This is a genomic window from Mucilaginibacter sp. Mucisp73 (assembly GCF_059491465.1).
This window is the reverse complement of sequence record NZ_CP168507.1, coordinates 3,287,273-3,517,958: the sequence shown is the minus strand read 5'-3', so window position 1 is coordinate 3,517,958 and position 230,686 is coordinate 3,287,273. Positions and strand designations below refer to the sequence as shown.

Below are 230,686 nucleotides of genomic sequence, written 5' to 3'. Positions count from 1 at the left end.
ACTGAAAGAAGGTAACGCAAGTGTGGCATTTCCTGATTTTACCAAAGGTAAATGGAAAGAGCGGAAGAATACCTTCGCGCTTGATGACAGCGGCTTTTGATTATCGTTTATATTTTTTTGCATGTTTTATGTTTAGCCTGGCCAAAAGCCGGGCTTTACTTTTTTAAAGTAGTATAGCTACCCCTGCTACAGGTAAGCAGTGGCTTTTAGTGTAACCCTATGCTTTGTTTATGTTATTGATTTTTAGGTTTTTAAGTTTAAATAATTAGAAATCTGTTAACCCTGTTAACCCCCTTTGCCGTCTAAGTTAACGGCTATAGCTGGAGCTGGGTGGCGGCTGATACCACAGTGGGGTTGCGTTTGTAGATCTTATTCCAATCCACTCATAATCAAATTCTTCAAGCTTAGTCCTCAAATACGCAGAATCCATAAAATTGGCGCCTGAATCATCCCGGTTGCGATCTGCTCAATACCACAAAACCCTTCAGGAACCAAGTTTTATCTCCGCAAAATACTTTAAGTCAAACGTTTGCGTAGGTCCGATTTTGCCCAAAACAAACGTTTGCGCTGTGTTTGGAGGGGCGAATTTTTGCTTTCGAAACCCTGTATCTCTAATTTCCAATATTCAAAAACAGAGCTAAATCACAACAGAAAACTAACAATTAATTAATACTAACACCACCACGTATGATTAAAATTTACTCAAACCCCGACAAGGGCTTCAGCAAACACATTTATTTAAGGAGGCAGATCAACGGCCTTTTTAAATTGATGTGCTGTTGCCTGCTACTATTATTGCCAGTACTTGCCAACGCGCAAACAACAATCAGCGGTAGCGTAAAAGATAAAGACGGCCCGGTAATTGGCGCTACCGTTACCCAAAAAGGTGTCAAAAATACCACCACAACCGATGTTAACGGTAAGTTTAAAATTACATTGAAGGGCAATTCAACAGTGTTGGTTGTTTCTTATGTAGGGTATAAACCACAGGAAGTATCAATTAACGGATCCTCAGACGTTACTATCACTTTACAGGAGGACCTTAATAAACTGAACGAAGTAGTGGTAGTAGGTTACGGTACCGTTAAAAAAGGCGACCTTACCGGTTCCATCAGTTCAATCAAAAGTGATAACCTGACGCTTGGTGGTACTACGGCCAACATTGGGCAGGCTATCCAGGGTAAAGCAGCCGGTGTACAGGTACAACAAGCCAGCTTTGCACCAGGCGCTGGTATTAATATCACCGTGAGGGGTGGTAACTCTATCAATACTTCTACAGCACCATTGTATGTGGTTGACGGTTTCATCAGTGAGGCAGGTAGCCAGGTAAACCCGAACGACATTGAAGACATTCAAGTACTGAAAGATGCATCTGCAACTGCCATCTACGGTTCAAGAGGTGGTAATGGTGTTGTTTTGATCACTACCAAAAAAGGAAAAAACGGTAAAGTTTCTTTAGATGCCGATATATCAGGCGGTACCCAATATTTAACTTATAAGCCTAACCTGTTAACCGGTCAGCAGTATACCGATATCCAAAATGCTACTGCCCTTGAAGATGGTAAGCCACAGCCTTATCCATCAAGTTTCAAGGTGGCCAACACAAACTGGTTAAAACTGGCGACCCGCAACGCTACTGTTCAAAATCAAAGCCTTAGTTTAAGTGCCGGCGATCAGAATTCAAAATTATATATCGCAGGTAATCACATTAAACAAGTAGGTGTGCTGCAACATACCGGTTATGAAAGATATACTGCGAGGATTGGCGCCGAAAAAACTGTTAACGAGAATATTAAGATCAGCGGTAACTTTTACGGTGCAAATTCAACCTCAACTTTACAGTCATACAGTGGCGATATCACTGCACCATTGTTCAGCTTATTGACTGCACCGCCCAACGTAGCACCTTACAATGCTGATGGTACTTATAATTATTATGTTACCCAAGGTACAAAAACCAATGCTCTGGCTGGTCTATTAGAGCCAACTAATAACAGCGGTAATAAGCTGATCAATGCCAATGTTGGTTTGGATTATAAGATCATTAACGGTTTAACTTATCACCTTACCGCCGGTACAGAATATAATCAAACCACCACCGGGCAGTACCTGCCAACAACTACAATTGCAGGTGCAAAACAAGGTGGTGTAGCTGCCGAACAGATCTATTCAAACTTCAGGTGGATTGCTGAGAACTATTTGACTTATAAGTTCAATATCAAAAAAGACCATGATTTTACCGTATTGTTAGGTACATCAAACCAAAAAGATGTTGCTGAATCATTATTATCCGGTGCAAAAGGCTTTTCAACCGATGCGTTCCTGTACTATAACTTAGGTGCAGGATCATTAAGTAACGGCTATGGAAGTAGCAAGGCAGAAGCTTTTCTTACATCGTACTTTACAAGGTTAAATTATGCTTACAAGGACAAAATTTTGGCGTCGTTCTCTTATCGTGATGACCGTTCGTCGCAATTTGGTTCAAACAAACGTTCTGGCTTTTTCCCGGCGGGTGCTGTAGCTTATAAATTAACTGACGAGGATTTTGTAAAAGATCTGAATACTTTCTCAAATTTAAAGGCACGGGTTAGCTATGGTGTTACCGGTAATGACCGTATTCCCGCAAGCTTATACCTTGCTACATTTGGGCCGTACAGCACAGTGCTTAACGGAAGCGGCCAGCTACAAACAGGTATCGAACCTAAAAACCTTGCAAACCCTAATCTTCAGTGGGAGGCAACAAGGCAATTGGATATTGGTTTAGATATGGGCTTTGCTAATGGCCGTATCAACGCAAGTATTGATTATTATAGTAAAAAAACTACCGACCTGTTGATCCAGGTTCCGATTGGAGCACAATGGGGGGCTACAAATGGAACCCAATATATCAATGGAGGAGCTGTTCAAAACAGGGGTATCGAACTTTCGCTAAATACAAGCAACCTGCGCAGTAAAGACCTTTCATGGAATACTACAGTTACGTTTGCTTATAATAAACAAAAGACACTGAATTTAGGTCCGGGGGTTTCGATAATAAGCACAAACACTGCCAACCCAAGCGGTACCGTTTCGGGGCAGGAATTTACAAGGGTTGTACCAGGTATTGAATTAGGCGAACTGTATGGCTATGTTTACGAAGGTGTTATAAAAACCGGCGAAAAATACGGCCCGCAGCTAAACTCAAAAGCAGGTGACCCTAAATATAAAGACGTTAATGGCGACGGTGTAATTACCCCGGCCGACCGTACTTATCTGGGCAACTCTAACCCGCATTATATGGCAGGTTTCGGTAATGATTTTCATTACAAAGGCATCGATCTTGGTATATTTTTCCAGGGAGCGTTTGATTATTACCTGTACAACATGAACGCCATGGTACTGGAATCAACAACCGGTGCGGCTGCATTAAACAGGTTTGTTGCAGGTAAAAACGAAAATACATCTGTTCCGCGTGAGGGTTATTACCTCAGCACCTATGGCAGCTACGTAAACTCGCGTTTTGTTGAAAATGCTTCTTACGTGCGTTTAAAATCCCTTACGCTGGCATATAACTTCCCTGCCTCATTATTTCAGAATATGAAAATTTTACAAGGTATCAGGATCTATGCCGAAGCTCAAAACTTGTGGACTATCACCGGTTATAAAGGTACCGACCCGGAGGCAAACGTACATGCAGATGACACCAATGGACATCCTGGCCAGGTAGCCTTAAGGTCTGCTACTGCCGGTGGTTTGGACTTCAACTCGTTCCCGGCATTCAGAACCATAACATTCGGTATTAAGGCATCAATCCATTAATGAATTATCCATTTAAGGGATCAACAAAATTTAAATCAAAATGAAAAAATATAATATTCTACTCCTTGCAACTGCGGTTATTACACAATTTTCGTGTAACAAGTCCAGCCTTGAACCAAAGATATATAGCAGCTTAACAAGTCAAAATGCATTTTTAACCAAATCAGATGCTATTGCTGCCGTGAATGCAGTTTATGCCCGCCTTAAAGGTCCGGCGGTTGGTGATAACTTTGATTATTGGACAGTAAGGCACTTCGCCCTCACCGACTTAACTACTGATGTAGGTCACTGTAGCTACGCCGGTGACCCGGGCCAACTGTCACTGGTGCAATGGAACTCGGCCAACGGTTTGATAGCTGAAGATTACAGGCAGATCTATAAATTGGTGGCCAACGCAAACAACGCTATCTATAATATTTCGGCAATGAAAAGTATTACAGATGCCCAGAAAAATCAGTTTTTAGCCGAAATGAAATTTTTACGTGCCATTGCTTATTCCGATCTTACTGATGCCTGGGGACCGGTGATCTTAACTACGGAAAAAGATATAGCCAATCCTGATTATAAGGCGCAAACTGCGCCAAGCCCTGTTGCGGATGTTGACGCGCTGATGATCAGCGACCTGCAAAATGCAATCAATGTTTTGCCTAAAGATTACACAAAAAGTGATATCTACACAACTAACGATGTTGGCCGGGCCACTAAAGGTGCGGCGATGTTCCTGCTGGCTAAGGTTTATCTGCGTGAGCACCAATGGCAAAAAGCGGCTGATCTTACAAAACAGGTAATGGATTTGGGTATTTACCAGTTATATCCAACTTATGAGGGTTTGTTTAAAGAATCAAACACCTGGTGTTCTGAAAATATCTTCTCGGTATTAAGCGATGCTAACGTTAACGGAACAGAGTTATTGAACCACTTCGGTCCGCTAAGCCATCCGGTGTTAACCGACAGGTGGCAGTACTACGCTGTAACCTGGGATTTTTACAACAGCTATGGCGATGAGGATGACCGTAAAAAGATGTTCTTCACCCAATACCAGGGCGTCGACGGCTTAACCCACAAACAAGCCCCTTCGCAGGGCGCTACCGCTCCGGATGGAGTATTGTATATGCCGGATGTTGCAACCATGAAGTATGCCGATCCCAATGGGGCCAACACTTACTATGATGGCCATAGTGTGGATGTTTTACGCTATGCAGATGTGTTATTAAGTCGCGCCGAAGCTTTAAACGAATTGAATGGTCCAACCGCAGAGGCTGTTTCATTAGTAAACCAGGTTAAAGGCCGCTCACATGCCAAATTATTGGTGCAGGCTAATTTGACCCAGGCAACTTTCCGCGATGCATTGTTACAGGAACGCGGCTGGGAGCTATATTATGAAGGCAAAAGAAGGGCCGACCTGAAACGCTTTGGCAAATATGATGTGATCGTGAACGCTTACTTAAAACGTGTTGGCCAAACCAATACCGTACAGTTGCCGCGCGACGAGTATTTCCCATATCCGCTTAACCAGGTTAATATCAACCCTAAGCTGAATAATGCGGGCAGGCAGCAATAAGCATAAATTCAAATATTAGTAAAGAGTATACAGCCTTCAATGGGTTGTATATTCTTTACTGTTTAACCGGTATTACAAAATTAGTGATGAAAGATTGGTTTAAAGTTTTAGCGAAGGGGCTGTTGATTTCAGTAATTTGCGGATGTTCAGGCGGCAATCTTATAAAAGAAATTCACATCGGTTTATACAATAACAATGAGCTAAAAATTAAGCTTGATGTTATGACCAGCAAGCCTGTTGATCTGTATGCCGAATACTGGATAGAAGGTAAGCCGCCGGTTAAATACCGGTCGACTACTACCAGTAACGGCACATCATATAAGCTTGTACTTTGCAATATTTTGCCTGATACCACCTACTCATATCATATCGTAACTATAGATGGTGGCGATACGGTGGTAAGCAAACCCCATACTTTTAAATCGCACGAGTTGCCATTGTTTTTACAGGAACAGTTCAACGCAAAAATTGCTGCGAAAGCCACCGTGCCCGCACAGTTTAACGACGGTTTGATGCTTATTAATAAACGTTACGCACCCGGTGTGGCATTTTTGGTTGATGCAAAAGGACAGATCAGGTGGTATCATATGATTGACAGGCTCGGTTTTAAGGTGATCAACTTTACAAAGGATAAAACCCTACTCTCTATTTTAGGCCGTAACGACGAACCCACCAGCTATGGCAGCGAGATACTGGAGATCAATATGTTAGGCGATACTTTACTGCACCTTACCAAAGGGCAGGGCGATTTCAAGCAAACCATTCATCACGAAATATTGAAGAACGATAAGGGCCAGTTGGTAACCATTTTTGTGGATAAGAAAATTATGGATCTAACATCTGTAGGGGGAAGTAAACAGGATACTGTTAACGGAGATGGCATTATGGTGATGGATAAAGCCGGCAAGCAGCTTTATAAATGGAGTGTGTTTGATGTAATGGATCCGCTGAAAGATGCTAAGATTCTGAAAACTAAAAAAGACTGGATGCATGCCAACAGTCTCAGCTATGATACAGACGGCAATTACCTGATGTCGTTCTACAACAACGGGCAGATCTGGAAAATCAACTCGCGCGATGGTAAGATTATCTACAAGTTTGGTAAAGGCGGTACCATAGCCATGCCTGCCGATTGTAACTTTACCCAGGCCCATGCAGCTCATGTCAATAAACAGGGCAACTTGATGTTTTTTGATAACGGGGTAGAGAAACACCAGTCAGGCGTGTATGCAATGAAAATTGATGAAAAAAATCAAACGTCGACCGTTGCCATGCACATTAAACTACCTAAAGAAATTTTTAACGGACGTATGGGCAGTGCCTATATGATCAATGATACAACCACATTGGTATGTTGCTCCAAAAGGCATATTGTGGTGCTGGCAAATGATAAAGGCGTTTTGCAATGGACGATGGAAACATCGGTGCCAACTTACCGTGCAGGTTTTATAAAATACGAACAGCTTGATCCATATTTAAAACCGTAAATCATTAAAAATGAAAAAGAAATATCAATATATAGCTTTGCTGTTGTTGTTAGTCGCTTTGGCGAGCGTTGCCCAGTTAGTGTCATGTAGCGGGAGCAAAGCCGAAGAGACAAATAAAGCTGATTCAGCGGCTGTGAATAACCTGATTGCTGTGGATACCTCCAAAATGCCCGGCGGTAAATATGGCGATGCGGTGCGTTATGGCCGCGAACTGATGTTGCATACCGCATACTATATTGGTCCCGAAGGGGTTAACGGACATTACACCGGCAATAAAATGAATTGTACCAATTGCCACCGTGATGCAGGTACAAGACCATACGCTTTTAATTTGGTTAGGTCATTTCGTGATTATCCGCAGTACAGGGCAAGAGAGGGCAGGATCTTATCTTTGGCCGAGCGCATCAACAATTGCGTAATGCGCCCTAATCTGGGCAAACCATTGCCGTTGGATGGAAAGGAAATGATCTCGATCATGGCTTACCTGAAATTTCTGAGTGATTCGTCAAACATATCTAAAACTACCAAAGGGTTAAAGAATATGGAAGTCGAACTGCCGGATGTTGCGGCATCATCAGACAGGGGCGAAGTGCTATACGCGCAAAACTGCGAGCGCTGCCATGCCAAAAACGGCGAAGGCAAAATGCGTTTTGATAATGTAACTTACGAATATCCACCGGTATGGGGATTATTGGCCTATCGCCCGGGTTCAAGTATGCACAGGGTTGTTAAATTAGCGCAATGGCTAAAAGGCAACATGCCTTATGATAAAACAGCCGAAGGCAAACCCTTCCTGACCGATGCCCAGGCGCTTGATATAGCTGCTTTTGTTAATGACGATAAAAAGCATAAACGTCCTTTGCCTAAGACTACTAAGGAGGTTGATTATCCGCATTACGAAGAAAAAGCGATTGATTATGACAAAGGGCCGTTTAAAGATCCTTTTTCCGAACTGCAGCATAAATACGGACCATACAAACCTATTATTGACTATTGGGAAGGCCAGGGGATTACACCGGCTATTTAGAAGATAAATAACAGATGCCGTCGCTCGGCTCCAGCCGAGTGACCGCTATTACCAGGTCTCCGGCCTGTACAAGGCGGCCGGAGGCCGCAAAATAGTTGCCACTCGGCTGGAGCCGAGCGGCGGCGAGGTTTCACCTTAAGTTAAGGGCTATGGGCAGCAGCCGAGCGGCGGCGGTTTCGGGAATTATAATTCCTGAACAACATTATAAAAAGACTGACTAAATTTATTTCATGAAAAAACAATTTTTAGCTTTCACTTTCCTTTTAGCGGGCCTTGCTGCTTCGGCACAAAAAGTGCCTTATACTAATTGCGATAAATGCTGGCTGGCCGATTCATTGGGTAACCATCGTGTGGTGTTGACCTTTAATGGCACAGGTAAAGTGGCTAAAGCAGTGATCAATTGGAGACGCAGGGATAACGAGCCCGAAAATAAGCGGATCATTATTCAGGATGCTAAAACCAAACAAAAGATTACCAACGTAAAAATCGGAGCAGTAAACCGTGAAAGTGGCGAGATGTATTTTGAGCCGACATCGGGTAAGGGCACTTACTTTGTGTATTACATGCCTTATAAAAATGAGGGGCGCTCAAACTATCCTAAAGGCGTTTATCTTAAACCCGAAAATACAGCTTCGACTGAGTGGCTTAACGCAGTAAGCGGCAAGGCGCCTGTAGCTTCGGTAAAAGAGTATCAGTCTATCGATGCTTTTAATAGCTTTTACCCGATGGAGGTGATAGCCACCCGGGCAGAAACCGAGGAGTTGGTGAACAAGCATAAAACTGAACCATTTTTAATTTTTCCTGAAGACAGGATGAACTCCATCCGCATGACCAAAGATTTACCGCAACGCTGGATAGAGATTGGTCCGCAGAGTAAATACAGCGGTGAGGCCGCCCGCGGCGAAAACTTTGCATTTCAATTGGGGATTTACGCGTTACAAAATATTGAAAATGTACAGGTAACATTCAATGACCTTAAATCGGCTACTGGTAAGGTAATCCCGGCTTCGGCACTATTTTGTATCAATACCGGGGGCACTACTTATGATGCCAAACCGCTTACTAAGGTTGTAAACGTAGCCAAAGGGGAGATCCAGGCATTATGGTGTGGGGTAGATGTATCTATGGCTGTATTACCTTCGGTTTATACCGGCAAAGCTACCATCAGCATCAACGGTAAACCCGAAAAAACAATTGTTTTGTCGGTTAAAGTAAATAGCAAAATATCGAAAGATGGCGGTGTAAGCGAGCCTTATAAAATGACCCGCCTGGGCTGGTTAAACTCAACCATGGCACAACAAAATACGATCATTGCGCCATATACACCGCTTGAAATAAGCGGCAATACTATTAGCCTGCTTGGTCGTAAAGTAGAGGTGAATAAAGATGGTTTTCCAAAACAGATCCAGACTTACTTTACCCCGGAGATGACGGAGTACGCGGCAACACCCAATAACCTGCTTACTGAGGGTATTCACTTTCATTTTATCGACGCCGCCGGAAAAAAGATAAACCTGAAAAGCCAGGGCGTACAGTTCATCAAAAAAGAAGCCGGCACAGTGCAATGGACTGCTATAAGCGCCAATGATAGTTTACAAATGGATGTAACTGCCTCATTGGAGTTTGATGGTTTTATGGCTTATACCGTAAAAGTGAAAGCCTTACAGGATGTTAGTCTGAAGGATATCACCATGCATATCCCTTTTAAAAAGGATTTTGCCAAATACATGATAGGTCTTGGTCAAAAAGGAAGTTATCGTCTCGAAAACTTTGAGTGGAAATGGGATGTTGCGCACAAAAATCAGGATGGTGCCTGGATAGGTAATGTGAACGGCGGCTTACAATATTCATTAAGGGATGAGAAATATGTCCGTCCATTGAATACTAATTTCTATTTGCAAAAGCCTTTGTTGTTACCAACTTCATGGGGTAACGATAACAAAGGTGGTATTAAAGTGGCATTTGACGGTAAAGCGGTATTGGCCAATAATTACAGCGGCGAGCGCGACCTGAAAAAAGGCGATGAGCTTTATTATAACTTTACTTTATTGATAACGCCTTTCCATACCATCAATACCGATTTTCAGTGGGCTACAAGATTTTATCACGCGTACAAACCTATTGATACTATAAAAAAAGCTGGAGCAACGCTTATCAATATTCACCACGCAACGGCAATAAACCCAACTATTAACTACCCGTTTATTGCATGGCAAAAAATGAAGGCCTATGATGACTCGGCCCATGCCGCCGGGTTAAAGGTGAAAATCTACAATACCATCCGCGAGCTATCAAACCATGCCTATGAAACTTTTGCGTTGCGCAGTTTAGGCCATGAGATCTATTCGCCGGGTAAGGGTGGAGGTTTTAGCTGGTTACAGGAGCATGTGGGCGATGACTATATTGCCGCCTGGTTTGTACCTGAAATCAAGGATGCCGCTATTATTAACAGCGGCATGAACCGCTGGCATAATTACTACGTGGAAGGTATGAACTGGTTAACCCAAAACGTAGGTATCGACGGTATTTACCTTGATGACGTGGCTTTTGACCGCGTTACCATGAAACGTATCAAACGTGTGTTAACCAAAGATGGTCATCCCGGCATTATTGACTTACACTCGGCTAACCAGTACAACAAAAGCGACGGTTTTAACAACAGCGCCAACCTGTACATGGAGCATTTTCCTTATCTGAACCGTTTATGGTTTGGTGAATACTTCGACTATGAAAAAAATGATCCTGATTTCTTCCTGACTGAAGTGAGTGGTATTCCGTTTGGTTTAATGGGCGAGATGCTGCAGGGCGGAGGCAATAAATGGCGTGGCATGGTTTACGGCATGACTAACCGTATGCCATGGAGCGACGGTGCCGATCCGCGCCCGATCTGGAAAGCCTGGGATAATTTCGGTATGAAAGGCACAAAAATGATTGGTTACTGGGTTGACGATAATCCGGTGAAAACAGATAAAGCCAAAATTATGGCAACCGTTTACAAAAAGAATGGTGCCGCCATGGTGGCCGTTGCCAGTTGGGAAGATGCCGATACTGATTTTCAGTTAAATATCGACTGGAAAAAATTAGGCATTGACCCGGCAAAAGCAACTATTACTGCTCCGGAAATTAAAAGCTATCAGCCGGGCAAAACATTTGGCCTGAACGACAGGATCCCGGTTGAAAAAGGTAAAGGCTGGTTGTTGATCATTAAATAACGGTTAATGGATAAAAAATGGTTTATAACCATATACTTTTACATTGGCAGATCACTGAGTTAAACCCGTAGCCTGCCTTTGTGGTTTATTGATTGCTGGTTTATTATGTTAGTTTGCAGTAGTGGTTTGTACCAAAAGCATGCATAGCGCCTGCGTTTTTATAAAAGCCGTAAACCCTTGAAACTGAACGGTAACAAGCTCTTGATGCATTTGGGTAATAAAGTGAATTGAAATAAAATGAAAATATTTTAATCGAATCGGTAAATTGTTGGTACTTTCATAAAAAAATAACCAAAATATTGAATTACTACCAATGAATACACAGCATCCATGGCATGAAGTTTCAACCGGGCCTAAAATTCCCTATGTTGTAAACGCCGTTATTGAAATTCCCAAGGGCTCAAAAGCTAAATATGAGATTGATAAAGAATCCGGACTTTTAAAATTAGACCGTGTGCTTTTTTCTTCTGTAATGTATCCGGCCAATTATGGATTTATCCCTCAAACCTATTGCGATGACGAGGATCCGCTTGACATTTTAGTTATATGCTCTGTTGATGTTTTTCCGATGTCTATTATTGAAGCGAAAGTGATTGGGGTAATGCATATGATTGATAATGGCCAGCAGGATGATAAAATTATCGCTGTTGCCAATAATGATATGTCGGTTAATTATATAAATGATTTAAGCGAGTTACCGCCGCATACTATTAAAGAGATTGAGTGCTTTTTTAAAGATTACAAGGTTTTGGAAGGTAAAAATGTAACTGTTGAACGCTGGATGGGGGTAAGTTACGGCCATCAGGTGATAGAAGATAGTATGGTATTATACGATGTTAATTTTAAACCCGGCCAAACCAAAGTTGCCGGTTAAAATATTAAGATCTGGCAAAAAATGTTTAACCCTGCTTCTTTTTAATTGAGTTGCGGCGTTTAAACATTTTTTATTTTTGCTTCGTACCGGCGGGGAGCGCAGCGCAGATAATCTTTATGAGTTAGTACCGTTGGTTTCCTTCGGGATTTGCCTGGTCCGTTTATACCTCGATAATTTTAGGTTTAAAATTGCAGCAGGCTAAATAATCCCTCAGCGGGATGCATATTTGCATTCTCATATTGCTAATGATGTTTTATGAAAATACTGCACATTATACCTGCTTATAAACCCGCTTACGGCTACGGAGGTCCAACTGAATCTGTATCGCGGCTATGCGAGGGATTAGCAGCTAATGGGCATGTTGTTGACGTTTATACCACTACAGCCAACGGTAAAACCGAACTGGATGTAATACCCGGCACTATAACAAATGTGGAAGGGGTTAATGTAATTTATTTTAAACGGATCACCGGTGATCATACACACGTTAGTCCGGCATTATGGCGCAGGCTTGTTAAAACTGCCAACCACTATGATGTGATCCATATTCATTCGTGGTGGAGTATTTTAAACGTAATTGCTGCACGGCTCGCCTTGTTCAGTAAAGCCAAGGTTATTTTGGCGCCCCGCGGCATGCTAAGCGGGTACGTATTTGAAAGCGGGAACAGCAGCTACAAAAAATTGATCCATAAATTAGGCGGCCGTAAAATATTAAAGAAATGTGTGCTGCACACTACCGCACAATCCGAATATATGGAATGCAGAAAGTTGATTCCGGGCTGGCAGGGCTTTGTATTACCCAATATTTTATCATTACCTGATATCGAAATAAAGGAACCCCGCAATGAGTGTTTCACGGTTGTTTTTATGTCGCGCATTCATCATAAAAAAGGACTTGAAAAACTGTTTACTGCTATAAGCAAACTCTCTTTTAATCTGAAACTTGTTATTGCCGGCGATGGCGAAGAAGCATACGTACAGCAATTGAAACAACTTGCGGATGAGTTAAATATAGCTTCAAAAATTGACTGGATAGGCTGGGTGAACCGGGATGAGAAATTTGAACGGCTTAACCAGTCTGATCTGTGTGTCCTCACCTCCTTTAATGAAAACTTCGCGAATGTGGTGGTTGAATCATTGCATATGGGTACAGCTGTTTTAGTTTCCGAAAATGTAGGTCTTTCTGATTTTGTTGGCGAAAATAACCTGGGTTGGGTCTGTACATTAGATACCGACAGCATTATCGAAAAACTGAACGAAGCCCACTTTGGAAAGCAAAAATTAGATCACATCCGTAAGCATGGCCGCGAAATTATCCGAACGACATTTCATGAGCAGGTGCTGATAAACAAGTATTACGAAGAGTATTTAAAATAATCCTCTTTTCTTTCGGTCAATTTACTATCCCCGATGGCTGCCTTCCTTTAAAGCTAAGGCCGAAATGTGCGTTGGAAGCGAGGCTGGTATGGTTAAGGGGCCAGACTATTGCCGGCCCTGCTGATACTTATAATGTAAATTCTTTAGCGTTTCGATAGTAGCCTCATCTGTCGAGATCCCATAGCCCGTTACCAATGTGCCTTTAACACCGTCTGCTGAAGCAAGGGCGTAAACAATAGCCTCATCGGCAGGGTCGGAGGGGCCTTCGTAGCGGTATAGATCGACTATTTCAAATTCTTTTACCGGGAAGTTTTCCGCGCCTGCCTTAAGATGGTCACCTTCCAGGCTAAATTCATGGGTATAGCCCTGTTCTTTTAATTTGGTTATAGCTTCGGTTACCGTTGCGTAATGAAATTTTTGTTCTTCCATGAGATAGGTGTTTGTTATCAATAGCTAATATACAATTAAAGTACGCTGCCTGTTTCAGTAATTTCTGCCGAAAATGTTTCGGGTTGTACCAACACAAAGCGCACCAAACTAAACTCCTGCTTAATACAATCCCGGATCCGGCCTATAGCTTCGTTGATTTGTTCGGTATTCAGATCATCTTTAAAAGCTACTATCAGCATCAAAATAATTTCATCGGGCGATTGATAAGTTGACAGCATGTGCATCACCTTTAAAACAGCATTGTCCTGTTCAACGAGGGTGCTTATCTTAGTCCTCGATTCAGACGAAATACCCTCGCCCATAAGCAAACTCCTGCTCTCCCGGGCTAATATGGCCGAAACACCAACCAATATCAATCCAACCAATAATGATGCTATACCGTCAAGCACGGGAATGTGGTAACGATGGTTCAGGAACATGCAAATGCCAACAATAAAAAGCCCTGCAACGGCTGCACTATCCTCAAACATCACTAAAAAGGTTGAAGGGTCTTTGCTTTTAACTACGGCGTCCCACCAGGTTTGATCGCCCCTTATGGCGTTAAATTCTCTCAGGGCGATGATGAGCGATGAGCCTTCAAATATGACGGATAATCCCAAAACGATATAACTCATCGTAGGATCGCCAAGGGGTTTGGGTTCGCGGATATGTAGTATGCCTTGGTAAATGGATAACCCTCCGCCCAGTCCAAATATCATGATAGATACAATGAACGACCAGAAGTACAGCTCCTTACCGTAGCCAAAAGGGTGGGTTTTATCGGGCTCTTTGCGTGCCCGGTGCAGACCAAGCAATAGTAGCAATTCGTTAGCAGTATCCACTACCGAGTGAATCCCCTCGGAGATCATAGACCCGCTTCGGCCTATAACGCCCGCTATAAATTTGGTTACTGCTATGAGCAGGTTGGCAATAAGTGCGCTATATATCGATTTTTTTGATGAGGGCATATTCCTTAATGCGCTATTACCTCGGCATCGCCAAGTTTTTTAACATACAATTCATCAACCAAAATCACAATGATGGCCACAATAGGAACTGCCAATATGATACCCAGTACCCCCGAAAGCGTTCCCATAACCACCTGGCTGATGATGGTAAGTGCAGGAGGCAGGTTGATCATACGGTTTTGTACTATAGGCACTACGATATTGCTTACTACGGTTTGCGATATTACATAAATGAGCGCAACTATAATAGCTGTATTTGTGCCCACGGTAAGGGCAAGTAATACACCCGGTATCATGGCTATAACCGAGCCCAGGTTAGGGATGATCTTTAACATGCCTGCAAATAAGGCTAATATCAATGCCGCCGGAATTCCCATAATGCTTAAGCCTGTGGTAAGCAGCAAGCCCAATAATACCATAGAGAGCAGCATCCCTTTAAGCCAGCCTTTTAATGAAAGACTGATCCTGTCCATAATATCCTGTCCCAAAGGTTTTTTTTGATCTGATAGGAGCATTAAAATGCCGTTTTTATAAACATCGGGATTGGTAGTAAAAAAAATACTCAGGAACAGGATGATATAAATATCACCCAGCACGCCAAAGCTGGTGCTGAAAAAGTGCTGTACCGTAACCACAACTTTATCGGGATCATTATCGCCCGAAAAATAATCAAGTATTTGCTGCCCTGTTGGGTTTGAAGCCAGCTTAGCCTTAAAATTATTAACCGTATGCGGAAGCGTATCTTTAAGTAAAGTTATCTGGTGCTGTATGGTTGTGCCCATTAAATAAAACAAGCCGGCTACAATTAAAAATGAACCAACTACAGATATGATCATGGCATACCGTCTGGGCATTTTAGTGTTGCGCTCTATCAGGTCGCCAAGGCCATGAAAATAAGTCGCGATCAGTGCGCCTGAAAGTACCATGAGCAGTACGTTAAAAGCCACCCGGGCTATCAGTATCACTACAACCAATAAGGCAACAATAGCAACAGTGTGCCATACTTTTTCGATATAAGTAAGCTCTTTTTCTTTTTTTGGGGTCATATAGCAGGTATTTGTTCCATTAACACATTCATGTACTCTAAATGTTTTGATTGAATTAAGTTAACAAGATATTCCGAAAGAGATTTAGATCGATTGCTTTTAAACTTTTTAAAATGTTTTAGAAAGGAAGTGTAACAATTTAAATAAGTTTTTATGAAATTATTCCATCAAAAGATTTTTAACGATATTTAGGTTATACCGAACCAAAAACCATAACCCTCCAGTTAATGAAGAAAAACTACTATATCGTAACGCTGATCATGCTTACGTTTTTTGTTATTTCGTTTTTAACCAATATCATCGGGCCGTTATCTCCCGAGTTTATTAAGGATTTCAAGTTGAGCGATGTAATGGCAGGAGTATTGCCCTTTGCATTTTTTATTGCCTATGGTGTTATGTCAATTCCATCGAGCATGCTGGTTCAAAAGTATAATGAAAAAACCATTATGGTTGCTGCTTTTGTGGTAGCGTTCTTTGGCTCTTTACTATTGGCTGTTTATCCTAATTATCTTACTGCCATTATATCCTTGTTTTTAATTGGCTGCGGTATGGCTATGCTGCAGGTGGTGATTAATCCGTTGCTCCGCACATCAGGCGGGGAGGAAAATTACGCTTTTACTTCAGTATTGGCACAGCTCATATTTGGCGGGGCATCCTTTGTTAGTCCGCTGGTTTATTCATACATGGTTAAAAACATGGGGAGCAGCAAGGGGGGTATTTTCCCTTTGCTTGAGGCGCACGTACCCACAGCCATGCCCTGGATCTCGTTGTACTGGCTGTTTGCGGTTATTTGTTTAGGTATGTTGGTGATCATGCTGATATCTAAATTTCCGAAGGTTGAACTGGCCAGCGATGAAAAAGCCGGGCCATGGAAAACCCACGTCGACCTTTTTAAAAAGCCCGTTGTTATAGCTTACTTTATAGCTTTGTTTTGTTATGTGGGCAGCGAGCAGGGCGTATCCTACTGGATGTCGCAATTTTTACTTATTTACCACAAGTTTGATCCGCAAACCACGGGTGCCAGCGCGGTAGCCTATTTCTGGGGATTGATGACCGCCGGCGGCATTTTAGGCTTGTTTTTACTTAAACTGATGGATAGCCGCAAGCTGCTGGTGATCTTTACCATTTTGGCACTCATTTTCCTCACGCTTAGCTTGTTCGGCAGCGCTCAAACATCATTGTATTCATTTTCAATAGTTGGCTTCTTCATGTCGGTAATGTATCCCATTATATTCTCGCTGGCATTGAGTTCGATAGCTGAAGACCACGGTTCATTTGCCGGGATCCTGGTTACCGGTATTATTGGCGGCGCGGTGGTTCAGCTCCTGATAGGAGGCTTGGGCAGCCTGTTTGGCTTAAGACAGGGGATGTTTTTCCTGTACATTACATTTGGCTACATGCTTAGCATCGGTTTTTGGGCTAAGCCACTGGTTACCAACAAAACTATTTTTGATAATAAAGCATAATATATAAATGAGCAATATAAAAGTTATAGGTATTGATCTGGGTGCTACCAATATCCGCGGAGCGGTTGTTAATAATAACACCATCGGTAATATCATATCTCAACGGATAAAAAGCGACGGCAGTGTAGAAGATGTGCTGAACGATATTTATACTGTTGTTGATGCCCTGCTGCAAAACGATAAGGCCAGCGCCATAGGTATAGGCGTGCCCAGCGTGGTTGATGTAGCCGAAGGTATTGTTTATGATGTGCAATATATTCCCTCATGGAAGGAAGTGCACCTGAAAAAACTGATGCAGGAGCGATACAACATCCCGGTATATGTAAATAATGACGCCAATTGTTTTGCCGTAGGCGAGTTATATTTTGGAAAGGGAAAAGATACTGACAGCATGGTTGGCGTGACCCTGGGCACCGGGCTTGGCACCGGCATTATCACCAATGGCAAACTATACGCAGGTCACAATTGCGGTGCCGGTGAGATAGGTCTTTTTCCTTATATCGATAACATCCTGGAGTATTATTGCAGCGGTTCATTTTTTAGTAATGTATACGGATTGGATGGCGTACAGGTATTTGAAGATGCACAGGCCGGCAAAGAGAGGGCATTGGAGCTGTATGCCGAATTAGGAAACCATGTGGGGAATGCAATAAAAATGATCATGTATGCCTATGACCCCGAACTGATTATTTTAGGCGGATCGGTAAGCCAGGCCTTTGAATATTTTAAAGATACCATGTGGCCGCAGGTGAAAACTTTTGCCTACTCAAAAACGCTTGAACGTATAAAAATCGAGATCTCGGAACTGCAAAACAGCGGTATCATTGGTGCGGCCGCTTTGTATTACGATAATCAGAAGTAAAGTTAATCTATCATGAAAAAAATATTAGTAATGTCGGTAATAGCCCTGCTCAGTACAAGGGCATTTGCGCAGGAGCGGCAGGAGAATTTTAACTTACTGTTGAAGGATGACTGGCAGATGCAATCGACAGTTACAGTGCCCGCCGCCGCTACGGAGATTTCGAAAGAAAAATTTGATACCCAAGGCTGGTATAAAGTAAGCGTGCCATCAACCATTTTAGCTGGCTTACTGGTCAATCACGTATATAATTTCGATCCGTTTATGGGCAGGAACCTTGAAAAACTGGCAGATCCGAAGTTGGATAAACCATGGTGGTTCAGGAAGGAGTTTACCCTGCCTGTTGCCGAAAATGGCAAAAACGTGATCCTTCGTTTACATGGCATCAACTATAAAGCCAACGTTTGGTTCAACGGACTTAAAATAGCCGATTCAACAAAAGTTAAGGGCCCATATCGCATCATTGATCTTGACCTCACCAAAAATATCAACTATAGCGGCACCAACACTTTAGCTATTGAAGTGCTTAGGCCTTTTACCCCAAACAAACGTGATGGTGACCTTGCCATTGATTATGCCGACTGGATTCCCTATCCGCAGGATTATAATGGTGGAATCATCAATAACGTTGAAGTGAGAACTTACAATAAAGTAGGTGTGAAGTTTCCATTGGTTACAACAGATTTTGATCTGCCTTCGCTTGCGGTAGCCCATTTAACAGTAGATGCCCAGGTGACCAACTATACCAATAAACCACAGGATGCGGTGATCAAAGGCAGGATCAATGAAAATATATCCTTCGAAAAAAAAGTACACCTGCTGGCTAACGAGTCGAAGAATGTAAACTTTTCACCTTCGGAGTTTAAGCAGCTTAATATCAAAGATCCGTCCATCTGGTGGCCCTGGCAATATGGTAAGCCAAATCTCAACCGCATTGAAGTATCGGCTGTGGTTAATAGAAAGCTGAGCAACTCGGTGAGCGAGAACTTTGGGATCAGGCAGTTTACATCCAGGATTATTGACAATAACCAGTCGCGGGAGTTTATTGTGAATGGCAAGCCTATTATGTTAAGGGGCGCGGCCTGGTCGCCTGATATTTTCCAGCGCCGGTCGCCCGAAAGGCAGGAGCAGGAGATCCGCCTGGTGCGCGATATGAACATGAACATTGTACGCTCCGAAGGTAAAATGGAAGACGATAATTTTTACGATCTGTGCGATAAATACGGCCTGATGGTGATGAACGGCTGGATGTGCTGCGGCACCTGGCAACATCCCGAAAAATGGGATGCGGCAGAACGAAAAGTTGCCATGGCATCAGACAGTAGTGTGATGTACTGGCTGCGCAACAAGGCCAGCTTGTTTGTATGGCTCAATGGCAGCGATATGCCACCGACAGATACCTCGGTTGAGCGCGATTACCTGAAGATTGAAAAGCAGTTAAAATGGCCTAACCCTTTATTAGCAACCGCTAATGAAAGTAAATCAAAGGTATCGGGCTATAGCGGTGTGAAAATGGCCGGCCCCTATGAGTGGGTGCCGCCTATTTATTGGGAAACCGATGCCGCCAAAAAGTATGGCGGTACTTACAGTTTTGCTACCGAGATTTCGCCCGGCCCGTCAATCCCGCCGTATGAAAGCCTGGTGAAATTTATCCCTAAAGATTCGCTGAACGTGACCTCGGCCGCCTGGAACTATCATTGCGGTACAGGCTCATTTGGCACCACAAAGGTATTCGCCAAAGCGCTTTACGGCCGTTACGGCGAAACTGCATCCATTAAAAATTATGTAGCCAAAGCTCAGGCACAAAACTACGAGGCCCACCGTGCCATGATGGAAGCCTACGGGTTAAATAAATATCAAACGGCCACGGGTGTAGTTCAATGGATGCTGAGCAATCCGTGGCCAGGCATTATCTGGCATACATATGATTATTACCTGTATCCGGCCGGTACTTACTTTGGCATGAAAAAGGCGATGGAGCCGCTGCATGTGCTGTATTCTTACAAAACTAATGAGGTAGCAATTATCAACTCCTATTTAAAAACCGTTACTGGTTTAAGAGTTAAGGCTGATGTTTATAACCTCGATGGGGCAAATAAATTTAGTAAAACCACTACTGCCGATATAGGTGCCGATGCATCAAAAAGATTATTCGCCCTGCCCGCCATTACCGGTTTAACGGATACTTACCTGTTGCGCCTTGAGCTAAGCGATAAAAACGGCGAAACTAAAAGCATCAACTGGTATTGGCTCTCCAAAAAAAGCGATGAGCTCAACTGGAAAAAGTCAAACTGGTTTACCACACCACAATCGGCTTATGCGGATTATTCGGCCCTGCAATCTTTATCCAAAACCAAATTAATTGTTACCCAAGCCGGCAAATTCGAAGGGGACAGTACTTCGCATATGGTAACTATCAAAAATACAGGCAGTGCAGTTGCGTTTTTTGTACATCTGCGCGCTTTGAAAGGGCAAGGTGGCGACGATATTTTACCTGTGATCTTCAGCGACAACTATATCTCACTGGCACCGGGCGAAAGCAGGGTGATCAAGTGTACCTATAGCACTAAGAATGCCGATGGTACAGCGCCTTATTTCCTAACTTCGGCCTGGAACCTGGATATAGCTGCAAGCAGTGGCGATTGTGGGTTTGAAGATGGGCTGCCGAAGGAGTAGTTTATTCGGAAAATAAGCTGATCGTGGCCTGTTTTTTTAAGTTAAAACATCTGGTAAAATTTATCCCCAGTGGATAAATACAGGCGTTTTTCGGGCTAATTTCCGGTGATTGGTGAAATAAATAAATCGCTGTTTATTATATTCGGCAAAACCCAAGCAGATAATGAAATCACTATCTAATTTAACCCTGTCATTTTGCCTGTTTTTTTGTGCCGGCGTTTGGGCCCAGCAACCTGTTAATATGCAATATTCGGTGTCGATGGAAAAGGCGGCCGACCATTTGTATCATGTTGAGTTGACCAATAAAACCCACCTCAAAACGCTTGATTTTAAGATGTGCGTTTGGACACCGGGATATTACCAGCTAATTAATTTTGCCGGGGCTGTACAAAATTTTACTGTTGCCGATGCAAAAGGCAATTCGCTTAAATTTGATAAGCCTACTAAGGATATCTGGAAGGTTATTAACCCCTCGGCTGGAGATGTAAAGATCTCATACGATGTTAAAGCTGTTGTGCCGTTTGTGGGCAACGTTTACCTTGACGAAACAAGAGGCTACATTACCCCCGGAGGCTTGTTCATGTACCTCGACCAGGAATTACGCCATCCGGTCACCATCCAAATGAAGCCTTACAGCAAATGGAGCGATCTGGTAGCAACCGGGCTGGATACCCTGAAGGGACAATACCATGTTTACAAAGCTGCCGATTTTGACGTGCTTTATGACAGCCCGTTTTTAATGGGCGAACTGGAAGTTTTGCCGCCTTTCAGCGTACAGAATAAACCACACAACTTTATCGGTTATAAGTTGCCTGCTTTTGATAGGCAGGCGTTTATGGACGACCTGAAAAAGATAGTAGTGACCGGCAGCAACATCATAGGCGAAATTCCCTATACACACTATACATTTCTATCAATAGGCGCTGGCGGCGGCGGTATCGAACACTTAAACTCAACATCGTTAAGCTTTAGCGGTGGCGAAGGATTTAACACGCCAGAGGCTCGTAAAAAGCTGTACAACTTTATAGCGCACGAGTATTTTCACCATTACAATGTTAAACGCATCCGACCGGTGGAGCTTGGGCCGTTTGATTATTCGAAAGAGAACCATACCACTATGCTTTGGGTATCAGAGGGCTTTACTGTTTATTATGAGTACATGATCACCAGGCATGCCGGTTTAATGAATAACGAGGATATGTTTGGTGATTTTCAGAATAATATGCGTAACTACGAAAATGAGCCGGGACATTTGTATCAATCGGCAACACAGGCCAGTTACAACACCTGGGACGACGGGCCTAACGGCAGACAAGGCGACGATTTTAATAAAACCATTTCATACTACGATAAAGGGCCGATCCTTGGTTTGATGCTTGATTTCAGCATCCGCCATGCAACGCAAAATAAAAAAACGCTTGATGATGTAATGCACCTGCTTTATTATAAGTATTACAAAAAGCTGAACCGCGGTTTTACAGAACAGGAATTCAGGAATGAATGTGAGAAAATGGCTGGCGTGCCTTTAACCGAGGTGTTTGAATATGCATCCACCGTTAAACCGCCTGATTATCCAAAGTACTTCGCCTTAGGCGGTTTAGCTGTAGATACCGCTACGGCCACAGTTTCAAATGCCTGGGCCGGGCTAAACATGCGTCAGGTGCGGGATTCCATGCGCGTTACCACGGTAGCTTATCAATCACCCGCCTGGAATGCAGGCATTCGTGGGCGCAGTGTTATTTTGAAGGTTAATGGCGAGACCACTAATCCGGAAGCTTTGGGTAAAGCACTGGATAGCCGCAAAGAAGGTGATGTGGTGAAGTTTACCATTCTGAAAGATGGTGTTACCAAAGATATTGATGTAGTACTTGGCAAAAAACGCGAAAAATCATTTAGGATAACGCCGCTGCCGAATCCGGATCCGCTGCAGGCTGCTATTTTTAAAAGCTGGACGGATGGGAAGTAGCTGTTTGGTGAATGGTTGATTGAGTTGGTTCGGTGAGCAGTTGGTTAAATAAATAGTGTTTACTATAGTTTGAGGCTCTTCGTAAAATTACCTGCAATTTAACGCTTATGAAAATCATTGAAAAAGCTGAGAGATTGGCGGCATTAGGGCTTGATCTTGTTGTGTTAGACCGCTATCGTGAACCACATCGGTTTTACCATACCCTCGAACATTTGGACGATATATGGCAGCAATTGGAAAAACAGGGTTACGGCGATAACGATGTATTGTTGCTGGCTACGGTTTTTCACGATGTTATTTACGATCCGAGATCCGGCACAAACGAAGAGGATTCGGCGAGATATTTTAATGAAACGTTTACGAGGGATGGAGCGCTCAAAGCTCTCGTAACAGATATTATCCTCGATACCAAACATCACAAGCCGGGCTCGGCATTGTCAGAGATTTTCAGCGCAGCCGATCTTAATATCTTAAAACAGCCATTTGAAAAACTGCTGATTTATGAGCAACAGATTTTTAAAGAGTTTCAGTTTGTCGATCATAAGATTTACGGTGAGAAGCGGGTGGATGTTTTAAAAAGCTTGCGACAAAGTGTTGATAACCCGGCCCTGGATTATTTAATAGCCTATGTAGAAAACTTTAAACCCCGTATAGCAGTATATCCGGGGAGCTTTAATCCATTCCACAAAGGGCATTATAATATACTCCAAAAGGCCGAGCGGATTTTTGATAAGGTGATTATAGCCCGTGGTGTTAATCCGGGTAAAGATAAAGCCACATACGAATTGCCGGAAATATTAAGATACAGGCAAACTGAAACCTATGAAGGCCTGCTTACCGAATTTGTGGATACCCTGAATTACGAGGTTACCATCATCCGCGGATTAAGAAATGGCTCCGATTTGCAATATGAACTGAACCAATACCGCTATCTTCAAGAGTTAGGCGGCAAAAACATCGGTGTAACAGCCATTTTTTGCGATATGGAATTTGAACACATCTCAAGTACAGGTATCAGGCAATTGGAGAAGTACGGTAAAGCAGGAGAATATTTGTTATTTTGATGCTTGATTGGTGAGTAGTTGATTGGGTTGGATTAAGTCTTTAATAAATCGCGTTAGCGATTGGAGCGGATATCGGCCCGAGTTTAAGGCCTGCAGGCGTATGAGCGTATAGCGCGGGCCGAAGGTAACGCCATAATTGATTTCGGAGTCGGGATTTTTGATTTCGAATTTATTATAGCTTAACCGAAATTGAACGAATTAAGGAATTTATGAATTTGCCTGGAATTCTGCCAATTATTTAATTCCAAAAATTTGAGTTCAGACTATAATAGGCACTTATCGAACTCATCCCAACCACCTTCACTTCAAAAACTAACTACTCATCAATAAATCTCATCATAAACCAACCACTCACCCAATCAACCAGCCAGCCGTTCACTCCTGAAAAGATAACCACTCACTTAATCCAACCCAATCAGCCATTCACCATTAAAACAAACGCCAAAAACAAATCCATCCGCCCCCTTGCTTTTGCATAATTAATCACTATCTTTGCACCCACAATTAATAAAATAGTTAACGCTTTAATATTATTCAAGTAATGTATTTAGGTAAAGAAGCAAAGGCAGAGATCTTTGCAAAACACGGTAAATCAGCAGCTGACACAGGTTCGGCCGAAGGTCAGGTAGCTTTATTTACTACTCGTATTGCTCACTTAACAGGGCATTTGAAAAAAAACAAAAAGGATTTTTCAACTCAATTATCGCTACAAAAATTAGTAGGTAAACGTCGTGCGTTACTTGCTTACCTGTATAATAAAGACATTGAAAGGTACCGTGCTATCATCAAAGCTTTACAGCTAAGGGATATCATTAAGTAATTCTCTCCTTTTTTATTTAAAAGCCATCCCCATTTTAGGATGGCTTTTTTACTTTTGCAACATATATTTACACACATAAAATCCGATGCGCTCCCGAAGATGAAAAGTGCATCACAAACAAAAAAAGATGAGTTTAAACGTAATTAAAAAAGTTATTGATCTGGGCGACGGACGCACCATTGAGATCGAAACAGGTAAACTGGCCAAACAAGCGGATGGCTCGGTAGTAGTAAAAATGGGTGATACCATGTTACTGGCTACTGTTGTATCATCGCCTGAAGCTAAAGAAGGAGTTGACTTCTTGCCTTTATCTGTTGACTACCAGGAAAAATACGCTGCAACAGGCCGTATCCCGGGTGGTTTTTTACGCCGTGAGGCCCGTTTATCAGACTATGAGGTTTTGATCTCCCGTTTGGTTGACCGTGCTTTACGTCCTTTGTTCCCTGAAGATTATCACGCTGATACACAAGTGATGATCTCCTTGATATCTGCCGATAAAGACATCATGCCTGATGCTTTAGCCGGTTTGGCAGCTTCTGCAGCTTTAGCTGTTTCTGATATCCCTTTTAACGGCCCAATCTCTGAAGTACGTGTTGCTAAAATTGATGGACAGTTAGTAATCAACCCTACTTTAAGTCAGCTTGAAAATGCGACTTTAGAATTTATTGTTGCAGGCAGCGAGCACGATATCAACATGGTTGAAGGCGAATCAAAAGAAATTCAGGAAGCTGAATTGGTTGAAGCCATCAAGTTTGCCCACACTGCTATTAAACTGCAATGTTTAGCTCAAAAAGAACTGACCATTGAAGTTGGTAAAACCGAAAAACGTGTTTACAGCCATGAGCATAGCAATGAGGACTTGAAAAAAGCTATCTACGCTGCTACTTATGATCAGGTTTACGCCATTGCTTCTGCTGCATCTGCAAAAGAAGAGCGGAGTGCTAAATTTAAAGAAGTGCGTGACGCCTATATCGAAACCTTAGGTGAGATAGATGATATTACTAAAGGCCTTGCTAAAAAATATTACCACGATGTAGAATACGATGCTATCCGTAACCTTGTATTAGACGAAGGCAAGCGTTTAGACGGCCGTACTACTACACAGATCCGCCCGATATGGAGCGAAGTTGGTTATTTACCATCTGCTCACGGTTCGGCGATATTTACCCGCGGTGAAACACAATCATTAACTACCGTTACCTTAGGTGCTAAGGATGACGAGCAAATGATTGACGGTGCGTTCATTAACGGTTACCAAAAATTCTTGTTACACTACAATTTCCCTGGTTTTTCAACCGGCGAAGTTAGGCCTAACAGGGGTGCCGGCCGCCGTGAAATTGGCCACGGTAACCTGGCTATGCGTTCATTGAAACAAGTATTGCCATCTGAAGATGAAAATCCATACACTATCCGTGTAGTTTCTGATATTTTGGAATCAAACGGTTCTTCTTCAATGGCTACAGTTTGCGCCGGCACACTGGCATTGATGGATGCAGGTGTTAAAATTAAAGAGCCTGTATCAGGTATCGCGATGGGGTTAATCACCAACGAAATGGGTACCAAATATGCTATCCTTTCTGATATCCTTGGTGATGAAGACCACTTAGGTGATATGGACTTTAAAGTAACCGGTACTAAAAATGGTATCGTTGCTGTACAGATGGACCTGAAGATCAACGGCCTTTCATACGAAGTATTAACCAACGCGTTAAACCAGGCTAAAGACGGCCGTTTACATATCCTTGGCGAAATGGCTAAAACCATTACCGAGGCACGTGCCGACTACAAACCACACGCTCCGCGTATCGTTACCATTAAAATCGACAAAGAATTTATTGGTGCAGTTATCGGGCCTGGTGGTAAAATCATCCAGGAAATGCAACGCGAAACTGGTGCTACCATCTCTATCGAGGAAAAAGACAACCAGGGTATCGTTCAGGTATTTGCTGATAACAAAGCATCTATCGACGCCGCTTTAGGCCGCATCCGCGCTATCGCTTCAAAACCAGAAGTGGGTGAAATTTACGAAGGTAAAGTAAAATCAATTATGCCTTTCGGTGCGTTTGTTGAAATTATGCCTGGCAAGGATGGTTTGCTGCACATATCTGAAATTGATCACCGCCGTATTGAAACTATGGATGGCATCTTCCAGATAGGCGACGAAGTAAGGGTGAAACTACTTGACGTAGATAAGCAAGGTAAACTGAAGCTATCGCGCAAGGTTCTATTGCCTAAGCCTGAGCCAAAGCAAAATAATTAAGTGTTTTATACAGTAGCAAAACCCTCTTTATGAGGGTTTTGCTATTTTGTTTTAATTTTTTTTATTTTTTTAAAACAAAAAGCGGATGTTTAAACTTATTAACTGTTAATACGTAGTTGATAAAACCATAATTCCGATCCTGTTTGATAAAAAAATGACCCCTGCTGCTAACGATCCTTTAGATTTCCTGAATAGCAATTCGGCTGGTATGCAGACGGGTACTCAGACGGATTTGGTTCAGCAGTTACTGTACGAAATAATAAGGGTGAAGGAAATCATTGTCTATTACGACTCCATCCCAAATGGAGGCGGACAACTGGGATCATCTATACTCAATGAGCTGGTTTCAGAAGCTTATCTGTCGTTGGTTAACTACGATACCGTACTGATGCGGAAATATTACGATTTATTGTTGAATTGTGATTAGTCTGAACCTGGATTTTTTTGATTTTCAGGATTACATGGATTGTCTGACGGGTTATACGCATTTATAGAATTTATCTTTCGTCTTTCCTTTTTATTCTGCCAATTTAGGTTCAGACAACCCTGATGAAATCACACCGATAGTAACTAACCTCTAATCTCCAATCACTAACCTCTAACTCACAACAACAATATATCAATCTGATGCGCATGCACCATGCCTACAACCGGCGACCATGCAAATACCGTGAACCGGCCATCCTGGGAAGCTACCAAAGCCAAAGCGTCCTTTTGATCAAAAACAAACTGTGCTGCCGCTAAATGCCTTGTACCGCCGTTTTGCGCCGGGTGGATCACCCTGGTTGAGCAACCGACGATAGGCTCGGTCACTACGATCTCTTCAACAGGTGAGCTTTTTGCTGCGCGGCCTATTTTGGCACCGAACGCCAGCAGTTCGTGTTTATCATTTATTAGCGTTGCACCGTCTATCGAGGTTAATCCGCCTATGGTATCAACCGCACGGCGCATTTTTTCCTGCCATGAGGTGTGGTAACGGTCGATCCCTTCGTGAATCATCAAATCGGTAAGACCCGAAAACGGAGGGTCGACGGGGTAGGAGATCGGGGTAATGATAGATTCGCGCCATTCTTCGTTTCCGGAGGGCACAACTAATAATATGCCGCCACGTTTGTGGGCTTGCATGGAGGTAGCCAGCTGAACTAATACGTTTACCGGATCGTTCCATAGGGATGGTAAAGTAAAATCAAGCATGGCCGAAAGTACATTAGGGCAATCAGAGATGCTGGAGCCATGCTCGTCAACTACTTTAATATCGTCGCCTTTTAATATGGCTATGTTTACAAATTTGCCAAAGCCCTCTATACGGCGATGTTTGATCACTAATAATCCGGGTTCAATTACTTCCAGCACAAAACAATAAGCCGGGATAGCCAGGGTGGTCCCCCAGATGTAGAGTTCATCATCTTCTATCCAAATGCCCAAATGGATGCCCGGCTGTTGTACCGCCGAAGCAAATTTGGTGAGGATATTAGGCGCGAGTTTAATTTTACCGCCAAACAACAACGGCTGACCGGCAGCTTCGGGCGGCAAAAAAGCAAGCGTGAATTTTGGCGAAAATCCCTCTTCCCGGCGCAAGCTTGCCCAAAACGAGATATCGATAAGTGATTCAATAGTGGTGCAGCTGGGGGTAGGAGCAAGGTCTATCTCATCGTTATCGGCGAGGGCTTTGGCGTGAAAATGCCTGAAATGCCTTTCGATAATGGTTGCTACTTTACCGGCTGCTTTATATGTAGGTCCTGAACTCAAAGTTTTGGTGGTGTCTTTCATTTAAATACTTATCTCAAAAGTAAAGCTAAAAAAACATGCTAACAAACTAACGCATCAATATTGCAATTGGATGAGCCTCGCTCCAAACCCCTCTCCAAATGAGAGGAGTTTTTCAAGTCCTCTCCTCCGGAGAGGATTTAGGTAAGGTTGTTTGTCAACCGTTTATCATACTCATTATCAATTATCTTCCCAAAGTCAGTTGTTGACCCGGGTCAATTTTTTTTTGAAACCATTGTAGCAATTTTGCATCCGGAAACGATAATGTAATCATGAAACTCATATCACACCTCATATCACTCACCCTGCCCGATACCACACCACTGCAGGTATCAGCTCTTTTAAATCTCGGGTTAACTTATGTACAACAAAGTTTCAATAAAGTTTTTCATAAAGCGGCTCAAAATAATCAGCCCTGCGGAGAGCTTCAGCCATGTATGTAAGCTGCATTTAATTGCAGATAACGGCAGCCGCACTTATAAATTATAGCTAAATTTGCGCTTAATTATTAAGTATGGATCAGCTAACGGCTGCGGGCAAATCAAAAATGCGGATTGCCAACAGTATCTTCTTCTTTGTTTCGGGCTTCGGGTATTCTTCATGGGCCTCGCGTATTCCATCCATAAAACATCAGCTTAATTTAAATGAAGCCCAGTTGGGGGTTGTGCTGTTTGCCATGCCTGTTGGCCTGATGCTTACCATGCCTTTAACGGCTAAAATGATCAAGCATTTCAGCAGCCGTATAATGATGCTGATAGGTGCGCTGGCCTTTAGCCTGGTGCTTTGCCTCCCCGGTTTTGCAGCTTATATGTGGCAACTGATAGTAGTTTTATTTTTTGTTGGCTCAACCCGTAATATATTAGGTTTATCTATGAACTCGCAGGCCGTGGGGATCCAGGCTTTGTATGATAAATCGATCATGGTAACATTCCACGGCATCTGGAGCCTGGCCGGTTTTGGCGGCGCTGCTGTTGGCTATTTAATGGTATTATTTAACGTAGCGCCGTCATATCATTTATTAGCAGTAGGAATTGCAATGCTGATCCTATCGGTAATATTTTATCCCTCAACATATGATTATCAGCCCGCCGAAACACCCAATAAATCGGTATTTTCCATGCCCGATAAACATCTGCTTAAATTTTCTTTAATATGTTTCGCCTCTATGGCTTGTGAAAACACGCTGTACGACTGGAGCGGTGTTTATTTTGAAAAGGTAGTCCATGCCACCAAATCATTCGCGGAGGCCGGCTTTGTAGTTTACATGGTTACCATGACCATTGGCCGCTTTGCGGGTGATAGGGTAGTATCGGCCATTGGTATAAAAAAGGTGTTAACTTATAGCAGCTCGCTGGTTTTGGCCGGTTTGCTGGTATCTGTGTTTTTACCATATACTTTAACCGTTTATTTGGGCTACGCCATGATAGGCATGGGGGTGTCATGTATAGTGCCGCTTATATTTAGCATGGCCGGTAAATCAAAAACAATGAACAGCAGCCAGGCCCTGGCCGCCATATCAACAGTTGGTTACCTGGGCTTTGTTATAGTACCGCCGATAGTTGGTTTTATTGCGCAGGCAGCAAACCTGCAAATAGCCTTTTTTGTTGTTGCCGCCTTTGCTGCCATGATGATATGGTTGGTGCGTAAAATTGAAGATGAGCCCGTGGTATCATAGTTTTGTCATATAAACTGCTTAGTATTTACGCCAACCCCGTTTTAGCTTATAATTGTGTCATCAAATCCACTGGTTTGATATAACATCTGCAACAAATGAGCACAAACATTACCGAAACCAGCATACAGCCGTCAACAGAATTATTTATCAAAATGGTAGTCTCCAACTGGGAACTGCAAAACAGTCGCCTAAACGGTTTACTCGATAAGTTAACTGACGAAGCTCTTGCTGCCGAAACTGCTCCCGGCCGAAACAGCGGTATTTACCTGCTGGGTCACCTTACCGCTGTTAGCGACGGAATGTTTACCTATTTAGGTTTGGGCGAAAGGCTCTATCCCCAGCTGGATCAAATTTTTGTTAAAAGTCCTGAAAATTCTGGGTTGGAGAAACCGTCACTGGCTGAGCTTAAACAATATTGGGCTAAAGTAAATGAGGCTTTAACCGAAAGGATGAATGCTATGCAGCCCGAAGACTGGTTTAAGCCGCATAGCGCCATTGCAGCAGATGATTTTGCAAAAGAGCCGCACCGTAACAGATTAAATATCCTGATTAATCGTACTATACACCAGGGCTATCATATTGGGCAATTGGTTTACCTGGTAAAGAAATAAGCGTTTACCGACCGGATTTGACTCAAAAGGTTTAATCCATGACAATTGGATGAAACGTTTTTTACAAAGGGATGGTAAATAATCCTCAAAACCGTTATACTTTTGCTTAACACTGTTAAATGATTTAATAGTGTAATCAAAATGGCAAGTAAAGAACGAATTCAGCGCTTAAAAGAGGAAACCCGGGTTAATATCCTGGATGCCGCGCTCCACATAGTTAAGCACGAAGGCTGGCAGGCTTTAAGCATGCGTAAGATTGCTGATGTAATTGAGTACACCGCGCCCATTATATATGAATACTTTGCAAATAAGGATGCTATACTCATGGAACTTACCCGCAAAGGCTATTTGATATTAGCAAAGGACATGGAGGAAGCCAAAGAAAAGCACCGCCTGCCCGAAAAGCAATTGGAGGCCATGTGGCTTGCTTACTGGAACTTTGCTTTTGAAAATAAGGAGCTTTACCAGGTTATGTTTGGCGTACAGATGAACTGTTGCTGCGAAATGGTAAAATCAATGCCCGAAGCCCAGCTCCCTACTACGATGGTTAGCGAGGCTATTATGCAACTGATGGATATAAAGGATATCAATGACGAAATGATCTGCACCAAGTACTATACGTTTTGGTCGGTCGTACACGGTTTGGTGTCCATCAACTTACTGAGCAGGGGATTCTCTGACGAAGTTAACCGCCAGGTTTTAAAAGATACCATAGGCGGTATCATCAGGTCGATGAAAGATTAATTCTTTCTGTGACTTGAAAACTACACTGTTAAATTACCTTACAGTGTTAGGTAATTGTTAAGCACTTTTTAAAACAAACTCTTAATACAATGAAAAAGCTCACTCACAACCCACGCAATCCATTTAACAGTGTTAAACGATTTAACGGTGTTGTAACATCTAATTTATGCAATTGCTGTAATTAGCGTACATCGTTTCGGTATATCGTCATGAAAAATCGTGAAAATAACGATATAAGGCATTGGAAATTAAATATTATAAATATAAGTAATTGATAATCAGTTTAATTATATAACTGGCATCTCAATTGAAAATGATCGGCAACAGTAAAACAATGAAAACAATCAAATCATCATATATCACAAGCCCAACGGCTTTTTCTAATCCTATTCATTCACCACTCTTAAAATCATCACTCATGAAAACACTCCTTTTAGCAGCAGTTGCAGCTTTAACATTATACGGATGTTCATCTGCACCGCAGGCTCCAACAGCACCTCCACCGCCGGCCTTACCGGTGGCTTCTATAGTATCAGGTACCGAAACTACTTACCAGGAATATCCTGCTTCAATTGAAGGTGCCGTTAACGTAGAGATCAGGCCACAGGTAAGCGGTACTTTAGATAAAGTATTTGTTGACGAAGGCGCCTTCGTATCTGCCGGTCAGCCAATATTTAAAATTAACGAACAACCATACCGTGCGGCTTTAAATAACGCGTTAGCAAGCTTACATGCAGCCGAAGCTGCGCACGTAAATGCGCAACTGGAAGTTGAAAAATTAACTCCGCTTGTAGCTAATAAAGTAGTTTCTGACTACCAGCTAAAAACAGCTAAGGCAGCAGCTGATGTAGCGAAAGCCAATATCGAATCGGCTAAAGCTAACGTAGCTACCGCGCAGATCAATTTAGGTTATACCTTAATAAAAGCTCCTGTAAGCGGTTATATCGGTCTGCTTGCTAAGAAACAAGGTAGCCTTGTTGCTCCTGCGGACGTTGCTCCACTAACTCAATTATCAGATGTTCATGATGTACACGTTTACTTTTCATTGGGCGAAAAAGATTTTGTTGCCTTTAAAGAACAATATCCAGGCGCTAACCTGAAAGATAAACTGAAAAATGTACCATCAGTATCATTATTGTTAGCTGATAATACAGAATATGCTAAACAAGGTAAAATTGATATTGTAGACGGTCAGTTTGATAAAAACACCGGCGCTATCACTTTAAGGGCAAATTTCTCAAATCCTGACGGTCTTTTACGCTCTGGTAATACCGGCAAGATCCGTTTAAGCCTGAGCCATAAAGATGCTTTGATCGTTCCGGAAGCTTCAACTATCGAAATGCAGGATAAAGTATTTGTATTTGTAGTTGGCGATAGCAGCAAAGTGAAAAAACAACCTATCGACATAATTGGTAAATCAGGTGATCACTACCTGGTTAAGGATAAAGAAGCTATTAAAGCCGGCGACCAGATTGTGTTAGAGGGCATTGATAAATTACAGGAAGGTATGGTTATCCAGCCTCAAAAGGCTGCAGATAAAGTAGCCGCTGTAGTTAAGAAATAATACATACACTTAAACTTTAAAGTCATGTTTCAAAAATTTATAGAAAGACCGGTACTCTCAACTGTTATCTCCATATTGTTGGTGATAGTGGGTGTGCTTGGTTTAACAAAACTGCCCTTAGAGCGGTTTCCTAATATTGCCCCTCCGTCAGTATTGGTATCGGCTGTGTACCCGGGCGCCAATGCCGAAACTATTTTACGTTCCGTTACGCCTTCGTTAGAAGAAGCGATTAACGGTGTGGAAAATATGACCTATATGACCTCTACCGCCAGTAATGACGGTACATTGGGTATCACTGTTTACTTTAAACAGGGCACTAACCCCGATCAGGCAGCGGTAAACGTTCAAAACCGTGTTTCACAGGCTTCAAGCCAGTTGCCCGCTGAGGTTTTGCAATATGGTATTACAACTACCAAACAGCAAAACAGCTTTATCGGTGCTATGGCCATCTACTCCGAAGATCCTAAAAAATACGATCAAACCTTTGTGGCCAACTACGCACAGATCAATATCGTTCCGGAAATTAAACGTATCCCGGGTGTAGGTTCTGCCAGTATTTTTGGTGGTATTAAGGATTATTCAATGCGCGTTTGGTTAAATCCTACCCAAATGGCAGCTTACAATGTTACACCGGCCGAAGTAACCGCCGCTATACAGGACAAAAACCTTGAAGCAGCACCAGGTAAATTTGGCGAGCGCAGTAACGAAGCATTTGAGTATGTAATTAAATATAAAGGTAAACTTACCAAACCAGAAGAATATCAGAACATCGCCATCCGTGCTAATGCAGATGGTTCTGTATTGCGTTTAAAAGACGTAGCACGTGTTGAACTGGGTGCATACTCATATAATAGCGTTAGTAACCTGAACGGCCACGATGGTATTATCATCGGTATTATCCAATTGTCAGGTTCAAACGCCAACGAAATCCAGATCGCTATCGACAACCTGATGGTGAAATTGTCTAAAGATTTCCCTGTCGGGATTAAATACAACCAGTTCTATCGTACTAAAACCGATCTTGACGAGTCTATCAACCAGGTTGAGCATACATTAGTTGAGGCCTTCATCCTTGTATTTATCGTAGTATTTATATTCCTGCAGGATTTCAGATCAACATTGATTCCGGCTATAGCGGTTCCGGTTGCTATTATCGGTACGTTCTTCTTCATGAACCTGTTTGGGTTCTCGGTTAACTTGTTGACACTGTTTGCGTTGGTATTGGCTATTGGTATTGTGGTGGATGATGCCATTGTGGTAGTGGAGGCGGTGCATGCCAAAATGGAGCATGACCCAAGCCTAACCCCTAAGGCTGCAACTACGGAGGCCATGCACGAAATTACAGGTGCCATTATATCTATTACGTTGGTTATGGCGGCGGTATTTTTACCGGTGAGCTTCATGACGGGCTCAACAGGTATCTTCTATCGCCAGTTTGCCTTAACCATGGCTATATCTATCATTATATCGGCTGTTAACGCTTTAACTTTAAGTCCGGCTTTGGCTGCGCTATTCTTAAAGAATAAACATAGCGAAAACGGTCATGACGCACCTAAGAAAAGCTTTGTAGAGAAATTTTACGCGGGCTTCAATGGTGGCTTCAATTATATGACCAACAGGTATGTTGGCGGCTTGAAAGTTCTGATCCGTAATAAATGGATCAGCATGGCCGGCCTTGCCTTGGTAGTTGTTGCTACAGTTTACATGGTAAACAAAACCAAAACAGGCTTTATTCCTACCGAGGACCAGGGCTTTGTGGCCATAGCTGTTAATACACCATCAGGTACTTCATTAGCAGGAACTAACAAAACCTTTAAACTGGCTGAGGATCAGTTGAAAACACTGCCGTCAGCACGATTTGTTACCGCGCTTTCTGGTTTTAACTTCTTAACACAATCCAGCAGCCCGTCGGCAGGTGTTATCTTCCTGTTGTTGAAGCCTACTGAAGAAAGGGGAGAAGTTAAAAATATTGATGCTATCCAGAATATTGTTAGGGGCAAATTAGCAGGCATACCAGGTGGTACGTTCTTCGTGTTCAGTTTCCCAACCGTTCCTGGTTTCAGCAACGTGGAAGCGCTTGACGTAATGCTGCAGGATAAAACCAACGGCAGGTTGGATAAATTTAGCGGTGTTGCCAATAACTTTATCATGAAACTGATGCAGAAACCAGCGGTTGCTTTCGCCTTTACTTCATACAAAGCTGATTACCCTCAGTTACAATTAGAAGTTGATGACGAAAAAGCCAACCAGTTGGGTGTAAGTGTTAAAGACATCCTGTCAACCATGCAGGCTTACTTTGGTACCGCACAGGCATCAGACTTTAACCGCTTTGGTAAATACTACCGTGTGGTTGTTCAGGCAGATATTGCAGACAGGACAGATCCATCGGCAATTGACCGTGTGTTTGTTAAAAACAAATCGGGCGAAAATGTGCCGATCAACACCCTGGTTAAATTAACCCGTGTGTATGGTTCAGAAACTGCTTCACGTTACAACTTGTTCAACTCTATCGAAATAAATGCTATCCCTAAACCAGGCTACAGCTCTGGTGATGCCATCAAAGCGATTGAGGAAACAGCTAAGGAGCAATTGCCGCAAGGTTTTGCATATGAGTTTACCGGCCAAACCCGCGAGGAGATTGCTTCAAGTGGTCAGTCGACTGTGATCTTCCTGTTATGTTTGGTGTTTGTATACTTCCTGCTGTCTGCACAGTATGAAAGTTATATCCTGCCATTGGCGGTAATACTTTCAATACCTACAGGTTTATTCGGGGTATTCATTGTGTTAGGCTTAACCGGTATCGAAAACAACATCTATGTGCAGGTTGCGCTGATCATGCTCATCGGCTTGCTGGCCAAGAACGCCATCCTGATTGTAGAGTTCGCGGTGCAACGGCGAAGGGCAGGGCATGGGTTGGTTCAATCGGCTATTGAAGCTGCTCAGCTCCGTATCCGTCCAATCATCATGACCTCCATGGCCTTCGTATTCGGTTTATTCCCGATGAGTATCGCTACCGGCCCATCTGCACAGGGTAACCACTCTATCAGTATTGGTGCAGCAGGCGGGATGGTTTCAGGCGTACTGTTAGGTTTGTTTATCATACCTGTACTATACGTGATATTCCAGGGCTTGCAGGAACGCATTAGTGGCAAACCTAAGCCGCTTGCTGCTGCCGGCGACCATGGGAAGGATGCTGTAGTTCTTGAAAACGAATATTCAGCTTAATCAATCAAAACATCAACTAAAACTATCACGGCCTTTAAAATCCGTGATAGTTTAAAAAAGATATAACAATGAAAAATATAATAGGCAGTTTGGCTCTTGCACTGGTGGTGCTTGCCGGCTGTAAAGTTTCAAAAGATGTTGCTACGCCAAAGGACGCGCAACCTGAAGCCTTCAGGAACGCGGTTACCACCGGCGATACCAGCAGCATTGCTGACTTGCAATGGAAAAACTTTTTTACCGATGCTGCTCTTCAAAAGCTGATTGACAGTGCCATAGTTAAAAATTACGATATGCAGGTGGCCGTAAAAAATATCGAGGCTGCACAATTGCAGTTTAAACAAGTTAAATGGAATTATGTTCCTACCCTTGGCTTAAACGTTACTGCAAGCACCAACCGCCCGTCTGATAACAGTGTTACCGGTTTAAGTATCAAACAATACAATATTGGTACTAAACATGTTGAAGATTATAATGCTAACCTGGCGCTTTCATGGGAGGCTGATATCTGGGGTAAAATCCGCAGCCAAAACCGTGAAGCTTTGGCCCAGTACCTGCAAACTAATGAAGCTAAAAGGGCTATTCAAACCAACATCGTATCAAGTGTATCACAAGGTTATTATAACTTGCTGATGCTTGACGAGCAACTGGAAATAGCTAAGAAAAACGTAAAACTGAATGACAGTACATTGCGCATCATCAAATTGCAATACGATGCCGGCCAGGTGACACTTTTAGGTGTTCAGCAGGCACAGGCCCAGTTAGAAGCCGCCGCGCAATTGGTTCCGCAGTTTGAACGCGATATCAATGTTCAGGAGAATGGCTTGAGCATATTGGCAGGCAGATTACCTGACGCCATTGAACGTAGCGCTAAACTTAATGATATTACTTTCCCCGAAACACTGTCGGCAGGTGTACCATCAGCAATGGTGAGCCGCAGGCCCGATGTACGCAGTTCGGAGTTGGCTTTAAATATAGCTAACGCGAGGGTTGGCATTGCTAAAGCCCAGCTTTACCCTTCATTAACTATAACCGGTCAGGGTGGTTTAAATTCATTTAAATCAAGCAACTGGTTTAATATTCCGGCTTCATTATTTGGTACTGTTGCCGGTGGTATTGCTCAGCCTTTGTTGCAACACAAACAATTGCGTACTCAATACGAAGTTGCCAAAGTTGATCGCGAAAAAACAGTGATCCAATTCCGTCAATCGGTATTAAATGCGGTTGGCGAAGTATCTGACGCTTTGGTAAGGCTCCAAAAGCTTAAAGAGCAACAAACTATCGCAGCTAACCGCGTTAAAACATTGCAACAAGCTACAAGCAATGCGAGCATGTTGTTTAAAAACGGTCTTGCTACCTATCTTGAGGTGATTACTGCGCAAGGTAATGTATTGCAAGGTGAGCTTGAATTAGCATCTATTAAAATGGCTCAACTTAGTGCCAACGCTGAGCTTTATCGCTCATTGGGCGGCGGCTGGAAATAAGCTTTATCTACCCCTGTGAAAACGGAAAACGGCTGATCAGAAACCCTGATCGGCCGTTTTCCGTGTCAGGGGTATGCCTTTCCCTGCGTTTTATTGTACCGGCTTTTTTTAGTTGATGTTATATATTCATTTATAATCAGCAATAAAACGGGCAGCAGCAAACCAGTCAGTAATGCAAAAAAATATACTAATAATGATTTGGAGATCATTGATTCCCGCGTGTGCCACGTTTCATTTATAATGAGCCTTGGCGCGGGGTCTTGCCCGCCTGAGCCATGTAACAGCCTGTTATACTGTTGTTGCTTACTTTCAATTATAGTGTTTATTTGGGCGATAGAATCATTCAATTGCAGCGATAAAAATGATGCTATTGATTTTGAATCTTTTGGTTGCACACTATCTTGAGGTTGCTCAACATCTTTTGGTTGATCGATATACTTAAGTTGACGGACATCTTTAATTTGATGAGCATTTCTGATTTTTTGTTCCTTTGCCGTTATGCTGTTAACAAGTGCTTCTTTTATTGAATTGAGTTCGAGCTTGAAAGCGTAAACACTTGCATAAGCATTGTCCGAATCCTGCATTACCCGCTGTTTATTGAGTTGCGCTTTATTAAAGTCCTGTATGAGTGTTTCTATATGGTAATCGCTAACTTGATAATTATCCGGTATTATAACAAAAGCGTCATCAGGTTTCAAGGCGTATGCTTTAACGGCAGTAAGTGTATTTAAGCCGGCCCTTTCTTTTTCAGTCAATGCAGTCGTCACCGTCACCAGTACCGGAACAGCTCTCGGCTTTGGCATTTGCCTGGGTTTTTTGATGTTGTTCAGTATAGTTTGCTGCTCGTGATATTTATCAGCCATTGCTTTATAGTATGCTATACTATCGTTTAATTTAAGAAGTAATGTAGTATCAATAATCGCCGGTTTAGCGGGTGAACTTGGTTTTGCATATTGGGCATTAATAATTTCTACAAGCTCATTCAAAAAATCCTGCCCTTTTTGAGCATTATCCTCCTTAAAACTTAATTCAAAACTATCTCCGCTCAGAATTTTTGTTTCCAAACTTTTACTAAAATGTTCAACTACGTCGGCATAAGGAATGAGTTTTACCGTAAGAGGTAGTTGTATTGCTTTAAAGGCAGGCCCTTTTATTATGGTATAGCGTAAAGATCCATATTTAACCGGGTGGTATAAAGGCACATCTGTGAGTACATTATTCTGATCAATCCTGCAAACGCTGCCATTAATTAAATTGATGGTGATTTCAATGGGAGAAGTATAGAAGTTGCTCTTTCCAGGTATAAGCTTAATGGGTAATGAATCCCCGTAAATCTCATTTGTTGTAAAAGTTCCCTTATGATAATAACTTACCTGGAGCCCCAATGCATTGACCGCTTTTTTTATCGTGGTTCCAGAACGCAACTCGTTAATTGCTGTCGTTAATAGTTCCCAATCGCCGGAAGCAGCCAACTCTATGCTCACTTTGTATTTAGGGGATGAAAAAAGTAAATAAACTGAAGCTGCTAAAACAACAATTACTACCGAAGCGATCACGAAATATCTGTTGCGGAATAACAGGCCAGAAATATTCCTTCCCGCTCCTTTGATGCGAGCCTGGTTCATAGGATGCAATACTTGTGCTGATGTAAATTGCTGTAATTTAGTAATTTGCAATTTATCCAGAACGCTCGTTTTGCGATTGTTCTTCGCGCTGTGGTAATTTTAGTAACGCTTTACATGTTGTTATAGCTAACTCCACAATCGTATCTCAAAAATTGTGAAGCAATTTATACAACTCCCTGAACGCATTGACAGGTGATTTCATGACCTCACGGATAAAAACCTGCCCGGTTGCAGCAGTTAAACACTTTGTTACAAACAAATTGCCGGGTTTTTCAAAGAAAATTCATATCATAGCAGCCCCAAACTATTTGAGTTGTTTTTAAATGAAATTTAAGATCGTACTTGTATTTATTTTGTTTTCCGGATACGTACGGGCGCAAAATGTCAATATAATCCCGCAGCCCAAGTCTGTTGTTAATGGTACAGGGCAGTTTACATTTAGTAATCACAGTACCGTTGGTGTGAATGATGCTTCTTTGTTGCCAATAGCCCGTTACTTCCAAAAACAGGTAAGCCAGTCGGCCGGTTTTACGCTTGCCGTTGATAATAAAGATGCAGGCAGTGTTATTCATTTGTTGTTAACCAATGGCGATCCCGCCGCGGGGGCATATTCCTTAAAAATTGTTGCCAATGAAATTACCATTTCTTCGTCAAACCGTGACGGGGTGTTTTATGGGATGATTTCCTTGCTGCAAATGATCAAAGACCAGCCCCGGGGCGAAACCATCAGCTTAGCGTCTTTAACCATTACCGATACGCCGCGCTATCAATGGCGGGGGCTAATGCTCGACGAATCCCGCCACTTCTTCGGGATGGAAAAAGTTAAGCAGATCCTTGACTGGATGGCTTACTATAAGCTGAATAAATTTCACTGGCATTTAACCGATGCCCAGGGCTGGCGTTTGGAGATAAAGAAATATCCTAAGCTAACACTGATTGGCGGAATCGGTAATTACAGTGATTCAATTGCTGATCCTCAATATTATACCCAAACCCAGATCAAAGAGATCATCGCTTATGCCGCGGAAAGGTTTATAACCGTGATCCCCGAAATTGATATGCCGGGCCATGCTACAGCGGCCAACAAAGCCTATCCGCAGTTTAGCGGCGGCAGTGTTGAAGGCTATCCTAATTTTACTTTTAATCCTGCAATCGATAGCACCTACCAGTTTCTTGGTAACATCATTAAGGAAACCAGCACGCTTTTTCCTTCTAAAATGATCCATTTGGGAGGCGATGAAGTAGCCTTGGGTGTTAAGGCCTGGTCGCTTAACCCTTCAATAGCCGGGTTTATGCAGAAAAATAATTTTGCCGATGTAGGCGAGCTGGAGCGTTATTTCTTTAATCGCGTAGCCGACACCGCCATAAATGCAGGTAATAAAGTACTGGCCTGGGATGAAGCAACCGGAACAAACCTGCCGGCTGATAAAACTATTATCTTTTGGTGGAGACAAAATTTACCGGGCCAACTGCATTTAGCCGTTCAAAAAGGGTACCAGGTAGTGCTTTGTCCGCGCCTGCCTATGTATTTTGATTTTGTGCAGGATGCTGACCATATCTCGGGCCGCAGGTGGAAAGGTGTGTATAATACCGTGGGTAGCGTTTATGGTTTCCCTGAAAGGCAGATGCAGAATAACGAAGACCTGCAGTCAAAACAGATCATTGGTGTACAAGCCAATGTCTGGACTGAAATGATCGGCTCTGAAAAGCGCCTTGATTTTATGCTGTTTCCGCGTATAGCCGGTTTGGCCGAAGCTGGATGGACAGCCCCTGAGCTTAAGGACGAAGAAGCTTTCAATAACCGTTTAAAAGCAAGTATCAAAATCTACGATGCAGCTAACATCTATTATTTTAATCCTTTTGATAAGTTTTTTCATGATGAGGCTATTGATTTTGGTCCGAAGATCAGGAAAATGGAGAGACCGGCAGATCAGAATATAGAAGATGAAGGATACCGCCCGAGGAGAAGACATGGAAAGTCTTCAAAAAGAACCTCTCATTCATCAAAACATTCTTCTTCATCAAAGCATTCTTCCTCTAAGAAGTCATCATCTTCAAAAAAGTCTTCTTCTTCAGGTAAAAGCAAAAAATCATCTCATAAAAAAAGGAAATAGCCCCCTGACAGGTTATTTCCTTTTTGAAGTTACTTCCGGATATTATTATCTGTACGAAGATAAGTGCGTAGTTTTAATACTGAGGACAAACGATTTGCCAACGCTTATCTTTACATTTTTATCTTTTAAAATCGCTTTAACAGCTTCATCGGCTTTAAGGAGTTCGTACAAATCGCGCGCCACTGCCGATCCGCTGATGTTGTTGGTGACCTTGCCGTTTTCGATATTGATATTAAAGGTATAACCGGATTTCCCCTTGCTGCCGGCCGCTTCAAAATCAGTTATATTTAACTTAAACTGCTGCTCGTCTTGCAGACTTCTTTTCAAGTGCAGGCGTATTACAGGCATGTACTTTTGCCACGTGCTTAAATAATTTCTTTCGTCCATAATAGTGTTTGTAAAAGCGAAAGCCCTCGTAAAGTATTTATACAAGGGCTTCGGTTATCGGGTTAAAGAGATTGTTACACCTCCCGGCATTAATAGTTCTCAATAAATCAGCTTAATGTAACGGCCAATTTTTATAAGTTTCAAAGTTACCTAAATAAAACGGGTAAACAGGCAGCATGTTATAGTTTGTTTTAATATCCCCATTAAATTATAAAGAGTTGTTTGGATAAATTGTAGTGGTAAATTAGGGGTATGGTTGCCGCTTTTTAGGCTAGGGTTACTAACTGTTGGTTTATAAATACTGTAAATTGCATTGATCGTTAAACTGCATTTACATGAATTCATTTGTTCGCCAAATTATCCTGTTAGCTTTTTTTTCGCTGTTTTGCTGTCTGTGCAAAGCGAATCCTGTTTTTTACATGAACCAGGTAGGGTATGATGCCCGGGGAGCAAAAACTGTTGTTGTGCGTTGCGATACTAAACTTGTGCCGGGTATACTTTTTGCATTACAAAACTCAAATGGTAACGCTGTATATATTGCTCCGTTAAATGGTCCGTTAAAGGTTGAGGAATGGGACAAGGACGGATATTTTTACCAGGCTGACTTTTCGGAATTCAAAGCGGAGGGGAAATACAGGGTTTACATTGGTACTAAAGATTTTCATTCCCAATCCGATTGGTTTCAGATTAGGGAAAACGCACTGGCAGTAACTACCATCCCATCGGTATTGAGCTACTATAACAAGCAGCGGGCTAACACACCAATGGAGCTGCAGGCCGACGCAGCTGTTCAGCTTTATGGCAGCGATAAAACAGTTGATCTGCATGGCGGCTGGTGCGATGCGTCGGGCGATGTAAGCAAATACTTTTCGCATTTGGCTTATGCTAATTTTATGTCGCCCCAGCAAATACCGTTGGTAACCTGGTCAATGATCAATACGGTGCAAATCGCGCCAGGTTTGTTAAATAAACTGGGGATTTGCGATGGCATGGTGAATGAAGCACTTTGGGGAGCCGACTACATGATGCGCGCCCTGTCAAAAGACGATTATTTTTACATGATCGTATTCAGCTATTTTAATAAAGACCCTAGAGCCAGGCGTGTTGTAGGGTTAAAAGCAAACAGCGTTACTACAGATGAGTACCAGGCTGCTTTTCGAGAAGGAGGGGGAATGGCCATTGCATCGCTTGCACGGATCTCGCAACTGAAAAAAGACGGTGACTTTAAATCAGCAGAATATCTTGCCGCTGCCAAACGGGCTTTCGCGCACTTGCTGGCAAATAATACCAGATATGATGACGACGGCAAGGAAAATATCATTGACGATTATTGTGCCCTGATGGCTGCTACCGAATTGTGGATTGCAACCGATAGTTCCCTTTATCGTGATGAAGCCCGAAAACGTGCGCTAAATTTGAACAAGCGAATGAGCCCCGCAGGGTATTTTATTGCTGATGACGGCGACAGGCCTTTCTGGCACGCAGCTGATGCCGGCTTACCCGTTATTGCTTTATGCAGGTACCTGGATAAGGAGCAAGAAGCCGATAAACGTTCCGATGCATTATCAACCATAAAAAAAGCACTGGACTATAACCTGAAGGTAACCGCTAATGTAGATAATCCGTTTGGCTATGCCCGCCAATCTTTTAAGTTTAAAGGTGCTGTAAAAGAGGGCTTTTTTATCCCGCATGAAAATGAAACCGGCTGGTGGTGGCAGGGAGAAAATGCCCGCCTGGGTTCGCTGGCTGCTGCGGCATTGGTAGGAGGGCGGTTAGTATATCCCGAAAAAGGTGGCTGGGGCATAAAAAGAGAACTGGCAGAGTATGCATCGCACCAGATAGCCTGGATACTGGGTTGTAACCCTTACCAAATGTGCTTTATGTATCAGTATGGTAAAAACAATGTGCCTTATATGAGTTCAAATTTCGGCCATGGATCGGGCAAGGGTGGGATTTCTAACGGAATTACCGGTAAAAAGGAAAATCCCGACGGCAGCGGTATCGATTTTAAAATAAAAGACAACGGCAACGAATGGCGATGGACAGAACAATGGTTACCTCATGCCGCCTGGTATTTGCAGGCCGTTACTGCTATGGCTGTGCAGCAATAATTCGGAGCTGTCATTTTTTATACCTCAAATTGTCATATTTACTACCCCGTGCCTTATCTTCATACTGATAAGTTTGTATTGAAATTAAAACCTATGGATATGTCACAAATAAATGTTTCCGGTAACTATGCCGTTGTTAACGGCCTGAAAATGTATTATGAAATTCACGGCGAGGGGTTCCCGTTGGTATTGATCCATGGCGGCGGTTCAGATATCAGCGTTACTTTTGGTCGTGTACTGCACACCTTTGCGCAAAATCACCAGGTAATAGGGGTTGATTTGCAGGCACACGGGCGTACGCCGGACAGGGGCGTACCTACCTCTTTTGAGCAGGATGCTGATGACGTAGCGGCTTTGCTCAAGCATTTGGATATAAAACAGGCCGATATTATGGGCTTTAGCAACGGAGGTAATACCGCTATGCAAATAGCCATCAGGCATCCGCAACTGGTTCATAAAATAGTGATCGCTTCTTCGTTTTATAAACGCAGTGGTTTTGATGACTGGTTTTGGGATTTTATGAAGAACGCGACCCTTGACAGTATGCCCAAACCTTTGCAGGACGCTTTCCTCGCCATAAACAATGACCAGGCCGCTTTAGAAATAATGCATAAGCGGGACCTTCATAGGATGCAGGGTTTTCAGGATTGGAGTGATGATGCTATCCGTTCTATCACCATGCCCGCGTTGGTTATAGCCGGCGATAAGGACGTGATCAGGCCTGAGCATACGCTTGAGCTATACCGCATGCTTCCCGATGCGCAGCTTTGTATTTTGCCTGCAGGGCACGGCGATTATATAGGTGAGATTGAAGATCTCCGCGAAGATGGAGATTACCCCGCTGTCGCTATTATTGAAGAATTTTTAACCAGGACAAAAGCTTAAGCTTTTGCCTTGGTTTCTTTGCGTACAACAGGGGCAACCCTGGTACCGTAAAGTTCAATTGCTTTTAAAATATCCTTGTGTTTGGTAAAACCGGTTACCAACTGGGCCACGAAACGGGTATTGCCAAAAAGCTCATATTGCTGCATGATTTTGTCAATAGCCTGTTGCGGATCGCCTACCACTAAAGGCCCAAAATCGCGCAGGTACTCAAATTGTTCCCTTGTCATGGGCGACCAGCCCCTGTCTTTGCCGACGCGGGTCATGAGGGCTTCGTAGCTTGGATAAAACTCGTCGGCTGCCTGTTGTGAGGTTCCGGCAATATAAAATTGCGAACTGATAGCTAATTGCAGCTTGCTTACATCGTGCCCGGCTTTGGCTGCTGACTCGCGATAAAGCTCAACAAAGGGTACAAAATGTTTTGGCGCGCTGCCCAAAATAGCGATGATCATAGGGAGGTTAAGTGCTCCTGCCCGTTTTGCTGAGGCAGGGGTTCCGCCAACGCCAATCCAAACCGGAATTTCCTGTTGCAGCGGACGAGGATATACACCCTGGTTCCTGATGGGTGCCCGGAAATTGCCCTGCCACGAAACAATTTCCTGCTTATTGATCTGCAAAAACATTTCGAGTTTCTCGGTAAATAATGCATCGTAATCATTCAGGTCGAAACCAAAAAGCGGGAAAGATTCAATAAAGGAGCCCCGACCGGCTATCATCTCCACGCGGCCGCCAGATACCAGATCGGCAGTGGCGAAATTTTGAAATGTACGCACAGGGTCGACCGAACTTAATACGGTAACCGAGCTTGACAGCCGGATGTTTTTGGTAATAGCTGCTGCTGCTGATATCAATATTTCAGGTGCCGAGATCACAAAATCGGGCCGATGGTGTTCGCCGAAGGCATAAACATCTAAACCCACCTCATCGGCCAGCTTTACTTCTTCCAATAACTCCTGAACCCGCTTATGGGCGTTTACGGCGTTGCCGCTTGTTCCGTCGGGGTGGATCTCACCAAAGGTGCTAATACCTAATTCCATGTATCAATAATAAAGATCGGCTGCGTTAAGCTCCTTCTTTTCAAAACTTCCGGGTGCGGTAACATATACTTTAAGTGGTGCTACACGTGGCCTGTACCTGCCGGTTGGCGGCGGCGGCGCGTTGTATATATACTTTACCTTTATTTGATGAAAACCTTTCGCCAGTGGCAGCGCATATTCGGCTTCTGTTAGTTGTACACCATCAATAAATAACTGGCTGGCGGCATAACTTGCAAGGGTAAAGTTATAAGTACCATCGGCCAATATATTCACGTAACCGTCATAAACTACACCAAAATTCGGGTTGCCTTTTTTCAAAAGCTCGGCATCCAGTTTATTGGTTGCTGATGAATCCTGTGCGGTAACGTAATTAAGCTGATCGGGCGAAGTGAACGTGTTTTTTGCCCATTTATATTTAAGCCCTGGCATATTGACTGTGTAATTTACAGCAGGCATCAGCGTTTTATTATACATTAAAGTGCGTGTGGCTATGCTGCGGCGACCCGAAGGCGTAATCACCCTTGTTCTCAATTCACGTTTTTCGTTTTGCGGAATGGAGAACGTGATAGGCCCCTCATACTGCAGATCGGTATCCAACGGGTCACGGCCGTTTAATGTATAATAAATCTTAGCGCCGGGTACCACCGATTTTAGTGTGTAAACAAAATGAGGGCCTATAACCATGGTATCAATAGTAGTTAACGCGGTTGGCACACGGTAATTGTAGTTCATGGCGTCTAATCTTGCAAAGTGTTTGGCCAGCCTTACTTCGGAAAAATTGGTATAGTCCTTGTTCTCCGGCTTGCTCCAGGCTACTTCTGAAAGGGCGAATACCCTCGGCATGATCTGGTATTGAAGTTTAGCTACGGTAGGCACATACTCTGTCCACAGGTTGCCCTGGGTGCCTATTACATATTTCTGTTCGTCGGGGGTAAGCTGCTTTGAAACAGGATCATAATTGTACGTTTCTTCTAAAGTAGCGTAACGGCCAAATGATACCGGCTCCTGCGGCGAACTGCTTTGATAATGATCAAAGTAATTACCGGTGGTTTGCGGTGTCATGATCACATTATGTTTTTGATGGGCAGCGTTAATGCCGCCTTCCTCGCCTTGCCAGCTCATTACAGTGGCGTTAGGGGCGAGGCCGCCTTCTAATATCTCATCCCAGCCTATAATGCTGCGGCCTTTAGAATTGATAAATTTTTCTATCCTTTGGATAAAATAGCTTTGCAATTCTTTTTCATCTTTCAGGCCTTTTTCCTTCATCAAAGCCTGGCAAAATGCCGATTGTTTCCATGGTTCTTTACCTGCCTCATCACCCCCTATGTGAATGTATTTACTTGGGAATAAAGCCATCACTTCGGTAAGTACATCCTGTAAAAAGGTAAAAGTTTGCTCGGTAGGGCAGTATAGATTGTTAATATCGCGCGGGGCTTTCTGGGCAGCAACAGTATCGCATTTAAACTCGGGATAGGCACGTAAGGCAGCTTCTGAATGTGCAGGCATTTCAATTTCCGGGATGACATTGATGTACCTGTCGGCTGCAAATTTTACCACATCCCTGATCTGTTCCTGCGTATAGAAGCCGCCGTAGCTAAGGGAATCGGGCCAGTCGCGGTTGCTGCCAAACATGGTTTGCTGACGGAATGCACCCACCTGCGTAAGTTTAGGATATTTTTTGATTTCGATACGCCATCCCTGGCCATCAACCAAATGCCAGTGAAAGGTATTGAGTTTGTAAGAAGCGATAAGTTCGATCACCTTTTTTACCTGCGGAATGGTGAAGAAATGACGCGATACATCCAACATCATTCCCCGGTATCCAAAGCGAGGCGAATCTTCAATTACAGCGCAAGGCAGTTTGTAAGTGGCAGCGTTTTCAACCGGGAAAAGTTGCAACAAGGTTTGGATGCCGTAAAACAGGCCAGCATCCTTACCAGCTATGATAATATTACGTGGTGTGATAGTTAGTTTATAACCTTCCACGGGCAATTTATTGGCTCCCTTTGCAGTTAAGATCAGCCCCCTGCTGTTTGCGGCTTTAAGCTTTGAATTGTATTTAGCTACTTTAATATTCAGGTGCCGGGTATCCTGCAGATAGCTTTTTAGCCATAAAACAGCTTTATCTTTCGGATTATCAGCCTTGATTGCTGTAAGCTGGCTAAATGTAAAGGTGCCGCTATTTTTGGTAATGGAACCAGGGGCAGGGATAATGCCCAAATGCGGATCATCGGTAGTGACCTGGGCCGATACTTTGTTTGTTTGCCCTAAAAAGATAAAAAAGCTTGCGAGCGTGATGAGTTTTGTTAAATAGTGTGCTTTAAAATTCATACAGGCGTGGATAATGTTGAAAGGATAAATTTAACCATTATCCTATGCTGTAATGATGCTAAAGCTTATGTAACAAACAATTGACGTTTAATCGTAGCCTGCATAATCCCATGCGCTTTGATAGCCGTTTAGCTGTTCCGCATAACTGATCATATCTCCATAAAAAGGAGCATATGCAAGTGTTGAGCTATCACCGATCATTACCAATTTTTTGCGGGCGCGGGTCATGGCTACGTTCATGCGGCGGATATCGCTCAGGAAGCCTATCTCTCCGTTGGTATTGCTGCGTGTGAGGCTGATGTAAACCACGTCACGTTCTTGTCCCTGGAAACTATCAATAGTATTCACGGCAATTTTATCAGCATAAATTAGTAACTCCGGTGAATCCAGTAACAATTGGTTTAAAATCCTGATCTGTTCTTTGTATGGGGAAATAACTGCTATAGTTGGGAAGTTTTCTGTTGAATAAGATCCAGTGAGTTCGCTTACCAGCTTATGCAAGTGTTTGAACAGGAATGAGGCCTCTTCGGGATTCGCCGTACTGGTGCCTTCCTGTTTTTCATCATAACCACAGCCCGCGGTATCAACAAAGCTTATAGGCAAATCGCCGGGAAATAACAACTGATGGGCAACGGTGGGGTGCGCTTTTAACCTGTTGTCATAAAACTCTTTGGATGAAAATCCCATAATGGCTTCATTCATACGGTATTGTTCTTCGAGCAATATTACCGCTCCGGGGTGGAGGGCAGCGCATTTTTCGAGCAAGGTAGTACTAAGGCCATCTTTGGCTGCCTGTTGCGATTTAATGGTAGGCGGGAGCTGCAAATGATCGCCGGCAAGGATCACTTTTTGCGCCTTCGATATCGGGATCCAGCAGGCGGGCTCAAGCGCCTGACCGGCTTCGTCGATAACTACCGTATGGAACTTTAAATTGCGGATGGTATAATGGTTAGCGCCTACAAGGGTTGCCGTAATTATCTGCGCTTTACCAATCAGGTCCTCCGTAATAAATTGTTCAGTTTTATCCACTTCTTTAATGAGTTGGTGGGCTGCATCAAAAAGCGCTTTGCGCTGATCGCGTTCGGCTTTGCCAAAATTGCGCTTGTATTTGTGCGCCATGTTCTTGTACTCTGAAGCCTGCTTTTTAAGCTTTTTAATCTCCTTCATATCGCTATGGGCACTTATCCTGCTATCTAAAGTTGAAGCCATTAACTTTTCAGATACCCTTGCCGGATTGCCAATGCGGAGTACATTTAAACCTTCATTACTTAACTTTTCGCTTAGCAAATCAACCGCTGTATTACTTGGCGCTACAACAAGGATCTGTTGTTTGTTTTGTCTGATAAGTGCCTTGATAGCCTGTACAAGCGTGGTTGTTTTACCGGTGCCCGGAGGGCCGTGAACTATTGCAAGCTCCCGTGCCTCAATTATTTTTTGAACAGCCTGCTGTTGTGAAGCGTTTAAACCATTAAGCGGGTAATGAATTGTTTCGGGGATAAAAGCCGGCGTACTTTGCCCGGTTAACACCCGGGTGAGATGGCCTTCTTTATGATCATCAACAAGCCTGGCAGATAGTTTGAGCGCCTTCTGCATCTCGTCATAACTGTTATCATCAAACAGCAGGTCGATGCCGAGTTTGCCGCTCCTGGTCCAGTCGGGCAGCTCGTCGGTGTTCAAAGTTAATTTTAGGCGGTTACCGCCCTGGTATGATACCGTGCCGTTTACACGATCGGTTTTAGGATCATGGTTGGAGAACAATGCAGCTGAAGCGCCGAACCTGAACTGGTGACTAAGGTCCTGGTGAGAAGGCCGTTCCACCTCAACCGTAAGGTAATCGCCGCGGCCTATTTCCGTGCCTTTTATGGCTATGGGGTACCATGTAAGCCCTGCTGCCCGGCGTTCGGCAGCTGAAGATGTTTCAGTTAGTTTGAGGTAAGCCTGGCGGTCTTCGTCCTGCTCAGTTTGCAATAAGCTGAGCAGTTTTTTAAAATAGTCCATTTTGCAAAGGTAAAGCTTAAGCCCGGCTTTTGTATAATCACATAAAACACAAAAGAGGACTTGAATGTCCCCCTTTTCATATCCTGATTAACAATTTATTGCTGCCAGTTAGGTGCCGGTTTTGCTTCAAGAGCAATTGTATTCCTTGAAAGCTCTTCGTTTATCTTACCCAAAAAATGCCTTGTTAATGGTTTTGAAATAAAGCTTTTAACAAAGGGGTACGCCTTGGCCCGTTTCTGATCGGCGGGGTCAACAGAGTTTGAAATAATATAAACCGAAACAGGTTTTACTAATGAGCTGTAAATGTTATTGAATAACTTTAAAAATTCCCACCCATCCATTACCGGCATATCGAGGTCAAGAAAAATAATGTTGGGTATTTCTGCATGTTTATCCCGGTTGTTATATAATGCTTTGTAAACAGGTTCCGGATCCATATAAAAACTTGCATTTAACCAATTATCTTTCAATATGATTTTAACCGTTTCATGAAAAATAATGTCATCGTCAATGATAGCGACCGAACGGTGCTGATCGTCTTTAATAAGATTGAGGATATCTTTTTTGATTTCGATAAGTAACGGAGACAAAAGTTCAGTACCGCATTCAATACAATTCAAGGTACGTGATAACGCAACCTCAAGTGGTACTTGTATCGATAAGCAGGTGGCATCGTTATATATGGAGTTTGCGCAATCTTTATTAAAGCAATAACAGGTGATTTTTTCGGTGCTGGCCATAGTGTAAAGGTTTTGTTTAGTAGTTCATTTTAAATTGCCTCAACATTGATGCCCCTTGTTGGTTTGTAGTTAAATATTTACAAAGCGGCTTCTATTTTGTCAGGATTGTTAAGGCTTATAAAATTCAATTCCCTAATGCTGAGCCGATTATATTCATGGGCTAAAATAGTTGCATTTTAACATTTTTATAACCGCAGCTGTTAAGCGAATTAATTTAAATATAAAAAAGATTAACTATAAATACAAGTGTGTTTTTTATAAGCCATGTGTATGTTTAAACTGACAATCCGTTTCTTTTTGCGGCCGCCATCGGTGGGGAAATATTAACTTTAAGTGCCTGTGAACAAGCTGTTTTAAACGATGATTAGATGCTGAATTTAGGTGGATTAAGGATAAAAAACCACAGCGACTTTTTTTTGTTATATTGAAACACTAAACTATTAACATGAGCCGATTAACCAGCTTTTTATTATTCCTGTTTGCTTTAGTGATGGCACAATCATGCCAAAGTAACCGGCATGCCAATAATTATAACAAGGCCCTGGTTGATGATAACGGTTTATTGTTTATTAAAAGCGGGGAAGAATCAACTCTCGCCTCTGTAAAAGCATCTGGTTTGGCAATCGCCAATTCAAAAAATCAGCGCGTTATTCAGTTTGCCAAGCTCATGATTGATGACCATACCATGCTGGCAGATGATTTCAAAAAATTAAGGACCGATAATTTTATTGCCGATTCGGTTGTTATTAGCCCTATGCATCAACAAATTATTAATGATTTGGATACAAAACGTGCCGGCGCGTTTGACAAGGCCTATATCCAATTGGTTATAAACGATCATACTGAACAAATAGCTTTATACAAAACAGCAGGAAAAGACCGGAGAAATACAAGCCTTGCCGATTTTGCAAATAAAATGTTACCTGGTTTACAGGCTCATTTAGATACCGCAAAACTGATTGGCAGTACATTAAAATAACTTTAATTGCTGCTCGACAGGTGGTTTGGCTTTGCCAAAAACAGTACGGCCCCCATATTTCCACGAGTCGTTAAGTTCCTTTTCAATAACTTTATCAAAGTTGGCATTGGGCTTGAAATCTTTTTCAGCCCTTTCGGCTATTTGGGAAAGACGCTTGATAGCTTCATTTTTATCGCTGTTGCCCATTTTTGCCTTTTGAATAGCCGTTTGCAGGGTACTTAAGGTTTCGTCATAAACTTTGGTAGGCACCGGGAATGGGGCGCCATCTTTGCCGCCATGGGCAAAGGAAAACCTCGCCGGGTCTTTAAACCTGGATGGTGTGCCATGGATCACTTCACTTACCAGGGCCAGCGACTGTAACGTGCGGGGACCTAAGCCTTGCAGCAATAGCAGATCTTCAAAATCTTTGGGTTGTTTTTCATGAGCCAGCCAAAGTACGGCACCAAGGCGTTTCAGGTCGACATCTTTGGCATGTACTTCATGACGGCCGGGCATCACCAGTTTACTAATCTCGTTGATCATGATGCCCGGGTTTTCGGCGGCAATCTGCATAACACCATTGCGCGAACCATCCGCTTCCTTATCTGTCATGTTAAGGATATAGCCGCTGTTTTTACCATAGATAAAAGTATGCGGGTCGTTAACAAATGAGCTTAACTGTTCGGAATGCCAGTGGTATCTGCGGGCCGTACGGCTTACATCGCTCATGCCTTGCTGAACCACGGCCCATTTGCCGGTAGCGCTTAAAATAAAATTATGGGTATAAAGCTGGAAGCCATCCTGTATGGCGGTATTATCAACTTTGGCGCTCAGTTTGCTGCATTTTACCAGGTAATTAGCATCCAGTCCGGTGGTTTGGCCAACCTTGACCAGTTCGGCAGGTGTTTGAGTAGAATGTTTTCCTTTACCGCCGCAGATATAAATGCCCAATTCGCGGCTATGCGGGTTGATTGACCTTTTTAAAGCTCCCATTACAGAAGTGGTTATGCCCGAGGAATGCCAGTCCATCCCCATAACAGCTCCCAAACTCTGAAACCAGAAAGGATCGCTTAGCCGGCGAAGCACTTCATCTTTGCCATAGTCCATCACAATGGTTTCCACCACAGCAAGGCCAAGTTTAGCCATGCGCTCGGCAAGCCATTGCGGTACATAGCCATAATGTAAAGGTAAGTCAGCACTGCCTGATCGCTTCATGCTAACAAATTTAGTAAATCTTGACCGTTGATTTTAGTGATTTTGCTGATTGCGTTGATTTTTTCTCTTTAATAAGATAAAAGCTGAAAATCAATTTGGCAAGATCAAGGCAATCAGCGAAATCAACGAAATCAAATAAGCATCAGCGGTCAGTCTTCCTCCGTTTCCCCAACATACAGTTCATCAATATCGGCGGCGTATTTCTTTTCGATGACCTTACGTTTGGCCTTCATGGTAGGGGTGATTTCACCCTCATCCATGCTGAAAGGATTGCGTTTTATTTTGAATGATTTGATGCGTTCGAACTTGGCCAGCTCATTGCTGTATTTCCTGATGTCGGCGCCTATCCAGTCAACTATTTCTTTATCATCAATGAACACTTCAGGACGTTCAAAGAAATCATTTTGAAGGTTAAAAGTTTCCTGCAGGGTCTCGCGTGCCGGCACAATAATGGCGGCAATGTATTCGCGTTTATCGCCCACTAAAAACACCTGTTCAATTTTAGGGCTTTTGAGGTAGGTGTTCTCTACCGGAGTAGGGTAGATATTTTTACCATAGGCGTTCACCAGCATATTTTTGAGACGATCAGTAATCTGAAGGTTGCCGCGGAAAAACCTGCCGATATCGCCGGTATGGAACCAGCCGTGCGAATCAATAACGGTGGCGGTTTCTTCGGGCTTGTTCCAGTAACCTTTCATTACGCAATGCCCGCGAACAATGATCTCGCCTTCTTCGGTAAGGGTATCTTCTTTAAAGTTATCGTGTGTTTGTATGCTGTAGATATGTTTGGTATCCACATTCTGGATAGCCACTTCAATACCTGGAATAATACGACCAACGGTGCCATAAATTACCCTGTGGCGCTCTGTAACCGCCATTACGGGTGAAGTTTCGGTTAAGCCAAAGCCCTCCAAAATTACAATGCCAAGATCGCCAAAAAATTCACCGATGTTCTTAGGCAATGCGCCACCTCCCGATACCATGAATTTCAGCCGTCCGCCGGTTTTTTCCTTGATCTTACTGAATACCAGTTTCTCGGCAATGCCGTGTTGTGCCTTCAGGATTACGCCAGGTGACTTACCGGCCTCCTGTACCAGGCGCACTTTTTTACCGATTTCAAATGCCCAAAGAAAGATCCTGGTTTTAATACCGCCTGCCGATGTGCCGCTTTTGATGGCTTTGTCGTGGATACGTTCCAGTAACCGGGGTACGCAGCAAAGTATAGTAGGTTTAACCTCGCCCATGTTTTTGGCCAGCAACTCCAAACTTTGGGCGAAAGCTATTTGTGATCCCCGGTAAATGGCTATATGATAAATGGTGCGCTCAAATACATGCGATAGCGGCAGGAATGATAAAAATCTATCAGTTTTTTCAACAAACGGAATCTGAATTAAACTATTGATAGCGTTTTGCGTGAGGTTATGGTGGGTTAGTACCACGCCTTTAGGTACCCCCGTAGTCCCCGAAGTATAAATGAGGCATGAAGTATCAGTTGTTAAGATAGCTTCACGTGCTGCATTAATAGCATGGCGATATTGCTCCAGCAATTTGCTGCCCTCGGTAATTACCTGGTCAAAGCCAATTACGCCGGCATTTAAGCTTACCTTATCGCTGAATTTTTCAAAATCATCAAATGCCGGGATCAGGCGGATCAGCTCCGGGCAGTTGTTGGCCACTTTTAAAACTTTCCTGAACAGGAAAGGGTTGCCACAAATGATGGTACGCGCCCCTGAGTCATTCAGGATATATTCTATCTCGTTTTCGGTAAGGGTGGGGTATATAGAGGTGTTAACGGCACCAATCTGTTGCAGGGCCTGATCATAATAAACGTAATTGGGCCCGTTTTCAATGATGAGCGAGAGCCTATCGCCCTTCCTGATACCGATGTGCAGGAACCAGGCCGAAATCGCGTCTATTTTTTCTAAGGCTTCACCGTAGCTGATTTCTACCCAGGTATCTTTAACTTTATAGAGCAGGAAAGTATGATCTAAAGGATGAATTTTGGCAACGGTATTGCGAATGAAACTTGGAACAGTTGAAAGCTCGGTATTTTTACTCATTTATATAATCGGATATTGGAACAAATCTAAATCTATTTTTATAAAAACAAGCATTGATACGGGTATTTGACAACTGAACGTGTTTTACTTTGTGATGATGCTGATTTACGTTAAGCTTACTAACTTGGATAAAAACATATACTATGAAGATAATTATTATCGGTGCTTCGGGCACTATTGGCAAAAAAGTTACCGAAGCATTGCAAGGCAAAAACGAGATTATTACTGCAGGCTCAAAAAGTGGTGATTTTCAATTGGATATTACTTCACCCGAATCAATTGAAAGATTTTATGAAAAGGTTGGCCCGTTTGATGCGTTGGTGAGTACTACAGGATCGGGGCATTTTGGCCCACTGGCGAGTACAACCCCTGCCGATTTCAAAAAAGGAATTGAAAGCAAGCTACTTGGGCAGATAAATCTTGTACTGATAGGCCAGCATCATATTAATCATAAGGGCTCATTTACGCTTACTTCAGGTATCCTATCGGAAGATCCGGTTGTAAACGGCGTGAATTTGGGTACCATTAACGGTGGGCTAAATTCCTTTGTAATAAGTGCGGCCATTGAATTACAAAATGGTGTGCGGATCAACGCGGTAAGTCCGGGTGTTGTTGAGGATTCACCTGGTTACTTTGAATACTTCCCCGGCCATGAACCCGTTGCTATGGATAAGGTAGCCAACGCTTACGTTAAAAGCGTACTTGGGGCCATTACAGGACAGGTGATTAAGGTGTTTTGATAAAGTAAAAGCAGACATAAGAAGTTTCCAAAAACTTCTTATGTCTGCCAATCCATCCTTTTATAATCTTCAAACTTTCCCTATCTTCACCGCATAATTACTATCTCTACATATAAAACAAGGGGCGCCTAAGGCCCGGCCTGTTGATACAGGTTTGGTAACACGCTGCTATTTGCGGCAGTGTTTTGTATTGTTTCAAAATTTCCAATCAATTTTATTTAACCGGTAATGAAAATTACTCAAGTATTCACTTTGGGCATATGCTGCATTTTAATATGCGCTGCCTGTGATGCAAAGTCTCATACCTGTATGGATACCATAACCAATAAACAAAAAGTATTGTCCTTTTATAAACAAATAGTAGGGCAACGTAAAACAGAGCTGATCCCCGAATTTATAGTTGAAAACTATAAGCAGCACAACCCAACCGTTAAACAGGGGAGGGCAGGCATAACAGAAATGGTCAATTACCTGAAAACTTTACCACCACCGCCCGAAGATGCAAAGTCGCCAATTATAAGAGCGATACAGGATGGCGACTTAGTAGTGACTCATCTTGATATTTCATTTTTGGGGAGGCGGATGGCTGTGATCGATCTGTTTAAATTAAAGGATGGGATGTTAACTGAACATTGGGATGCTATCCAGCCTTTGCCCGATGAAAGCGGGAAAACAGTCACTGCCACTAATGGCACAACTGAAATTGATCATAATGCTTCCACAGAAAGTAGCAGATCTGTTGTTGAGCAGTTTTATAAATCGGTTGTAAATAACCGATCTGATAATCTGTTTATTGATGCTGCTTACGTTGAGCATGCTGCTTCTGTAATTGCATCAGGTTTGGGACTGGCTGATTATCTTGCTGAGCCTGATCGATCTGTTAAAATTCATAGGCTCATTGCTGAAGGGGATTTCGTGGTAGCCCAGTCGCAGTTTAACAGGAGCGGCAAAACGTTTGTGTTTTATGAAATATTCAGGGTGGCTAAGGGTAAAATTGCAGAACACTGGAGTGTGGAACAGGTTGTACCCGATGATGTTAAAGTAGAGGATATGTTTTAGTGAATTCAGCTGAAAGCTGGCTCATGTTAAACCACGGGCTGGAAGCCCGCGGCAGCTTTGCAGCTTTAGTAAAACAAAAAGAGGCGCTCATCGCGCCTCTTTTTATATTTTAAGGTTAATTTTTATACCGAAAAACTTTCGCCGCAACCGCAGGTACGGCTGGCGTTAGGGTTGTGAAAATTGAAGCCTTTACCGTTAAGACCGTCAGAAAAATCAAGTTCGGTACCGGCGAGGTACAGGAACGATTTCATATCAAGTGCCATGCGGACTCCTTGGTCTTCAAAAAACTGATCGCCTTTTTTCTCCTCGTTATCAAAATCAAGATTGTATGATAAGCCCGAGCAACCACCGCCCTGAACAGATACACGCAGAAAATAAGAGGCATCAAGCCCTGCATCCTGCATCAGGTGTTCTATTTTGCTTTTTGCTTTATCAGTTACAGTTACCATTTTTTTAGATTTGAGATATGAGATTTGAGACATGAGACCAAGTCACACCGCAAATCATCAAAATCAATTATACGTATACAAATCAGATATGAGTCTCAAATCTCACATCTAATATCTCACATCTTCTTAGTGATGTACTTTTTCGCTTTCAATTGGCGCTAGGCCGTTTTTAACGCGGAAATCATTGATCGCTGCTTTGATAGCATCCTCTGCCAAAACTGAACAGTGGATTTTTACCGGTGGAAGGGCAAGTTCTTCAACGATGTCCATGTTGTCGATTTTCATAGCATCGTCGATGCTTTTGCCTTTAAGCCACTCAGTAGCTAATGATGAAGAAGCGATTGCCGAACCGCAACCGAAAGTTTTAAATTTTGCATCGGTGATAACATTGTTATCATCAACCTGGATCTGCAGGCGCATTACGTCGCCGCACTCAGGTGCACCAACTAAGCCGGTACCTACTTTGTGGCTGCTTTTATCCAAAGTGCCCACATTGCGGGGATTAGTGTAGTGATCGATTACTTTATCTGAATATGCCATTGTCTTTTTAATTTGAAAATTTTATGATTTGAAAATTTGAAAATGATCCATAGTCAATCTCAAAAATTTTATCTAAATATATTTTAATCCTTATTTCTTGAAGTTACAGGCAATTTTCAAATCTTCAAATTGCCACATCTTAAAATCAAATTAATGTTCTGCCCACTCAATTGAGTTAAGGTCAATACCCTCTTTAAACATTTCCCAAAGTGGTGAAAGGTCGCGCAGGTGGGTAACCGCTTTTTTGGTTACTTCAATTGCGTAATCAACTTCTTCTTCGGTAGTGAAACGACCTAAGCCAAAACGGATAGAAGAGTGTGCCAGGTCATCAGACAGGCCTAAGCTTTTCAATACGTATGATGGCTCCAATGAAGCAGAGGTACAAGCCGAACCTGATGATACAGCCAGATCTTTCATGGCCATCATCAAACCTTCACCTTCAACATATTTAAACGAAATGTTAGCAACATGTGGTAAGCGGTGTTCAACGTTACCGTTTACATAGCTTTCTTCCAACACGGTTAGCGCTGATTGCAATTTATCGCGTAAAGCTGACAGGCGTTTTGCTTCGCTTTCCATTTCCTGGCCGCAAAGTTCGCAGGCTTTACCTAAGCCAACAATACCCGGTACGTTAAGGGTACCTGAACGCATACCGCGCTCGTGACCGCCACCGTCCATTTGGGCTGTAACTTTAACCCTTGGTCCTTTACGGCGTACATATAATGCACCAACACCTTTAGGGCCGTATATTTTGTGTGCTGATAAAGCCAAAAGATCAATACCATCAGCATTAACGTCAACAGGGATCTTACCAACAGCCTGTACGGCATCGGTCATAAATAATGCACCGTGTTTGTGGGCAATAGCCGAAATTTCTTTAATTGGCTGAATAACACCAATTTCATTGTTGCCATACATAATCGATACCAGGATGGTTTCAGGCGTCATTGCTGCTTCAAGCTCAGCTAGATCAACAAGACCGTCTTCTTTAACCGGTAAATAAGTTACCTTACCGCCCAGTTTTTCTACGTGTTTGCAGGCATCAAGCACAGCTTTATGTTCTGTAACTGCAGTTATGATATGGTTACCTTTGTCTTTGTACATTTCAAACACCCCTTTAATAGCAAGGTTATCTGATTCTGTAGCACCAGAGGTAAAGATGATCTCTTTTTCAGATGCGCCTATCAATTTGGCAACCTGTTCGCGTGCGTAATCAACCGCCTCCTCTGCAACCCATCCAAACGCATGGTTACGGCTTGCTGCATTACCAAATTTTTCGTTAAAATATGGTAACATAGCCTCCAGTACCCTTGGGTCCATTGGTGTAGTTGCATTGTTATCTAAATAAATTGGGATATTCATAGTCCTTTTGAAATATATTAACAAAACAAAGATACGCAAGTTTTTATTGAAATTCAGCTAAATTCCTTCGCAAATAACCAAAGCTGACCAATAATTTACAATATTTGGACATGAACAAAGTAGAGCACATTGGTATAGCGGTTAACAGTGTTAAATTAGCAGGCAAGATTTACGCTAAACTGCTGAACACACCGGTATATAAAACCGAAACTGTTGAGAGCGAACATGTGATTACCGCTTTTTTGCAGAGCGGACCAAATAAGATTGAATTGCTCCAGGCGTTGAATGACGATAGCGCTATAGCTAAGTTTATAGCTAAAAAAGGGGAAGGGATTCATCATGTAGCTTTTGAGGTAGATGATATTGAAGCTGAAATGAAGCGCCTTAAAAACGAAGGATTTGTTTTACTTAATGACAAACCTAAACAAGGGGCTGACAATAAACTGGTATGCTTTGTGCATCCTAAAAGTGTTAATGGAGTTTTGATAGAGTTATGCCAGGCGATTAGTGTCTGAACTCGAATTTATTGAATTTTGAGAATTTTTCGAATTTGCCTGAGATTCTGCCCATTCCCTGAATTCAATAAATTCGGGTTCAGACAAAAGGATAGCGATTGTTTAATTGTCTAATATTCAGTTTTATAAATGTAGTTCTTTAACCAACTACGAACCATGAACTATCATCTATGAACAATAATAAACTATTTTTAATTTGCTTTTCCAGTTTTCACTTTTATTATTACATTTGCACCTCTTTTAAGTAAAGTACAGAAGGTAAGTTTATATAATATAATGAAAAAAGATCTGCATCCATCAAACTATAGGTTAGTTGTATTTAAAGATATGTCAAACGACTACTCTTTTATCACTAAATCTTGCATCGATACCCGCGAAACCGTTAAATGGGAAGATGGTAACGAATATCCATTGGTTAAATTAGAGATTTCTCACACTTCGCACCCGTTCTACACCGGTAAAATGAAACTGGTTGATACTGCAGGTCGTATTGACAAATTCCGCTCACGTTACAACAAAAAGTAATTTTTGTTTAATTAATATTTACAAGTCCCGGCTTTGCAGTCGGGACTTTTTTTATTTTTGCGCCATGGCAATTATCCTTTTTGACGATAACGCACACCATACGCTGTTACCGCTTACCTATACCCGGCCGGTTGCCGATCTTCGTATCGGGATGCTCACCATTGCCGAAAAATGGGCCAGGCATTTAAAAAGTGCTTATTCTTTTCAAACGCTTGATTACCTAAAGATTAAGTTCCCCGTAAATATTGAAGCTGATAACGTTTTTATCAATGGCGCTGTATGTCCGGATGAAAACCTGGTTGAAGCAATTGATAAACTGCAAACCGGGCAGGCGCTTAAATACAACGACCAGTTGATAGCTGTTAAACTTAATGCCGCGGATGCGGAAAGCTTTGATGTTAATGCTGATTTTGGCGATGTGATAAACTATTCTAACCTTTTTGTATCGATCAAATACCCTGAAGATATTTTCAGGAAGAACGACATCGAGCTTCGTAAAGATTTTCAACTGCTTACTAAAGGACGAACAAGCGCGGCTATCAGTTCAACCAACGTTATTATAGGTGATGATTTTTTTGCTGAAGAAGGTGCTGTTGCCGAATGTTCGACATTTAACACGACTAACGGACCGATTTACCTTTCGGCTAATACCGAAATTTGGGAAGGTACCCATATCCGCGGGCCATTTGCCATTTGCGAACATTCGCAGGTGAAAATGGGGACTAAGATTTATGGTGCTACCACCGTTGGGCCGTATTGCCGGGTTGGGGGCGAAATAAATAATTCGGTAATTTGGGGATATTCCTCAAAAGGCCACGAAGGCTACCTGGGCAACTCGGTTTTAGGCGAATGGTGTAATATCGGCGCTGATACAAACAATTCAAACCTGAAGAATAACTACGCCGAAGTAAAACTTTGGGATTACAGTACACAACGTTTCCGTAAAACGGGCCTCCAATTCTGCGGCCTCATTATGGCCGATCATGCAAAAAGCGGGATCAATACCATGTTTAATACCGGTACAGTAGTAGGGGTGGGGGCCAACGTTTTTGGAGCAGGTTTTCCGCGTAACTTTGTGCCCGACTTTTCATGGGGAGGCGCGCAGGGCTTCGAAGTTTATTTGATCAATAAAATGTTTGAAACCGCTCAGAAAGTGTTCGACCGCCGCGATCACCGTGATTTTGATGAAATCGAACAGAATTTATTAACAGCCATATTTGAACAGACGGAGAAGTATAGGCAGTTTTGATTTTGGTGAGTGGTTGATTAGGTGAGTGGGTTAATATCACCATTTAATTGAACTTTATGAACTACTCACCTAATCAACCCAATCAACCATTCACTAATAAATAAAATAATAAAATCATGAGAAAGAAAATCGTTGCCGGAAACTGGAAAATGAACCTTGATTACAATGAAGGTTTAGCTTTATTTTCAGAGATCATCAACATGGTAAAAGATGAGGCTACCGGCACGCAGGAAGCAGTGATCTGCAGTCCGTTCATCCACATTCATAGCCTGGTGCAATTATCAAAGGGTTATAGCAAAGTTGCTGTTGGTGCACAAAATGCCCACCAGGAAGAAAAAGGTGCTTATACAGGCGAGATCTCTGCTAAGATGATTAAATCTACCGGTGCCGCTTATGTGATCCTTGGCCACTCAGAACGCCGCCAATATTTTGGCGAGACCAATGCTTTGCTTGCCAAAAAAACGGATACTGCTTTAAAAAATGATCTTCGCCCTATCTTCTGCATTGGCGAAACCTTGCAGGAGCGTGAAGCCAATACACATTTTGATGTGATTAAAACTCAGTTGGTTGAAGGCATCTTTCACCTTGATGCTGAAGCTTTTGCTAAATTGGTTATTGCTTATGAGCCGGTTTGGGCTATAGGTACAGGTGTAACTGCTACATCAGCACAAGCTCAGGAAATTCACGAATTTATCCGTAAAGAAATTGCCGCTAAGTATAGCCAGGAAGTTGCTGATGCTACTACCATTTTATACGGCGGTAGCTGCAATCCAACCAATGCTGCTGAACTGTTTGCCCAGCCTGATATTGATGGCGGCCTTATCGGCGGTGCTTCTTTGAAATCGCGTGATTTTACAGATATCGTTAAAACGTTTAATTAATATTAGATATGAGATTTTAGATATGAGATATGAGAAAATGCTCAAACCTAATTTCAAACAGAAAAAGGGTTGCGCTGTTTATGAAAAAATGAACTCTCAAATCTCATATCTCACGTCTCAAATCTAACAGAAGCATGAAGCTTTTAAAAGTTCTTTTACCGGTCTTGATCGACTTTGGCGTGTTTTGGGCGGTGGTGTACTTCAATATGCCCGATCACCCTATGCGCATTGGCGAAATTGGTAATGGTAACCTGTATAGCCTCATGGCCTACTTCAGCCTTTTTTGGACCTTATTGCTTGCAGACGGAGTCCTCACCCAGTACCTGATCATCATACCACTTTGGAATTGGGTTAAACATAAAGGAGCTTCGGCGCGCTTTATTGCCGGAGGCTGCATTGCCCTGGTTTGTATATTATTTGCCGGTGCCCTAAGCTATATAATATGGTTGCCCGAGGATGGATATAGCCCCCTGTTTAGTTTTTGGTGGTATATGACCGAAATACAAGCTGTTTACTGGATTGTTAACTTTGTTGTACTGTATTTGCTCGACAGGAAGAGGATAAGCGCAGATAGTGAGCCGGCTGAACCTGAAGCTGCCGCTTAAATTCTCTGCCGGCTGACCGGATTCCTGGTGAAGGTTAATGACGAAAAAAATCAAAATGAATTACTACGAACTGTTTTTTACTACCATCACTACCGAAGATTACCAGCAGGACCTGCTGATCAATGCTTTGGGTGAGATAGGTTTTGATACTTTTGAAGAGCTTGAGCTTGGCTTTAAAGCTTATATTCCAGAAGGTGTTTTTGACCAGCAGGCGCTTGATGAGCAATTATTACCCTATAAAGACCTGTTTACTTTTAGTTACGAGATAACACTCATTCCGCAGAAAAATTGGAACGAGGTGTGGGAAAATAATTTTGAACCTATAGAGATAGGGGATAAGATTTATGTACGGGCAACCTTTCATGAACCTAAACCAGAGTTTCAATACGAGATAGTGATAGACCCTAAAATGGCGTTTGGTACCGGCCACCATCAAACCACAGCTATGATGCTGGGGCTGATGCTTGAAAATGAATTTGCCGGTAAAAAAGTGCTTGACATGGGATGCGGTACGGGGATTCTTGCTATTATGGCAGCCAAATTAAGTGCCGACGATATCACCGCCATTGATTACGACCCGGTTTGTTATGAAAGCACTATCGAAAATTCGGCTTTGAATAATGTGGGTAATATTAAGCCGCTGTGTGGCTCAAAAGAAGTTATCCCGGATGAGCAATACGATACTATCCTGGCCAACATCAACCGCAATATCCTTATCGAACAGATGCAGCGTTATGCTGAAGTATTAAAGACCGATGGCGAGATTTACTTCAGTGGTTTCTATGAATCGCCAGACCTGGATATCATTACCGACGAAGCCCGCAAGTACGGCCTGAAATACATTACCCATAAAAAAGATACAGACTGGGTAGCTGCTAAGTTTATAAAGTAAAAGCCCCACCCAAACCCTCCCCTAAAGGTGGCCGTTGCGCAACAGGGCTTAAAATGGCTGAATAATTAATTTGCAGAGCAAATGGTTATTCGGCCATTTGCTTTTATCGCCATCCCTAAAGCGTTTAATGAGTGCTCTGTTATTGAGATACAGGCCGAAAAAGTATTAATAAAAGCATCAGAATGGTTCCCGGGTATTTTTCTTATTCTTCTTCTGACCTTTGTTGAAACGCCATTGACAAGTTTTTTAAGGTTATAGGCAACGGCGGCCATGATCATACATTTATTGGCCAATTCGAGCCCTTTTGTGTTTACCTGTTTCATGCCTGTAAAATTGATCAGGGTGCCCAGTACCGGTTCTACCGTACTTTGTCTTACTTTCCTGGCCTTGCTCCCTTGTCGGGTTTGCATGCGTTCATGCATTTCTATATAAAGGTCTTTAGCTACGGAATCCTTAAACACTTTAAAGCCTTGCAGATTAGCGCAGGTGCTTTTAAGCGGACAGTCCCTGCAATCTTTAACACTGGTACGATATATCTTATGGGTATTATCGTTCTCTGCTTTTTTGAAGTTGTGAAAAGTAAGGTATTTGCCTTCAGGACAAACATACCGGTCTTGCTCCCCGTCATAACTGAAGCCCTGCCGGCTTTCCCTGCTTTGACATCCTGACCTGTTAGGTATGAAGCCTTTAATATGATTATCAGCTAAAAACAGAAGCGCCGCTTCACCGCTATAACCTGTATCGGCAAGCACATCTTCTATTTCCATGCCATTATCTTTAAGGTTTCCGGCGACATGGGTAAGGATATCAGGCAGACATGGTGCATCTCCTCTATCTGCATGAAAGGCCTGGATGTGTGTAATAACGTGGTTTTGTGTATCTACGCTTACATGAGCCGAATAGTTCAGCCGCGTTGTTTTTCCGGGTTTCACCGATAACCGGGCATCAGGGTCTGATGGGCTGTAACGCTTGCTGTTCGCTTTCTTATCAACTTTAGCGTTCTTTCTCGGCTTAGGCTTGGTGTTTTCATCCGGTATGTCCCCAGCCGGGGCTTCATCATTATGATCGTCCAATTGCTTGCCATAAGTTGATGCATCATTCATGATCTCGCGTTCGACCAAACTTGACATAGCTGCATTGGCTTTGACAAATGCGCTATCGATAGCCTGTCTTTTACCTGCTACCAAACCTGCATCAATACACTTTTTCAGAACCTGTTTAAACACAGCTGTAAACTCATCTTCTCCATAAAGCTGGCGTGTGCGGCTTAATGTCGAATGCCAGGGAAGTTCTTCATCCAGATCATATCCTATAAAATAGAGGATATCCATGCGCATACGTGAGGTAGCAATAATGCGCCTATCGCTATTCAGGTTCTCTAAATAACCAACAAGCATTAGTTTGAAAAACACAACCGGGTCAATGCTCTTTTGACCCTCTGTACCATAATATTTGGCCGTTGTATCATAAACAAAGTGGAGATCAAGTATGTCTTTCAAACGCCTGTAGAAGTTATCAGCCGGAACATAGTCTGAAAGCTGAAACCTGATGAAGAGCTTTTCCTGATAATCTTTTTTGCCTTGCATGTCCTTAATATACAAAATAAATCTCTGACTACCAAATAGTTAATCAAAGAAAAAGACCCGATCAAAACTTTATTCGATCGAGTCTTTTCTCAGTTGCGCAACGGCCACTAAAGGGAGAGGGCTTTAAATGATGCTTTTAAAAGTCTCCCCCTTTAGGGGGAGATTTAGAGGGGGCTTAATACCCCACAGTAAATCTTCTCTTCACAAACTGGTTGTTTTCCAGTTCATCAAGAATAGCAACTGCTAAGTCTTCTACTGAAATTTCATGCTCGTGCTTGTCGTTAAACACAGGCTCATCTGTACCGGTACGGTATACGCCTGTGCGGGTGCCCGGATGCAGGTGAATGGCCGGGCTCAGGAAGGTCCAGTCTAAATCTTCTTCTTTTTTGATAATGTTCAGGTAATCGCGGGCCGCTGTGGCGCCTGTTTTCCATTCGGCAGGGAATTGAGGGCTGTCAACTAATTGTACGCCAGGAGCAATAAAAAGACTGCCGGCGCCGCCTACAACCAACAGGCGGCTTACACCAGCTTGTTTAGTGGCCTGTTGTATAGCCTCTGACCCTTTAATAAAATCATTGTACAGGTTAGGATTAGCCCAGCCGGCGTTAAATGAGTTTACAACAGCATCATGCCCTTTCAACGTTTCGGTTAACTCATCAACGTTATATACATCGGCAGTTTTGAGTGTTAATTTAGGGTTTTCAATATCTGTTTTCGGGTTACGGGCTATAGCAGTTACCTCGTATCCACGTTGTAACGCTTCGTTTAAAACGGCTTTGCCTACAAAACCTGTGGCTCCAATTAATGCGATTTTCATTGTTTTTGCTTTTATATTGTAATTAAATTTGTTACAGTTTATTTTAAATTTTTTTAATCAAATTGATTTACAAAATCAAAAATGGTTATGGTGCTTAGTTTTTTGATAATGGCTGCTTCAACCTCATCGGCCAAATGATCAAGGTGAGCTCCAATTTGCTTACCGACAGGGCAGGCAGGGTTGGGCTTATTTTTAGCCTGGCCTAAAGCCGGCGGCAGTTTTACAGCTTTATAAACATCGGCAAGGGATATTTTTTGCGGGGGGAGAGCCAGGCTATAACCGCCGGTTTTACCTTCCTTGCTTTCAATAAGCCCACAGGCGCGTAATTTGCGCATTTCTTTACGTACCAGAACAGGGTTTACATTCATGCTGCCGGCAACATAATCAGACGATAATAGCTCGCCCGGCTGTTTGCAAAGCAGGGTTAATACATGGGTTGCTATTTGAAATTGTCCGTTCATTTATCTGTAATAAAAAATATTACAGTACAAAAATGAAATTTTAATTTTAAAAAGAAGAATTTTTTGCGCTTTTTTGCGCACTAAATTACAATGGGATGAAAATCCAGACCTAAATTACTCGAAAAAATACCGTGTAGCAGGTATGTTTTAGAATGATTTATTTGCTTTAATTTAAGGGATTTGCCAATCGCAACAATTAACTACACTTTAAAATAAAAAATTACGCAAATTAGTTGATAATTAGCGTGATAATAAATATTATTGTAAAGTAATTAACTTTTGCGAAACCTACACTATTAATTTAACCAAATGAAAACTCTCGGAAAAAAAATCAGATTATTACGTCATCAAAAGGGGTGGAGCCAGGAGGATGTTGCAAAGAGATTGGATATTTCAATTCCTGCTTTCTCAAAGATTGAAACAGGGATCACAGATATTAATTTATCAAGGCTTGAGCAGATAGCAAACCTGTTTGAAATGTCGGTAGTTCAGTTGCTTACATTTAATGATACCGAACAGGATCAGAAATTTGTTAACGAGCTTGAAACCGTTAACAAACGCTTAATGGACCGTGAAACTGAAGTAATCGATTTGCAGAAAAAAGTAATTGAGCTATTTGAAGAACTTCGACATTCAAAAGTAACCGCATAATTTGGTGGCCCGGTTTGGCCGGGCTAATCAAAAATGTAACGCATTGTTAAATGCTTTTTGCCAAATGTAGCACCAACTGCTTCGTGGATGGCTATCATTTTGTCGTTAAAATCGCCTACCCAAGATAATTCAAGCTCATCATAACGCTTGAGAGGCAATACATATTCCTTTAATTTTATAAACATCGCCGATTCGAGGCCGTGCTTCTGGTACTTTTGTTTCGTGCCCATCACAATAGCCCGCATGCGGGATACCCCTTTCCAGCGGTAGTATAAAAATTTAAGTTTACCTATCAGGTTCAGTTTGCCGTTAAGCGGTTTAAGCATCTGGTTGGCATCGGGTAAAATGATCATAAAAGATGCTGGTTCATCATCTACATAGGCAAACCAGATCAATTTTTCGTCCATCAGGGGCTTCATTTTTTCGAAGCTTTCCATGATCGTATCGTATGTGATAGGAACAAAGTTTTCAAAATCTTTCCATCCATCGTTATAAACCTCAATGAAATCAGCTGCGAATTTTTCTATTTTTTTTATTTCAAAGTGCCTGAAATCGTATCCGGGCTTTTTTGCTACCCAATTAGCTATTTTGGTAAACCGCTCGGGGAAAGGTTTATGAGCGTCAACATGGTTAGTGATCTGCGCGTACTGGGTTTTAAAGCCGTACTCATCAAAAAAAGCCTTATAATACGGATGATTATAGTTCATACCATAAGAGGGCGGGGTGAAGCCTTCAACCAGCAAGCCCCAAAAGTTGTCGTTTTCGCCAAAGTTGATGGGGCCGTCCATGGCTTTCATGCCGTTTTCCCTAAGCCAGTTTCTCGCGGTATCAAATAAAAGAAAGGCAGCTTCTTTGTTATCGGTACACTCAAAAAAACCCATGCCGCCGGTTGGCTGCTCGTAATTGTATGCTTTTTTTTCATTAATAAAAGCAGCAACCCGGCCAATTAGATGGCCATTGTCATCTGTCAGGATCCAGCGGGTACATTTACCATGTTGATGAAAATTGTTTTTTGCCGGGTTAAATACAGCTTCAATATCATTATCAAGCGGGCAAACCCAGTTATCGTCATCTTTATAAATGATGCGGGCCACATCTAAAAAAGCCTTTTTTGTTGCTTTGTCCTGTACTTCTGTTACTTTCATTTATTGTACGCTACCGGTAGATAATAAAAAAAGCATCCAGAGGCATAGTCTGAATGCTTTGTAAAATGTTATGTATTAAAAAGAATTAATAGTCGTCTTCGTCGTCGTCATCGAATGACTCGTAACCCCTGCCCAGATCATCATCTAATGGTCCGTCAAAATCATCATCATCGTCATCAACTACCTTCTTTTTCACTTTTGGGTCAAACTCATCATCATCATCAGGATCATTATCTGAGTTTTCGATCTTTTTAGTGTTCGGTTTCTTTGGCGCTCCCATTGTAATGGATTTTATAAATTAAACTTTGTCAATAATAATAATTAAAATCAGATAAAGAAAAGCGTTTCTAAAATCTTTTACCCTATTGATTCAATAGTAAAAATAATGAAAAATGGTTTTTTTTAAAACAGAAATTAAAATTATTCTGATTGCTCGCCAATGGTGGCCGTGTTGTTTGTAAAGTCCTTAAGTTGAGGTAATTCCTCAATACTGTTAATGCCAAAATAGTCCATAAACAAAGCGCTTGTACCATAAAGGATAGGTTTTCCGAGCCCTTCTGATTTGCCAATTATAGCTATTAGCTCTTTTTCGAGTAACTTTTGGATCGAATAATCGCAGTTTACACCCCTGATCTGTTCTATATCGGGCTTAGTTACGGGTTGTTTGTAGGCTATAATAGCCAGGGTTTCCAAAGCAGCCTGGCTCAGTTTTTTCTTTGACCGCTGCAGTTGTAAAAGATTAATAACGGCGTGATATTCCTTTTTAGTGAGGAATTGATAGCCGTTACCAATTTTTACCAGTTCAATAGCTAAGCTATGATGCTGATATTTTTCATGGATCCTGCCTATGGCATCGGTTACTTCTTCAATATTAAAATCGCGCTCAAAAGCAGCCTGGAGGCAATACATGATCTCCTCCAACCGGATTGCCTGCTCTGATGCAAAAATTAGGGCCTCTATGTATTGTTCCATTTTTAGTCGGTGGCAGTTGCAGTTTTTAGTTGCAGTTATTTTTTCACTGCCACTGCTACTAAGGGCTTAATAATTTATAACCTGTTCTTCAATTTCAACGGGGATTTCGCGCCATTCGTATCGCTGGGTACGAAGCTGGGGCTCAAAGCCGGCTTCTTTTATGGATTCCTGGATGCCTTTAGCAGTAAACCTGTGAGGTGCGCCGGCTGCGGATACAACGTTTTCTTCAATCATGATCGATCCAAAATCGTTAGCACCGGCGTGCAAGCAAATTTGGGCAACCTGTTTACCCACGGTAAGCCATGAAGCCTGGATATTTTTAACGTTCGGCAACATGATCCGGCTCAAGGCAATCATGCGGATATATTCGTCGCCGGTAACATTATTGGTGATACCGCGTACTTTACGTAAGAGGGTACCATCATCCTGGAAAGGCCAGGGGATAAATGCTATAAAACCATAGTTGCCTTCAGGTTTTTCGGCCTGTACCTCGCGGATCCAAACCAAATGCTCAAAGCGCTCTTCAATAGTTTCAATGTGGCCAAACATCATTGTAGCAGATGTTGGCAGGTTAAGCTGGTGAGCGGCACGCATTACATCAAGCCATTCCTTACCGCCGCATTTGCCTTTTGATATCAGGCGGCGTACGCGATCGTTCAGGATCTCGGCACCTGCACCTGGTAATGAATCCAGGCCTGCTTCCTTCATCGCTCTTAGTACCTCAATATGCGGCATGCCCTCTAATTTGGCAACGTGCGCAATTTCCGGCGGACCTAATGAATGCAGTTTTAATTTCGGATAAAGCTGTTTCAGTTCGCGAAACAGGTCGGTATAAAATTTCAGTCCAAGATCGGGGTGATGCCCGCCCTGTAGCAGCAGTTGATCGCCGCCGTACCGAAATGTTTCCTCAATCTTCTTTTTATAAGTTTCAATATCAGTAATATAGCTTTCCTCATGACCAGGACGGCGAAAGAAATTACAAAACTTGCAATTGGCTATACAAACGTTGGTAGTGTTAACATTACGGTCAATTTGCCAGGTAACCTTGCCATGCGGAACCTGTATTTTACGAAGTTCGTTGGCAGTGTACATCAACTCGGCAGTAGAGGCGTTGTTATACAGGTAAACGCCTTCTTCAAGCGTTAAAAAATCAAACCGCAACGCGCGCTGCAACAGATCGGCTGTATTCATATCACGCAAATATACGCAAGTTGGTAATTTGATTTTAACGGCTGTTAAATAATTGACAAAAAAATGTAACGGTGCAAAACAATCGTTCATCTAAAGCATTCTCCTTTAGCCTTTAGCCTTTAGCCTTTAGCCTTTAGCCTCAAGAAACTACCTTTCCCTTATCCAACCTCAAAACTTTGTCAACACTGTTGGGTATTTCGTGCTGATAGTGGGTGACGTAAATAAGTGTAACATTACCCAGGCTGCAAATGGTATCAACCAGGTTTTTAAAGTGGAGTTGCTGATGATCATCCATGCCCTGGCAGGGTTCATCAAAAATAAGCAGTGCCGGGTTTTTAATGAGCGCCCGGGCCAGCAGACAGAGGCGTTGTGCACTTGCCGGGATGTTTTTGAGCAGCACGCGTGCATACTTTTCAATTTCCAAAGCCTTCATCCATCGTAAAGCAACCTCTGCACGGTCTGTATTGCTTGGCCTGAATAAGCCGAGGGTGTCGTAATAGCCCGACTCGATTACCTGCAAACAGCTATTATCAGTAGGGAAGTACTGATGCAACTCGGGCGATACAAAGCCGATCTTTTTTTTGATATCCCAGATGCTTTCGCCCGTCCCGCGTTTTTTATCAAATAAAATAATGTTGTTGGCATAGGCCTGTGGGTTATCTCCGTTGATTAAGCTTAGCAACGTTGATTTGCCTGCCCCGTTAGGGCCCAGCAAAGCCCAATGTTCTCCTGGGTTAATTTGCCAGTTTACATCATCCAGCACCACCTTATCGCCATACTTAATGTGTACCTGATCCATTTTTACAATGTGCTTGTAAGCGGCAGGGTTTTTATCGATGTTGAGTAAGGCATTCAATTCATTGGTATCAATTGTATCGCTTTTGTCCTGCTCAAAAAGTTCTGCTTTAAAATCCTGTTTTAGGCTTTCGTGGATAATAGCCCCTTTGCTTAACACGGCGACATGGGTAATAGCTGTTGGGATTTCATGGATGGAGGTAGCTATTATGATGTTAATACCTGATGCCATGATTTGCTCAATAATGCCATTAAATTCTTCGCGGGTTTTTACATCCAGGCCGGTTAGGGGGCTGTCGAGCATTAATAGTACCGGATTTTTAAGCAGGGCGGCTGCCAGCATCAGGCGTTTGGTTTCGCCGTTTGATAGTTTGATGATCTGTTTATTGAGCAGTGGTTCGAGCCTTAATAATGAAACTACTCTTTCAAATGTCCAGGATGTATTGGTGCCGGGAAAGTGTGGTATCGTATCAAGATAATCTGCAACCGTAAGCGCATCTTCCGAATCGGATGAATTATAGCGTTGCTGGTAGTAGAAATCAGTAGTGTTTGAAAGGTTGCGGAAATGATGTTTAGGCTCAACCAGGGCTATAAGCTTATGTGGCGTTGCAATATCACCGGCCTTGAAAAATTTGGAGTACTCATTCCAGAAATGATAATCTATTTCACCGCCTGTGATATTAAAACGCCCGGCTATGGTTTGTAGCAGGGCACTTTTCCCAGATCCGCTTTCGCCGATAAGGGCCCAGCTTTCGCCTTTTTTTATACTAAAGCTTAAGCCGGTAAATAATGTTGTGTTTAAAAAACGTACAGTTGCTTTATTTATTGATAGAAGTGCATTTGTCATAGCTTAACCGGTAGAGTAGCGTGTAAATGTACTCATCTGAGTTAAGGCCATAAAAATTTTTTGCGGATTTATGGCTTTACTATCCTTCTGCTGTAATTAAGCGGTACGTTTCAAGGTTTCAGTTGTAGCCGGTATTTCATTGGCCTTTTTGTTGAGCCGGTTCCAGGTGGCAACGTCGATAGTGAGCGCTTTTACAAAGTTTTTGCAGCTCTTGTTAGGGCATGTAAGTACCCAATATTTTTTATGCTGTTCAACATGAGGCCTGTTACCGCATTTAATGCAGTTTTCACATTGAATGTTTGGTTGTATCGGTATTGTCATAGTTGGTTGGAGATAAATTGTTAGTAAATTATTTTATGCTAAACGCAACACACCTGCTGTAGGCAGCCGGTATAAACATGTGACCTTCTATAATCTTTAAATATTGATATGTTTAATTGGTTTATAACTAATTATGTTATGAACGATTAATGGCAGTGTTTGGTTTTAAAATTTGAAGATTATTTAGAAATTATTTCGACTATTAAATTCCGGTTAAAAGCGACCGCTTATTTATCAACCGGAGGCATCATTGTATACATACCTATACAATTAATTAACTACAATATACCGCTATTTAAACTGGTTCCCTCCAGTTAGCCTGATGTTAAAAAGGCCTGATTATTGCATTCCTCCCATCGATAGTAACCGGGGCTTGAACCAGCCATCATACTTTTATCTATTTAAACATTAACCATGAAAAACGCACACCTTTTATTATTTATTTTTGCCTTATTAACTATGAGCGGGTGCTCGGTTATAGGTGATATTTTTAAGGCCGGGGCAGTAACCGGTATCATAGCTGTAATAGTTGTTATCGCTATTATTATTTGGGTGATCTCTTTATTTAGAGGGAAAAGCTAATTTTCATTTTGGATTATTTTTTATATAATTAATTAAACAATTTAATTTTAAAGGGGTTGATATTATATAAAAACATCTAATCATGGAAAATACACAAGCAACCGTAGAGATTTTAAATGATCTGATACAGATCAACAATGACAGGATTGAGGGCTATCAACGCGCCTCAAAAGATTTGAAGGATGGCGATACCGAACTGAAATCGCTTTTTACAAGGTTTATTGGCCAAAGCCAGGGTTACAGGCTTGCTTTGGGTACAGAGGTTAGTGCTTTTGGAAAAGACATTGAAACCGGCACAACCACCAGCGGCAAAATACACAGGGCCTGGCTTGATGTTAAAGCCGCGTTTACCGGGCATGATACCCATAACGTACTGGAGGAATGCGAATTTGGTGAAGATGCTATTTTAAAAGCATACCGTACCGCGCTTGAAGACGAAAATTTACCAGCCTACCTGCGCGAAACGATCAGCCAGCAGGAAAGTGAACTGCTTGATGCTCATGACGAGATTAAAGCCCTGCGGGATACTGTTCACTAAATTTATTGATAACTAATTAACCACCGGGGGCAGTTTTATAACTGCTCCTTTTTTATGATTACTGTTAAGCGATTGGTTTTATGGCTGAGGAATAATGTCTATCTTTTTAACTTGCCAGCTATTTTTCTCGGCCCAGTCGCCATTAGTATACAACATTTTAACTTCCCAGGCCGATTGTTCCATTTTGCCACTATCGTCCTCAATTTTTACCGTTGATTGCACCTCGTAGCTATTAGTTGTTGTATCAATAACCGATTTAAAACTGTTGTTAGGAAAAACTGCTTTTTGAGGTTGTTTCAGCTTTTCCTTCACAAATAATTTTGCCATGGCAAAAGCTTCTTTCGCAGTTGGTTTGCGGTTAAGATGAATTGTGCTGTTTTTACTTATGCCAAGCACTACAATAATAAATGTTATCGCAAAAACTATGGCAAAAAGGGTAGCAGTGCGTATATGCGGATGGCGGTGCCAGCCAATACTTTTACGCTCCTCGGCACTAAGCGTTTTCCATTCAGAATATTTCATATTTTATTATGTATCACATTAAGCAATACCAATAGAAATTGTTTGGCGGTTTTGAGCAAAAAAAAACGCCTCCGGAAAACCGGGGGCGTTTTTTTTAACATAAAAAGTTAAATTACTTTTTAGTAGTGTCTTTTTTAGTGGTGTCAGCTTTAGTAGTATCAGCAGCCATTTTAGAAGTGTCAGCTTTAGTAGTATCAGCAGCCATTTTAGAAGAATCAGCTTTAGTTGAATCAGCAGCAGAAGATGATGATGAACCTTTACAAGCAGCGAAAGAAACAGCGATAGCTAAAGCTAAAAAGCCTAATTTGAAATTTTTCATGTTTAATTTTTTTAATAAGTGATTTAATAGTTTACAGCTTAATACCAGAAATAAAAAAAGGTAACCCATAATTTTGAAAAAAAATTACAAGTCACCTTTTTTATTGATGGATAACTAAAAAATCAATAGAAAAAGATTAAAAATGATATTTAACTACTTTCTATCTTATCAGAAATAATTATTTCTTGGTGGTGTCTTTTTTAGTAGTATCAGCAACAACTTTAGTAGTGTCAGTTTTAGTAGAGTCAGTAACAACTTTAGTTGAGTCAACTACAGTAGTTTTAGTAGTATCACCTTCAGTTTTTTTAGAGTCACCGTTACAAGCTGAAAAAGAAGCTGCCAGAACTAATGCTACGAATGCTAATTTAAATGTGTTTTTCATTTTCTTAATTTTTAAAATGTTAACGTTTTGTGATCGTTTGTTACTTAATACGCATTAATGGAAAAGGTAACCCATAAAAATTAAACCTTTGTAAATTCCATAGGGTTTGTAGTTTACGCACCGGTTTTTGCAAGCGGTTTTTTTATTGCAGATTTGCCTGCATAGTTTTTAACATTGGGGTTACCTTGTTTACCTGCCGGTATTAACGTTAAATTAATGCAGCACACAATTGTTACAGGTAATGAAATGTAATGCCAATGTTATTAATTTATTTTAGTTTGATTTTTTTTGATAATAGTGGGTTACAATTTGACCTAAATAGTATTAAGAGTGAATAAAGACTTAAAAGCTTCGGCTCCAACAGATAGTGAAATAGTTCTTGGGATACTTAATAACTCGGAAATAGTGCTGAAGAGGCTCTATACAACCTACTTTCCGATGATATTACAGTTGATCATTAACAACAATGGCGATGAGGATGACGCGAAGGATATTTACCAGGAAGCCATTATCGTTCTTTACAATAAAATTAAAGCGGGTGATTTTGAGCTAAACAGTAAGCTTAAAACATATATATACTCAGTTTGCCGGCGGCTTTGGCTTAAAAGGCTGAGCCAAATGAACCGATATGGCGGCGATATCAGGGACTTTGAAGAACACCTGCCCGTTGAAGAAGAAATTGATAACCATAACGACAGGGACATTCAGTTTGGTAAAATGGAGAGTGCGCTCCAGTTATTAGGCGAACCCTGTAAAACCATTATGGAAGATTTTTATATAAAGAACAGATCGATGCAGGAGATCTGTGAGCGGTTTGGTTACACCAATGCGGATAATGCCAAAACGCAGAAGTACAAATGCCTGCAAAGGCTGAAGAAATTATTTTTTCAGCAGAAATAAGGAGATCAAGAGATGAGTGATAACCAACTAACAGAATTTATTGAACGGTACCTCGACGGTAGCATGACCGCCGAAGAACGTGTTCAATTTGAGCTGCTTCGCAAAAACGATGCGGCTGTTGAAAGTAAAGTTACCGAACACATTAAATTTATAGGCTTACTGAAGCAATACGGCGAACGCCTTGAGCTTGAGAATCGCTTAAACGCCATTCATAATGAAATTGATGTTCATGCGCTGAAAGAAGAAGTAATGATCCATCCGGTATGGATTGTGCGCATGTGGCGTAATCATCATTCAAAAATATCGGTAGCCGCTTCAATTGCGATCTTTGGCGTTTTGACTATCCTGATCCTGACAGGTAAGCTGAATAATGATAAGTCAAAATATCAGCAACTGAGCGAAAAGATCAACAACATGGAGAAAACGGTTGCTCAGATAGGCCATGGACGTACTCCGGTAAAACCCAAAATAACCAGGACACCTGCTAATTTCAGGGGCACCGGTTTTGCATTAACATCAAATGGTTACCTGGCTACAGACTACCATGTGATTAAAAATGCTGATTCGGTTTATGTGCAGAATGCCGCGGGCGAATCATTTCATGCTAAGGTTATTTATACCGAGCCACAGTATGATCTGGCTATTTTACAGATCAATGATCCATCATTTAAAAATCTTGGCCCGATACCATATAACCTTAAAAGGGCCGAAGGCGATCTTGGAGAGAGCGTATACACACTCGGTTACCCGGCCGATAATATGGTTTATGGAGGAGGTTATTTAGCATCGGCAGCAAATTATTCGGGCGATACTACCGAGTATGTAATTTCTGTTCCGGTAAACCCTGGTAACTCCGGGGGCCCTTTACTTGATGAAAAAGGAAACGTGATAGGTGTGATTACCGCGCGTCAAACCCAGGTTGCAGGTGCGTACTTTGCTAAAAAATCAACTTACCTGTTAAAGGCGATACAAAATATTCCAACCGATTCATTGTCGAAAACGCTTAATTTGAATACTAAGAATAAATTAGCTGGATTAAGCCGTACTCAGCAAAGTAGCAAGCTCAAAAACTATGTATTTATGGTTAAAGTGTATAACCAGTAATCATCAATAGCCCACTCAATAAAAATTAATATATTAAAATGAGAAGAGACGCCGTGAGGGGTCTCTTTTTTTGTTTGTCTGAACTCGAATTTATAGAATTTGAAGAATTAACAGAAAGCTTAGCAAATTCATTAAATTCTTTCAATTCGTTTAATTCGAGTTCAGACGGCTCTACCTGTCCACCTCGCCCAAAACAAAGTCGATAGAGCCTACTATCGCTATCAGGTCGGCAATTAATACACCTTTGGATAGCTCCGGCAGTACCGAAAGATTATTAAAGCTTGGCCCACGGGATTTTACACGGGTTGGGATCTCTGATTTGCCGTCGGTAATAAAATAAAAGCCAAGTTCGCCTTTGGCGCCTTCGCAGCGTACATAATAGTCCTGTGCTTTAGGAATGGTTTTGCGGGGCATTTTAGCACGGGGATCAAAATCAGGCGTACGCTTTAACTCTTTTTGCAAACGGTCAAGGCATTGTTCAACTATTCTTAATGATTGCTCAATTTCATCAACGCGCACTTTGTACCTGTCCCAGCAGTCGCCAACTTTGCCCATCAGGCCCTGCCCAATCGGGATTTCAAAATCAATTTCAGGATAGGCCGAATAATTATCAATCCGCCGCAAATCCCATTTTAAGCCCGATGCGCGTAACATTGGGCCCGAGCAGCCATAGTTAATAGCTACATCAAGCGGCAAAACGCCCACATTTGCTGTGCGCGAAATAAATACCTGGTTGTCAGTAAGCAATTGGTTTAGTTCAACCATTTTAGGTTTAAAGTATTCCACAAAATCCCTGCAGCGTTCTTCAAAACCAACTGGCAGGTCGTAAAATAAACCGCCTACCCAAATGTAATTGTATAGCATACGTGAGCCCGACGCCCACTCCAGCATCCCCATAATATGCTCTCTGTCCCTGAAACACCACAGGAAGGGGGTAAAGGCGCCTATGTCAATGCCGTAAGTGCCAATGGCTATCAGGTGCGATGCTATGCGGTTTAGCTCACAAACCAGTACACGAATGTACTCCACACGCTTAGGTATATCCTTGTCAATACCCATCATCCGTTCAACACCCATTACAAAGGCGTGGCTGTTGTTCATCGAAGCCAGGTAATCCATCCTGTCGGTAAAAGGGATGGTTTGTTGGTAGGTTAATGATTCGGCATGTTTTTCAAAGCAGCGGTGCAGGTAGCCAATATGAGGGATTACCTCTTTTACTATCTCGCCATCGGTAATTAATTCCAGGCGTAAAACCCCGTGAGTGGAGGGGTGTTGCGGACCTACATTAAGTACCATATCCTCAACGCTGGCCCCGGCTATCTTTTTATTGTGCCTGAGGAGTGCTTCTTCGTATTTGGGGTTTGTAATGACCAATTTTATATCCGGTTAAATTTATATCCGGTCATATATTGCTTGGGGTATATAGCCGGCTACCAAAAATCAGCTTTTTTTTTCATTTGTGGGCTACTTTCGCTGTAAAAATGAAGTAAACAAAGCTGTGATCAAACTGCTTACCTTCGCTTATTCCGCTCCGTTAATGCCAGGAAAGTTTATTTGAGGTTAATCTATCCTGATGCCTTTATAAAATTCGGCGTTCTGGTAATCTTTCCGTAAAGGGAAACCTTCCCAATCGTCGGGCAGCAAAATCCGGCGAAGATCGGGGTGCCCTTCAAAGTAGATCCCCAGCATGTCATAGGCCTCGCGCTCATGCCAGTCGGCAGTGCGGTAAACGGCGGTTATGCTTTTAAATTCGGGCAGTTCAGTACTTTCTTTTAGATGGGCTTTGCTTATTTTTAAAGTAAGCTGTGTTTTATAGGGGATTGATGCCAGGTGATAAACCACACCATAGCGGTTTGCTTCGTCATTATAATGCACACCGCTCAGGCTCGACAGGAAATCGAAATAAGTTTTGGGATTGTTCCGCAATTCCATGCATACGGCCGCAATATCATCAGGGTTAATTAACAAGGCGGGTTGCAGACCGCCTGTTTCTTCGCCGGTAATTACAGTATCACCAAGTTTTTCGGTGAGCAGGTTTTTAATATCATCAAAACTCATGGTGCAAGGCGTACTTTTTTCCAGGTTTTTTTATCAGTTTTTTTATACAGGATGCGGTCGTGCATGCGGCTTGGCCGGCCTTGCCAAAACTCCACCAATTGTGGGTTTAAGATATATCCACCCCAATATGATGGTTTAGGCACTTCTTTGTCAGCGTATTCGGCTTCCAGTTGGTTCCATTTTTGCTCCAATGCATCGCGGCTTTCAATTTCCTGGCTTTGAGGAGATACTATTGCGCCAACCTGGCTGCCTTTAGGGCGCGAATGGAAATATTTTTCAGACTCTTCTTTGCTTACTTTTTCAATAGTGCCTTCAATACGCACCTGGCGCTCAAGGCCTCCCCAAAAAAATGTTAATGCGCCCTGCGGGTTCTTGGCAATCTCTTTGCCCTTGCGGCTTAAGTAGTTGGTAAAGAATATAAAACCGCCTGCATGAAAGCCTTTTAAAAGTACAATCCGTGCCGAAGGTTTACCGGTTACCGTGGCTGTTGAAAGCGTCATGGCGTTGGGTTCATGCAATTTTGCCTCCAAAGCTTCGTTAAACCATTGTTCAAACTGTTTAATAGGATCGCCCTTAGTGCTGTTTTCTGATAGGGTAGAGGCACTATAGTCCTGCCTTAAATTTTGTATTTCCTGCTGATTCATTTTGATGCAAACTTACAAATTAATTAAACCGTATATAATGATGTAAATCATTATTCATAATTGAACATATTTTTGCTATGCTTGTTATGTATTTAAACGCTAAACTTTATGCTTAGTCCTATAGCGGCCGCGGCAGGCCATTTACTCATTTCGGAACCGTTTATGATGGATCCGAATTTCAGGAGATCCGTAATCATTTTAACAGAATACTCTGAAGAAGGAGCTATGGGCTTTATCCTGAACCATCAAAGCGAGTATTTATTGGGCGATGTACTGCCTGATGTATCATACTCCGAAATGCCTGTTTATGAAGGCGGCCCGGTAGCCAAAAATACACTGCATTTTATCCATTGCGCGCCTGACAAAATAGAAGGCGGCATTGAAATAGCAAATGGCCTTTACTGGGGCGGCGATTTTGAGCAGGTGAAATATTTAGTATCCAATTACCAGTTAAGCACCGAAGAAATTAAATTTTTTGCCGGATACTCCGGTTGGACACCGCAACAGCTTGATGAAGAAATAAAAGATGATAGCTGGATAGTAACCGATAAATTTGATATAGAAACACTGTTCACCCTTGATGAGCAAAATCTTTGGCGCCAGGTGGTGATCAGCCTCGGTCAGCGCTATGCCCACATCGCTAATTTTCCGGAAAATCCGGCGTTGAATTAAGGTGAGTGATTAGAGGTTGGAGATTAGAGGTTAGACTATAATATTTAAAAATGAGAAAAGGCCGTAATTTACTACGGCCTTTTCTCATTTAACTTGTATAAGCTTGAGCCAACTAATCTCTAATCTCCAACCTCTAATCACTATCTTCCATTTCCCTTGCCGACTCCTCAACTTTCTTTTTAAGGTTTTCTTTAAAGTCGATAAGGTTTTTCACCAGGTATTCATCTCCTGTTGACAGGATCTGTGCAGCGAGGATCCCGGCGTTTTTGGCTGCATTTAAAGCTACAGTGGCTACCGGGATGCCGTTTGGCATTTGTAATATGGATAAGATGGAATCCCAGCCGTCAATAGAGTTGCTTGATTTTACCGGTACGCCAATGACCGGCAGGTGGGTTAATGAGGCTACCATGCCCGGCAGGTGGGCTGCACCGCCGGCTCCGGCGATGATCACTTTAATACCCCTGTCGGCAGCGGCACGGGCGTAGCTAAACATCCTATCGGGTGTACGGTGGGCCGATACCACGGTTATTTCATATTCAACGCCTAATTCGGCTAAAACATCAGCAGCATCCTGCATTACATTTAAGTCGGATTTGCTGCCCATTATAATGGCGACTTTTGTAGTGTTGTTCATAGTTAATGGTTCATAGATCATGGTTCATGGGAAGATCAGCTATATGGAGTTTTTTAACGCCGTGATCATTTTTACCAATACTTCATAATCAGCATAAAAAATTTTAAAGTTTTCTTCAGCGATATAGTTTCTTCTCTTTGCAATAAAAAGACAGCTTACCACTTCAATGGCAGATCTTAGTGAATAACCTAAAAAGACCTTAAAAACTGCTTTACTCTGTCCAGTTGATCCTTCAGCGATATTCAGAACAACAGAATCAGCCGCACGTTTTATCTGTGATGTTAAAATATAAATTTCTTCTTTCGGAAATGTTTTCGTTAGTTGATTTATTTGTTCATCCAAGTCCATAGCTCTCTGCCAAACCTGAAGGTCCTCAAATCTAAATGCCATCTATTTTACTATGAACTTTTACTATGAACTATCAACTATGAACTAATTACCTTTAAAGTTTTCTGAACAAATCTTGCCTTTTCAATCGCCTTTTCTCTATCGGCATCTACAATAGTAACGTGCCCCATCTTCCTGAATGGTTTAGTTAAAGCTTTACCATAAAGGTGAATATACACTCCCGGTACTTTCAATATTTTTTCGATGCCCTGGTAAATAGCTGGTCCTTCATAACCGGCTTCGCCTAAAACGTTCACCATAATGGCGTTGTTAAGGCAGGCTGTATCGCCCAAAGGCTGATTAAATATAGCCCTCAAATGCTGCTCAAATTGCGATACCACATTGCCTTCAATAGTTTGGTGACCACTGTTATGCGGGCGCGGGGCAAGCTCATTCACCAGGATGCGGCCTTGCTTATCTAAAAACATTTCAACCGCCAGCAAGCCCACAATTTTAAGACTGTCGGCTATCTTTTTAGCAATCTGCTCTGCTTTTTGTTGGATGGCGAATGGAAGGGTAGAAGGAGCGATCAAAAACTCCACCAAATTGGCTTTAGGGTTGAATTCCATTTCAACCATCGGGAACGTGCTGATCTCGCCGTTTTCATTACGGGCCACAATTACCGCAATCTCTTTTTCAAAATCTATCCATTGCTCAATCAGGCTTGGCTCTTTAAAGGCGCCGGCAAGGTAACTTTCGTCAATTACTTTATATACACCTTTGCCGTCGTAACCATCTTTACGCAATTTTTGGATATACGGAAATGGGATTAAACTTTGCTGAAGCTGCTGAAGTGATGATATGATCTGGAAATCGGCTGTAGGAATATCGTTTTCTTTGAAAAATTGCTTCTGCAGACCTTTATCCTGGATCAACCGGATAATGCGGGATTGCGGATAAACCAGTACGCCCTCTTTTTCCAATTGTTCAAGGGCGTCAACGTTAACCTTCTCTATTTCAATGGTAAGCAGGTCGACAGTTTTACCAAAGTTATAAACGGTTTCATAATCACCCAATGAACCTACGGTAAACTCATCACACAGTTTACGGCAAGGGGCTTCGCGGTCGGGATCAAGAATTTTAACAGTAACATTATAGTTTATGGCTTGCTGTATCAGCATGCGGCCTAATTGTCCGCCGCCTAAAATACCCAGTTTTAAATCTCCGTAAAATGCTTTCATATTTGAAGATGCAAGTTTAGCCTAAATCTTTCAAAAAGCCTATAAATGCTTTAAACAACAATGGCTCAACGCCGTTTTTTGGTCATTAGGTAATAAAAAACGCTGTGTACTATGATAAAACTAATGGCCGTAATAAAGTAAAGCGTTTTGTTTTCAGGGTTTAGCTGTAAACGGAAGGCGGTAATGACAAATACAACAGAGCCCGAAAAATAAAGCACCAGCCTTATAGACAGATTGTTGTAATACGCCGGGTTGGCTAAAAACAACATGGGCAGGGTCATTATTAAAATAAAGATGTTGAGTAAAGCCACACTTTCAGACAAGGAGGGGAGTATCCCGTTTAGGTCCTGGCTTACACCTTTGTGCTGCAGCGAGTAATAAACCGCACTTGCTACTATAGATATGATTACAGAAAAAAGAAAAGTTTTGAAAAGTTGCCTGGCGAGTGCCTTCATAGTGATATTTATTGATATTGATTACCGCAAACTGAGCAGTAATTTTATTATTTGCAAAGTAACGCATCCGCAGGCAAAATGCGTTAATCCCAATGTCACAAATTGAAGGTGTCTACAATCTATTAATCTTAGAAACGATGTTTTGAGCCCAGGAAAAATCGCTTTTAAAAAGTGCTAAGTATAGAAGGAGGATATATAAGAAATTTTTACACAGATTTTTGCGAATTACTCGAATTACACAAATTTCAAATCGACATCAATGAAAAATTCGTGTAATTCGAGTAATTGTGCCGGATTTAAAAGTCAATTCGTGTGAAAATTTTTACCCCCTTTTTATTCACAGATCTGCTCATTTTATAAAGTGATTTCCCTTGCTTTGATTCTATCCTGAAGTCTTGATTCTGTTATTATCTTTACGCCATATGAAAGTATCCGGTTTTACCTTTATCAGGAACGCTGTACGTAACGATTATCCTATTGTTGAGGCCATTACATCCATATTACCGCTTTGTGATGAATTTATTGTAGTAGTAGGTAACTCTGACGATGGCACACGGGGGCTGATCGAGGGTATCAACTCGCCAATTGTCAGAATCATTGACTCTGTTTGGGACGAGTCATTACGTGAGGGTGGAAAGGTTTTCGCTGCCGAAACAGATAAGGCTTTTGCAGCTATATCAGCTGATGCCGACTGGTGTTTCTATATCCAGGGCGATGAAGCGGTGCATGAAAAGTATCACCCGCTTATCAAAAAAGAAATGCAGGAGGCTTTAAATAAACCCAATATTGAAGGCTTGCTGTTTAAGTACCTGCACTTTTATGGTTCGTATGACTATTACGGGCACTCGAGGCGCTGGTACCGCCGCGAGATCCGTTTGCTGAAGAATATTAAAGGGGTTCATTCATATCGCGATGCTCAGGGGTTTAGGCTTGATGATCGTAAGATAAATGTAAAGCTTATTGATGCTTATATATACCACTATGGCTGGGCAAAGCCGCCACAGGGGTTAACCCACAAAGTGCGTAACTTTAATAAGTTTTATCACGACGAAACCTGGTTTGCTGAACACTTGCCCGAAACCTATGAGTTTGATTATGGCAATGCAGATCGCCTGATCCGCTTTACCGGCACGCATCCGGCAACTATGCAAAAACGAATAACAGCTACTAACTGGAATATCGATTTTGACTCCAAAAAACTAAGGGCTGGCATGGATTTCCGCCGTAAGGCACTGCAAAAGATTGAAGACCTTACGGGCTGGCGCGTTGGCGAGTACAGGAATTATAATATAGTGGAACGGTAGATAATAAACGCTATTAAAAATAGGTATTTACACTTATAATTTTGGTGGCGCTATTTTGTCAGCGCTATTCCTAACCGGCGCGGTCAATATCAAAAAAAGCTTAAAAATAGGCGAAATAAAAAGGGTGTTTTAGCTCGTATGTGAAACCGGAAGCGCTTACTCCTTAAAGTTTTAAGTGTTGATAGTTAGATATTTAACAGTGTTTTGTATGAAATATTATGTATTTGATAATCAGTGTGTTTCATTTTTAAAGTGTTCCGCGTTTTCACTCTCAAAAAATGGAACAGTCCTTTTTTAAAGGAAATAACGCCGGAGCTTTTTTCCATTTTTTGTGGAGAATCAAAAAATTGGGACGCCAGATTTGTTACAATTGCAAGGAGGATTTCCCGGCATCACCGAACGTCGGCAAATGAATGATAGTGGCAGGTTAGCTGGTAAAATAGCATCAACGAAATCAGCGTAATCGCAAAAAAGCTAACGGTCATATGTTTTGCGCTATCACAAAGCCGCTTGCCCAGGCCCATTGAAAATTATAGCCCCCAAGCCATCCGGTAACATCCACACATTCGCCGCCAAAAAACAGCCCTGGGACTTTCTTAGCTTCCAATGTTTTGGATGATAGTTCATCGGTAGCCACACCGCCGCGCATTACTTCGGCTTTGTCATAACCTTTATCGCCGGCAGGTTTTACCTTAAAATCATGAATGAGGGTGCTGATATTTTCTATGTCGGCTTTGTTCAGCGATGCCATGTTCTTTTCAGCAGGCAGCTTATCGCTCAAAGCCTCGGCAAACTTACGGGTGTATAATGATGCGATGTAGGCCAGCAGCATTTTTTTGCCGTTGGTTTCCTTTTCCTGTTGAATCAGGTCGGCAATATTTTGATTGGGGAGGAGATCGATGTTAATGGATTCTCCTGGTTTCCAATAGGAGGAGATTTGTAATATGGCTGGTCCGCTGAGGCCCCAGTGGGTAAACAGGATATTTTCTTCAAAGCTTGCCCTGTCATTCCAAACACGACAGAAAATACTGTTGCCCGATAATTGTTCATACCATGGCTGATCTTTGCCGGTAATGGTAAGGGGCACCAGGGCAGGGGCGGTGTCGGTAACTTTTAAACCAAAATTTCGCGCCGTTCGGAGTCCGAAATCGGTAGCACCCATTTTGGGGATAGGCAAACCGCCTGCAGCCATCACTACACTGGCAGCGGTTATATACCCCTGTTTGCCGTTAACTTCGGCACGTACTGTAAAGCCATCGTCAGTTTTTTCTACCATTTTAACTTCGGTATTTACCCAGATCTCCTGGCCAAGGTCATCGCACAGGTTAGTGAAAACTTCAACTACGTCTTTGGCCTTGTCACTCACCGGGAAGAGCTGGCCGAGCGTTTTTTCTTTACCGGTGATGCCATAAGTTTCAAAAAAGCTGATGGTATCATCAACTGTCCACTGCGAAAATGCTGATTTACAGAAATGTGGGTTTTGCGAAATAAATTGCTGATCGGTAGCGTAAAGGTTGGTATAGTTACAACGCCCGCCGCCACTGATGAGGATCTTGGCGCCAACACGGTCGTTTTTTTCAAGTACCAGTACCCGCTTGCCTAAAAAGCCTGCTTGTACGGCACACATGAGGCCGCATGCGCCTCCGCCAATTATTATAGCGTCAAAATCTGTTTGTTTTACTAAATTTGTACTCATGACGGATGTTTCGCAAATATCAGAATTTGGAAAGATACTCATCTTTATTATTACTGGGATAATAATGGTGTGCGTGATATTTTTTATCAACAAACTTTTGGCCCCCAATAATCCCAATGCCGAAAAATTAAGCTCATACGAATGTGGCGAAGAGCCTACCGGTAATGCCTGGTTACCCTTTAATCCCCGCTTTTATGTGATAGCGCTGGTTTTCCTGCTTTTTGATGTGGAGATGGTGTTTATTTTTCCCTGGGCAACCGTATTTGGCAGTCATGAGCTTGCAGCACAAGACGCACGCTGGGGCTGGCTTTCACTTGCCGAAATGTTTGTGTTTTTGGGCATCCTGATTATAGGTTTAGTATATGTTTGGCGCAAGGGGGATCTGGACTGGATTAAGCCAACTCCCGTTGTACCGCATACCGATGTGCATATCCCGTCGTCGTTGTACGAACAGTTGAACCAGGAACAAAGCAGGTTTACAGTAAAAGCTTTCAACGCTGATACAGTATCAACTGCTACCGCGACTGCCACTGCAACTGCCACTCCCTCACCAGAGCCCGTCCGCAAACCTATGTTTAAGCCAACTTTTAAAAAGCCTGCAAATGAATAGCGATATAACAAGTGAAAATGGTGGTGTAGTGGTAACCAAAATGAACGACCTGCTTAATTGGGCACGTTTGTCATCATTGTGGCCGCTTAGTTTTGGCATAGCCTGTTGCGCCATTGAAATGATGGGCTCCATGGCATCTACTTACGACCTCGACCGCTTTGGTGTTTTCCCGCGCCCATCTGCCCGCCAAGCCGATGTGATCATTATTGCCGGCACGGTTACTTTTAAAATGGCCGAACGCATTAAACGCCTGTATGAACAAATGCCCGAGCCTAAATATGTGATCTCGATGGGCTCATGCTCTAACTGCGGCGGGCCATACTGGCAGCATGGCTACCATGTGGTAAAAGGCGTTGACCGGGTGATCCCGGTTGATGTGTATGTACAAGGTTGTCCGCCACGTCCTGAAGCCTTAATTGGTGCTATTTTAGAGTTACAGAAGAAGATTGAAGGGGAGCAGTTGATAAAAGCATAGAATTATGCCGAGGCGTAGAGCTTTAAAAAAGCCCTTATTTTATTTTGAACCTCTAACTCTATGGGATTCAACCGCTATGTGGATATACGGCATCGCAACAATAGTATTTGCCGTATACAATTATTATGGTACAAGTTCAAACAGAGTTGCTTTTCTGAGTCTTTATACACTAACGCCACAGCTATTCAACTATTTGTTAAATTATAAATCTTTGAGAAACCTTAAATCTTTTTTGATTTGGTGTGGATTCGCGTTGGTTCATATAATATTGTTCTTTTTTTTGAAAAATGACCCGGTTTATGATCGTGCGCGGAATCCATTGCTGAATAGTATTTTACTTTTGTTTTTATATCAGTTGTTAAGAATAGCAAGTAGAAAAATTCAGAGTAGAGAGTTAGCGATGCCGAGCAAGGATTTTAAAGATTTGTTTGATAACGGGGATGTTGTGTTTTGGGACTTTATATTCTTCCTGATATATTGGGGAAGTTTAGTTTCTTTAACTTTACTTGCTTTGGGAAAAATTTAATTAAACTATGAAAGTCCTGCTCGTTCTCATCATAAGTTTTATCCTTACGACCGTTATTTCCCGTCTATTTGTTGACGACTGGAATGTTATGCTTAGCGGTAATGTAGCCATGATGCTGATGCTTTGGTTTACCTCATTGGGGCATTTTATGTTTACCAAAGGGATGGTTATGATGATGCCTTCCTTTATCCCGTTTAAAGGAGCGTTAGTTTATTTAACCGGGATAATGGAAATAGTTCTCGGCGCTTTGCTGGTGGTTAACGCTACAAGGCATATAGCAGGGATTATCTTGCTCGTCATGTTTGTGGTCATGCTGCCTGCTAATATCAATGCAGCCATGAAGCATGTGGATTTAGAAAAAGCGACTTATGATGGCAGCGGTACCGGTTACCTGTGGTTTCGCATTCCGTTGCAAATACTGTTTATTGCCTGGATATTATATTTTTCGATAGGGATTTAGTTGTTGATTTTTAAGGATATGGATTATCTTTAAACAATTAACCAATTATGAAAAAGATAACCCAAAACCTGCTGATTATTTTGATCAGTGCTTTATCTGTGTCTGCTTACGCGCAAACATCAAGCCCCAAACAATCATTTTTCCCGAAGGGTACGATATTGTACGGAAATGTAAACTATGCCGGCGATACTTTAAAAAAGCATTTACTGGATATTTATCTGCCTCCAACATCAAAGGAGAGTTATCCGGTTATTATCTGGATCCACGGTGGTGCATGGATGCTGAATGATAAATATGCCGATATGGGCTATATGCAAAAAACTGTTCGGGGTTTTATTGATAATGGTTACGCTGTGGCCTCTATTGATTACCGCTGGAGCACTTCTGCACCATTTCCGGCACAGATCCAGGATTGTAACCAGGCTGTTGAATTTCTTTATCAAAACGCATCAAAATATAAACTCAACAGAGATAAGTTTGGGGTGATCGGTTTTTCGGCCGGAGGGCATTTGGCATCCTTACTGGCTTTATCCAATAACAATAATGTTAAGGAGTTTTATCCCAATGGAAACAAACCTCATTTTAAAATAAAGCTGGCGCTTGATTTTTACGGGCCGTCAAATTTCTTGTCGCTTAAAGGTACCGATGTTAATGATCCTAAGAGCCCGGTTAACCTGCTGCTTGGCGCTTATGCTATCGAACGGCCCGATCTGGCCAATATAGCCAGTCCGGTTACCTACGTTGATAAAAACGATCCGCCATTTCTCATTGTTCAGGGAGAAAAGGATGAATCGGTCAATTACACCCAATCCGTTTTGCTAAGTTCATACCTTAAACTTGCCGGTATTAAAAATGAACTTATTATTGTGCCCAATGCGCCGCACTATGGGGTGATGTTTGATGCCGAAGAGATCAGAAAAAGGGTGTTTTATTTTATGGATGAATATCTAAAGTAGTTTCCTCGCCAAAGTTTTGGTACTCTTTCATCAGTGTTTTTAAAAGGGATTGCAAGGCAAGCGCATTCCAATCGTGCATGAAATTGTAGCTTTTTTGCTGACTTTTATTTTGCTTATTATAAACCATGAAATAGGTAACATAGTTACTAAGACCTATTTCAGTATATGGTAATAAATTTTTATTATCCCAACTAATGCCGCTTTCATTAAATGCCATTCCGAAAAATTCAAAGTTTTCACCGTTTTTATGCCTATAGTAATGACTGAGGTAATGATGTACGAAATAATAGTTCCATAGGTTATTCACTATATCCCTCCAGGCCTTTCTGTAAACCTTTTTACGGAACCCATAGTAGCTGCTGAATTTTATGACGATGCTTTTTTGATGTTCGGTTTTAATCTCAATAAAATAATGCCGGCCAACAGTGAATGCATAACCTGTAATAAATTTCATTCCGTACCTAAAAGCTGCCAGTTCATTAGAATAAATAAACAGAGGGGTTTCGTTGTGCGAACTTTCAACAGCTACACCTTCTTTACTTATCACAATCTTCCTGTAAAGGTCGTTGCTTAATAGTTTAGGTATGTCAACGGTGAAAGTATCATGCATGCAACTAAAATAAGCAATGTCTGCTTATCCTTTCGATAAAAAGTTCATTACACAAACAGCTTTTTAAACAATAATTTTATGTTTGGATAAAATTTCTGCCATGTTAAAAAAAGTAAACCCGAAGAAGAAGAGTAAACTTGTCAATATCCTGTTCGCCGGGTTTATAACGGGTACACTTGATGGACTTGCAGCCATGATCCTGAACTATAAAATAAACCCTAGTGTTATTTTTAAGTTTATTGCCAGCGGCGCTTTCGGACCGGCGGCTTTTGCAGGCGGGGCTGAAATTATAGTCGCCGGGGTTGTTTTCCATTATGTGATCGCTTTTATATTCAGCGCGGCGTTTTTCCTGCTTTATCCCTTCTTTTCTAATGGTTTGCGCAATAAATATTTCGTAGCTGTTATTTACGGGATAGCTGCCTGGATCATCATGAATTTGGGTGTTGTGCCGCTGAGTAAAATAACCATGAAGCCGGGATATCATATCCCGGTAAGTACTATTCTGACCGGGATGTTAACGCTGATAATTTGCGTTGGTTTACCCGTAGTTTTCATTGCCGATAGGGAAAACCAGAAATCCAAATAGTTATGATGGGAATGCATATTTTAAATACCGACCGTTTGGGCTTGCGCGGATTACTTGAGTCGGACGCCCCGCAAATATTGGCTCTTCGCTCCAATGCCGAAGTGAACAAACACCTTGACCGTGCTGCTAACACTACTGTTGATGAGGCGCTATCATTTATTAAAAAGATAGAGGCTATAGTGGGTAATAACGAAGGCTTTTATTGGGCTATAACCTTAAAAGACCAGGATGACCTGATAGGAACCATTTGTTACTGGAACCTTAATGCTGCCAATAAAAGTGCAGAAATAGGTTATGAACTCCACCCTGATTATCAGGGGCAGGGCTTTATGCAGGAAGCCATTTCAGCGGTTCTGGCCTTTGGTTTTAATGATCAGCATTTTGAATTGATAACTGCCTGCCCGAAACAAGGGAACGAAAGTTCGGTGAAGTTATTGAAGAAAACAGGTTTTTCGCTTACGGGAGATTTTACAGATACGGAAACTGGCAGCACATATCTCGATTTTAGAATGAATAAAGCCGATTACTTAAAAGGCCTGTCATAAATGGAAAAACCCGGCTTTAATAACCGGGTTTTTCGTGGATTTAAAATTTAAACAAAGTATTTTGAGATTATGGCATCATTACACCGTTAATGCCGTGTACAACACCGTTGCTCGCTTGTGTGTCAAACGCGGTAACCAATACTGCATTGCCTTTGGCATCGGTGATCTGCAAATTGCTTTTATCATTTACAGATAAATGCAATGTTTGCCCGTCGATGGTTTTCAGGTCGGCTTTGCCTTTGCCTGCACCTAAGGCTTTAATGATATCAGTCTTGGTGTATTTACCTGCAACTACGTGATATTTCAATATCGGGGCAAATTTAGCAGGGTCTTTCATCAGGGCATCAAACTGCGCTTTGGGTAATTTACTGAAAGCTACATCATTTGGTGCAAATATGGTAAACGGGCCAGGTGCCTGCAAAGTTGGCTCAAGCTGAGCTGATTTTATTGCAAGTGCCATTGGCGCGTAGTTAGTTGAAGTTGCCATTACGCCAACCACATCGCCAGATGCGGAAGCTGTAGAAGTGGCTGCAGGAGCAGCAGTTGTTTTAGCAGTGTCCTTTTTGGTTGTATCCTGTGTTTGGGCTATTGCTTTGTTTGATAAAAAACCAATAGCTAATGAAGCAACGGCTATTAAAACTGACTTTTTCATGTTCATCTTTCTTTCTGTTTTTATTAGTGAATTAAAATGTAATGAGTAGCCGTTTATGTCGATATAAATTAATTAAAAGTTATTTATTTGGTGAATTACTATAGTTTAATAACTTTTAATTATGCTAAATGGTTTTTAATTTATTGACATTTGTGGTTAAACACGTGATGTTCAGGGGAGAAAAAGAGTGGGAGGTAGCAGATTTGAGACGCAAGATTTGAGATTAAGCGTTTGGGGAAAAGTAAATTATGCGTCCCTATAAACAGAAACGACCACCCGGATGTATCAGGTAGTCATCTATCCGTTTGCCGCTTGATAAAGAGATTTATTGCCGGGCTTTTTGCAATTCGTCAAATTTTGCAATGAGCTTATCGATACTCTTAAGATTGTATTTATGCTCATGGATCTGATCAACAAGGTCGGGTTCATCTCCCATGATATCGCTCATAATATCTTCAAAATTTTCATCGGTGAGGCGTTTCATACCTGCAGTGGTTTCACCATAATAATAGGTTGTTTTTGAACTTCCGCCCCGGCCACCGCCGCCGCCAAGGTTAATGCCGATGCCGCCGCCAATTCCGCCGCCGTAACCACCGCTTCCGTAGCCTGCTGAGATCCCCGGTGTAATACCAAAGCCACTGCCTCCCCCGCCTTTGCCGCCCTTTGCCATGAACAGTTTCACTGGCTCATCAAGCACCACTTTTACAAAGTCAGTTTCTTCCTTGGTCCACGATTCGTTTGCCGGGGCGTGTGCCACAACAAAGCTGTCCTGACCAACAACAAACGATCTTAAATCGCTGGCGCTTAATTTATATGGATTAGTTTTTTCGTTTTCCTTAAACTCAATAAAACCTTCGCCTTTTATTGGCCCTTTTCCAGAAGGATTAGCGCGGATCAGCCCGGTTTCGCGGTTGCCCTTTATATCGGTAAAGCTACCTTGTTGCCATTTTTGCGATTTTGCTGATACAAAACACAGCATGAAAAATAAAATGATTAAAATTGAGCGCATAACATGTTCAGAATACTGATACAAAGAACGCAAATTTTATAAATTTAATATGACGACTGTTGATTTACGAAGCGATACTGTAACCAAGCCAACTCCCGGTATGCTCGAAGCTATGTGGAGCGCCAAAGTAGGAGATGATGTTTTTGGAGAGGACGAAACCATAAATGCCCTCGAAGCTAAAGCCGCCGCTATGTTTGGTATGGAAGCGGCTATATTTTGCCCATCAGGTACCATGACCAACCAGATAGCAATTAAATGCTTTACCCAGCCGCTTGATGAGCTCATTGCCGATCAAACCGCACATGTTTACAGGTACGAGGGCGGGGGCATTGCTTTTAATTCGGCAGTATCAACCCGGTTGTTGAATGGTTACCGGGGCATCCTTACGCCCGAAATGATAGAGCCGGAAATCAATGCTGAAAACATCCATTACCCGCATACCAGTTTGGTGGTGCTCGAGAACACGGTTAATAAAGGCGGCGGCAGCTGCTACACGCTTGAAAATATCAAACCTATTGCCAACCTGTGCCGGGAGAAAGGTTTAAAGCTTCACCTTGATGGTGCCCGGATCTTTAACGCGCTTACGCATACCGGTGACGCTGCGGTTGGGTACGGCAGATATTTTAATGGTATTTCGGTTTGCCTGTCAAAAGGATTGGGTGCACCCGTAGGTTCGGTTTTATTAGCCGATAAGGACACTATTAAATATGCACGCCGCATCCGTAAAGTGTTGGGTGGTGGTATGCGCCAGGCGGGTTTTTTAGCTGCCGCGGGGATTTACGCGCTTGACCATCATGTTGAACGCCTGAAGATAGACCATGCCCATGCGCGTATTCTGGGTGAGGAACTGGGCCGATTGCCATGGGTAAGCGATGTAATTCCGGTTGAAACCAATATTGTTTTATTCGATACGGTTGAACCGGCTGCTGCGGTGCTTGCCAAACTTGCAGACAAGGGCATTAGGGCAAGCGATACAGATAAAAACCGGATCCGCTTTGTAACTCATTTAGATGTACATGCCGAACAGGTGGAATATACAATAGGGGTATTAAAGGGGTTGTAAATTTAGATGGCTTGCCAACACCATTGTACTGATTGACATTTATTTAATACATACTTAATAGTTAAAAAACTTTGAGAATGTGACCGTTTTGTATTTTTTCAAACATTTTTAATTTTTTTACAGTTATACGTTGGTTTCATCGATATAATTATTAATGCTGCAAATACTGCGAATTTTATAATATTTGCGGCAACCATACATTAGCCTATGTTTGAATTTACTCAATCAAATGAGAAGGAACTGCTTTTGCAAGTGGCTCAGGGTAATGAGTTTGCTTTTCGTCAATTGTTTTCTGTTTATCACCAGCGTTTAGGCGTTCATATCTTGCGTATAACCCATTCTGCTGAACTGGCTGAAGAGGTTGTACAGGATGTGTTTATGAAAATCTGGATGACCCGCGAAACGCTTACGGGAGTTGATAATTTCAAAGCTTACCTGTTTGTAATTTCAAAAAACCATGCTTTAAACTGTTTGCGCAAAGTTGCCCGCGAGCAGATGCAGCTTAAAAAGTTGGAAGAAACCTGCATTGTGCCTTTTAATGCCGAAGTTCAGGAAACAGATCATTATTATAATTTGATTGATGCGGCCATTGATCAGCTGCCGCCTCAGCAGCAAAAAGTTTACCTCATGAGCAGGCATAACCGCTTAAAGTATCATGAGATTGCCGATGAGCTCGAGCTATCCCGCGAAACCGTCAAGAAATACCTTCAAATTGCCACCTCATCCATAAAAGATTATGTGCATGAACATATGGAGGCGATAGCGTTAGTAATGGCGCTGATTCATTTTTTTATTTTTTTTAAAAAGTAATACCCCCTTTTTTAATCTCACAGGTGTCATACATATGAGATCTGCCCCAACTCACTGTAGCCAATTATACAGTTATACTGAAAAACATTTACTATGAGCGAACTTTACGCCCGGCTTGATTATTTGTTTCACACTTATTATAATGGCACTGCTACGCCAGCCGAGCGCGATGAATTATTTGAGATCATCAACTCATCGGCAACCGATGCGGAGCTTGCATCGCTCATACATCATGCCTGGGATAAGCTTGACGATCATGGGCCGCTTTTTGACCGCTCGAAAAGCGAGGATATGCTCATGCAGATTTTAAGAACTAATCCCGAACAATCTGTTGCTGCACCGGTAAAGAATAATAACCTCCCCTGGAGAAGGTTAGGGGTTGCCGCTTCACTTTTATTACTTGTTGGGTTCGGCGCTTACATTTACAGCAATCAAAAAAAGCTGGTTATTGAAAAAAAAGACATTGCCAAAATTCATCCTAAAAATGATGCTTTGCCTGGTGGCAACAAAGCAATTTTAACATTGGCCAATGGCAAAACTATTACGCTTGACAGTGCGCAAAACGGCCTGCTGGCGCAACAGGGTACCACCCGGATCAATAAAACCCGCAACGGTCAGCTGGTTTATGAAACCGGTACTAATGTTGATGCTCCGGTAATAAATACTGTTTCAACTCCGCGTGGCGGTCAATACCAGTTGGTTTTGCCGGATGGGAGCAAGGTTTGTTTAAATTCGGCATCATCATTAAGCTTTCCAACCAGGTTTACGGGCAAAATTCGTGAGGTCACCATCACCGGCGAAGCTTACTTTGAGGTTGCCAAAAATCCGCAGATGCCTTTCAGGGTTAAATCCGATAACACTACAGTTGAGGTTTTAGGTACGCATTTTAATATCATGGCCTATAATGACGAGGCCGAAATGAAAACCACATTATTAGAAGGATCAGTAAAAATAAGTAACGGCACTGCAATCGGCATTTTAAAACCCGGACAGCAGGCTGTACTCAATAAAGCAGGCAGGCTCAAAGTACTTAACGATGTTGATGTAGATGATGAAATAGCCTGGAAAGACGGCATTTTTCAATTCAGGGATGCGGGGATAGATGCCATTATGAGGCAGGCTGCCCGTTGGTATGATGTTGAGGTGGCCTACGAAGGTAAAATACCACAACGAGAATTTACAGGCCGAATCTCCCGAAACGTAAAAGCATCTCAATTAATGAATATGCTTGGTTATGCCGGGGTAAAATTTAAAATTGAGGATAAGCGCATTACCATACAACAATAGCATAATTATTATACCTACTATATTAAGCAACCAATTGTTAACAATTTAAACAACCCTATGATGGAAGAAATACCTGAGATAAGTTAGCCCGACCCTTGGGATCAAATTGGTAAAACGGTTTATCATGCGTTCAAACATGTGTATCAAATTCCAAAACCAGCATATGAAAAAACCGGGAAGTATTCGCAGTACTTTCCCGGCATAAACATCTGGGTCCCAAATTTCTACAATCGATGAATTGAAAGTTAATGTTTAACCCAAACTCTACAAACTTATGAATTTTAATTCTAAGGCCACGCCTATGGCATGGCCTCAATTACGCAAATTTATATTGGCCATGAAGCTAACTGCCTTTATTATAATTGCGGCCCTTACCAATGTGAGTGCCAAAAGTTATAGCCAGATAGTTACTTTGCACCAAAAAAACACTACCGTTGAAAAAGTACTCCGCTCAATTGAAAAACAAACAGGCTATCATTTCATGTATGATAAGCAGGATGTATCAAAGGCCGGAGCAATCAACATTGAAGTTGCAAACGTATCTATAGAGAATGCGCTTGATCAATGCTTTAAAGATCAGCCGCTTACCTACAAAATTTTTGATCAAACCATTGTTGTTAAAAAGAAGGATGAGCCTGTTGTATCCCAGGTAGCTGTTGCTCCAATTAAAGTAACGGGTACGGTAAGCGATGCCAAAGGCCCTATCCCTGGTGTTACCGTTAAGGTTAAAGGTACCAATGTTGGTGTACAAACTGATATTAATGGTAAATATACCGTCAACGCGCCTGATGCCAACGGAACATTGGTATTTACATTTATAGGATATACAACCCAAAATGTGCCTATTGGCGGCAGGAGCCAGATTGATGTTGTATTGGCAGAAGAGCCAAAAGCATTGAGCGAGGTGGTTGTGGTTGGTTACGGTACCGCAAAAAAGGTCGACCTTACCGGTTCGGTAGGTAGCGTAGGTGCAAAACAGTTGCAGGAGCGCCCGCAAACCAATCTTGAGCAGGAATTGTCTGGTAAAATTGCCGGCGTAAACGTATCAAGTAACTCAGGTGCACCGGGTGGCGCAACCAAAATCCGTATCCGTGGTTACAGCTCTATCAATACCAATACCGATCCGTTATATGTTGTGGATGGTGTGGTTTGGACAGAAGGTGGTAACGCCATTAACCCTAATGACATTGAAACTATCGACGTACTGAAAGACGCATCATCAACCGCTATTTATGGTACACGCGGTGCAAACGGTGTGATTTTGGTTACCACTAAAAGAGGTAAAAAAGGCGGTACCATTTCTTACGATGCCTATATGGCCGTAAATCATATGTTTAAGGAGATACCCGTTCTTAACTCAAAACAGTTTATGCAGATTGAGGATGTTTCTTACGCCAATATCAAAAAATATGACCCTACCGGCTGGGCTGCGGGCGACTATACCGACCGTAACCCGGTAACGCAAAGAACAGCCCTTATCGGTAAACTGTTCGATCAAAATTTAAATCCATTATATGACGTTGACTGGCAAAAAGCTACAACCCGTACTTCGGTAAGCCAAAACCACAACGTTGCATTTACCGGCGGCGCCGAAAATGTAAACTATGGCTTGTTTCTGAACTATGCTGATGACGAAGGTATTATCCTTAATAGCTACCTGAAACGTTATAATGTGCGTTTAACGGTTGATAACCAGATAAAACCATGGGTAAAAGTTGGGGCTACATTAAACTACAACTACCAGGATGGCCGCAACCAGGATCAGGGCACAGGCGGTAACAACATCCCGCGTATGTTAATTGAGATGGTGCCTTTTATTCCTGTTAGATACCCTGACGGAACCTACGGCAAACGTACTGATTATCCTAACCTTGAAGGCGGTGACAATCCGGTAGCACAAGCTAACGAAATTCAATCTCTTACCCGCAACCGTATCTTCAGCGGTAATGGTTATTTGAATTTAAATCTGTTGCCAGGTTTGGAATTCCGCAGCGTTTTGGGTGTAACTACATCTGCCAATTATAACCCGGCTTCTCAAAGCGGGCTTGTTGGCGGCCCTGTTGCAGGACAAAGCTATAGCTCGGCTTCGATAGAGGAGTTTAACAGGACGTTTTGGCAATGGCAAAACTATTTTACCTACAACAAAACCTTTAACAAGGTACATACTATAAACCTTGTTGCAGGTGCCGAACGTCAAAACTATCAGCAACTTCGTTTAAAAGGATCAACAGGTACATTGTCTGACGATTTTTATGAGTATTATAACTTATCTGCTGGTATTGTACCTAACAAACCAGAGTCTGATTATGATGCATGGCAAATGCAGTCGTTTTTTGCCAGATTGAACTATAACTACAACGAGAAATACCTGTTAACTTTAACGGGGCGCGAAGACGGCTCCTCACGCTTTGGTACTAACAAAAAGTACGGCTTTTTCCCTTCTGCGGCGTTTGCGTGGCGCGTATCTCAGGAAGATTTCTTAAAGGATAATAAAACTATATCAGATCTGAAATTGAGACTGAGCTATGGGTTAACCGGTAATTCCGAAATTGGTGAATATCGCTCACTCGCAAATATTAATACAGTTGGCTACGCCTTTGGCGGCAACAGTGCGGTAGGTACTACGCAAACCTCGATAGGTAACGAGGATCTGCAATGGGAAAAAACCGCGGAGTATGATTTAGGCTTTTCATTGGGCTTGTTTAACAATCGTTTAAACATTGAAGCAGATGCTTATCTGAAAAAGACAAAAGCATTGCTTTTAAATGCACCGCTGCCAGAAACAAGCGGCTTTCAAACCGTATATAAAAATATAGGTAAGCTGCAAAACAAAGGTCTCGAGTTCACGATCAATGCTACTCCTATAAAAACACAGGATTTCACCTGGAACTCAACCTTTAATATTTCATTCCTGAAAAACAAGATCCTGCAGTTAGGTGCATCTAATGATGATATCTTCCTTGCTCCAACCTTCCTTTCGCAATTTAACCTGATGCGGGTTGGTCTTCCGGCCGGTAGTTTTTATGGTTACAAAGTGCTTGGAACCTGGGGAACTGCTGAGGCGACCGAAGCTGCTAAATATGGCTTGTTACCAGGCGACCTGAAAATACAGGATACCAATGGCGATGGCAAAGTTAGCGCTGACGATAAAGTGGTATTAGGTAAATCAATACCTGATGGTTATGGTACTTTCAGCAACAACTTCCGCTACAAAAACGTTGACCTGGGTGTTGATCTGCAATTTAATTACGGTAATCAGATCATGAACCTTACCCGCCACTCGGGCCAGGACCGCACTGGTCAGGCAAACAGCTATGCTACCGTACTTAACGCCTGGACACCGACTAACCAAAACACCAGCATTGCCGAAAGCAGGCCCGCTTATGTACGTTATCAAACCGAGATTTATTCAACCAAAGTTGAAAGCGGTAATTTTATTCGCGGCAGGGCGGTAACACTTGGTTATACTTTTAATGACAATATTCTTAAAAAGTTAAAGTTAAGCCGTTTAAGGGTTTATGCGCAGGCACAAAATCTGTTCCTGATAACCAAATACACAGGTTATGATCCAGAGGTATCAACATACAATGCCTCAAGCAACTTCACCCAGGGTATCCAGTTTTATGATTATCCAAAACCACGTACTTTCCTGTTAGGTGTTAATGTTAGTCTTTAATTAAAAAATGTTAAAACATCATATTATGAAATTTAACTTTAAAAAATACAGGGTAGGTGGTTTGTTACTTATCCTTGCTGCTGCTACAGGCAGTGGTTGCAAGAAATATCTTGATGAAAAAAATAAGAGCAACTTTGTTAAGGATAATTATTTTGTCAGCTCAAACCAGGCTTTAACCTTTGTAAACGGTTTGTACAACGTAATGTATTTTTTTCAAAATGGAGATGCTTATGGTGAAAGCCCTTTTATTACATTGGAGTTGTTTGCCGGCCATGCCACTTCGTTAGGACAGAGCGTAAACAATGGTAACGTAATCCATCAGCGTACCGATGCAGTTAATCCTGGTTTTGAAACAGTATGGTACAACTGCTACAAGGGGATTGCCAATGCAAATCTTGCCATTGAAAAGATCCCTGGCATATCACCTATGGATGATGGATTAAAAAAGAAACTGATAGGTGAAGCTTACTTTTTCAGGGCATTTTATTACTACCACCTGGTGCGTTTATATGGCGATGTTCCGCTGATTACCGCGTCGCAAACAGTAAGCAGCCCTGATCTGTATCCTTCACGTACACCTGTGGCCGATGTTTATAAACAAATCATCAGCGATTTACAGGCGGCCGAAGAATCAGGTATGCCGAATACTGATGCAAGCGGTCGCGTTTCATTGGGGGCTGTTAAAACCTTATTGGCCAGCGTTTATTTAACAACAGCAGGCTTCCCGCTAAAACAAACCGAAAACTATGCTAAGGCAGCATCAGAAATTGAGCCTGTTTTAGGCTGGTATTCTTTGTTTCCTGATTATGCATTCCTGCATGATAATGCGCACAAAAATCAGCAGGAATTAATATTCCAGATTAATTACCTGGTAGGCACTCAGACTAATGCTATCCCTCAGTTAACTATTCCGTTTAACCTGTTGGTTGGTGCATATGGAGATCACCTTGGCGCTATGATCCCTACCAATCAGTTTGTGGCAAGTTATGAGGCGGGCGACCTGCGTACACAGGAGCGCCAGTTTTATTTCTCAAGCTATCCTCAATACGGTAACCCAGGCAACATCATTCAGTTTGGCGAACATGCACTTTATAAATATTTCCATGTTGAAAGTGCTGCTCAAAGCGGTCGAAGTGATGAGAACTGGACTTTATTGCGTTTGCCCGAAGCTCAGTTGATCTATGCTGAAGCAACTAATGAGATGAGCGGGCCAACTGCTGAAGCTTATGCCGCTGTTAATGCTATCCGTGCACGAGCTAAACTTGCGCCATTGAGTAATTTAACCAAAGATACCTTCCGCCAGGCAATCTGGAGGGAGCGGTACCATGAACTCGCTTATGAAAATAAGGCATACTTTGATATGCAGCGTACCCATATGGCCTACCTGCCGCAATCAAACACTTTTGCCGACCCTACCGCTTCGCAAACAGAGCAGGGCGTAACCTTTAAAACTCAATATTACCTGTGGCCTATACCACAGCGTGAAATCAGCACTAACAGTAAATTAACCCAAAATCCGGGTTGGTAATTGTATAATGCAAATAATACACTTAAAAGACTGGCTATATCAAGCCAGTCTTTTATATTTACGGCTGGTAAAACGTTTCATCAAAATCAAATATTTAAACAATGAAAAAAGCCCTGGTACTTATCACATCAGTGTTGTTGGCGTCCGGTACTTTTGCTCAGCAGGTAAATAAGGTTACCGATCCTGTTGAATACATCAATCCGTTGATGGGTACCGACTCGCACTACGACCTTTCAAATGGTAACACTTATCCCGCTATTGCCCTTCCCTGGGGGATGAATTTCTGGACACCGCAAACCGGTGTTATGGGCGACGGATGGGCGTATACTTACGATGCGCACAAGATCCGCGGTTTTAAACAAACCCACCAGCCATCACCATGGATGAACGACTACGGGCAGTTTGCCATTATGCCGGTTACCAAACATGCAGTAGTAGGCCAAAATAAAAGGGCAAGCTGGTTTTCACACAAAGCCGAAACTGCCAAACCATACTATTACAGTGTGTACCTGGCCGATCATGATGTAACTACCGAAATTACTCCAACTGAGCGTTCGGCACAGTTCAGGTTTACTTATCCTAAAACTGATAGCTCCTTTATCGTTATTGACGCACTGAACAAAGGCTCATACGTAAAGATCATGCCCGATCAAAAGAAGATTGTAGGCTATTCAACCAAATATGCGCGCGGCCCGCTTAAAAACTTTAAAAACTATTTTGTTATTTATGTGGATAAGCCAATCACCTATGCACATACTTTCAGCGATACTACGCAAGCTGATGGCCTGGAGCTAAAAGCTGAACATGCAAGCGCTCTGATAGGTTTTAAAACTACGCAAGGCGAAAAGGTTCATTTGCGCGTAGCTTCATCATTCATCAGCATTGAACAGGCCGAGTTGAACCTGGAGCGTGAGCAGGGTAAAGACAGCTTTGATGTAACTTGTCAAAAGGCAAAAGCTGTTTGGAACAAAACCCTAAACCACCTGCAGGTTGAAGGCGGCTCTGTTGATCAGATGCGTACCTTTTACTCATGCTTTTACCGCATGGTATTTTTCCCGAACAAATTGTATGAGATAGATAAGGATAACAAGATTGTACACTATAGCGCATCGACAGGTAAAGTATTCCCGGGTTATAAATTTGCCGGTACCGGCTTTTGGGATACCTTCCGGGCGCTATATCCCTTCCTGAACCTGGTTTATCCTTCCATCAATAAAGAAATGCAGGAAGGCCTCATCAATGATTATAAAGAAGGTGGCTGGTTGCCTGAGTGGTCGAGCCCGGGGTATTCTGCGGTGATGATCGGTAATAATTCGGCTTCGGTGGTTTCTGAAGCTTATTTGAAAGGTTTACGCGGGTATGATATCAGTACTTTGTGGGAAGCTTTGGTGCACGGCGCAAATAATGCCGGTCCGCAGGCTACCGGCAGAGAGGGAGTGGAGTACTATAATAAATTGGGTTACGTGCCTTATGATGTTAAGATTAATGAAAACGCAGCCCGTACTTTAGAGTATGCATATGATGATTTTGCGATTTATAAATTAGGCAAGGCACTGGGCAAACCCGAATCGGAGATAGGCATTTATAAAAAACGTGCCATGAACTATAAAAACCTGTTCGACCCGGAAACAAAACTGATGCGCGGTAAAAACCAGGATGGTACTTTTGAAAAACCATTCAGTCCGTTTAAATGGGGCGATGCATTTACCGAGGGTAACAGCTGGCATTACAGTTGGAGCGTTTTCCAGGATATGCAGGGCCTGATTGACCTGATGGGCGGCAGGCAGAAATTTATCGCCAAACTGGATTCGGTATTTACCATGCCTCCGGTATTTGACGATAGCTATTATGGCGAAACCATTCACGAGATCCGTGAAATGCAGATCATGAATATGGGGCAATACGCCCACGGCAACCAGCCTATTCAACATATGATTTACTTGTACAATTATGCAGGTGAACCATGGAAAACCCAGTTCCATGTGCGTGATGCTATGGAGAAGTTATACAAAGCTACTCCGGATGGTTATTGTGGCGATGAGGACAACGGTCAAACATCGGCCTGGTATGTGTTCTCGGCTATGGGCTTTTACCCGGTAACTCCGGCCAGTGATCAGTACGTTTTGGGTACACCACTGTTTAAGAAAATTACGCTAAACCTTGAGAACGGTAAAAAGGTAGTGATCAATGCAGCTAACAACAGTCCGGCTAATAAATATATCAATACGTTAAACGTTAACGGCAAGCCATATGATTTAACCTGGTTAAGCCATTCGGAACTTAAAAAAGGAGCGGTACTTAACTTTAATATGGCTCCTCAGCCTAATAAGGCAAGAGGCGTGAAGGTAAGTGATGTTCCATATTCGTTGAGTACGGAGTAGCCCCCTAACCCCTGAAGGGGGAACAATGGTGGATATTTTAATAACAACCAAGGCGAGGTAAATCCTCGCCTTGGTTGTTAAACGGCTACTGCCGCGGGCTTTCAGCCCGTGGTGAACCATCGTGTCAGCTTTCAGCTGAGGTAAAAACAAAATCCGAAATCGAAAATCCCAATTCCGAAATCAAGAATTAATGCCATTCTTCCCGGTACACAAATTTGGGCATTTGCCAGTTATATTTAATAGAAAGTAAACGTAATGCAAGGCCAATAATACAAGCTATTACAATTGCCACTCCATTGGGGGCACCCATATGTTCGAGACCTAAATAGCATGCCCCAGTTACAATGGATGCACTGGCGTAAACCTCCTTACGGAACAGCAAAGGTACTTCATTACACAAAACATCGCGAAGCACACCACCTGCACAGCCAGTTATCATGCCGCTTAGCAAAATGATAAGCCATGGCAGATCAATCTGCTCAGCTATCTGGCAGCCTATAATAGTAAATACTACCAATCCCAAAGCATCCAGGTAAAGAAACAGCGTTTTCATTTTGGTCATGAGGCGTGCGATGATGGCGGCCAATATCGCTGCTGCTGCGGTAATCACTAAATATTCGGGATGTTCGACCCAGCTCATGGGGTAATGATTAAACAATATGTTGCGAACGGTGCCGCCGCCTAAAGCTGTAACCCAGGCTATGATACAAACACCAACCCAATCCATATCCCGGCGCCCGGCTGATAATGCCGCTGTCATTGCTTCGGCAATAATGGCTATAATGTAGAGAATGTGAAGCATACAGGTAGTGAAGGGTTTATTTATACGCCAATATAATAAACCTTTATTGAATATGCTATAGTTCTCCCTTAGCGGGGGGCGGTTTCATCCAGTCCTTTCCTTCCGTAAAGCGGGCTACCAGCATGGCAGCAGCCGTATCGCCGGTTGCATTCAACAATGTGGCCATTGGGTCAACCAGCGTACCAATAATAATGGCAGGAGGGAGCGCTTCGGGCGGAAAACCATAGGCCGAAATAAAAAGCAGCTCACCAATATAACCGCCATTGGGTATACCGCCTTCAACCAGGCTTACTAAAACTGTCATAGCAAGGGCTATGATTATAGTTTCAGCGTTGTCAAAGCTTTTACCAAACAGCGCGAAAACTACAGCCATTTTTACTATTGACGAAATGCTTGAACCATCTTTGTGCAAAGTGCCACCAAGCGGAATGGTAATATTGGCAATAGCATCAGAGATGCCCATTTTTTTTGCGGCATCCAAATTTGCCGGGATGGTGGCGATGCTGCTGCACGTACCTACTGCTGTAGCTGATGGGATAATGTTGTTTTTCCAGTATCGCTTAACTGCACCAATGCCGCCGGCAATAAAGGCGTACATGCTAAATATCGCCAAATAATAAAACGCACCAACGCCGTAATATAAAGCCATAGAACGCGCGTAACCGCCAAACAACTGCGGACCGAACACACCAACCTGGTAAGCAAAATAAGCACCCAAACCAATTGGGCCAATCCTCATAATGAGGCTGAATATATTTTTGAACACCTCATTGCCGCTGTGTAAAAAAGCTGCAAATGCTTTGCCTTTTTCGCCTGCATGCAGTGTAGCAAAGCCGGTGATCACGGCAAAAATGATCATGGCCAGCATGCTTTTGCGGGATAACAGCTGGTAAAATTCGCTCGTGGTAAAGAGGCTGGTTAGCTGATCGCCAAAAGGTTTTTTAGTGATGGTTTCGGTAATTGGGCTGGCCACGAGGTGCTGATGGATTGGGAAGATCCAGATGGCTATAATGGTAACCATAGCAGCTACTAAAACAGTCGACACAAATACCAGCGAAGTAACGCCTAATAATTTGCCCAGTTTTTGCGAACTATCCAATGCTGCAATAGCCGATGCTATGGCAAAGAAAACCAGCGGCACAACGGCAGTGAACAGCAGGTTCAGGAAAATATCACCAACAGGTTTAATCACTTCAACTTTATTCCCTAAAACTGCCCCGGCGATACTTCCAATAATAATGCCTGTTAGTAATAAGATAATGCCTTTATAGTTTTTAAACCAGCTGTTCATTGTGCTAAGATAATTGTTTAACCTCTGTTTTATTGTAGAGACAATTGCCGCTTTAAATATTTATTTCGATCATGCAATGATGACCTGTACGAGGGAGACGCAATTATGCGTCCTTGTGCGTATTCGTATATTTCTTAAATTAATATATTAGCGCCATTATAAATACTGAATGCAGGTAGAACAAGCCGGGGGCTTTATCCTCGACAAAATAAAGAAAGAGCTCCCCAAACATTTTCATTACCATAATGCTGATCATGCGCTTGATGTTTATACTGCTGCAAAACAAATTGCGGCGGGTGAGGGGATAATCGGAGACGAATTGGAGCTATTACTTACGGCCGCTTACTATCATGATTCAGGCTTTTTGTTCGGGCAAGTCAATCATGAGGCTGGTTCATGCAAAAATGCGAGGCAACATCTGCCTGATTTTGGTTATACAAGTGATGAAATTGAGCAGGTTTGCGATATTATTATGGCAACCAAAATGCCGCAAAACCCTCACAATCATTTAGGCCAGATAATTTGTGATGCTGATTTAGATTATTTGGGCCGAAATGATTTTTTTATCCTTAGTAAAAGGTTATTTTCGGAACTCGTAATTACAGATCACCTTGAATCGGAATTGGAGTGGGACAGGCAGCAGGTGAAATTCCTGCAAAGCCATCATTACTTCACCCAAACGGCGCTCAGGCTCAGGGCTGAAGGTAAAAACGAGCATTTGAAAATTATCACAAAAAAAATTTAAATACTGCTATTAATGACACAACCGGGTTTAAAAATTGAAGAAATTTTAAAAGACGTAGTCACAGTAATTATCGGCATTTTATTCTGTGGGTTCGCCCTAAAAGGTTTTTTAGTACCTAACAGCTTTTTTGATGGCGGGGTAACCGGTATCTCATTGCTAATTCATGAGCTTTATCATTTCAACATAGCCTATGTAATAATTATAGCCAACATCCCTTTTATTATAATGGGGATGTTCCAGGTTAATAAGTCATTTGCGCTAAAAACGCTTGCCTGTGTAATTGGACTTGGCTTATGTTTACAATTTATAGAATACCCAGTAATAACCCAGGACAAGCTATTGGTGTCTATTTTTGGTGGCGTGTTTATGGGCCTGGGTGTGGGGTTATCGATAAGAGGAGGCTGCGCATTGGATGGTATCGAGATATTAGCTTTATACACATTAAAACGCAGCAGTTTTACCATCAGTGAGATTATTTTAGGTATTAATATTATCATCTTCCTGATAGCCGCAGTTGAGTTGGGTTTGCCTACGGCGTTGTACTCCATTTTAACCTATTATACGGCATCGCGCACCATTACTTTTGTTATTGATGGTTTGGAAGAATATACGGCGGTAAATATCATCTCTGGTCAAAGCGAAATAATTAAAGAACGACTTGTGATGGAACTCGGTCGCGGGATCACCATTTACAAAGGTGAGCGTGGCTTTATGAAGGAGAGTTTTGACGTTCATCAACCGGTTGATATCATCTTCACTGTGGTAACCCGTTTGGAAGTTCGCAGATTAAAAAACCTGGTTCATAGTATTGACCCTAAGGCCTTTGTTTTTACAAACAGTATCAAAGAAGCCGCGGGCGGGGTGTTGAAGAAAAAGGTGAGGGATCATTAGTGAGAAGTCTTAAGTTCTAAGTCTTAAATTCTCTTTTCTTTCTTGCGTTCATCTCTTTCTTGCGCTCATCTGTGATGAGTGCTTAACATGGGTTTGCGTTTATAACGCACGGGCGATACAATCGCCGAACTACTTTAAGCGCTCGTTAAAAACGAGCGCAAGTTTGAAAATGGCATATTTCAAAGTTTAATCAATCACCTCGTAAATCTCAACAGGCTTTAATTTATTCTTCAAACTTACTTCGCCAATTTTAGTAAGGGCGAAAGAGCCTTTTGCCTGCTCATAAACATTGGCGCTTACAATGATCTGGTTGGCTTGTGCTACTGTTTGCAGGCGCTGGGCCAGGTTAACAGCATCGCCTATTACAGTATAATCCAATCGTTTTAAGGTAGCCGAACCGATATTACCCGAGATCATCTCGCCCGAATTAATGCCAATTGAAACGGAAGGCTTAAAAGTTTTGTCACCCGCCTGGATTTCATCAGCCCCGTGCATTTTATCACGAACAGCAAGGGCTGCATCAATAGCCCGGTCCAGGTGATATTCGCCGCGGAAAACGGCCATAACGGCATCACCCATAAACTTATCTATGTGGCCATTTTGAGCAATGATTTCCTGTACCATTACATCAAAGTACTTATTGATCATGCCTACAACAGTGTTGGCTGCAACATGTTCGGTGATGGCCGTAAAGCCGCAAATGTCGATAAAGAGCACTGTTGCCTCTATGGTTTCATTGCTTAAAAGGCTGTTCTCAAACTCCTTATGGGTCATGAAGTTGAGTACGTTCTCATCCACATACATGCGCAGGATGTTGTTTTCCTTAATGGCCTGCATGGTTTTTTTGAGTTCGATTACATGTTGCAGCGTTTTCTCAATGGTAATATCGAGATCTTCGAAGTTTACCGGCTTACAAACAAAATCAAATGCGCCGCGGTTCATGGCCGTGCGGATATTATCCATATCACTATACGCAGAAACCATCACTGCTTTTAATATAGGATTAGCATCGGGCAGTTTGGTAAGCAGGGTTAGTCCATCCATTTCAGGCATATTGATGTCGCTTAAAACTACATCAATATCGGGGTGGGAGGCCAGTTGAGTTAACGCTTCAAAACCATTTTGGGCAAATACAAATTCATACACGCCTTCCCGTATCTTTTTCCTGAATTTTTGCCTGATCAGTAATTCCAGGTCCTGCTCGTCATCTACTACCAGTATCTTGGCCATTATTGTTCTAAGTGTTTAAGTTTGTCTTTTAAGTTGCTAAAATCAAGCGGCTTGGTTAAAAAGTCGTCGGCACCAAGCTCCATTGATTGTTTGTAGTTTTCGTCATCGCCATAAGCGGTGATCATCATTACCACCGGTGGTGGTTTTTCATAGTTGTGCCTTATGTTACGTAATAGCTCCAAACCACTCATGCCCGGCATATTAATGTCAGATAAGATCAGGATCACCTGCGAATGATGATCTTCTAAAAAATGAAGAGCCTCTTCTCCCGACAGTGCAAAGTTGAACTCTACTTCGCCGCTTTTAATCTCTTTTCTGAAACGTTGTAAAAACAAGGGTTGAACATCCGCCTCGTCATCAACAACAAGTATTTTCATAGTACTTCAAAGTTATATTTTTGTGTGGTGTTATTTTGATTAAACGCAAAAATTACCCGTGTTTAACTTTGGGCAACATTACCAACAGGTATGCAAATTACAAACCGTGCAAATTCGCCTTCGGCGGTTTCAACCTTTAGTTCGCCACCGTGCCCTTTGGTGATAATATCATAGCTCATGGAAAGGCCAAGCCCGGTGCCCTGCCCGGTAGGTTTGGTGGTAAAAAACGGCTGGTAAATTTTATCCAGCACTTTTTGCGGAATTCCAGTGCCATTATCTTCCACCGTAATTTGCACCATATTAACACCCGATGGCGATTTTACCTTTTTGGTATTAACTGTTACGGTTGGTTCGTACCCTTCTCCCAAAATCCGTTTCTTTTCGGTTACCGAGTAAAACGAATTGTTAAACAGGTTAAGCAGTACGCGGCCCAAATCCTGCGGAATAGCTTCTATTTTACCCAGATCAGGATCAAAACTGGTTTTCATGCCTGCATTAAATGATTTATCCTTGGCACGCAGACCGTGATAGCTCAGCCGGAGGTATTCATCTGCAAGCGCATTGATATCTGTGGGCTCCTTTTTACCGGTTGTAGCACGCGAATGCTGCAGCATGCCTTTAACAATGGCATCAGCACGTTTGCCGTGCTGGTTTATTTTGCTCAGGTTTTGGGTAATGTCGTTAATGATATCGCCCGCATCTTCCTTCACATCGTCAGGCAGTTTATCAAGTACTTCGTCCTTTAGTTCCTCAAGCAGTTCAATGCTTACTTCGCTAAAGTTGTTCACAAAGTTCAGCGGGTTCTGAATTTCATGCGCAATACCGGCGGTGAGTTCACCCAGTGAGGCCATTTTTTCCGATTGGATTAGCTGTGCCTGAGTGCTTTTAAGTTCGGACAGGGCTTGCTGTAATTCTTCTGTTTGGCGAGTAAGCTCGGCTGTGCGCTCACGAACTTCGCTTTCAAGGTTTACCTTCATGGCGGCCATCATACGGTTTTGCTCCTGTTCGGCAAAGCGTTGTTTGCGTTCGTTTTCAAGTGCTTTGGTTTGTTTTCGACTGATAAGCCAAAGCGAAAATGCCCAGATAAGCGAAAACATTACCAGGCTTTGTATCAGGTTATCGTGGTTCTCGTAAAAATTAGGGAACCATTTTTCTAATACATCTTGTATTAAACCGGCAATTGCATAAGGAATCAGTGCGAAGGCAAGTTGTTTACCCGATTTCAGGTCTTCGATATAATAGGGGGATATGACAACCCCTAAAAAGAACAGATGTGATATTATCGTGGTCAGCCTTTCTCCATGATCAAAACTTACACCGAATATGAAGATTGCTATAGCAATATAATAGCCTATGTTAAGGTATTTGTTCCATTTGGTTAGCAGCCCGTCATTCTTCAGGTGCCTTCTGTATTGGGTAATCACGAATACGGCAAGGAAAGGTTCTAAACTCATGAAGCTGGTTTTATGTATTTTTAATAAATCCGAAGCCGAAATTTAACAATTTTATGGAGAATATTAAATTGCGCCTGATTAAAGATATTTAATAAGCAATATAACAGAGGCTGGTTTTCCATTTGCCGAAGTGTTAATCTATCTATAATCAAATAGATACCACCAATTCATTATCTGTATTTTACAAAGCAACCATCAAACCGTAGATAACGTAACTGATAGCAAAGCCAGTAATGGATCTGGTTTGTTGTTATTATTGTTTTGAAGCAAATTTTAAAAAGTATTCTGCTCATCCTTAATCAATCTGAAAAACGGACACTTATCAGGTTAATTATTGTCGATATTGTTATCGCCATGCTGGATGTTGCTTTTTTAGGCTTGCTGTTATTGATAGTTAATTTTTATACACAGCGAGAGCCGGGGAATAATTATAGTTTTTTACCGGCCGGCTTTGCCAATAATAAATCATTGTGGCTTATCGGTATTTTTCTGGTGCTTTTTGCGATAAAAAACTGTATTGGTTTCTTTGCGCAAAATGCGCAACAACATTTTTTTTACAAGGTGGCTTCAAGGCTGTCCGAACGTAATATCAGGAATTACCTTGATGCAGATTTTGACCAGTTTATTCACGTTGATTCATCTATCCACACCCGGCGAATCAGCCAGGAGCCGATTGAATTTAGTCATTACATCCTCACCAATTTTCAGCAAATAATATCTCAAACTGTATTGATCCTTTTTACTATTGGGGCTATTATGTTCTATCACCCTGCCTTGTTTGTTTTGTTGTTTGTGTTGCTGCTGCCGCCTGTCGCGGCTTTGGGTTGGTTCATTAAAACCAGGCTAAAATTTATCAGGGGGCAGATCAAAACTGTGAGCGAAAAAACGCTTCAGCATTTAAACGAATCCTTATCAGGTTACGTGGAGAGTAATATTTATCAAAAAAATGATTTCTTTAGTCGTCGGTTTTTTAGCTACCAACAGCAGCTTAATCAAAATATAGCTTCACAGCAAACCTGGCAAAACCTGCCTTCACGGTTGATGGAAGTATTTGCCGTTCTGGGTTTTTTTATTCTCATCGCTGTAAATAAATTAACGGGCGATACTCCGGTGGTTAGTATCCTGACCATCGGTATTTTTGTGGCGGCAGCATATAAGATCATCCCCGGTATTGTAAGAATCCTGAACAGCAGCGGGCAAATGAAGACCTATGAATTTATCCTGGCCGATTTGATCATTGAAGAAGATAATAAACCACTGGTTAAGGAAGTTGTTGACGAACAGATTTGGTCATTGAAATTTGAAAAAGTAAGTTTCAGTTATCCGGACAAAACTATTTTGGATGAGCTTTACTTTGAGATAGCTCCCGGTGATATTATGGGCATTTCGGGGAACTCAGGAAGGGGGAAAACTACTATCATTAACCTGTTAACCGGTTTTTTGGAGCCTGCCGAAGGGTGCATTTATATCAACAATAAAATTGTCGCTGCGCCAATACGCCGGCTTTACCGTAAAAACATCTCACTGGTTAAACAACAACCGTTTTTTATATATGATACTATCCTAAAGAACATCATACTTGACGATAAAACTGCCGATGAGCAAAAGCTGACCAGTGTACTGGAGTTTTGCGGCTTAGATAAGCTGGTTGCGGAGTACCCAGAAGGCACAGCTAAGGTTATTACCGAAAACGGTAAAAACATCAGCGGCGGTCAGCGCCAAAGGATCATGCTGGCCCGGGCGCTTTATCATAATCATGATCTGTTAATTTTAGATGAGCCGTTCAGCGAAATGGATGCGGATGCGGAAAATGAATTGTTAACCAAATTGCAACAACTGGCCCGACAGGGAAAAATGATCATCCTGATTACCCATAACAAGGCCAGCCTGGTTATTTGTAATAAAGTGATCTCGCCCAATGGATAATCGTAAAAAAGCATTGCTTATCCTGAGCCCTGGTTTCCCCGAAAGCGAAGCCGATACTACCTGTTTACCGCCTCAACAGGTTTTTGTACGGGCGTTGAAGGCCGAAAATCCGGAACTGCATATCCTTGTGCTAAGTTTTCAATATCCCTTTTTCGCTGTCGAATATGATTGGCATGATGTACGGGTGATCAGTTTTGGAGGAAGAAGCCGTGGTAAATTATTCAGGCTGAATACCTGGCTAAAAGTATGGCGAGCTTTAGGGCTTTTAAACAAAGAATATCAAATAATGGGCTTATTAAGCTTTTGGCTTGGCGAATGTGCTTTGGTTGGTCATTATTTTGCCTGGATAAAAAATATTAAGCACCGTTGCTGGATGCTGGGGCAGGATGCTAAAGCCGGGAACAAATATGCTAAGTGGATAAAGCCAAAAGGAGAGGAGCTGATAGCGCTGTCGGATTTTATTGTGCGGGAGTTCATCAAAAACTACCATGTAAAACCACTGAATGTTATCCCTGTGGGAATAGATATTTCATTATTTGGTGATTTATCTGCCGGAAAAGACATTGATATTTTAGGGGCAGGGTCACTTATTTCCTTGAAACGGTTTCACCTGTTTGTAGAAACTGTTGCCATGCTGAAGCAGTATTACCCGGATATAAAAACGGTAATATGCGGCGACGGCCCTGAAAAGGAAAAATTAATAAAACAGATTAAATCAAAGCAACTTGAAAGTAACATAACCCTTGCAGGCGAACTACCGCATCAGGAAGTGCTTAAAATGATGCAGCGCTCAAGGGTGTTATTTCACCCTTCGGAATATGAAGGCTTCGGCGCCGTTTGCCTTGAAGCGCTGTATGCGGGAGCCGAAGTGGTAAGTTTTGTTAAGCCGATGGATAATGATATTACCAACTGGTTTATTGTAAATAATATGGAAGAAGCCGGGCAAACTATCCGTTGGGTTTTGGATAAACCGGATTCGGGGAAGAAAAATGTATTGGTTTATGAGATCAGGGATAATGTAAGGAAGATGATGGGAGTGTTTGAGCAGTAGGTTTTATCCGCAGCGGGTGATTGCAAGAGCAAGCATTCAAAGGCTTTGCACTATGCTCTCAACCCTCTCGGCAATAGCCTCAAACGATAAGTTTTGCTTATAATATTCAATGCATAATCTCCGCTTTTCTGCAACATTCATCTGTGTAGTTTGCAGGAGCGCATCAAGCAATGCAGCTTCATTTCCCGGTTCATACAACACGCCACATTCCCCGTTGTTAGTGATCATTCTGAACGAAAGGATATCTGTAACCAGCGGTACGCATCCGCATGACATGGCTTCGCAAATAGCGGTGCCGCTGCCTTCATAATGTGAGCCGGAGAGAATGAAATCGGCACTGTTGTACCAGTACAATAAATCGGCGTGTGGTACTTCGCCAATTAATTCAACGGCTTCTATATTTGGTGATGAGTTTAATAAATCGTTGATCTTCGGCAGTAACTCTTCGGTATGGTAGATCATAAAGAGCTTTGCCCCGGGCGAACTTTCGGCGAATTTCAAAAAGGCTCTCACCACGTTTAACGGATCTTTATTTTCGTTTAAACGGCCTACCCATAAAAACACCGGGTTGCCTTGTGCGCCCGTTTGAGAGTTGGCTTCCAGGCGGCTTATAGGATAAAAAACAGAGGAAACTTCCATTACCTCATGTATTTTACCGGGCGATTTGAGGTTGCCGGCGGCAATCCATTCCATCCCCATATCATGCGATGCAAACAAGTTGGCGTTAACCAACCGGTCGGCTGCCCGCTGAAGTAGTTTTTTTAAACCTGTGAAAGGTTTTTCGGCATGATTTTGTACAATGACCTTTACTTTGCGGCCAAGCATAAGCCGTAGCTGGATAACCTGCAAGGGGAAAAGCAAACCATGTACTATTACCACGTCGGGTTTCAGGCTTTTAATATACAAATGCAAAGCCCATGGAAAATATTTGAGCGCCGCTTTTGGGTATCTTCTGAAATGGTAGTTAACGCCGTTTTGTGTCAGTTCACCTTCGTAACTGATTTGTTCAATGCTGATCACCTCGTTGCTTTTGGCCAGGGCATCTAATATGCCGGTATACATGTTAATGCGCTTTAACCAGGCCTGTGGCTGGTTAAACTCTTTGGTGTACACATAACTGGCTAAAACGTATCTCATTTAAAAAGTATCAATGGTGGCAAAAGCAAATGCTATTTTTATTTAGCGGTATCAAGGTCTTTATCTAGGCCCAAAACGTGGCATGCACTATCGCTTAAATAAATCGCTTTGCGTTTCGATTTTGACCATATTTTTTTGATGATATTCATGCGGCAGGCAGGGCTGGGTAACGTATAGGAAAACCGGCATCCGGCTTGTATCGTTTTATTTCGGCTATTAAACCAGGGATATCGCCCATCACGTATTTGAAATGGTTGCCGGTAAAGACCTTACTGTAATTTTGGGTAATTATACCCGTAAGCTGGTGATAAAGCGATTCGTCAAACAGCAAAATCACGCCCTTATGCATCACCAGTAAAATATCATTGGGTGTTATATTATAAAAAGCCTGCAAACCAACTTTGCCTTTTGCTTTGGCTATTACAATATCGGCGTCAAATCCGCTGGTAATGCTGCCACTATTTAGTTTCCAGGTTTGGGCAGGGGATGAAGTAAGAGAGCTGTACAATTCATCATCATTAAGCATTTGGGTTTTACGCGCAAGGCGAATGTGATGCCAGATGTCCCAATGCCCGGTAAGCGCGCTATCTGTGCCAAATAAAATCGTTGTTTGGGTTTTCAGCTCATCAATGGCCGCTGTTTTATTAAGCAGAAAATAGTTTGATTCGGGGCACCAAACCAAGGCTTCGAAATGTTTGGCTTGTTGAGGATCCATAGCTACTCCATGGATCCCGATGAGTTTACGCTTAAGGATGTTCCATTTAATTAGTTCATCTATTTCGGTATGGGCGATATCGTTTGTGCCCTCACCTGTATGGATCACAGCCGGCTTATTTATTTTAAGCGGGTTATTGAGCCGTTTTTTCCAGTTTTTTTCAAACCGGACAGAGTGGATACTCTGGCAATTATCAAATATAGTGATGAGAGGATCATTTATGGTAGCTTTTTCACCGTGGTTTACTACTGTGGTAACGCCGCAAAGCAGGTTTTTATAAACACCCCAGCGTTCGCGCAGGGCAATAGGGATTTTTAGCACAGATGCAATCTCACCGGCGTAAACGCGGTGAATGTGTTTTCCCCATTCGGTATAACTTTCATAGGTTTTATTGCCAAACTGCGGAAAAAGATTGAAATCAAGATGGTCATGCGAGTTGATCAGGCCCGGAAAAGCAATGGCATTCACAAAGGTCAGCTGTTCGTGGTCATCAGTATGTGAGGGGGAAACCTGTTTTATTTTACCCTCGCTTATACTTATGCTCACCACGGCATCGTTTCCCGGTATCATGACGTTATTCAGTACCATCAGTTCTCCTCAAGTGCAGCCCGTAAATAATGGGGAAGCCTTTATACTTATCATAAACATGAAGCGCGTTTTTATTGGCATAATAATGCTTCATTGTTTCATCTATTTTAATTTCTTCTTCTGCAATTAGCTTAAAACCGTTGTTCAGCAACAGATCTTTAATGGTATTTACGGGGTGCACATAGTTTTCGACCGCTATAAAACTGCTGCCATGTTTAAATGTCCGCTTGCCGCCGTTTGCCAGTGTCTGCGGATGGAAATCGGTAATAATGATGTCGCCGGTCGGTTTCAGGATCCGCATCCAGGCCTGCAGGGCAACCTCAATATTTTTGATGTGCGCAACGGTAAGGGTTGAAACTATGGTGTCAAAACTCCCCGATGGCATGCCACCGAACAGGTCGTCGGTAATTCGGTAAATATTTGCCGATGGAAACTTTTGCTGTAAACGGGCCAGCATCCCGGCAGATGTGTCAAAACCTGTTAACCGCCCCGGATTTAGCGCAAACACCTTTTCCCAATGCCTGCCGGTACCGCAGCCAATATCGCCCACGTTTTTACCGGCGATAACTGTATCCGTTACCAGGCGGGGAAACAAAACTTCATCCAAATCGAGCATAAGGTTACCTGGCTGCGCATCATAATGCTCGGCCCAGATATCGTAGGCATCCACCGAGTTTTTCTCTATGATATTGGGCGGGAAAAAGCGCTGCTTAATATAATTTTTTACAGTTTGGATCACAATTGCGGGATATTAGTAACATCTTATATCAGCAAATACGGCCGTTAAATAATAATGGTTGCCAGCTATTTTATTTATAAAGGCAGGCAACCTGTGTGAAAGCCAGGGCGTATTTATTAGTGTGAAAGTGATAGTGTAGAAGCTCAGATTAATTGTTGAATGGGCAATCCCCCTCATTTGTGATTGGGTATGGCAGTGGGTTTTATTTTGTGTGCAGACTTTGTAATGGCAGGGGTGCTTTACAGGTTGCTTAAACTAAAAGATAAACCCATTGCCGGGGGGATTGAAAGCAAAGTATTGATACTAACAGATGAACAAGATATTATTATTTAACCCGCGCAGTGCAAATAACAAGTATCGCATACCTAATTCGATACTAAATATAGCGGCCTCGGTTGATGGAAAATATGACTGGGTAATTGTTGACGGCAATTGTGAGCATGACCCGATGGTTAAGATAGATAGCTATTTAAGTACCGGCGAGTTTAAATACTTTGGGTTTACAGTTATGCCCGGTCCGCAGTTAAAGCAGGCTATTACTGCGGCAAAAACTATAAAGCAAAGATATCCCAATACCAAAATGATCTGGGGCGGGTATTTTCCATCAAATCAGCCTAACGCGGTTTTATATTCCGGTTATGTCGATTTTATTATCAACGGGCCTGGTGATCATGCTTTCCCCGCCTTGATTGATGCCCTTGAGAAAAATGAACCTTATGAGTTTATCCGCAACCTCATCTATAAAGCAACCGATGGCAAGATCATCAAGACCGCTAAGGAAGATCTTTTAGACCAGGATAGTTTGCCGCCTTTGCCATATGATAAGCTGAATACTTTTTATCCCATTACCAAGTTTTTGGGTAAAACTTACCTGGGCGAAAAAACGATGGCTTATCACTCAAGCATCGGTTGCCCCTTCACCTGCTCCTTTTGTGCTGTAGTGCCAATATATGAGGCAAGATGGAAGGCAAAATCGGCCCAAAACGTTTATAAGGATGTAAAATATATTAAAGATAAATGGGGTGCAGATGCCATTGAGTTTCATGATAACAATTTTTTTGTATCAGAAAAGCGTGCGGTTGAGTTTGCCCGTTTAATAAAGCCCGAAAACATGACCTGGTGGGGTATGGCCCGCATCGATACCATGTCGAAATTTAAAGATTCATCCCTTGCTGCAATCCGCGAATCAGGATGTAAGATCATCTTTTTCGGAGCCGAAAGTGGTAACAATGCCATTTTAGAACAGATGGATAAGGGCGGCACGCAAACAGGCGACCAGATCATTGAGTTTGCCGAGCGCCTTAAAAAGTTTGACATCATACCCGAATATTCCTTTGTATTAGGCATTCCGGCGCCAACCCAGGAACAGGTTCAGTCGCAAATTGATTTTGAAATAGACTTTATAAAAAAGGTAAAGGCTGTTAACCCTAAAACCGAGATCGTAATTTATACCTACAGTCCTGTGCCTACCGAAGGGTCGGAACTGTTTAAGCAGGTAATGAAAAGCGGCTTCCGTTTCCCCGAAACGCTGGAGGACTGGATCAGCCCGGCATGGGAAGCCTTTGATCTTCGTAAAAATCCGTTAACACCATGGCTCACGCCGGAGATGATCGATAAGATCAGGAATTTTGAAACGGTGCTGAACGGGGTGTATCCAACGGTAACGGATATCAGGCTCAATATGATAAAACGTATGGCCATTAAACTGGTAGCTACCATGCGTTATAAGGCGAGCATGTACCATTATCCTTATGAAATAAAGTTGCTACAAAAGGTTTGGCGTTACAGGCAGCCCGAAATACAGGGATTTTAATTTATGCAGATGACAGGCCAATCGTTATATCATACATTTCAGCGTTTCCGCACACTGCAAACGCACCGCATCGCTGCGCTACCCATCGTGATTTTGATGCCGCACAGTGCCTGCAACTGCCGTTGCGTAATGTGTGATATCTGGAAGGATAATAAAAACCTGAAGCAGCTTACCGAAGCCGACGTGACCGATCTGTTAAGTGCTTTACGAAAATTCGGTACAAAGCAGGTATTGATGTCGGGCGGGGAAGCGTTGCTGAATATCAATTTTTTCAGGCTATGCGAGATTTTGCGTGCTGAAAAGATCAAGGTTACGCTGCTGTCGACAGGGCTGTCTATCAGGAAAAACGCATTCAATATTTTAAAATGGGTTGACGACCTCATTGTTTCTTTAGATGGCGATGAACTTTTACATGACGCTATCCGGAATGTACCTGGCGCATTCAATAAATTGAAGGAGGGAGTGGAGTACATCAAATCTCTCGAACCCCAATATCGCATTACAGCCCGTACCGTAATTCACCGTTTAAACTTCAGGAATTGGCCGGCCATTATTGAGGCTGCAAAGCAAATGGGCATTGACCGGGTGAGCTTTTTACCTGCCGATGTGAGCAGCCATGCCTTTAACCGCCAAACAGCATGGGCCGAGCCTCGGCAACATGAGATACTACCGACTGAAAATGAACTTGCCGAATTTCAGGAAATGACAAACCAGGTGTTGGCTAATAAAAGCGATTTTGCCAACAGGTTCATTGCCGAATCTCCGGCTAAGATCCGGGATATTTATGGTTATTATGCTGCTTTTTATGGCCATAATGCATTCCCGTTTAAAAAGTGTAATGCACCATGGGTGTCGGCAGTGATTGAGGCTGATGGCGTGGTAAGGCCTTGCTTTTTTCATGAGGCGATAGGTAACATCAGGGATAATTCATTAAATGATATTTTGAACAGCAAAGAGGCGATCAATTTTCGCAAAACACTGGATATGGCTAATGACCCTACCTGTGTTAAATGTGTGTGCTCGCTTAATTTATCGCCGCTGGCGAGGTTGGATTGATAATAAAAAAGCAATGAAGCGCGGAAATGTGCGATTTCTTCCCCTGGGAGGATATAGGAAATTTCCCTAGATTTAGAAACAGGCTAAAACACGATGAACAATATACTGTTTACACATTCTTACTTTTTACGGTTCGACCCAAAGCAATGGGGCATAGGGCAACCTTATGCGCCACTGGGTACTATATACGCTGCTGCGCTGATGCGGGAGCAGGATTACCGGGTAAGTCTGTTTGATACCATGTTTGTGAGCAATCCTGACGAGGTGATAGCCGCTATTGAGTTGAATAAACCGGATTTTTTTGTGGTTTATGATGATGGGTTCAACTACCTGACCAAAATGTGCCTCACCAATATGCGCGAGGCTGCATTTAAAATGTGCAAGCTGGCAAAGGAACGTGACTGTACAGTTATCGTTTCCAGCTCAGACTCAACCGACCGGTATGCAGCATATCTTGCCGAAGGAGCTGATTTTGTGATATTGGGTGAAGCCGAACAAACGCTGATAGAACTAATTGAACATATCCGAAGTGGCAATACTGATCATTTTGAGATAAAAGGATTAGCTTACACGAGCGGCAGCGAGATTATTAAAACACCCGGCCGCGCGGTAATGAAGGAACTGGATAGTTTGCCCATGCCCGCCTGGGATTTGGTGAATATGGATACCTACCGAGATATGTGGATGAAGAATGCAGGCTATTTTTCAATTAATGTGGTAACCACCCGCGGTTGTCCGTTCAAGTGTAACTGGTGCGCCAAGCCTATTTATGGTAACCGGTATAATTCTCACAGCCCGCAGTATATTGTTAATGAGCTTAAAATGCTTAAGGAGCGGTACCAGATGGATCATATCTGGTTTTGCGATGATATTTTTGGATTGAAACCCGGTTGGGTACAGGAATTTGCCAAACTACTGGCACAGGAGGGAATTAAGATCCGTTTCAAGATCCAGTCGCGGGCCGATTTATTGGCAGAGGAAGAAGCTGTAGCAGCCCTGGCGGCCGCCGGTTGTGGAAACGTGTGGATAGGAGCCGAAAGCGGATCGCAGAAGGTACTGGACGCCATGGATAAGGGGATCACTATCGATCAGATCCATACGGCTACGCACCTCATGAAAGCGCATGGTATTAAGCCATCGTTCTTTATCCAGTTCGGTTATCCCGAAGAAACGCGGGATGATATTACGCTTACCATAGATATGATTAACCGGTTGCTGCCATTTGAAATTGGTATTTCGGTATCGTATCCGCTGCCGGGTACCGGTTTTTATGAGCGCGTTAAAACCGAGTTGAAAAAGAAAACCAACTGGACAGACTCCGACGAGATGGCGCTGATGTTTAAAAACACCTATCCGCCTTTTTACTATAAGCAATTACATAAATACGTACACCGTAACTATCACAAGCACCTGGCAAAAAATAGCTTCCAAAAACTGCTGAAAGATCCGTTTGGGAGCTCGGTAAAAAATATCAGGAAAGCATTATCGGTGTTTTATTATGCGCCGCTTACCTATCTTGAAAAGCTGAAGCTGGAAAAATTTGAAAAGGCGATATGACCGGCACCGCATCACGTATAAACGAACAATTTGCCGAGGCTGCATTTAGCAACCAGTCGGTAGTTTTTGATGAGCTGTACTCAGGCGACACGATAATTGCTTACAAGCGCAAACGCGTGCGTGATCATATCCTGCAATACCTGAAGCCCGGAAGCAACATCCTTGAACTGAATAGTGGTACCGGTGAAGATGCACTGTTTTTTGCACAAAAAGGATTTAAGGTACATGCTACCGATATTTCAAAAGGGATGCAGCAGCAACTCCGCGAAAAGGTGGTGAAGTATGATATGCAGCATGCGGTAAGCAATGAGCTTTGTTCATATACGCAGCTTGAACAGCTAAACAGCAAAGGTCCTTATGATCTGATCTTTTCCAACTTTGCAGGCCTCAATTGTACCGGCGAACTGGAAAAAGTATTGAGCTCATTTGCCGGGTTGCTAAACCCCGGCGGCACAGTGACCCTGGTGGTGCTGCCCAAATTCTGCCTTTGGGAAACTTTGCTGGTATTTAAAGGGAAATTTAAAACTGCTTTTCGCCGGTTTTTTAGCAGTAATGGCCGCAAGGCGCATGTTGAAGGAGTTTATTTTGATTGCTTCTATTACAACCCATCCTACATTAAAAAATGTTTAAAAACCGATTTTGAGGTATTGGATATTGAGGGCTTGTGTACCATCGTACCGCCATCATATATTGAAGGCTTTGCCGAAAAACATCCGCGCGCCTATAAAATACTTGCCCGTTGGGAGAATAGGCTGAAGGCCACCTGGCCGTTTAAGTACCTGGGGGATTATTATATTATTTCGCTGAGGAAAATGTAATTGAAAAAGTTGCCCGAACTTTTGCGGAAACTATAAACAAGTATCTCACGCAAGTTTTAGACTTAGCATTTTAGGGCCGAAATAATTTCGGTATGACGATAAGGAGGAGTTTTATTGCGCCATCCGTTCTTCAAATTGCTGTAACAGCATGGAAACTTTAATCCGGTATTTTTCTATCAGTTTAATTTGAAAGTTTTCGGGAGAGGGCTTGGCAAAATGTTTGCTTGCGGCCATGCTCATTACCGTACCCCGCATATTCAATTTCTTCATTTCAGTTTTCTTGTTCCATCGCCCGGAGGTGATTTTCATCAATACATTATCCAGCCAATCGCCGAATGGATTATTGAACAGGCTTTCTGCAAATGTTTTATACCACCGCTTTTTTAATGGTTTAGCAGTAGCGAGGCGCATACATTTGTTAGGCAGGAAACCGGAGGTCCAGGCATTAGATTTATAAAAGCTTTCAAAGGTAAGGTCACCCTCTAATGGGATAATAGTTGCTACTTCAATTGCTGTATAAATGTTCTTTTCAACTATCTGCAGTTGGGCCTCATCAATATAGTAGTTCATGCAGTAGTTGTGCTGCTTACCAACCAAAAAGGTAAGTTTTTTGAACATATGCATAAACGTACGTGCAAGCCAAAGCCTGTTGCGTTCGGTAATGATAAAAAAATCAATGTCCGAATTGTCATCGGCGAAGTTCTTAGACAAGGAACCTGAAATGCCAATACCGCGAACGAAAGGAAACCGGATCAGGAAGGCGCCTATTTCTTTAGCTTTATTGATTAGCCCGGCTGCTTTTTTGTTTCCTTTATTACGCCTCACCGCTATCATATAATCGTTTTTGAGCGAATAAAACCTGTCGAAATGAAATACCAGTTTATTGACGATAAGTTGATCAAGCGCTTCAGTGAAATCATGCCGGCCATACTTGTTTTCCAAAAACAGGAATATCTCGCCGTAGGTTAACGGGTAGTCCCACATGTCAAAATAGGCAAGGGTAGCTAAAATATTATTCCTGGTATTTAACAATCGTTTATTGTTTTTTTCAACTAAGATGACTGTACTTTTCACGTCTTTGTATATATAATGATGACGTACCCCTTGCAGCTTTGGTTGCCTTTGAATAAACTAATTACACAATATTTTTAGCGTGGGTCCCTGTTGTTTCTGAGCTTGCAGAAAATATTAGTAATGAGAAAAATACACTGTAAAAAAAGATGCCTTTATCCACATCTAAGTAGTTTTCGGAAAAGGAAACGGCGGTTATAATAACCATAAAAGCCATGAGCAATAGGTCGCGTTTTGCAACAGCTGCCCTGATGCCAAATGCCAGCACACACAGGTAAACCATCAACCCAACGATCCCCGATTTAATAAAAAAGCTGATAAACTGGTTATGTGCATTTAACCCGGCCAGGTACGACCGGTAAAATTGATGGTCAAAAAATGGGTCTTTGAGCAAACCAATTTCAGTGCCTGCGCCATGACCTATAACAGGCGATTGTGCTCCCACGCTAATGGCCACGCTCCAGCGCGCTAATCGCGGATCGGTGAGTTCGGCGTCGGTTGATTGGCTCAGGTCTTTTTTTAGCTCGGTTACATAACGTTCTTTAAAAGTATCCCTGGTATAAATGCCTGCCATCACCACTATAAATAATGCTGCGCTAATGGCCATAAACCTGAAGCGGTTTTGCCCTTTTAGTATAAACAAAGGCAGCGCGATATTTATAATAAGCAGCAAAGCTATAAATATCGATTTTGAACTAAGCTGCAGAATGCCCATTGCTAAAATGCCACAGCAAGTAAGCCAGAAAAATTTACGGGTCTTTACCGGTTCCCTTACTAAAACATACAGGAGATAAACCAGCGCTATGGCTATCTGCATGGAAAAAAATGTAGCATGGATTTCCAGTGGTTCCGAAAAATTGTGGTTTGTGAACGCAGAAGAAGCCAATGCTTTTAAAGGCAGATGATAATATTTTATCGTAAAAAGAGCCTGTAAAAAAAGATAAGTGATAGTGATGGTACAGCCTAATGAAAATACAAGTAAAAACTTATGCCGGTGTTTTTTTAAATCGAGCGGGTTAAAACAAAAGATTAACGGGATAAGCAAAATAGTAATCTGCCTGCCTAACTCTGTAAAAGCCTGGGGTTTATTGGTGGTGTAAATAATGCTCAAAAGCGTTACAAAAAAAACAGCGGCCAAAGCAAAGTTAGCCCTTGTTAATAGCGGCTTTATAGTTGTTTTGCGAATTTGTATGATAGTATGCAGGGCCAGGCCTATTAAAAACAGGTGGCTGTAAAACAGGTTGAAGGGCAGGCTCAGCAATAACAGCATCACCAGGTAATAGCTTATCCTGTTGTTTAGCGTATCATCGGGCCTTAGTAACTTTTCCATGTTGTTGCTTATAGCATTCCAGTATAAAATCTTCGTAATCGTTGATCACTACCTCCCAGTTAAACTGGTATTGGATCTTATGAAGGTTATTTTTTACCATTTCGCGTTCGGGATCCTTGCGCTGCACATTCTCAACCAAATGGCGTACCTCGTTAGCATTATCAAAATAAAAAGCATCTGAATTGAGTACCGATTTATTGAAAGGGTTATTATGGGCGGCAATCAAGGCTTCGCTGGCCATGGCTTCAAGCAGGGACGGATTAGTACCGCCCACGCTATGCCCGTGGAAATACAGGTAGCTGTTGTTCTGTAGTGCGCGCACAACCGAATTATCAAAATTGGCGCCCTTAAACTGGATGCGATCATCGTTTTTAAACCTGTGGGTTATGAATTTGCCAAAGCGGTTACTGGTATCGCCCAAAACCATAAAGCTTTTTTTTGATGAACTGTTGTTAAAGCCTTCTAAAATAGTTTCAATGTTGTTTTCGGGCTCCATGCGGGCCATCAGCAAAAAATAATCTTCTTTAAGCACCTCGCTTTTATCAAACTGCTCACGTTCCTGGTCTGAAAACAGATCGGCACCATAGGGGATATATCGGCTGTCAACCTCGTACTTATCCTTAAGATATGACCTAATTACCCTTGAGTCGGAAATATAATACTGGCTGTGTTTCACGGCCAGCTTTTCCGCGTACTTCAAAAATTGTTGTACAGGCTTTGAGTACTTGGAGCGTTTCCACTCCAGTCCATCCATATTGGTAATGATAACGCTGTTGGACGGGTAAAGGTGCCCCCAAACCGAGCTGCTGGTGTAGCCCATAAGCAGTACTACATCAAACTTACGTTTACGGGCATCCATAAGGCAGTTAAAATCATAGGCAAACTGCCCGGCAGTGCCTATCAGATACTCCGGATCGTAACAATGTACAATGTTAACGCCGTTCCAGGTATCGGCTTCATAAGGGTGGTTGTGTGAGTTATAAACGGTAACTGAATGCCCTTTTTTTACCAAGCCGGCCGATACATATTCGGAAATATGCTCAAACCCGCCATAGTAGTTCGGGATGCCCCTCGTGCCTAAGATCGCTATTTTTAGTTTCATGACAATGAAAATTTGCTTGTAACAAGTTGTAAAATATGGTGCTGCTTTTTTGCCAGTGGTATTGCTGTTCAACATGCCGCGCTACCTGGCTGGTGAAGGCATCTCCGGGTGGTTGCTGTGCGGCAAGTAATAGCTTTTGCTCAAAATCGGCATGATTGGCCGGGTTAAAAGTATATGGCGTAAAAAAGCCAAAGTTTTTCATGGCTGTTTCTGAAGAGCATAGTACCGGCGCCCCACAAATGGCTGCTTCAAGCGGCGGGATCCCAAAGCCTTCGGCTTTTGAGGGATATACAAACAGCCTGCAGGCCCGGTAAAAGGCCGCCAGATCGGCTTGTTCCGCCTGCGGTATCCACCTGAAAAACCGCTCTTGCTCAGGCGTAAGGCTCATGATGAGCCTGGCTAAGCCGGGCGTTTTTATGGATGCTTTACCAATGAACAACAGGCTAATGCCTTTTTCGTACAGCTTCAGTTTCAAATATTTTTGCAGTAGCAAAAGGTGGTTTTTGCGGGGTTCAACGCGGCTGGTATACAGGAGGAAATTTCTTATGCCGAATTTTTCTGCTACCCAATCTTCTGCCTCTTTTTTTGATGACTGGTATTGCAGCAATGAGTTATTTACCCCGTTTTGGATAATATGCACCTCGTCAGCGGGAATGTGGTAATAATCACAGATCCGTTCTTTCGAGTAGTCGGATACAGTGGTTTTGATGTCGGCATTTTTAATACTGCGGCCAAAAAGGTAATTGCGCGTTAAGCTGAACAGGACGGGGAAATCCGTCCTGAAATCGTTAAACAGCATATCATGCATGGTTACTATGTACCTGCAGCCCGCCATTTTTTTAGGGCTGAGGTATTGAAAATGTGCAAAATTAAACCTGTATTTTTTGATGTAAGCTGGTATATCAAACACAAAGCGCAGGATGTTGATTCCCCTGTTTTTATAAGGCAATATGTTTTGCGGCGGCAGCAGGGGGAACAATCTGCGGATATTATCGGTATCGTGGGCGCCGATGTAAATATCTATGTCCGGGCGGTGGGCCAGCAGGTGGTTGTATAATTCGCGTATGAAAGTTTGTGCCCCTTGAAATTCTTTGTCAAAGGAGTGGGCATCAACAAACAGTTTTATCTTTTTAGCTGCCATAATTCAATTCGTTTTGATTTAAAACAGCGGTTGGCAGCTCGGCTTCGGCTAATCGGAAATTGCGTTTACCTAATTGGTATAAACTCATCAGCATACGCTCGGGCAGAAATGACATCAGCAGCAAGAAATAATTTTTGAGATGCAGCGGGCTGATAGAAAGTGTTTTCAGCAGGTTTTCCCTTGCCTTTTCCGGCTGATAATTATTCCACAGGTATTTTTTGCCGAGCAGGGCATAATAAGCTCCTTTTTTGATGCGTGGAGATAACTGTTTAATGCCGATCTCAGACAACTGCCTTCCTTCGGCTTCAGTAATGCTCCCCTTGCGCAGGGCATTGTACTTGATCTGCCTGAATTTACCTGTACGCCATTTTTCATCAATGGTAACGGATTCGGCATTGAGCCTCACCTTAATGAGCGGTTGATTAAGGTTAAAAGCTTTTTCGTGTTTAAGAATACCTGCCCACAAAAAATGATCTTCAAAAGTGTAGGCCAGCTCATTGTAGCCACCGGCATTTAAAACGGTATCACGCTTATAAAATACACTGGAGTGAATGAAGGGACAAATCCTGTAACTGAGCTGCCTTATCTGGTTATGGCTCAGGGCGTCAGGTTGCCAGGTAAATATCAGATCGCCGTTAACATCGGTATAGTCAACTCCCGAACCGATAATGCTATAATAGGGATGAGATGTGATGAAATCATACTGCACCTGCAGGCGGTAAGGATAACATACATCGTCGGCATCGAAACGGGCTATATAAGGCGCCCGCGCGTGGCGTAAACCGTTATTGAGGGCCGCAGCTACACCTTTGTTTTCCTGGTTCAAAACCACTATACGCTCATCGTTAAATGAGTTGATAATATCTGCCGTGTCATCAGTTGAGCCATCATTTACAATCAGCAATTCAAAATCAGCAAACGATTGTTCAAGTACCGATGTAATGGCTTCGCTAATATATTTACCGGCATTATAAGCAGGCATTAAAACAGTAATTTGAGGGCTATGCATACGCAAGTTCCTCCTGCACTGTAGTTTTTGTTTTCAAATGGGGGGTAGTAGTTTCTTTTATATTGAGGAGTAACATCAATTCAAAAATTACCAGTACCGAGAGCTGCTCGAACCAGTAATCAAGAAAAAAAATGCCCGTTACCATGATTAGTATGGGCAAACCATAACTAAGCTTTTTATAATGCCGGGCAAAAAAGCCAATGTAAAATATAAGCAGGGCAAGCAATCCGAGGATACCGTATTCACTCAGCATTTGATCGTAAGTGGAGTAGGGGTTATTGCGTACCGAACGGAAACCCGCATCCTTGCTGAAAAAGCTCAGGTACAGGTCTAAATGATTGTGCATAAATGCCGGGTTGATATAGATGTATTTTGGGGGATAATTGCCCCTTATACCGGCACCAACCGCCCTGAAAGCTATTTTGGATGAAAAATTTCCGGGAGCTAAGCCCGCTATACTTTGTAAAGGATGGCTGGTAAGATAATTAAAGGTTTGTATTGCACCGGTAATCTTTCCAGGCAATGCAGGATTGAAGGGCTCAAGCCGGCAAAGTGGTAGCTGGGCCTTGTGAGCAGCTATACAGTCGATAAGCTGTTGCCTGTCAGGAGTCATTTCGCCGGTGTTATAAAATTCGGCAAAGTGTGTGTTTGGCCCCGGGATGTATAGCCTGCCGTCATCAGTAAGCGGCAAGCTTTTGATCTTTTTGTCAAGTGCGCTTGGTTTTTCCTGTTGAGCCTTTATCCTGCTCAGGCTGTCCAGGTAGTTTTGTGCAAATTTTCTTCTTTGTTCATCCCTGGTTATGAATCGCCCTCCGGGATTGGCAGTTGTTGCCTGCCCTGCTGCATGGCCCTGTTTTTCAATACGATTTTCCCGCAGCGTACTTTTAGTCACTTCGTTAATATACTTTTCATTTTGCGGCGATATTTTGACGAGGGAGATCACATAAAGCAGCAATGCCACTACTATCATGCTTTTTTGATTGCGCGTGGTTTTATAAACAAAAATGAAAGCGAGGATCAGCAGTACCAAAATGCTGATGAGGTTACTGTAGGTAAGCACCAGCGTGCTCATGCACACGATCATCATGGGCAAGCTATTCTTATAAATGAAGTAAAACACACCGAAAGCGCAGATAACGGCATTGGTTGATGAAATGTCAAAGCTTATGCCCATTACATCATCGCCGGTATTGATATAATAGCGCTGATGCATTCCCATAAAAGCATAGGGGTTAATGCTTTTAGTGATCCACATAATATGCATTAGGTTACCTGCCGAGAAAGCTGCGTTTATGATAAAAAAAATGATCAGTGTACGGTAAATGGTTTCGGCATCTGTTTTATCAACCATCAGCTTAACCTGGTGAATCGCCAGCAGGGCCAGCGCCCAGCATATCAAAGCCCAGCCAAAAACAGGTATATAATACAGGTTGGAAAAATTTTGGTTGATGACTGCTGCGGCAATAGCTATAGGGAAAACCAGCAGATAGAATAACGGGATCCTTGAATTGCGCAGCTTAAAGCCAAATTGAAAGTTAAACTGGCTTATGTAAACAAAAATCAACGCAACTATCTTAAATGGGATCCGCACGTTGATAAACAGCAGCAGGAAGATCAGCAGCCGCCAATCGGCATAAGTTTTCCACCTCTTAATATCAAAACCCGGCAAACTGATTGTCATTATTCCCTTGTATTTATTGATGTTTATTTCCCGGTTTTGCCGGCCTTGTCGCAATTGTTTCGTTTAAATAGGTTACGTGCCAAAAAATGGAATGGTTGCCTCGTTAATGTGCTGATATATGCAGATATTTAACCGGGATATTAAAATGTTACAGGCAACCGGCCGATAAAAACAATAGTATAAGAGTATAAACATATACGTCGTTGTTCAGGAGTAAAGCGTTCATCAGGTTTTTTTCGTCAGGTTTGCAGGCACTTGCCTTGCAGGTGCTTGGCAGTATCTTTTTTTATATTATTTCTGTTTACCTGAGTAAAGACAGCTTTGGAGCCATTAGCTGGATGAATGCCTTATCGATATTTGTTACCACCATCCTGGGGTTTGGACTGGAGCAGGTAGTGATCAGGCGTATAGCAGCCTCACAACGGTCGGATTGGGCGGCGGCTGCATTTTTGTTCCATTCGCTCACTACTTTTTTTGTAACCCTGGGCGTTCTGTTATTATTAAGTTTAGTATTGCACGACAATATTTACCAGGCGCTGCCATGGTTTTTTATAGCCCAGGGCCTGCTTTTCCTGGGTGTTCCGTTAAAGCAGTTTTTAAACGCAAAGGAAAAATTTACGCCTTATGGCATAATCGCCATTATAAGTAACAGCCTAAGGGTTTGTGGTGCGTTTTATCTTATTACTATCCATCAATTACAAGTTCGCTCTGTAGTTATGGTAATGATAGGTACAGCCGGGGCCGAATTGCTGGCCCTGCTCATGTATGTTATCACGAAAACAGATTTTAGTTTTAAATTTCAATTTCGCGCTTATAAAAAGTTGCTTAAAGAGGCCACGGCGCAGTATGTATCGGTAATATTTGATATGAGCTTGTCGCGGATGGACTGGCTGTTGCTGGGTTTTATGGCAAGCAAAACCGTGCTGGCCGACTATAGTTTTGCATACCGGGCTTATGAGCTTTCGCGCCTGCCCATGCTTGTTATAGCTCCCGTTATTTTACCGCGCCTGTCAAGGCTGATGGCCTTAAAGCCATCTAACCAATTGCAGGAGCAGGTAAATTCCTTTAATACAGTCGAGTTGCTGTTGGCTATGCTCTTACCACTTGTCCTTAATATACTTTGGACACCTGTAGTGGGGATGATAACCGGCGGCAAATATGGTGCTGCCAATGCTACCGAATTTTTGATCCTGTCGTTGTGCATACCCCTGCAGTTTTTCATAAACCTGCTTTGGTCGTTAAGTTTTAGCGTTAAAAAGTACAAGGCTGTATCATCTGTTACCGTAATTTGTGCTACAACAAATATTGCGCTTAACCTGATATTGATCCCGCTATTGAATGGTATTGGTTCGGCTGTGGCATTTTTAATTACCAATATATTACAGGCGGTGCTTTATTACAGGTTGGTGAATGAAAATATTATGCATATCAGCTCACGGCCATTTGTGATACTGCTCCCTGCTGCTTTGGCCGGCTGGTTTATAACAGCTTCAATCAACATACATTTCTTGTTCAGGCTTTTATTGGGGATAGTTTTTTATCTGTTAATAGCTTTAATATCAAAACAATTGAGCAGTCGCAATATTCAAAACAGTAAACAGTTTTTAGCGCAATGAACATTTTATACCTGTGCGATGAATATCCTCCCGGACCGCATGGCGGTATTGGAACCTATGTGCGGCTCATTGCCCGGCAAATGGTAAAGCTGGGACATAAGGTAATTGTTGCCGGGTTGTATAGCCGCGGATACGGAGGCGCGGATGAATTTGAGGATGAAGGTGTAAAAGTTTTGAGGTATCGCTGGGGCATTGATGATAAGTGGTTTGAAAATCAGCGGTCTGCCGGGGTACGGATGCTCAACAGGATATTACTGGATACAGGTATTACGCAACGGGATATAAAAAGAAGCCTTGCGGCTTATCAAAAAAAACTGGAACATATCATAGCCGGTGAGCAGATCAATATTATTGAAATGCCCGATTATAATGACTATATCAGGTTTTGTAAATCATATGTGCCGTTCCCAACATCACCTGTTCCTGTAGTTGTTAAATTAAATGGTTCCATTACTTACTTCAATGCTGAGGCGGGGATACCTGTGGCACCGTATGTTTTGAAAATGGAGCAGGATATTTTAAACCGCGCAGCAGCCGTTAGCAGTGCAAGCGCCTATACCGCAGAAAAAAGTGCTGCTTACCTGTCGTACAACAAGCCTATCACGGTGTTGTTTAATGGTATAGATACAAACTTAGCAGTAGGAAACAGTACACCGGTCGATACCAAACAGGTGGTATTTACGGGGAGCCTTGTTCAAAAAAAAGGGATTTTTCAGTTAGCGGAGGCCTGGAATATAGTTATAAAACAGGTCCCTGATGCCCGGTTACTGATATTGGGGAAAGGCCCGGTAAATAAAATAATCGCCTGCTTGCAGAAGGATGCAAAAAGCAGTGTTGTGTTTAAAGGGCATGTGGGGAGGGATGAACTTTATGCCCGTTTAAGTAATTCGGCAGTGGCGGTATTCCCCTCGTATGCCGAAGCTTTTGCACTTGCGCCGTTAGAAGCCATGGCATGCGGAACGGCGGTGATCAATTCAAACCGCACATCCGGCCCCGAACTTATTGATGATAGCGTTAACGGGCTGCTGATAGATCCGGACAATATTGAGCAATTGGCATCGGCAATAGTTACATTGCTCAATGAGCCTGAAAAACGCCTGCGACTTGCTTTAGCTGGCAATGAAAAGGTAAAAGGATGTTTTGATATCGATATGGTGGCCAGACAAACCCTGCAGTTTTACCAACAGGTTCTGGACAAAGTTTTAAGTCGATAGTACTTAGCCTCAGGTCAAAAGTCCTGTTTAATTTTGACTTCAGACTACCAACTATACATACCATACCTTGGTTAGTTAATCTGCTCTATAGCCAACTCATTACGATAGGTGTTTCGCGTTTGAGACAGCTCTTTATATTGTTTCAGATAAGCGTATTTAAGGCGTGTGTTTTTATAAATAACACGCGCTATAGCCAATCCTTCAGCTCCATCTAAAAAACCAAGCCTGATAATGTAATTGCGTAAAAAGCCAAAAGCGGGCGAGAAATATAGCTTGATAAATGTAGCCTTTTTACCGGCTTTGTAATATTTGGCTGCGCTTAGCTGCGCATAAAGAATAGCTTTACGCTTAAAGTCATCTATATCAGTTACAGAGTGGTGTTGGATATAACCCGCTATGCCTTTGATCTCGGCATCGGAAGGCAAAAGCAAGGTTTCGTGTACTTCGGTTTCGCCCCATTTTACCAATGAACGATTAAACAAACGCAGGTGATGATCATTTCCCCAATTACCAAAGCGGATCAGCTTTTTGCCAAAGTATGATTTGAATTTGATATCGTAAACAACATTCGGTTTGTCAAAGGTTAAATTATGGAGCGATTTAATAAGCTCCAAATCAGGTATCTCATCAGCATCAATACTTAAGATCCAGTTGTAACGGGCCTGGGCTATCCCTTTATTTTTGTTTGCGCCGTATCCGCTCCAGCTTTTTTGAAATACCCTGCAGCCATAACGGGAGGCAATAAGCGGTGTGCCATCGGTACTGTCATTATCAATCACAACAATATCATCCGTAATTAAAGAAGCCATTTTTATACAATCTTCAATTAAGGCAGCTTCGTTTTTAGTAATAATCACAACAGACACCGGTACCATGCAACAGTAGTATTAGTAATATAAATTATTAAGGCTTGTTATGCCCTTTTATAATATATATCGTGCATGTTCCGGGGATGGTTGCCTTAAGATAAATAAACCGGCGAAAAAACATTATGGATTTTGCTTATTCCATTCTGTTACATTGATCAGCTTATCAGAAATGGCATTTCGACAATTCGGATTGGGACACAAGATAATCCAGCGATCTTTAGCTTGTTCAATTACCGGACGGGTCCCGCAAGTTTTACAATTTTTTACAGGGAAGTTTGGGTTTATATCGATTCTCATAAAAGGCCTTTCAAACAGGCGGGATTTACATGGTATTACGCTATAAACACACGTACCGGTTGCCTCATTATCAAAAATATAATTATTTGTAGGGATTTATTGAGGCTGTATTAACTTGTGCATATTTTGTATAAATAATTTCCGTAGGTGAGAAAAGTGTGCATGATTTTATCCAACAGTGTGAAAAATTTAAATTATTTTGCACAACAGGCAACCTTTTAATAATAGTTGCCGTGATGTGCGTAGATAAGGTTAAATTTATGTGTTTGATTCTGAGTTTATAAACCCCATATGGGCGAAGAAGAGTTACATCAACTGATCAATGGCTGCGTAAAGCAGGACAGGAAAAGTCAGAAAATGCTCTATAAGGCGTTTTATGGCTTTTCTATGGGTATTTGCCTGCGTTACGCGGGCAACCGTGATGAGGCTGCAGAAGTAATGAACCAGGGCTTTATGAAGGTATTTACCCATATAGACAGGTTTGATACTTCCAGGCCGTTTAAAGCATGGATTGGCCGCATTATGATGAATGTTTCTATTGATTATTACCGGGCTAACTTAAAAATGGCTTACACGGAAGATCTGGAGAAGGCAGAAAATGTGAGTGAAGGGGATCTTACAGATAAAAATTTAAACTATGAAGATCTGTTGGCTATGGTACAGCAGTTGCCGCAAGCTTATCGTACCGTATTTAACCTTTTTGCGATTGACGGATATTCGCATGAAGAAATAGGCGAAATGTTGAATATCAGCGCCGGAACTTCTAAATCAAACCTGCATAAAGCAAGGCACAAACTAAAACAAATGATATTAAAAGCAGAGGAAACTGCTAATAAAACCAATTACAACAGGGGAATGGATTTTAACCCGATTGTGGCCTATAATGGCATAGGTATAGATGTAAGGACAACTTTTTTTAATAATGGTATCAGAGGATGAAAAGCGAAGAAGATTTAGATAACATTTTTAAGAAGGAGCTGGAAGACCCGGCAAATCATCGCGCGTTTAACGAGGATGACTGGGGTGCGCTTGAGCAAATGCTTGACAAGGGCAAGAAACGTCGTGGAATTGTTTACTGGTTGCCAATTGCAAGCGGAATAGCAGCGATGTTGCTGCTATTTTTAGGATGGTGGTTTTTTAAACCTAATGTAAAGGATGATAATATAGCAGGGCAACAACAGGTTAAGGTTAAGCCCGCTACGCCTAAAACAAATCCCGGAGCCAGTGGCGGGGTTACGCCGCAACCACCAACAGACAGTTTATTAACAACCCGGCCGGCCGGGAACAGCAACATAGCTGCCAACAGCAATACAGGCAATCATGCTCATACAGGTCAAATAAGTTTAACGCCATCTGTTGCCGGCTCCCACCATAATATTCCAGGTGTAAACAAAAAGGGAATTAGCCGGGATACCATTATGCAACACGATCACGCCCTGATGGCAGGTACCGAGCCAACTGGTAATAATGGTACCATTTCAAATTTGCTGGCAAATAGGGCATTATCACTTGACATACAATCTTCTCCTTTAGCTGTTCCTGATTTTAAAACAAATATTGAAAGGCAACCTTTTCAAGCATCTGCAACAAAACCTAATAAAAAAATAACTAAACAGAGCTTTGGTTACCGGCCGCAATGGGCTATTACGGCGCTGGCATCATCTGATGTTAATGGTACAAATTCCTTTCAGGGTAAAGTTGGCAGCAACTATGGTTTACTGCTTTCATTTGGTGCCACTAAAAAGTTAACTATTACAAGTGGTGTTGTGTATTCGTCAAAGCCTTACAGTACAAGCTTTGCTAATTATAATACTACATATAGCTTTAAGCATGACCCAATTGATGTAACTGCCGATTGCAAAATGCTTGATATCCCGATCAATATAGCTTACCAGGTGTATGGTAATTTTCGCAATAAATTATCGGTGGGTACTGGTTTATCCTCATACCTGATGCTGCACGAAAAATATACTTATAATTATGGCGATGGTGCTAATAGTGCCGCATGGCCTCAAACTTATACTGTACCTAACAGTAAAGGATATTTATTGAGTATTGTCAATATAAATGCAACCTATGAGCACAAGATAAACTCAAAGTTTGGGATAAGCGTTCAGCCGTATATGAAAGTGCCAATTTCGGGCGTTGGATATTCTGATATTAAACTGCAGTCTACAGGCGTAGCGGTGGGGGTAACGTATAATCTTAATTCGTTCAGAAAGCCGTAAGCATTTTGTACAACCCTTACGGTGAGGCAGGGAAATCGCGTTTAAAATAATTCGATCTGTTTTACTAATCTCATACTGAAAAAATTCTACACTAATGCTTTGCAAACTCTCCACAATTAATCGAATTACACGAATCTTAAATTGATTCAATTCGTGTAATTCGATTAATACGTAAAAATTAGTGTGAAAATTTTTCATTTATTGTTTTCCAATCTGCACCTGGTTAAAAGCAATTTCCCCAGGGTAGAGACCCGTATTCCTCTTATACTAAATGGAATTATTATCTTGCGCCACATTTACCGCACAAGATCAATCTCCATGAAAAAACTACTGTTTTTTGCCCCCTTGTTATTACTATTTTCATGTGGGCATGGCCCGGCACAGCAACTCGAAAATAAAAAACTCAACGGCCTTGCCGTTGAATATGTAAAGCTTGGCCTTGCAATAGGGCAATACGACGGCGATTTTGTAGATGCTTATTACGGGCCGGATTCACTGAAACCCCAATCCGAGCCTCTTAAAACTTTCCCTAAGGATAGCCTGCTGGCATCGGCAAACAGCCTGATGAATGACCTGCGTACCATCGCCAACACTACAAAAATTGATACTAATAAAATCCGTGCTAACTGGATGGCCGATCAACTGGTGGCCTTCAGTCGCCGGATCCGTATTTTTTCGGGAGAGGAGAGGCCTTTTGATGAAGAATCGCGCGAGTTATTTGGTGTAGCAGCGCCGGTTTATACCGATGATTTTTTTAAGGGGCAGATAGCCCTGCTCGACAGCATTTTACCGGGTAAAGGAAACGTGAACGATAGGTTTCAAAAACTGGCCAATAAGTTTATTATCTCAAAAGATAAATTAGACCCTGTTATAAAAGCGGCTATTGCCGAAGCCCGCAAGCGCACAATTGCACATTACCAACTGCCTGCCGGCGAAACATTTACGTTGGAGTATGTAACTAATAAATCATGGTCGGGCTATAACTGGTATAAAGGAGGTTACAAAAGCACTGTACAGATCAATACCGACCTGAAGATCTTTATTGACCGAGCTATTGATGTGGGCAGTCATGAAAGCTATCCCGGGCACCATGTATACAACATGCTGCTGGAGAAAAACCTTTATCATGATAAAGGCTGGGTTGAAATTTCTCTGTACCCGTTGTTTAGTCCGCAATCGTTAATTGCCGAGGGCAGTGCCAATTACGGTATTGAGGTAGCGTTCCCCGGTGATGATAAAATAAAGTTTGCGAAAAACGTATTGCTGCCGCTGGCCGGTTTGGATACCGCCGGTGCCGACCTGTATTTCAAGGCCCTCGCCATAAAAGGAACTTTAAACTATGCACGCAATGAGGCTGCAAGAGGGCTGATCAATAATACCATGAGACAGGATAAAGCATTGTCGTACCTTAGAAAGTATTGCCTCATGAACGATGAGACAGCTCAAAAATCAATCAGCTTTATCAAAAAATATCGCAGCTATGTTATCAACTACAATTACGGCCAGGATTTAGTGAAAAACTACATTGAATCAAACGGAGGCACGGCCAAAGCTCCTGCAAAGCGTTGGGAATTGTTTGGCAAATTGCTGAGCCAGGAAGTTGAACCGGTAAGCTTGGTAAAGAAGTAAACGGCGTTTTACTGTTTGGGGGATGTTGTGTCCGTTTGAACGGATGTTTATATAGAAGAAGCTGCGTCATAAATCAAATTGACAACCCCGGTGCTGTGTTACCTATGAGTTAAAATTAGCCGATAATATTTATACAAAAGGGGTTGCCGCATTTTTGCTATAAAATTATGCCAATTAATTGATTGTTAATATTTTAAATAAATATTAACCCTGAATTGTGTTAACCCTGTTAACCCCTGTTTTGTTAGAAAAATTAATTTAATAGAAACTATAATATCGCTTAAGGTATTTGGATTAAAAAATGAAGCTTATCATTTATAATACCGCCTCCTTCTATTTATAAGATAATTTTTATTCATACATTAGAGGGCAACGTTTCCTTATACATAACCAATTTAACACCAATATTATCCTTATAAATGATTAAGCCACGGTATTTTATAGCCATGTGTTTTGTGGCAGGTATTTATACGTCCTGTAAAAATCAGCAAGGCAATCAAAACAATAACTATAGCGGTTGGCCCGCCTATGCGGGTTCAAAAGAAGGGTTACGATATTCATCAAACGAAGAGATTACTTTAAATAATGTAAATAAGCTAAAAGTGATGTGGACTTTTAGTACGGGCGATAAGGATACCGCAAACCGCAGCCAAAATCAATGTAATCCAATTATGGTTGATGGTATTTTGTATGGCACCAGTCCTAAATTGAAGCTATTTGCGCTCAATGCTGCCACAGGCCAGCAAAAGTGGCTGTTTGATCCAGCAAAGGATGATACCACCAATAACGGCGACCCGATGGCTTATTATAAAGTGAGCCGCGGAGTAACATACTGGCAAAATGATAATGGCGGCGAAAAGAGGATTTTCTACAGCGTGGGTGCTAAAACCTGGGCTATTGATGCCGAAAACGGCACTCCGGTGCGCTCATTTGGCAAGGGTGGCTATCTCGACCTCACTAAGAATTTAGACAGGGATACAAAATCATTTGTCGCAGGAACCACGCCCGGCGTGGTTTATAAAGATGTATTGATTGTTGGTGACCGTGTATCCGAATCAGCCGATGCAGCCCCTGGGCATGTGCGTGCTTACGATGCCCGTACAGGAAAGCTAAAATGGATCTTCCACACCATACCGCATCCCGACGAAGTGGGTTACAATACCTGGAAAGATACAACGGCTTACAAAAAATTTGGCGGAGCTAACAATTGGGCGGGTATGGCTTTGGATGAAAAGCGGGGGATCGTTTACATTCCAACCGGTTCAGTAGGTGGTGACTTTTATGGTGGGTTCAGGAAAGGGCAAAACCTGTTTGCCAATTCATTGCTGGCACTTGATGCAGCTACGGGTAAGCTGAAATGGTATTACCAATTTGTGCATCACGACCTTTGGGATCGTGACCTGCCTGCCAATCCAAACCTGGTAACCATTGTTAAAGACGGTAAAAAGATAGATGCCGTAACACAAATCACCAAGCATGGGTATGTATTTATGTTCGACAGAACGAATGGAAAACCTATATTCCCGATAGTGGAAACACCTGTGCCAACCAAAGCCCTTCCCGGCGAAGAGGTTTGGCCTACGCAACCCATCCCAACTTTGCCGCAACCTTTCGCCCGGCAAATGTTTAATCCCGAAGATGTTACCGACCGTACGCCCGAAGTGAACAGGGAAATGCTGTCAAAATATAACCAGGTTAAAAACCGGATCATGTTTACCCCGCCAAGCAAGGAGGGCGGCTGGATCTTCCCCGGTTTTGACGGCGGGGGCGAGTGGGGCGGAGCTGCTGTTGATCCTGAAAGTAAGATACTATATGTAAACTGCTCAGAAATGCCATGGGCGCAGGTAATGATCGATGTACCTAAAACCAACACTAATGATCATTCACCGCAGGCATTAGGACATGTGGTGTATAATACGAATTGCATCGGCTGTCACGGTGCCGAACTGAAGGGTAACGGCACATCCTATCCATCGTTGGTAAACATCGGCAAAAAGTATACAGCCGATCAGGTGAGCGGTATTATTGCCGCCGGCCGCAACATGATGCCTTCTTTTAAACAGATTTCGCCCACAGATAAAAAGAACCTGCTTACTTTCCTGCTCAAGATCCCGGAAACTAAGGGGGCGAAAGAGGTAGCCAAAGAACCAACTGGCAATCGCTCCGCCAGTTCGGAGGCGGAAAAGAAAATGCTTGATGAAGTACCTTATGCCATGAATGGTTATAACCGTTTTTTAGATAAGGATGGCTATCCCGGTATAAAACCGCCATGGGGTACGCTCAATGCTATCAACCTTACATCGGGCAAGTTGCTTTGGAAAGTGCCGCTGGGTGAGTATCCTGAGTTAACCAAAAAAGGAATCCCCCTAACCGGCACGGAAAACTATGGTGGTCCGGTGGTTACCAAAGGTGGCTTGGTATTTATTGCGGCCACTAAGGATGAAAAGATCCGTGCGTTTGATAAACGTACCGGCAAAGTGGTTTGGGGAGCTAATTTGCCGGCGGCGGGTTATGCTACCCCAGCAACTTATTCAATTGATGGTAAACAGTACGTAGTTATTGCCTGTGGCGGTGGAAAAATTGGAAGTAAGTCGGGAGATAGTTATGTTTGTTTTGGATTAACCGACTAACACCTCTTTATGGATTTATTTGAAGCAGTTTTTGATTTGTACGAGCAGATACGGTTAAAGGCCGAAAATGATTTTCAGGATCTGATCAAATGCCAGTACACGCAGCAATGTTATAGCGATAATGGCGCTTTTTGCCTTGTATTGGAGATCACTGTTTTAAAAAATATCTCTGATGATGATTATGGGTTGGTATTTTCCATCAATGCTCAAACAGAACCAAATCACCCCGACCATAAAAGTGATGCTAAAGGTATATTTTTAATTGCCGATGTGCATCGTGGCGATAATAAGGCGATCAGTAATTTGGATGAGCTTGTTTTTGACCCACAAAATGAAGATGCCGTTCAGGAGGCTTATGCTAAGATTGAGCAATTTGTTAAACCATTTACCACGAGCGTGAGTGATCTGCTTGTCCAGGGGTATGATATTAAGGTAGAGGATAATTCGGTAAATTAAGAATAATCGCCCACATTAAAACTACGTCATTATAAGGTATGAAACAATGACGTTGTTTAAGGTCTTTTAGTTGACGATCGTGAGCGGCCTCTCTTAAAACTGCTCCTCATAAACAGCTCCTCCGGGCGTTTGTAGCTTATAATGTTTTACCTGCCCAGGCCCTTCAAATTCAAAACGGATGCCTACAATACGGCCCATGGTGTGAGCCTGTTTAAATTCAAAGATCTGTTTGTTATTAAGATATATTTTCAGGTAATGGTCATTAACGCTGCATCTCAGGTTTTGAAATTGTGACATATCTGTACCAAAGGCACTCAGGTCATGGTTTTTGCCATCAACCCATTCTTCACCGGTTAAAATGCCCATATCGGCGATACACCCTTTGTTTACTATGGGGATCACAATTGCGGTACCATTACCTAAAATGGTGAGGTCGGCTTTGGCGCAGGCCGATTGGCCGGGTGTTGAGGTATTGCGCAGGGTGCAATCCATGGTGAAATTATCTGCATTAATTCCTGGAAATTCGCGAATGTTGGCAAATTTTACCCAGGTATTGTTAAAAACAGGTGTTCCTGATTTTTGCTCCATGACATATGCTGTAATTCCCATAAAGCCCTGCCCTTTAATTTCTTCCGGCGAAAGATAAACAGGTATGGGCTGGTGATCAAGGATGCCTTTCCAGCCCTTGGTTTTAATAAATACCGATGTTTCCTTTCGCACATGTTTGTCTACAATGAGCTTTGCTATAAAATAACCGGGATCATAATAGATAGAGGTATACTGTTTGCCGTCACCGGGTACCTGTTCGCGGCGATTAGGGTCCCATGATTGCTGAATAAAAACGCTATCAGAATGAAATGCTGAGGCATCATAATTAAATACAACTGAGTTAGGCAAATCGTCAGAAACTTTCTTGCTGGTGAATTTTATTGAGCCTGGATCAATTGGTTTATTGCGCTTGCTGCTCATGAAAAACAATGCGCCCAATACCAGCAGCAATGTGCTGCCAAACCATATATAGCGTAAACCGGGTTTTGAAAGCGGAGCCACAACTGAGGTATATGAATCATTTATTTTAACCGGTTGCTCAATTACGCCGTTAACCTGGTGGTGCTGCCTGAAATCGCGCCAACTGGTGTAGTCAAGGAAACGGGCAAGGGCATTCAGCGTTGCTGCATTGGGGAAGCTTTCGTAGCGCACCTTACCCCAGATCCTTTTCAGAGTTGATACACTGAGCTGTACCCGTGTTTTATCAAAGATTTGCTGGCTTAGCTGCTCAAAGTCATCATTAACCCAAATATCACTATCACCCCAATTTAAGGTTCGCTCAATAAGCTGCCGGCATAACAAAAGCAATTGTTTTTCCTTTTCCATTGATCTACAGGTAATAATGTGATTTAAAATCCCTAAAATGCTTTGAACAAACTTGAACTTAACTTGAAATGCCGCCCGTGCTTTATTGTAATGACAATTTGCAAGTTTTGATTAAAGTTAAAATCAAAACCCATGAACAACAAGATTTTATTGTTTGCCATACTAAGCATGACGCTTGGCAGCGGCTTTTGTTACAGTCAGCAAAAGAAAGTTACATATGATATTAACCAATTGCTGAAGGAAAATAAACTGGTGAAAGCCTACACTCGCCAAACTGTTAAAGAACTTACCGACGGCAATAAACAAGGCCTGACATTAGATGGTATTTTATGGCTTAAAGATGTGGATTTTAAAACAGGCACTATTGATATTGATTTGCGGGGCAGGGATGTTTTTCAGGAAAGCTTTTTGGGTATAGCTTTTCACGGGGTTGATACTACAACCAATGATGTTATTTATTTTCGCCCTTTTAATTTCCAAACCACAGATACGCTTCGCCGCAAACATACGGTACAATACATCAGCGAGCCGGATTTTCCCTGGGATAAACTCCGTAAGGAGCATCCGCTGGTTTATGAAAATGCAGTAAATCCTTTTCCGCTGGCGGAGGCCTGGTTTCATGCGCGTATTGTAGTTAATGCCGATAATATTGTTGTGTATGTTGACCATTCCCATCAACCATCGCTTACTGTAAAAAAACTGAATAACCGGCAAAGCGGGCTCGTTGGCCTTTGGTCGTCCGGGTTGCCGGGCGATTTTGCCAACCTTGTTATTACTCAATAAGTATAAAACAACCATCATCATGAAAAAATTAGTCTTAATGTTAATGCTGTTTGCTGCCGTGGAAACACGGGCACAACAAAAGCACCAGGTATACAACCTTTCGGTTGTAAACCCTAAACAATGGATCATCCCAAAAAACGATACGCTTGACTATGAGTTGGGTACTTTCCAGGGACAAAAAGCGCTGCTCATTAAACGGAAAATCGGCGACTACAAATCTGCCAGTTTAGCGTATAAGCCGGGTTTAAATTTTAAGGATGGTATTATTGAAATGGATGTAGCTTGTGCAAATCCCAAAGGTGGCTTTGTTGGTTTGGGTTTTCACATCCGGGATGCCCATCATTATGAAACAGTTTATTTCAGGCCGGGATCATCCGGTACTATTAACGCTATCCAGTACATGCCCGAAAAAAAGGCCGAGTTTAACTGGTGGGACTATGAGGCAACAAAATACCAGGCTAAAGCCATGATTCCGCAAAATAAATGGTTTCATGTTAAAGTGGTGGTTCGGGGCAGCAAAATGGAGGTTTATGTGGATAATGCCCCGAAGCCGGCGATGGTGTACACCCCGCTTGATCCATCAATGAAAAGCGGTGCGGTAGGTTATTGGCATGGAAACTGCCCCAAAGGTGCTTACAAAAATCTTGTAGTAACGGCTTTTAACTAAGAACTATGGTTAGGGATTTGTGCGCTCTCTATCCGTCCTTGCGAGGTTTTTAAACTTCGTAAGTCTTCAATTGCAAAAAAACGCCCTAACTACATCGATGTAGTAGAAATATATAGTCAAATGGCTGTCCTGTGCTTGTTTTTATTGAACCAAAATCTGCACTTTTATAACTTGAAATGTGCCCTGCATAAGCACTTTAACCAGTTATTTATAGTCTATGAAATTTAAACGCCTGTACAAATCAACAATTACTGCATGTTTATTAGCGCTAAGTCTCAATTCTTTTTCGCAAAATAGTTTTAAACCCCAAAAGGCTGTATTGGCAACCATCAAAAAAAACTTTGCTAATGCGGATGTACAATATAAGTATATGGCCAAACAGTTTGGGCCTGAGCAATTTCCTAAAACGTATCACCTTAATACCGATAAGTTTGAAACAAGCAACAGCAGCTGGTGGTGCAGTGGTTTTTATTCAGGAACATTACTAAATCTATATCAGCAAACTAAAGATGCTGAGCTGCTTAACCAGGCTAATGAAAACTTGAAAGGCCTCGAAAAAGAACAATATAATAAAGGGACGCATGACCTCGGCTTTATGATGTATTGCAGCTTCGGTACAGCAAACCATCTTGAGCCGAAACCTGAGTATAAAGAAATTCTGATTAATAGTGCCAAATCACTTTCAACAAGGTTTAACCCAACGGTTGGCTGTATCCGTTCATGGAATTCAAAGGCTAATGATTTTCTGGTGATCATTGACAATATGATGAATCTGGAACTGTTGTTTTACGCTACCAAGGCAACCGGCGACTCGAGCTTTTATAAAATAGCGGTTACCCATGCCAATACCACTATGAAAAACCACTTCCGCCCGGATTTTAGCTCGTATCACGTAATTAACTATGATGAACAAACAGGGGCGGTAAAAGAAAAGAAAACCGCACAGGGCTTTGCTAATGAGTCGGCATGGGCAAGGGGACAATCCTGGGGGCTATACGGCTATACAGTTATGTACCGCGAAACTAAAGACAAAAAATACCTTGAGCAGGCAAAAAATATAGCGCATTTTATATTGACCAATCCAAACTTGCCTGCCGATAAAATACCTTACTGGGATTATAACGCACCAAACATCCCCAATGCGTTGCGCGATGCTTCTGCAGCATCAGTTATGGCCTCGGCCTTGCTTGAACTTTGCCGTTATGTAGATAAAAAGGATGGCCAGGAGTATTTTAATACGGCCCAAACTATTATCAAAAACTTATCTGCACCGGTATATAAAGCTGATTTGAACACTAACGGAGGTTTTATTTTGAAACACAGCGTGGGCCATTTCCCGGCAGGTACCGAAGTTGACGTACCTTTAACTTATGCCGATTATTACTTTGTTGAGGCTATGCAGCGTTATAAGGCTTTTGCCAAATAATGCTATATTTAGCCCATGGCATTAGGTAAAGGCAGGTTAGAAGCATTTAGTGATGGCGTAATAGCCATCATTATTACCATTATGGTGTTGGAAATGAAGGTTCCGCATGGCGAAAGCCTGGAAGCTTTGAAACCGCTTATCCCGGTTTTTTTAAGCTATCTGCTCAGTTTTGTATATGTAGGTATTTACTGGAACAATCATCACCATACCTTGCAGGCGGTACGCTCTGTAAACGGTAAAATATTGTGGGCCAACCTACACCTGTTATTCTGGCTATCGTTGATACCTTTTGTAACCGGCTGGATGGGAGAGACCCACCTCACCCAATGGCCGGTTTTCTTTTATGGTGTGGTGCTCATTATGAATGGTATTGCCTATCGCATCCTGGCGTTAATGCTCATTAAACATCACGGTGAAGACTCGTTAATAGCAAAAGCTTTCGGCAATGATTTTAAGGGGAAAATTTCTGTGGTGCTGTACGCGGTTGCTATATTATGTACCTGGCTAAATCCTGTTGTCAGCGTTGTAATTTATGTAGTGGTAGCCGGGAGTTGGTTTATACCCGATAAACGTTTCGAACGTCTCCTCGAATCTTAACAGTTGCCTGAATTAAGATCGGGATCCCGGTATGATAAAAAGTGCAGTAACCCTGCTTACGTGGTGCTTATAGTTAAAAAGCAGTTCACTTTTAACTATGCTTTATTTACCCAAATAGTTTATTCCGGCTGTTTTTAATTTTTTAATAACCGCTGCTGCCACATCGCGCCCCTGCTGATTGCCGTTAACAATGGCATCATTAAAATGAATACCGCCATAAAAACGGGACAAAGAAGCCTCTTCAGCAGCCTGCTTAAATGATTTGAAATCGCGGGGGCCAACACCATAGGGGATTTCCGAATCATCTGTGTAAGCAAAGTTATCACCTAACAGATAACTTAATACTCCAGCCGACGAATTTGACAATACGGCATGGCCGCTTGGATATTCCGGGAATGGCGGGGTTTGCAGCATGGGTACCCATTTAATATCAATGTATTTGTTGATATAGGTTTCGGGGCGGATGCCGTTACTGCGATATTTTTCGTCCCAGCAACTGATAAATGCATCCATTTCGGTCATGGCTACCAGCGTTGCTACTTGTATCGATTTATCAAAACTAAGCCCGGCTTTTTTTACGGCAATACCGACAATGTTCATCCAATGCCCACCCGGACTGATTTTTTTAAAACCGATCATCATGTGTCCCGATGTGGTGACAGCAAAAGGGTTGCAATCCCAAAAGTTGGCAATCATGATCTGCTCTGCCGACATGTTTTTGGATACCTTGTAAACTGCATATGCTTCCTTGTAAAAGTCGCTGGTGCTGTCAGTGCTGAATACGGCGGGCCTTATAGGCACAAACTGGTTAGAGGAGTCGATAAACATAGGCCGAATGGTTTTCCAGTTAGGCTCAACGGCCTCCATGTACATTGGAGGGGTTGGGAACCAGTTTTTACCGCCTTTTATAGGTGAGTACCTGAGCCGACCACTCAGTTTGTTGTAATTATCTGATTTGGAATAATTAATAACCTTGCCAGTCATTTCCATGGCAGCTGCTATTGATTGTTTGATCACATCTTCGGTTACGCCGTTCTCTTTAAGAAGGGCTACATACTTATCCTCATCATCCTGCAGCATAAAGCCCGATGGGAGCATCTGCTTTCCTGTTTCCAGTATACAATACATAGCGGCTATGCGATAATCGTACTTATCGGCCGGGATGCTGATCTGGTTATCCAGTGTGTAGCTTTTGATGAAATTGTCAACCGGTATTACCTGTTTATTGTTGAGACTAACCAAATTATAAGCCCCCAGGGTTACATAAGCATAATAGCGGGAGGCTGCGGGCGGGTTTACAACATCATGGATCATAACCGCCGAAATAGCGTTTACAGCCTGATCTATATGCAGGTACGGAAGAATGTTTTTTTTATTCTTTTGCGCATAGGCTGTTGTGCTTATCAGCGCTAAAAATAATATGGATATTTGTTTGATCATCTGTTTTAATTTTTGTTTCGAGTTTCAAGCATTAAGGCAGAAGCTAATAGTTCTCTAACACACTAAAGCTCCCGATTCCAGACTTTAGACTTGTTACTTAAAACTCAGTACTTATAAAACTGCAAAGCCTGGCCCGATGCCCCTATCATTACATAATTTGCGCCGTTTATTTTTATTTCCGTGGCCGATTTTACGTCACCGTTTACTGATAGCCCTGCAACCGGTTGGCTTTGATATGTGAAATTACCTCTCCCGTCGCCGGTAAGCAGGCAGCCATAATTTGCATCAAAGCTTCCCAATTTCAGGCGGTTATCTGAATAGTTGCCCAGCAGCAGGAAGTCTGTTTTACCGTCATGATTAAAATCGCCGGTGAGGATCTCTGATACCGATGAATATTGGGCCTGCAACGGCAGCTCGGCTTTTACAAACTTTCCACCACGGTTCATGAACAGGCATGTTGCAACCTCATTAGCTGTAAGCTTAGTAGCTCTAGCAAGCTCTTCGGGCGTGAAAATATCTTTCATGGTAGCATCGCAATAAGCTTTGTATGAAGCGAACCTTTTACGCATCGGGTAAATCTGGTCGTTCAATTCGTCGCGGCTTACAAAAGGGTAGCTTACGCCCTGTATATAAAAGTTAAAAAACGGATCGATTGAGCCGTTGCCGTCAAAATCGGCAAAATACATTTCGGCGGGCTCTGTTTGGCTGGCATGGATCTGTGTGTTTTCGCCAAGGTTGCCAGCAATAATATCAGGCTTGCCATCGCTATCCACATCGGTAATGGTTAGCGTGTTCCAGAAACCGCTAACGGGATGGTCAAAGTATTTGACTGTTTCATCAACAAAACCAGCTTTGGTGTTGGTAAATACCATGATGGACATAAATTCGCCGCATACTACCAGGTCTTTACGGCCATCGCCATTCAAGTCGACCCATTGAGCATCTTTGATCATACCTATGCCTGTAAATGGTGCATCGGTAATTTCAAAATGACCACTGCCCGTATTGGTAAGCAGGTAGCTTTTTGGTGCAGACGGATAAGAACCCGGTGTAACGTTTGATCCGACAAACAGGTCAATTTTTCCGTCGTTGTTATAATCACAAGGGCGTACACATGATTTACTGCTGGCGGTTAATATCGGGAGGGAGGTGCTTGAAAAGCTGAAATTGCCTTTACCATCGTTTAGATAAAGCTTGTCCTGCAGCTCATTGGCGCCGGGTTCTAATAGTGAATAGCCGCCTTTGGCTATGTACAGATCGGGAAAACTATCGCCATTGGCGTCAAAAAACGCCGCTGCTGATGTGTTTTCTTTATTAACGTCCGATATCTCCTGAACGGCATAATTGCCGCCTGCTTTTTGAATAAATATCTTGCTCGGTGTATTCTGATCACCGGCAATAAATAGGTCCTCAAGACCATCTTTGTTTACATCAGCTTTGGCTATCACCGGCCCTGTTTTTGAGCTCATGAACAGCATCAAAGGCTGGCGCTTAAAATCATTGATGCTATTTTCGGTATGAGTATAATCAATAATCGGTTTAGCTAAACTAAAAACAGATTTGGTAATGGCTTTTCCATTGGTTTTAAATACAGGATTGCCTGTTTTATAGGTAATGTTTAAGCGTTGATTTGCTTTAACATTGCTAAGCAATTGCGATGTTTGATCGGGCCAGATGATCCGTACTGAATCTGCCTGCTGCTGGTCACTCAATCCAAAATTTAAAACTGTGGATACGCATGAAAGATATCCCCTGTTAGGGTTAACCTCCTGGTACTGTACTTGCTTACCGCTATATACAAATATTTTTGAGCCTATGGCATTGGTATTTCCTTCCGGCTGTTTAAGGTTTATTGCCAGGTAGTTCTTTTTGCCGGTTTCCATGGTCATGTTTTGTAATATGGAAGCCTCGCTGTTGATATTATTGGTAACCAGGTCAAGATCGCCGTCGTTATCAAGGTCGGCATAAACAGAGCCGCTGGAAATGCCACCTTTATTGATCCCCCAATCTTGTTTTTTATCGGTGAAGGTAAGGTTATGATTATTTTGGAAAATATAGTTTGACAGGGTAGTAGAAGGCATAGCTTTAACCAGGTCCATGAGCAGGAATGGTTCGCGGTTCATAGCTTTTTTTAGCTTATAATCGCCCCAGTATCGTAAAAAATCCTTGTTGGTATAATCGCGGAAGTAACCGTTGGAGATGAAGATATCCTTGTAGCCGTCGTTGTCAAAGTCGGCAATAAGCGGGCACCAGCTCCAGTCAGTATTGGAAACACCTGCCAGCTGACCGATTTCGCTGAAAGTACCATCGCCATTATTAACCTGCAGCATATTGCGCATATATTGTTTGTACAGGTTCTGGTTCAGCATCAGCTCAAACGATTCATAGTTTTCCTGTAGTTGCAACAGCTTTTGACGCCGGTTATCAGGCGGCAGCATGTCAAGCGTCATCATATCAGGAAGGCCATCATTATTGATGTCGGCGATATCAACCCCCATTGAAAATTGTGACAAATGTTTGAAGCACTTTTTACTATCCTCGGTAAAAGTGCCGTTTCCGTTGTTTATGTAAAGGTAGTCGGGTTCGTTGTAATCGTTGGTTACATAAATATCCTGTAATCCATCTTTGTTCATATCAGCTATGGCAACCCCAAGGCCAAAGGTGAGGGGATTTTGAATGATGCCCACTTTTTTGGATACATCAACAAAATGACCACCCTGGTTTTCAAAAAGTTTATTGCTGGCCAATTCGTCGGTTTCGGCTTTGGCCTGTGCAAATTCAAGGTTGCTGATTTTTTTAACGTTATGGTTAAGCAGGAACATATCCAGCTTGCCATCGTTATTATAGTCAAAAAATACAGCCTGGGTACTATAGCCCGGATCATCAAGGCCGTATTGTTTGGCCATTTCAACAAATTTGCTGTTGCCTTTGTTGATGAAAAGCTGGTTGCGGCGTTTGGCATTATCACCAAGGCCGGAGTAACATACATAAATATCCAGGAGACCGTCGCCGTTAACATCAGCCATGGTGACGCCGGTTTTCCAGTCGCCGGGCCTGCCGGCGAGGCCGCTGCCGGCTTGCTGGGTAATGTCTTTAAATTTAAGGTTCCCTAAGTTGAGGTACAGTTTATTTTGACCAAGGTTGCTGGTAAAAAATAGGTCTTCGAGGCCGTCATTGTTGATATCGCCAACGGCAACACCGCCGCCATTGTACAGGTACTCATAGGAGAGCACGTTGAGCTTTTCGTCCTCAACCAGGTCATTGCGGAATTTAACACTGGTTTCTTCGGGGGTAAGCAGCTTAAAAAGCGGTTGCTGCGCATTACCGCGCATACTTTGTAATGTAAACAGCGCAACAGTACAAAATGTAAAAGTGTTTAACCTTTTAAGTTTGAAATTAACGAGGGGAGAAGAACAACACATTATCAACAGATTTTATTTTTCCGGGCCGCAGGGGGATTTAAATTTACTTATTTGTATTGATAATTGCCACCGGATTATTAATCCTTTTTGTTGTAAAAACCAAAAAACAAGGCTATGAAGCCATAGCCTTGTTTTTAAAGTGAATTATATAGGGGTATTATTTATCCCACCATACACGTGATGAAAATTTATCACCACCAGATAATGATTGAACTCCGCTTGCCAAACCATTAGGGTTTGTTGATTGGAGCGTAATTGGATAAATTACACGACGCGGGATCTCAGTATCAAACTGAGATGGATATTTAACTGGGGTTAAGACAGGGAAACCTGATCTTCTCCAGTTTGTCCAATTTTCGTTGAACATAAATAGTGTTGAAGTTTCAACCCAATATTCGGTATTAATTTGCTGCAAAGCTGATGCACCAAGCGGGTGGGTGGCAACATACGCAGTTATCGCAGCGTCGCTGATAGTGGCGGCTGTATTAATCTGCGCTATTGACTTCATATCGGCAGCTAAGGCGTTAGCATAGTGTGTAGCCGCGCTGCCGCCTACGCTCCAGCCCCTTGTCGCTGCTTCGGCCAATAATAGTTCAGTTTCGCCGTAAGTTAAAAGCATATTGATAGTGCTTCTGTCAACCGGGTTAATATTACTTGATGATGTATAATAAACCTGTAAACGCGGACGTGAATATTTACCCAACGGAGCGGGGGCATCTTTTTCAACAGCTGGATCAGCAGGCGTTGCTCCTGGATAATTCGGATCGGTAGTTACATCGGTAGAACCGCCGTTTAAGTCCAGCCCGTTTGGTAAACCAATTTGTTTTGAATAGCTGTTATCACCTGCTACGGTTTCGGTTTCATTTGCTTTTTTACCATTACCTGTAGCAATTTCGGCAATCGCGCTAACACGAGGATCTGTTGTTGATTTCATAAAACTGATCAGGGTTTTTGACCAGCGTACTTCGCGAAAATCATCCACAGTTAATAAAGCGTTAACTATAGCGTTTGCATAATTGTCAGCATAATCGGTTTTTACTTTCGCGTTATCATCAATACTTACCATAGTACCGGCCGCAGCGGCCTTCTCAACATATTTTTGAGCTGTCGCCGGGTCAACTTTAGTTAATCTCATAGCTACGCGTACCATTAATGAGTAACCAAATCTTTTCCATTTGTCAATGTCGCCGCCATAAAATAAATCAGAACTTGGCTTGTCTTTGGCTGAATTCAAAGCGGTTAGGGCCGCATCGAGATCGGTTAACATAGCTGTATAAATAGCCTGCTGTTTATCGAACTTAGGGAAGAAAACGCCTTGTTTAGCCTGGCCTGCTTCTGAGTAAGGCACATCACCATAAGTATCTGTTATACGTTGTACAATCAATACTTTCATAATGGTGGCAATATTGTTCAGATTGTCATATCCGGTTTTGCCTTTGGTTAGATTTTTTATTTCCTCTACGTAGGTTTCAGCACCATAACCTTCGCTGTAAACGCGACCTATGTAATCGTTAAACGATCCGCTTTGCTGGTATTTATCTCCGTTGCCATAGTAGCTGAATGTTGACGCCAATGACTGTGTCCACATACTTTGAAACAGCAGCTGTGAGTAACCCGTTTGCGAATAATTCAATTGTGCCTGGGCCAGCAAAAAGTTTGGATTAAACTGATCGGCTGTCGTAGCGTTGGGGTCGGTATTTATCTTAGTGAAGTCCTTGGTGCAACCTGTTGTAAACAACGTTGCTGCCAGGCAAAGGCCACTATATATAAGTCTCTTTTTCATCTCCGTTATTTTCTAAATTTAAAGTTAACATTAATACCGAATGTGCGGGTTGCGGGTAAGCTGGTGCCTTCAATGCCTGCATAGTTGATATTGTTTGAGAAGCCTGATTCTGGATCGATGTTATCAGAATGTTTCATGATAGTCCAAAGGTTACGACCTACTGCAGAAACCGTGATGGCGTTGAATGGTGATCCATTCAGGAAACTGCTGGTAAAGGTGTAGCCAAAAGTAACCTGGCGTAATTTGATAAAATCGCCGTTTAACACGTTAAGTGCTGAAACATTGTATAAACCTTTTTGGTAGTAGTCCTGCGCGTCAACACTTTTTGTATTTGGAGTACCTGCTTCGGTAACACCTTTACCAACCACGCCGCCTTCACGTCCGTCCAGAGTGATTTTGTTTAAACCGCGGAAGATACTGTAAGCATTGGTTGCAGACAGAATTTTGCCACCGAAACGGTAATCAACAAGGAATGACAGGTTGAAGTGTTTGTAGCTGAAGTCGTTGTTTAAACCACCATATATTTTTGGTACGGTTGAACCCATTGGGATACGGGCCGTGGTTTCAGGATAACCGTTTGCATCAAAAATAATGTTGCCACCCGAATCGCGTTTGTAATCGTTAGCCATAATTTGAGGGCCAGGTAAGCCAACAACATAAGCAAGGTTAGCATTCAATGGCCTGTAAGTACCTAAGGTTTGTGTAGTACCGAAGTCGTCTGTTTTTAACACTTTGTTTTTAACATAAGTAAAGTTAACTGACGGCGACCACGAGAAAGTTGAAGTTTGTACAGGGGTACCTTTAATCTCAACTTCTACACCGCGGTTTTGGAATGATTGTGTACCTATAAGGCGGGTGTTGAACCCTGCTGCCGGGTCAAGCTGGCTGCGCAACAGTTCGTTATGTGTTTTTCGGCTAAAGTAATCAGCGTCGACACTTAAACGACCGTTAAAGAATTTCAACTCTGTACCAATTTCCAACTCGTCAAGCGTGTATGGTTTTAAATTAAGGTTATACAAATCGAGCGAGTAATTTCCAATGGTAGTACCGTTGATTTGATTGCCTAAGTTATAGTAAGCCGATGTGCTGTACGCTTTGTCAGGCTCACCACTGGTTTTAGCATATGATACACGTAGTTTGCCAAAATCAAGTGTAGGAAGCTTCAACAGATCTGAAAATAGGAAGCTTGCTGAAACCGAAGGCGTAAAGATGCTCAGGTTATTAGCCGGAAGCTTTGAATAAGCATCATACCTGCCGGTTGTGCTCAAAGTAAGGAAGCTTTTAATGTTGAAATCGGCCGTATAATATGCTGAGTGAACTTCTGATTTGTTGAATTGATAGTTTGCGGCGTTTTTAACACTTACGTTACTATAGCTGTAGAAGAATGGCAGTGTAAACGGACCACCACTTAAGCTTGTGTATTCGTACTGGTTTTTGCGAATGTTGGCACCTGCCGAAAAGTCAAAAGCAAGTAAATCTTTCACAATAGTATGTTTTACACCTACTAAACCGTCGGCGTTTAACTCAAAGCTTTGCGCGGTTGATTGCTCATCCAAACCACCCATTAAACCGGTGTAATAAGCAGTGCCGGTAGGAGTAACTTTAAAGCGGCTATCGTTAATGTTATCATAACCTAAACGCGCCTGCGCGTAAATCCAATCGGTAAAGTTATAACGAGCAGTTAACGAAGATATTAAACGCTTACGACCGGTATTATTTATAAAGTTGTTGGCCGCGAAGTAAGGGTTGGTAACATAAGGGTCATCTGTCCATACTTGTTCATAGCCATTAGCCGCTATGCCCGGGCTTAAGATAGATTGATTGATGTTTGGCGCAAGGAACCAGATGTTGTTAGGGTTACCCGGACCGTCGCTCAGGCTTGGCCTGTTTTTTGAATTTTCGATCAAATAGTTGGCAACCACAGCTATGTTCAACTTCGATGTAACATTTTGGTTTACGTTTAAGTTGAATGTTTTCCTGCCTAAACTGCTGTTGCGTATAATTGAACCTGCATTCAAATCAGAAACTGACAAACGGAAGGCTCCGTTTTCGCCACCACCATCAAATGATACGGTATTAGTATAAGTGTTGCCTGTACGGTAAAAGTTTTGCAGGTTATTGGTACCTGCTGCGGAGTAAGGATACGATTTGCCATCAAACTGTATAGTTGAAGAACCATCCAGTTTTGAACCCCATGCTAAACGGCTTGATTGCTGCGCACCATCAACGGAGGCAGGCTTTACGCCATGTTGTCCCTGGCCATAGGTGGTTTGAAAATCAGTTGTGTTATTAACTTTATCGGCCTGGTAGTTGGTATTAAATTCAACACCGAAGCCTGAATTTTTCTTGCCGCCCTTAGTGGTGATCAAAATTACGCCATTTGATGCACGGCTACCATACAGCGCAGATGCCGACTGGCCTTTCAACACGGTAATAGTTTCAACATCGTCGGGATTTATGTTGCTGATACCGTCACCGTAGTCGGCACCGCCCCATTCGCCCGATGAACCACGTTGGGTATTATCCATCGGTACGCCGTTAATTACAAATAATGGAGAGCCCGCGCCGCCGCTGGTAACGCCACGTAATAAAATACGAGCTGATGAACCCGGGCCACCGCTAACACCGCTAATGCTCACACCTGCAACTCGGCCTTCTAACGAGTAGGCAACGTTGGTTTCTTTAGCTTTATCAAGCAGGTCGCCTTTTACTGTTGTTACAGCGTAACCTAATTTTTTTTCTTCCTTTTTAATACCCAAAGCCGTTACTACTACCTCATTAAGGTTAGTGTTTGATTTTAGGGTAATGGTAATAGTTGATTTACCGCCTACCGCTACATCTACAGTTGCATAGCCTATGTAGCTTAAAGTTAATACAGCGTTAGGTTGTACATCAAGTGTAAAGTTACCGTTTGCATCAGTTTGAGTACCGGTGGTGGTACCTTTGATCCTGATGCTTACGCCTACGAGTGGTTCGCCTTTTTCGTCAGCAACCTTACCTGTAAGTTTAGCGAAGTTTAAGTTAAAATTATAGTTTGATTTAGCATTTGCTTTTGGCGCTTCAGCAGCCGAAGCCTGCACGTTCAAGAGCACCATACCTGCAAGGGCAAATTTACACAGGTTGAGGGATTGTGATACCCATGGCCTGTGTACACCCACCGGGTGTTTGAAAAATTTCATATTTTATTGAATTTAAAGGGAGTTAATAGCGAAGCGCCCTGGAAGCACAACGCAGTTATAAACATTCAAAAATCTTTTTCGGGGCAGTAATTCCCTCCGGGTAATTATCGCCTGTAGCGGGGAGAGTAAGCTTTTTTTACATAGGCATCAGTTTTCCTGGGTTTATTAATAATGTCATATAGTTTGGTTAATGATCACTGTGCTAAAGGAAAACTATCCTTTGTAGGGATGCACCTTAGTGATTTAAAGTGAGGACAATTAAATTTTAGTGATTGCCTACAAACCCATGAAAAATATTTTGCAATTATTAATTACCGGTATTTTAAACTGCTGTATGAAAAAAAGAGATTAGTAAGAAGTGGATTAGTATTGCCCGCTGCCTGACATGATCATGGATGCAAGCTGTTCGTCGCGGTCATAAATATCTTTGCGGAAATTGAGCCGGTTATTCCTGTCGGTAAAGGCGGTAAAATAGGCTATAAATACAGGCATCTTTTGTTTGAGTGTAACCTGCTGTTGTTTACCGAGATGCATGGCTTTATTAATGCGGGAGGTTGTCCAGGTGCTGTCGTATTTTAAAAGAAATGAAGCCAGTTTTACCGGTTCGCCAACGCGGATACAGCCGTGGCTAAACGCCCGGGACGATTCGCCAAACAACGACCTTGAAGGCGTATCGTGCAAATAGATACTGTAACTATTAGGGAACAGGAATTTTACCAGCCCCAAAGAGTTTGCCGGTCCGGGTTTTTGCTGAATTACCGGAAGTCCATTTTCCCGGCCGGTAATGACCATATTATGCTCGTTAAGATAATTTGGGTTGCTGCTCATGGCCGGCAACACTTCATTGCGCACAATACTTTCGGGCAGGTTCCAGTAAGGACTGAATACCACGTACTGCATTTCGCCGTAAAATATTACTGTTTGATGTACTTTTTCTCCCACCACCACATTGCAGCTCCATAATAAGCTATCGGCATGGTAAACGTGCAGTTTAAATTCTGGGATATTCACAGCGAGATAGTCGGTAGTTAAACTTACAGGCAGCCAGCGGCAGCGCTCCATGTTTACAATGATCTGTTTGATCCGCGACTTGAGCGGTACATTCATTTCGGCCATAGTTCCGGGACCGGGTAAGCCATCGGCGCTAAGGCCGTGCCTGAGCTGGAATTGGGTTATGGCTGCTTTGAACTCGTCATCAAACTTATTGTTGAGCGTATCGCCTTTAAAATCTTCCAGTTTATATAGGCGGGCTTTTATACTGGCAACTACAGCCGACGAGTCGCCGGGTTTGAGTTTTTTGCTGATAATAATTGGCTCCCAGTTCTCATGGGCATCAAGCCGGCGGTATTTGGCCAGGAAACTTTTTAGCAGGTCGTACTGACGGTATACCGGCTCGCTTATAGCAGGGCTTTGTTTCGAAGGTTTTTTTAAGAGCGTATCCAGATAATCATCATATGCTATCTTTTTGCGCGGCAGGAACCAGTTTACCGAACGGCTGACCGAATCGCTCATACCCCGGAAAGCCATTTTTGAAAACGCGAAATATTGGGCAGTGAGCATTAACTCGGTGCCAATATCAGGCTTTTTGACTCTTGTTTTTGAATGATCGTCAAATATCAGTGAGTCTAAATCTTTTTGATAGGGTATACCTTTATATATGCCTTCGTTTTGCAGGTTCATCAGCCTGTCGTTCAGGTTACCGGCCTGTTCAATTAAAGTGCCTTTTTCGTACCATGCATAGGCGAATTTACGCTTACGGTAAAAACTCCGCAGATCCTGCTCATAGGGAGCCAAAGCGGGGTGCTTTTGAAGAAATGTGACGATACGGGTACTGTCAAATACAACTTCAGTTTGATCACTAAAGTTACCGGGAATGGTTTTCGTCCACTCTTTAACCATTTTCTTTTTTAGGGAATCAGCTATATAATTGTGATGTTTTTTTCTGTTGTTTTTGCAGTTGGAAAGGACTAAAACACTTAAAACAAATACGATAATATATTGCGGTTTCAACCTGTTCTGCATAGCTAATTTATTAGTTATACGGAACGCAAATTACAAGGTTTTGTTTTTAGAAAGGGAAGGGCATTGAATGTTAGCCGATATAAAATGCCAAATAAGAGACAAGGTATTTTGAGGATAAAAAGGATTGAGAAATATTTTTCAATAAATTCTACTAAGTTTATAGATATTATAGTATATTTGTCATGTAACATTCAAAAACAGATGACGGGCAACAGTTTAATCAGCAGTAATAAATACACATCAGCTCAAAACCGGGGCGAAATGTACATGCCCATATGTTGCTGTTGTTGAAATTCTCTCCACCTCAGATAAGCTGTTACGCACCTTTAAATTTACTGACCTCAATTAATATATTTTTATGAACACATCCAGCAATAAACAATTAAGCAGCACCATCCCGCCGGGCTTGCTCATGCGTTACCGGGTAATTTATGGATTATGCCGTTGTTGTTGAACAATAAAGCTCAACTACAATTACCTTAAAACACTATCCATAACATCATAAATCTATTTTAAAATGCAAACCACAAATAATAATAAATATCCTTTTTTCGATCTGCTTGAAGTTGTTGCCGAACCCGATCTTAAGTTTCGTAAGCTGAAATCATTACATCCTGTAAAAGCGGGCAATTTGGTCCCTGAATTTAAGTTAAGTAACGATTATAGCCGCTGGCAGCAATTTTACAATGGCGCCGAAACACATGGCCCTATTTCGCAAAGGAATTTATTAAATAAGCCGCTGGTTATTTCTTTTTATTCGCGCTATTGGGGGCAGCAAGGTCTGGCGCAGCTTAAACAACTGAATAATTTGCAGCATGAGGTTAAGGCAAGCGGCGGCAACCTGCTTATCATTAGTGACGAACGTACCGAAGATCTTGAAAAATGGGCGTGGGAACAAAGCCTCACCCTTAATTTTTATCACGATGCTGATAAAGAAATTGCACAGCAATTCAGGGTGTATTCTGAGGATTACCCGGTGTGGGACAGGTTTTCGGGCATTGACGAAAACGCGCCGTTATTGGCCACCTATATTATTGAACCATCAAAACAGGTTATCTACAGCCATATCGACTGGGATTTCCTGGGTACTTTTTCTGCCGAAGACATCATCAGCACTGTTTATGAATCAGCATTGATCAGTAATAGCCGCAGATCGGCGTAAACACCAGAAGGTTAAGCGCCTTACACAATAGCAATCTTATAAGTGTTTACTGAGAGCACGTATAAGATTGCTTCTTACCTTCCGAATAATATCTTTATAAGTCTGTTAATTCAGGTGCCCACCCCGCAGCCTGGCCTTGTAATAACTTGGCGTAATGCCCTCTATCTTTTTAAATGCGCGGCTAAAGTAGTTAAGGTTATTGAACCCGGCTTTAAAACAGGCTTCAGAGATACTGTTATGCGGATTGTTCATGAGCTGCTTAGCTAATTGCAGGCGCTCTTTAATGATATAGTCAACCGGCGAAATCCCCAACTCGTGCCTAAACGCCCGGAAAAAGCTGGCTTTGCTCATAAAGGCCATCTGGCTCAATGCATCAATATTAAGCTTATCGCTTAAATGCACCCTAATGTATTCCAGTACATAGGCAAATCGGCTGCTACTTGATAACTCATGCAGGTTATCGCTGATCTCGTTAATGTTTTGCATCTGCATAATGCGGATTAGCAATTCTTTTAAAGTGAGGTTAGCCAGCACATCTTTGGTCAGCGCGTCGCCGGTACTGATGCGGATGAGTTTATTAATGAGCTGTGCCAGCTCATAATTATTAAAAAAGTGGAACTGGTTATAGTTCAGCTGCCAAACCCGCTTATCTTCCCTTGGGTAATTCTCATTTAAGAAATCAAGCGTATTGGTAATTTCCTGGTGGTTAATAGCCAAAGCGGTGCACTGTGATGGCTGGTTGATAGTAGCCTCCGGGAAATCAATTTTCATCGTAATATTTGGCGGTACTATAACGGTTTCACCGGGGAGATAATCAAACCCCGGTTTATCAAACAGGTGCATCACTTTTTTGCCGCGCAGCATGCTTGTTATTACCAGGTCGCTAAAAGTTAAGGGCACCAGTTCGCTGCGCTCAAAAGTTTCAAAAACGTTGAGTTCGCAATGGTTCATGGTATAAGCCCTGCGGTTTTCAACCAGGGTATTCAGTTCTTTTCCGTGTGAGAGGCTTAGTGGAGATAACAGGGTTTTGTTATTCATAGCCGTTTATAATTTATACCAAATTAGGCATACTTATCCTGATTAACAAGCGGGTGCAAAAAATGCGACCATTGTGCTATCATTTGAGAACATAATGCAAATGCCCTACAGCAAGGTAGCTCTACATTAGTGTTACCAAAAAACCATAAAAATTATGAGCGCTGTTTCTAAACCATCCTTCAAGGATAAATACGACAATTTTATCGGCGGAAAATTTGTCCCGCCGGTTAAAGGCGAATATTTTGATAACGTTTCGCCTATCGACGGCAAAGTATTCACTAAAGCTGCACGATCTGGAAAGGAAGATGTTGAACTGGCTCTTGATGCCGCTCATGCCGCATTCCCGGCATGGGGCAAAACTTCAGCCGCACACAGGGCATCGCTATTAAATAAAATAGCCGATGTTATTGAAGCCAACCTGGAGTTTTTAGCCGTTGTAGAATGCATCGATAATGGAAAGGCCATTCGTGAATGTCGCGCTGCCGACTTGCCGTTGGTGATTGATCATTTTCGTTATTTTGCCGGTGTTATCCGTGCCGAAGAAGGTGGGATTTCCGAGCATGATGAATATACCGTAAGTATTTGTTTAAATGAACCATTGGGTGTGGTAGGACAGATCATCCCCTGGAATTTTCCGCTGTTGATGGCTACCTGGAAAATTGCGCCTGCGCTTGCTGCAGGTAATTGTTGCGTGGTGAAGCCAGCCGAGCAAACACCAACATCCATTATGGTATTGATGGAATTAATCCAGGATATTTTGCCGCCGGGTGTTTTAAATATCATCACCGGTTTTGGTCCGGAGGCAGGTAAGCCACTGGCTTCATCTCCAAGGGTTGCCAAAGTTTCTTTTACCGGCGAAACCACAACCGGCCGCTTGATTATGCAGTACGCATCTGAAAACCTCATACCGGTTACGATGGAACTGGGCGGAAAATCACCAAATATCTTTTTTGAATCGGTAGCCGATGCCGATGATGAGTTTTTTGACAAAGCTGTTGAAGGCGCAGTATTATTTGCCCTTAACCAGGGCGAGGTTTGCACCTGTCCGTCGAGGATCCTGGTGCACGAAAATATCTACGATAAATTTATGTCGAAGGTGATAGAACGCACTAATGCTATCATTATGGGCAATCCCTTAGATGGCACCACAATGATGGGCGCACAGGCATCTAACGACCAGTACGAAAAAATTCAATCGTACCTAAAAATTGGGAAGGAAGAGGGTGCTGAAGTACTTTGCGGCGGTGAGATTAAAAAGCTTGACGGTGAGCTGGAAGGCGGCTATTATATCCAGCCTACGTTATTTAAAGGCAATAACAAAATGCGCATTTTCCAGGAAGAGATTTTCGGTCCGGTGGCTTGTGTAACTACGTTCAAAACTACTGAAGAAGCTATCGCGATAGCCAATGACACACTGTACGGATTGGGTGCCGGTGTGTGGACCCGCGATGCGCACGAGCTTTACCAGGTGCCCCGCGCAATACTGGCCGGCAGGGTTTGGGTAAATAATTATCACGCATATCCTGCACATGCGCCGTTCGGCGGCTATAAAAAATCAGGTTTTGGTCGCGAAAACCATAAAATGATGCTTGGTCACTATCGTCAAACAAAAAACATGCTGATCTCATATAATAAGAACAAGCTGGGATTTTTTTAATCCCGGCTTTAATTCCCCCCGTTCCCCAGACTTGCGAAGTTTCTGAAACTTCGTAAGTCTTTATGTGTTTGAATATTTCTTTACTTATTTGCTTCTTCGCGCGAAATTTGAAGACATGATCAAAAGAGTAACCATAACCCCCGAAGCTTCAAAGCTGATAGCCGAACTCAAATCCCGCTTTGGCGACCTGATGTTCCATCAAAGTGGTGGTTGCTGCGATGGCTCATCGCCTATGTGCTTTGAAAAGGGCGAATTTAAACTCGGCGGCAGCGACGTGAAAATAGGAGAGGTGGATGACTGTGAATTTTGGATGAGTAGGGACCAGTTTGAATACTGGCAGCATACCCAGCTCCAGCTCGATATTACCAAAGGCCGTGGTTCAAGTTTTTCGATAGAAATACCGACGGGTTTTAGGTTCATGATCCATTCAAGGTTATTCACTGAAGAAGAGTTGAAAGATTTAGAACCGGTGAGTTTTATAGATTAGCCCCCTCCAAATCTCTTATTGCTCTGCCTGCACCTTATCCAGCTTATCCATGATCTCTTTAGTATACTTTATTGATAAAGCTTTCTTAAAATACTTTTCAGCATTTGCTTTATCCCCACGGGCTAAAAAACAATCGCCCATGCTGTCATAAACGTTGAAGTTTTTCGGGTAATTATCTATATTGACCTGGAAGAACATGGCCGCCTTTTCATAATCTTTTTGTTGCAAAAACGCGTAGCCTATGCCATTCATCTCCGGCTCAGGAGGGCGTACGGTGTAACCCATTTCAGCGGACATCATTTTGTAATGGGCATCTATCATTTGTCTTAGCTGCACGGCATTATACTGTTTATCAAAATATTGGTTATAAGGCTGGTTTCGCGGAAAGCGGTTGTTTTTGAAAATAAACCGTAAGGCATCATATTCAGCATTGAATGAAACAGAATTATGATCGTCATCGGGATAATACTTTTTAGCCCATTGCAGATTGTTGGTTTTATTGACAGAAAGATCATCAGCCAGTTTCATGATCGACCGGATATGGTGTGATATTTCGGCCGTGTCCTTTTTTACTTGTATAGTATCCGTACCTGCATTCATCGTATTGGCAAAACCGAGGAAAAGCTTTTTACCGCCAAAATTCTTTTGCTTAAGGATAATAGTTGCCTGTTTAAGTAAATTATCGTTGTCATAAAACATGCTGGGATCTATAGCCACATAGGCATTAAAAACCTGTGTATGTTTTAATAATAAATTGATCACCGTTAATCCTCCCAACGAATGACCTATCATGGTGCGATAGGGAGCAGTTGGATATGCTTTGTCGATATATGGGATTAGTTCTTTTTCCATAAAGGCGGCAAAGTTTTCCCCTCCGCCTGATGACTTGTCCATAGCGCTGCTGGTAGGCGTAAGGTCCCGGGTACGATTTCCGGGTGTATTCAAAATGCCAACTATGATCATTTGCGGCAGCACCGTATTGCCTGCAGTTGCGCTAAGTTCTTTGATCATAGTAACCAGCGACATGAAATGATCATCGGCATCTAAAACGTACAAAACCGGAAATTCCGGTTTTGAAAAGTAGTTGGTATCATATCCTGGCGTATAAACCCAAAGTGGTCGTTTCTCTTTCAGGATGTTGGAATAAATGGTATCCACCCTCCCCAAAACTATAGGTTGCTGTGGTGGCTGCGCCTTCAACAGGTATGCAATGGTAAGATGAATGAGTATCAGGATAAGCTTTTTCATGTGGCTGTTGATTTTATGATTCAATGGTACAGCAACAATATGACCTTCAGAATTAAATGTGACGAATGTTGTCGTTGGCGTGACGGAAATAATTTGGAGCTTGTTTTCGTTTAAAAAAAGGACCGAAAACATGTCTTGGTAAGTTTTTGTTAGTTATTACAATCATTCATAAAATTATCGCCGTGCTCAATACTTATAATACTGCCCGTAAAAAGAACAGCTTAACAAAGTTTGAGACGTTGATATTCGGATTAATGATCGTGTTCACTATAGGGGCTATCATACTCTTCTTCATTGATAAAGGATATTTTGAGATGATATACAATCGCTATGGCGGTTTTATAGGATACTTCACAGTATTGTTGTTACTTGTAATTTTTATAGCGTCGGCAGTATATATAGTAAGGCTTTCGCGCTATCGCAGCATCCAGTTTTGCGTGGTTTTAATTTTAACCGGGATAACAAGCCTGTTTTTTATCGCCGAAAAAATGAGCAGTTTGCCTGATCTTTTTCATCTATCAACCCATTCGCTTTTTAAAGCCAACACCGCAATATTGGGGTCAAATGCAAATGGAATAATTAAAATTAATGAGACCGGCAAAATCGTGCTCTATTGGATTTTGATAGCCGCAAGTGCTTTTTACTTTTTGATATTGCCGTTTATATATCGGAGTAATTTTAGGGCTAAACGATTTATTGATAGAATCGGAATTCCTATCCCGCACCGCAACCACGTTATCGCAATAATTATATTAACTATTTTGATAATGCTATTTTCGGCAGTAAACGAGTCGGAGGTTTTATGGCTTAATCTTTCTGCTATATTTCTGCTGATCCTGCTTTGCCCGGAAAATATCGGTGTTTTCAGGCGATAGTCATATTTTTTTGCAATACTTTAAATTGTTTTTTTAGGCTCCGTTTAATCCGATCATTTACTGCAACTTTGTAATAAACCTTTCAGTTACAACCTTATAAAATATGGCTACAGTTTCATTGGGCAGCCCGGCCGGCAAATGGATCATGGTTTCGGCGATATTGGCTTCGGCCATGGCATTTATTGATGGTACAGCACTTAATGTGGTGCTGCCGGCATTACAGCAAAGCCTTGATGCCAAGGGAGCCGATCTCTTTTGGATCCTGAACGCCTACCTGTTGATGCTTGCCTCGCTTATTTTAATAGGCGGCTCGCTCGGCGATAAACTGGGACGAAAGAAGGTATTCATGATCGGGATCTTTATTTTTATAACCGGATCGGCCCTTTGCGGGCTTTCACCGGGTGTTTTTTATCTCATTGTTTTTCGGATCATACAGGGTATTGGAGGTGCACTAATGATTCCGGGGAGCCTTTCGCTTATTTCATCATCCATCGATGTAAAAGAAAGGGGCAAGGCTATCGGAACATGGTCGGCCATTACCACGGTAGTTACAATGGGCGGCCCGGTATTGGGTGGCGCCTTAGCCGACGCCGGTTTATGGCGGTACATATTCTTTATTAATATACCCATAGGGATGGTAGCTTTACTCATCCTGTGGCGCAAGGTTGCCGAAAGCAAGGATGATAGTACCGACCAAACCATTGATTTTCCCGGGGCTATTTCTATTGCATCAGGGCTTGCTTTGCTAACATTTGGTTTTCTGCGGATGCCGGCGGTAGGTTTTAATAGCTGGCAGGTTTACGGATCATTAGCTCTGGGCTTATTATTGCTCATTGTTTTTATTTGCATAGAAGGTACAAGCAAACATCCCATGATGCCGCTAAGCCTGTTTAGCAATAAAACCTTTAGCGGGATAAACCTGCTTACATTTTTTCTGTATGCGGGTTTGGGTGGCGGTATGCTGTTCATGTCACTAAACATGGTGCAGGTGCAGGGGTATAGCCAACTGCAATCTGGGTTAACATTTTTACCTTTTACTGTGCTCATGATCTCCATTGCGCGTTATGCAGGAGCTATTGCCGATAAAAAAGGTCCGCGTTTATTGCTCATCATCGGCCCGGCTTTGGCGGGAGCAGGGCTATTAATGTTGTCGTTCATCAAACAAACTACAGGCCCTTCCGATTATTGGACAAGCTTTTTCCCCGGTGTGCTTGTTTTTGGATTCGGCATGTCATTAACGGTAGCGCCGCTTACGGCAACGGTAATGGGGTCGGTAAGTGATCATTTTTCGGGCACGGCATCGGGCATTAACAATGCCATGACCCGGATTGCCAATGTTTTTGCCAATGCCATTTTTGGCGCCCTGGCGGTTTTGTTTTTTTCGGGAGCGATGCGGGGGGAGTTGAAAAAGTTATCCCTTAATGAAAAAGATAAAAAGGCGGTTATGGAACAATCGGCCAACTTAGGTAATGCTAAAGTGCCCGCCGGTATCGACGGATCCAACAAAAAGGCAGTCGAGATTGCCTATCACAACGGATTTATTTCGGCCTATGGCAATATTATGCGGATCTGCGCCGGCCTTGGTTTCCTGGGTGCGCTGATGTCGGTTATTTTTATCAGGAATAGTGCTGTTAAGAAGGAGTGATTGTTTTTGAAAAGACGTATATAGAGTGCCTGTGCGTAGATGCTAAAAAAATCAGATCGGGGTTGCAACCATTTGTTTATCACTATCGTCTACCTTACAAATCTATCTAAAGCTTATTGTTATGTTCAAATCGACATTCTCCCGAAATTTTGTAAAACTCGTTGCCTTATATTTTTTATGCTTTGTTGCCGTTAGCGTATCCGCCCAGGATAAAACCAAAACGATAGGTAACAAACCCAAAAGCGGCTCATCCAATAATACCTTATGCTGTTAAAGGTGCGCAGGTTGGTATTGAAATGAATGCTGGTAAAAAGCAGGTACAATTACTTACGCTGAACTTTCATACTCAAAACCGATCAAGCGATAGCATTCCTTTTAAAGTAAATGTTTACCAAATGGCCGGGAAGTTTCCAAATGAAGCTAATTTGGTTAAAGACGAAATAAAAGGCTATATTAAAAAATACGACAATGTGGAAAATCATCAATTAACCACTGTAGACTTATCGCCATACAATGTTAAAGTGGCCGGTGATATTGTGGTTTCTATTGAATTTTTGACAACCAAAACCAACTCCAACGTTGGATTTGCCTGCGGCTTATTTAACGGCGGCACCTTCCATAAGGATGGTGAAACCCAACCTTGGAAGAAGATTCCGATTGTTGGTGTTGATTTTAATGTACTGGTGAAAAAGTTGAAGTAGATGCCCCTCTAAATCTGCCCTAAAGGAGAGACTTTTAACAACTGCGCTCATTGCAAACGAGCGCAGTAAAATACGTTAAATACTCTTCTTTAAACCCTGCGAGATTTACTCGAACAATTCCTGCTCATCAGTATAATATGTTTTCCGCGATGCTTCGTTAATTATGATCGCGGCGCCTGTTGGGCTGTGTTTTTTCTTTGAATTGTGAATATCCATGAAATCACGAACTTCACCGTTAATGATGTCGGGGTTTGATTTAAGGATATTTTGTTCTGCATCTTCCAATACCGATTTTATTGCCTTAACCAGGTCTTTCAGTTTGGCCTCCGGTATTTTACTGCTTATGGAGAACGGAGATATGCGGGCGTGCCATAAAATCTCATCGGCGTACGCATTGCCGACGCCTCTCATAATCTTTTGATCAAGCAGTACAGTTTTAATATTGGTTTTTGTTTTTGCCAGGCGCTTTCTCAAATACTCGGCATCGGCATCAAGCGCGTCGGGTACGTCCTTTTTTTCGGGGTTGAGGGTAGGCGTCGCTATCCCCTGGAAATCGGTCAGTACTAATCCGCTGCGATCATCAAAGTGCAGCTCGATGATGCTGTACTTGTTGTCGTTCTTGGTATCGAACAAAAACAGTTTACCGTGCAGCATCAGGTGCAGACCAAGTACATCGCCTTTGCTAAATTTAATGTGCAGTTCCTTCCCTTCGCGATATACTTTTTCGAGCTTTTGTCCGCATAATACCTCGTTTAATTCGTGTACGCTAACATTTAGTTTTTTAGCGTTAGGTACTTCTATTTTTTTAACGGTTTTACCTGCAAGTATTTTTTGCAGGTTATGGCTAAAAGCCTGCAGATCGGGTAGTTCGGGCATAATATGTTGTTTTTATAAGTAACTTGTTGTTGTAATTAATGTTTGTTATCCGAGACCATTAAACTTTTTAAAACGTTGTATGGCGCTTTCAATAGACTGGTTTTGAGCCTTATTGAGTTTGTTAAATGGTTTGAGCTCAATATCAATATTCTTTTTGCCCATATTCCGGCTCCAGTTGCCAACCACCTGGTTATTGACCAATATGGTTGGGAAAAAAGTAATAGCCCCCATTTTATCCCGAAACCTGGCCGGTATCATGGCATCGCGATTTTTATACGCTATAATTAACTCATCGTAAACAGGCAGAAGGTAAGCCCCTGTTTTTTTTGCTGTACTGAAATCGGCATCAGTACTTATCCAATAGCTTACCCCTTCAATGATGATATTACTTAGCTGGTCTTTATTTATTTCGATCCCGGTTTTGGCATCGGCAACTGTAAGGCCGCTCCAATGTACAAAATCATTTATTGTAGCGGGGCCATGGCTTGTAAAATACCGCAAAACCAGTCTGGTTACCGCTTCGTCACGAGATATGGCTGGTGTCACAGGTGCCCGTTCGTCGAGCAGAGCATAGGTGAACTGTTTGCCCTGCCTTGCCCCGCTGCAAATTAATTGCTCCAGTTCGGCTTTCATCAGTAATATGGTAAGCCTGAGATCGTCGGTAGCTATGTTTGCCTGATTTAGCGCAGCGGCAATTTCTGTACGGGTTAGCTGTTTGCCGCCCTGCAGGGCTTTTGTAAATACATCAAAGCTTTTATTAAAAATTGCATCGGTAACCTCCTGTTTTTTATACATGGCGGCATTGCCCGCGTTGATCCTTGGAGCGGTAAGGCCAAGCATCCAGCGGATATCCTGAGGTAAAACAAAATGCCAGGTTGGTCTTAGTACATGGGTTCGTAAGACAGCGCCGTTGGTCATGGCTTTTTCCACGGCCTTGTCCGATGGAAATGACATACGTAACCCAATTGCCCATTTGGCATGCGCATATTCTTGCGCCTGCATGGCGCACATATAGCCAACCACCTCTTCGGGCTTTTTGAATTTATCGTGGTTAAGGTGTTGGTTATAAACCCGGAGATTAGCTATATCACGTGTGGTCATGTCAATCTGCTTTGATATTATTCAAAATAAATATATTTTAAGGACAACTGTTTGTCAGCAGGAAAAATGATTTAATTTGAGAGGCTTATTTTGATGAACGGATGAACAGGATAGATCCTAATTATTTTGCAGGCGGGATGATTGTCGGTATTGCTGTTGGCTTAGCCTTGCACAGCGTTGGTGTAGGTATAGCAATTGGTGTTGCCGTTGGCTTGTCTGTGGGCTTAAGGAAGAAGAAAGGGTAGGAAAGGCTCTTCAAATTACAGCGTTACGAAGTTTGAAAAACTTCGTAACGCTTATCGGGTAGTTAAAAATCGTGATATAAATTTCTGAATGAGCTTCTTATTCCGAAGGTGATCATGGTGTTTTTTGAATCTTTCTGATCGTTTTTTTCCTGGCGGTACAATGCGCCAAGTTCCAGGCGTAAATTATACTTTGGGTTAAGTATGTAAGCAACAGTTCCTTCACCATAATAAAGCTGTGTGCTTATACCCTGGCCTATGGTAGTTGTAGTATTTGCCGAAGGTATAAAAGGCTTGATAATTATTTTGCCGTTATTTTCAGTCTTTGTGGCATCAAGTCCATATTTGGCATAATTAAGTTGCCCCTGGAAATCAAACCGGCCAACCGAATAATTCAAAATGCCCAAAAGTTCCCTGAAGTTTGCTCCGTAAGGGTGGGCCAGAGGATCGCCATAAAATGAATAACTGCTTATTGACTGCTGGTTGCTGTAAGTGTATGGCTTAACAGTGTTATATTCAAATAGATAGTTTAACCTTTTAACTTTAAAAATATCTGCGCCACGGATACCCAATTGCCAGCCGTTGGTGTTATCGGTACTGTTGCCCGAAAAGAAATCGCTGCCTTTGAACCTGTCGAACATGATCTGTCCGTACAGGGCAGCTTTATCAAAAATCTTGTATTTGGCATTAAAACCTAAGAATACGTTGTCTTTTTGATAACCGCTCGGGCCCAGGGAACTTGCAAATAGAATGGGGTTTACAAAATTGGCGTCAAAGCCTGCCCGGTTGCCCTGGTTATCAGCTTCAGGCGTAATCAAAGCGTTAAACATGCCAAACGAGGCACGTTTGTTTATATTCCAGTCGATGTAATGGAATAAAGCCCATTTGCGACGATTGCTTCCAAAATTATCAAATTTTGGTACGTTAAAATAAAGATCTTCAATATAAGCCCAGGCTATCATATAGCGGACGGGGCCAAGATCGGCAGTAAGTCTGAGAAGCGGCATATTGGCGGCAAAGTCGGACAGGAGCACTGACCGGTAACCATCACCAATAAACATTTTGTCCTCTCCTAAGGTAATATTTAACTTTTTAGTAAGCGAATAAGAAAGAATAGCTGTTACATACGACCAATCCTGTGAGTTTCGTGCTTGACCTGTGTATTTCCTGGCATAGGCCTGGCCAGGTATGAAGCCGCCGGCAGTAATATAATCATTGTAATAGGAAGCAAATTTCGCAGAGTTTTCAAAACCACTGGTATAGAACGAAAACTTGGTGCCCACAGTACCGCCTATCTGATACCCGCGGGTATTTAGATTTGTTGAATGACTGGCGTTAAAATCCCTGCCTATTTGCAGATCGGTAATATAATCGGCATAAAAAGTATATTCTTTTGCTTTTACGTCAAAAAGGTGTTCATTAAATAATTTACGCCCGCCCCAGGTTTTGCGGTCTTTAACACCAACATTCATTACCGAATCATAGGTATGCAAAATAGTGCTGTCAATTAAAAAAGGACGCAATGAAGTATGGACCGAGTTTTTTACAGAATAAATATCCGAATTGAATTTTTGATACAACTGGTATGAATTAGGTAAATAAACTGATTGAGCTTTTGCTAATTGCGATGTAAATAAGGCAATTACAGCTATTATAAATGTTTTTCGAAAGCTTAGGAAGTAGAGTTTTTGCATTACAACAAAATAAGTATTAATTGTTCTAAGTTAAAAATTTCATTGGTAAATAAGGATATATACATACATGCCCCGCAGGTTGTTTCTGATATATTAAAATTATGCAAATTGATTTGGACATTGATACCTGGTTAACCGGTCATAATCATTGAATTAATTATTCAATAAAGCAGGTTTATAGTTATTAAATAAGTAGATTGAAATATGCCTGTTCGTGGAGAACGGTAAATAAAATTTCTTTAATCCCAGTACTTCAAAAAGTTAATTAATGTTAAATTTTGTCACGTGCAGGTGTTTTTTTTAAATAAGTTATAAAAATCATGATATTTGCCGCGCTATTAAATCAATTGATATTATTAAATGCAGTACAAAAAAATCAATAACCTGTTAGGCTGGCTTTGTTTTGTTATAGCCTCAATAACCTATATTTTAACATTAGAGCCGTCTGTAAGCTTTTGGGATTGCGGCGAATTTATTTCATGTGCCTACCGTTTACAGGTAGCCCACCAACCTGGTTACCCGGTTTTTGCCATGATAGGCAAGGTTTTGTCGTTATTGTCATTTGGCGATAACACTAAAGTACCTTTCTTTACTAATATGGGGTCGGCATTGGCCAGTGGTGCAACTATTATGTTTTTATTTTGGACAATTACTGCTTTTGCCAAAAAACTGATGGTTGAAAAACGAGATGAGGCTATTGACGGTTATAAATTATATGTAATTATGGGGGCCGGCCTTGTTGGTGCCCTGGCCTTCACATATACCGATACGTTTTGGTTTTCGGCTGTCGAAACCATTGTATTTGCCCTGTCATCACTATGTACTGCTATTGTGTTTTGGGCGATCCTTAAGTGGGACGAACATGCCGATGAGCCAGGTGCTGATAAATGGATTGTTTTTATAGCTTATGTTATCGGTTTATCCATAGGGATCCACCTGTTAAACCTGTTGACTATACCGGCCATCGCAATGGTTTACTATTTCCGCCGAACCAAAAATATTACCGTTGGTAATAGCATCCTGACTTTTTTGGCAGGGGTAGTGATTCTTGGCCTGGTACAATATGGCATCAGGGGATATACCATTAAGTTTGCGGCTTATTTCGATCTTTTCTTTGTCAACTCCTTAGGGATGGGCTTTGGTACCGGAGCATTCTTTTTCATCCTGCTGATAGTTGTTGCACTGGTATTGGGGATCCTGTACAGCATCCGCAAAAAGAAACCTGTATTAAACCTGGCTTTACTTTGCGTTGCATTTATATACTTTGGATATGGCTCATTCGCTTATATCCCTATTCGTGCAACTGCTAATACTAATTTAAATAACTCACATCCTGATAACGCTTTTACGCTTTACGGTTACCTTAACCGTATCCAGTACGGTGAAGTACCTTTGCTAACCGGCCCCATGTATGATTCGCAGGTTACGGATCAAAAACAGGGTAGTATCATTTATCGTAAAGGTAAAACCAAATATGAAAATGCAGGTCGTAAAACTGATTATGTGTATGACCATACTACAGCCCTACCGCGTATGTACAGTACCGATCCTAACGACGTGCAGTTTTACAAGCAATGGCTGAGGATTCCCGAAGGGCAGGCCCCAACTATGGGCGATAACCTGAAATGGATGTTTAGCTGGCAAATGTACCAAATGTACTGGCGTTACTTTTTCTGGAACTTTGTTGGCCGTTATAACGATGCTGACGGACAAACCAGCACCGAAGGTATTGACGGCAACTGGACAACCGGTTTGTTTGACGGTGGCAAACATTTACCAAAATCAGTAACTGCGGCTACTACTTATACTCCGCTATACGCCCTGCCATTAATAATTGGTTTAATAGGTTTGTTTTTCCACGTTAACCGCCGCAGTAAAGATGCGTTGATTGTTGGCTTGCTGTTTTTCTTCACCGGTTTGGCCATTGTGTTGTATGTAAACCAGGCATCAGTGCAGCCGCGCGAGCGTGATTACTCATACGTAGGCTCGTTTTATGCCTTTGCCATATGGATAGGTCTTGGCGTAATTGCCATCGCCGAATTTGGCCGCAAATATATCGACGCTAAAATGGCTGCCATCGGTTCAACCGTGATTGGTTTATTGGTTTGCCCGGTGCTGTTGGCTGCCAAAGAATGGAAAGATCATGACCGCTCAACCAAAATGACGCCGCATGACATGGCATATAATTATCTCATCTCATGCCCGCCGAATGCTATTTTATTTACTTATGGCGATAACGATACCTACTCATTGTGGTACGATCAGGAAGTTGAAGGCATCCGCCCGGATGTGCGGATTGTAAACCTCAGTTTGTTTACCGGCGATTGGTACATTCGTCAGATGCAGAAAAAGATGAACAGTTCTGAGCCGCTTCCTATCACTATGCCTTTTGATAAATATAAAGAAGGGGTGAGGGACGTTATTTATTTTAACGATCAGAAACTACCTGGATATCAGGATATTAAAGAAGTGTTTGATTTTATTACTTCTGATGATAAGGCTACGCAGGTACAATATCAAAGCGGCGACTATGGCAACTACCTGCCGACCAAAAATCTGAAAGTTACGGTTAACCCTGATGAGGTAATTGCAAACGGTGTAATAAAAGCCGATCAGAAAGATAAGCTTGCAACCGCCATGGAGTGGAAATATACATCAAACTATGTAACCAAAGAGAATTTGGCCATGTTTGATATTTTGGCGCATAACCACTGGAAGCGCCCTATCTGCTTCACTACTACCATTGGTAACGAAAACCTGATAGGTTTGCAACCTTACCTGTACAAAGAAGGTTTTACCTATCACTTGATTCCATTTAAGCCGGATACAGCTTTACATGATCAGTTGAGCAAAACCAATACTGATGTAATGTATGATAACGTGATGAACAAGTTTAAATTCGGCAAGTTCAAAACAGCCAAATATCTTGATCATGAGTCGACCTCGATGTTTTACCCGGTAATGGTAACTACATTCCTTGACCTGGCTCAAAACCTTGTTCAGGAAGGTAAAAACGATAAAGCATTAAAAGTTGTTCAGAAATATGATGCTGAGCTGCCTGATATTTACCCGTATGTAGATGTTGCCGGTCGCAAATTGTATTTAACCCAATTGGCTTATCAGCTTCATGACGTGGTGTTGGGTAACAAATTGGCAGGCAATATCGACAATTACCTTACCGATCAGTTGGATTATAATGCCTACCTGCTAAGCCAGGATGTTAATAGCATTAACGGGCGCGATGTACAAATAGGCATGCAAGTGTTGAACGGGCTGGTGCAGTTTACCAAAGACAACCATCAAACCGCTCTTGCTACCAAATTTGAAAACCAGTTAAAGGGTTACGAATCAAAATTCCGTGCTGTATTAGGCGGAGGTCAATAGTAACTCTTGATGATATTTATTGACAAAGCCATCCCGGTTTCGGGGTGGCTTTGTTGGTGGTTTATAACTGCAGTTAATGGATTTGCTCGTATCTACGGTTGAATTTTCTATAATCTTTTTGATTGAATTTAAACGAATCTGGCCCGATCATAGCATACATATAATACAATTATCGGTAGTATGATAATTAGGGTACCAACTGCTTTGTTTCACAATGTAAGCCGTGGCTCAATTGTCATGGTCTTTAGCCTTTAATCGACAAAAAAAATCGACATCTCACGAAATATCGCCACGTAATTGTTGTTGATTGAATTCAAGCTGTTGAAAATCAATGATATGTTTGTGTGGTATAAGGTTTGCAAATGCAAGGGCAACCATTTTCTTGCCTTTTGCATAAACAATGTCCGATAAATTGATGTTTCTCCCCGGTGCATGGCTGCAAATAGGAATTTTTAAAATAAATTTGATTTACTTTTAACAACAAAAACTACGATGAAATTTCAACCGCTGTTAGAACAGGTAAAACAGTACGCTATATCCTATTTTGACGTACATCATGATCCCGATTTAATTTATCATAACCTGAGGCATACTAAAGATGTTGTTGCAGCGGCCACCCAGATAGCTAACCACTATCAGTTAAGTGATGAAGATTTTTTTGTAGTGATCTCCGCTTCCTGGTTTCACGATACGGGGTACTTCACCGATAAAAAAGATCACGAATCAAAAAGTGTTGCGCTGGCTACACATTTTCTTAAACAGCATAAAGTTGAGCAAGCTGTTATCGATAAGGTATCCGGCTGTATTTTGGCAACCAAAATGCCGCAAAGCCCTGCCGATTTATTGCAACAGATCATCTGCGATGCAGATTTGTTTCATTTAGGTACAGATGATTTTCGCGATAAAAACAAGTTGTTGCGCAAAGAGATGGAAGCCATCAAAAAGCATGATATTGATAAGGATGAATGGCGCAACTACAACATCGAATTTTTGCAGGGACACGAATACTATACTGATTATTGCCGACTGCTGCTTAACGATCAAAAACATAAAAACCTGCAAAAACTGATAGAAAAGCAGGCTGATGTGGAAGTGAAGGAAACACCGGAAATTCTTATAGCTGATGCAGGTGGGGACGCTGTCATCACGCACGAAAAAGAGAAGGATAAAGACAAAGACCATGATGATGATCACGGTGGTAAAAAACATAAGAATGACAGGCCCGACCGCGGTATCGAAACAATGTTCAGGATCAGCTCCAGCAACCATCAGCGTTTAAGCGATATGGCCGATAATAAAGCCCATATTATGATCACGGTTAACTCCATCATCCTTTCGGCAATTATCAGTTTGGTGCTGCGTAAGCTTGATGAGCATTCAAATTTGTTGATCCCAACTTTCATGCTCCTGTCGGTTAGTTTGGCTACTATGATCTTCTCCATACTTTCAACCCGTCCGTCAATTCCGCCGGGTTTGTTTACACCCGAGGATATCAATAAAAAAACAGTTAACCTGTTGTTTTTCGGTAACTTCTACCGTATGTCATACCAGGATTACAGCGACGGTATGGAGAAAATGATGGAAGACCGCGAGTTTCTGTACGGCAGCTTAATCCGCGATAACTATTCGCAGGGTGTTGTACTTGGCAAAAAATACAGGTTGCTCAGGGCATCGTACAATATATTCATGTTTGGCCTTATCGTATCGGTAGTAGCATTCATCATATCTTCATTACTGTAGGCGGTCGGGGTACTGCCAAAAACAAAATCTACGCCTATGGAATACTCATTTTTCGACAGGGACCTGAGCTGGTTACTTTTCAATGAACGCATATTGATGGAGGCCGAAAGTGAAGAGCTCCCTGTAATGGAAAGGGTAAATTTTCTTGCTATATTCTCATCCAACCTCGACGAATTTTATCGCGTGCGGATGCCGGTGGTAATGGCACTGCACAAGCTTAACCTGCTTAATAAAACCGATGAAAGCGTGGATGTGCTATCTAAAGCCCGGCAACTGGTAGAAGCTCAGCAAAACCGCTTTGGGAAGGTTTTTACAGGCAGGCTTATTCCGCTGCTGAAGGAAAACAATGTAAACCTTTTGTTCAATGAACCTATCCCGGCTACGATAGCCGATAGGGTGAACGACTACTTTTATAGCCAGGTACTTGCTTTTTTGCAGCCTGTTGATTTGGTTGGCGGCAAAAAACAATTCTTCCCCGAAAATAACCACTTGTATTTCCTGGTAAACCTTGGGTTAGATAAAGGAAAAGAGCGATCGGTGATACTCAATATTCCATCCAACCAGCTACCCCGGTTTTTTAGTGTTAATGTAGATGGTAAACAATATATCATTTTTCTCGATGATATTATACGCTACAATCTCAACAAGATCTTCAAAACTGAAGAAATAAAGGGTTGTTACAGCTTCAAAATAACCCGCGACGCTGAGCTTGAGCTTAAAGATGATTATGATGGAGATGTTCAGGAGCAGATTGAGAAACAACTGCAAAAACGCGATCTGGGTTTGGCGACGCGCTTTTTGCATCAGCCGGGTATCCCGCTGCGCATATTGCATTTAATTGAAGATAAGCTGGGCGTACAGGGATCAAGCATTGTTGAAGGTGGCTTTTATCATAACCTTAAAGATTTAATGAGTTTGCCGGTAGGTATTCCATCATTAAAATATACCAAATGGCCGCCATTGGTAAACCGGCAGATCAGCGCGGACGAATCCATATTTGATTATATAGATAAAGGCGATTGTATTTTTCATGCGCCTTATCAATCCTATAACTCCATTCTTCGCTTTTTTAACGAGGCAGCTATCGACGAAAACGTTGAGGAAATCTCCGTAACGCTTTACCGCGTAGCCAGCGATTCGCGGATTGTAAACGCGCTGATCAGTGCTGCCCAAAGCGGTAAAAAAGTGAGGGTACTGGTTGAGCTAAAAGCCCGTTTTGATGAAGCCAACAATATCAAATGGGCTAAAAAGCTAAAAGCAGCCGGTGCCAATATCATTTACAGTGATAAGGCCATAAAAGTACACGCCAAAGTTGGCCTGGTAAAGCGCCTTGTTGATGGCCGTGTTAAATATGCCGGACTTTTGGCAACAGGTAATTTTAATGAAAGTACGGCCGCCTTTTATACCGATCATATCATGATGACGGCCAATCCGCAATTACTGCGCGAAATGGACCTGCTGTTCATCTACCTTGCTAAAAAAGCAAAATCGGCCGAGGGATATGATATTGATTTTAAATACCTGCTGGTGGCTCAATTTAATTTGCAATCAAAGTTTATTGAGCTTATTGACAGGGAAATTGAGCAGGCCCGTAAAGGGAAGCCGGCAGGGATCACCATAAAGCTCAATAACCTGGAAGAGCGGGTATTGATTGGCAAACTCTACGAGGCATCGCAGGCGGGGGTGAAGATCAGGATGATTGTACGTAGTATTTGCTGCCTGATCCCCGGAGTACCAGGCATGAGCGAAAATATTACCATAAGGCGTATTGTTGACCGATACCTGGAACATGGGCGTATTTTTATATTCCACAATGGTGGTAACCAGGAGGTATTTATGGGTTCGGCCGATTGGATGAACCGGAACATTTATCGCCGTATTGAAGTGTGTTTTCCGGTTTATGATGAACGTATCAGGAACGAGGTAATAGCCATGCTTGATATTCAACTGGCCGATAATGTGCAGGCCGTAAATTTAAATGAACAATTGCAAAACATAAGGGTTGATAAAACTGAACCGCAGGTACAATCGCAGCGCGCCATTTATGAACTTTTACAGCAAAAAAAATATGACAGGGTTTAAAAAACAAGATGCTAAACGTGCAATGACCCTTTATGTAGCCGGCATGCTTGCCGTGGCCGTAGTTTTTTTGATCATCTCTTGTAAAAATAAAGAAAAGGCAATCCCTGCCAGTCCGACGGGATACGACCTTAATAATCCTGTTAAATATAAAATGCCCGAAGATCTCACCGAAATCTCAGGTTTTGCCTTTCACAATAGTAAAAATGATTCGGTTTATGCCGAGCAGGACGAAGAAGGCTTTTTGTTTAACCTGAAACTGGGTGATAAAAAAGCTAACTATACCAAGTTTGGCAAAAGCGGTGACTATGAGGATGTGGCCATTTGCCGTGAACAGGTGATCATGTTAAAAAGCGATGGTACGTTATTTACTTTTCCGTTTAGCCAGGTTAGGACTAAAGAAGCAACCAACGTACAAAAAACTAAAGGCCAGCTACCCCAGGGGGAGTTTGAAGCTATGTGTGCCGATGAAAAGACCGGCCTGGTTTATGTGCTTTGCAAACATTGCGCCGACGAAAAAACATCCAAAAGCAGCAACGGCTATATTTTGAAAATCCAGGCAGACGGGACCCTGAAACAAACCGGCAGTTTTGTAATAGATGTTAAGGAAATTGAGCGGTTGGCTGATAAAAAGCGTGTACCGTTCCGCCCTTCGGCAATAGCAAAAAATACATTTACCAATGAGTGGTATATCCTTTCGTCGGTAAATAAAATGCTGGTAGTTGCCGATGTTAACTGGAAAGTGAAAAACGTTTACCCTTTAAGTGTTACCATATTCGGACAGCCCGAAGGTATGGCATTTGACAACCAGCGTAACCTGTACATCTCCAACGAGGGCGACCAGTTAAGCGCGGGGAATATTTTGAAATTCAGCTATAAGAAATAGTGCTATTGAAGCACAGATAACCCAATACTATATACATCCCAACCGGACCTCATGATTAAAAAACTACCCTTATTATTTGTTTTACTATTGGGCATACTCAATGTACAGGCCCAGGATTCGGTACAGTACAGGATGATACTTATTGGAGACGCCGGCGAAATAGATATGCAGCAAAGCGCCGTTTTAAAACATGCAGCTGCCAATGTGCTTAAAAATAAAACCTCGGTATTTTATCTTGGAGATAATATCTATCCACGGGGGATGGGGTTGCCGGGTAGCCCCGAAGAGGCCGAAACTCAAAAGATCCTGCAATCACAATATCAGCCAATGCGTGCCGCGGGAGCGCCGGTTTATTTTATCCCCGGTAATCACGACTGGGATAAGATGGGACCGCTTGGTTTGGCCAAAATAAAACGCCAATGGGAGTACCTGAATCAGCAGGGCGATAAACTGCTTAAAATGGTACCTGAAAATGGCTGCCCCGATCCTGTTGAGATTAATCTTACCAATGATCTTACAGTAATAGCCTTTGACAGCGAATGGTGGTTATATCCATTCAATAAAAGTAACCCCGGCGGCGAGTGCGATTGTAAAAACAAAGATGACATTGCCGATAAGATCATGCTGATTTTTGAACGGAATAAAGACAAGGTTATCATCCTGGCATCGCATCATCCATTCCAGAGTTATGGTACACATGGTGGATATTTTTCACTTAAAGATCATATTTTCCCGCTTACAGTGGCTAATAAAGACCTTTGGGTGCCCTTGCCTGTTATAGGTTCGCTTTACCCGTTTTTGCGCTCTACATTTTCAAACCCCGAAGATTTGGGGCATCCCTTGTATAAAGACATGATCAGAAAGGTGGATGCTGTTTTTGGCAGTTTTCCAAACCTTATCCATGTGGCGGGTCATGAGCATGGGCTGCAATTCATCAAAAGCAGACAGTTGCAGGTGGTTAGCGGCGCAGGTGCCAAGCAAACCTATGCAATTAAGGGCAAATACTCACTTTTTGCTGATGCAACGCAGGGCTATGTAACTGCTGATCTGTTAATAGATAAACGGATGCGCTTTACCTATTACATCGACAGTGATAAAGGCATTAAGCAGGTATTTACGTATACGCAGCCTTATATATCTGTAAAAAATGTTCCTGATACTTTGCATACGCCTATCAAAGCAGATAGCATCATGGTTAGGGTTCATCCTAAATATGATAGCGTAAGTAATTTTCATCGTCGCTGGTTTGGCGAAAACTATCGTAAGGAGTGGGCTGCCGAAACAAAACTGCCTGTGATCAGGCTGTCGCAAATTCATGGCGGTTTAAAGGCAGAAAGTATTGGCGGTGGGTTCCAGACGCACTCGCTTCGTTTAATTGATAAGGATGGCAAAGAATGGGTGCTCCGCAGCGTGGAGAAACAGCCCGAAAAGATCCTGCCCGATGAATTCCAGGAAACCTTTGCCAAAGATTGGGTTAATGATGCCATGAGTGCCCAACATCCGTTTTCGGCGTTGGTAGTACCGCCGCTGGCTGATGCCGCCTGTGTGCCGCATGCCAACCCGATAATCGGTGTGGTTTCGCCAGATCCTGTTTTAGGGCAATATGCTAATATTTTTGCCAATAAAGTTTGTTTACTTGAAGAACGCGAACCAGGTGGCAAATCCGATAATACCGTGAAGATGATCGGTAAAATGCTGGAGGATAATGATAATACAGTAGATGGCGACGAATTTTTACGTGCCCGCCTGCTCGATTTGCTTATTGGCGACTGGGACAGGCACGGCGACCAGTGGCGCTGGCGCGATGAGGATAAAGGGAAAGGCAAGTTTTATACCGCCGTTCCCCGCGACCGCGATCAGGTATTTTACACCAACCAGGGTGTATTGCCAACCATAGCAGCGCAGCCATGGATTGCGCCGAACCTGCAGGGCTTTAGCGGCGAGATCTACAGCGTAAAATACTCTCTATGGAAAACCATGTTCATGCAACGATGGCCATCGGTACAATACAGCCATGAACAGTGGACAAAAATTGTAAATGATTTCGTTGCAGCCGAAACTGACGACGTATTGGAAGCCGGTTTAAGGCGTCTGCCCGAATCATCGTACAAATTAAGACATGATGTATTGCTGAAGCAACTGAAGGAGCGTCGGGCCAATATCCCGGCCGAAATGGAGTATTACTACAAATTCATCAATAAAATAGTTGATATCCATACTTCAAATAAAAATGAGCTGGTAACGGTGAAAGATGAGCCTAATGGCAGCCTCAACGTGATCATCAATAAGATCAATAAAGATGGTGAGATTAAGGATACGCTTATGAACCAGAATTATCATCCTGATATTACCAAAGAGCTCCGCATTTATGTAAGCGGCGGGGATGATAAGGTAGTACTTGATAATGCCACATCACCAATAAAACTGAGGTTTATCGATAGCACAGGCACCAAAACTTACAATATTGTAAAATCGCTTAACACGGTACAGCTTTATGACCGGGGCAAAAAGCTGAGTATAACTAGCGACGAATCAAGGGTTAACAAACACATAAGCAAGGATAGCGCTAATATGTCATACTTAAGAGTTAATCTGATGAATGTGATAGCGCCGCTGGCTAATATCTCTTACAACCCGGATGAGGGCGTATTACTTGGAGCAGGTTTTAAATATACTCACCAGGAGGGTTTTCAAAAACTGCCTTACAACGATGTGCAAACAGTATTTGCCAGTCACTCGTTCACAACAAAGGCTTTTAAGATTAAATATAACGGCGAGTGGATCCACGCTTTTGGAAAAGCCGACTTTTTGATGGATGCCCAGCTCGACTTTCCGGATAACATCAATTTTTTTGGCAGGGGCAACGAAACGCTGTTTGTTAAAGTTGGCGATTATCGCAAATATTATCGTACCCGCTTTGATAATTTTACCTTTAGCCCAGCCTTTAGGTGGCGTAATGAATCGGGAACTTCTGTAACGGTAGGTCCTGCTTTTCAGTACTATAAATTAGATGTTGATGACAATATCGGCCGATTTATTACATATCCGTTACTCACAAATGCGCCCGACAGTTATACCTTTGACAAAACAAAAATACATGCCGGTATAGTTGTTAACTTTACCAGTGATAAACGCAATGACAAGATACTTCCGGCCTGGGGAAGTTTTGTAAATATTAAACTTCAGGAGTTTAATGGCTTAAATAATAACTCCACAAGTTTTGCCCAGCTTATACCCCAGGTTGCTTTGTACAAAAGCCTGAATGCCAAAAGCACTATTGTTTTGGCCGATAGGGTGGGCGGCGGCATTACCATCGGAAAAACCGCTTTTTATCAGTCGTTGTTTTTAGGCGGGCAGGATAACTTATTAGGCTACAGGCTTTATAGGTTTGCCGGCCAGCATAGTTTTTATAATAACCTGGAGTTGAGGATAAAATTGACTGATTTTGCCAGTTATATAGTTCCCGGACAAATAGGTGTTATAGGATTTTATGATATAGGCCGTGTTTGGGAAAACGGGCAAGGCTCAGATAAATGGCACAACGGCACCGGTGCAGGTTTTTATGTTGCACCTGCACGATTGGCAGTTATTAAAATAATTGCCGGTTACTCTGAAGAAGGATGGTACCCTTATCTTTCAACAAGTTTCAGATTTTAAAGAAGGGTAAAATTGTAATTAAAAAATGCACACAGAAGTACTCAATATAAGTAAAAACGAATGCACCATTTGTCAGGTTGAAACATGCCTTACATTTAACCCGTTCGTGGCGCATTTAAAAGAACGGATTGCTACCGAAAAAACGCTCAAAAGCGAGTTCTATCGCTATGTTTTGGAACGTTTTGAGCATGATATATGTATTGACCTGGATATGCGGCCCACGGATGCCGAAAAATACCGGGAAATGCTGGAGCTTATTTACTCCATACTGACACCGCCAATAGCTAACGAAAAGGAATTTCACTGGGCGCTAAGCACACCTGTACCTGATAAGATCTTTTTCAGTACTGAGGCTTTTTATGATTTCCATTCAAGTCATCATTCTAATTTATATGCGTTGAATGTATCCAAGAATGAAATGTTCAGTGACAGGCAAAAGCGGTTCATTTATAACCTGATCCTTGAACGGATGTATGGCTTTTCGTCGGCAATTAAGAATGAATTGCTGTTTTCATACGAAGATCCTGAAACCGGTCTTTCAAGGTATTTTAATATCCAGACTGATGCCCGCTTCGTGGAAATTGAATTGAATGGCGAACTGCCTGAACTTAGCTTTGATACTATTGAACCCTATTTACATTCGCATACCAGCCTTGAGTTAATTGAAAAGGTAATACCGCTTAATATTTTTAAATTCAAGGGGTTCACAATAATTACGTTAACAGATGTAACGTTAACGCATGCACTTGAAAATATTCGTACTGAGCTTGTTAACCATTCGGCAAATGAGGATGAGCAATATGCACACATCATCAGCTCGCTAAAATCCCTTGCCGAAAGCCCGGGCATTGAGTTTGGGTTGATGCCTTTTTTAACCATCAATAATGAGCCTATTTTTGATAACGACGAATGCTCCAGAAGTATCCTGCTTAAGGCCGCTAAAGATTTTAACCTTGCGGAAGAAACGTTTGACGCCATCATTGATGATTACAACCAGAACCCGAGGCCTATCTTTTTCAATTCCATTACCGACGAAAAGATAGGTAAATTCCCCTTTTTGCAGGTTTTGAAACAAGCCGGCATTAAATCTTACGGAATTTTCCCGGTGTACTACAATAAAAAGAATGTGGGCATTATGGAAGTGTTTTCGTATAAAGAGATAGTTTTTTACGAAAAACTGCTCTCGAAATTACAGGCTACTATCCCGCTGATTGCCCAATTGCTGCAAAACAGCATCGATCAGTTCGAGGCCCGCATTTCAAGTGTTATCAAAAATAAATTTACCTCGTTGCAACCGTCGGTTCAATGGAAGTTTAATGAAGTGGCCTGGAATTATCTTAAGGAAAAAAGAAAGAGGAAAAAGAGCCCCGAAATTGAAACAGTATCATTCAGCCATGTTTACCCTTTATTTGGTGCGGTTGATATCCGTAACTCCACGGTTGAGCGTAACAGCGCCCTGCAGGAGGATTTGAAAAATCTGCTCACCATACTTATTGAAACGCTCCAGGTTTTAAATGAAAATATTCATTTAAGCCTTACCGGCAAGCTGGTATCTAAATGCGAAGAGTGGCTCGAACGCATCAGCGGTTATATTACTACCAATGATGAATTGATGCTGGATACTTTCCTTCATAACGAGATTAATCCTTTCCTGGAGCATTTCAGAAATAATTACCCTGCCGAAAGGGAAACTATTGACAGGTATTTTAATGCCATGAATGAGGAAACCGGCGCTTCGTTTGAAAACAGGCGTAACCTGGAAACCTCCATGCAGCTTATCAATACTTCTATCAACCAATACCTGGAGCAGGCTCAGACAGAAGTGCAGGAATCATTTCCCTGTTATTTTGAAAAATTCCGTACCGATGGGGTGGAATATGATATTTACATAGGGCAATCAATAGCGCCGCAACGCGTTTTCGATATGCTGTACCTTAAAAATATCCGTTTGTGGCAGTTACGATCAATGGCCGAGATAGCCCGGATGACAAACGACCTTGGCGATCAGCTTTCACGTCCTTTGCAAACCACGCACTTAATATTTATTCACTCAAACGCTATAGATATCAGTTTCAGAAACGATGAAAGGCGTTTTGACGTTGAGGGGGCCTATAATATCCGTTACGAGGTGGTAAAAAAGCGGATTGATAAAGTTTTAATAGCAGGAACTTTTGAACGCCTTACCCAGCCCGGCAAAATAGCCATGGTATATTTTAACCCAACAGAAGCTGCTGAATATGACGAGTACATCAGGTACCTGCAAGTACAGGGTTACTTGCTGGATGACCTGGAATATCTTGAACTGGAAGAGTTACAGGGCGTTACAGGCTTAAAAGCGTTAAGGGTTGGAGTTAATTATCAATTGCCGTTATTAAATAGCTAAAAGCCTAAGGCTGAAAGCTTAAAGCGGCAAGAAATCAAATAAAGCAAAAAAAGCTTTCAGCCTTAGGCTTTCGGCTTTGAGCTTGATAAGATCGCTTTCCTCATTAATAAATCGGTTTGCTTATCGCTTCCCAGGGCAAATTCATGGCTGCTGAATACTTCAAAGCCATGTTTTTCATAAAAGGCAATTGCTTTTTGGTTGTGTTCCCAAACACCAAGCCAAACGTATTGCAAGTTTTTACCGGCGGCTTCTTTTAAGGCGAAATCAATAAATTGGTGGCCTATTTTTTTGCCGTGATGTTCGGCCAAAACATAGATCCGTTCTATTTCGACAGCATTAGGGTCCTGAAATTCTGTTTGGGCCGGACCGTAATTTAGCTTGAGATAGCCGGTTATCTCGCCGTTAGATATTGCAAAATAAAAGTATGAGTTTGGGTTGCTGAGTTCTGCTTGTATTTTTTGCGGCGTAAAAGCTACAGATGCATAAGCCTCCATATCTTCTGGTTTATTTAAATGAGCAAAGAAATCAAAAAACGTTTTTTTGCTTAACTCCAATAATACGTCGGCATCAGCCAAAGTTAATTTTTTAATTGTTACAGTTTCGGAAATAGCCATCAGGCAAATCTAAAAAACTAATCCTTTAATCAAATTGTTCTTTCAACCTCACCAGTCTGTCAATCATAAGGTTTAGCTTTTCTTCCTCGTTCTTAAACATCCGGGGTTTAAGGTAAAACGTAGTGAACAAAAACCAGATCCCGATTGATGTATATGTTACTATTTTAAAAGTGAGGGATGAATGTTCAAGTACCTCGATAAAATACATGGCTAAACCGGCGCTTAGCAACAATATATAGGTATAATAAAACCAGCCTATAACTTTGCTCCGGTTTTTTTGATATGCTTTGAGGCTGTCAAGATATTCGGCAGGATTGAGGGTTGCATCGCGCTTGCTCAAAATGTGATAATGACGTACCATTAACGAAAGATACATCAACATGGTTACCAGTACGATGAGGATCCCGATAGTAGTAACTGCAGACTTAAATGCCAGGAAAAAAGTGACGACAAAAGCAAACGCAACGGTTACAACCATGGCCACAATACTCCAGTATAACTTTTGGGTTATACTCCTTATTCCCTTCTTTACCTGCTTCAGCACCTCATCCACCGAAAGCTGATCTGGTTTTGGCTGTCCCTGCCAAACCGACATCAAATGATCAAAGTCTTTCATACTGGTTATATAACTCCGTTAATTTTTGTTTTATACGATAAATTTTCACCCTCAGGTTCCCTTCTGATATACCCGAAATTTCAGCAATTTCGGGGTATGGCACCTCATCAAGTACCATAGTTATAATAATCCTTTCTGATTCTTCCAGTTTTGAAATACACTTATAGAGCAAAGCTACCTGCTCGTTTTTATCCGATAGTTCTTCTCGTTTTGTTTCTGCTAATTGTGGGGTTAGTTCGTCTTTGGCCTGGCGTTTTTCCGAGCGCAAATAGGTTAAACAGGTATTTACAGCAATTCGGTAAATCCAGGTTGATATCATGGCCTGGTTACGGAATTTCTCTAAATTTTGCCAAACCTTTAAAAAGGTTTCCTGTAGCAGGTCGTTGGCGGCATCGTCATCGCCGGTATAACCATAGCACAGATGGAATATCTTTTTAGAATTAGCTTCATATATCTGCTTGAATGCTGCTTCTTTGTTGGCCACTTCAGTTAATTTTATATTTAGACGATGTTAAGCTTTATATGTTACAACAAGTGATCATTCTTTTTAAACCAGCCCAGCTTGCTTTCGGCATCGCTTATTAGTTTATTGTAACTGTCCTGGTAATCAAACTGTAAGTCTTCGTGGAGCTTATTGATTAAGCCACGGATCTTTTCAACCTGCCTTATTAATATCAGCCTTAAAGGCTTGTATGATGTACGCCTGTCGGCATATTCAAGGTAATTTTCGCAAAAATTGATCAGCAATTCAATCTCAGCACCTTTTGATGCCATAAACTTGCTGTATTTACTCAGCAATCTCAATATTTTGCGCATGCCCTTTGCAGCGTTGTAACTTAATGATGATAACTGGCTGAACATGAAGCCGGCTTCGGCTTTTACTTTTTCTACAAAGGCGGCTTCATCATGGGCTTCAAAAAGCAGGTAGGCCAACAGCTCTTTGTTTTCCTTTTTGTAGCGTGCCAGGCGCAGCATTAATTCGGCCAGCTGCTCGTTAGGCAGGTGCTGAATTTCTTTTTTTATATGCTGTAATCCGTAGGCGGTAGTAGTCATGTTGTAAATAAGCAGGCAAAATACTAATTGTTTAAATATTTTTCACGAATTGCATTTAAGCTTGATTCAATTAGAACGAATTAGGTTCTACTAATTATATTGATGTAATTAATGTAGTTCGCAAAATTAGTTAAGAAATTAAAATAGCGTTTGCTGGGTGCAACGATTTTATTTCCTCATCCGATTTAAACGGAAAATGGAATATTCCCATAGCAGTTTAAACAGCGCGTAAATTTTGTAGTTTTGCAGGCTTATTAAATTAAATGAAAAAAAGCAGACTGACGCTCTTCATTTTTATCGCACTGGTATTGGGTGTGATAGCCGGTTATATTTATAACACCTACGTTTTCGCCGATCTTAATAAACAACTCAGTACCGCCGGTGCTACTGTTAAAAGTATCGACAAAAAAATAGAAGCATTACCCGATACCTCAGTTGCAGCCTACAAAGACCTTAAGTTACAAAGAATTGCCCAGGTTAAATTGCAAGGCCAGGCTACAGATGCGCGGGAGGATAAACTTGAGCTTTATAACATCCTGAGCAAGATTTTTCTTAACCTCATTAAAATGATTGTGGCTCCATTGGTGTTTACCACATTGGTGGTAGGCGTAGCCAAGGTAGGGGATATCAAAGCCGTTGGCAGGATAGGCGGCAAAACCATGCTCTGGTTTATCAGCGCTACGCTGGTATCCTTATTATTAGGGATGCTATTGGTTAACCTGTTTGAGCCAGGCAAGACCATGCATTTGCCACTGCCTGATAGTCATTTAAGTACAGGCATTAAAAAAACGGCATTATCATTAACCGAATTCGTTGGTCACGTTTTCCCTAAGAGTTTTATTGAGGCAATGGCCAATAATGAGATCTTACAGATTGTGGTGTTCTCTTTGTTTTTTGGCGTAGCTACCGCTGCTATAGGTGAGCAAGGTAAAATAGTAATCAAAGCGATGGATGCTTTTGCCCATGTGATTATGAAGATTACCGGTTATGTGATGAAAATGGCTCCTTTAGCCGTATTTGGTGCCATAACTGCAGTAGTGGCCAAGCAGGGCCTAAGCGTACTTTCAACCTATGGTATTTTTATCAGCGAGTTTTATTTTTCGTTGATTGTGTTATGGTCGGTAATTATATTGGCTGGATACATTGTATTAAGAAAGCCTGTGTTCAGGCTGCTTAACAGTATTAAGGACGCTATGCTGATAGCATTCAGTACCTCAACAAGTGAGGCCGCTTATCCAAAAGTATTGGAAGAACTGGAGAAATTTGGCTGTAGCAATAAAATAGTGAGCTTTGTATTGCCATTGGGCTATTCGTTTAATTTGGATGGTTCGATGATGTATATGACCTTTGCATCATTGTTCCTGGCGCAATCATATGATATTCATCTTTCATTCGGGCACCAGTTATCTATGTTACTGGTGCTGATGCTTACCAGTAAAGGTGTGGCCGGTGTGCCAAGGGCGTCGCTGGTGGTTATTGCAGGTACGCTGGCTATGTTCAATATCCCTGAAGCAGGTTTGTTTTTGCTGATAGGTATTGATCCGTTGCTTGACATGGGCCGTTCTGCTACCAATGTTCTTGGAAATGCAATGGCCACAGCGGTTGTAAGCAAATGGGAAGGAGAAGAAGTAGGTACCCAAATAATAAGAGAATAAAACATGCCTTCATTGTGGGAAACCTGGAATCAGCAGTGATGGTGCACAAAATATATTTCAGGGATATGCGCAGGGGCCGCGTTAGGGATTGCAGTGTAAAGCCCACAGCGCGGGCTGGGATTGCGGGCAGGAAAGGCGAGGACTTGTAACGGAAAGCCCGGGCCGCAGGCAACGCCCAAGTTTATAAACAAATAGAAAAATAATAATCGATAGCTTAGAAGTAAGCCATTATAAAGAACGAAGACAGTCGACAAAAAAGGAACTCATTAATACCTGTAAAATCAATCAGAGCTATTAATGATCTCTGGAAAGCATAGGCGCTCTGTAAAGTTCGCGATTGCTTCGTACCTCGCAATGACGGGCGAAAAAATAAATTCACTAACTCACTAATTCACTAACTCACTAATTACTTACATATGTCTCCCCGTTTAAAAAAAGTATTCCTGATCATGACTGTTGTGGTGCCGTTTATACTGTACTGCGTTTATTATTATGGTATGATGATCAAGAACGCACCATACCGTTTTGTTGATTTTGAATCGATCAGTTTTCAATATGGCCATAAGGACAGCCTTGTGAATAAATACGATTCACATACCGGCATGTTTCAATATCTCGACAAGCGCGATTCGCTGGTGAAAGAGCATTTACGCTTGACTAAAGATGATCTGCTATACCTGCACCGTAAAGCGGCCGACCTTGGTTTTTGGGATTTCCCATCCAAAGAAACCGGTGATACGTCGAAAGTTGCTGATGGAAAAGCTGTTCGGTACATTATTGAGTTCAAATACAAGGAAAAAACCAAGCGCGTGATCTTTGATACTGATTACTTTGGTAATCCTAAACTAATTGATGCTAATCAGCGATTGATAGCCGAGATTCAGAAAAAACTTACCGACGTAGAGAACCGTGGTAAAAAATAAAATATTGGGATGTTGTTTATTAAATAATCAATCCCTATATTTGCACCTCGAAATTTAAAACAATATTTAACAAACATGTACGCAATAGTAAGTATAGCAGGACAGCAATTTAAAGTTGCCAAAGACCAGCAGATCTTTGTACACAGGTTACAAGGCGATGAAGGCGCTAGTATTGAATTTGACAGTGTATTGTTAGCAGAAAACGAAGGTAAATTCAAATTAGGTTCTGATTTGAAAGGTGCTAAAGTATCGGCTAAGATCGTGTCACATTTAAAAGGTGATAAAGTAATTATCTTCAAAAAGAAAAGAAGAAAAGGTTACAAAAAGAAAAACGGTCACCGTCAGCAATTTACCAAGATTGAGATCACCGGTATTACATTATAATTAAAGGTTGAACCGGAGTTGTTCTGCAATTCCATAAAAGATATAAAAAATGGCACATAAGAAAGGGGCCGGTAGTTCAAGAAACGGTCGTGAGTCACATAGCAAGCGTTTAGGTATCAAAATTTTCGGTGGTCAGCCAGCAATTGCAGGTAACATCATCGTACGTCAGCGTGGTACTAAACACAACCCAGGCTTAAACGTTGGTCTTGGTAAAGATCATACTTTATTTGCACTGGCCGAAGGTATCGTAGTTTTCAAAAAGAAAGCTGATAATCGTTCATACGTATCAGTAGTTCCTTTTGAAGCTGCTGAAGTTGAAGAAGTAGCTGCACCTGCACCAAAAGCTAAAAAAGAAGCTGTAGCTGTTGAAGCTCCTGCTGCTGAAGAAGCTCCAAAAGCAAAGAAAGCTGCTGCACCAAAAGCTAAAAAAGAAGAAGCTGCTGATGCTGCTGAAGAAACTGTAGCTGAATAATCAGTTAACAAGTATTAGGATATAAAAAATCCCGGTCAGTTTTGATCGGGATTTTTTGTTTTGTGATTATTTGTCAGATTGCAGCATAAAACAACTAATAGGAGAACTATACAAAACCCTTACCGGTTTGCCATTAATACGCCCCGGTTTCCATTTTGGTGATTTGTTTACATGAGCAATGAATGCTTTGCACATTGCTTTGTTTATTTTCCTTTTGACACTGGCATGCGTTACACTTCCGTCGGTTTCTATAATCACTTGTATAAGAAAACTGGCTTGTGTATTCTCTTTGTCGTAGTCTTTTGGTATCGGTACTTTAAAAAGATAATTTGTCCACTTTTCTATGCCTCCGGGAAATTCTGGCTGTACATCTACTGTTTTATAAACTGTTGTATCTGGTTTAACATGCTCCCTTTGAGCTTTGCCTTGTGCAAACAACGCAACAGGTAATATAATAATCAAACCAAATACAAGCAGATATCTCACGTGTTTATTCGATGATCAGTTTCTTTAAATAGTAAGTATCAGGATCAATAACCGGCATAGTTTTGCTGGTTATGGTAATGCCTTTTTTATCAAGCGTATAGCGTTTAGTAATGCCATCTGCAGTGATATCAATTGGCAATGGCATATCGATATTGAGCAACTGAACCTGGTATTTATCGCCACGTTGGGCCTTAACATGTACTTCCAGTTTATTGATTGAATAGATGTACAAATCAAACAGCGGCTTGAGATCCTGACCGGCAGCTTTGCTGAAATATTGGATCACATCATCAGTACTTGCTAAATTGCTATAGGTGTAGCGCGGGTCGGTAACAAAACCTTTAAGGGTGGGGAAGAAGGTACTATCGCCCATAATATACCTGAGTGTATGCATAAAGAAAGCCCCTTTACCATAAATATCACCATTATAAGCTGATTCCTCATCGATATCTTTACCGATAACGAGCGGGATTTTATTGCCGAACGACAGTGCTGAACTTTGGAAAAATTTGATATAAGCTTTCTCGCCTTCAAATTCCCTTACGTAAAGCGCGTCGCCGTAGGTGCAAATCCCCTCGTGGATCCAGTAATCGGCCCAGTCCTTAGCAGTAACTTTATTGCCCCACCATTCGTGGCCAAACTCGTGGTGCATGAGGCCGTCATAATCCTCGCCGCCAACTTTGGTGTATTTAAATTTGGCACCATAAGCGTTCATGGTTTGATGCTCCATGCCCAGGTGAGGAGTTTCAACAATACCTATCTTTTCTTTTACCCAGGGATATTCACCAAAATATTTCTCCTGCTCTTTAATTGTTTTTACAAAGATGTCAAGATGGTGCTCGGCCTTAGAGGCATGCTCTTTTAATACATAAAACTGGATGGGCACATTATGCCCATCTACAGTAGTATACGGACGAGTTACTACGGTATAGTCACCTGCATTGAACAAGATACTGTAATTGTTAATGGTGTATTTGGTTTGCCAATGGAAAGTTGCTGTTTCCTTTTGCTTGCTTACGCCTTTTAACAACCCCGGACCTGCAACCACCAGATCTTTAGGAACGGTGATGAACATGTCTACACCCTCGTTTGGTTCGTCGGAGGGGTGATCTTTACAAGGGAAATACAATTTGCCGCCTGTACCTTCGGCCGTGATGGCCATCCACTGGTGTCTGGTCGAGTCTTGTGTCCAGATAAAACCGTCGTCCCATGGTGGGCGACGGGCAACATGGGGCTTACCGCCATAAATTACTTTAACGCTTGCTTTGCCAGCCGGTAGTTCTTTGGCTGTATTAATGGTAATGAGGTTATTCTTGTATTCAAATGCTTCCTGTTTGCCATTTACTAAAACCTTGCTGATAGTTAAAGAATCTAACAGGTCAAACAATAAAACCCTGGTGGGTTTCGCCATGATTACATCAATGGTAGTAAAACCATCAATGGTTTTCTGTACAGGATCAACAGCAAGCGAAATGGTATAATGCCGCACATCCATTATAGCTTGCTCGGGTTTCAGCTTTCCGCCTGAGGTGAGGGTTTGGGCATACAGGGAGACTGACGATAACAAGATCATTAAAATAAATGAGAACTTTTTCATTTAATGTTGTTGGGTTTAAAATATAACAGCATATCTGGCTGGCTAACGGTTGGTGTACAAAATTGCTGGTTTTCAGTTGTTGAATGAATAATTTACAAGGCTTGGGCATCCACAATCTCACGCAGCCCTGTTTTCGTTAGTTTTATTTTCCTCGTCCATTGTGGTAGAGTTAACTATTCTATATCTCTTTTAAACGAAATAATGATATAATATTTAGAATCTATCGCTTTGCCATTTAACATGGCTGGTTCCCACTTAGGGCTTTTATTAATTAACCGCAATGCCTCCCTGTCTTGTTCTTTGGATAAACCTCTTTTTACAATTGCGTCTGTTAATTTGCCGTTTCTCGTAATTGTTGCTTCAACTATCACCCGCCCTTCAATATCCTGACTTTTAACCGGCCATCGCAAATTTTTTCTCACGAAAATGAAGAAATTATTGGTGCCGCCTGGAAATTCTGCTTGCTTGTCTACCTTAATGCCACAACTGGATTTATACTCTTCGGTATCAATTTTAGAAGTTTCAGTTTGCGCTTTTACTAAGATCGGCCAAAACGATAAAGATATGATAACGAAAATTGTTTTCATGCTCACAATTCTATTGATTCATATAGAATGGGCACAGAATATTTTGATTTGATAAACTTGCCATCGCGAGTAGCAGGAACCCACCTTGGAGAAAGGTTAATAACTCTTAAAGCTTCCTTGTCAAATTCAGGAGCAAAACCTTGTACAAGTTTAATGCCCGACAGTAAACCATTACTCTCCACATAAAAACTTACTTTGACTATACCTTGCTTAACAAGTGAATCCTTTGGCCATTTCAAATTTTCTTTTAAAAAATCATGAAAAGCCTTGTCGCCTCCACGAAAATGCGGCGGCGTTAGTTTTTGGGCTTTCGCGCTTATTGAGCAAATAAGAATGATAAGGATGGGTAAAAATTTCTTCATCCTTAAATATAAATCAATTCTCCCTCACCAGCAAGCCGTCTGCAAAATCTCGCAGGTATTGTTTATGATCTTCGGGCAGATCAATAGCGTCGAGGGCTGCAAAAGCCTTATCAGCATAGGTTTGCATGGCTTTTTCAGCATGCTGCCTGATATCAAGTTCGTTGTAAATGTTTGTTATGGCTTTAACTTTTTCTACGCTGTCAAATTCAATAGCATTTAGCCAATGATTTAAAGTTTGCGCTTGGCTATCTTTAGCCAGTTCAAGTGCGCGGATCAATAAAAAGGTTTTTTTATTGGAGATGATATCGCCGCCAACCTGCTTGCCAAACTTTTCAGGATCGCCATAAACATCCAGTATGTCGTCCTGTAGCTGGAAGGCTATACCAAGGTTAACCCCGAAAGAATCAATCAAATCAGCGTCGGTTAAAGCTGCACCGCCAATGATGGAGCCGATTTTTAATGTACCACCTAACAGTACAGCAGTTTTAAGGCGGATCATGTTGATGTACTCTTCGATACTTACATCGTTACGCTGTTCAAAGCTCATATCAATTTGCTGGCCTTCGCACACGCCGGTCGCAGTATCGTTAAAAACGTCAAGTACATTACGCAAAATGCTGTCATCAACCTTCATCATCATGCGGTTGGCTTCTACCATCATGGCATCGCCGGAGAGGATAGCGACATTGGCGTTCCATTTTTCATGCACAGTTGCTTTGCCACGGCGGAGCGGGGCTTTATCCATAATATCATCATGCATCAGCGTGAAATTATGGAATACCTCTATAGCCAGTGCGGGTTCAATAGCCCTGTCAACGTCGCCTCCAAAAAGGTCGCAGGCCAACAGGAGCAGGGCAGGGCGCATACGTTTGCCGCCAATAGATAAAATATAGCTTATCGGTTCATACAGATCGGCGGGGTAAGCCGGGTAGCTTAGTTTGCCTACTGCATCATTTATTAGTAACTGTAACTCTGTAAGTTGTTTCATTTATTTACGGGAACCCTGATTTTCTTGATTTTAGGATCGACTTGATTATAAATATCAGGAAATCCTAAAATCAGGCGAATCACGGTTCATTATTCTTGTACCAATATAAAGTCTATCTGTTTTTTGGTCAGATCAACCTGTTTTACTTTAATCTTTACTTCATCGCCCAGTTGGTAAATTTTCTTTTTACGCTGACCGATGATGGCATAGTTTTTCTCGTCCAAAGTGTAAAAATCATCCGAAATATCACGCAGGCGGATCATGCCTTCACATTTGTTTTCAATGATTTCTACATACATACCCCATTCTGTAACGCCCGATATGATACCCATAAAGGTGTTGCCAACCTGGTCGCGAAGATACTCTGCTTGTTTGTATTTTACTGAAGAACGCTCTGCATCTGCTGCTTTTTTCTCCATTAAAGAACTGTGTGAGCATAGTTTTTCATAAAACTCGGCATTGGCCGATTGGCCGCCATTTAAATAATGGAACAGCAGTCTGTGTACCATCACGTCCGGGTAACGACGGATTGGCGAGGTAAAGTGCGTGTAATGATCAAAAGCCAAACCATAATGGCTGCTGCTTTTGGTTGTGTATATAGCCTTCGCCATTGAACGGATAGCCAAGTGGGTTAATACGTTCTGCTCTTTTTTGCCTTCCACATCCTCCATCAGGTAATTGAGGGATTTGGCTGTTTCCTTGTCAGATTTGGTGTTGATCTTATAACCAAACCTTGCTGCAAACTGAGCAAAATTAGCCAGCGCATCAGGTTTGGGCGAATCATGCACACGGTAAACAAAAGTGTATCTGTGTTTGCCCTTGCCCATTTTGCTTACACGCTCGGCTACTTTACGGTTGGCAAGTAGCATAAAATCTTCAATGAGTTTGTGGGCGTCTTTGCGTTCTTTTACATAAACGCCCGTTGGTTTGCCGGTTTCATCCAGCTTGAATTTAACCTCAGTGGTTTCAAAACTGATAGCGCCGTTTTTAAATTTGCGGTCGCGCAGTTTATAGGCAAGCGCGTTAAGCTTAAATATTTCTTCTTTAAAATCACCCTCGCCGGTTTCTATTACTTCCTGCACTTCTTCGTAGGTAAAGCGCCTGTCGGAGTAGATGATGGTTTTGCCGTACCATTCGGTAATAATATTGGCATTTTCATCCATTTCAAAAACGGCCGAAAAGCAGAGCTTTTCTTCTTTAGGGCGAAGAGAGCAAAGACCGTTTGATAACCTTTCAGGAAGCATTGGGATTACCCTGTCAACGAGGTAAACAGATGTGGCTCTGTCCAAAGCTTCTTTATCCAAAGCCGAATCGGGAATGATGTAGTGTGATACGTCGGCAATGTGAACACCGACTTCGTAATTTCCGTTTTCCAGTACACGGTAGGATAAGGCATCGTCAAAGTCTTTGGCATCAAATGGGTCGATGGTAAAGGTGGTGATGTTTCGGAAATCACGGCGTTTGGCAATTTCTTCGGGCGTGATCACATCCGGAATTTCTTCAGCATCATGCTCAACCTCGGCAGGAAATGATAGCGGAAAACCATATTCGGCCAGGATGGCGTTCATCTCCGTATCGTTTTCACCCTGGGCTCCTAAGATATGTTTGATCCTTCCGATAGGGTTTTTAGCTTCCGTTGGCCAGTCGGTAATTTCGGCTACAGCTTTGATGCCATTTTTAGCCCCGTTAAGCTCGCTAATGGGGATGAAAATATCGTGCATCATCTTACGATCATCGGGAATAAAAAACGCGTATCGTTCTGAGAGTTTAACAATGCCCGTAAACTCCATTTTGGCGCGCTGCAGAATTTCGATAACCTCGCCTTCTTTGTGCTTGCCTTTACTTTTGGCGTATACATAAACTTTCACACGGTCGCCGTTAAGGGCGGTGCGAAGCTTACGCGGAGCGATGAAAATATCGCTTTCAAACTCGTCATCGGTAACGATAAAGGCCGAACCATCGTTGGTAAGGTCAACTACGCCTTCAATAAAGGTTTTAAGTTCAAGCAGCTGGAATTTGCCCGGAGCGATTTCTTTTAATACCGATTTTTTAACCTCGTCTTTTAAGATGTCGTAGATGATCTCGCGCGATTCGGGGTCACGGACGTTTAATTTAGCAGAAACCTGTTTATAATTGAGTGGCGTATTGCCGTTTTGTTCAAATATATCAAGTACCATTTGGGTAAGTACCTGGTGTATAGAAGAGTTGTTTTTCTTACGTTTAGACATAGAATAGTATTTGCATCAAAGATACAGAATTTTGGGACCCTATCTTGGCCCAATAGTGATGGATAAAGCAGTTTTAATCAACCCGGTATTGAAGCGATCAGCCTTTTGGTATATTCTTCTTTTGGGCGATAATAAATATCGTCGGGATAGCCGGTTTCCAGTATTTCGCCTTTGTTCATCACCATAATCCGGTCGGAGATATGTTTAATCACGGCCAAATCATGCGAAATAAAGATATAGGTCAATTTAAGTTCGTCTTGTAGTTCGCGGATGAGGTTTAATACCTGGGCCTGAACCGATACATCAAGCGCCGATACTGATTCATCGCAAATGATAAATTTAGGCTGGAGCGCCAAAGCCCGGGCAATAACAATCCGTTGCCGTTGCCCGCCCGAAAACTCATGCGGATAACGGTCAAAATGTGCGGGCAGCAGATTGACCCGTTCAAGCAATTCAAGTACCTTTCGTTTGCGGGTTGTATCGTTACTGTAAAACTGATGTACCTGCAATGGCTCCATAAGCGATTGCCCAACGGTAAGCTTAGGATTTAATGATGAGTATGGATCCTGAAAAATGATCTGGATATCTTTTCTGATCTGCCTCAACTCATTTTTTTTAAGTTCACGAAGATCAGTACCATCAAAAGAGACCTTCCCCGAAGTAGGTTCTATCAACCTTAAAATACTTCGCCCCAAAGTGGTTTTTCCACAGCCCGATTCGCCAACCAGACCTAAGGTTTCGCCCGGGTACACATCAAAGCTTACATTATTCACTGCTTTTACAACATGATCTTTTCGTTTGAAAAGCCCCGTATCTGTAGGGAACCAGGTATTTAATTTATCTGCCCTTAACAAAGGCTGCTGTTCATATAGTTTACGCTTTCTTTTGGCGATTTCGGTGTCCGGGTAATAATATAATTCCCTGATGCTTTCTATAGTTACTGCGGGCCTGGCCCCATCCAGAAAATCGGCCACAACAGGGAGTTTTTTCAAATGCTGCTGCGGGGAAGGGCGGCAGGCCAGCAATCCTTTAGTATAAGGGTGCCGGGGATTTGCGAATAGATCTTTTACCGCTGCTTCCTCTATAATTTCGCCTTTGTACATCACCAAAACCCGGTCGGCAATCTCTTTGATCACACCCAAATCATGCGATATAAAGATCAGGCTCATATGCCTTTCAGCTTTAAGCTTGTGCAGCAGCTCAATGATTGTTTTTTGCACGGTAACGTCAAGTGCAGTGGTGGGCTCATCGGCAATCAAAATCTCCGGGTTGCAGGCCAAAGCCATCGCTATCATTACCCGTTGTTTTTGTCCGCCCGAAATCTGGTGAGGATAGCTGTTGAATATGGCTTCGGGCCGCGGTAATTGTACTTCTTTAAACAGCTCAATGGTTTTTTGTTTAGCCTCAGCTTTACTTGATCCTAAATGCAACCTGATAGCTTCCGTAAGCTGAAAGCCACAAGTAAGTACCGGGTTAAGCGAGGTCATGGGCTCCTGGAAAATCATGGCTACCTGGTTGCCGCGCACACGCCGCATTTCATCTTCCGATAATTTGCACAGGCATACACCATTTAAAAGTACAGAGCCATCTATTAGGGACTGATCTTCATTAAGCAAACGCATCAGGGCAAGGGAGGTAACAGATTTGCCCGAGCCGGATTCGCCGACAATGCCAATGGTTTCACCTTTGTTAAGTGTAAAAGAAATTCCCTTTACCGCTGTGAACTGGTTTTTACCATTCTTAAAACTAACCGACAGATCACTGACTTTAAGCATTATTAGCCTACAATGGTTATAAATTCGTCTGCTATCAGTTCTTCGCCGCGGTAACGTCTTAATAGTTGTGCTGTAGCTATCACATCTTTTTGGCAATAAGCGCAAATGCGCTCCAACTGGTTTTCATTCCAGTATACGCGGCCTACATCGCTGCCATCTATATCGTCTTTGGAGGTTGGGATATTAAAAATTGTGGTAAGCAGGTTTAAGGAAGTGTAGTGTTTGTGATCGCCAAACTTCCATAATTCCATGGTATCTAAATGGACAATCTCCCAGGGCTTTTTACCCGCTATTTGCAGCTGCGGCGGAATTGGTATGCCGTTTACCAGTAAACGGCGGCATAGGTACGGGAAGTCAAATTCCTTGCCATTATGAGCACATAAAATAAGGTTGGGCGGCTGACTGACCAACAGGTTGCAGAACTTGGTAAGCAATTCTTTTTCATCATGTGATGCAAAAGATTTTACCCTCAAGCCAATGTTTTTCCCGGCAATAAAGATCCCAGCCGAAATGCAAACTATTTTACCAAACTCGGCCCAGATGCCGGCGCGCTCATAATGAATGTCAGCAGGTTCATCTTTGCGTTGATGCCGGGTTTTTAGTTCCCATAAAACCTGCAGATTTTCGGGCAGTTGTTCGTGGGTGCTGTACTGCGGCACCGTTTCGATATCAATTACCAATAAATTATGCAGATCGTACTGTTCAAGCATCCGGTTAAAAATTATCGAGCCAATATAATGATAAAGTTAGTAGATGGTTGCTGCGGACATTTAGTTTACAGAAAAATTAAAATCGATAAGTTGTGTTTTTATTTCTTCAATACTTCAAACGCTATGCTGATAGTATTGCCGTTGCCATCAACCAACGTAAGAATATGTTTGCCCGGAGGTGGGTTTAAAGCCACCTGGTGAAAATCTTTGGTCTCGCCAACGTACTGATCATCCAGGTGCCAAAAAATCTTCATACCTGGCTGGCGGTGTGCTGCGTTGCAAATCATGCGGCCACGGGTGCCGTCTGCTTCAAGGGGCACGTATATTTTAGCGCCGTTTTTAGGGTAGATGACTTCCATTGTATTTCCATTGTCGGCCTGGATACAATCCGGGCGAAAGGGCGGGAGTACATGATATTGATAGTTTCTGGCTTTGTAATAATATTCCATAGATGGCGGCAACACAAACCAGCTTTTATTGAGGATGTTATCCGGCGGCTCACAATTACCGTTTACCTGCCATTTGGCATCGGCAGATAAATGCACCAATTGATGGTAAGGACAAACAGGGGCTTTCAGGCCGCTTTTGGGTACATATTGCTCATCTGCATCCTGGCAGTATTGCCCGGCCCGGTAGCCGCTTTGTTTGCACACATTTATTTTCACCATTTCGCCCATGGGCATTTCAAACCAATCGCGCGATACGGGCAATAGCCTGAAGATTTCAAACAGAGCAGGTGCAGCTGTGTTAATGCCCGTTAAGCCCGGCCGGCCCTCGCCATCGGTATTGCCAACCCAAACGCCAACAACATATTTAGGAGTAACCCCAATTGCCCATCCATCGCGAAAGCCAAAGCTTGTACCGGTTTTCCAGGCCACGCGCTGGCTCGAGCTAAATTGCTGCCAAAGCATTTCCTCGCCCGGCCGCATCACTTCCTCCATGGCCTGGAAAGTGTAATAAATAGATGCTGCATCCAGCAGCCCGGACTTTTCAAGTTCAGGTTTGGCTGCAAGCTTCTTTTCGTAAACAGGATTATGAAAATCGGCAGGGTTATACTTACCGCCGTTTTTGTTGTAATGATTAAGCACACGCGCCATATCAGCATAAGCACCGCTTAATTCCCAAAGTGTGTTTTCACCCCCGCCCAATATTAACGACAGTCCATAGTGATCGGCAGGTTTGGTTAAAGTGGTGATGCCTGCTTTATGCAAAAAATCATAAAAGCGTTCGTATTTGTATTGCTGCAGCATTTTAACCGCCGGTACATTCAGCGAACGGGATAAGGCCCGCGATGCGGGGACAGCACCATCATAACCCAGATCGAAGTTTTCGGGATGGTAACCCGCGATCATGGTAGGTACATCGGGCATCAGGCTATTGGGTAATATCAGCCCGTCGTGCAGCATTGCCGCGTATAACAGCGGCTTCAAAGTACTTCCCGGGCTTCGCGGAGCATCTATCACATCAACATCGCTCTCCATTTGCGGGTCCTCCCGGTGGGATATGTTACCGGCATATGCAAGTGTTGCACCTGTTTCAACATCAAGTACAATGGCGGCAATGTTATTGATATCGTTAGCCTTTAATAAACTATGATGCTGCTCCAGGATATCGTTTACCTGTTGCTGAAGCGACGATTTGATGCTGCCTGTAATGCGGGTATCTCCGTTGGGCTTAGCCTGATGATCGGCTTTAAAACGTTGCAGCAGGTGCGGAGCAAGTTGAGGAAGGGCCATCGGTCTGTCGGGCACAGGCTCAAGCCGGGCAAGGGCAGCAGTGGTACTATCAATGATACCTGCCTTATGCAATTTATCCAATAATAAATTCCTTTTTCGAAGCAGTATTGCCCTGTTCCTGCCGGGGTGTACCAATGAGGGCGAGTTAGGCAAAACAGCCATAGCCGCCATTTCGCCCCAGGAAAGTTTATCAGGGCTGCGGCCAAAATATCGCCATGACGCTGCATCCAGCCCAATGACATTGGTGCCGAAGGGGGCGTTACTGGTATATAACGCTAAAATTTCGCTTTTGCTATGGGTTACTTCAAGGCGCATTGCCATGAAAATCTCTTTCAGTTTATTCCAGATATTGCGTTTATGCCTGGTAGCCAGCCTGATCACCTGCATAGTAAGAGTACTGCCGCCGCTGCTTACCTTTTTCGAGCTCAGGTTTTGTTTGATGGCCCGGCTAAAGGCAACAATATCAAAGCCGGGGTGGCGCTCAAAGCGTTTATCCTCAAAAGTGATAATGCACTGTTTGAATTTTTCGGGTACTGTGGGATTATAAGGAAAGCGCCATTGGCCATCATTTGCTATGGATGCACCGAGTAACTGGCCCTGATCGTCGTCAATTACGTAAGAGGTGGGACTATTAAATAAAGGATTGGGCAAACAAAACCAAAATATCAGGGTTAAAACAAACAAAAAGAAAAGCGATACTATAACTTTAGGCTTTTTTAAATAACTTTTAGCTCGTTTTAGCACAAATTGCATTACTAAATATAAAAATATTAAGCCAGTTCAGGTTTATACAACTATAATTGTGGCAAAAATCTACGAGGCAATAATACAATAAATGACGATACAAAAATTATCAATTATTATCCCGGCTTACAACGAAGGTAAAACCATACATTTAATTTTGGATAAAATTAAGGAGGTAAACCTTATCAACGATATTGAAAAAGAAGTGATCATTGTAAATGATTGCTCAAAGGATGATACAGAAGCAGCTATTTATAAATATAAACTTGCCAACCCCGAAGTTAACATTCAGTACTTTAAGCATGAAGTAAACAAAGGTAAGGGAGCAGCTTTACATACAGGTATAGCAAAAGCTACAGGCGATTACCTGATCATCCAGGATGCCGACCTTGAATATGATCCCGCTGAATACAACGACCTGTTGAAACCCGTAGTAGCAGGTTTTGCCGATGTGGTTTATGGTTCCAGGTTTATGGGAAGTAACCCTCACCGTATCCTGTTTTTTTGGCATACCATTGGCAACAGATGGCTTACCTTTGCTTCAAACATGTTTTCCAATCTTAACCTTACTGATATGGAAACATGCTATAAATTGTTCAATACCAAAGTTATCCAATCCATAAAGCTCACTGAAAAGCGTTTTGGCTTTGAGCCTGAGGTTACCCAAAAGATCTCGAGGGTGCACCGGATCAGGATCTATGAGGTAGGTATTTCCTATTATGGCCGTACTTATGAAGAAGGCAAAAAGATAGGATGGAAGGATGGGGTTAGGGCCATTTACTGTATTCTTAAATATGGCTTGTTTAAATCAAAGTAAGAGTTTTTCTGCCGGAGTAGCTTTCATTAACCGTATTTCTTCTTCACGGAAATTGTCAGCAAGAATTTGAATTACGGAAGCCGCTTTTTAGAGTGGCCCAATCCATTTTAAATTGCACACAGGAGATGCAATGTGACGCGTCTTAATATACAAATCAACGTGTTAAACAGGTTCTAAGATGTTTAACATTCAAAAAATAGCTGTCATTAAAACTTAAATCAATGTTTTACTGCTTTCGTTGCACCTTTTCCCAAACAGCGCTTTGCTTCGTGCTAAAATAACGGATGATACCGGCCAGTACCGCATAGTTCATAACACAAAAATAATAGGGAATGAAAAGGACTTTAATACGGAGCTGCCGCTTTTCCATTATTAGCCCGAGCAAAGCCAGTAAATAAAACAATACCTGTGCCAATAATAGTCCTTGCATCGCTGTTTCTCCAGGTTTAAGAGCCAGCACAACGTTTAAAATAAACGATAATATAAGCAGGAAAGGGGTAATAGTCCATCTTAAAACCCGGTGACTGATATACTGAAACGATAAAATTGGGTAGGGGAAAGGATTGAATAATTTTTTTAGCCTTAAAATAGATTGCATCCCACCGGCAGCTATTCTCACTTTTCGTTTTAACTCTTCCGACACATTTTCCGACGCCGTTTCGGTAGCGTATGCTTCAGGTTCATAAACAATGCGGTAGCCTTTGGCAGCTATCAGCATCGAGATCATGAAATCATCAAGCACGGTATCCGCTTCAACAGGCTGATATAGCGAGCGGCGCACACTAAACAGTTCGCCTGCCGCGCCAACAACCGAATACAGCTCCGAATCCCATTTTTTTAGGGCCGATTCATATTTCCAGTAGAACCCTTCACCAGCCGCACTGGCATCTGCGTCCTCGTCAATATGCACCCGTTTTTCGCCCGCAACGGCGCCAACTGTTGCATCGCTGTAATGCCTGCAGATCTTGATCAATGCATCTTTATTTAAAAATGTATTGGCATCGGTAAATACAACAGCGTCGGTATTAACATAGTTCATGGCCCGATGCACCGCGGCTATTTTGCCGGCGCGCTGTGGCTGGTGCAGCAATTGTATCTGCGGGTACCTTGCAACAATATCGGGTGTTTTATCCGATGACCCGTCGGTCACAAAAAGCAGTTTTAGTTTTCCTGCGGGATAATTAAGCAGGAGACTGTTACTGATCTTTTGCTCAATAAAATATTCTTCGTTGTAAGCGGCTATCACCAAAGTACAGGTAGGAAGTTCATCCAGGTTTTCTGAAGGAAGAGCTTTCCGGCCTTTAAAAGCCCTTTTGATCCTGATGATCAGGTACAGAAAAATCCCATACCCGGCAAAAGTGTAAAAAACAATAAAAAGGCTTATGGCTAAAATTATTTTCATGTTATGGTGTTAATGGGGTATCCTAAATTGCTGCTGTTTTTTGAGTGGGTAAAATTCCACCATACTGCTTTAAAAAGCATCGGAATAAAGTCGTATTGTTTTTCTTTGACGTAGTTAACCAGGTTACGGGGTACCACAATCAGCAAAAAATAAAAATAAAATAATACTTTTTTAAGCGGCGGGGCATTCCGGCGGATAAAAAGGATCCTGTTCCGGTTCATGAAGTATTCCTTTAGTTTGCTTTTTTTGCCCACCGAAACAGATTCTTTATGGTAAATAAGTGCATCGGTGCAAACCCAGGCCTTAAAACCCGCTCTTATAATGTGCTCGCACCAGTCAACCTCTTCATAGTAAAGAAAAAAGTTTTCGCTCATCATGCCCGCCTTTTCAATAGCTTCTTTCCTGATCATCATGGCTGCTCCGTGGCAGTAGGCTGTAGGCGCAGTTATATGATCAAACTGACCTTCGTCCTTTTGCTTTAAGCCTATCACGCTATTTCGGCAGGTGTAATAGTTCATAGGCGTGTAGCCCGCATATTGTATTAATTGTTTATCACTGAAATACTTGATCTTGGGCGACAGCATTCCTACGGCGGTGTTACTATCCATTACCTCAACCAGTTTTTCAACTAAACCCGGGGTAAACTCGGTATCATTGTTCACCATAAAAATATAATCGCCGGTAGCTACCGTAAGCCCGAGGTTATTTCCACCGGCAAAACCAAGGTTAACATCCGAGCGGATAAATATTATTTCGGGGTATGTTATTCTCCAGCCGGGAACCGGATCTATCTTACTTGCATTATCAACAACAATTATTTCTATATTACTATAAGTACTTGTATTTTTAATTGATAATAACATTTCCTCGGTAACGGATGGCTGATTAAAACTTACAGTAACAACAGAAACTTTTTTCATCTAAAAGGGGTTATTATCAATATTGCTTTTTACGGCTAATATTAATAAAAGTTAACCAATTATATCACTATATTCCTTTGAATAATAACCAACCAAATAATGATGAGTCACTGCTTACCATAAAAGCAGATGAGCTTATACAATTGCTGAAAAAGGGGAATGTTGATAAAGAACTTGTTAAAGCCATACAGCAAAAAATAAATAATGCTATTGAAAGTAATTCGAACCAGCAAAAATTTGATGCCTTTAGCGGGTTAGATCAGGAGCAAAGCCGGCTTGATATGGTAACAAACCTGGAATTTTTACTTACCCAACACCAGGTTGATAGCCGGGAATCGAAGAAATACCTGCTGCATGAAAGAATAAAACATATAGTTTTAGTAGCAATTGCGGTTACCATGATCATACTTGGTTTAGCCATGATCATCATGCCTGCACCACCATATTTTGAAATGTTTACCATTTTTTATTTTTCAAAGGACGACGGTATAACTTTAATGGATGTTATATCGGTGTTAATAGTATTATCGGGTGTATATTTGTTTATAAATGCCCTACTCCGAAAAATTAACGCCTGAACTCACTAATATGCCGAAACGTCCAAAAATACTCCTGGTTGATGATAGCCCGCTCATTTTGATGGTTATAGGGCAGGCTTTGGAAAAAGAGGGTTTTATTAGCCGCAAGGCAGGTAATGTAGAGGAAGCTATGACGGCGCTTGAAAATGAGATCCCCGATTTGATTTTGTCTGATTATCAAATGCCCGGTACAGATGGTTTTGCATTCAGGCAGCATTTAATGACTGTACCTGAGTATAAAAATATCCCCTTTATGTTTTTAACATCGGTTACCGATCACGCTCACATGATAGCGGGGATCAGTCTTGATGCTATTGACTACATTGATAAGGATACACCCATTGTGGTCATTATCTCAAAGATCAATAATTTTTTGAACAGCATCCGCGAACGCCACGAACACACGATCAGGGAGCTGAGCAGCGCCGCAATAGCCTTAAATTTGTATTCCGTTCCGCAGGAAATACCCCGTATTAATGGCTTTGAAATAGATTTCTGGCATAAATCGTTTGAGAATTACCCGGGCGGAGATTTTATTGATGTGCTAACTATAAATAACAGGTATACTTTTATTATCCTGGGCGATGTGATGGGCAAAAAATGGGGAGCATGGTTTTTTTCATTCGGCTATCTGAGCTATATAAGGGCAGCTGTAAGGATATGTGTTTCGGAAGGGGACGTATCAACCAAAAGTATCATGCAAAAAATCAACTCGGTAATTTATCATGACCCGGTTGTGAGCGACGTGTTGTCGACACTTTCACTTGTCAGGATCGATCCGGAGAATGAAACGCTAAGTTATACCGGCGCGGGCGACTTGCCGCTGTTGTATTTTAGCTCCAGGGAAAATAAACTTAACAGGATTAACTCATCAGGCTTGTTGCTGGGGATTAGTAAAGAGGGCGGCTTTGATGAACATTTATTTACCATGCAGCCTGGTGATCAGTTGATCATGATAACAGACGGATTGATAGATAAAGAGACACCGGCAGGAAAGAAAACTGACCTGAACAGTTTTATAGATGAGATTGAAAAACATCTTGGTAAAGCCAATTCATTTGCAACCTTAAAATACGACGGCTTTTTGAACGAAAAAGCGAGAGAACAAATTGATGACTGCAGTTTAATATTTATTCAAAAAAACAGCTAAATGATACTACAAACACATCTGCTTAATAATGCATTAATTGCGGATATTCAGCTTAAAGAGGCGAATTTGGCAAATGCTGAACAATTTAAGTCGGAACTGATGAGCCTGATCAATAAAGGAAATAAGTATGTTATTGTAAACTTTGAACAGGTAATATATGTTGACAGTTCTTTTTTAGGCGCGTTGGTATCGGCTCTTAAACTGGCCATGAACAACGGGGGAGACATTGCCGTAGTTGGTTTAAATAATGATATCAGGTCCTTGTTTCAATTAGTGCGGCTTGATAAGGTGTTCAGGATCTATACAAATACACAGGAGGCTTTAACCGGGGCATAAACGAATTTACTACCTTGAAAAAATTTGTTTTTAACAATGAAACCGAAGGTATTTATCCTTTAACCGTCCAGATCATCAACTATATCCAAAACATAGCAAAAGATATAGTTGATGACGACACCGGCTTCAGGATAAAAACCATCCTGATTGAATTGCTTACCAATTCGCTCAAGCACATGGGGGATGACGTTACCAGGATCGGGATCGATATGAAAAATAACAAATTATATATAAGTAAACAGGATAAGGGAAGGCCACTGCAAATTAATACCAGGCAGGCATTGTTAACCTGGCCGTTAACGCACAGCAAATTTGCCCAAAATGAAATTGCTATTTATGGCGATGACTTCGGTACATTAAAAGGGCGGGTGAAAAACAGTAACCAATTAGAGTTTTTTACCGAAGACCTTGATGTACGGTATATTAACAAGGAAACCATTATGGGATTAAATGAACATTATGGCCTGATGATCATTGCACGTGCCAGCGATGCGTTTAACTACAAACATAAACCTGATACAGGCGTGAATACATTTACCTCGGTAATTGAACTTAAACAGCGTTAGGCATTTCTGCGTAATTTCTGAAGGCCTTTGTTAATGGGTTAGGGTATTCTATATAAGTGACCGAACTACAACCATCAGAGAAAAAACTTTCGGCAAAGTAATTATATTATTGGGCAATTAATTATCACACTCGTTTTCGCTATTTCACAGCTGTCTCTTCGTTTACCGGTTCTGCAGGAGCATTATCGTGCGGTGTATGAATAAACTTTTTGTTTGCCCCTTTTAACTTAAACAGCAGTAAAAACATGGTAAAAAATATAAGCGGCAGTTTAAGCATGGCTTCTAAAAGTTTTCTATTATAAAACGATGTTGGTATGGCAACTAATATACCAAGGTAACAAGCCACTGTTGCCCCAAGCCACAAATGCCAATGCGGGCCTATGCCGGGAGTAAAAAAAGAGATCAATAGCATAAAAGGCATCAGGCCAAGCATTAATACGCGCGGCAGAATGGCCATCTGATAAATCTCATTCACGTAATCAAAATTGCCGCGGAAAAATTGGGCCGGCGCGGTAGCTCCATACTTTTTAAGCAAGTTAAACTGAGCCGAAAGCCAGCGCTTACGCTGCTTTTCAAACACTGCGGGATTACTCACTTTTTCATCGTAGATATACGCTTTTTCTGCATAAGCAACATGGATCTTATCACGGGTCAATAATAAGCCCATTTCCTTGTCAAACCCGCCCACGGCATCAATACGCGACATTACATTTACAAACAGGTTGTACTCCAAGGCCATACCCGAACCTATAATGGCTGCCGAAAAATTAAACAATTGCTGCGATTTTCTGAAAATATGATTGTTAACTTCTTCGCTCACCGCATCAAGTATTGCTACCTGTGTGTTTGAGTTTTTTGCTACCCTATGGCCCTGCACCACCCGGTGACCTGCTTGTAAATAGTTGTTGATCTGGTATAGGTAATCGGGCGCGGCAATGTTATCAATGTCAAAAACAACCGCGGCATCAAATCCAGCCGCTGTGTTTTCAATGGCTTTGTTTAGCGCTTTTGATTTGGTGCTGGTTTCAAAAACCACCTCTACTACCTGCAAAGGCATCTGCATTAATTTAACAATGGTTTCAGGTTTCATGGAGTCGGCTATCACACAAACCGTGAACATATCTTTAGGGTAATCGATAGTTAGTGCCGCCGCCGCCGAGTTTAGAATAATTTCATCTTCTTTATAAGCACAGATATAAACTATGAATTTACTGAGTGCAGTGGCTGTAGTAGGCGGTTTGATGGGGATTAATTTTCCGAGTACCGAAAATACAAACAGGTACAGGCTATATACACCAAGATATATAAACAACAAAATGGCGATTAGGGATGCTATGAATTTAATGATTTCCATGTGTTTTATTGCTAAACCCTGTTTGTATTAATTAGCAGCAGGTTTGTATTATTAAAAATTAACTTTCCGTTTATTGTTCAAATTTGTTGCAAGCAAACTTTTGATCTCTGTTATACGGTGCTCCCATGTATTTTGTGCCGCTATTTTTAATCTTTTTTGTTGTAAAAAAGGAGTGTCGTTTAACGATAAATTAAGGGCAGCAGAAAATTCATCAACATTTTTGCAGATATATACGCTGTCGCCGGTAAACTCTTCTAAATCTTCGTTAAAATCAGTGATCACTACCGGCCGGCCCGAGCCCAGGTATTCAAATAACTTAAGCGGAAAAATGGAACTGCTTACGTCATCTTTTTTGAAGGGGATAATAGCAACATCAAATCCTTTAAGCACGGCAGGCAACTGCTCATAAGGTACTGCTCCTTTTTTGAAAATATTAGGCGCATTAAAAGCAGGGTTGTTTTCATAATCTTTACCAACTGGCCCTACAAATACAAAGTTTTTATCGGGATTTTGTTCGAGTAGCTGTGTTAGTAAATTATAATCAATACGTCGTTCAATATTGCCAAAATAACCGATTATCGGTTTAGGGATATCAAAAAGGATATCTGCTACAGGCAACGCCGGATCCAGCGCTTTTTGACTATGGCCGATGTCGGCTGCATTCGGTACGAAGTACGAGTTAGGATTAAGTTTTGCTTTTGCGTTGCGTAACTCTTTACTGGTGCTGATCACCAGATCCATATCTTTCACCAATATATCTTCGGATATAAGGCCGTGACGGATCTGGTATTCCTCAATAAGGGGATCAACGCAATGATAAACTTTTAATAATGGTTTCAATTTCAACAACCGGTGCATGGTTGGGTAGTAAAACGCATAGGAGTTGATAAAGATGTAGTCCTTTATTTTAAGGCTCTTAATAATTTTATTGAGCCTCGCCGCTACAATTCGTTCGTTCACCTTCACGGCCAGCCGATAGACAGCTCCTTCGGGTAACGAATTAATCGACGGCACCGGAGGCGTAATGATGATCTTTAAATTAGGGATTTCTGTTTGGATAAAACTATTTTTGGGAGAAAAGAAGTGCGGCTTGCGGGCCTTATAGCCCGGCGTATTTTTAAACTGGATATAATCTTTCCAGGTATAGGGCCTGTCAACATAATACACGTAGTTATCTTTGGCCAAATGTTTGGCCATAGTATAGTTTGTTGATTCGAGGCGGCTATCAAACTGCATTTGCGAAAATATTACGATATGCCGATTTTTAAGCTCCATATAACTTAATTATTCAGTTAGTCGTTTTCCTTTTATTTTGCCCATCACAACACCTATAAGCTCTTTTAGTTCGATGTAGCCTAAGACAAAGATGTCGGATATTTTAACCTGAAGATGTTTTTTTAATGCCCAGTACCCAAATATAGCGCCGGTAGCAAAGGTAAAGATAGAAGCAACTGCTACCGCATACAGGTTGTGGAATATGAGAATCCCCGTAAAATCGCCTATTACGTTAACTGTTAGCATCAGGAACACTTTGATCATGTTAAGATGTGGTTTATTGATGATATCAAGCGTTATCCCGAAAAACCTGTCGATAGGCAACAGCATTACATAACACATAAAAATCCTGAAGATATTGCCTGCATCAGAATGCTGGTATTTAGCGCCGAAGAGGAGTCCAATAATAAGGTCAGCAGCAACGAAACAGATAACAGCGATAGGGGTAAGCGCTATGGTAAGCATGCCCGCATATTTTTTCATGATGTAGGTGACATATTTTTGGTCGCCCCGCTGTACCGCTGCCGACATTACCGGCAATGCAGTAGAGATGAAAGCCCTGAGCGGGATTTCAAAAATCTCCATAAGTCGTTGCGGAATGTAGTAAACAGCCAACAGGTCGGGGCTGAACATAGGCTTTACGATAAACGTATCGGAGCTCCTGAGCAGGTACGAACTTATAGACGTGCCTACACTGTATTTACCAAAATGGGCCATTTGTTTTATTGTAGCCCAGTTTTTGTATGCTATGGTTTTTACCTTAGCCCAGCCTGTAATAATGCAAATAACGCTGCTTAACAGGTTAGCTGTAAAGTAACAATATATAGTTGTTTCAAAATTTGATTTGCCTGCAACGGCAACGCCAACCACCAGCGTCAGAAAACCTCCCTGGTTCATTAATTGCAAGGTGAACATTTTATCAAAGCGCTCTTCGGCCTGGAGCGTCCAAAGGCTCACCGCCGATGGGAGTGTGCATAAATAAATGATACTGAACCATTTAAGTGTAATTCCTATATCAGCGTCCGGATTTGTGTAAATAAAATAGATCAGGAGATTTACGACGGCAAATACGCAGGTGACCATAAAACCCAGGTACCAGGCGGATCCTGATATGTTTTTCATTCTTTCGGATGTGGAGCCCGAATAAAATTTAATGACCGATGTTTGCAGAAAACCCGTGCGAAAGGTATCGGCCAGTGTAAATACAATCTGGAAAAATACATAGTTGCCAAAGGCGGGTTTACTTAAGCGGCGGGCCAGCAGTGATAGTATTACCATTCCCAAAACCGGTAATACGGCGTTAGTCGCCAGTGAAAGCGTGTGTTTGTTTATTAATTTTTTAAATAAACTCATGTATCATGTTTTACGCTTTCTCCCACAATTGTGTTGTAAAATTATATTGTTTTATTACTTTGGCGGGGTTGCCAACTGCTACCGAATAAGGCGGGATATCCCTTGTAACCACACTGCCGGCCCCAATAACCGAATGTTTACCAATGGTTACACCTGCGGTTACCACACAATTAGCACCTATCCAAACATTATCATCAATAGTAATTTGTTGGGTGGTTACTTTTTGATGGCGTGGCGGCATACTTACGTCCTGATAGCCATGATTAAGTCCGGATATTACAACATGCTGCGCTGTCATGCTGAAATTGCCTATTTTAACCGGGCCAATTACTACCGTACCGATGCCAATGCCTGATCCTTCGCCGATAAATACATCGCCAACGCCGTTATTGATCACAGCGAAGTCTTCTACAATACTTTTTGCGCCAAGTGAAAACTTGTTGAACGGAAAAAGGTCCATCCGTGCATTAAACCTTACTACACTGTTTTTACCCCGGTGATGGAAAAAGCGGTTAAGTATCAGCCTAACCCAAAGCCTTGGCCTCGACTGTCCGGGCGGAATAAGCATCCAGTGGACTAATTTTTTTAATTTGGGATTTGATTTTATGGATGATACAAATGACATCTGCTTAATTAATTAGTATTGTCCCTATACTATTTTTTTTAATTGCTCCTGCTCCTGGTTGTCAAGGCGCTTGCATACTACAAGGATGGATATGGCCAGGTAGAACAGGATGTTTGACGGGTATTGAACGATAGCCTGCTGCGGAAAGTTACCAATATTGAACGCGAACAAGATTAGCAACATAGCCAGGCAGTAGTTTTTAAGTTCGGGATTTTTGATACTGAAGTAAAAGTTTATCCCCGTTTTAAGCACTACAAAAAACAGTGTACAAAATAAGATGAGCCCGATCCAGCCCATTTCAACAGCTACGCGCACATAACCGCTGTCGGGCGGGAATTTGGCTAACATGGAGTTTGGTGAAAACTTACGGCCCCAAACGCCTACAGAACCCAAGCCGCCACCAATAGGGTGGGAAAGGATATAAGGCTTGATCCTCCTTTGATTTTCAGCACGGACGTTGTAAGATGCGTCATCGGATGGGTTAAAAGCTGTTTGAAACCGCTTGATCAATGGGTTGGAGGTTGGCATTACTATCAAAATGCCGAGCATGCCCCCTGCCACAAGTGTGAAAAATAAAACCCGTTTGTTGAAGTTTAAAACGGCCAGCATGGAAAGCGCTCCCGGTACCAATACATAGGCAGCCCTTGTACCGGAATAGAGCATAACATATAAGAAGAAAGCGGCGATAAAGCCCAGTAATATTTTGCGTTTGACAGGTAATTTGCCCATAATGAGTACAATGCAAAGCAATGCGCCTATAACCATGTTGTATGAAAATGTAACAGGGTCAGAGAAGATAGCAAATTTACGCATATGACCGTTGATGAACAACAAGCTTACACGGGTAGGGTCAGAATACAGGTATCGGCGCTCGAATGAAAAAAAACCTATATTTTCTTGTTGAAAAGCAGAAATTCCCGCCAGTATATCCAGCAATAACCAAAGCTTTAAAAGCGTTTTTATAAACTTTACCGTGCGGATCTGGTAAACAAAAACAAAATACATCAGCATAATGAAGCCTATGGTACGCACAGTATAAATCCAGGCGAGCCGTGACGCGGCGGCAGGGTTTACAAATTCAAACATATTGTAGGCCAGCCACACCAGTATCATGTAGCTTATAGGATTTTTAAAATAGGTCCAGTTTTGTTCGGTGCGCTGTTTTATAAAAAAACCAAGGATAAGCAGATAGGTGGTTACATCCATCAATGTACCGATGGGTACTCCGCTTGGTAATAATTCAGCAATGTAATTGATGAAAAATGCGCCTGTGATAAGTGCGCAAATGCCGAATTCGGGATAGACGGTAATGGCAAATACAACGGGTAAACCCATAGTTATTACAAAAACAGTACCTACGCCTATAAATCCAAGCTTATAGGTTAAAAAACTTATCACAAGTGAGGTGATCAGCAGAAAAAACAGGGCAAACGGATGCGAAAACTTTTGAATCAGAAGCGCTTTCCAAAAGTTTTGCTTAGTTTCAGTATTACCTGTTGGTTCATTGCGCATGAAGTAGTAACTCCTTTTATATATTTACAGGAACAAGATCTTCACAGCCCATACAAATACACTGATAAATGCGAATACTATAGCCGCTTTGCGTGTTTTTTTTTGAAGCGGACTTAAATCTTCAAATGGATCCTTTTGGGGTTTGGGAGGGTCAATTCTCATTTTAAGTAGCATTAAGTGTATGAACCGGTGTTTTGTGCGTCGTTCAATTAAGAGCGTTTTTCTTTTTTCTGATTGTATTCGGTTTTATTGAGTACCCAGCCGGCAAACTTGTTTTCAAGCCCCTTCAAATAGGTTATGTGCTGTTTCTGAATATTGTTTATTTTCCTGTTGGCTTCAAATACAGCTATTGTTTTATTTGCAAATAACAACCATTCTTTGGATTTATTAAGCGCGGTAAGCGGGGCAGTATCAATGATTACTATATCGTATTTAGTCCGCAGCTCGTCAAATTTGCTCTTAACGAAGGCTTCGCTGCCAATTTCAAGCAGGGTTACGTCACCTCCGCGATTGCCTAAAACAGTAGTGTTTAAGCTGCTGAGTTCGGGTTGGCCAAATTGGCTGTTTTTAAAATAATCTTCAAGGTATACCTGCGGCTGAGCGGTATTACTTATCGTGGCGTTATTGAAATTACCGTCAATTAACAACACTCTTTTATTGATCATGGAGTAAGAGTATGCCAGGCTTATGGCCAGCAGGGTTTTACCTTCGGCAGGCTCGATGCTTGTTATGGCTAAAATTTTTTCACCTTTTAATTCCTGATCGATCTCAAAGCGTATAGAGCGCAAGAGCTCCTTAAAGGTCTTCATTTTTTCACGGTGCTCAACATCCCAAAGTTTGCGCAGATCGAGATTTTCGCCGCTGATCTTGTTTAGATAGCCTAATAATGGCAGCTGGGTTTTATTAACCAGTTCGGTAGGGCTTTTAATGGTATCATCGATGTAAAATAATATAAACAGCCAGAAGAGACAGGCAAATAAACTGCCCATGCCGCTTAATATAATAAGCAGCATTTTTTTTGAAGGTTGGGCCACGTCCGGCTGGGCCATCTCAATCTGGACCAGTTTTATTGAAATGCTTGAACGCAGGTTAGTTTCATTGTATTTGTTCAATACATCAAGATATTCTTTACCTGCAATATCAATATCAAAATAAAGGGTTTTTACTTTCGCATCAAACGGAACCAGGCGAGAGAATTTAGCATTAAGATTCGTGAGCTCGTCATTTATTGATTTAACGCTGTATTTAGCCAAATCGCGGGAAATCTCAAGACCAAGCTTTTGTTTAACCTGATCCTCTTTGCTCACAAGCGGATTGGTAATGTATTTATCAGATGTTAAATTTATCTGATTTGAGAGCTGTTGCTGTAACGAATCAAGAGATTCTTTATACTTATTATTAAACCCGCTGCGTACATACTGGTCTTCCAGTATATGCAATTGGTCCTGAGTGGAAATGATAGCCTGGTTGTATTTGTTGGTTATCGACTCAACATATTTCCTTTCATCGGGTGAGAACTTTTGGACGATAGCATCAATGGCGCCCTGATTGGATATTACATCCTTTTCGGCCTGCAATTTTCTGTCATTGTAAGTCATGATCTGGCTAAAAATCGCTTTGGACTGCTCATCCAGGTTTAATACTCCGTTTTGAATTTTATACTGCTGTAATTCGCTGGTTTTTTCACTCAGCGCCTTACGTTTGGTATCTAACAGATTTGATAAAAAGTTTACTGCATTTGATTCATTTTGCTTTACGCTTTGGGTATAATAGTCGATAAACTGTTTGCATAATGTATTCACTACAAACGCCGAAAGCTGAGGGTTTTCTGAATTAAAACTTACAGAAATAAAATCGCTGCTTTCTTCACGGTAAATTAGCAGGTCTTTTACTATGTTACGCTCATCGTATTTCATTGACCTGAGCAACCCAATAAGTGAATTCTCGGTTTTATCATAAACAGATAACGGTTGAAGGGTGGCAAATTTCTTTTTAAAAATCGCTAATACGTTATCCTTTTCATAAGGCCGCAATTCAAGTAATTCCTTACTTTGTTTACGAAAGGGATAGGGATCGCTCAGGTCGTGGATCATAAGCGAATAAGAAACCTGGTCAATAAGTTTCTTTAGCTTCATGATCGCCATGAGGTTACTGAATTCGCGGTAAACCTGTTGCTCTTGTACGTTCGTTGTAGGATCTTGATCAAGAAGATGGCTGGAGGCGTCAACTATGCCGGTAGCTATTTCCGCGTGCGACTGGTAATTATCAGGTAAGTTTTTTACCAGGAAAAAAGAAGTGATTACTGCTACAAGCGGTATTATTATCAGTACAGTTCTGTATTTCTTTAGCAGATTGTAAAAATTGCCTATCTCCATCTTTACTTAACGTCTTCTAATTTAGTACCCAATAATTCTTCAAGATTGGTCTTGGCTGTAAATGTCGATAATTCAGCTTGTACTTTAAAGGCGTTTTGGCTGTATAAGGTGGTAAGCTGTTCATTATAGATCTGAAAAGTTGTTTCGCCTTTTTGAAACGCGTATTTTAATTGCTTAACAGCACTTTCGGCATCAATTACAGCATTTGCCCGCAGCCTTAGTTCGGCCTGTGCTGCCAGATATGAAAAGTAAAGACGTTTAACCTGGGCCTCAAGGCTTAACATATACTCGGCCTGTTGAAATTCTGCCGCTTTATAAATTTCTTTCGTTTGCCTGATAACTCCCGGCCTCGAAAACAGGTGTCCTAAGTTTAGCGAAAGGCTTATTTGATAACCTTTAAATATGGTTGGCTGCGAAATGTTGATAGATGTTTGCGGACTATAAATGTAAGATGCAGTTAAACCATCAAGCCATGAAAACACGGCCGAGTTATAAACGGCTTTGGCTGCATTTACCTGGCTTTGACGGGATTTTACTTCAGGGTAATTCTTTTTAGCAGTTGCTATAAGTTTTTCAAGAAAAGGATAGTTAATGTCACTTACAAATGAAGTTTGCTGCGCATGTACGCGGGTGGTAAATAAAAGAGCAATTATAAAAATATAAATGGGCTTCAGTTTCAGGGGCATATAGTTATACTTTTTCTTTTTGGAATAATGCGGGTACTGTACCGGCAATAATTTTTAAATCTAACCAAATAGAATATTTCTGCGCATAAAAATTATCTAATTTTTTCCTTTCGCGTTCAGACATGTCTTCCTTTCCTCGCTTGCTGATCTGCCATAAGCCCGTTAAACCGGCTGGGCCAAGAAAACGCATCGACCACTCGTTAGAAGTAAGCATCTCGGCCTCATATAAAGGCAATGGCCTGTTACCAACTACCGACATGTCGCCCCGTAGTATATTGAATAATTGCGGTAATTCATCAAGACTTGAATTGCGCAAGAAATTGCCCAGTTTGGTAATACGCGGATCATTCTTGATTTTTACAAAGGCGACTTTATTGTCGCCTCCTTCGGCGGCATATTGATTATTTTCGGCAGATAACTTGGCCAGCAATTGATCGGCGTCGGTACGCATCGACCTGAACTTATAAAAATCAAATACTTTATAACCTGTACCTACGCGTTTGCTTTTGTAAAATACCGGGCCTTTTGAATCCAGCTTAATTAAAATAGCAACTATCAGCATAACAGGCGATAATACAAACATCATACCGCCTGAAATTACCAGGTCGATAAGGCGCTTACCTGCCGGCATTTTATAAGTCGTATCAACTACTTTTGAAAGTTCAAGCAATTTGGGCTTTATCAGTTTAAAGCGCACCAAAAAGTTAAGCCTTTCGCGAAGGTCACTTATGGAAAACGGTTCGCCATAAAAATCATGAACCTTTAATTTAATGGCTTTTTGCCTTAAAGTTTTATCATTTTGTGATGAAAGGAGCACAATAATTAAACCATTGAGAAGAAAGCTTTGCTTAACTTCTTCAACCATTTTAATCCATTTACCTTCAGCATCAACTTCAACCAAAATAATATCAGGAACGGATAAAATAGATTGCTCGCCTAAATAATCATTCAACTGGTCAATAGAGTTGTTGTAAGCAATTTTAAAGCCTTCATTTAGTCCAGCCGAAATCATTTCCTTAAACTCGGTGCCGGCATAGGCTATCCTGATATTAGAACCTGAACTTTCGTTCCAATCAGATGTTTGGTGATTCATAAACTTGTAAAACTTGATTAATAGCTGTTTTTAATGCAGTTGGGTTAAACGGCTTGTGAATGTAAGCATCAACCTTAAAGGGCATGTTGCTTACCTGGGCATCAAGATCATGGGCGGCCGATAGCAATATAACAGGTATTTCACGATAAAAGCCACTAATCTTTACGTTCTTAATAAAAGACTGGCCGTCAAAATAAGGCATCTGGAGGTCGGATATAATCAATTCGGGCATATGGCCGTCTTCGAGCCAGCTGAAAGCTTCGATGCCATTATTTTTAACTACAATATCATATTCTTTTGACAGAATGAAGTTGAGCAGTTTTAGGATACTCAAGTCATCATCAACTATAAGTAGCGTTCTTTTCATGCTTAATTAATGGGGATTATTTATAAAAGAGAAGCAAATGTTTTGTTAATCAGTTTGTTGTATGTTATTATTATTTATTGTAAATGTTGATATGTAAAAAAAATATAAATTTAATAAATGTTATTAATGAAAAGGAAATGGTTTATTAGCCGTTTTTAACTAACAGCTAAATATAAAATAAATAGCCTTACAATTAGCGTGTTTTGTTTTTCACTGTAATTGCATGCAAAAAACATTCCTCAAATAAAAAAAACAGCCGAAATCAAAGGCTTAGTAGGCTTTTATACGGTTAATATATAAAATGGTTGTGAAAAATTGCGATATTAACAGAAAGTTAATAACCGTCGAGGAATTTATTTCCACGGCGGGTAGCTGTAATTCCCCAAAATGGGATTTAATTTATACCGGGTATAGGTATTTATAGCGCTACTTTTCTACCACGGATAAAAAATTTCCGGCGGGGTCTTTAAACCAGGCTATTTTGGGCCCCCCATCAAGAAAAATGCCTTTTTCGTTTGTCTTAAAATTCTCCTGGTTATAAATCTCAAACTTAACACCGCGTGCGCTGAGTTCATCAACTGTTTTTTCCACATCATCAACCGGGAAATTTAAAATGGTGAAGGTAGCCGGGGTATGGTTGGGTTTAGTGTATATTAATATAGGGGTGCTCCCTGTAATATTAAGGTTAAGTAAGCCCTGCATTTCGGGTACATCACTTACATCTAACCCAAGTACATCAGCATAAAACGCCCTGGCTTTAGCTGTATCATCTACCGAAAATCCGCCGAATGCTTTGCTGTCTTTTAACATGATAGTTGGCTTTATGTTATTGATACTACCTTGCTTTTTAATAATTTGTTTTGTAAAAGTGAGTTTAGCCTTCCAAAACTTCGGCCCGGCAACCTAACTCATTTAAAAAATTGATGAGCGAGTGGGCGCATAATGTGCCGCTATCGCACTGCACCCGCAAAATCCGGTCACAATCATCAAGATCGAAGTTGGCTTTATGGTTGCCAAACGTGCTATGGATGGCATTCAAAAGCATATTAGCCTGGCGGCGTTTATTTACATTGGTTTTAAAAACTTCTACTATCATAAGCCTATTTTGGTGCGTACCTAAAACCTTTGGTTGAACAATAGAAATGTTTGATTTTTTAGGGGCGGTGATTGGTTCATCCGCCCCTAAAGAATCAATAAATTATTATTTGGTGGCGTTAGGATTGTATGTGATCATCCAGTTTATGCCAAACCTATCGGTAAGCCAGCCAAAGTAATCGCCCCAAAACTCGTCATGCATAGGCGAAACAGCATTACCGCCTTCGGCTAAACCGCTATACAGTTTGTCTGCCTCCTCTCTTGATTCGGCACTTATGGTGAGCGAGAAGTTATTACCCATTGTTACGAATGGCATACCTCCCGCGCCAATCGCATCCGTACCCATCAGCATGCTGCCATTAGCAAGGGGGAGTGCAATATGCATAAGCTTATCCTGGTCTTTTTCGGGTGTATTGGCAGCCGCAGGCGAGTCTTTAAAACGCATAACCATTGCAAACTCACCACCGAATACTGACTTGTAGTGGTTAAAAGCTTCTTCGGTATTACCGTTAAAGTTTAAATAAGGATTGATAGCTAACATGATGTGATGTTTTGTAGATTTATAATTGAGTGATTTTATAAAAGTAAAATTAAGTCTTGTACCCTAACATAGGAGGGGGGTATCAAGACATGTTAAGGGGTTAATTGCGACATTGTTTCATCGCAAAACACACAGATGGATCAATAAAGAGAATATTGCCGGCTTTAGCTATTATCCGCCGGCACTCCGTCCGAAACAAATTTATATAGGTATGGTGCCTTATGCGCGCCGCCAGTCCATTTTTTCGCCACCCGCTCCAAAATACCCAGCCCCAGCATTTTACGCTGAAAAGCAGCGCGGATCAGCTTTTTGTTAAGAATGGTTTCGTAGAGCGATTGCAGGTCGCCCATGGTAAATTCCTCGGTCATGAGGTTAAAACCTATCAGCTTTTGGTCAAGCTCATTCTGCAGGGTTTCCAGCGCTTTATTAATAATTTGCTGATGGTCCTGCATTAGCGCAGGCAGTTCATTCAGGCTGTACCAGTCGCAGCTATCAGATATTTCATCGGGTGTTGGGATAGCCCTGGTAAAATCAACCAGCGCATAGTATCCCACCGAAATAAAACGCTTTAATAACCAGTGATCAGCGGGCGGGTTATAGCCACGGGCCTGCATAATGGCCTTAAGCGGTCCGGGATCATACCGGCTGTAATTGCCAAAAACATAAAACTGTTCCAGGTAGATGTTAGTTAAGGCTGTTCGGCTTTGAAGTACCCGCCGCGCCGCTTCGTTCACGTCCTCATTATCATGAATAAAGCCGCCGGGAAGCGCATATAGCCCGGTATTTTTATAAACCAGCAGCAATACCTTTAATTGGTTGTCATGAAAACCAAAAATAACTGTATCTATAGCAAGACCTGGTAAAAAACCCACGCCCGCGATGTTATTTTCCAGTTGGTGAAACTCTTTATTCATGTATCGTAATAAAACAAAGGCACAAGTAAATAAAAAAAATTGATAGCTATCGAAAAATAATTTATTATTGTAACAAATTGATACAATAAGGATCGAATTCAAAAAATCTCCATCAATTAAACCTGACTAACCAAATACCAGTAATGAAGAAACCAATTTTAGTAATGCTGTTGCTTGCGCAAGTTGCCTCGGTAAAAGTAATGGCGCAGCTATCGGCAAACAAAACCACCGTTGAGAACGGTGCGCTTGAGGGTACTCGCGAAGCATCAAACGTATTAAGTTTTAAAGGTATTCCTTTTGCACAGCCGCCCGTGGGCGATTTGCGCTGGAAGGAGCCTCAGCCCGCCAAAAGCTGGGAGGGTACATTAAAGGCCGATCATTTTGCCCATAACCCCATGCAGAAGCCCATTTTTGGTGATATGGGCTTTCGTTCATCGGGCATGAGCGAAGATTGTTTATACCTTAACGTATGGACACCTGCAAAATCAGCCAAAGAGAAGCTGCCTGTACTGGTTTATTTTTACGGCGGGGGCTTAATGGCCGGCGATGGTTCTGAATCGCGCTATGATGGTGAAAGCATGGCTAAAAAAGGTATTGTAGCTTTAACTGTTAATTACAGACTTGGTGTATTTGGCTTTTTTTCGCATCCCGAATTAACTAAAGAATCACCTAACCATTCGTCGGGCAACTATGGGTACCTTGATCAGCACCTGGCCTTGCTTTGGGTACAAAAAAATATAGCTGCCTTTGGCGGCGATCCCAAACGTGTTACCATTGCGGGTGAATCAGCAGGGTCTATCTCCGTATCGGTACAAATGGCTTCACCTTTATCAAAAGACCTGATCGCGGGTGCTATCGGCGAGAGTGGCGCGGGTATCAAACCAACACTTTTCCCTATACCATTGGCTGACGCTGAACAAAACGGCCTCAAGTTTGCTGCTAACGAGAAAGCCAATACCCTGGCCGATCTCCGGGCCATACCCGCCGAACAATTGTTGAACGATGCTTTTAAACCCGGTACGCCGCCAATGTCGGCCACCATTGATAATTACCTGCTGCCAAAATCGTTGCCTGAGATCTTTATGGGGGGCGAACAAGCCAAAGTTCCTTTGTTAGTGGGCTGGAACTCGGCCGAAGTACCATTCCAGTTCATGATGCGCGGCGATGCGCCAACTCTTGAGAATTATACCAAAACACTGAAACAATTATATGACGACAGGGCAGAGGAAGCATTGAAACTATATCCGGCTGCTAATGACGGGGAGGTGATCAAAGTTGCAACCGACCTATCAAGCGACCGGTTTATCGTATACAGCACCTGGAAATGGGCCGACTTGCAGGTACAAACGGGAGGGAAGCCGGTTTACCGCTACCTGTTTTCACGGGTGCGCCCGGCCATGGTAGCTTCTATGGGGAATGCCACCCCTGGGCTTGCCGGTGGTGTGGTTAAGGGCGACGCCGCAAAACCCGCCCCGAAAATGCCGCCGCCGGTGGGGGCCGCACATGCTTCAGAAATTGAATATGCCATGGGAAACCTGGCCGGGAACAAAACCTATGCCTGGACACCCGATGATTTCAAAGTATCCGAAACCATGGAAAACTATTTTGCCAACTTTATAAAAACTGGCAACCCTAACGGCGCAGGCTTGCCAAAATGGTCGGCAATTAAGGATAACAATCATGTTAAATTTATGAATATTGACGTTAAAAGCGAGGAGATGCCGGAGGTTAACCGGGCGCGCTACCTGTTTTTGGATAAAGATTACATGAAATAAGAAATAAGATTTTTTCAGACAAATGGGCTGGCTCCTGTGATTTTTCGCAGGGGCCTTTTTTGTGGATCAATATCATTACATTTATATAATGAAATTTTGCCAGGTAAAAAGCGTGTTATCCAAATGGTTGTTAACTGCCATTATAATACCTGGCTTTTTTACTTTTTTAGGGCTTACTGCCCAAACTGCAGATAAGGTAGCTCTATCTGATACAACTTTAGTTGTCAGTTTTGTAAACAGGGTCTCAAAATCATTATCATATAAAGCTGCTCTTAAAACGGCTAAGCGGAATAATTGTTCAACTTTTATTTCCGGGGATAGCTGTCCGGCTGCATTAAGCTTTTTGCATAGCCGGAAAGCCGATGTCAACATTAAACAAACTTCGAAATTGTTTATACCCGGCAGACTCAACAAACAGGCTCTTTTCAATAAAGATTTCAATCCGGATTTAGGCGATGCCGATAATTCCCTCATAGGATAATTCTTCCTTACTGATTATCCAATGTGGTAATCGTTCCCATTTAAATTATTTAGGGACAAACCCTAAAAGGATAATACCTGTCGTTTATTTTCTGAGATCGAAATGAAAAGACTTAAAAAGTTCATCAGGCTTTGCGGGCTTATATTGTTTATGGCATTGGCCACTGCCGGAATAGGTATATTGGGCGTAGCGCCCATTTTAACTAAAGACAGAAAGCTGTTTGTAGATATGCACCCCAAAACAGAATTGGTAGAAAAAGCCGAAACCGACCAACGCGTAGCAGATAACTTATTTTAACCTCAAGTTGATAGCGGCATGGATAAATTGTTAATAGTTATCTTTGCCCTATGAACTATTTTGAATTTTATGGCATCCCCGAATCTTTTAAGGTTGATCAGGCGCTGCTTAAGAAAAAGTTTTACGAGCTGAGCAAGCTTTACCATCCCGATTTTTATGCCAATGAGGATGAAACCAGGCAACAGGAGATCCTGGAGCTATCTACCCTAAATAACAAGGCTTACCATGCGCTTGGTGACCCCGCAAGGCGCTTGGAATACATTTTAAAACTGCATGATCTGGTATCTGAAGGGGCAAAACCACAATTGCCTGCAGATTTTTTAATGGAAATGATGGATATTAATGAGCGCCTTATGGAAGTTGATGATGCAACGCACCTGGCTGCCATAACCGCAGAAACACTTGCTATTGAAGGTGATATGAATGACGAGCTGGCGAAGCTGACCGAAGATTATGAACACTTGGACGATACCGCGAAGGAAAGCCGCCTGATGGAAATTGCAAATATTTACTATAAACAAAAATATCTGTTGCGAATTAAGGAGAGTTTATCTACATTTGCAGCCCGCTTGTAAGGAAAGACACTTACAACATGCCCAGCTGGCGGAATTGGTAGACGCGCTGGTCTCAAACACCTGTGGGAAACCGTGCCGGTTCGACTCCGGCGCTGGGTACCGAGCCGGGATGAAAGCTTTTCGAAGTTTTTATCCCGGCTTTTTTCTTCCTAACTTATTGTTAGTATGGTGAATTAAAAATGGATCAAGTTAATTTGATCGGTTCTTACAGCTTTTTCTAAATCTTTCATTTTTCTGGAAATATCGAACCAATAGTCGGCCTTTTTTCGTCAATTTTAGCCTTTCTATACGGTTTAAACAGCATATTTAGCCGCAAGGATGCTCCGTCTATAATTTTAGCGTTATCTAACTGTTCGGCGTTATTTTCCTTCAAAGATTTTAACTCCGCTTCAAATTAAGTTTCATTGGCTTTAAAATTCAGGTTGGAAACTGAATTTGATGCTGAAGACGCGTACGCCGGGATGGTCAAGATAATTGCAACGGCGAATAAGGTCGATCCGCAAAAATTTGAAAATATTGGCTATACCGGCCCCGACTTCAACATACGGTGCGCTGCCAAGGGTGTAAGTGCCGTTGGAACTTTTGGTTGCAGCAGGTAAGCGATAAAGGCCTGTGCTTTGCGCCGGATCGTTTTCGGCACGCAAGCCACCGTACAATATTTTAGCAGAGATGAATTCCCGCCATTTTAGATGTTTGATTAGCGGGACTTTGTTTAACAGGAAGCCGTTAAAGGTGTGTGTAAGGTTAAGGCCAAGGTAGTGATCGCTCACAAATTCAAGATAGTTCATGGCATTATAAGCATCTCGCTTATAGGCGAGCGATTGATTGGCGGGGCTGATATTGAGCAAAGGAAAAGGCACTTTGCCCAGTACATAGCCACCGAGCAGGGTAACATCGGTAAAACCCGCCTGAGAGAGATAAAAGCGCTTATAAATGTTAATGCCAAAGTCGGTATAAGCATACTTGCCACCAAGGCTACGGTTAATAAGAAGGTCATAAATAGGATAAGGGTTATGGATACTATGCCGCGTGCGGCTGCCTTGAATAAGCTCTTCGTGCGGCGCATAGCGTAAGTGAAGATTTAGCTCGCTGGTAGTTAAATTGTTCACCAAACTGCCATCATCATTTTTTTGATAAACCAGTGCTGCAGCCGGTGTTTGCTGCCAGTTTTTATAACCCAGAATGTACGAGAAATGATTTTCGAAATCACGGAAGTATTGTAGTTCAAATATTCTGCTATATAGCCAATAGTTAGTTTTTCCGGTTTGAAAAGATGAGAATGCTGTAGCACGGTTGGTTACCGAAAAAGTATGACCAGGTACATCTACATCATATAAATAGCTTACCTTAAAGTAATTATTAGGAAAACGATAGGGCGCTGTTTTATTTAAAGACAAATAAGCAATTGCATTCCCTTTTACCCGATGGTCTTTAGTGCCATAAGCACCGTATCCCTCAAAATAAAAGGTGCTATCCAGCAATGGAGTAGTTCGTCCGCCCAATTCCAAATGCAAGCCTTCCTGGCTATTGAAAGACAAAAAATGTGCAATTGGTCCGATTTGTACTGGCCCTGTATCAGCATAGCCCGCCGTAAGTGCAGACAACCACCACATTGTTCTTTTGTAAGACGGCATCTGTTCCAGTTTGTACAACTTTTCGTAAACCTGTGCCTGGCCTTTGCTAAGCGTATCAAAACCAGTTTTGCCCGTAGCCACCTGTAAAGTCTCACCCTGGTAAAATGCCGCAGTCTGCGGCGCGCCGATTTTGTAGTTACGATATATCACCTTACGCTCACCAAATATACCCCAGCCTTTTTTAGTCAGCCCAAAATCTGCCTTAACCCTACTGCTGGCCAGTTCATACCGACCGCCGGTTTGCCGGGCAAAATCTAACAGTACATCAAAGCTTCTTACAAAATTTACATTGATCTTCCCATTTAGCCTTAATTCACAAGCGGTTACTGAAAAACGCCCGTCCAACGTCACAACCAACTTGCCCTCAAATAACAAATCTCCTTTTGTACGCGGCGTAAAAGCGAGCTCCACCTGTTTACCCAAAGCTGTGCTAATGGTATCTGTAATAAAAAACTTATAATAATTTGGCGCATGATCCGCTATCGGGCTCAAAAACTGGTTAGCTATAATAAATAGGTTATTCTCATAAATATCCACTTGATGACCGTACAGTTGATTTACATAAAGTTTAACCCCCGCGGTATCAATAAACTGCAATATATTGACGCCTTTATAGGCTCTCTGTATCTGTATTTTCTTCTCCGGCTCCTTTCGAAAATAAATGTCCGACAGTTTTTCTTCCAGCAACACCGGCAAAAAAGTTTGCCCTTGTACCGTATCCAACATAAACTTATATTGGCTAAAAAATTTACTCTCAACCACTTTCTGCGGTAAATTAAAAAAAGACAGCCCCATTCGTTCATACTGCTCGTATTGCAAATAAGCTGCAGCCTCTGCCCGGTTCTCCTGCTTATGATCGATCACTTGCTGAATGAGCGCGACTGCCGGATTTCCTTTGTTGCGATAACGCTGCCCTCTCACCGAGGTTATCGTTACATTTGCCAGCTCATTGGCATCCCGTTCAAGCAATACTTGTAATTTATTCGCTTGCCCGGGTACAATTACTTTGACGGTGGGTAAATAACCAACATGTGAAAATGCTACCTGTGTAAACGTTACTGCTCCGGCCAGCCGAAACCGCCCCAGCGAATCTGCCTGTGTGCCAATATTACTACCTGCAAAAGTCACTGAAACTGATGCGAGGGGCTCACCACTGGAGGCATCTACCACTTGCCCTGTTACTAACGTCTGCGCTGCGGCCCATAAGCCTGATATTGAAAAGCATATCAAAAAACAAAGACGCAAACGCATGATTAATTAACCATTTCTGTGAAAATATGTTTTTGCCTTAAAAAGCATTCAGATAGTTTTCACTTTCTTTTTCGACCTAACAACTCCTAAAAATCAATACAATCATGAACCTGTTTGGCATTTGAGCTATCGATCGGTTGAATGGCTGTATTTTCAGACCGAAGAAGAAAATTGCCTTTGAGAGTTTCCTCGTTTGTTGACTGATTTGCCGTATCGCATCATTCAAATATTATGGGTCAAGACTACGTAAATCGCCTATTTATCTATGCTCAGTAAAATTTCAGTCAATTCATCGGGGCGATGCTCCATAACATTATGTTCACAATCAATCACCTCCATTCGCCATTCCGGAGAATTTTTATGTAATTCATATAGTTGCCGGAAAGGAGTATTTTCCCAGCCGCTGAGATAGATAAAAGTAAGATTTCGAATTTGCTTGTAGTTCCCAATTAATCGTAGACTTTGCATAAAGGTAGCCAAAGGGTGTGGGCGCCTTCTACTATCAGAACCTGGTCTGCTAACTACATTAAATCCATCCGCCGCAGCGCCAGCTGCAAAAAGCTCGCGATATTGATCGCTAGTTAGCTTCCAACATGAATCCCCGTCTTTGGGAATATAGGCATCTATGTATACAAGCCCGAAAATATTTTCAGGAATAATATCAGCTACACCTGTAATAACCATTCCAGCATAGCTATGCCCGCATAAGATCACATTGGTCAATTTCTTTTCAACAATAAAATCAATGACAAATTGAATATGAGTTGTCAAGTTAATGATCTTGTGTTGCCTAACGGTTTTTTGCTCGAGTCCGGGTAATGTTAAAGAAAAACAATCTTTTTCATACGATTTCATTCGCGTTGTTATTGGATCAAATACCCACGCACCATGCCACCCACCTGGTATAAATAAATAAGTTTTTTTAGTTCTTTCAATCATTGGTCGAAAAGTGTTAGTGAATATTGTGCTTTACTTCAAGTTTTTAGAAGACGAAAGCTAACGGTAATAAAACGACCGCACTGTGAAAAAACAACGATCAACCCGAAAAGCTTTTGATTAAAAGAAGTTTATTTTTCATTGTGATACGTTAAATATTTATGAACAATCTAAGATTTTGCCGGGTCGAAGGGTTTTCAATTAACGTGCACTATAAATAGTCCTTTTCTACGAAAGCTTCTTCCCGGTTTTGTTCAATAGGAAAGGTTATCATTACGGTAACGCCATGGCCATTTTCAATTACAAATTTCCCTTTTAACTGTCTGCCAAGCGCTTTCATCATTTCCATCCCAAGGGAATTAGCTTCACTAAAGTCAAAGTCGGGAGGGAGGCCGCGACCGGTATCAGAGACCTTTAAAATTGCGTTTTCATCGTCTGATGTTGACAGGCTCACCTTGATCTCGCCGCCACTATGATCAAAAGCATATTTTATAGCATTGGTGATAGCTTCGTTTAATATTAAACCGATGGGTACCGCCAGGGCCGGATCAAGGTTAAGAGGATTTAATACCTGGTTTATTTTGATCTGCCTGTAACCTGTATCGAATGAATCGCTCAGGTAATCGATCAATTCACCGATATAAGCGGGCATAGATACGAGGGCAGTGGTTGTACTGCTGTAGAGCTTCTGGTGTAAAAGTGCGATAGCATTTACCCGGTGCTGGCTGCCGCGAATTGCTTCAAGCGCGATATCGTTTTGTAAATAAGCCGATTGTGTGTTCAGAATGCTCATTACAATTTGCAGGTTGTTTTTTACACGGTGATGTACTTCTTTCAACAACCATTCCTTTTGCAGCAGCAGATCTTCCAGCAGAACGTTTTTGGAAGTGATCACTTCGTTGCTTTTTTGCTTATGTACGTTTTGCCTGAATAATAATGCCGCTATGACCAGCAATAAAAATATGGCACCCATAGTAAGGTTTTTAACCAGGTTGGCCTGTTGTAAATTAGCCTGCTCAAGCTTGCTCTTTTGGTTTAAAAGCGTAATTTGTGCTTCTTTTTGCCGGGTTTCATATTCAATTTGCAGTTGTTCAATCTGTTTGCTTTTGGTGGTATTAAATATCGAGTCTTTGATGGTATTGGCTGATATAAGATGATGAATAGCCGACTGATACTGCCTCCGGCTGGTATCCAAGCCAAACCAAAGAGTTTCATTGGTGCCAAGGTCATTGTCATTACCAATCTTCCTCAATAGGTCCTGGTTCATTTTGAGGTATTTTAACACTTCGGCAAACCTTGCGGTTGCGGTGTAAAACTTAATGATCAGTTCATAATAGCTGGTCCGCGCATATAAATTGAGGTTGGGATTGTTGGTTTGTTGTATCAGTTTGTCGCAGTAAAGTTTAGCCGTATCATACTGTTTTAATGCCAGGTAAATTTTAAGATAGGTTTGACTTACCTCATCGCCTCCTTCATATAACTTACCGGAGGGATGCACAAATTTTTGAGTCACCTGTGTTAAAAAGGCTTTGGCTTTTTGGGGCTGATGCATCCGGAGGTAAACATCAACTATGTTGCCTGCCAGCAGGTATATGGTCGCATTATCTTTCTCCGATTTGGCAATTTCCAATGCACGTGAAAAATAATTGATGGCCTTTTGATTGTCGCCAAGCTTTACAAAATCATAGCCCAGGTTATTGTTGATCTGGCATATTAACCTCACATTATCCGCGTGGCTTGCGATGGCAATTTTCAGGGCCCTTAGTTCATAGCTGATAGCTGTTTTATAGTCGCCCTGGGTATAATACAGCCTTCCTAATAACGCGTAAAGCCCCTGGGTTTCGGTGTAGTGAGCCTGGTCATAATAGGCTAATGCCTTTTTAGTTTCGGCAAAAGCAAGGGTATAATCATTCATCATCTGGTGCAGGTCGGCTAATAACCGGTAACACCTGGCAAGTTCAACCAGTTGGTTTGTACGTTCAAAAGCACCGACGGCCAGGTTCAAATAATGAATCCGGGAAACCATGGTTTGCTGCAAAAAATCCTGACTGTAATATTCAGATAGCTCAAAATAAGCTTTACCAAGCAGCGCCCAGTTATGTGCCTGCTTAATTTGCTGTGTGGTTTGTTCAAGCAATGCGCGGCCGTTTTTGGATTGGCCTTTCGACTTGTAAAAAGCCGAACGGATCAATGCAATGCGAAAGTTGGTTTCAGCCTGCGGAGAGCGGTAATTAAGCTGTTCGGCCTGGTTAATAAAGTGAGAAGCACTATCCAATTGTGCAGTGGAAGGGTGGCGCAGATGGGTGAAAAACTCCGCCAGTTGCAGCGCAACATGGATGCGGTTGGCGGCAGAACCCGGGAAGCTTTTTTGCGAAAGCAAAGAATCAACATGGTGCCTGGTAATTTCCTGCGCGTTTGCTGAAATGGCCAAAAGAAAGCACAGGATAATCAGTTTGCATTTTGGTATCGTATCAGCTCGTTTCATCTTTGGTTGGGAGCCTGTATGCATCAATCTTTTTTTAAATTTAGGTATATTCAAGTACATCTGCCAATTTTAAAGCTATACCGGCGCTGTGTAATTTATTAGTATTCAGCTATTTTTGAGCTTCGGTAAAAGAAACAAATAACAACATCGAAACAAAAACGGCTTTGAAAAACGTTAGCAAGGCTATATCGGCATTAAAAAGGTCTTTTAATATATTTTATCCGGTATAAATATATCCGTATTTGACAGATCGTCATTGATCAGGATGCTGCAGCTCAGTACATTTCTTTTAATTGTTGAGTGATGGCCGGTAATTTGTACCAAACAGGTGCCGCAGCTCCCCATTCCGCAGCACAGCCCAAAGCCCGGAATTGCCAGCTTATCACATATGAGCGACATTAAACTGTGATATTGCCCGGGGAGTGTATGGATACGTTCGCTATTGCCCAGGTGATGCAATGTAAATAGAATGGTGTTTTTTTCGGGCATCGTATGTTATTTTAAACTTTAACGGGTGCGATAGGTAAATTAATAAAAATCCCCGGTTACCCGTAATGATGCTCGGTTTAAGCCAGTGGTAAACTGAAGTGAAAAACAGATCCTGTACCGCTTTCGCTTTCTGCCCAGATCTGTCCTTCGTGCCGGCGGACGATCTCGGCACTTAAATAAAGCCCTATACCGAAACCTGAAATATGACGGGTTTGGTTACTTTCAACCCGGTAATAACGGTCAAAGATCCTCGGCAGGTCCTGGGCATTAACCCCCATCCCCTCATCTTTTATGCTAACCTGAGCAAAGCCATTGACCGGAGCGCATTTCACTTCAATCTTCCCGCGTTTGGGCGAGTATTTAACGGCGTTGCTAATCAGGTTGGAAATCACCGAGCCGATTTTTTCCCGGTCGGCATTAACCTGTACGTGATTACTGATATCAATGTGAATAATATGAGTGGAAACAGTGAGCCCGTATTCCTCTACAACCTCCCTGATCAGCAGGTTCAGATCAAATAATTCTTTATTAATGGCGATTTTACCCGATTCCAGGCGCGATATATTCAGGAAACCGTTGATCATGCTGCTCATTCTCTTCGCCTGGATCTCCGCCTTTTCCATAGCGCCCGCGAGAAAACTATCAGGATTATTTTTCAATTTGAGATTAGCTACCTGGATCAGCGCCATCAGCGACGTTAACGGGGTTTTAAGTTCATGGCTCACCATGCCTATAAAATCATTTTTTCGCAGCTCGTCCTGTTTTTGTTCCGAAATATCCCTGGCGATCTTGGAAACCCCGGTGATTTTTCCGTGTTTGTCGCGTATAGGCGAAATGGTTAGGGATACGTCCAGGACACGACCACCGTTCGCCAGCCTTTTTGTCTCAAAATGCTCCATGCGTTCCCCGTTTTTCAGGCGGGTTATGATCTGCGGTTCCTCATCCTGCCGGTCTTCCGGAACCAGTTTAAGAATAGACTGTCCTATCATTTCGGAGGCCGGGTAACCAAAGATCCTTTCTGCCGATTTGTTCCAACTGGTGATCGTCCCCTCCAGCGATTTGCCTATTATCGCATCATCTGATGATTCTACGATGGCGGCCAGTTTGGCGCTGCGTTCCTCTGCTTTTTTCTGATCGGATATGTCAAGCGCGATCACCAGTCCGGCATACACCATTCCCCGTTCATCTGTTAATGGTACAAAATCTACCTGCAGATCATGGCCGCCGGTGCTTTTAAGTTCGGTCCTTATCTGCTCACCGTTCAACATCCGCTCATAATACTCCCTGGTTATG

The 230,686-nt window shown here is 42.1% G+C and carries 196 protein-coding genes and 1 tRNA gene (2 of these 197 cut by a window edge); 99 read left to right on the top strand and 98 right to left on the bottom strand.

What is annotated here, in order from left to right; all coding sequences use genetic code 11:
* The 8 genes from ACEN82_RS14655 to ACEN82_RS14620 all read left to right on the top strand — a co-directional run.
* Positions 1 to 100, top strand: the 3' portion of a protein-coding gene (locus ACEN82_RS14655) for a Gfo/Idh/MocA family protein (RefSeq protein ID WP_413317600.1). The gene continues 1,250 nt to the left of window position 1, outside the view; 100 of the gene's 1,350 nt are visible here — the last part of the coding sequence; its start codon lies off the left edge, out of view; the stop codon is at positions 98 to 100.
* A 587-nt stretch (positions 101 to 687) separates the two neighbouring features.
* Positions 688 to 3,798 carry a SusC/RagA family TonB-linked outer membrane protein gene (locus ACEN82_RS14650; RefSeq protein WP_413317598.1) on the top strand — a complete coding sequence of 1,037 codons (3,111 nt, stop codon included), beginning with the start codon at positions 688 to 690 and terminating at the stop codon, positions 3,796 to 3,798.
* Between the two features lie 40 nt (positions 3,799 to 3,838).
* Positions 3,839 to 5,359: a RagB/SusD family nutrient uptake outer membrane protein gene (locus tag ACEN82_RS14645; RefSeq protein ID WP_413317596.1), complete on the top strand. Its 1,521-nt coding sequence runs from the start codon at positions 3,839 to 3,841 to the stop codon at positions 5,357 to 5,359.
* An 86-nt stretch (positions 5,360 to 5,445) separates the two neighbouring features.
* A complete protein-coding gene (locus tag ACEN82_RS14640) occupies positions 5,446 to 6,846 on the top strand; it encodes an aryl-sulfate sulfotransferase (protein ID WP_413317594.1) in 1,401 nt (466 codons plus the stop codon).
* 10 nt (positions 6,847 to 6,856) lie between these two features.
* Positions 6,857 to 7,873 carry a c-type cytochrome gene (locus ACEN82_RS14635; RefSeq protein WP_413317592.1) on the top strand — a complete coding sequence of 339 codons (1,017 nt, stop codon included), beginning with the start codon at positions 6,857 to 6,859 and terminating at the stop codon, positions 7,871 to 7,873.
* Between the two features lie 230 nt (positions 7,874 to 8,103).
* The gene (locus ACEN82_RS14630; protein WP_413317590.1) at positions 8,104 to 11,085 is read left to right on the top strand and encodes a glycoside hydrolase domain-containing protein; all 2,982 of its coding nucleotides are present in this window, start codon (positions 8,104 to 8,106) and stop codon (positions 11,083 to 11,085) included.
* Between the two features lie 313 nt (positions 11,086 to 11,398).
* On the top strand, positions 11,399 to 11,959 hold the full coding sequence (locus ACEN82_RS14625; protein WP_413317588.1) for an inorganic diphosphatase: 561 nt from the start codon (positions 11,399 to 11,401) through the stop codon (positions 11,957 to 11,959).
* 255 nt (positions 11,960 to 12,214) lie between these two features.
* Positions 12,215 to 13,336, top strand: a complete 1,122-nt coding sequence (locus tag ACEN82_RS14620; protein ID WP_413317586.1) for an XrtY-associated glycosyltransferase XYAG1 — start codon at positions 12,215 to 12,217, stop codon at positions 13,334 to 13,336.
* 105 nt (positions 13,337 to 13,441) lie between these two features.
* Here the strand turns inward: ACEN82_RS14620 and ACEN82_RS14615 are convergent, their stop codons facing one another.
* Genes ACEN82_RS14615 through ACEN82_RS14605 form a run of 3 tightly spaced genes read right to left on the bottom strand, consistent with a single transcriptional unit; the run spans position 13,442 to position 15,779 of the window.
* Positions 13,442 to 13,765, bottom strand: a complete 324-nt coding sequence (locus ACEN82_RS14615; protein WP_413317584.1) for a phosphoribosylpyrophosphate synthetase — start codon at positions 13,763 to 13,765, stop codon at positions 13,442 to 13,444.
* Between the two features lie 35 nt (positions 13,766 to 13,800).
* Complete coding sequence (locus tag ACEN82_RS14610) at positions 13,801 to 14,733, bottom strand: cation diffusion facilitator family transporter (RefSeq protein WP_413317582.1); 933 nt, start codon at positions 14,731 to 14,733, stop codon at positions 13,801 to 13,803.
* Between the two features lie 5 nt (positions 14,734 to 14,738).
* Entirely contained in the window at positions 14,739 to 15,779 is a 1,041-nt protein-coding gene (locus ACEN82_RS14605) for an AI-2E family transporter (protein ID WP_373614154.1), read from the bottom strand.
* A gap of 227 nt (positions 15,780 to 16,006) precedes the next feature.
* Between ACEN82_RS14605 and ACEN82_RS14600 the strand changes: the two genes are divergently transcribed.
* From ACEN82_RS14600 to ACEN82_RS14565, 8 genes are all read left to right on the top strand, one after another.
* Positions 16,007 to 17,245, top strand: a complete 1,239-nt coding sequence (locus tag ACEN82_RS14600) for an MFS transporter (RefSeq protein WP_413317580.1) — start codon at positions 16,007 to 16,009, stop codon at positions 17,243 to 17,245.
* Between the two features lie 7 nt (positions 17,246 to 17,252).
* Positions 17,253 to 18,107: an ROK family protein gene (locus ACEN82_RS14595; protein ID WP_413317578.1), complete on the top strand. Its 855-nt coding sequence runs from the start codon at positions 17,253 to 17,255 to the stop codon at positions 18,105 to 18,107.
* 12 nt (positions 18,108 to 18,119) lie between these two features.
* Complete coding sequence (locus tag ACEN82_RS14590) at positions 18,120 to 20,780, top strand: glycoside hydrolase family 2 protein (RefSeq protein ID WP_413317576.1); 2,661 nt, start codon at positions 18,120 to 18,122, stop codon at positions 20,778 to 20,780.
* Between the two features lie 163 nt (positions 20,781 to 20,943).
* Positions 20,944 to 22,746 carry a M61 family metallopeptidase gene (locus tag ACEN82_RS14585; protein ID WP_413317574.1) on the top strand — a complete coding sequence of 601 codons (1,803 nt, stop codon included), beginning with the start codon at positions 20,944 to 20,946 and terminating at the stop codon, positions 22,744 to 22,746.
* A 107-nt stretch (positions 22,747 to 22,853) separates the two neighbouring features.
* On the top strand, positions 22,854 to 23,810 hold the full coding sequence (locus ACEN82_RS14580; protein ID WP_413317572.1) for an adenylyltransferase/cytidyltransferase family protein: 957 nt from the start codon (positions 22,854 to 22,856) through the stop codon (positions 23,808 to 23,810).
* Between the two features lie 541 nt (positions 23,811 to 24,351).
* Entirely contained in the window at positions 24,352 to 24,630 is a 279-nt protein-coding gene (rpsO, locus tag ACEN82_RS14575; RefSeq protein WP_090524765.1) for a 30S ribosomal protein S15, read from the top strand.
* A gap of 127 nt (positions 24,631 to 24,757) precedes the next feature.
* On the top strand, positions 24,758 to 26,890 hold the full coding sequence (gene pnp, locus ACEN82_RS14570; RefSeq protein ID WP_354482072.1) for a polyribonucleotide nucleotidyltransferase: 2,133 nt from the start codon (positions 24,758 to 24,760) through the stop codon (positions 26,888 to 26,890).
* A gap of 154 nt (positions 26,891 to 27,044) precedes the next feature.
* The gene (locus tag ACEN82_RS14565) at positions 27,045 to 27,317 is read left to right on the top strand and encodes a hypothetical protein (protein ID WP_413317569.1); all 273 of its coding nucleotides are present in this window, start codon (positions 27,045 to 27,047) and stop codon (positions 27,315 to 27,317) included.
* A 176-nt stretch (positions 27,318 to 27,493) separates the two neighbouring features.
* Here the strand turns inward: ACEN82_RS14565 and ACEN82_RS14560 are convergent, their stop codons facing one another.
* Positions 27,494 to 28,660: a putative sensor domain DACNV-containing protein gene (locus ACEN82_RS14560; protein WP_090524769.1), complete on the bottom strand. Its 1,167-nt coding sequence runs from the start codon at positions 28,658 to 28,660 to the stop codon at positions 27,494 to 27,496.
* A 269-nt stretch (positions 28,661 to 28,929) separates the two neighbouring features.
* On the opposite strand from ACEN82_RS14560, the gene ACEN82_RS14555 reads away from it, so the two are divergent.
* The 7 genes from ACEN82_RS14555 to ACEN82_RS14525 all read left to right on the top strand — a co-directional run bounded on the left by ACEN82_RS14555 (position 28,930) and on the right by ACEN82_RS14525 (position 37,957).
* Positions 28,930 to 29,100: a hypothetical protein gene (locus ACEN82_RS14555; protein ID WP_413317566.1), complete on the top strand. Its 171-nt coding sequence runs from the start codon at positions 28,930 to 28,932 to the stop codon at positions 29,098 to 29,100.
* Positions 29,101 to 29,171: 71 nt separating this feature from the next.
* On the top strand, positions 29,172 to 30,332 hold the full coding sequence (locus tag ACEN82_RS14550; protein WP_413317564.1) for an MFS transporter: 1,161 nt from the start codon (positions 29,172 to 29,174) through the stop codon (positions 30,330 to 30,332).
* Positions 30,333 to 30,427: 95 nt separating this feature from the next.
* A complete protein-coding gene (locus ACEN82_RS14545; RefSeq protein WP_413317562.1) occupies positions 30,428 to 30,943 on the top strand; it encodes a DinB family protein in 516 nt (171 codons plus the stop codon).
* Positions 30,944 to 31,084: 141 nt separating this feature from the next.
* Complete coding sequence (locus ACEN82_RS14540) at positions 31,085 to 31,687, top strand: TetR/AcrR family transcriptional regulator (protein WP_091168098.1); 603 nt, start codon at positions 31,085 to 31,087, stop codon at positions 31,685 to 31,687.
* Between the two features lie 418 nt (positions 31,688 to 32,105).
* The gene (locus tag ACEN82_RS14535; protein WP_112655393.1) at positions 32,106 to 33,251 is read left to right on the top strand and encodes an efflux RND transporter periplasmic adaptor subunit; all 1,146 of its coding nucleotides are present in this window, start codon (positions 32,106 to 32,108) and stop codon (positions 33,249 to 33,251) included.
* Positions 33,252 to 33,275: 24 nt separating this feature from the next.
* Positions 33,276 to 36,476, top strand: a complete 3,201-nt coding sequence (locus tag ACEN82_RS14530; protein WP_112655231.1) for an efflux RND transporter permease subunit — start codon at positions 33,276 to 33,278, stop codon at positions 36,474 to 36,476.
* 68 nt (positions 36,477 to 36,544) lie between these two features.
* Positions 36,545 to 37,957: an efflux transporter outer membrane subunit gene (locus ACEN82_RS14525; protein ID WP_413317559.1), complete on the top strand. Its 1,413-nt coding sequence runs from the start codon at positions 36,545 to 36,547 to the stop codon at positions 37,955 to 37,957.
* Positions 37,958 to 38,022: 65 nt separating this feature from the next.
* On the opposite strand, the gene ACEN82_RS14520 is transcribed toward ACEN82_RS14525, so the two are convergent.
* Complete coding sequence (locus tag ACEN82_RS14520; protein ID WP_413317557.1) at positions 38,023 to 39,582, bottom strand: hypothetical protein; 1,560 nt, start codon at positions 39,580 to 39,582, stop codon at positions 38,023 to 38,025.
* A gap of 323 nt (positions 39,583 to 39,905) precedes the next feature.
* Between ACEN82_RS14520 and ACEN82_RS14515 the strand changes: the two genes are divergently transcribed.
* Positions 39,906 to 41,696: a beta-N-acetylhexosaminidase gene (locus ACEN82_RS14515; protein WP_413317555.1), complete on the top strand. Its 1,791-nt coding sequence runs from the start codon at positions 39,906 to 39,908 to the stop codon at positions 41,694 to 41,696.
* A 45-nt stretch (positions 41,697 to 41,741) separates the two neighbouring features.
* Here the strand turns inward: ACEN82_RS14515 and ACEN82_RS14510 are convergent, their stop codons facing one another.
* On the bottom strand, positions 41,742 to 42,083 hold the full coding sequence (locus ACEN82_RS14510; RefSeq protein WP_176624006.1) for a hypothetical protein: 342 nt from the start codon (positions 42,081 to 42,083) through the stop codon (positions 41,742 to 41,744).
* A 335-nt stretch (positions 42,084 to 42,418) separates the two neighbouring features.
* Between ACEN82_RS14510 and ACEN82_RS14505 the strand changes: the two genes are divergently transcribed.
* The gene (locus ACEN82_RS14505) at positions 42,419 to 44,194 is read left to right on the top strand and encodes a glycoside hydrolase family 9 protein (RefSeq protein WP_413317553.1); all 1,776 of its coding nucleotides are present in this window, start codon (positions 42,419 to 42,421) and stop codon (positions 44,192 to 44,194) included.
* A gap of 99 nt (positions 44,195 to 44,293) precedes the next feature.
* Positions 44,294 to 45,079 carry an alpha/beta fold hydrolase gene (locus ACEN82_RS14500; RefSeq protein ID WP_413317551.1) on the top strand — a complete coding sequence of 262 codons (786 nt, stop codon included), beginning with the start codon at positions 44,294 to 44,296 and terminating at the stop codon, positions 45,077 to 45,079.
* On the opposite strand, the gene ACEN82_RS14495 is transcribed toward ACEN82_RS14500, so the two are convergent.
* From ACEN82_RS14495 to ACEN82_RS14480, 4 genes are all read right to left on the bottom strand, one after another.
* A complete protein-coding gene (locus ACEN82_RS14495) occupies positions 45,076 to 46,113 on the bottom strand; it encodes an Atu2307/SP_0267 family LLM class monooxygenase (protein ID WP_413317549.1) in 1,038 nt (345 codons plus the stop codon). The two genes, ACEN82_RS14500 and ACEN82_RS14495, sit on opposite strands and share 4 nt — an antisense overlap.
* Before the next feature lie 3 nt (positions 46,114 to 46,116).
* The gene (locus ACEN82_RS14490; protein WP_413317547.1) at positions 46,117 to 48,444 is read right to left on the bottom strand and encodes a family 20 glycosylhydrolase; all 2,328 of its coding nucleotides are present in this window, start codon (positions 48,442 to 48,444) and stop codon (positions 46,117 to 46,119) included.
* Between the two features lie 87 nt (positions 48,445 to 48,531).
* A complete protein-coding gene (locus ACEN82_RS14485; RefSeq protein ID WP_413317545.1) occupies positions 48,532 to 50,442 on the bottom strand; it encodes an AAA domain-containing protein in 1,911 nt (636 codons plus the stop codon).
* A 95-nt stretch (positions 50,443 to 50,537) separates the two neighbouring features.
* Positions 50,538 to 51,182 (bottom strand): response regulator, encoded by a 645-nt coding sequence (locus tag ACEN82_RS14480; RefSeq protein ID WP_413317543.1) that lies wholly within the window; start codon positions 51,180 to 51,182, stop codon positions 50,538 to 50,540.
* Positions 51,183 to 51,627: 445 nt separating this feature from the next.
* Here ACEN82_RS14480 and ACEN82_RS14475 point away from each other — a divergent pair, with 445 nt between their 5' ends.
* A complete protein-coding gene (locus ACEN82_RS14475; RefSeq protein WP_413317542.1) occupies positions 51,628 to 52,161 on the top strand; it encodes a DUF4142 domain-containing protein in 534 nt (177 codons plus the stop codon).
* On the opposite strand, the gene ACEN82_RS14470 is transcribed toward ACEN82_RS14475, so the two are convergent.
* Together ACEN82_RS14470 and ACEN82_RS14465 are read right to left on the bottom strand one after the other, a co-directional pair.
* A complete protein-coding gene (locus ACEN82_RS14470; RefSeq protein WP_413317540.1) occupies positions 52,153 to 53,355 on the bottom strand; it encodes a DUF763 domain-containing protein in 1,203 nt (400 codons plus the stop codon). The genes ACEN82_RS14475 and ACEN82_RS14470 overlap by 9 nt on opposite strands.
* A gap of 149 nt (positions 53,356 to 53,504) precedes the next feature.
* Positions 53,505 to 55,415, bottom strand: coding sequence for an AMP-dependent synthetase/ligase (locus tag ACEN82_RS14465; RefSeq protein ID WP_413317538.1), 1,911 nt, complete (start codon positions 55,413 to 55,415; stop codon positions 53,505 to 53,507).
* A gap of 143 nt (positions 55,416 to 55,558) precedes the next feature.
* On the opposite strand from ACEN82_RS14465, the gene ACEN82_RS14460 reads away from it, so the two are divergent.
* Positions 55,559 to 56,155, top strand: coding sequence for a short chain dehydrogenase (locus ACEN82_RS14460; RefSeq protein ID WP_413317536.1), 597 nt, complete (start codon positions 55,559 to 55,561; stop codon positions 56,153 to 56,155).
* Positions 56,156 to 56,383: 228 nt separating this feature from the next.
* Positions 56,384 to 57,214, top strand: a complete 831-nt coding sequence (locus ACEN82_RS14455) for a nuclear transport factor 2 family protein (protein WP_413317534.1) — start codon at positions 56,384 to 56,386, stop codon at positions 57,212 to 57,214.
* A gap of 122 nt (positions 57,215 to 57,336) precedes the next feature.
* On the opposite strand, the gene ACEN82_RS14450 is transcribed toward ACEN82_RS14455, so the two are convergent.
* The 3 genes from ACEN82_RS14450 to ACEN82_RS14440 all read right to left on the bottom strand — a co-directional run bounded on the left by ACEN82_RS14450 (position 57,337) and on the right by ACEN82_RS14440 (position 59,565).
* The gene (locus tag ACEN82_RS14450; RefSeq protein WP_090526181.1) at positions 57,337 to 57,663 is read right to left on the bottom strand and encodes a HesB/IscA family protein; all 327 of its coding nucleotides are present in this window, start codon (positions 57,661 to 57,663) and stop codon (positions 57,337 to 57,339) included.
* A 126-nt stretch (positions 57,664 to 57,789) separates the two neighbouring features.
* Positions 57,790 to 58,203, bottom strand: a complete 414-nt coding sequence (gene iscU, locus ACEN82_RS14445; RefSeq protein ID WP_076378185.1) for a Fe-S cluster assembly scaffold IscU — start codon at positions 58,201 to 58,203, stop codon at positions 57,790 to 57,792.
* A gap of 150 nt (positions 58,204 to 58,353) precedes the next feature.
* Positions 58,354 to 59,565: an IscS subfamily cysteine desulfurase gene (locus tag ACEN82_RS14440; protein ID WP_413317531.1), complete on the bottom strand. Its 1,212-nt coding sequence runs from the start codon at positions 59,563 to 59,565 to the stop codon at positions 58,354 to 58,356.
* A 110-nt stretch (positions 59,566 to 59,675) separates the two neighbouring features.
* Here ACEN82_RS14440 and mce point away from each other — a divergent pair, with 110 nt between their 5' ends.
* From mce to prmA, 6 genes are all read left to right on the top strand, one after another.
* A complete protein-coding gene (mce, locus tag ACEN82_RS14435; RefSeq protein ID WP_413317529.1) occupies positions 59,676 to 60,080 on the top strand; it encodes a methylmalonyl-CoA epimerase in 405 nt (134 codons plus the stop codon).
* Between the two features lie 276 nt (positions 60,081 to 60,356).
* Positions 60,357 to 60,605 (top strand): type B 50S ribosomal protein L31, encoded by a 249-nt coding sequence (locus ACEN82_RS14430; RefSeq protein WP_090524811.1) that lies wholly within the window; start codon positions 60,357 to 60,359, stop codon positions 60,603 to 60,605.
* Between the two features lie 64 nt (positions 60,606 to 60,669).
* Positions 60,670 to 61,854 carry a GlmU family protein gene (locus ACEN82_RS14425; RefSeq protein WP_413317527.1) on the top strand — a complete coding sequence of 395 codons (1,185 nt, stop codon included), beginning with the start codon at positions 60,670 to 60,672 and terminating at the stop codon, positions 61,852 to 61,854.
* A gap of 116 nt (positions 61,855 to 61,970) precedes the next feature.
* A complete protein-coding gene (gene tpiA / locus ACEN82_RS14420; RefSeq protein ID WP_413317525.1) occupies positions 61,971 to 62,735 on the top strand; it encodes a triose-phosphate isomerase in 765 nt (254 codons plus the stop codon).
* A gap of 134 nt (positions 62,736 to 62,869) precedes the next feature.
* Positions 62,870 to 63,340 carry a hypothetical protein gene (locus ACEN82_RS14415; RefSeq protein ID WP_413317523.1) on the top strand — a complete coding sequence of 157 codons (471 nt, stop codon included), beginning with the start codon at positions 62,870 to 62,872 and terminating at the stop codon, positions 63,338 to 63,340.
* A gap of 55 nt (positions 63,341 to 63,395) precedes the next feature.
* On the top strand, positions 63,396 to 64,232 hold the full coding sequence (prmA, locus tag ACEN82_RS14410; protein ID WP_413317521.1) for a 50S ribosomal protein L11 methyltransferase: 837 nt from the start codon (positions 63,396 to 63,398) through the stop codon (positions 64,230 to 64,232).
* 65 nt (positions 64,233 to 64,297) lie between these two features.
* Here prmA and ACEN82_RS14405 read toward each other — a convergent pair whose 3' ends face one another.
* The 3 genes from ACEN82_RS14405 to ACEN82_RS14395 all read right to left on the bottom strand — a co-directional run bounded on the left by ACEN82_RS14405 (position 64,298) and on the right by ACEN82_RS14395 (position 67,096).
* Positions 64,298 to 65,818 (bottom strand): IS1182 family transposase, encoded by a 1,521-nt coding sequence (locus tag ACEN82_RS14405; protein WP_495643978.1) that lies wholly within the window; start codon positions 65,816 to 65,818, stop codon positions 64,298 to 64,300.
* Positions 65,819 to 65,993: 175 nt separating this feature from the next.
* On the bottom strand, positions 65,994 to 66,635 hold the full coding sequence (locus ACEN82_RS14400) for an NAD(P)-dependent oxidoreductase (protein ID WP_413323189.1): 642 nt from the start codon (positions 66,633 to 66,635) through the stop codon (positions 65,994 to 65,996).
* A gap of 53 nt (positions 66,636 to 66,688) precedes the next feature.
* A complete protein-coding gene (locus tag ACEN82_RS14395; protein ID WP_413323190.1) occupies positions 66,689 to 67,096 on the bottom strand; it encodes an Rrf2 family transcriptional regulator in 408 nt (135 codons plus the stop codon).
* Positions 67,097 to 67,405: 309 nt separating this feature from the next.
* Between ACEN82_RS14395 and ACEN82_RS14390 the strand changes: the two genes are divergently transcribed.
* Positions 67,406 to 67,747: a helix-turn-helix domain-containing protein gene (locus tag ACEN82_RS14390; RefSeq protein ID WP_090524822.1), complete on the top strand. Its 342-nt coding sequence runs from the start codon at positions 67,406 to 67,408 to the stop codon at positions 67,745 to 67,747.
* A 23-nt stretch (positions 67,748 to 67,770) separates the two neighbouring features.
* On the opposite strand, the gene ACEN82_RS14385 is transcribed toward ACEN82_RS14390, so the two are convergent.
* From ACEN82_RS14385 to ACEN82_RS14360, 6 genes are all read right to left on the bottom strand, one after another.
* Complete coding sequence (locus tag ACEN82_RS14385; RefSeq protein WP_413323191.1) at positions 67,771 to 68,892, bottom strand: GNAT family N-acetyltransferase; 1,122 nt, start codon at positions 68,890 to 68,892, stop codon at positions 67,771 to 67,773.
* Between the two features lie 85 nt (positions 68,893 to 68,977).
* On the bottom strand, positions 68,978 to 69,172 hold the full coding sequence (locus tag ACEN82_RS14380) for a hypothetical protein (protein WP_090524826.1): 195 nt from the start codon (positions 69,170 to 69,172) through the stop codon (positions 68,978 to 68,980).
* 140 nt (positions 69,173 to 69,312) lie between these two features.
* Entirely contained in the window at positions 69,313 to 69,864 is a 552-nt protein-coding gene (scpB, locus tag ACEN82_RS14375) for an SMC-Scp complex subunit ScpB (RefSeq protein WP_321559630.1), read from the bottom strand.
* A gap of 66 nt (positions 69,865 to 69,930) precedes the next feature.
* The gene (gene mqnC, locus ACEN82_RS14370) at positions 69,931 to 71,055 is read right to left on the bottom strand and encodes a cyclic dehypoxanthinyl futalosine synthase (protein WP_176624050.1); all 1,125 of its coding nucleotides are present in this window, start codon (positions 71,053 to 71,055) and stop codon (positions 69,931 to 69,933) included.
* 139 nt (positions 71,056 to 71,194) lie between these two features.
* A complete protein-coding gene (locus ACEN82_RS14365; protein ID WP_413323141.1) occupies positions 71,195 to 72,697 on the bottom strand; it encodes an ATP-binding cassette domain-containing protein in 1,503 nt (500 codons plus the stop codon).
* A gap of 96 nt (positions 72,698 to 72,793) precedes the next feature.
* Positions 72,794 to 73,018 (bottom strand): hypothetical protein, encoded by a 225-nt coding sequence (locus ACEN82_RS14360; RefSeq protein ID WP_413323142.1) that lies wholly within the window; start codon positions 73,016 to 73,018, stop codon positions 72,794 to 72,796.
* 414 nt (positions 73,019 to 73,432) lie between these two features.
* On the opposite strand from ACEN82_RS14360, the gene ACEN82_RS14355 reads away from it, so the two are divergent.
* Entirely contained in the window at positions 73,433 to 73,600 is a 168-nt protein-coding gene (locus tag ACEN82_RS14355; RefSeq protein ID WP_167516365.1) for a hypothetical protein, read from the top strand.
* An 82-nt stretch (positions 73,601 to 73,682) separates the two neighbouring features.
* Positions 73,683 to 74,138, top strand: coding sequence for a PA2169 family four-helix-bundle protein (locus ACEN82_RS14350; protein WP_373614117.1), 456 nt, complete (start codon positions 73,683 to 73,685; stop codon positions 74,136 to 74,138).
* A 78-nt stretch (positions 74,139 to 74,216) separates the two neighbouring features.
* On the opposite strand, the gene ACEN82_RS14345 is transcribed toward ACEN82_RS14350, so the two are convergent.
* From ACEN82_RS14345 to ACEN82_RS14335, 3 genes are all read right to left on the bottom strand, one after another.
* Positions 74,217 to 74,660 carry a hypothetical protein gene (locus ACEN82_RS14345; RefSeq protein WP_413323143.1) on the bottom strand — a complete coding sequence of 148 codons (444 nt, stop codon included), beginning with the start codon at positions 74,658 to 74,660 and terminating at the stop codon, positions 74,217 to 74,219.
* 112 nt (positions 74,661 to 74,772) lie between these two features.
* Positions 74,773 to 74,979: a hypothetical protein gene (locus ACEN82_RS14340; protein ID WP_090526183.1), complete on the bottom strand. Its 207-nt coding sequence runs from the start codon at positions 74,977 to 74,979 to the stop codon at positions 74,773 to 74,775.
* A 178-nt stretch (positions 74,980 to 75,157) separates the two neighbouring features.
* Positions 75,158 to 75,361 carry a hypothetical protein gene (locus ACEN82_RS14335; protein WP_090524841.1) on the bottom strand — a complete coding sequence of 68 codons (204 nt, stop codon included), beginning with the start codon at positions 75,359 to 75,361 and terminating at the stop codon, positions 75,158 to 75,160.
* A gap of 330 nt (positions 75,362 to 75,691) precedes the next feature.
* On the opposite strand from ACEN82_RS14335, the gene ACEN82_RS14330 reads away from it, so the two are divergent.
* Positions 75,692 to 76,261 (top strand): RNA polymerase sigma factor, encoded by a 570-nt coding sequence (locus ACEN82_RS14330; RefSeq protein ID WP_090524843.1) that lies wholly within the window; start codon positions 75,692 to 75,694, stop codon positions 76,259 to 76,261.
* 12 nt (positions 76,262 to 76,273) lie between these two features.
* Positions 76,274 to 77,365 (top strand): S1C family serine protease, encoded by a 1,092-nt coding sequence (locus ACEN82_RS14325; RefSeq protein ID WP_413321719.1) that lies wholly within the window; start codon positions 76,274 to 76,276, stop codon positions 77,363 to 77,365.
* Between the two features lie 171 nt (positions 77,366 to 77,536).
* On the opposite strand, the gene ACEN82_RS14320 is transcribed toward ACEN82_RS14325, so the two are convergent.
* From ACEN82_RS14320 to pdxH, 3 genes are all read right to left on the bottom strand, one after another.
* On the bottom strand, positions 77,537 to 78,661 hold the full coding sequence (locus tag ACEN82_RS14320) for an NADH-quinone oxidoreductase subunit D (RefSeq protein ID WP_090526184.1): 1,125 nt from the start codon (positions 78,659 to 78,661) through the stop codon (positions 77,537 to 77,539).
* Between the two features lie 264 nt (positions 78,662 to 78,925).
* Entirely contained in the window at positions 78,926 to 79,423 is a 498-nt protein-coding gene (locus ACEN82_RS14315; RefSeq protein ID WP_413321720.1) for an NADH-quinone oxidoreductase subunit C, read from the bottom strand.
* On the bottom strand, positions 79,420 to 80,067 hold the full coding sequence (gene pdxH / locus ACEN82_RS14310; protein ID WP_112655171.1) for a pyridoxamine 5'-phosphate oxidase: 648 nt from the start codon (positions 80,065 to 80,067) through the stop codon (positions 79,420 to 79,422). Before pdxH ends, ACEN82_RS14315 begins: the two co-directional genes overlap by 4 nt.
* 108 nt (positions 80,068 to 80,175) lie before the next feature.
* On the opposite strand from pdxH, the gene ACEN82_RS14305 reads away from it, so the two are divergent.
* Complete coding sequence (locus ACEN82_RS14305; protein ID WP_413321721.1) at positions 80,176 to 80,739, top strand: YqgE/AlgH family protein; 564 nt, start codon at positions 80,176 to 80,178, stop codon at positions 80,737 to 80,739.
* A 133-nt stretch (positions 80,740 to 80,872) separates the two neighbouring features.
* Here the strand turns inward: ACEN82_RS14305 and purE are convergent, their stop codons facing one another.
* The 4 genes from purE to ACEN82_RS14285 form a co-directional block, all read right to left on the bottom strand.
* The gene (gene purE, locus ACEN82_RS14300; protein ID WP_121227206.1) at positions 80,873 to 81,373 is read right to left on the bottom strand and encodes a 5-(carboxyamino)imidazole ribonucleotide mutase; all 501 of its coding nucleotides are present in this window, start codon (positions 81,371 to 81,373) and stop codon (positions 80,873 to 80,875) included.
* A 39-nt stretch (positions 81,374 to 81,412) separates the two neighbouring features.
* Positions 81,413 to 81,763, bottom strand: a complete 351-nt coding sequence (locus ACEN82_RS14295) for a four helix bundle protein (protein WP_090524853.1) — start codon at positions 81,761 to 81,763, stop codon at positions 81,413 to 81,415.
* A gap of 35 nt (positions 81,764 to 81,798) precedes the next feature.
* A complete protein-coding gene (locus tag ACEN82_RS14290; RefSeq protein ID WP_413321722.1) occupies positions 81,799 to 82,941 on the bottom strand; it encodes a 5-(carboxyamino)imidazole ribonucleotide synthase in 1,143 nt (380 codons plus the stop codon).
* A 65-nt stretch (positions 82,942 to 83,006) separates the two neighbouring features.
* On the bottom strand, positions 83,007 to 83,396 hold the full coding sequence (locus tag ACEN82_RS14285) for a hypothetical protein (RefSeq protein WP_090524856.1): 390 nt from the start codon (positions 83,394 to 83,396) through the stop codon (positions 83,007 to 83,009).
* Between the two features lie 422 nt (positions 83,397 to 83,818).
* Between ACEN82_RS14285 and ACEN82_RS14280 the strand changes: the two genes are divergently transcribed.
* The gene (locus tag ACEN82_RS14280; RefSeq protein WP_413321723.1) at positions 83,819 to 84,700 is read left to right on the top strand and encodes a glycosyltransferase family protein; all 882 of its coding nucleotides are present in this window, start codon (positions 83,819 to 83,821) and stop codon (positions 84,698 to 84,700) included.
* 481 nt (positions 84,701 to 85,181) lie between these two features.
* On the opposite strand, the gene ACEN82_RS14275 is transcribed toward ACEN82_RS14280, so the two are convergent.
* A complete protein-coding gene (locus tag ACEN82_RS14275) occupies positions 85,182 to 86,396 on the bottom strand; it encodes a BaiN/RdsA family NAD(P)/FAD-dependent oxidoreductase (RefSeq protein WP_413321724.1) in 1,215 nt (404 codons plus the stop codon).
* Between ACEN82_RS14275 and ACEN82_RS14270 the strand changes: the two genes are divergently transcribed.
* The 4 genes from ACEN82_RS14270 to ACEN82_RS14255 all read left to right on the top strand — a co-directional run bounded on the left by ACEN82_RS14270 (position 86,395) and on the right by ACEN82_RS14255 (position 89,423).
* Positions 86,395 to 87,006 carry an NADH-quinone oxidoreductase subunit A gene (locus ACEN82_RS14270; RefSeq protein WP_495643977.1) on the top strand — a complete coding sequence of 204 codons (612 nt, stop codon included), beginning with the start codon at positions 86,395 to 86,397 and terminating at the stop codon, positions 87,004 to 87,006. The genes ACEN82_RS14275 and ACEN82_RS14270 overlap by 2 nt on opposite strands.
* Positions 86,999 to 87,481, top strand: coding sequence for an NADH-quinone oxidoreductase subunit B (locus ACEN82_RS14265; RefSeq protein ID WP_129568744.1), 483 nt, complete (start codon positions 86,999 to 87,001; stop codon positions 87,479 to 87,481). Before ACEN82_RS14270 ends, ACEN82_RS14265 begins: the two co-directional genes overlap by 8 nt.
* Positions 87,482 to 88,014: 533 nt before the next feature.
* Positions 88,015 to 88,467 carry a DoxX family protein gene (locus ACEN82_RS14260; RefSeq protein ID WP_413321726.1) on the top strand — a complete coding sequence of 151 codons (453 nt, stop codon included), beginning with the start codon at positions 88,015 to 88,017 and terminating at the stop codon, positions 88,465 to 88,467.
* Between the two features lie 47 nt (positions 88,468 to 88,514).
* A complete protein-coding gene (locus ACEN82_RS14255; RefSeq protein WP_413321727.1) occupies positions 88,515 to 89,423 on the top strand; it encodes an alpha/beta hydrolase fold domain-containing protein in 909 nt (302 codons plus the stop codon).
* On the opposite strand, the gene ACEN82_RS14250 is transcribed toward ACEN82_RS14255, so the two are convergent.
* Complete coding sequence (locus ACEN82_RS14250; protein WP_176624071.1) at positions 89,401 to 90,033, bottom strand: hypothetical protein; 633 nt, start codon at positions 90,031 to 90,033, stop codon at positions 89,401 to 89,403. The two genes, ACEN82_RS14255 and ACEN82_RS14250, sit on opposite strands and share 23 nt — an antisense overlap.
* 100 nt (positions 90,034 to 90,133) lie before the next feature.
* Between ACEN82_RS14250 and ACEN82_RS14245 the strand changes: the two genes are divergently transcribed.
* The gene (locus ACEN82_RS14245) at positions 90,134 to 90,619 is read left to right on the top strand and encodes a hypothetical protein (RefSeq protein WP_413321728.1); all 486 of its coding nucleotides are present in this window, start codon (positions 90,134 to 90,136) and stop codon (positions 90,617 to 90,619) included.
* Positions 90,620 to 90,621: 2 nt separating this feature from the next.
* Positions 90,622 to 91,164 (top strand): GNAT family N-acetyltransferase, encoded by a 543-nt coding sequence (locus ACEN82_RS14240; protein WP_413321729.1) that lies wholly within the window; start codon positions 90,622 to 90,624, stop codon positions 91,162 to 91,164.
* Between the two features lie 67 nt (positions 91,165 to 91,231).
* On the opposite strand, the gene ACEN82_RS14235 is transcribed toward ACEN82_RS14240, so the two are convergent.
* Both ACEN82_RS14235 and ACEN82_RS14230 read right to left on the bottom strand, forming a co-directional pair.
* Positions 91,232 to 91,816 (bottom strand): fasciclin domain-containing protein, encoded by a 585-nt coding sequence (locus tag ACEN82_RS14235; RefSeq protein ID WP_176624077.1) that lies wholly within the window; start codon positions 91,814 to 91,816, stop codon positions 91,232 to 91,234.
* Between the two features lie 325 nt (positions 91,817 to 92,141).
* Positions 92,142 to 92,795, bottom strand: a complete 654-nt coding sequence (locus ACEN82_RS14230; RefSeq protein ID WP_495643976.1) for a hypothetical protein — start codon at positions 92,793 to 92,795, stop codon at positions 92,142 to 92,144.
* A 79-nt stretch (positions 92,796 to 92,874) separates the two neighbouring features.
* Between ACEN82_RS14230 and ACEN82_RS14225 the strand changes: the two genes are divergently transcribed.
* The 6 genes from ACEN82_RS14225 (at position 92,875) to ACEN82_RS14200 (ending at position 103,570) form a co-directional block, all read left to right on the top strand.
* Positions 92,875 to 93,888: a threonine aldolase family protein gene (locus tag ACEN82_RS14225; RefSeq protein ID WP_413321731.1), complete on the top strand. Its 1,014-nt coding sequence runs from the start codon at positions 92,875 to 92,877 to the stop codon at positions 93,886 to 93,888.
* Positions 93,889 to 94,095: 207 nt separating this feature from the next.
* The gene (locus tag ACEN82_RS14220) at positions 94,096 to 94,698 is read left to right on the top strand and encodes an RNA polymerase sigma factor (RefSeq protein ID WP_413321732.1); all 603 of its coding nucleotides are present in this window, start codon (positions 94,096 to 94,098) and stop codon (positions 94,696 to 94,698) included.
* 93 nt (positions 94,699 to 94,791) lie between these two features.
* Positions 94,792 to 95,985 (top strand): FecR family protein, encoded by a 1,194-nt coding sequence (locus ACEN82_RS14215; RefSeq protein ID WP_413321733.1) that lies wholly within the window; start codon positions 94,792 to 94,794, stop codon positions 95,983 to 95,985.
* Between the two features lie 274 nt (positions 95,986 to 96,259).
* Entirely contained in the window at positions 96,260 to 99,661 is a 3,402-nt protein-coding gene (locus ACEN82_RS14210; protein WP_090524885.1) for a TonB-dependent receptor, read from the top strand.
* Between the two features lie 25 nt (positions 99,662 to 99,686).
* Positions 99,687 to 101,189, top strand: coding sequence for a RagB/SusD family nutrient uptake outer membrane protein (locus tag ACEN82_RS14205; RefSeq protein ID WP_413321734.1), 1,503 nt, complete (start codon positions 99,687 to 99,689; stop codon positions 101,187 to 101,189).
* Between the two features lie 101 nt (positions 101,190 to 101,290).
* Positions 101,291 to 103,570, top strand: coding sequence for a GH92 family glycosyl hydrolase (locus ACEN82_RS14200; protein ID WP_413321735.1), 2,280 nt, complete (start codon positions 101,291 to 101,293; stop codon positions 103,568 to 103,570).
* Positions 103,571 to 103,757: 187 nt separating this feature from the next.
* On the opposite strand, the gene ACEN82_RS14195 is transcribed toward ACEN82_RS14200, so the two are convergent.
* Entirely contained in the window at positions 103,758 to 104,372 is a 615-nt protein-coding gene (locus ACEN82_RS14195; protein ID WP_090524888.1) for a trimeric intracellular cation channel family protein, read from the bottom strand.
* Between the two features lie 55 nt (positions 104,373 to 104,427).
* The gene (locus tag ACEN82_RS14190; RefSeq protein ID WP_413321736.1) at positions 104,428 to 105,663 is read right to left on the bottom strand and encodes a dicarboxylate/amino acid:cation symporter; all 1,236 of its coding nucleotides are present in this window, start codon (positions 105,661 to 105,663) and stop codon (positions 104,428 to 104,430) included.
* Between the two features lie 169 nt (positions 105,664 to 105,832).
* Between ACEN82_RS14190 and ACEN82_RS14185 the strand changes: the two genes are divergently transcribed.
* Positions 105,833 to 106,408, top strand: a complete 576-nt coding sequence (locus ACEN82_RS14185; protein ID WP_091167942.1) for an HD domain-containing protein — start codon at positions 105,833 to 105,835, stop codon at positions 106,406 to 106,408.
* A 12-nt stretch (positions 106,409 to 106,420) separates the two neighbouring features.
* Positions 106,421 to 107,299: a YitT family protein gene (locus ACEN82_RS14180; RefSeq protein WP_091167940.1), complete on the top strand. Its 879-nt coding sequence runs from the start codon at positions 106,421 to 106,423 to the stop codon at positions 107,297 to 107,299.
* 186 nt (positions 107,300 to 107,485) lie between these two features.
* On the opposite strand, the gene ACEN82_RS14175 is transcribed toward ACEN82_RS14180, so the two are convergent.
* The 3 genes from ACEN82_RS14175 to ACEN82_RS14165 form a co-directional block, all read right to left on the bottom strand.
* Positions 107,486 to 108,529 (bottom strand): adenylate/guanylate cyclase domain-containing protein, encoded by a 1,044-nt coding sequence (locus ACEN82_RS14175; protein WP_413321738.1) that lies wholly within the window; start codon positions 108,527 to 108,529, stop codon positions 107,486 to 107,488.
* Positions 108,529 to 108,906, bottom strand: a complete 378-nt coding sequence (locus ACEN82_RS14170) for a response regulator (RefSeq protein ID WP_129568730.1) — start codon at positions 108,904 to 108,906, stop codon at positions 108,529 to 108,531. The genes ACEN82_RS14175 and ACEN82_RS14170 overlap by 1 nt, the downstream gene beginning before the upstream one ends.
* A 62-nt stretch (positions 108,907 to 108,968) precedes the next feature.
* Entirely contained in the window at positions 108,969 to 110,360 is a 1,392-nt protein-coding gene (locus tag ACEN82_RS14165; protein ID WP_413321739.1) for a sensor histidine kinase, read from the bottom strand.
* 261 nt (positions 110,361 to 110,621) lie between these two features.
* Between ACEN82_RS14165 and ACEN82_RS14160 the strand changes: the two genes are divergently transcribed.
* Together ACEN82_RS14160 and ACEN82_RS14155 are read left to right on the top strand one after the other, a co-directional pair.
* Positions 110,622 to 112,286: an ATP-binding cassette domain-containing protein gene (locus ACEN82_RS14160; protein ID WP_413321741.1), complete on the top strand. Its 1,665-nt coding sequence runs from the start codon at positions 110,622 to 110,624 to the stop codon at positions 112,284 to 112,286.
* The gene (locus ACEN82_RS14155) at positions 112,279 to 113,337 is read left to right on the top strand and encodes a glycosyltransferase family 1 protein (RefSeq protein ID WP_413321742.1); all 1,059 of its coding nucleotides are present in this window, start codon (positions 112,279 to 112,281) and stop codon (positions 113,335 to 113,337) included. Before ACEN82_RS14160 ends, ACEN82_RS14155 begins: the two co-directional genes overlap by 8 nt.
* Positions 113,338 to 113,373: 36 nt before the next feature.
* Here the strand turns inward: ACEN82_RS14155 and ACEN82_RS14150 are convergent, their stop codons facing one another.
* From ACEN82_RS14150 to ACEN82_RS14140, 3 genes are all read right to left on the bottom strand, one after another.
* Positions 113,374 to 114,474: a glycosyltransferase family 4 protein gene (locus ACEN82_RS14150; protein ID WP_413321743.1), complete on the bottom strand. Its 1,101-nt coding sequence runs from the start codon at positions 114,472 to 114,474 to the stop codon at positions 113,374 to 113,376.
* A 145-nt stretch (positions 114,475 to 114,619) separates the two neighbouring features.
* Positions 114,620 to 115,759 (bottom strand): amidohydrolase family protein, encoded by a 1,140-nt coding sequence (locus ACEN82_RS14145; RefSeq protein WP_413321744.1) that lies wholly within the window; start codon positions 115,757 to 115,759, stop codon positions 114,620 to 114,622.
* Positions 115,760 to 115,763: 4 nt separating this feature from the next.
* A complete protein-coding gene (locus tag ACEN82_RS14140; RefSeq protein WP_413321745.1) occupies positions 115,764 to 116,516 on the bottom strand; it encodes a class I SAM-dependent methyltransferase in 753 nt (250 codons plus the stop codon).
* 310 nt (positions 116,517 to 116,826) lie between these two features.
* Between ACEN82_RS14140 and ACEN82_RS14135 the strand changes: the two genes are divergently transcribed.
* From ACEN82_RS14135 to ACEN82_RS14120, 4 genes are all read left to right on the top strand, one after another.
* Entirely contained in the window at positions 116,827 to 118,329 is a 1,503-nt protein-coding gene (locus tag ACEN82_RS14135) for a B12-binding domain-containing radical SAM protein (protein ID WP_413321746.1), read from the top strand.
* A gap of 3 nt (positions 118,330 to 118,332) precedes the next feature.
* Positions 118,333 to 119,385, top strand: coding sequence for a radical SAM protein (locus ACEN82_RS14130; RefSeq protein WP_413321747.1), 1,053 nt, complete (start codon positions 118,333 to 118,335; stop codon positions 119,383 to 119,385).
* Positions 119,386 to 119,478: 93 nt separating this feature from the next.
* Positions 119,479 to 120,942: a B12-binding domain-containing radical SAM protein gene (locus ACEN82_RS14125; RefSeq protein WP_413321748.1), complete on the top strand. Its 1,464-nt coding sequence runs from the start codon at positions 119,479 to 119,481 to the stop codon at positions 120,940 to 120,942.
* On the top strand, positions 120,939 to 121,760 hold the full coding sequence (locus tag ACEN82_RS14120; RefSeq protein WP_413321749.1) for a class I SAM-dependent methyltransferase: 822 nt from the start codon (positions 120,939 to 120,941) through the stop codon (positions 121,758 to 121,760). Before ACEN82_RS14125 ends, ACEN82_RS14120 begins: the two co-directional genes overlap by 4 nt.
* Before the next feature lie 111 nt (positions 121,761 to 121,871).
* Here ACEN82_RS14120 and ACEN82_RS14115 read toward each other — a convergent pair whose 3' ends face one another.
* The 6 genes from ACEN82_RS14115 to ACEN82_RS14090 all read right to left on the bottom strand — a co-directional run bounded on the left by ACEN82_RS14115 (position 121,872) and on the right by ACEN82_RS14090 (position 129,094).
* Positions 121,872 to 122,834, bottom strand: coding sequence for a nucleotidyltransferase domain-containing protein (locus ACEN82_RS14115; RefSeq protein WP_413321750.1), 963 nt, complete (start codon positions 122,832 to 122,834; stop codon positions 121,872 to 121,874).
* 61 nt (positions 122,835 to 122,895) lie between these two features.
* Positions 122,896 to 124,161 carry an O-antigen ligase family protein gene (locus ACEN82_RS14110; RefSeq protein ID WP_413321752.1) on the bottom strand — a complete coding sequence of 422 codons (1,266 nt, stop codon included), beginning with the start codon at positions 124,159 to 124,161 and terminating at the stop codon, positions 122,896 to 122,898.
* Complete coding sequence (locus tag ACEN82_RS14105) at positions 124,136 to 125,263, bottom strand: DUF1972 domain-containing protein (protein WP_413321753.1); 1,128 nt, start codon at positions 125,261 to 125,263, stop codon at positions 124,136 to 124,138. The genes ACEN82_RS14110 and ACEN82_RS14105 overlap by 26 nt, the downstream gene beginning before the upstream one ends.
* On the bottom strand, positions 125,202 to 126,404 hold the full coding sequence (locus tag ACEN82_RS14100) for a glycosyltransferase family 4 protein (RefSeq protein ID WP_413321754.1): 1,203 nt from the start codon (positions 126,402 to 126,404) through the stop codon (positions 125,202 to 125,204). The genes ACEN82_RS14105 and ACEN82_RS14100 overlap by 62 nt, the downstream gene beginning before the upstream one ends.
* Positions 126,394 to 127,413 (bottom strand): glycosyltransferase, encoded by a 1,020-nt coding sequence (locus ACEN82_RS14095; protein WP_413321755.1) that lies wholly within the window; start codon positions 127,411 to 127,413, stop codon positions 126,394 to 126,396. Before ACEN82_RS14095 ends, ACEN82_RS14100 begins: the two co-directional genes overlap by 11 nt.
* On the bottom strand, positions 127,406 to 129,094 hold the full coding sequence (locus tag ACEN82_RS14090) for a hypothetical protein (RefSeq protein WP_413321756.1): 1,689 nt from the start codon (positions 129,092 to 129,094) through the stop codon (positions 127,406 to 127,408). The genes ACEN82_RS14095 and ACEN82_RS14090 overlap by 8 nt, the downstream gene beginning before the upstream one ends.
* A 203-nt stretch (positions 129,095 to 129,297) precedes the next feature.
* Between ACEN82_RS14090 and ACEN82_RS14085 the strand changes: the two genes are divergently transcribed.
* Positions 129,298 to 130,710 (top strand): oligosaccharide flippase family protein, encoded by a 1,413-nt coding sequence (locus ACEN82_RS14085; RefSeq protein WP_413321757.1) that lies wholly within the window; start codon positions 129,298 to 129,300, stop codon positions 130,708 to 130,710.
* Positions 130,707 to 131,924, top strand: a complete 1,218-nt coding sequence (locus ACEN82_RS14080) for a glycosyltransferase family 4 protein (protein ID WP_413321758.1) — start codon at positions 130,707 to 130,709, stop codon at positions 131,922 to 131,924. Before ACEN82_RS14085 ends, ACEN82_RS14080 begins: the two co-directional genes overlap by 4 nt.
* Before the next feature lie 71 nt (positions 131,925 to 131,995).
* Here the strand turns inward: ACEN82_RS14080 and ACEN82_RS14075 are convergent, their stop codons facing one another.
* Entirely contained in the window at positions 131,996 to 132,799 is an 804-nt protein-coding gene (locus tag ACEN82_RS14075; RefSeq protein WP_413321760.1) for a glycosyltransferase family 2 protein, read from the bottom strand.
* 582 nt (positions 132,800 to 133,381) lie between these two features.
* On the opposite strand from ACEN82_RS14075, the gene ACEN82_RS14070 reads away from it, so the two are divergent.
* The 5 genes from ACEN82_RS14070 (at position 133,382) to ACEN82_RS14050 (ending at position 140,033) form a co-directional block, all read left to right on the top strand.
* The gene (locus tag ACEN82_RS14070; RefSeq protein WP_413321761.1) at positions 133,382 to 134,029 is read left to right on the top strand and encodes an RNA polymerase sigma factor; all 648 of its coding nucleotides are present in this window, start codon (positions 133,382 to 133,384) and stop codon (positions 134,027 to 134,029) included.
* On the top strand, positions 134,026 to 135,318 hold the full coding sequence (locus ACEN82_RS14065; protein ID WP_413321762.1) for a hypothetical protein: 1,293 nt from the start codon (positions 134,026 to 134,028) through the stop codon (positions 135,316 to 135,318). Before ACEN82_RS14070 ends, ACEN82_RS14065 begins: the two co-directional genes overlap by 4 nt.
* A 318-nt stretch (positions 135,319 to 135,636) precedes the next feature.
* Positions 135,637 to 136,947, top strand: a complete 1,311-nt coding sequence (locus tag ACEN82_RS14060) for a hypothetical protein (protein WP_413321763.1) — start codon at positions 135,637 to 135,639, stop codon at positions 136,945 to 136,947.
* 419 nt (positions 136,948 to 137,366) lie between these two features.
* Positions 137,367 to 139,577, top strand: coding sequence for an outer membrane protein assembly factor BamB family protein (locus ACEN82_RS14055; protein ID WP_413321764.1), 2,211 nt, complete (start codon positions 137,367 to 137,369; stop codon positions 139,575 to 139,577).
* 9 nt (positions 139,578 to 139,586) lie between these two features.
* Positions 139,587 to 140,033 carry a hypothetical protein gene (locus ACEN82_RS14050; protein ID WP_413321765.1) on the top strand — a complete coding sequence of 149 codons (447 nt, stop codon included), beginning with the start codon at positions 139,587 to 139,589 and terminating at the stop codon, positions 140,031 to 140,033.
* Between the two features lie 93 nt (positions 140,034 to 140,126).
* Here ACEN82_RS14050 and ACEN82_RS14045 read toward each other — a convergent pair whose 3' ends face one another.
* On the bottom strand, positions 140,127 to 141,407 hold the full coding sequence (locus ACEN82_RS14045) for a hypothetical protein (RefSeq protein ID WP_495643975.1): 1,281 nt from the start codon (positions 141,405 to 141,407) through the stop codon (positions 140,127 to 140,129).
* Positions 141,408 to 141,539: 132 nt separating this feature from the next.
* Here ACEN82_RS14045 and ACEN82_RS14040 point away from each other — a divergent pair, with 132 nt between their 5' ends.
* The 4 genes from ACEN82_RS14040 (at position 141,540) to ACEN82_RS14025 (ending at position 144,880) form a co-directional block, all read left to right on the top strand.
* Positions 141,540 to 142,190 carry a hypothetical protein gene (locus ACEN82_RS14040; RefSeq protein ID WP_413320061.1) on the top strand — a complete coding sequence of 217 codons (651 nt, stop codon included), beginning with the start codon at positions 141,540 to 141,542 and terminating at the stop codon, positions 142,188 to 142,190.
* A 19-nt stretch (positions 142,191 to 142,209) separates the two neighbouring features.
* On the top strand, positions 142,210 to 142,857 hold the full coding sequence (locus ACEN82_RS14035) for a LamG-like jellyroll fold domain-containing protein (protein ID WP_413320059.1): 648 nt from the start codon (positions 142,210 to 142,212) through the stop codon (positions 142,855 to 142,857).
* Positions 142,858 to 143,074: 217 nt separating this feature from the next.
* The gene (locus tag ACEN82_RS14030) at positions 143,075 to 144,283 is read left to right on the top strand and encodes a glycoside hydrolase family 88 protein (RefSeq protein ID WP_413320057.1); all 1,209 of its coding nucleotides are present in this window, start codon (positions 143,075 to 143,077) and stop codon (positions 144,281 to 144,283) included.
* 15 nt (positions 144,284 to 144,298) lie between these two features.
* Complete coding sequence (locus tag ACEN82_RS14025; RefSeq protein ID WP_090524963.1) at positions 144,299 to 144,880, top strand: TMEM175 family protein; 582 nt, start codon at positions 144,299 to 144,301, stop codon at positions 144,878 to 144,880.
* A gap of 102 nt (positions 144,881 to 144,982) precedes the next feature.
* Here the strand turns inward: ACEN82_RS14025 and ACEN82_RS14020 are convergent, their stop codons facing one another.
* The 5 genes from ACEN82_RS14020 to ACEN82_RS14000 form a co-directional block, all read right to left on the bottom strand.
* Positions 144,983 to 146,320 carry a vanadium-dependent haloperoxidase gene (locus ACEN82_RS14020; protein WP_413320055.1) on the bottom strand — a complete coding sequence of 446 codons (1,338 nt, stop codon included), beginning with the start codon at positions 146,318 to 146,320 and terminating at the stop codon, positions 144,983 to 144,985.
* A 104-nt stretch (positions 146,321 to 146,424) separates the two neighbouring features.
* Positions 146,425 to 149,652 (bottom strand): VCBS repeat-containing protein, encoded by a 3,228-nt coding sequence (locus ACEN82_RS14015; protein WP_413320053.1) that lies wholly within the window; start codon positions 149,650 to 149,652, stop codon positions 146,425 to 146,427.
* Positions 149,653 to 149,899: 247 nt separating this feature from the next.
* On the bottom strand, positions 149,900 to 151,525 hold the full coding sequence (locus ACEN82_RS14010; RefSeq protein ID WP_413320051.1) for a SusD/RagB family nutrient-binding outer membrane lipoprotein: 1,626 nt from the start codon (positions 151,523 to 151,525) through the stop codon (positions 149,900 to 149,902).
* Between the two features lie 5 nt (positions 151,526 to 151,530).
* On the bottom strand, positions 151,531 to 154,704 hold the full coding sequence (locus ACEN82_RS14005) for a SusC/RagA family TonB-linked outer membrane protein (RefSeq protein WP_413320049.1): 3,174 nt from the start codon (positions 154,702 to 154,704) through the stop codon (positions 151,531 to 151,533).
* Between the two features lie 363 nt (positions 154,705 to 155,067).
* Positions 155,068 to 156,726 (bottom strand): L,D-transpeptidase family protein, encoded by a 1,659-nt coding sequence (locus ACEN82_RS14000; protein WP_413320047.1) that lies wholly within the window; start codon positions 156,724 to 156,726, stop codon positions 155,068 to 155,070.
* 517 nt (positions 156,727 to 157,243) lie between these two features.
* Here ACEN82_RS14000 and ACEN82_RS13995 point away from each other — a divergent pair.
* Complete coding sequence (locus ACEN82_RS13995; RefSeq protein ID WP_413320045.1) at positions 157,244 to 157,888, top strand: redoxin domain-containing protein; 645 nt, start codon at positions 157,244 to 157,246, stop codon at positions 157,886 to 157,888.
* 105 nt (positions 157,889 to 157,993) lie between these two features.
* Here the strand turns inward: ACEN82_RS13995 and ACEN82_RS13990 are convergent, their stop codons facing one another.
* Positions 157,994 to 158,926, bottom strand: a complete 933-nt coding sequence (locus tag ACEN82_RS13990) for an AraC family transcriptional regulator (RefSeq protein WP_129568699.1) — start codon at positions 158,924 to 158,926, stop codon at positions 157,994 to 157,996.
* Positions 158,927 to 159,080: 154 nt separating this feature from the next.
* On the opposite strand from ACEN82_RS13990, the gene ACEN82_RS13985 reads away from it, so the two are divergent.
* Together ACEN82_RS13985 and ACEN82_RS13980 are read left to right on the top strand one after the other, a co-directional pair.
* Entirely contained in the window at positions 159,081 to 160,583 is a 1,503-nt protein-coding gene (locus tag ACEN82_RS13985) for an aldehyde dehydrogenase family protein (RefSeq protein ID WP_413320043.1), read from the top strand.
* Between the two features lie 115 nt (positions 160,584 to 160,698).
* On the top strand, positions 160,699 to 161,070 hold the full coding sequence (locus ACEN82_RS13980; protein WP_413320041.1) for a DUF779 domain-containing protein: 372 nt from the start codon (positions 160,699 to 160,701) through the stop codon (positions 161,068 to 161,070).
* 15 nt (positions 161,071 to 161,085) lie between these two features.
* Here the strand turns inward: ACEN82_RS13980 and ACEN82_RS13975 are convergent, their stop codons facing one another.
* Positions 161,086 to 162,318 (bottom strand): alpha/beta hydrolase-fold protein, encoded by a 1,233-nt coding sequence (locus ACEN82_RS13975; RefSeq protein ID WP_413320039.1) that lies wholly within the window; start codon positions 162,316 to 162,318, stop codon positions 161,086 to 161,088.
* 182 nt (positions 162,319 to 162,500) lie between these two features.
* Here ACEN82_RS13975 and ACEN82_RS13970 point away from each other — a divergent pair, with 182 nt between their 5' ends.
* The 3 genes from ACEN82_RS13970 to ACEN82_RS13960 all read left to right on the top strand — a co-directional run bounded on the left by ACEN82_RS13970 (position 162,501) and on the right by ACEN82_RS13960 (position 165,539).
* Positions 162,501 to 163,193, top strand: a complete 693-nt coding sequence (locus tag ACEN82_RS13970) for a hypothetical protein (RefSeq protein WP_413320037.1) — start codon at positions 162,501 to 162,503, stop codon at positions 163,191 to 163,193.
* A gap of 103 nt (positions 163,194 to 163,296) precedes the next feature.
* Positions 163,297 to 164,838: an MFS transporter gene (locus ACEN82_RS13965; RefSeq protein ID WP_413320035.1), complete on the top strand. Its 1,542-nt coding sequence runs from the start codon at positions 163,297 to 163,299 to the stop codon at positions 164,836 to 164,838.
* Positions 164,839 to 165,134: 296 nt separating this feature from the next.
* A complete protein-coding gene (locus tag ACEN82_RS13960; protein WP_413320033.1) occupies positions 165,135 to 165,539 on the top strand; it encodes a hypothetical protein in 405 nt (134 codons plus the stop codon).
* A 105-nt stretch (positions 165,540 to 165,644) separates the two neighbouring features.
* Here the strand turns inward: ACEN82_RS13960 and ACEN82_RS13955 are convergent, their stop codons facing one another.
* Both ACEN82_RS13955 and ACEN82_RS13950 read right to left on the bottom strand, forming a co-directional pair.
* Positions 165,645 to 166,415, bottom strand: a complete 771-nt coding sequence (locus ACEN82_RS13955; RefSeq protein WP_413320031.1) for a DNA-formamidopyrimidine glycosylase family protein — start codon at positions 166,413 to 166,415, stop codon at positions 165,645 to 165,647.
* Between the two features lie 45 nt (positions 166,416 to 166,460).
* Positions 166,461 to 167,516 carry a winged helix DNA-binding domain-containing protein gene (locus ACEN82_RS13950; protein ID WP_413320029.1) on the bottom strand — a complete coding sequence of 352 codons (1,056 nt, stop codon included), beginning with the start codon at positions 167,514 to 167,516 and terminating at the stop codon, positions 166,461 to 166,463.
* Between the two features lie 101 nt (positions 167,517 to 167,617).
* Between ACEN82_RS13950 and ACEN82_RS13945 the strand changes: the two genes are divergently transcribed.
* Entirely contained in the window at positions 167,618 to 167,761 is a 144-nt protein-coding gene (locus ACEN82_RS13945) for a hypothetical protein (RefSeq protein WP_413320027.1), read from the top strand.
* A 62-nt stretch (positions 167,762 to 167,823) separates the two neighbouring features.
* Here the strand turns inward: ACEN82_RS13945 and ACEN82_RS13940 are convergent, their stop codons facing one another.
* Positions 167,824 to 169,452, bottom strand: coding sequence for a gliding motility protein RemB (locus tag ACEN82_RS13940; RefSeq protein ID WP_413320025.1), 1,629 nt, complete (start codon positions 169,450 to 169,452; stop codon positions 167,824 to 167,826).
* Between the two features lie 360 nt (positions 169,453 to 169,812).
* On the opposite strand from ACEN82_RS13940, the gene ACEN82_RS13935 reads away from it, so the two are divergent.
* From ACEN82_RS13935 to ACEN82_RS13910, 6 genes are all read left to right on the top strand, one after another.
* A complete protein-coding gene (locus ACEN82_RS13935; protein ID WP_413320023.1) occupies positions 169,813 to 172,836 on the top strand; it encodes a glycosyltransferase family 117 protein in 3,024 nt (1,007 codons plus the stop codon).
* 492 nt (positions 172,837 to 173,328) lie between these two features.
* Positions 173,329 to 174,576 (top strand): Pycsar system effector family protein, encoded by a 1,248-nt coding sequence (locus ACEN82_RS13930; protein ID WP_188831743.1) that lies wholly within the window; start codon positions 173,329 to 173,331, stop codon positions 174,574 to 174,576.
* Positions 174,577 to 174,612: 36 nt separating this feature from the next.
* Complete coding sequence (gene ppk1 / locus ACEN82_RS13925; RefSeq protein WP_413320021.1) at positions 174,613 to 176,658, top strand: polyphosphate kinase 1; 2,046 nt, start codon at positions 174,613 to 174,615, stop codon at positions 176,656 to 176,658.
* Positions 176,645 to 177,541 (top strand): SdiA-regulated domain-containing protein, encoded by an 897-nt coding sequence (locus ACEN82_RS13920; RefSeq protein WP_413320019.1) that lies wholly within the window; start codon positions 176,645 to 176,647, stop codon positions 177,539 to 177,541. The genes ppk1 and ACEN82_RS13920 overlap by 14 nt, the downstream gene beginning before the upstream one ends.
* A gap of 51 nt (positions 177,542 to 177,592) precedes the next feature.
* Positions 177,593 to 181,198: a BamA/TamA family outer membrane protein gene (locus ACEN82_RS13915; RefSeq protein WP_413320017.1), complete on the top strand. Its 3,606-nt coding sequence runs from the start codon at positions 177,593 to 177,595 to the stop codon at positions 181,196 to 181,198.
* 25 nt (positions 181,199 to 181,223) lie between these two features.
* Positions 181,224 to 183,581 carry a GAF domain-containing protein gene (locus ACEN82_RS13910; RefSeq protein WP_413320015.1) on the top strand — a complete coding sequence of 786 codons (2,358 nt, stop codon included), beginning with the start codon at positions 181,224 to 181,226 and terminating at the stop codon, positions 183,579 to 183,581.
* Positions 183,582 to 183,643: 62 nt separating this feature from the next.
* On the opposite strand, the gene ACEN82_RS13905 is transcribed toward ACEN82_RS13910, so the two are convergent.
* The 4 genes from ACEN82_RS13905 to ACEN82_RS13890 are packed head-to-tail and all read right to left on the bottom strand — an operon-like array spanning position 183,644 to position 185,864.
* Positions 183,644 to 184,195: a GNAT family N-acetyltransferase gene (locus ACEN82_RS13905; protein WP_413320013.1), complete on the bottom strand. Its 552-nt coding sequence runs from the start codon at positions 184,193 to 184,195 to the stop codon at positions 183,644 to 183,646.
* 25 nt (positions 184,196 to 184,220) lie between these two features.
* Complete coding sequence (locus ACEN82_RS13900; RefSeq protein ID WP_090525003.1) at positions 184,221 to 184,811, bottom strand: hypothetical protein; 591 nt, start codon at positions 184,809 to 184,811, stop codon at positions 184,221 to 184,223.
* On the bottom strand, positions 184,798 to 185,295 hold the full coding sequence (locus ACEN82_RS13895; RefSeq protein WP_090525007.1) for an RNA polymerase sigma factor: 498 nt from the start codon (positions 185,293 to 185,295) through the stop codon (positions 184,798 to 184,800). The genes ACEN82_RS13900 and ACEN82_RS13895 overlap by 14 nt, the downstream gene beginning before the upstream one ends.
* A gap of 41 nt (positions 185,296 to 185,336) precedes the next feature.
* Complete coding sequence (locus ACEN82_RS13890; RefSeq protein WP_413320011.1) at positions 185,337 to 185,864, bottom strand: hypothetical protein; 528 nt, start codon at positions 185,862 to 185,864, stop codon at positions 185,337 to 185,339.
* Between the two features lie 263 nt (positions 185,865 to 186,127).
* On the opposite strand from ACEN82_RS13890, the gene ACEN82_RS13885 reads away from it, so the two are divergent.
* The 4 genes from ACEN82_RS13885 (at position 186,128) to rpmA (ending at position 189,298) form a co-directional block, all read left to right on the top strand.
* Positions 186,128 to 187,519 (top strand): dicarboxylate/amino acid:cation symporter, encoded by a 1,392-nt coding sequence (locus ACEN82_RS13885; protein WP_413320009.1) that lies wholly within the window; start codon positions 186,128 to 186,130, stop codon positions 187,517 to 187,519.
* A gap of 416 nt (positions 187,520 to 187,935) precedes the next feature.
* The gene (locus tag ACEN82_RS13880) at positions 187,936 to 188,442 is read left to right on the top strand and encodes a hypothetical protein (protein ID WP_176624186.1); all 507 of its coding nucleotides are present in this window, start codon (positions 187,936 to 187,938) and stop codon (positions 188,440 to 188,442) included.
* 75 nt (positions 188,443 to 188,517) lie between these two features.
* Positions 188,518 to 188,826 (top strand): 50S ribosomal protein L21, encoded by a 309-nt coding sequence (rplU, locus tag ACEN82_RS13875; RefSeq protein WP_090467954.1) that lies wholly within the window; start codon positions 188,518 to 188,520, stop codon positions 188,824 to 188,826.
* A 49-nt stretch (positions 188,827 to 188,875) separates the two neighbouring features.
* A complete protein-coding gene (gene rpmA / locus ACEN82_RS13870) occupies positions 188,876 to 189,298 on the top strand; it encodes a 50S ribosomal protein L27 (protein ID WP_110583361.1) in 423 nt (140 codons plus the stop codon).
* Positions 189,299 to 189,364: 66 nt separating this feature from the next.
* On the opposite strand, the gene ACEN82_RS13865 is transcribed toward rpmA, so the two are convergent.
* The 9 genes from ACEN82_RS13865 to pbpC form a co-directional block, all read right to left on the bottom strand.
* Entirely contained in the window at positions 189,365 to 189,784 is a 420-nt protein-coding gene (locus tag ACEN82_RS13865) for an energy transducer TonB (protein ID WP_413320006.1), read from the bottom strand.
* A gap of 4 nt (positions 189,785 to 189,788) precedes the next feature.
* Positions 189,789 to 191,381, bottom strand: coding sequence for a M1 family metallopeptidase (locus ACEN82_RS13860; protein WP_413320004.1), 1,593 nt, complete (start codon positions 191,379 to 191,381; stop codon positions 189,789 to 189,791).
* A gap of 173 nt (positions 191,382 to 191,554) precedes the next feature.
* A complete protein-coding gene (locus ACEN82_RS13855; RefSeq protein WP_413320002.1) occupies positions 191,555 to 191,968 on the bottom strand; it encodes an energy transducer TonB in 414 nt (137 codons plus the stop codon).
* Between the two features lie 2 nt (positions 191,969 to 191,970).
* Entirely contained in the window at positions 191,971 to 192,330 is a 360-nt protein-coding gene (locus tag ACEN82_RS13850) for an energy transducer TonB (protein WP_413320000.1), read from the bottom strand.
* A gap of 13 nt (positions 192,331 to 192,343) precedes the next feature.
* Positions 192,344 to 193,318, bottom strand: coding sequence for a polyprenyl synthetase family protein (locus ACEN82_RS13845; RefSeq protein WP_090525026.1), 975 nt, complete (start codon positions 193,316 to 193,318; stop codon positions 192,344 to 192,346).
* An 89-nt stretch (positions 193,319 to 193,407) separates the two neighbouring features.
* Complete coding sequence (rnr, locus tag ACEN82_RS13840; RefSeq protein ID WP_413319998.1) at positions 193,408 to 195,546, bottom strand: ribonuclease R; 2,139 nt, start codon at positions 195,544 to 195,546, stop codon at positions 193,408 to 193,410.
* Positions 195,547 to 195,623: 77 nt separating this feature from the next.
* Positions 195,624 to 197,321 (bottom strand): ABC transporter ATP-binding protein, encoded by a 1,698-nt coding sequence (locus tag ACEN82_RS13835; RefSeq protein WP_413319996.1) that lies wholly within the window; start codon positions 197,319 to 197,321, stop codon positions 195,624 to 195,626.
* Between the two features lie 2 nt (positions 197,322 to 197,323).
* Positions 197,324 to 198,031: a 3'-5' exonuclease gene (locus tag ACEN82_RS13830; RefSeq protein WP_090525031.1), complete on the bottom strand. Its 708-nt coding sequence runs from the start codon at positions 198,029 to 198,031 to the stop codon at positions 197,324 to 197,326.
* A 98-nt stretch (positions 198,032 to 198,129) separates the two neighbouring features.
* The gene (gene pbpC, locus ACEN82_RS13825; RefSeq protein ID WP_413319994.1) at positions 198,130 to 200,520 is read right to left on the bottom strand and encodes a penicillin-binding protein 1C; all 2,391 of its coding nucleotides are present in this window, start codon (positions 200,518 to 200,520) and stop codon (positions 198,130 to 198,132) included.
* A gap of 82 nt (positions 200,521 to 200,602) precedes the next feature.
* On the opposite strand from pbpC, the gene ACEN82_RS13820 reads away from it, so the two are divergent.
* Complete coding sequence (locus ACEN82_RS13820; protein ID WP_129568672.1) at positions 200,603 to 201,328, top strand: glycosyltransferase family 2 protein; 726 nt, start codon at positions 200,603 to 200,605, stop codon at positions 201,326 to 201,328.
* Positions 201,329 to 201,554: 226 nt separating this feature from the next.
* On the opposite strand, the gene ACEN82_RS13815 is transcribed toward ACEN82_RS13820, so the two are convergent.
* Entirely contained in the window at positions 201,555 to 202,730 is a 1,176-nt protein-coding gene (locus ACEN82_RS13815) for a glycosyltransferase family 2 protein (RefSeq protein WP_413319992.1), read from the bottom strand.
* Positions 202,727 to 203,650 carry a glycosyltransferase family 2 protein gene (locus tag ACEN82_RS13810; protein ID WP_413319990.1) on the bottom strand — a complete coding sequence of 308 codons (924 nt, stop codon included), beginning with the start codon at positions 203,648 to 203,650 and terminating at the stop codon, positions 202,727 to 202,729. Before ACEN82_RS13810 ends, ACEN82_RS13815 begins: the two co-directional genes overlap by 4 nt.
* Positions 203,651 to 203,727: 77 nt before the next feature.
* Between ACEN82_RS13810 and ACEN82_RS13805 the strand changes: the two genes are divergently transcribed.
* The 4 genes from ACEN82_RS13805 to ACEN82_RS13790 are packed head-to-tail and all read left to right on the top strand — an operon-like array spanning position 203,728 to position 206,280.
* Complete coding sequence (locus tag ACEN82_RS13805) at positions 203,728 to 204,228, top strand: hypothetical protein (protein ID WP_091167743.1); 501 nt, start codon at positions 203,728 to 203,730, stop codon at positions 204,226 to 204,228.
* A gap of 10 nt (positions 204,229 to 204,238) precedes the next feature.
* Entirely contained in the window at positions 204,239 to 205,378 is a 1,140-nt protein-coding gene (locus tag ACEN82_RS13800; protein WP_413319987.1) for a SpoIIE family protein phosphatase, read from the top strand.
* Positions 205,379 to 205,714 carry an STAS domain-containing protein gene (locus tag ACEN82_RS13795; protein ID WP_112655036.1) on the top strand — a complete coding sequence of 112 codons (336 nt, stop codon included), beginning with the start codon at positions 205,379 to 205,381 and terminating at the stop codon, positions 205,712 to 205,714. It begins immediately after the preceding gene.
* Between the two features lie 14 nt (positions 205,715 to 205,728).
* Positions 205,729 to 206,280, top strand: a complete 552-nt coding sequence (locus ACEN82_RS13790) for a hypothetical protein (RefSeq protein WP_413319985.1) — start codon at positions 205,729 to 205,731, stop codon at positions 206,278 to 206,280.
* Between the two features lie 139 nt (positions 206,281 to 206,419).
* Here ACEN82_RS13790 and ACEN82_RS13785 read toward each other — a convergent pair whose 3' ends face one another.
* From ACEN82_RS13785 to ACEN82_RS13720, 14 genes are all read right to left on the bottom strand, one after another.
* Positions 206,420 to 207,634, bottom strand: a complete 1,215-nt coding sequence (locus ACEN82_RS13785; protein WP_413319983.1) for a glycosyltransferase family 2 protein — start codon at positions 207,632 to 207,634, stop codon at positions 206,420 to 206,422.
* A gap of 51 nt (positions 207,635 to 207,685) precedes the next feature.
* Positions 207,686 to 208,909, bottom strand: a complete 1,224-nt coding sequence (locus ACEN82_RS13780; protein ID WP_413319981.1) for a glycosyltransferase family protein — start codon at positions 208,907 to 208,909, stop codon at positions 207,686 to 207,688.
* A 9-nt stretch (positions 208,910 to 208,918) separates the two neighbouring features.
* A complete protein-coding gene (locus ACEN82_RS13775) occupies positions 208,919 to 210,262 on the bottom strand; it encodes a lipopolysaccharide biosynthesis protein (protein WP_413319979.1) in 1,344 nt (447 codons plus the stop codon).
* A 10-nt stretch (positions 210,263 to 210,272) separates the two neighbouring features.
* Positions 210,273 to 210,887, bottom strand: a complete 615-nt coding sequence (locus ACEN82_RS13770) for an acyltransferase (protein ID WP_413319977.1) — start codon at positions 210,885 to 210,887, stop codon at positions 210,273 to 210,275.
* A gap of 24 nt (positions 210,888 to 210,911) precedes the next feature.
* Entirely contained in the window at positions 210,912 to 212,399 is a 1,488-nt protein-coding gene (locus ACEN82_RS13765; protein WP_413319975.1) for an O-antigen ligase family protein, read from the bottom strand.
* 24 nt (positions 212,400 to 212,423) lie between these two features.
* The gene (locus ACEN82_RS13760) at positions 212,424 to 212,561 is read right to left on the bottom strand and encodes a hypothetical protein (protein ID WP_218134413.1); all 138 of its coding nucleotides are present in this window, start codon (positions 212,559 to 212,561) and stop codon (positions 212,424 to 212,426) included.
* Between the two features lie 47 nt (positions 212,562 to 212,608).
* Entirely contained in the window at positions 212,609 to 214,774 is a 2,166-nt protein-coding gene (locus ACEN82_RS13755) for an exopolysaccharide transport family protein (RefSeq protein WP_413319972.1), read from the bottom strand.
* Between the two features lie 2 nt (positions 214,775 to 214,776).
* Positions 214,777 to 215,460: a TolC family protein gene (locus ACEN82_RS13750; protein ID WP_176624230.1), complete on the bottom strand. Its 684-nt coding sequence runs from the start codon at positions 215,458 to 215,460 to the stop codon at positions 214,777 to 214,779.
* Positions 215,461 to 215,464: 4 nt separating this feature from the next.
* Complete coding sequence (locus ACEN82_RS13745) at positions 215,465 to 216,553, bottom strand: sugar transferase (RefSeq protein WP_413319970.1); 1,089 nt, start codon at positions 216,551 to 216,553, stop codon at positions 215,465 to 215,467.
* Entirely contained in the window at positions 216,534 to 216,920 is a 387-nt protein-coding gene (locus ACEN82_RS13740) for a response regulator (RefSeq protein ID WP_188831764.1), read from the bottom strand. Before ACEN82_RS13740 ends, ACEN82_RS13745 begins: the two co-directional genes overlap by 20 nt.
* Before the next feature lie 426 nt (positions 216,921 to 217,346).
* Positions 217,347 to 217,730, bottom strand: a complete 384-nt coding sequence (locus tag ACEN82_RS13735) for a VOC family protein (protein ID WP_413319969.1) — start codon at positions 217,728 to 217,730, stop codon at positions 217,347 to 217,349.
* A 64-nt stretch (positions 217,731 to 217,794) separates the two neighbouring features.
* A complete protein-coding gene (locus ACEN82_RS13730) occupies positions 217,795 to 218,016 on the bottom strand; it encodes a hypothetical protein (protein ID WP_090525068.1) in 222 nt (73 codons plus the stop codon).
* 105 nt (positions 218,017 to 218,121) lie between these two features.
* Positions 218,122 to 218,556: a VOC family protein gene (locus ACEN82_RS13725; RefSeq protein ID WP_188831766.1), complete on the bottom strand. Its 435-nt coding sequence runs from the start codon at positions 218,554 to 218,556 to the stop codon at positions 218,122 to 218,124.
* 164 nt (positions 218,557 to 218,720) lie between these two features.
* On the bottom strand, positions 218,721 to 219,470 hold the full coding sequence (locus ACEN82_RS13720) for an NUDIX hydrolase (protein WP_413319967.1): 750 nt from the start codon (positions 219,468 to 219,470) through the stop codon (positions 218,721 to 218,723).
* Positions 219,471 to 219,613: 143 nt separating this feature from the next.
* Here ACEN82_RS13720 and ACEN82_RS13715 point away from each other — a divergent pair, with 143 nt between their 5' ends.
* The 4 genes from ACEN82_RS13715 to ACEN82_RS13700 all read left to right on the top strand — a co-directional run bounded on the left by ACEN82_RS13715 (position 219,614) and on the right by ACEN82_RS13700 (position 222,697).
* On the top strand, positions 219,614 to 221,245 hold the full coding sequence (locus ACEN82_RS13715; protein ID WP_495644141.1) for a carboxylesterase/lipase family protein: 1,632 nt from the start codon (positions 219,614 to 219,616) through the stop codon (positions 221,243 to 221,245).
* A 583-nt stretch (positions 221,246 to 221,828) separates the two neighbouring features.
* Positions 221,829 to 222,023, top strand: a complete 195-nt coding sequence (locus tag ACEN82_RS13710) for a hypothetical protein (protein WP_413319961.1) — start codon at positions 221,829 to 221,831, stop codon at positions 222,021 to 222,023.
* Positions 222,024 to 222,073: 50 nt separating this feature from the next.
* Complete coding sequence (gene hscB, locus ACEN82_RS13705) at positions 222,074 to 222,598, top strand: Fe-S protein assembly co-chaperone HscB (protein WP_413319959.1); 525 nt, start codon at positions 222,074 to 222,076, stop codon at positions 222,596 to 222,598.
* A 19-nt stretch (positions 222,599 to 222,617) separates the two neighbouring features.
* Positions 222,618 to 222,697: transfer RNA gene (locus tag ACEN82_RS13700), tRNA-Leu, on the top strand.
* 311 nt (positions 222,698 to 223,008) lie between these two features.
* On the opposite strand, the gene ACEN82_RS13695 is transcribed toward ACEN82_RS13700, so the two are convergent.
* The 5 genes from ACEN82_RS13695 to ACEN82_RS13675 form a co-directional block, all read right to left on the bottom strand.
* Positions 223,009 to 225,483: a DUF5686 and carboxypeptidase-like regulatory domain-containing protein gene (locus ACEN82_RS13695; protein WP_495644140.1), complete on the bottom strand. Its 2,475-nt coding sequence runs from the start codon at positions 225,481 to 225,483 to the stop codon at positions 223,009 to 223,011.
* Between the two features lie 255 nt (positions 225,484 to 225,738).
* Positions 225,739 to 226,422 carry an alpha/beta fold hydrolase gene (locus ACEN82_RS13690; protein WP_413319955.1) on the bottom strand — a complete coding sequence of 228 codons (684 nt, stop codon included), beginning with the start codon at positions 226,420 to 226,422 and terminating at the stop codon, positions 225,739 to 225,741.
* A 208-nt stretch (positions 226,423 to 226,630) separates the two neighbouring features.
* Positions 226,631 to 228,904 (bottom strand): tetratricopeptide repeat-containing sensor histidine kinase, encoded by a 2,274-nt coding sequence (locus ACEN82_RS13685; RefSeq protein ID WP_413319953.1) that lies wholly within the window; start codon positions 228,902 to 228,904, stop codon positions 226,631 to 226,633.
* Between the two features lie 207 nt (positions 228,905 to 229,111).
* On the bottom strand, positions 229,112 to 229,393 hold the full coding sequence (locus tag ACEN82_RS13680) for a 2Fe-2S iron-sulfur cluster-binding family protein (protein ID WP_373614012.1): 282 nt from the start codon (positions 229,391 to 229,393) through the stop codon (positions 229,112 to 229,114).
* 77 nt (positions 229,394 to 229,470) lie between these two features.
* Positions 229,471 to 230,686, bottom strand: the 3' portion of a protein-coding gene (locus tag ACEN82_RS13675) for a PAS domain S-box protein (RefSeq protein WP_413319951.1). 1,133 nt of this gene lie beyond the right edge of the window; only the last 1,216 of its 2,349 coding nucleotides appear in the window; its start codon lies beyond the right edge, outside the window; the stop codon is at positions 229,471 to 229,473.

What these genes read in the sequence shown, in the direction of transcription:
- ACEN82_RS14650 (WP_413317598.1), top strand. Translation starts at nt 688, where the DNA reads ATGATTAAAATTTACTCAAACCCCGACAAGGGCTTCAGCAAACACATT.
- ACEN82_RS14645 (WP_413317596.1), top strand. Translation starts at nt 3,839, where the DNA reads ATGAAAAAATATAATATTCTACTCCTTGCAACTGCGGTTATTACACAA.
- ACEN82_RS14640 (WP_413317594.1), top strand. Translation starts at nt 5,446, where the DNA reads ATGAAAGATTGGTTTAAAGTTTTAGCGAAGGGGCTGTTGATTTCAGTA.
- ACEN82_RS14635 (WP_413317592.1), top strand. Translation starts at nt 6,857, where the DNA reads ATGAAAAAGAAATATCAATATATAGCTTTGCTGTTGTTGTTAGTCGCT.
- ACEN82_RS14630 (WP_413317590.1), top strand. Translation starts at nt 8,104, where the DNA reads ATGAAAAAACAATTTTTAGCTTTCACTTTCCTTTTAGCGGGCCTTGCT.
- ACEN82_RS14625 (WP_413317588.1), top strand. Translation starts at nt 11,399, where the DNA reads ATGAATACACAGCATCCATGGCATGAAGTTTCAACCGGGCCTAAAATT.
- ACEN82_RS14620 (WP_413317586.1), top strand. Translation starts at nt 12,215, where the DNA reads ATGAAAATACTGCACATTATACCTGCTTATAAACCCGCTTACGGCTAC.
- ACEN82_RS14615 (WP_413317584.1), bottom strand. Translation starts at nt 13,765, where the DNA reads ATGGAAGAACAAAAATTTCATTACGCAACGGTAACCGAAGCTATAACC.
- ACEN82_RS14610 (WP_413317582.1), bottom strand. Translation starts at nt 14,733, where the DNA reads ATGCCCTCATCAAAAAAATCGATATATAGCGCACTTATTGCCAACCTG.
- ACEN82_RS14605 (WP_373614154.1), bottom strand. Translation starts at nt 15,779, where the DNA reads ATGACCCCAAAAAAAGAAAAAGAGCTTACTTATATCGAAAAAGTATGG.
- ACEN82_RS14600 (WP_413317580.1), top strand. Translation starts at nt 16,007, where the DNA reads ATGAAGAAAAACTACTATATCGTAACGCTGATCATGCTTACGTTTTTT.
- ACEN82_RS14595 (WP_413317578.1), top strand. Translation starts at nt 17,253, where the DNA reads ATGAGCAATATAAAAGTTATAGGTATTGATCTGGGTGCTACCAATATC.
- ACEN82_RS14590 (WP_413317576.1), top strand. Translation starts at nt 18,120, where the DNA reads ATGAAAAAAATATTAGTAATGTCGGTAATAGCCCTGCTCAGTACAAGG.
- ACEN82_RS14585 (WP_413317574.1), top strand. Translation starts at nt 20,944, where the DNA reads ATGAAATCACTATCTAATTTAACCCTGTCATTTTGCCTGTTTTTTTGT.
- ACEN82_RS14580 (WP_413317572.1), top strand. Translation starts at nt 22,854, where the DNA reads ATGAAAATCATTGAAAAAGCTGAGAGATTGGCGGCATTAGGGCTTGAT.
- rpsO (WP_090524765.1), top strand. Translation starts at nt 24,352, where the DNA reads ATGTATTTAGGTAAAGAAGCAAAGGCAGAGATCTTTGCAAAACACGGT.
- pnp (WP_354482072.1), top strand. Translation starts at nt 24,758, where the DNA reads ATGAGTTTAAACGTAATTAAAAAAGTTATTGATCTGGGCGACGGACGC.
- ACEN82_RS14565 (WP_413317569.1), top strand. Translation starts at nt 27,045, where the DNA reads ATGACCCCTGCTGCTAACGATCCTTTAGATTTCCTGAATAGCAATTCG.
- ACEN82_RS14560 (WP_090524769.1), bottom strand. Translation starts at nt 28,660, where the DNA reads ATGAAAGACACCACCAAAACTTTGAGTTCAGGACCTACATATAAAGCA.
- ACEN82_RS14555 (WP_413317566.1), top strand. Translation starts at nt 28,930, where the DNA reads ATGAAACTCATATCACACCTCATATCACTCACCCTGCCCGATACCACA.
- ACEN82_RS14550 (WP_413317564.1), top strand. Translation starts at nt 29,172, where the DNA reads ATGGATCAGCTAACGGCTGCGGGCAAATCAAAAATGCGGATTGCCAAC.
- ACEN82_RS14545 (WP_413317562.1), top strand. Translation starts at nt 30,428, where the DNA reads ATGAGCACAAACATTACCGAAACCAGCATACAGCCGTCAACAGAATTA.
- ACEN82_RS14540 (WP_091168098.1), top strand. Translation starts at nt 31,085, where the DNA reads ATGGCAAGTAAAGAACGAATTCAGCGCTTAAAAGAGGAAACCCGGGTT.
- ACEN82_RS14535 (WP_112655393.1), top strand. Translation starts at nt 32,106, where the DNA reads ATGAAAACACTCCTTTTAGCAGCAGTTGCAGCTTTAACATTATACGGA.
- ACEN82_RS14530 (WP_112655231.1), top strand. Translation starts at nt 33,276, where the DNA reads ATGTTTCAAAAATTTATAGAAAGACCGGTACTCTCAACTGTTATCTCC.
- ACEN82_RS14525 (WP_413317559.1), top strand. Translation starts at nt 36,545, where the DNA reads ATGAAAAATATAATAGGCAGTTTGGCTCTTGCACTGGTGGTGCTTGCC.
- ACEN82_RS14520 (WP_413317557.1), bottom strand. Translation starts at nt 39,582, where the DNA reads ATGAACCAGGCTCGCATCAAAGGAGCGGGAAGGAATATTTCTGGCCTG.
- ACEN82_RS14515 (WP_413317555.1), top strand. Translation starts at nt 39,906, where the DNA reads ATGAAATTTAAGATCGTACTTGTATTTATTTTGTTTTCCGGATACGTA.
- ACEN82_RS14510 (WP_176624006.1), bottom strand. Translation starts at nt 42,083, where the DNA reads ATGGACGAAAGAAATTATTTAAGCACGTGGCAAAAGTACATGCCTGTA.
- ACEN82_RS14505 (WP_413317553.1), top strand. Translation starts at nt 42,419, where the DNA reads ATGAATTCATTTGTTCGCCAAATTATCCTGTTAGCTTTTTTTTCGCTG.
- ACEN82_RS14500 (WP_413317551.1), top strand. Translation starts at nt 44,294, where the DNA reads ATGTCACAAATAAATGTTTCCGGTAACTATGCCGTTGTTAACGGCCTG.
- ACEN82_RS14495 (WP_413317549.1), bottom strand. Translation starts at nt 46,113, where the DNA reads ATGGAATTAGGTATTAGCACCTTTGGTGAGATCCACCCCGACGGAACA.
- ACEN82_RS14490 (WP_413317547.1), bottom strand. Translation starts at nt 48,444, where the DNA reads ATGAATTTTAAAGCACACTATTTAACAAAACTCATCACGCTCGCAAGC.
- ACEN82_RS14485 (WP_413317545.1), bottom strand. Translation starts at nt 50,442, where the DNA reads ATGGACTATTTTAAAAAACTGCTCAGCTTATTGCAAACTGAGCAGGAC.
- ACEN82_RS14480 (WP_413317543.1), bottom strand. Translation starts at nt 51,182, where the DNA reads ATGGCCAGCACCGAAAAAATCACCTGTTATTGCTTTAATAAAGATTGC.
- ACEN82_RS14475 (WP_413317542.1), top strand. Translation starts at nt 51,628, where the DNA reads ATGAGCCGATTAACCAGCTTTTTATTATTCCTGTTTGCTTTAGTGATG.
- ACEN82_RS14470 (WP_413317540.1), bottom strand. Translation starts at nt 53,355, where the DNA reads ATGAAGCGATCAGGCAGTGCTGACTTACCTTTACATTATGGCTATGTA.
- ACEN82_RS14465 (WP_413317538.1), bottom strand. Translation starts at nt 55,415, where the DNA reads ATGAGTAAAAATACCGAGCTTTCAACTGTTCCAAGTTTCATTCGCAAT.
- ACEN82_RS14460 (WP_413317536.1), top strand. Translation starts at nt 55,559, where the DNA reads ATGAAGATAATTATTATCGGTGCTTCGGGCACTATTGGCAAAAAAGTT.
- ACEN82_RS14455 (WP_413317534.1), top strand. Translation starts at nt 56,384, where the DNA reads ATGAAAATTACTCAAGTATTCACTTTGGGCATATGCTGCATTTTAATA.
- ACEN82_RS14450 (WP_090526181.1), bottom strand. Translation starts at nt 57,663, where the DNA reads ATGGTAACTGTAACTGATAAAGCAAAAAGCAAAATAGAACACCTGATG.
- iscU (WP_076378185.1), bottom strand. Translation starts at nt 58,203, where the DNA reads ATGGCATATTCAGATAAAGTAATCGATCACTACACTAATCCCCGCAAT.
- ACEN82_RS14440 (WP_413317531.1), bottom strand. Translation starts at nt 59,565, where the DNA reads ATGAATATCCCAATTTATTTAGATAACAATGCAACTACACCAATGGAC.
- mce (WP_413317529.1), top strand. Translation starts at nt 59,676, where the DNA reads ATGAACAAAGTAGAGCACATTGGTATAGCGGTTAACAGTGTTAAATTA.
- ACEN82_RS14430 (WP_090524811.1), top strand. Translation starts at nt 60,357, where the DNA reads ATGAAAAAAGATCTGCATCCATCAAACTATAGGTTAGTTGTATTTAAA.
- ACEN82_RS14425 (WP_413317527.1), top strand. Translation starts at nt 60,670, where the DNA reads ATGGCAATTATCCTTTTTGACGATAACGCACACCATACGCTGTTACCG.
- tpiA (WP_413317525.1), top strand. Translation starts at nt 61,971, where the DNA reads ATGAGAAAGAAAATCGTTGCCGGAAACTGGAAAATGAACCTTGATTAC.
- ACEN82_RS14415 (WP_413317523.1), top strand. Translation starts at nt 62,870, where the DNA reads ATGAAGCTTTTAAAAGTTCTTTTACCGGTCTTGATCGACTTTGGCGTG.
- prmA (WP_413317521.1), top strand. Translation starts at nt 63,396, where the DNA reads ATGAATTACTACGAACTGTTTTTTACTACCATCACTACCGAAGATTAC.
- ACEN82_RS14405 (WP_495643978.1), bottom strand. Translation starts at nt 65,818, where the DNA reads ATGCAAGGCAAAAAAGATTATCAGGAAAAGCTCTTCATCAGGTTTCAG.
- ACEN82_RS14400 (WP_413323189.1), bottom strand. Translation starts at nt 66,635, where the DNA reads ATGAAAATCGCATTAATTGGAGCCACAGGTTTTGTAGGCAAAGCCGTT.
- ACEN82_RS14395 (WP_413323190.1), bottom strand. Translation starts at nt 67,096, where the DNA reads ATGAACGGACAATTTCAAATAGCAACCCATGTATTAACCCTGCTTTGC.
- ACEN82_RS14390 (WP_090524822.1), top strand. Translation starts at nt 67,406, where the DNA reads ATGAAAACTCTCGGAAAAAAAATCAGATTATTACGTCATCAAAAGGGG.
- ACEN82_RS14385 (WP_413323191.1), bottom strand. Translation starts at nt 68,892, where the DNA reads ATGAAAGTAACAGAAGTACAGGACAAAGCAACAAAAAAGGCTTTTTTA.
- ACEN82_RS14380 (WP_090524826.1), bottom strand. Translation starts at nt 69,172, where the DNA reads ATGGGAGCGCCAAAGAAACCGAACACTAAAAAGATCGAAAACTCAGAT.
- scpB (WP_321559630.1), bottom strand. Translation starts at nt 69,864, where the DNA reads ATGGAACAATACATAGAGGCCCTAATTTTTGCATCAGAGCAGGCAATC.
- mqnC (WP_176624050.1), bottom strand. Translation starts at nt 71,055, where the DNA reads ATGAATACAGCCGATCTGTTGCAGCGCGCGTTGCGGTTTGATTTTTTA.
- ACEN82_RS14365 (WP_413323141.1), bottom strand. Translation starts at nt 72,697, where the DNA reads ATGACAAATGCACTTCTATCAATAAATAAAGCAACTGTACGTTTTTTA.
- ACEN82_RS14360 (WP_413323142.1), bottom strand. Translation starts at nt 73,018, where the DNA reads ATGACAATACCGATACAACCAAACATTCAATGTGAAAACTGCATTAAA.
- ACEN82_RS14355 (WP_167516365.1), top strand. Translation starts at nt 73,433, where the DNA reads ATGAAAAACGCACACCTTTTATTATTTATTTTTGCCTTATTAACTATG.
- ACEN82_RS14350 (WP_373614117.1), top strand. Translation starts at nt 73,683, where the DNA reads ATGGAAAATACACAAGCAACCGTAGAGATTTTAAATGATCTGATACAG.
- ACEN82_RS14345 (WP_413323143.1), bottom strand. Translation starts at nt 74,660, where the DNA reads ATGAAATATTCTGAATGGAAAACGCTTAGTGCCGAGGAGCGTAAAAGT.
- ACEN82_RS14340 (WP_090526183.1), bottom strand. Translation starts at nt 74,979, where the DNA reads ATGAAAAATTTCAAATTAGGCTTTTTAGCTTTAGCTATCGCTGTTTCT.
- ACEN82_RS14335 (WP_090524841.1), bottom strand. Translation starts at nt 75,361, where the DNA reads ATGAAAAACACATTTAAATTAGCATTCGTAGCATTAGTTCTGGCAGCT.
- ACEN82_RS14325 (WP_413321719.1), top strand. Translation starts at nt 76,274, where the DNA reads ATGAGTGATAACCAACTAACAGAATTTATTGAACGGTACCTCGACGGT.
- ACEN82_RS14320 (WP_090526184.1), bottom strand. Translation starts at nt 78,661, where the DNA reads ATGGTACTTAATGTAGGTCCGCAACACCCCTCCACTCACGGGGTTTTA.
- ACEN82_RS14315 (WP_413321720.1), bottom strand. Translation starts at nt 79,423, where the DNA reads ATGAGTTTTGATGATATTAAAAACCTGCTCACCGAAAAACTTGGTGAT.
- pdxH (WP_112655171.1), bottom strand. Translation starts at nt 80,067, where the DNA reads ATGAATCAGCAGGAAATACAAAATTTAAGGCAGGACTATAGTGCCTCT.
- ACEN82_RS14305 (WP_413321721.1), top strand. Translation starts at nt 80,176, where the DNA reads ATGCTTAGTCCTATAGCGGCCGCGGCAGGCCATTTACTCATTTCGGAA.
- purE (WP_121227206.1), bottom strand. Translation starts at nt 81,373, where the DNA reads ATGAACAACACTACAAAAGTCGCCATTATAATGGGCAGCAAATCCGAC.
- ACEN82_RS14295 (WP_090524853.1), bottom strand. Translation starts at nt 81,763, where the DNA reads ATGGCATTTAGATTTGAGGACCTTCAGGTTTGGCAGAGAGCTATGGAC.
- ACEN82_RS14290 (WP_413321722.1), bottom strand. Translation starts at nt 82,941, where the DNA reads ATGAAAGCATTTTACGGAGATTTAAAACTGGGTATTTTAGGCGGCGGA.
- ACEN82_RS14285 (WP_090524856.1), bottom strand. Translation starts at nt 83,396, where the DNA reads ATGAAGGCACTCGCCAGGCAACTTTTCAAAACTTTTCTTTTTTCTGTA.
- ACEN82_RS14280 (WP_413321723.1), top strand. Translation starts at nt 83,819, where the DNA reads ATGAAAGTATCCGGTTTTACCTTTATCAGGAACGCTGTACGTAACGAT.
- ACEN82_RS14270 (WP_495643977.1), top strand. Translation starts at nt 86,395, where the DNA reads ATGACGGATGTTTCGCAAATATCAGAATTTGGAAAGATACTCATCTTT.
- ACEN82_RS14275 (WP_413321724.1), bottom strand. Translation starts at nt 86,396, where the DNA reads ATGAGTACAAATTTAGTAAAACAAACAGATTTTGACGCTATAATAATT.
- ACEN82_RS14265 (WP_129568744.1), top strand. Translation starts at nt 86,999, where the DNA reads ATGAATAGCGATATAACAAGTGAAAATGGTGGTGTAGTGGTAACCAAA.
- ACEN82_RS14260 (WP_413321726.1), top strand. Translation starts at nt 88,015, where the DNA reads ATGAAAGTCCTGCTCGTTCTCATCATAAGTTTTATCCTTACGACCGTT.
- ACEN82_RS14255 (WP_413321727.1), top strand. Translation starts at nt 88,515, where the DNA reads ATGAAAAAGATAACCCAAAACCTGCTGATTATTTTGATCAGTGCTTTA.
- ACEN82_RS14250 (WP_176624071.1), bottom strand. Translation starts at nt 90,033, where the DNA reads ATGCATGATACTTTCACCGTTGACATACCTAAACTATTAAGCAACGAC.
- ACEN82_RS14245 (WP_413321728.1), top strand. Translation starts at nt 90,134, where the DNA reads ATGTTAAAAAAAGTAAACCCGAAGAAGAAGAGTAAACTTGTCAATATC.
- ACEN82_RS14240 (WP_413321729.1), top strand. Translation starts at nt 90,622, where the DNA reads ATGATGGGAATGCATATTTTAAATACCGACCGTTTGGGCTTGCGCGGA.
- ACEN82_RS14235 (WP_176624077.1), bottom strand. Translation starts at nt 91,816, where the DNA reads ATGAAAAAGTCAGTTTTAATAGCCGTTGCTTCATTAGCTATTGGTTTT.
- ACEN82_RS14230 (WP_495643976.1), bottom strand. Translation starts at nt 92,795, where the DNA reads ATGCTGTGTTTTGTATCAGCAAAATCGCAAAAATGGCAACAAGGTAGC.
- ACEN82_RS14225 (WP_413321731.1), top strand. Translation starts at nt 92,875, where the DNA reads ATGACGACTGTTGATTTACGAAGCGATACTGTAACCAAGCCAACTCCC.
- ACEN82_RS14220 (WP_413321732.1), top strand. Translation starts at nt 94,096, where the DNA reads ATGTTTGAATTTACTCAATCAAATGAGAAGGAACTGCTTTTGCAAGTG.
- ACEN82_RS14215 (WP_413321733.1), top strand. Translation starts at nt 94,792, where the DNA reads ATGAGCGAACTTTACGCCCGGCTTGATTATTTGTTTCACACTTATTAT.
- ACEN82_RS14210 (WP_090524885.1), top strand. Translation starts at nt 96,260, where the DNA reads ATGAATTTTAATTCTAAGGCCACGCCTATGGCATGGCCTCAATTACGC.
- ACEN82_RS14205 (WP_413321734.1), top strand. Translation starts at nt 99,687, where the DNA reads ATGAAATTTAACTTTAAAAAATACAGGGTAGGTGGTTTGTTACTTATC.
- ACEN82_RS14200 (WP_413321735.1), top strand. Translation starts at nt 101,291, where the DNA reads ATGAAAAAAGCCCTGGTACTTATCACATCAGTGTTGTTGGCGTCCGGT.
- ACEN82_RS14195 (WP_090524888.1), bottom strand. Translation starts at nt 104,372, where the DNA reads ATGCTTCACATTCTCTACATTATAGCCATTATTGCCGAAGCAATGACA.
- ACEN82_RS14190 (WP_413321736.1), bottom strand. Translation starts at nt 105,663, where the DNA reads ATGAACAGCTGGTTTAAAAACTATAAAGGCATTATCTTATTACTAACA.
- ACEN82_RS14185 (WP_091167942.1), top strand. Translation starts at nt 105,833, where the DNA reads ATGCAGGTAGAACAAGCCGGGGGCTTTATCCTCGACAAAATAAAGAAA.
- ACEN82_RS14180 (WP_091167940.1), top strand. Translation starts at nt 106,421, where the DNA reads ATGACACAACCGGGTTTAAAAATTGAAGAAATTTTAAAAGACGTAGTC.
- ACEN82_RS14175 (WP_413321738.1), bottom strand. Translation starts at nt 108,529, where the DNA reads ATGGCCAAGATACTGGTAGTAGATGACGAGCAGGACCTGGAATTACTG.
- ACEN82_RS14170 (WP_129568730.1), bottom strand. Translation starts at nt 108,906, where the DNA reads ATGAAAATACTTGTTGTTGATGACGAGGCGGATGTTCAACCCTTGTTT.
- ACEN82_RS14165 (WP_413321739.1), bottom strand. Translation starts at nt 110,360, where the DNA reads ATGAGTTTAGAACCTTTCCTTGCCGTATTCGTGATTACCCAATACAGA.
- ACEN82_RS14155 (WP_413321742.1), top strand. Translation starts at nt 112,279, where the DNA reads ATGGATAATCGTAAAAAAGCATTGCTTATCCTGAGCCCTGGTTTCCCC.
- ACEN82_RS14150 (WP_413321743.1), bottom strand. Translation starts at nt 114,474, where the DNA reads ATGAGATACGTTTTAGCCAGTTATGTGTACACCAAAGAGTTTAACCAG.
- ACEN82_RS14145 (WP_413321744.1), bottom strand. Translation starts at nt 115,759, where the DNA reads ATGATACCGGGAAACGATGCCGTGGTGAGCATAAGTATAAGCGAGGGT.
- ACEN82_RS14135 (WP_413321746.1), top strand. Translation starts at nt 116,827, where the DNA reads ATGAACAAGATATTATTATTTAACCCGCGCAGTGCAAATAACAAGTAT.
- ACEN82_RS14130 (WP_413321747.1), top strand. Translation starts at nt 118,333, where the DNA reads ATGCAGATGACAGGCCAATCGTTATATCATACATTTCAGCGTTTCCGC.
- ACEN82_RS14125 (WP_413321748.1), top strand. Translation starts at nt 119,479, where the DNA reads ATGAACAATATACTGTTTACACATTCTTACTTTTTACGGTTCGACCCA.
- ACEN82_RS14120 (WP_413321749.1), top strand. Translation starts at nt 120,939, where the DNA reads ATGACCGGCACCGCATCACGTATAAACGAACAATTTGCCGAGGCTGCA.
- ACEN82_RS14110 (WP_413321752.1), bottom strand. Translation starts at nt 124,161, where the DNA reads ATGGAAAAGTTACTAAGGCCCGATGATACGCTAAACAACAGGATAAGC.
- ACEN82_RS14105 (WP_413321753.1), bottom strand. Translation starts at nt 125,263, where the DNA reads ATGAAACTAAAAATAGCGATCTTAGGCACGAGGGGCATCCCGAACTAC.
- ACEN82_RS14100 (WP_413321754.1), bottom strand. Translation starts at nt 126,404, where the DNA reads ATGGCAGCTAAAAAGATAAAACTGTTTGTTGATGCCCACTCCTTTGAC.
- ACEN82_RS14095 (WP_413321755.1), bottom strand. Translation starts at nt 127,413, where the DNA reads ATGCATAGCCCTCAAATTACTGTTTTAATGCCTGCTTATAATGCCGGT.
- ACEN82_RS14090 (WP_413321756.1), bottom strand. Translation starts at nt 129,094, where the DNA reads ATGACAATCAGTTTGCCGGGTTTTGATATTAAGAGGTGGAAAACTTAT.
- ACEN82_RS14080 (WP_413321758.1), top strand. Translation starts at nt 130,707, where the DNA reads ATGAACATTTTATACCTGTGCGATGAATATCCTCCCGGACCGCATGGC.
- ACEN82_RS14075 (WP_413321760.1), bottom strand. Translation starts at nt 132,799, where the DNA reads ATGGTACCGGTGTCTGTTGTGATTATTACTAAAAACGAAGCTGCCTTA.
- ACEN82_RS14070 (WP_413321761.1), top strand. Translation starts at nt 133,382, where the DNA reads ATGGGCGAAGAAGAGTTACATCAACTGATCAATGGCTGCGTAAAGCAG.
- ACEN82_RS14065 (WP_413321762.1), top strand. Translation starts at nt 134,026, where the DNA reads ATGAAAAGCGAAGAAGATTTAGATAACATTTTTAAGAAGGAGCTGGAA.
- ACEN82_RS14060 (WP_413321763.1), top strand. Translation starts at nt 135,637, where the DNA reads ATGAAAAAACTACTGTTTTTTGCCCCCTTGTTATTACTATTTTCATGT.
- ACEN82_RS14055 (WP_413321764.1), top strand. Translation starts at nt 137,367, where the DNA reads ATGATTAAGCCACGGTATTTTATAGCCATGTGTTTTGTGGCAGGTATT.
- ACEN82_RS14050 (WP_413321765.1), top strand. Translation starts at nt 139,587, where the DNA reads ATGGATTTATTTGAAGCAGTTTTTGATTTGTACGAGCAGATACGGTTA.
- ACEN82_RS14045 (WP_495643975.1), bottom strand. Translation starts at nt 141,407, where the DNA reads ATGGAAAAGGAAAAACAATTGCTTTTGTTATGCCGGCAGCTTATTGAG.
- ACEN82_RS14040 (WP_413320061.1), top strand. Translation starts at nt 141,540, where the DNA reads ATGAACAACAAGATTTTATTGTTTGCCATACTAAGCATGACGCTTGGC.
- ACEN82_RS14035 (WP_413320059.1), top strand. Translation starts at nt 142,210, where the DNA reads ATGAAAAAATTAGTCTTAATGTTAATGCTGTTTGCTGCCGTGGAAACA.
- ACEN82_RS14030 (WP_413320057.1), top strand. Translation starts at nt 143,075, where the DNA reads ATGAAATTTAAACGCCTGTACAAATCAACAATTACTGCATGTTTATTA.
- ACEN82_RS14025 (WP_090524963.1), top strand. Translation starts at nt 144,299, where the DNA reads ATGGCATTAGGTAAAGGCAGGTTAGAAGCATTTAGTGATGGCGTAATA.
- ACEN82_RS14020 (WP_413320055.1), bottom strand. Translation starts at nt 146,320, where the DNA reads ATGATCAAACAAATATCCATATTATTTTTAGCGCTGATAAGCACAACA.
- ACEN82_RS14015 (WP_413320053.1), bottom strand. Translation starts at nt 149,652, where the DNA reads ATGCGCGGTAATGCGCAGCAACCGCTTTTTAAGCTGCTTACCCCCGAA.
- ACEN82_RS14010 (WP_413320051.1), bottom strand. Translation starts at nt 151,525, where the DNA reads ATGAAAAAGAGACTTATATATAGTGGCCTTTGCCTGGCAGCAACGTTG.
- ACEN82_RS14005 (WP_413320049.1), bottom strand. Translation starts at nt 154,704, where the DNA reads ATGAAATTTTTCAAACACCCGGTGGGTGTACACAGGCCATGGGTATCA.
- ACEN82_RS14000 (WP_413320047.1), bottom strand. Translation starts at nt 156,726, where the DNA reads ATGCAGAACAGGTTGAAACCGCAATATATTATCGTATTTGTTTTAAGT.
- ACEN82_RS13995 (WP_413320045.1), top strand. Translation starts at nt 157,244, where the DNA reads ATGCAAACCACAAATAATAATAAATATCCTTTTTTCGATCTGCTTGAA.
- ACEN82_RS13990 (WP_129568699.1), bottom strand. Translation starts at nt 158,926, where the DNA reads ATGAATAACAAAACCCTGTTATCTCCACTAAGCCTCTCACACGGAAAA.
- ACEN82_RS13985 (WP_413320043.1), top strand. Translation starts at nt 159,081, where the DNA reads ATGAGCGCTGTTTCTAAACCATCCTTCAAGGATAAATACGACAATTTT.
- ACEN82_RS13980 (WP_413320041.1), top strand. Translation starts at nt 160,699, where the DNA reads ATGATCAAAAGAGTAACCATAACCCCCGAAGCTTCAAAGCTGATAGCC.
- ACEN82_RS13975 (WP_413320039.1), bottom strand. Translation starts at nt 162,318, where the DNA reads ATGAAAAAGCTTATCCTGATACTCATTCATCTTACCATTGCATACCTG.
- ACEN82_RS13965 (WP_413320035.1), top strand. Translation starts at nt 163,297, where the DNA reads ATGGCTACAGTTTCATTGGGCAGCCCGGCCGGCAAATGGATCATGGTT.
- ACEN82_RS13960 (WP_413320033.1), top strand. Translation starts at nt 165,135, where the DNA reads ATGAATGCTGGTAAAAAGCAGGTACAATTACTTACGCTGAACTTTCAT.
- ACEN82_RS13955 (WP_413320031.1), bottom strand. Translation starts at nt 166,415, where the DNA reads ATGCCCGAACTACCCGATCTGCAGGCTTTTAGCCATAACCTGCAAAAA.
- ACEN82_RS13950 (WP_413320029.1), bottom strand. Translation starts at nt 167,516, where the DNA reads ATGACCACACGTGATATAGCTAATCTCCGGGTTTATAACCAACACCTT.
- ACEN82_RS13945 (WP_413320027.1), top strand. Translation starts at nt 167,618, where the DNA reads ATGAACAGGATAGATCCTAATTATTTTGCAGGCGGGATGATTGTCGGT.
- ACEN82_RS13940 (WP_413320025.1), bottom strand. Translation starts at nt 169,452, where the DNA reads ATGCAAAAACTCTACTTCCTAAGCTTTCGAAAAACATTTATAATAGCT.
- ACEN82_RS13935 (WP_413320023.1), top strand. Translation starts at nt 169,813, where the DNA reads ATGCAGTACAAAAAAATCAATAACCTGTTAGGCTGGCTTTGTTTTGTT.
- ACEN82_RS13930 (WP_188831743.1), top strand. Translation starts at nt 173,329, where the DNA reads ATGAAATTTCAACCGCTGTTAGAACAGGTAAAACAGTACGCTATATCC.
- ppk1 (WP_413320021.1), top strand. Translation starts at nt 174,613, where the DNA reads ATGGAATACTCATTTTTCGACAGGGACCTGAGCTGGTTACTTTTCAAT.
- ACEN82_RS13920 (WP_413320019.1), top strand. Translation starts at nt 176,645, where the DNA reads ATGACAGGGTTTAAAAAACAAGATGCTAAACGTGCAATGACCCTTTAT.
- ACEN82_RS13915 (WP_413320017.1), top strand. Translation starts at nt 177,593, where the DNA reads ATGATTAAAAAACTACCCTTATTATTTGTTTTACTATTGGGCATACTC.
- ACEN82_RS13910 (WP_413320015.1), top strand. Translation starts at nt 181,224, where the DNA reads ATGCACACAGAAGTACTCAATATAAGTAAAAACGAATGCACCATTTGT.
- ACEN82_RS13905 (WP_413320013.1), bottom strand. Translation starts at nt 184,195, where the DNA reads ATGGCTATTTCCGAAACTGTAACAATTAAAAAATTAACTTTGGCTGAT.
- ACEN82_RS13900 (WP_090525003.1), bottom strand. Translation starts at nt 184,811, where the DNA reads ATGAAAGACTTTGATCATTTGATGTCGGTTTGGCAGGGACAGCCAAAA.
- ACEN82_RS13890 (WP_413320011.1), bottom strand. Translation starts at nt 185,864, where the DNA reads ATGACTACTACCGCCTACGGATTACAGCATATAAAAAAAGAAATTCAG.
- ACEN82_RS13885 (WP_413320009.1), top strand. Translation starts at nt 186,128, where the DNA reads ATGAAAAAAAGCAGACTGACGCTCTTCATTTTTATCGCACTGGTATTG.
- ACEN82_RS13880 (WP_176624186.1), top strand. Translation starts at nt 187,936, where the DNA reads ATGTCTCCCCGTTTAAAAAAAGTATTCCTGATCATGACTGTTGTGGTG.
- rplU (WP_090467954.1), top strand. Translation starts at nt 188,518, where the DNA reads ATGTACGCAATAGTAAGTATAGCAGGACAGCAATTTAAAGTTGCCAAA.
- rpmA (WP_110583361.1), top strand. Translation starts at nt 188,876, where the DNA reads ATGGCACATAAGAAAGGGGCCGGTAGTTCAAGAAACGGTCGTGAGTCA.
- ACEN82_RS13860 (WP_413320004.1), bottom strand. Translation starts at nt 191,381, where the DNA reads ATGAAAAAGTTCTCATTTATTTTAATGATCTTGTTATCGTCAGTCTCC.
- ACEN82_RS13855 (WP_413320002.1), bottom strand. Translation starts at nt 191,968, where the DNA reads ATGAAAACAATTTTCGTTATCATATCTTTATCGTTTTGGCCGATCTTA.
- ACEN82_RS13850 (WP_413320000.1), bottom strand. Translation starts at nt 192,330, where the DNA reads ATGAAGAAATTTTTACCCATCCTTATCATTCTTATTTGCTCAATAAGC.
- ACEN82_RS13845 (WP_090525026.1), bottom strand. Translation starts at nt 193,318, where the DNA reads ATGAAACAACTTACAGAGTTACAGTTACTAATAAATGATGCAGTAGGC.
- rnr (WP_413319998.1), bottom strand. Translation starts at nt 195,546, where the DNA reads ATGTCTAAACGTAAGAAAAACAACTCTTCTATACACCAGGTACTTACC.
- ACEN82_RS13835 (WP_413319996.1), bottom strand. Translation starts at nt 197,321, where the DNA reads ATGCTTAAAGTCAGTGATCTGTCGGTTAGTTTTAAGAATGGTAAAAAC.
- ACEN82_RS13830 (WP_090525031.1), bottom strand. Translation starts at nt 198,031, where the DNA reads ATGCTTGAACAGTACGATCTGCATAATTTATTGGTAATTGATATCGAA.
- pbpC (WP_413319994.1), bottom strand. Translation starts at nt 200,520, where the DNA reads ATGCAATTTGTGCTAAAACGAGCTAAAAGTTATTTAAAAAAGCCTAAA.
- ACEN82_RS13820 (WP_129568672.1), top strand. Translation starts at nt 200,603, where the DNA reads ATGACGATACAAAAATTATCAATTATTATCCCGGCTTACAACGAAGGT.
- ACEN82_RS13815 (WP_413319992.1), bottom strand. Translation starts at nt 202,730, where the DNA reads ATGAAAATAATTTTAGCCATAAGCCTTTTTATTGTTTTTTACACTTTT.
- ACEN82_RS13810 (WP_413319990.1), bottom strand. Translation starts at nt 203,650, where the DNA reads ATGAAAAAAGTTTCTGTTGTTACTGTAAGTTTTAATCAGCCATCCGTT.
- ACEN82_RS13800 (WP_413319987.1), top strand. Translation starts at nt 204,239, where the DNA reads ATGCCGAAACGTCCAAAAATACTCCTGGTTGATGATAGCCCGCTCATT.
- ACEN82_RS13795 (WP_112655036.1), top strand. Translation starts at nt 205,379, where the DNA reads ATGATACTACAAACACATCTGCTTAATAATGCATTAATTGCGGATATT.
- ACEN82_RS13785 (WP_413319983.1), bottom strand. Translation starts at nt 207,634, where the DNA reads ATGGAAATCATTAAATTCATAGCATCCCTAATCGCCATTTTGTTGTTT.
- ACEN82_RS13780 (WP_413319981.1), bottom strand. Translation starts at nt 208,909, where the DNA reads ATGGAGCTTAAAAATCGGCATATCGTAATATTTTCGCAAATGCAGTTT.
- ACEN82_RS13775 (WP_413319979.1), bottom strand. Translation starts at nt 210,262, where the DNA reads ATGAGTTTATTTAAAAAATTAATAAACAAACACACGCTTTCACTGGCG.
- ACEN82_RS13770 (WP_413319977.1), bottom strand. Translation starts at nt 210,887, where the DNA reads ATGTCATTTGTATCATCCATAAAATCAAATCCCAAATTAAAAAAATTA.
- ACEN82_RS13765 (WP_413319975.1), bottom strand. Translation starts at nt 212,399, where the DNA reads ATGCGCAATGAACCAACAGGTAATACTGAAACTAAGCAAAACTTTTGG.
- ACEN82_RS13760 (WP_218134413.1), bottom strand. Translation starts at nt 212,561, where the DNA reads ATGAGAATTGACCCTCCCAAACCCCAAAAGGATCCATTTGAAGATTTA.
- ACEN82_RS13755 (WP_413319972.1), bottom strand. Translation starts at nt 214,774, where the DNA reads ATGGAGATAGGCAATTTTTACAATCTGCTAAAGAAATACAGAACTGTA.
- ACEN82_RS13750 (WP_176624230.1), bottom strand. Translation starts at nt 215,460, where the DNA reads ATGCCCCTGAAACTGAAGCCCATTTATATTTTTATAATTGCTCTTTTA.
- ACEN82_RS13745 (WP_413319970.1), bottom strand. Translation starts at nt 216,553, where the DNA reads ATGAATCACCAAACATCTGATTGGAACGAAAGTTCAGGTTCTAATATC.
- ACEN82_RS13740 (WP_188831764.1), bottom strand. Translation starts at nt 216,920, where the DNA reads ATGAAAAGAACGCTACTTATAGTTGATGATGACTTGAGTATCCTAAAA.
- ACEN82_RS13735 (WP_413319969.1), bottom strand. Translation starts at nt 217,730, where the DNA reads ATGTTAAAAGACAGCAAAGCATTCGGCGGATTTTCGGTAGATGATACA.
- ACEN82_RS13730 (WP_090525068.1), bottom strand. Translation starts at nt 218,016, where the DNA reads ATGATAGTAGAAGTTTTTAAAACCAATGTAAATAAACGCCGCCAGGCT.
- ACEN82_RS13725 (WP_188831766.1), bottom strand. Translation starts at nt 218,556, where the DNA reads ATGTTAGCTATCAATCCTTATTTAAACTTTAACGGTAATACCGAAGAA.
- ACEN82_RS13720 (WP_413319967.1), bottom strand. Translation starts at nt 219,470, where the DNA reads ATGAATAAAGAGTTTCACCAACTGGAAAATAACATCGCGGGCGTGGGT.
- ACEN82_RS13715 (WP_495644141.1), top strand. Translation starts at nt 219,614, where the DNA reads ATGAAGAAACCAATTTTAGTAATGCTGTTGCTTGCGCAAGTTGCCTCG.
- ACEN82_RS13710 (WP_413319961.1), top strand. Translation starts at nt 221,829, where the DNA reads ATGAAAAGACTTAAAAAGTTCATCAGGCTTTGCGGGCTTATATTGTTT.
- hscB (WP_413319959.1), top strand. Translation starts at nt 222,074, where the DNA reads ATGAACTATTTTGAATTTTATGGCATCCCCGAATCTTTTAAGGTTGAT.
- ACEN82_RS13695 (WP_495644140.1), bottom strand. Translation starts at nt 225,483, where the DNA reads ATGCGTTTGCGTCTTTGTTTTTTGATATGCTTTTCAATATCAGGCTTA.
- ACEN82_RS13690 (WP_413319955.1), bottom strand. Translation starts at nt 226,422, where the DNA reads ATGATTGAAAGAACTAAAAAAACTTATTTATTTATACCAGGTGGGTGG.
- ACEN82_RS13685 (WP_413319953.1), bottom strand. Translation starts at nt 228,904, where the DNA reads ATGAAACGAGCTGATACGATACCAAAATGCAAACTGATTATCCTGTGC.
- ACEN82_RS13680 (WP_373614012.1), bottom strand. Translation starts at nt 229,393, where the DNA reads ATGCCCGAAAAAAACACCATTCTATTTACATTGCATCACCTGGGCAAT.